Source organism: Chryseobacterium artocarpi (genome assembly GCF_001684975.1).
Taxonomy (GTDB): Bacteria; Bacteroidota; Bacteroidia; order Flavobacteriales; family Weeksellaceae; genus Chryseobacterium; species Chryseobacterium artocarpi.
Window position 1 is genome coordinate 1 of sequence record NZ_MAYH01000048.1, and the last position, 230686, is coordinate 230686.

Genomic DNA, 230686 nt, shown 5'->3' on the forward strand with positions numbered 1-230686 from the left:
TCAATAATGACACTACTATAAACTATGACATTGGTGAAAATAAAATTTCAAAAAGAGAGGATGTTGAAATACCTCCAGCTGCATAGTTAAAATTGCCCAACTGTCAGATCAGATTCAAACTATTACATTTTATTATATCAAACATAAGAAAATGTTAAAAATTCTTATCATATTACAGTCTATTTTTTTATAAATACTAGTAAACTCCATAAAAGCATTAGGTAATAAAAGCTGGCACTTAGGAAAAAGGAAATGTATTACTATCTCAAGCTACAAACTTAAGTATATTGCTAAGTAAGATCCACAGCTAAGTCTCTTCTTCGTAATAAATCTTATAGTATTTTCTACCATTTTCATCAATACCTTGTTCAATTAACTCTCTATTACCATGTATATAGATATGAAAGTTCTTATCAAGTTTTAGTACATTTTTGAAAACTCTTGCCTGTTTTTTAACTGCTTGACTTGATATTTCAAAATTATCAGCCAATTCAATTTTGTTTTCTTGCCTATAATTTTCGTCAAACTTTCTAAATGACTCAATTATGTTATCTTGGCCAAATACCTCATCTTCAAATTGTTGTTTATCAAATGATTCGTTTTTCTTAAAATAGTCAACCGAACGATTTAAAAAATCTATCTTATCGGCTTTACTCAGTGTAAAGTCTTCATCCAATTGCTTGGTAACAAATTGTTTTGCAATTCCCAAGAATTGATTGGTTTGTTGATATTCATTGTTTATCGTTTTGACAGATAGAAAATTTTCCTTCCAATAAACAGTTTCGGTGCTTTTTCCTAGATTATCTATGATGCAAACCTTGTACCCAGACTGTTTATCACAATTTAGGATTATACATCCTTTATCTAATTTATTTACGTTAGTTCCTTCATCATAAGAAATAATTTTTGCATTACTACTTCTCACGTTTGATTTAATGTAATTTTCTTTTGTTTCAGCTTTGAATATACCGATCGCCTCCACTAGCTCGTCTTTATATACTAAATCATCAAAATATGCTATATATAATTCTCCCTTTTTAATTTTGGGATGGTTACTATTATCATAAAGATGTTGTGCTATTAGCTTTGTCTGTTCGAAATAATCCAATTCATTAGAGAAAATACGGCTTGCAATAGCATAAATTTCATTTTGCTCCAGACCAACGGAATTATAAAAGTTGAATATTTCATTACCCGAAAACGACGATAGAAAGTATCGTTTTATTAGGCTCAGTAGGTCGTCATCTTCTATATTCGCTAATGTTGAAGAGAACTCAACCCCTTCATCAAGTATTTTATTTCCTACTTGATGAACAGCTAAGCTTCTTATTTTTAGAGTATCAAATTGTATCATTTATGTTTTGCTTTTGCTTGTACTGTGTATAATTATCGTCTCTTATTTTATTGATTTCTTTGGTAATTAGTGCTTTGGTGCTTGTGAAGTTATTATCAAAAGAGTTGGGAGCAGGTGTTATGGATATTCTTAACTCAGTGTCTTTATATCCTTTTAGTCCTAATGCTCCGTTAAAAGATACCTCTATTGAGCATATTCCATCTCTATTTATATATTTATAGATTACATTAAAACGAACTTTTTCACACAAGATAGCAATTCGATATTCATCCTCGGATAAATAGATCGTATCATGAAGCTCTTTTCCATGTAAATTCAAATTAGAAACTCTTCCTTTTAAGGATTCTAAATCTTTAGGTAGTTTTGATAGAGTTTCATCGGTTCTGAACTTCATACTATCCAAAGTAATTTTCTTAATTACAATAGCCTTTGAATCCTGTATCTTTAAAAAGCTTAAGAGGAATTGTATTCTTTCATTATTTGCAAAGTCAAGAAACTGTATTGATTTAAATTCTTCAACTGATAAATTATTTTTCTTTAAGGCTTTTTGAAAGTTATCAAAATAATTTTTATTCAATTTATAAGTTTCTGACGAAGTATGCTGATCTATAAAAGTTAACTGATTATTTTCATACCTAATTTCCATTTGGGCATCGTGAAATGTCTTGCCAGTAAGAAAATCTTTGTTAGTATTTTCTTTCTCTATTTTATATTTAACAACGAGGTGATTATAGTTTTTGCCAACTCTTTCTAGCATAGGAGCTCCTACTAGAGCACAATTTTTCGGCAACCCAGATTTTGTAATACTTTTTAAGTCTGGAAATAATTCATTAAAGGTTTCCCAAAGTGTCTTACTACCTAAGTTGACTGTTGCTGTTCGCTCTATCTCTTTTGGCTTGTCTTCTTTTTCTCTGTATGTGGCCTTTAAACTATCTAGTTCATCAGGACTTAAAAGTAGACAAGAAAATAAAGGGAGAATATCATTCTTGCTTTTTTTCAAAGTAACAATTCCTTTTCTTGTTAAAAAATCCTGAAGATTTACTTCTGATAAAATACTTGTTCTTAGTTTTGGAATTAAAAAATCTCCGAAAGGCAAAATCTTATCAATATCATCAGATATTTGGGTTGAATGTGTTAATTCTACCTGCTTATCTTGTTTAGGTTGAGCGTAAAAAGTATTATTTTGAGTTTCTTTCAATGATACGATATCAAATTTTGAGAATCTGTGAAAAGTGATTTTTGTAGTAAATGATTCATCTTTAAAAAGTTGCTTTACTGCATTAATTTCATATTCTTTATTATTATCATAATTAGGTAAATATATACGAATTTCATTCGTAAGCCCACATAATTTATGTGAGAGCCAAATTAATCTTGATACATTTTCTTTACTGTATGGATTATTGCAAAAAATCAAACACGATATTTTACCTGTTTCCTTTTCCTCTTTAACAATAGGAATAATTTCAGAATTTATTAATTGAATGGGAAGTTTTTTGCCAGATAGAAGTAACTGGGACTTTTCCATATTCTTCCCTGTATTCTGATATAAAAACTTTATTTCACTTAAAGGCCAATAACTCTCAGCAGTTTTGATGGAACTTACTAAAAAAGTAGCTCTTTTATTATCAACCAAAAATATCTCTTCAAATTTATTCGTACCAAAGTCAATATCATTATTTATGTGTTGTGCTAAATCATATTCTTTTTCAGTATCTAAGCTACTTAAGCAAAAAAGTAAACCTTTATAGTGTGTCTGTAAACCAGAGTTTCCAACTAATTGAAGAATATTATCACTTTGTTTGGCACAGTCCAAATTTTCAGCTAGATCAGTGAGATGTTGAGTTAATTCATAACTTTTAGAACTGGGATATCCATTTTCGGAATGTTTCACAGATCCTATAATAATATCTCTTCTATCATGATACAATGGATTATCATAAGAGTACAATATATCTATTCCATGATGTGGATTATTTTTTACCGTAGGTTTATGCCTTGAAGGAAAAGAGCAATCAATATCCATATTCCATGAAGCACTTCCCCAGCCAACAAGTTTTAAAATTTCGTTAGCAATTTTTTCACCGTCCCGCCCCGAACGTACAGAATCTTCTGCCATAATTTAAGTTTTTAAGGTTATTATTTATTTCTTTTTATCAAGTTAATGTTATTCAATATTTTTTCTTTCCAATGGTTCTTAAGGAGATAATACAACTTTTCCGATTTCTAACAATATAGCAATTTATTTAATATGTATACAATTTGCGAAACACTAAATAAATCAAACCAAAATAAGAAAATGAAAGGAAAAAAATATCACTGATTTCCTTTTAAAGTTATATTGTAAAAATAGAAATTTCTAATCATATTAAATATTTGCAGATATAGACATGTTTCAGTGCAAGATGAGTGCATTTATAAACCGCATATATTTTTAACACACTTTTACACGAAGTGTCTACTCTGCTGAAATATTTCTAAAAGAAAGCGAAGAAAAAACCGAAAAAAAAGAAGAAAAGAAAGTCCTCTTTTAAGGGAGCGAGGTGTTGTGTCAAGGTTTTTTGGAAAAAGTTTTTGTGTATTTTTATATACTCAAAAAGTTTTTCTAAAAACCCGGAGGGCTGGACCTTGACACAACTTAGCGGCTGGACCAGTAGCTCCCTATCTTTGACTTCTTTTTTTATTTTTGTCCCCATAAATACTAATGACTTTACAAAATTTTCATTGCAACTTTCGATTAGTCTTATCTCAATTAATTTGAATCTAGCCTCACTTTATCTTAAAGATCAAGATAAAATATAATGTTTATCAGATTATCCTTCAGCACTCTTTTGTTAAGCATCTTTAAATAAACAGAATATCTGTGATTCTGAATAATATAAGCTTCTTTTTTTTAAAATTTCAACTATAAAATAAAATACGCCAAGTTTTGGCGCCACGGTAGCTCATCTTTGTCATAGAAAGGAAACAGAAAAAATAATAATCCCAATCCCTAACTGTTTAGTTAATTATTAACTTTTAAAAACACAGATTATGAAAGACCCTCCTGCTAAAAAGAGCTTCAGCTTAAGACATCAAAAAATCAATTTTAACAACTTTAAAAATTTACAATTATGACATCAAAAACAGAATTAAAAAGTTATTTCGAAAACGGAGACATGCCAAACGAAGAACAGTTTTGGGCATGGATGGAAAGTTATTGGCACAAAGAAGAAGTTATAGATCCAAATGCTGTTCAATATACTAATGCTGTACCCTCTGTATTTAAAGTGGGTGGTATTCCTGCTGGAACTACTTTCGATAAAATGCCATTAAAAGAATTATTGGATTATATCTTTTATGGAAAGGTAGATTTATCCAGTACCGAAATTAAATTTAAAATCAGAACAACTCAAGCTAATGAAAGAGTACCAATAGCTATGCTAAGAACTTCTGCACAAGCTGCACAGGCTAAAGTCAATTATGGTGATGGAAAGGAGGAAATGATAGTAGTCCCAACTTATAACGGTTCAGAATCATGGACGGACGGAGATGGGAATACGCACTACATTGACACCGGAAATACATTCTATCATGTATATGAAACCGCAGGCGATTATGAAATCACCATCAATGCAGAAGCCAATGTAAGCTATGCAAGATTCTGCGAAGGACTTACCAAAAATTCACAGGGTTACTTTGAGCCTACAACCAATAATTATATTGTTGAACTATCCAAATTCAAATCAGATTCCTTAACCACTCTGGATTATACTTTTGCAGGCTTATCACAGGCTAATGTGGCTGCAGATTTTAAGCTTGAAACGCCAAAAGTTGAAACAATGGATGTAGCTTTTTATGGTTTTGGAGAAGGCAGAGAATTTGAAGCTTTCCCGGCGGATATGCTTTCTCAGATTACCAAGCCAACAGGACTAAGAGGAACATTCTTTAGAACAGGTCTTAAAAAGATTCTACCGGGATTCCTGGATAGTTTCTTTAATCTTGAAACAGTATTCGAATGTTTTAAAAACTCTAAACTAGGGAAAGGGCATTATCAGGATGTTTATGCATGGGATTACAGAGACAAACATTCCATAGATTCTTCTTATGATTTTATCCCTGTTTCGTTATTCTGGAAGAACCCTAAGCTAAAAGATGTATCCCATTGCTTCAACTATATTGGAGAAGGCTGGTTCGGAAACTTTACCTCGGGATATTTAGCGTATAATATAGTGAGAAGAGAATTGTTTTGGAATGGTAAATCTTTAGGAAATACGAAAGGAACTATTGAGAATGCATTCTATATGTTTGCGAAAAATAACAGAATCCTTTGTGAAGCCAATATCCTGAAATATGCTCCCGAAATGAAACATATTGGAGGAATGTTTACGCAGACCAATCAGGTTATTCATGCGATCAGCTGGGGTGGAATGATTCCTATTGCGAAGAATGAGACTACCTCTATTCGTTCTTATGATGGTGGACAGCCTGTTGAAGTCGAAGGAAATGGTTTGACATACGACTTGAATGTTATGTTCCCCGAGGCAATTTACCCAAAAATTCTTACGCTGAATGGTGCATTCACAAATGCAGTAGCTAATGGTGATGGCTTTAATCATGCTCTAGACTATAGCTGGGCAGCAAGTCCGGTAACAATAGATCAGAGTTTCAACGGAGCTGCATTCCTGGCAAAATTTCCGAATGCTACAGCTGGTAGTGTAGATGCATATGCTCAACAAATGCTTGGACAGTCCGGTGGTTCAGAAGCCGATAAAGCAGATGGTCGAAACGGTGTATTCTTTATGCTGGATCAGGATAACAGAATCACAGACAAAGCTACAATTCCTGCATTAGTATTCAATAACGCGATTCCATATTAAAAATGTAGCAATGTAATAATGTAACAATATACCAATGAGATAAGACCATAATAAATCAAAATTACTCATTGCCTATTGCTCATTGTTTATTATCCATTGCCCATTTTAAATCATCAATAAAATTTTAAAGCTTCCTTAAAAATTGATCTGAAAAAGGTCAACAGGGAGAACTATGTCTAAAAATTAAAAAAAACAATCAATAAATATTAATATTATGAACACAAACAGCAGTAATGCCACACAAACACTTTTCCGTTTTGCAAGCCTTAGAAATCCTCAACTGGCTGAAGCTAAAAACAATGACAACTTTATTATAAGAAGTAAAGAGTCAAAAGGCTATTTCGATTCTCTTATTCAGGAATGGTATGCTCCTCCTGTAAAAGATACTTCTAAGATTAATTATCTTATCGAAAAGATGAATGAAAATTCTGAAATTATTTCTATTAAAAAGACTGAAAAAGCTCTTATTCAGGTTTTAGGATATTTTTACGAAGCAGGAAAAATTTTGGCTCAGAAAGGAATTTGGGATAAGCTTTCAGATTTAGAACCTCTTATGCTTGATATTCAGGCAAAAGTAAATATTTCCGGTTCTGTTGAAAGTCAGTTATTAGATCCTTCTTCAGAAAGGGTAAAAGCATTATGGGATAGCTTGATATACCAGATGCTAACTCAAAAAGATTTTTATGTTAAAGAAATTATTATTCAATCTCTGCAGGCTATAAATTGTTTTATAAAATATCAGAAGCTAACTACAGAACCTGAAAAAGAAAAACTGGAATTACTTCGTAAGACAGCAACTGCTAAAGTCGTTATTCCCGACTATCTTTTCATAGATTCAGCTAAACCAGATGATGAAAACAATATTTTCACTGTTAATGAAAGCAGAATTGCGGAATCTTACATTTATACAAATAAATCTGGACAAAAAGATGCTGTAAGCCCTGCTTCTCAAATTAATTATACTGCTAAAAATACCCGAATGGAACTGGCTATTGAAGCTTATAAAAAGACGAAGTTAGAGCAGTTACAGAAGGAATTAGAAAAAGAGCAGAAAAATTATAAAAGAGAATATAATAAAGCTTATAATATTGCTTTTGAAAAATATCAGCAAGAAATTTCGACTCTGCCTCAAGATTCTAAAAGTACAATATCTGCTGATCAAACAGAAGAAGAAATAAGCGAAACCAGTAGTGATATTCAGGTTCCTAAAGTTCCAGAATTTATTTTCGAACATAACGAGAATATGAACGTTATTTCACAAAAACTTTCTGTTTCCTCTCGAAACACCCTAATTCAGCTACTGGAACAATCGGGTTATTCTGATACTACTGAAGTATCCTCTTCCAGAGAAATGCAAAAAAGCATGGTATCTGTATCTTCTGATGAATCCGGTTTTTCTTTCAATGAGATTTTTGAAAAAATTGATGAAAATTTATCTGAAATTCAGGATAATATAAAGAATCTTTCAAATATACAGAGGGAACAGTACGTAAAAATGGGGAACGCTTTAATTCCGGTAAATCAGACTACTGAAGAAGCCTACGCATTTTCCTTTATGGGGAAAGCGGCATCATATTCTGCGGGAGTTCAGAATTGGAGTTTTTATCTTACACTTAATCTTCCTGATGATTCCTGGAATATTACTTCTATTAACTATCGTATACAAACTAATGAAGGAAGTATTCAGGATGGTAGCTATTATGGGTTGACCAGAAACAAAGGACAGATTTTTCTAGCTGACTTTTTTTACAATTATTTTACGGCAGCAGAAACGGATTATCCTGTAAATTTTGAATTTGATATTATTTTCAGCAATGGCGAGAGCGCAAAGGTAATTATAGATCAAAGAATTGTTTCAGATTTATTATATGCTGGTGTATTTAAACTGGAAGAATCGGAATCAGGGTTAGAAAACAATGTTTTTATTCCTAATGGATTCGGAATAAAAAGATTGGGTATTGCAGACTATATGAAGGTTGAGCAAACGCTCCATGCTTATGTACCTGGAGAAGTATCCAACATTGAAAACGTAATGGCCAGTGAGTTGAGGCATAAAAGTTCATCCAAGCTATTGAGAACAGAAGATACGGTTACTACAGCTACCTCCACCGAAGTAGAGCATATTTCAGATACAACTACAACAAGCCGAAATGAAATGCAAACTGAGGTATCCAAAATTTTGCAACAGGATAAAAACATAGAAAGCCATACCTCTCTTAGTGGAGGAGTGGGTACGAAGTTTGAAATCGGAGGCAGCTTTGCTAACCGTACTTCAAAAGAAGATGCTACAAGACAGGTAGTTGCTAAATCTCAGGAGATTACAACAAGAGCTATGGATAGAGTGGTGAGTAAAGTTAGTGAAGAGCGAGTTAGCAAAATCATTCAGGAGTTTACTGAAAACAATGTCCATGAGTTTGATAACAGAAGCGGATCCAAGCATATTACGGGTGTTTACCGTTGGGTAGATAAGAAAATGAAAAACCAGATCTTCAACTATGGGAAAAGAATGATGCTGGAATTCATGATTCCCCAGCCTGCAAAATTACATGATCTGGCCACAGATAGTATTATTAAAAATTCTCCGGTATACGAAAAACCTATTGATCCAAGAAAAGATGCTTTTGTTCCGATGAAAGGAGCTGGCAGTGCTTCAGAACAAACCATTCGTTACTGGGCAGATGCTTTTGGTGTTGAGGTTCGTGATCTTCCAAGAAAGAAGCTTGTTCATCATGTTCCTAATGTATTCTATGAAATAAAGGAAGATCAAAGACAGAGAAATCAGACATTATTATTACCAGATCATTATTCAGCTAAGTCAGTGACTGTATATTGGGGATTTGAAGATGGAAGAATGCGGGTGAGTGATTTTATGGGAGGAATGATAGATCTTTTTAATAATGGTGATGGAAATTATACAGTAAACAATCTGGATATTGTAAATAATTTTGAATTTAAATTTCAAGGAATTGGGGTGGATTCATTCAATGTTTCATTTGATTTTTCGTGCGAATTATCTGATGAATATATGTTATCGTGGAAACAGGAGCATTTTACCAAAATTATTGATGCTTACAAAAAAGCATTGCAAGAATGGGAAGATAAAGTAGCCGCTTTAAAAGAAGAAGAAAAAGAGGAAAAGGAGAAATCGGATAGCTACCCATTCTATCGTCAGATTGAAGAAGTGGTATTGAAGCATAATTGTATTGCTTATCTACTGCAAAGCTATAGTAAACTTGGAACCAAACTCTATGATGTGACGGCTGGTGAAATGAAAAGCTTTAAAATGAGATTAGGTAAGAATCTGGATGAGTATACTGCTCTTGCCAAATTTATGGAACAAGCTTTTGAATGGGAAATAATGTCCTATAATTTCTATCCATACTATTGGGGAAATAAAGATGACTGGAAAGATATGTATCTATCCGAAAGTATGGATTCACTATTCCGTAGCTTCTTACAGGCCGGTATGGGAAGAGTAATTGTAACGATTAAACCAGGTTTTGAAGATGCTGTTAATTTTTATCTGGCAACAGGGAAAATCTGGAACGGTGGTGAAGTTCCGGTAATCGGAGATCCACTATACGTATCCATTGTGGATGAATTAAAAGAACCACAAGGTGAGAAATACGGAAAGGCATGGATTACCCGTGTTCCAACAACCTTAACTATTTTACAGGCTAAAACTGTTGGATTGGAAGTTGAGGATGCATTACCTAGAACGATCGAAATACCTGAGGAATTCGAAGTGCCGGCAGATGTTGTTACTGAAAGCGATTTCCAACTGAAGGATAATCTGAAGCTGGAAGGAAGCGATAAGCCTTCTACACTGAAATAAATATTAACAACAGGAATGGCGGTATATCTGCCGCCATTTCTTCTTACTAACAATTAAAATTTACAGAAATGAGTACAATAGAAAAATTACAGGTAGGAAGAATCTCAGCGTTAGGATTAAAAAATACGGGAATTAAGTCAAGTACTTATAAAGATTTTTTAAACAAGAAAGGAGAATACTATTCTGTAAAACAAAAGTTTTCAAACCTTGATGTTGAGGATATTTCATATCAGGAAGTTACAACGGATGGTAATAAAGAAAGTTTATGCTCTGAAGAACGATTAAAAGTTATCCAGACAGTTTTTTATTCGGATATTAATACCATCTTTCTTAATGCAAGTACGGAAATAATTAAAAATATTGGTAATAACGCATTTTGGTTTCTTGAAGGAGAGGATTCTAATTTAATATTATTCCATTTCTTTTCAAATCAACAGGATAAGGAGGTGAAGCGAGTAGTTTGTAATCTTGGAAGTGATATTTTCGATTGTATTAAGCTGAATACTCGTGTTTTTGCCACTGGAGGTTACGTTATAGAATCTAATGGAAAAAAGATTATTAATCCTGAATTGGATAAGTTCAAAGAACGTATTATCACGTGGGTTTTAAAGCAATACAATAGTCCTGAATTTAGTCATCATAGGGTATCCGCTTCCCAAATTAGTAAAGCTATGGATTTGGAATTTTATGCCGAAGCAACCTATCAAAAAGCAGTAGACTGGATCTTTGATAAGATTGGAGTAACCACAACCTTTAAATATTTAGTTGGTATATTAAAGGACAATGCCAAATTTATTGGTAGTTATAAATTTCAGGAATACAACTATCTGCCTTATCTATCTAATTTCGACCCGTTTATAAATGACAGTTTCTTAAAAGCTTTTGGTATTAATCCCACTGTTTTAATTGAAAGATATTCAGTTTCCAAAGAACAACTGAAATATTACAATATCAAGGAGAAAGAGGTAAATCTGGTATACGCCTTTAATGCTGAATTCTGCGGATTCTGGAATGCTCTTATTGATTCTATAGAAGGTTTATATCTTACCTTTCCAGGTATATATGAAATTTTTACGGATAGGGCTAATCTAAAAAAGTTTATTAGGATGATTATCAATATCTTTGAAAACTTCACTGAGCTCAAAGATATTATTGTACGATATGACCATGAAAATAGCCAGGGTTCTATTTATAAGTTTTGCTACCAGCAAGCTTATGAAATCACAATGCTGCTGAGTTTATTACTACCTCTGCCTAAGGCTCCACAGGGACTAAAATCATCATCTGTTTTTGAATTCTTCAGTAATGCACTGGCTAAAATATCTGCAAAAAGCGAACTGTTATTATTAGCTTACAAATTAGGATTACGAGTAGAAAGAACCGCAGATGAATGGGTTTTGATCTCCGATAAAGTAGTGCTGTTTAGGGGAACCAAAGAAAAGGTACTGAAAAGAATAGAGCATATTGCAGAAGTTGCAGAGAAAAATCCTAAATTCGTGATGCGCCTTCTCTCTCCAAGAAGACTGGAAGCTTTAATAGATGTGAAAAAAGGTGAAGGAGCCTTTTTAAAAGAATTGTCAAAAGAAAGCAAATTGATTGTACAGAAAAGATTAAAAGGCGCTAATATTGCTGCTGCTAAATTTAGGGTCAGTTATAAAGGACGAGTGAAAACAATAGAGTTAAAGGCTTACTCCAATAGTAATGTAAGCCAGCTAAATCAATTTGAATTTTGTAAAGCTCCAAATTTAAGAAGTGGTGAGAAAATAACAGATTTTATTGATTACACTGTTGCTGATTCTAGAGGTAAAAATCGATTTAAAGATACAGAAAGTAAAATTTTCCGGGAATTTGAAGATGTACATTTAAAGGAGATTATGAATCAGTTTGGAGCAAAATCAGCAAGCGATCTGAGAATTGATGTAGAACTACAAACTATATTAGATCCATGCCCTATTTGTCAGAAGCAAATGAGAACTTTTGAAGCTAAGTATAATACAAAGATTGATATCTTTAGTAGCGGAGCGAATGATGGAGAGAAATTAAATGAACTTTATCCTAAACTTAAAATAAGAGAACCTAAAAAATAAACACAATGGAAATTAAGTATTTAAAGAAAATGAAAGATACCCCTAAAATTGGTCAATGGGTGAATAGGGGGATCTCAGAACAAGAAATAGAAAAATTGGAGCAGGAATTCAATATAAGTTTTCCCCAGGCTTATAAAGAGTTTTTGTATTTGGGTGGAGATTTTCAAAATTGCGTTGAGTGGGATACAAACTATGTTCATATAGATTGGACACAAGACAATGTGAAAGATAGTATGGCAAATGTAAATTTGCAGTTAAAACCGTTTTTTGCATTTGGAGAATATGGTTGTGACCAATGTTTATTTTTCTTTTTAAATGACGGTGAAAACCCCCCTATATATGTATATGCAGAAGATAAGTTTCATCAAAATGAAAAAGGAGAATTCGTTTATTATGTAAAGCAGGATAATTTTTTTAGTGAGTATATTGATAGATGTATTGATGAGGCTTTAAAGAAATAGTTTTAGAGGTTGCCTACGGGCAACCTTTTTTATACACAGAAAGTAAAATTTTCACAATCATTTTCCAAGTATAGAATAGATTCTGGAAAAAATCATATTCTGTTCTTTCTTCAATTTTTCAATTTCAGAAAGTGTATTTGAAAAATCTTCCAATAACTTTTCAGAAATAAACTTTTGCCCATTTACGATTCTTGCAACTTGGTTGATATTGGTTTCAATCTTGATAAAAACGTTGCCTTGCTTTTCAATGAAAGCCATTACCATTCTTCTTTCATCATTAAAAATTCTATTTTCTACTGAATTAATGATTAGACTACTCAGAGAGATTCGCTTTTTGGAACAAAGCTTTTTCCAGTTTTCTTTTCTGGATTTTTGAATTCTTATGAAAATCCTTTCCTCCTTTTCCATGTTTATTCATTTTCAGTTATAAATAACTTTAGTACAGCTCTATCTAATTAAAATAGCTCAGCGCTTCTAAGTAAGTAAGGTTGATATTGCGGCCTTGATGAAGGGTAGAAAAAATAAATCAGTGTTTTATTTTCTGATTATTTTTTTTGCAAAATTGGGGTGTAAAAACATTAAAAGCAATAGTATACAAGGAGCTTGGACTAAATAAGAATGATCTGGACTTATCTGGAATATCCAAAGATTAAAAAAGAACGTAATGGACTATTCTGGAATATTATACCTGATTTTCCCAAAATAAAAAAACTGAGTTCCGAAGTTTTTCCCCCTTTTTGCAAAAAAGGCAAGAGAGTCTTTGTAGGAAAAACTTGAAAAGTTTGTACGTACAAAGACACATCTTGCCGAGAAAAAAACGCCTAATTTTCAGAGCTCTGAAAAAGTAAAAAAGAAATAATCAACATTCCGTATATTAGTTAATTATGGTTGAAACTAAGATTTCTTGCTATTGAAAGAAAAAAAGACGGCAAATTATGGGGGGAAGACCTGGGTAATTATTACGCAGGTTTCTTATTAGCCTGTATCTATTTTACTCACCCTTGGTCATAGCCTGCTACTTTTTCACTCACATTCCACAACAAGGTGGGTAAAAATTACTCAGGTTAGAGAAATAGGTGGGTAATTTTTACGCAGGCTGTAATTATTTTAAAAACTATGAGACTGTTTAGTCCTGAAAAAAGTTTACAGTTTTTTAGTTACGAAATGTGTAAACCTATTTTAGGATTAGACAGACTATCGCATAAAAAGACGATGAATTATTAAAGTAAGACCTGAGTGATAAGAATTACGCAGGATCTTTGCTAACCTATATCTATTTTACTCATTTTTGGTCATAGCCTGCTACTTTTTCACTCACGTTCCACAACGGGGTGGGTAAAAATTACTCAGATTAGAGAAATAGGTAGGTAATTTTTACGCAGGTTGTAATTATTTAAAGTGAATCATAGAAAGAATTAAACTATATTGATGGACAGATTAATAAAAGAAAGTTCTCCTTTGTCGGAAGCAGATTGAAGAATTCCAAAACCCTTTTAATTCCGATTTTTTTTATTTCTTCACAGTTCATTTTTTCTTTTTTCAAAGCAAATTTTCCCGTCTCTTTTCCTTTTAAATAAAAAAAGACTTTTTAATTACTTTTAATATACTTTTAGTGATTAGCCACACTGCCCTCTGACAAAGCATCCATCTTCAATTCGGAATGAGTACAATTCCGAATTCCACATGAGTACAAATCCGAAATACGAATGAGTGCAATTCCGAAAAAACAGCTTTTACCAGATGAGTACAATTCCGAATCTGATTTTGTTTTCTACAGTTATTTTTACCTTATCTACAATTCTCACAGGATTTACAATACCTACATGAGTGCAATTCCGAAATTGGCCTCATAAAAATCTCAATTTTAACAATTTCTTAACTTCAGCGAGTGCAATTCCGAATTCCGAATGAGTACAAATCCGAAATACGGATGAGTGCAATTCCGAAATCAGAGAATAACAGGGGTAACCGTTTGGCAGTATTTCCGCCATTTTCGTTTCTCTGTATAATCGTATAATAAGTTCCTGTATTTTGCTTAAAAAAAACGCTCCCTGAAAATGTATAGATTATTTCAGAAGATACAGGTATATAGCAATAGCAGCAGTACTAAGCCTTACTTTTTGGTTATGTCCCCAAACACCGTACTTTCTGGTAAGACAAATGCTCAGGTACTTTCGATTAGTATAGATCGTAGACCTTAACTTATAACAAAGGTTGGCAATTTTGCCAACCTTTAATTTTTTCAAGTAAGTCTATTACATATAATTACAATTTATTATTTCATCTTGGATTTTGTGGTATACCTGTCATCTTAATAATATCCTCAGGAATGGCTATGGCATAGCGAGGATCATTAGGTGGGAGTGTATAAACTTTATTTGCAACGGTTCTCGTTAAAGTAATATGAGCTCCATCTCTGTTATATCGCTTTAGATCAGCCCAACGAAGTCCACGAAATAAAAGTTCCTTTCTTCTCTCTTTAGCTATAAGCGTTAGTGCCTCATCTTTACCATTTACAACAAAAGGAACAAAGGTTTCAGTTTTCCATCTTTTTATAAGTAGTCCGTTGAGTAACTTCATGGCGTTATCCACATCACCTAGTCTGGCATAACTTTCTGCTGTACCGAGATAAATTTCATCTATAGCCATACAGGTCATTCTTGAAGAGTTTCCACCGTAATTACCTTTAAATAATACATCCTGATTCGTATTCATCCTAAAATAAATGGATTTTCTAAGGTCATTACTACTATAACTATCATATAACTCCTTTGGAATTTTAGCTATACTACTCGATAACAATGGAGAGTATACCATATAGGTATGCAAAAGTACTTCCGGATTCATACTCTTTACAGGATATGAATCCAAAGGATTCAATGTATTAAAATCCATTAACGTTCCATTATATTCTAATGCTTTAGCTCCATATTTCAATGAATTTCCATAATCTCCCATATAAAGGTATACACGGGATAAATATCCGAGTGCCGTTACTTTTGACGGACGAATCACCGAGACCTGTTTTTCAGGAAGTAAATCTACTGCTTCATGCAGGTCTTTTAATATTTGCTTATAGGTATTTTCAACACTGGTTCTAACAGAAGCTATATTCATATCAGGACTCAGGCGTAGTGGTAATCCTAAATCACTACTTGCAGTCCCTTTGTTATAAACAGGGCTGTATATTTGTGCAGCTTCCAGATAGATAGCAGCTCTCAGAGCGAGAGCCTGACCTTTTAAATTCTCTGCTCCAGCAATCTTATAATGATCAATATTAAATAAAACGGTGTTACAAACATTAATTCTTCTGTAACAGCTTCCCCAGTCATTCTCATCATTATTAGAAACATGATCTGGCTGCCATGTATACAGTCTCTTTTCAAATTCATTACTGAGTGTATTATAATCAGAATCCAATATATAAATATCATCAGAAGAGATTTCTCCACTGATACTATTGTTAGCTGTAACATTATAGGTTCTGTCCAGCAGTGCCTGATTATCTTCCAATGTTTCAGGGGTTGAAAGCATAGTATCTGACTTTTCATCTAAAAAATCAGAACAGCCCGTGATTATATTTAGAGCTGATAATAATAACAGCGATAATACTTTATTTTTCATAATTCAGGTTTTAAAATTGGACACGAAGTCCCAGTGAGTAAGTAGTTACAGGTTTCAAAGAATAAGTACCCCAGTTATAATCCGGATCTATCCCTTGTTTATTGGCTCTCCACAATATCCCTATGTTATTTATATTACAATAGAGCTGAAGGTTTTTAAGCTTTAAAGTTTGTAGTACTTCCTTTGAAAAACTATAATTTAAATTGATATACTGAAGACGGATGTGGTCTCCCTTTTCAACCAGTGCTTCAGAGCCAAGATAAAAAGCATCTCTGGCAGAATTACTCTCATACCTATTGGAAGGAATATTGGTATTAAGCTCATCTCCCGGTTTTTGCCATCTGTTAGCATAATCACTATGCCCATCACGATTCATAATAAGATCAGTATAGCTTATGGAACTCCTTCTAAACCAATACCCAAATTTGTATGTAATAGCAACATCAAGACTTAGCTGTCCATAACTAAAGTTATTGATAAACGAACCATACTTTGTAGGGACTGCCGAGCCAAAATAACGTAAATCCTCTACACCTTTTTCTGAACTGGTTATTTGTGAATAATCCTTACTCACCTTACCGTCTACATATCCCTGTGGATCACCTGTAACAGTATCTAATCCTGCCCATTTGTAGGCAAATATTGAAAATACAGGTAGTCCGGTTATTCCCGATATGGGTACTTGTGAGCCTGAACGGGAAACAAAATTGCTGGCAAACATAGTGGAAAGGTAATAGTCTGTTACCTGATCCTTATAGGTGCTAAAGTTCAGAATACTATTCCATTTAAAGGCTTTATCTATATTTCTTGTTCTAAGTTCTATATCAATTCCATTTCCTTTCATTCCGGCTACATTCCACAACATTGATTTTATTCCGGTTGTATAATCCAGCGGTGCTTCTCCAAAAAGATTATTCCCTTCTTTCTGAAAGTATTCCACAGATCCGGTAATACGATTATTTTTTGTGGCAAAATCAAGACCCATATTAATCATTTTTATCATTTCCCATTTCAGATTGGGGTTATAATACTGATCTATTCTCGCTGTTCTCCCTCCTGTATACACCGATGCATTTGAATCAAAAGCGATTGTGGTTACCGCCACCATTGCAGGGTCTATGTTTCCGTTAAACCCGTAAGACCCCCTTAACTTTAGATTAGGAAGCCAATCCACATGATAGAAATTCTCATTGGATATGTTCCATGCTAGTCCTGCTGACCAAAAAGGATTCCACTGATCGTTGGTCTTTAGTCCAAACAGATTGCTCGCATCACGCCTTACACTCCCGGAAATGGTATATTTCTTATCATAAGTATAGGCAGCATTGGCATAGAGGGATAAAAAACGAATATTAGTCTCCCTAAGTGACATGACCTTGGGTATAAAATCCATATTACCCGTAACGTAGTTGGGATACTGATTAGTGTAATCAACAACACCTACAGACTGGTTACGTGAATTATAGCCATAATATTGATTGCTTTCATACCGGGTAGAAGTCTCTCTCATTTCTCCCCCTGCAATAACAGAGATATTATGCTTTAACCAGGTATTGTTATAATTAATCTGTCCCCTTAAATTATTAACTGTTGCAAGGGTATTACTCTTTATCATGATTCCGCCTTTGGGTACGATAAAACCAACGCTGCCATCTGCATTAGACCTTGCGAAGCTATTAATCATATTTCGGGCATAATAGCTTTCATCATCATTTAAATTGGTAGTAAGTCCACTTAATCTTTGATATTGATACTTAACATCTATATCCAGCCCTTTAAGAATTTTGTAGTTTACTGCTGTATTTAAAAGTATTTCTGTATTATCATTTTTTACTGTTCTATGCTGCCAGTCGGTTAATGGATAATAATTCCAATCCATCAGACCTTTTCCCTGTAAAGAGTTTTTATAATTCTGGTCATAAAGGGAATTCACAACAAGGGGGTGTCCTTTAGCATCTGCAAATTCCATATAAGGAACTTTCCACACCCCATACATATTAATACTGTTGTATGCACTTCTTCCACTTTGGGTTTGAGCATTAGTAAAATAAACGCCTGTAGTCACAGATAGATTAGAGAAAGGCTTCCACGTATTCTGGAACCTTGCATTAAACCGCTGGTATTTTTCACCCAGATTTCCACTATTATTATCATACCCAAAAAATGAAGTCCATGAAAAATTCGGAGCTCCGGCAGAGATATTCAGTGCATACTGACGGTTTTCAAGAGGCAGGTACATATATTTTTTATACTGATTACGCACATCAATACTTCGCAGTCTACCAATTTGTGCCATCACATCGGCACTGGACATTAAGCCTTTCTGCTCTTTGTTAAGAAGATCGACAACGGGAGTCAAGACCGGATGAGAGGGCGAACTCAAATCACTGTTATAGTATCCTCTTTTAAAAAGCTCCATTTCTACGTCTATGAAATCACTACTTGACATCTGTTTAGTATAACCTAAATCTGGTTTTGCACTAAGTGTTAAGTTTGCAGTAAAGTCAACAGACATCGACTGATTGAATTTTGCACCTTTTGTTGTAATGACAATCACACCGTTGGCTGCTCTTGCACCCCAGATACTTGATGCAGCAGCATCCTTTAGGATGGTGACACTTTCTACCATATTAGGGTTTATATTTTTAATATCTCCTTCATAGGGAAAATTATCCACTACAATGAGTGGAGATTTAGGTCCCTGAAGGGTACTTAAGCCTCTTACCATGAGTTGTCCATCTTCTGTAATACCTTTGGTCATACTAAGTCCGTTAGCTACCGCCGGAAGTCTGTCAAGGATATTTGTGGTCACTTGTTGCTGTAAAAGCTTGTTATCGACTGTTGAAAAAGATCCTGTAGCCCTTTCTTTAGGTATTCTTTGATAACCTGTAGAAATATTTACAGCTTCAATCTCATTAATTTTACCTGTCTCTTTATTCTTGAGGTATATAACCAATGGCTTTCCTTCAGGAAACTCCACAAGCATAGTTTTATTTTCATAGTTCTTACCAAACAGGTTTAAACGGGTCTTCATAGTAGGAACCTTAAGACTAAATCTACCTTCAGCATCTGTAACCGTTACAGTTTTTGAATCCGGTAAAGAGACAGAGATTCCACTAACCGGATGAGATGTTGTCTCATCCAGTACAATACCTGTTACCTGCTGTTGTGCCATTATCGCAATTCCCAAAAGCATGCTTGGGAATATTAAAATTTTCTTCATGATTGTTTAAAATTTGAAATTAAACTGGACTCTGTTTTATAGAATGATATAAATGATAAGAGATTCTCTTACCGATTAAGCCTATGGTTATACCAATTCTACTATCCTTAAGTCACTATAGCCCGTTATTTTTTGTCTTTTACAACCAGCATCGGGATAGTTCGGGTTTCCTCTACAAGAGCCAGATCATATTTCCCAAGTTCATGCTGAAGAGTTTTAAGGTCTGAGGAATTTGAGAATTGCAAATCGATATTTCCTCTATATCCAGTTTCATCTATCACCGGTAGTGGTGTTGTTTCACCAGTAGCATTTAACCCGGATATAAGATGACCTATAGTAGCATTTTTAAGCATAGATGGAGTTTTAAAAAATTGATCTACAGTTTCACCTCCTTTAGTGGCAATTTTATCTTGATTAGAAGTTCTTTTTAGAACCAGACATTTCACCAGTCTCTTTTCAATATTTGCTGTATAGTCAGAATTTTCATTCACATTTCTTAACATTTTATCATAGAGGGAATCTGCCTGCTCCTTTGGAACTATATATTCAATACTATATAATTTATCAAAGTCTCCACTTTTGGTGGTATCAAAATCTATTTCTTCAGGTTTATTCACAAGATTTATCAATCTTTTATCGGTAAACTGATCTCCAAATTTTTCAAATAATTCATAGGAAATTCCTTTATAGATATTCATTAATGAAAAATTGGTAAACTGTCTGCCATAAACGACTTGTCCATCTCTATGAAATCCTGAGCCATATGTAATAGCCCGAATTCTGCCTTTTACAAACAGGTTATATCCTTTAAGGTGGGCTAGTTTCTCCAATTCAAAATTCTCAGAGAGCATTAATGGTCTTTTACGGTCGATCTGAATAACCGTTTGAAGGGAGGATTCTTCTCCTTTTAAAGCTTCTAGAAGTGTAGCTTCTGAAACCTGTCCGGAATCTGTGGTGTTAAAAACTTTTCCATCTTTGATCCAAATAATATATGGTACAGCAGTGTGTGGAAACAGATTATGGAATAACTGATCTTCAGTAACCGATAGTATACCTTTATAACGCTGTCCATTTTTAGAAGCAAAGAATTTATCTAAAGTGGCTCTATCCTGATTGCTAACAGCCAGTATTTTTATCTTGTCTCCAAACTGTTTTTGGAGTCCCTCCATCTTTGGGAAGTTGGCAAGGCAGGCACTGCACCATGTATTCCAGAAGTCCAGTAAGATCAATTTATTTTTATCCTCAGATAATTTTATAGTTTTCTGAGGATGATTGACTACCTCCATTGGAGTAGCCCAGACGGAAGTCGGCAAAGCTTCACCTACTTTCAAAGATTTTTTTTGTGAATATGCTGAAGTAGCTACGGTTACGGCTAAAATAAGGGACACACGCCCCCTGCAAAAGAAATTTTTCATACTTTTACTTAGATTATTAATAATAATTATGACCAGCTCTTCTGTGTGTTCAAGTAAATTCAAGGCTACTATAGCACAGGAAGGGCTTTTTTAGGGTTTGATTAAGATAAATGACTTAGGGACATGATTTCCCCTTCAGCCAATAATGTTCATAGGCAGGTAGAATTGTATTTTGAAAAAGCAGGGAAAATATATCTCATAACTATATTCCCCTTGCTAAGTGCAAAAAATCTGGTGATAAGGATGAAAAAAAGATTTCATAAATTAAGGATTGCTCCCGCAATGGTTGTACACCCACTGTAACTGTCCACAGTGATACTTTTACGGTAGGAGCGTCTTAGAGAATTGTAGAGTAAGTGGACTGCATAGAAATAAAAACGGCATGGGAACTCTACAATATCAGGACAGAGGTACTGGTATACCTAACACACAGATAAGAGAGAAACCCACGCCTAGGTCGTGAGCCTCATTACTTATTGTCTCGTGTGTTTAAAAATTACCAGTTTTCTATCCGAGATTCTAAGCAATAGCTTCTATTTATTAATCGTTGAAGTATCGCAAAGTTACCTTTATTGTAACTTATAATGCAAATATAATAAAATATTTTAAATCATTCGCTATCACGAACAGTTGTTTTTATTTAAATCAGTTGATTTGAATATAAATGTTGAATTAACGATGACTGATATTAAAAATAATGAGAGAAATAAAGGAAAAAATGCATTGGTAAATAAATATCTTTGCAACTTTATTGCTTCAAGATTTTTATTAATCTTAAGAGATCAAAACGGAAAGGAAATATCTCAGAATAAATATGCAAAGTTATGTGGAATTGCTCCTTCAACTGTTAGTAAAATAAAACTCCCTGAAGGATATGATATCCCTATGTCAACGATTTATAACATTTGTCGACATGAAAAAAAATCTTTACAAAGTTTTTTTAGTGATTTTGAAAAGATATATGGGCAAAATATCCCAGACTAAATATTTTATAATTAGCCAACAACAATAAAACAAGACATCTACAATAATAAATAACCTTCTTAGCATTTTCGCTAAGAAGGTTATTTATTAATACACTGATGATGTATAGAAAGAATTTGAGAATTATAATGATTATCATTCGGAGAATATAATTATTTATAATTTTCATAATCTACTAATTTCCAAATACCTTATGTTTGTTTTAAAAAAAGTCACTATTTTTGGATATAAACACCAAGATCACACAAATGATTTATAAAATCCATCAGATTACCAATGATTTCATCATTGGATCTGTCCAAGACAAAATAAAGAACTACCGCTGGATAGTAGTGGCAGATATTCCACGCCAAATGACCTTATATAATCGAGTTCAACCTCAAAATATTAGCCTTATCAGTGGTGAATCTGATGAGGGTTTTAGCCATGACTTTGAAAGAATATGGACATTATACATGGCAGAACGCCTAAGAAATTGGCTAATTATTGAACATCCTGAAAAGCTATTTTCTTATAGAGATCAACCAATATCAATTAACAATAATTTTATCTGATTATTATTACTTAAAAATACTTATCAAAAACACTAAAACAAAAACAAAATATGAAAAAGAAAAATACTCCTGAAGATATTTTCTTCAAACCTGACGGATATAAAGCTCCGGATAATGCCAATGCTATTAAAGAGAATAGTATTGCAGGTATTAATCGTGTTGTAAAACTACAATGCATTGTGAATGGTAAAATCATTCCACACTTTAAAGATTTTAAGCTAAAACAAAGTACCAGAAATCATCATGAATTTGAGCTCATTCTGGCACATGATAGCCTGGAAAACAGACAGGATCATACATTAGAAGATGTCAATAAATTTCTTGGTGGAAGACTAACCGTCAGAATCATGTATAAAGATGTGGACAAGAGCCCCGAAAGAGTATTTGTTGGAGTCATAACAAAAGTAGGATTCAGTCAGGATAATCATAGCCTCGGAAACATTGTACTGAAAGGCTTTAGTCCAACCATACTTTTGGATGCTGCTCCCCATACTCAAAGCTTTGGGGGTGGGCAGCCTGTTAATATGGGAATAATTGCCACTGAAATTCTTAAGCAAGGTATAGATAAAGGTAAATATGACTATCGTGTTGATGCTAAAGCTTCATCACAAATTATCTATAGTGCTCAATATGATGAAACACATTACAATTATTTATGTAGAATGGCAGAGGCTTATGGTGAACAGTTTTATTATGATGGTGAAGTACTGCATTTTGGTAACCTGCCACCTCAGAATAAAGTTCTGGAACTTATTTATGGGAGTAATGTTTCTGATATCAATGTAGAATTAAAAGCCGTACATATCAATCCTAGTTTTTACGGTTACAACAGCAGTGGTAATACAAAACTAACATCGGGACAAACTCCGATTAGCCACAAGGGTGATTTGGCACAGACTGCCTATAAAAATAACAATAGTATTTTTAAAACACAATCCCTTCAAGTTGCTCCTATAAAAGCTAGAACTGATATGGACGTCACCAATTCCCAGACCAGTACAGCAGGAAGCCAAGCTGTAGAGGTGTTTACAGTTTCAGGGAAAACTACTGTTCCTTTCCTGTATCCGGGATGTGTGGCAGATGTTAAAATGAGAAAAGCTGATAGTAATGAAACCACTTATTTCACCAAGGTAATGATAACCGAGGTAAACCATGAGATAGATACACTTGGGCATTATACTGGTAGCTTTGTAGCTATTGCAGCAGACACAGGATTCTTACCAAAAGCTGAATTCACTATTCCGACTGCTTTACCCCAAATAGCAACAGTAATTTCCAATACAGACACTGAAGGTCAAGGGAGAGTTCAAGTGAAGTTTGATTGGCAATTGAATGATACTACAAACTTTATTCGTGTTATGAGTCCCGATGCAGGCGGAACTGACCAAATCACTCAAAACCGAGGTTATGTTGCCATTCCTGAGGTTGGTGATCAGGTAATGGTTAACTTCCAGCATGGTCACCCTGATCGTCCTTTTGTAATGGGTGGAATGTTTCATGGTGGAACAGGAATTGGTGGAAATATAGATAATCATATTAAATCCATACAGACCAGAAGTGGAAATAAGGTTATCTTTAATGATGCTGAAGGCAGTATACATATTGAAGATCCAAGTGGAAATATTTACTTTATGGATGGTAAAGGGAATATTACAGTCACCGCTCCTCAGAATATGACATTTAATGCCGGGCAGAATGTAAGCATCAATGCCGGACAAAACATAAATGTCATAGCAGGAACCAATATCATGGCATCAGCAACGTTGAATTACACACAAGCAGTAGGAGTAAATTATATGAGTACAATTGCAGGAAATTCAAGTCATTTTATTACAGGGAAGCTTATGGAAATAATTGATGGAGACACTGTATCAGAATCTAAAAAAGAGAGGAAGGAATACAGTAGTCAGGATATGGAGGTACAATCAGAAGGAAATATAAAAAAGTACTCCCAAAAGACATTATATAACAACAGTGGCGAAAAATCTAACTCCCATTAAACATGAGCAGAATAAGAATTGTAAAGGGAAAATATACTAAGATAACCGGAGGTGATCATTATATGTTTTCTGATGGAAATATTATTTCCTCTGCCGGAGGAAAATATGAGGAACAAGGGAATGAGGGAGGTATCGTCTTTGGTGACTCCAAACCCTATGAGCCTTGGAAATCTTATCCCAGGCATGACTGGTATCATTGTGTATTTGCACATACTACCAATAAAAAAATACCAATTGCTGATTTAGGAGTTAGTGATTTTAATGTAGAGATGTGCCTAACTGGAATAACTTCTGTAATTCGCTTTGAGGCATATAATTTAAATTCCACTGATAAATATAAGTTTCATAATTGGGTGTATGTATTAAATATTTATATGAACAATCGTGGAGAGCTTGTAGAGGGAGGAATGGATTTAATTACCTATAAAACAGAAAGGAAGATTGGTTCTCAGGAAAGGAATATAGAAAAGCTGAAGGATAGTGATAAAATAGTTTTTCAAAGAACCCAATATGATCTAAGGTCAAAAGGAAAAGACCTTCATGATGAAGTATTGTTGGATCATAAGCTCATTTTTTCCAACGGAATGGAAAGAAATATCAACTTTGGAACTAAAACAACAGAGTCTCATATGTTTTATGATATTTTTGGAGATTTTGTAAAAGAAGCAAGTCGCCTCAATCGTCGTGCTGATATTTCTTATGTATTTGCAGGAACGGAAAATGCAGAAAGCTTCTTAAGTAAAATAAATGAAACAGCCGATAAGATTGCACTAGAGACAGACAGTCCGTTTTTAGCCAATTCTTTTGATAAATATAAAGGAACATCTGTTTTTAAAGAGGTATTCGGGGTACTTAGCTATTTAACAGGTACTATTGATGATGGACAGGTATTAGCAGATAGAGTACGAAAAATCCGAGGTCCAATACAGCTTACTAGTGTACAATGCGCAAGAATGGATGAAAAGGAAAAATTTATAAAATTTTCTGAGGATAAAATCTATTTTGTTACTAGCGAATTTGAGGAACTTGGTGAAACATTACAAAACACAAAAAAAAGATTGAAAAAAGATGAGTAAAATATACCTACCTGAAAAATTGGTTTTAGGACAAGAAGAAAAGGATTTATATCCCTACCGTAGGCGGGTTAGCACATCATTTTGTGTTGCTTTTACATTGAACCAATCTATTCAAATGTATACAGGAAACAGGTATACAGATAGTTTGGATGCCTGCCTTACTGCTGTAAGCTGGGTAGAAGATAATTTTTGTGAACTCCATATAGCTGGAATTGGAATTGATAAGCCCAAACATGAAAGAATAATAAAGACATGTACACTCTATATGGATAGAGGAGGATACCTCGTTTCTGGACATTATCAAGAATTCAAATATTTAGCACAAAGAGTTTTAAGAAGACCCACAGCAGCCCCAGATGATACAGTTGATAAAATAATAGAATTAAAACATAACTTTAGTAGAAAATTTATTAATGGTACAAAAGAAAATTTATTACATAAAGAAATATTTATAGATAAACTGTTCAAAATACAAGATTTTCCAGAATTCAAAATCAATACAGAGTCTGATTTTTTCAAACTCTTACAGAAAGTTTCTATTTATAATCGTAGTATGGAGATGTCATTCGTATATTCTATTGCACAAGAAAAGAAAATTCAATTAGATAATTTTAAAAAGATTGTTGGAATTGTTTCTTTACCTATAACAATTGAAGCTTATGCATGGGTTAAAGCTTTACAGAGTGGTATATCACTTATTAATTATCTTTGTACCGCTGATGATGTTATGAAGCTTTCGGATGAATTGTTTGAGTTTAGAGGGCCTGTAATTATTTCAGATGTTTTTGATGTCGCTTATGACAATAAACATTTTGATCCTATGAGTGATAATATAACAATTCCTAAAAGAGAATCTAAAAGTAGAGGTTTGAAACAAGATGCATTGGATGATTTTTTAGCAATAAAGATGATTGTTGCTGATCAAATTAAAAATATTAAACAACCAATTACAGAAATAAAATGAAAATAGGAATCATAATTTTTTCAACATTTAATCTGATGATTTTATCTTGTAAATCTCATAAAAGTGTTGAACAAGATGAAATTATACAAACTAAACCTTTTTCCAAAGTTAATTATTATAAGTATACATATAGAAATAATGAACCCTACATTGAAAGTAATATTAAAATAGATTCATTTAAGCCAATAATTTACACAAATGTAAAACCCTTAGATACTAATAAAGCTATTCCACAAAAAATTTATTCTCTAAGTAAAAATTCATGGAAATCTTCTAAGGAATATTTTTACAATGATTTGCAGGGATTGAGTGTTGTTTACCTAGAAAAGAATAATAAAATATTATTTAGAAATTTTTATAGGAGTTACACAGGTAAAGATTTTTATAAATCAGATATTAATAAGCCAAGAAACAAGGAAGATTTGATAAAATATTTTGAAAACAAAAAAGCTGAATTTAAGATATTGAGTGTTAACAAGTCCGAAAAAGCAGATGTAATAAATGTTGATATAAATGGTGATTTTTACAAAATAATTGTTGATTCGACATTTTGTAAAAGCTATTTATATTATAATAAAAGGGATACAATAAATAAGTTTTTTTTAATAACAGATGATGCGTTCTGGGAAGGGTTTTAATTGTAAATGAATAGATTAAATAAATAAAACAACCAATTACTGAAATAAGATGAAGTCAATCATATATTATATAGTAATTTTTGGTTTGATTATTTCTTGTCAAACAAAAAAAGTAAAACAAGATATAGACATCATAGAAAATATCCCTTTTTCTAAAAATAATTTTTACAAATATGATAATGGATACTTAAGAAATAATCCTCAAAAATTAGATTCTTCACGGTCTTATATTTACACAATTATAGAACCATCAAATGAAAATAGAAAATATCCAAGAAAAATTTATACATTAATCAGTGTTAATCGAGATAAAGAAGCTAGTGAGTATTTTTATGAAAAACTAAAAGGGAAAAATTTGTCTTTTATAGAAATGAATAATAAAATAGTTTTTCGAGATTTTTATAGGAGTTATATAGGAAAAGAATATCATAAATCAGACATTAATAAACCAAGAAATAAGGAAGATCTGATTAAGTATCTTAAAAGTAAAAATGCCAAATATAAAATTTTAAGTATTGGTAAGTCTGAAAAGGCAGATGTTGTAAAAGCAAAAATAAATAACTCTTTTTATGAAATAGTTGTTGATTCTACATTTTGTAAAAGTTATTTATATTATAATGAAAAAGATACAATTTTTAATTATTCAACTGTATTATTTACTTTTTTTTAAAGTAAGATATTTTAATTAATTTTTATAGGAAAAAGGACGATAATTGAAATAAAACCATATTTACTCGAAAATAACAAACCTATTTTTAGATTTAATTTAAAGATGTCTAATTAATACGAATTCTAATTCCACATTTAAATTTGTTCAATAACATATAAATATGTATTTTTACTCAATATGATTTGAGAAAATTTATCTTTTTCTGAAGGTGGAATAATCGGTTACCTAAAAAAATAGAATTCCTTAAAAGCCCTAACAATAGCTATTAAGTATAATTAAAGATATTCCTGGAGAAACCACTTTAAAGCCTCTGAATTTTCAGAGGTTTTTTTATTTTTATATAATATTGCTTTTAATAAAAAATGAACTCCCTCAAATTGGTTTGAGGGAGTTCTTATTTAGAATAAGTATTAAGTCATTGCTTACGTTGGATACTATTCTTTAATAGTAGCTTTCAGTTTTTCTATTTCTTTATTCTGAGAAATGACATAGAGTGTTAATTCTTCAATTTTCTGAAGTAAAATACCGAACCTCCATTTAATTCTATACTGTAAATCTTTATAGTAGATTGTGTCGAGGAGGTTGGTAACCCCATCTTTTATAAATCCCAGAATATCCGGGATGTCGTCTTTTGTAACCACAGAGGATAACCTCGGGTAATACCTGCGTGTTACCGGTGTTTGATTTGACATAAAAATAATTTTGTGTTTGGGTGGATTACCTACAAAAACATGTAGGATTAAAAGAAAAACTAATTGTAATACTTCTTTATTTTTCTATAAAAATGGATAAGGTACAGCTTCATTAATAATGATGAAAATTTACAAATTGGTTAATTGTATTTTGTATTCTATACCTTTTTTATATTACATAGTATACTTAAAAAGGACTAAACCCTTGAAGAAAATTTTGAATTCTTGAAGTAATAAGGTCTTTTAAAGTACCACCTGTGCGACGATAATATTTAGATTGTGATGGTTCGTCTTCCAATTGATTTAAAAAAGGATTTTCACCCTCATCCAAAAAAATAAATAATGGCAACCCATATGATGCTAAATCAATAATAAAAAAAGGCCGAGTAATTATTATATCATGTAATTCTTGAAGCTCAATGCGTTCTCCATCTTGCATTTCTTGTTGGCTATCATAAATGCTATAGTCTAAAAAATTACAAAACTTTCCTGCTAAAAGTAATAATTCTTTTAATATTTTAGGAAAAGGGTTATTATTATTATATAACTGTTCTAAATGATTTATTTCTGTCTCTGTCAAACCTTTATCTATAAAGCCATCCATAGTATTATGGTCTTGTAGTATTTGTAAATATTGTACAGTCATAATTTAAAATTTTATTATAATAATCCTTTTGCTTTTCCCATTGTTATTGCCTTAGGATGAGATATTACCTCAAAAGTAATACTTTTCCCATGCTTCTCTGCAGTCTTTGTAAGTAAACCAAATATCCTTGACAACTAGTACAAGTATCCAATGTTGATCTGGCTGTAATTACAAACTTATCTCCGCTGTTCCAATGGTTAGCTAAAAAGTTATAAATGTATTTAAGTTCACTATCATTAATACGTGAAATTTTATCAGGAAAAGATAAGTCAATAGCTTTTTTAGTAAACTTATCCAATTGTAGCTGATTAGGATTAGTAAGCCAAGCAGATACATTATTATAAAACTTTTTTGTCACTATAGATGATTTCCCAGAAACAAAGTTTTCATTAACGGTATTTAATAAATTACCATTTTTATCATAAATTTTTGTTTCTGTAATATATTTATTCATTTACTTAATTCTATTCTTAACATCAGGGTTTAAGCTATTAAACAATCCTATATTTTCTTTATAAATATTATCTAATTCACTAACACTCATTGAAATATTTTGAATATTCTTTTGATAATTTTTATTTGCTGTTCTCAATGTCATTGAAATTTTAATATCTAAAAGATCAATATGAATATCAGGCAAATTGGATTCTAGAATCTCAATAATATCTGCATCTTTGAACATCTTTTAAATCAATTCTGGGTTTGCGAAATTCTTTTAAATTCATTTTTATCTTATCAATGAAACGTTAATTTACAATTTGTGGTGATTGATAAGGTTTCCCTCATCATCATACTTATATATCTCCTTGGTAGTCTGCCTCATGGAATAACTTGAATAAGTAAGAAATCCTGCTTCATTATATTCGTTCTCCCATCCTATACGACTCCCGCAATCATATTCAATCTCAGCTTCAGTAGTTCCACTCGGGAACTTATCAAAAATTACATATCCTGTATATAGACGATTATCGTACATAGCAAGACAACTACCATCATGATTGTAGCCTCCCCCACTGGATGTCTTCGAAATCAACTCTTCTTTTCTCTGGTTCTTTTAAGTTCATCATTATTCAAACTATGATAAAAATTGATTAAAACAGATCACTATCCTTCTTCTTTATATCAATCCTATGATTGATAAAAGAAGATAATCTGCACAGACACAAAATAAAAGGAACATTGTATTCTTCACAGTACAACTCAGCATGCCGAACTATAGGATCATCATCTTCATCAAGATGAACAAACAGGAAAGATTCTGCAAAATCACAGATTTCAATCACATAAAACGGGTGGTTAATCGCCTTATTACTTTCTTCAATCCATTCTCTGGGGTCTTTCTGAAATTCATTAATATCAAGAACATTATGTTTCAACACATAACAGGATTTTCCGGCTAGAAACAATAGCTCTTTTAATACTTTAGGAAATGGCTTTCCATTGTTATAGATCATTTCGTGGTTTTGAATTTCAGAGAAAGACATAGGTTCTATCCTTCCTTCATATTCTGTATTCTCTGAATATTGTGCTGGATTATCCCTTAAATAAGTTAAAATTTCAATTTTCATTCTGTATTTCGACTCGGCTTGAAAGAAAAATATTTAAAAATAATAGTAATCTATATGCATATCATAATCTTCATACTCCCAATCTCCTTCAAGCATTTGAATCAAAGCATCTAGCATTTTTATTAACTCAGATGTTGGAAAAGGTTTATTGTAGAATATTTTAAAATCACCATCCACTGTTGGAATAGCTTGTAATTCTGTTAAAGTGATATTAGTTCCTTTATGGTAAACCTTAGTTTTTACAATTTGAAGAATTTCTACCATTGTTTGTTCTTCTGAAGCATTTGATATATACGGATCCCAGAGAAAAGCAAACCAACCTCCCATCTGACCATTTATTACAGTTAAATGATAGTCTGTAAGAACTTCTTTCCGAATGAAAGTATATTGATCTTTTTTAAACTCTTCATGAATATAATAAAGGGCTAACTGCATAAAAATATCTGATGTTATGAACCCTTTATCTTTGTAGTCCATTGATTCTGTTGCCATCTTTTAGTATTTAGTTTTTATCAGTTGATATTCTTCATAACCTATAGTTGATATCCATATAAAGATTGATAGAAGCTCTACTCCTTTTAAAGATCTGCTGCTTACTTTCTGATTCAAAAAAAATTAGAAAAAAACAGACGTATCTTTGATCTGCTTGCCGGAGGGGTTTTCAGAAAGTCTCTCCATTCTATCAAAATTTCCTTAAAATCCTTTAAAGGAATACTGTTTACATATCCTTTCACATCATCATAAAAATCTACCTCATTCCTGTGCATGATAATATCTACTGTAGCAGAATCACTTTCTATCTCCTGATCAGGATGATTCAATGCATCATGAATATCCGGTAATAACGAGTCGACGATCTGTTCCACAGAATTCCAGCTGTTTAAAAAAGCGGTTAAGTATGGATTATTGGTATCCACAACTTTAATAATGCTTTTCCCATACTTTCCCCAGTTGCAGACTTTATCTTCAAAAATAAGGTTGTATTGATCTGCCGTATTCTGATTCATGATATTTACTGATCTTTAATGGTTATTTAAAAAATTTTGCCATGCCAACACAATCGTTTTAAAATGTTGCAAGGGCACTATCATATCAATATTCCCTGTGTTCATATTGATGAACTTTACTCCTACTAATGTGACCTCAATACGCTCTCTTAATGATACTGTAAGGTCATTATCAACAGGAAACGGATCTCCATTCTGGCAATGCTCAATTAAAGGTAATATTTCCTCATTTATATCATCTACAGTATTAAAGTGTAGAAATAATTCTTCCATTTCATCCCCTCCCAAAAAATAAGGTGTTTTTCCAAATTGTGTAGAAACATAAAAACTGATATCGTAAAAATCTAACACTTCTTTTGCGGTCATCATGATAAATCCTTTCAGTTTTAAATACGATCTGTCTCCGGTAAAAAAGGAACTGCCGAATGAAAATAAGGATGCTGATCCCAAGGAAATGCTCCTATACGCTCATCCACAATAATTAATTCTTCTTTATCCATAGGCCATCCTCCATCCAATCCCCAGGTATCCTGCTTATCATAAGCATGCGTCATTTTGTTTTGAGAGTTATAATTAAAGGTCAAAAGAAGAATATCGTTACTATCATAATACCATTTTGTAGCTTCTTCCATTTGATGAGTCAAGATATCTGTTGAACAATTAAAAATTTCTCTGCTTTTTGAGTCAAGGACACTCTTTCCTTTGAATTTTATTTCTCCTTTTTCACTGATCTCTTCCCAATTCCATAAAATATAACCAAATGCTGCAGCTTTCTGGGTATAGAAAACCCATCTGAGACCGCCTTCTATGCATAACTCCTGTATCTTTTCCTGAATATTCTCTGTGGCATCAAGATAATATTCTCCCATGAAATAATCAGGGCTGATGTGATCTTTCTTTTTAATTCTTCCCTCTACGAAATAGCTGATATAAAGCTCATCCAATTGATCAGCTTACTGTTCTGTGATTTCTTCAAAGAATTTGTTATAATATTTTTTATAGTTCATGAGTGTCTTTTATTTCTTGTTCATACCAGTTTAATCAAAATAATTCCAGTTCAGTTCCATCTGATATTCCTGATGATTCCAGGTTCTTTCCAGCATCTGAATAAGGGCATCTATAACGCGAATCAATTCTGCAGTAGGAAAAGGTTTTTTATCAAGAATATATTTTAAAGCAAGGTCATGAGTCGGAATATTCATTAATTCTTCTACAGAAACAAGGCTTCCTTTATCCTGTAATGTTTTTTTTACGGTATTCAGTAACTGTATCATGATCTGTTCGTCAGCAAGAGAATCAATATGATCAAATAGTCCCACAGACATATAACTTCGGCTATATCCATTAACATGAAATTTCAAATCCATCAAAAGATCTGATTGATTGGGAATAAGAAGCTCTGACCTTTCCATTTCCTCAATGATATAATGCAACACCAGCTGCATCATCGATTCGGATATCCAAAACCCTTTATTCTTTTCGTATTCTACTAAGGTTTTCCCCATCTTTTAAAGAGATAATATCTGATTTAAAATAATTATGAGTTCAGTATTCACTATTTTCTTCTATTTCAGGTAATAGAGGTAAAGCGTAATTATAGTAACTCTCAGAAAAATCATTAGAAAACCCAAAACCTTCACCTTCTTCAATAACATAAACTTCACCTGCTGAATTGTAATAATAAGTATATGAAACGTTATTATAAACGTCATATTTGGTTTTAACTACAGTATTACGATTCACATCTCCTGTTTGTAAATTATATCTGCCAAAGCAAATACTTTTTCCTGTTAAAATATGTTCAATATTAAAGGCATGTAATTTTAATTCTCCATTTTTATGATAGGTTGAAATTTCTTCTTTAATATAATTACCTTGAATTTCAGTCCTTTTTGCAATATCAATGAGATTGAGTAAAGGATACTTAGCCAAAATTTCATGTATTGATTCATTATCCTGATAATAAGTAACCTCAACCATCACTTTTTCATTATAATCTTCTCTTATCTTTGTTTGGCCATTGATCTTGATAATTTTCACATATTCACTGGAAGCCAATGCCTCTTCTTCTGTGACAGGTTCAAAATATTCGTTTTCGTAGCTTATTATTGTACTCATTTAGATCAATATTATTTCAGGAAATAGAGGGAACACATTATTATAATAGGATTCAGAGTATTCATTATACCCTCTTTCACCACTTACCTCTTCAATATAATCTATTTTACCTGAACTGTTATAATAGTAATGATAGGCAATATCCAAAAATTGATCATATTGTATTTTCATGACACTTTTTAAGATGATACTTCCCGTCTTTAAATCATAATCCCCAAAACAGATAGTTTTTCCCGTTACAGTGTTATCTATGTTAAATGAATGCAGCTTTAATCCTTCATTTTTAAGATATCCGAAAACTTCTTCCATGATATACATTCCCTGAACTTCTTTTCTCTTCACATCACATCTATTGACCTCCGGATACTGATTGAATATTTCATCTATTGTTTCTCCATCCTGATAAAATATAACATTACGCAATTCTCCATTGAAGAATTCTTCCTTTCTCTTTATTATAGAATTTACTTTATTAATTTTAATGAAAACCTTAGACTTGTGAGCCTCTTCCTCTGTAATGAGCTTGCCATGCTCATTTTCATAGCTTATCATCTTCATCATTATTTTTTACATTTACTATAATCTGAAATAATCTGTATCATATTTTGTTGATTTTTAAGATCAAAGCTCTCCTTTCTTATCAGCTATTCAGCCAATTCAAACACTCGGCAATCTGCATTTTACTGATAAAAATCTCGGTGTTCACTTCAGGTTCCGGGGAAAGTTTAAGTTCTACCTTTTGACTGGAATGCTTAATGATTTCAGTAATAGCTTCTTTATTGATAATGAACTTACGGTTCACTTTAAAGAAAACCTGTGGGTTTAATTTTTGAATAATATCTTTAATAGTATCATCATAAATATAGGTCTGATGATCCATCGTTGTAAGGAAAAGGTATTTCCCGGACGCAAAAAAATAGGCTGTGTTATTTTCATCTATAGATTTCAGCTTATTGCCTTCCCTTACCATAAAACGCTTCATTACCTCAGCATCTTCTCCCTGACGTAAAGTGGAAATGGATTTCAAAACGGGTTCGGGATCAAAGTTATTTCGTATAGAAACAAACTTCTGTAATGCCTGATGCAGATCTTCTTCTTCAAATGGTTTTAAAAGATAATCTATCGTAAAATGTTTGAAAACCCTCATTGCATACTCATCAAAAGCAGTAATGAAGATAATGGGAGCGAAAAGTTCTACCTGTTCAAAAATCTCAAGGCTCATCCCGTCTCCAAGATGAATATCCATGAAAATAAGGTCTGCGGAATCGTTTTCAAAGAAGTCTATTGCCTTTTTTTTGGAGCGGAGAACCACTGTCTCTGTGACAGGAACAATGTCTTGCTTATCCAAAAGATCTTTCAGATAATTGACAGCCAGCAGTTCGTCTTCAATAATGGCAATTTTCATAACAATGCAAAAGTACAAAAAAACCGCCAGAACGTTTAAGCTCTGGCGGTTTCGAGGATTGTTAATATGAAGTGTTATAAATTAGGATTATTCTTCTTCGCACTCATCGGATATTCTATTGTATATCTCACATCATTTTGTTGAAGAATATATTCCTTACCGCTAACGGTATGTTTGATTTCTTTTTGATTGGCTCTTCTCAAGTCAAACCATCTGTGTCCTTCTGCTGCAAACTCTCTGAATCTTTCATCAAGAATAAAATTCATAAATGCAGAGGCGTTCATAGAAGCAACTTCAGTCTGTGCTGAAGCGTACCCTTCGGCTGTATATCTGTTTTTAAGAACTTTCAGTAAGGTTTCTTTTGCCTCATCAAGCTTATTCAATTTCAGCAATGCTTCAGCTTTTATAAAATACATTTCAGTTGTTCTGAAAGATACTTTAAACTCAGAGCTTCCTCTTTTAATGATCTTATATTTGCTTCCATTTTTTTCAAAATACATCGCAAACCTTTTGTCTGTAGTATTGTTATATTTTGAAATAAGCTCAGTAGATGCGAATGATAAGTTCTGTGCTGCACTGTCAAAAACATCATCCAATGCCATAATAGATTCTACCGACATATAATGATGAGGTGCTGTAGAGCTTGTATTAAGATCGCTTAATTCTCCCTTTATTGCCAATGTCTGTTCAGCGTAGAATAAAGCTTTGTTCCAATCATTCTGATAAAGAGCAGTTCTAGCCTGTAAAGCCATCAAAGATACTTTGGAAAATCTGTAGTTTATTCCTGCTGTCTGCTTCTGTTCCACCATGATTCCTTCCGCTTTGCTCATATCTGCATGAATCTGGTTATAAACTTCCTGCACACTTGAAGGGCTTAATACCGCTTCAATATCTATATCAAGACTGATAGGAACTCCTCTGTCCGTAGAAGCCGTAGCATTGTTGTAAGGCTTCCCATACAGATTTACCATATCAAAGTATGCGTAAGCACGTAATGCATAAGCTTCTGCAAGAATCTGTTGCTTCTCCGGAGAATCTTTCATTGTCTTGCTTCCTTCATTGATAATTTGATTCAGGTAAAAAATCACTGAATAAAATTTCACCCACGGAAATTCTATTGTTGCAGAGTCATTATTGGTGTCTTTCCACATAGCAATTTCACGATAAACGTTAAAATCACTAATGTTTTCATTGATGGTAACCTCATCGGTACGAAGTACTGATAAAGATTTATGAGCCGGATATTTTGCGTATGCGGACGTAAGAACTTTACGGTAATCTTCTACAGTAGTCGGAATCACTTTTCCTTCCGGTTGTATATCCAGAAATCTGTCACATCCTATAGTTGTAAAGCTGATTACTGCCAGAGCTATGATCGTTGTTATTTTTTTCATTTTTTTCAAGTTTTAAAAAGAAACATTAAATCCTACTGTAATTGATTTTGCCATAGGCTGCGCATAAATGTTACCGTAAGTTTCCGGATCAAAATATCCTGTATAGCCATTACTGAATACAAATAAATTACGTCCTTCAACACTCAGTCTCAAGCTACTGATTCCCATAGGCGCAGTAAATTCTTTAGGAAGCGTATATCCTAAACGAATGCTGCTGATTCTTAAGTAGCTTACTTCTTTAGCCCAGATATCCAGTAAACCATAAGTATTGGAACGGTTACCAGCAAACCATTTATTAGCCATCCATCCGTTAGGATTTGCATCCATATCCGGACTTGTGATCCCTGGTAATGTAGTTCCTGCGTCATAAATCTCTCTTGTGTAGTTTCTTCCTCTGTCGAATTCCATACCTCTGTAAGAAGGGCTTCTCATTACAGTTTGCTTGTAACTGAAAGTTGCGGAAACCGTAAGGTCAAAATTACTAACCTTAAATGTGTTGATGATTCCTCCTGTAAATTTAGGATCTCTGTCTCCCACATATGTAAACAGGTTTCTCAGCTCTTCATTGGTAAGTTTTGTATCTACAAACTGCCCAGGAAGGAAGTCAGCATACACATCATAAAGCTTGAAGAATTCTTCCGCCGATACTTTTTCATTTCCTTTCCAGAATAATGGGTTTCCGCTTGCATCCATTCCTGCGGTTTTTAAAGCAAATACAGCATTTACCGGAAGTCCTTCTCTTGATGGAAGCATTGCGTTATCACGTGGCTGCTCACTTAATACTTTACTCTTGTTATGCGCAAAGTTTATCGTGGTTGACCATTTGAAGTTTTCATTATTGATATTCTTGGTAGATAATGCCAATTCAAAACCTTTGTTGGTAAGACTTCCCCAGTTCATCATCGTATATTCGAACCCTGTTTCAAGCGGAGTTTCTTTCATACTGATCATGTCTGTTCCTTTTCTGCTGTAGATATCAGCGGTAAGGTTGATTCGGTTTTTAAACAAGCCTAAATCAACACCAAAGTTGGTATTGGTTGTTTTCTCCCAACGAAGTTTATCATTTGGCGGGCTGATCACGTTGATTACATCCTCTCTTCCTCCGGGAAGAATTGTTGCGTAATTGTATTCTCCAATAAAGAATGGTGATGTATTACGGTCAATGTTTCCTTGCAAACCGTAAGAAGCTCTCAGTCTAAGGTTGGAAACAGGAGTGATATTTTTCATAAAATTCTCCTTTGTCACCAGCCATGAACCGGAAACTGCCCAGATCGGAAGATATTTATACTTTTTATTCACCCCGAAAAGGTTTGTACCATCATATCTTACACTTCCAAAGAAGGTATATTTCTGGTCATAGGTATAAGAAGCTGTAGCAAACATTGATGCATACGCATTCTCTACCGGTGGCATTTCACGATAGGTCTCATACTTTTTCTCAGCGGCAAAGTTTGAGTTTGGAAAAGCTATCGGAGTAGCTGTTCGGGTCGTTTTATTGTAACCGAAAGCTCTCGTAATGGTAGTATTATCTATTGTTTTACGAAGTTCTGTTCCAGCCATTACATCAATTTCATGTACGGAATTGATTTTCGTATTATACGTTCCCTGCAGCTTCCAGTTATACTGAAAGAAATTATTATCCCAATTTTGTTTGATGTCACCGGCTGGCAGGAAGTATTTGTATCCGCCATCTTTATAATAACGGGTTCCTTCCTTCATTTTTCTTGTAAAATACGTTTCCTGTCCGGCATATTTTTCGGTCTTATTCGTATCATACTGAATACCTAACTGTGAAGTGAATCTAAGGTTTTTGGTGGCTTTATATTCCAAGTCCAAAATTGCCTTCAATGAATGGTTTTTCAGTGTATAATTTGTGTTCTCTCTTTCTTCAAGGAAGTTAAAAGGAACATAAGTATCTGCAAAACCATCTATATCTTTATCATATCTGTAGCTTCCGTCAGCATTGTACGGTGTAAGATATGGGTTTGCATTTCTTGAATAATTAATCGGGCTCGCTGCTGCATCTGCATCGGTCATGAATGATTCTTTTTCACTCTGAGTACCGAAAACAGAGATTCCTGCATTAAGTTTATCGCTTAATTTATAATTGTTTTTTAAAGTAAGGTTATAACGTTTAAAGCCTGTACCAATGGTTGTACCTTCTTCATCGTAATACCCCAGTGAGAAATAGTAATCCGAGTTATCACTACCTCCGGAAAGACTTACTCCATACTGTTTATTGATAGCATTTCTGTACAATAATTTTCCCCAATCCGTATTGCTGTTTCTTAATGAATTGATCTGCTGAAGAGTCAATGGATTTAACGAATTCAAACCACCACTTCTAAAGTCTTCAAGCTGATGGTTTTGAGTTAAAATTCTCATCACTTCACCTTTGTCTGCACGGTAAGTAAGGTCTGCACGCTGAGCGAGCATTAATTCAAGATCTACTTTTTCAGAAGCATTCAAAAGATTAAGCTTTTCAAAATCAGGACGGGCTGTGATGAAAGTATCGGCTGAGAAATTCAGTTTCATACTTCCTTTTTTACCTTTTTTTGTGGTAATGGAAATCACACCGTTTGCCGCTCTCGCTCCATAGATTGCTGTAGCTGCTGCGTCTTTTAAGATGGTGATATCTTCAATGTCATTAGGGTTTAATCCAGCAATGGAAAAATTCTGAAGCTGATCGATATTATCCTTATCCGTGAAGTTTGGAACGTCGTTTCCTTCCAATGGAAGACCGTCAATTACCCATAGTGGATCCTGTGGACCAGACAAAGATGCTGTTCCACGTATTCTGATTTTTGCCGGAGCACCCGGAGCACCGGTTTGAGGAGCGACTGCAACCCCTGCAATCTGACCTGCCAACATTTGGTCTACACTCGCTACCCCAGCCTGGCTTATATTATCCATCTTTACAGTAGTTACCGCAGAAGTTTGCTTACGCTTTTCAATCTTTTGGTATCCTGTAATGATTACTTCCTGAATTTTGTTTTTATCTGAAATTTCAGGTGTCAGTCTTACTGTATAATTTGTTTTGTCTTCGTTGATAACAATCATCCTGGACTCATAGCCCGGATAACTTACCAAAATAGACTTGGTACCTACTGGTATTTCTAATATGAATTTTCCGTCTTTATCGGCAACTGTACCTACAGATACACTTTCGATAATTCCGTCCAAATCGGTTTTTGTAGAAACAGATTGTGCTTCTATTTTTATAGATGCGCCAGCAATTACGCTGGAAGTGCTACCATCTTCTATCTTACCCGTAATCGTTTTCTTTTCCTGAGCAAACGCAACCTGAGCAGCCAAAAGAGGTAAAAGTACTAGAGTTTTTTTCATTGCTGTTTATTTGTTTAAAGCCTCTTCAATTCTAATGATTAAGTCTGTGTAATGCGCTCTTGAAGCATCATCACCTTTGTATCTGGTTTTATTCAGTAGGTCAAGAACTTTCTGTAATTCTGCTCTCTTATACGTAGTCACTTCAGATACTCTTTTCATGGATGAATAATTAATGTTTCTAAGGTTCTTTTCTTCTTCATGATAGTTACAGATCATTGGCATATTCAACCTTTCATCTGTCTTCAACCCTTTTACCGCTGTTTTTTCAAATAGTTTATTAACAGAAACAATCAGCGCATCCACATAGTTTTTCTGTGCCATTTTTTCAAGAATCGTAAGACTTCCTTTTTTGCTAAAAACGGTCTTTCTTACTTGATCAAACAGATTTTCTACTGTATAAACCTCATCTTTTGAACCTGACATTTCATGCTTTAATTCATTTTCCAGTAACCTTAGCAATCTGTCATCCATGAATAAGGAATAAATATTGGCATACTGCATTCCTCTTGCCAGCGTATATGGTGTCTGTTCGAAAGGTCCCATTGGTGAGTTTTTCACAGGATAGGTCTTTTCTGTAATCGGATTGAAGAATAACCATTCCGGAAGACTGATCGAGTTTTTCACCAAATAATCAACGGCTCTTCTCTGTATTTCGGCAGGAACTGCTTCATAAGCTTTTTTCTTGTTACCAAAAACTGTATTGTTCAGATAAATTCCTCCTACATTCGCCATTACATGACCTGTATACAGATCCCATTGTCCGATAACTCCTAAATACAATTTACCTGCATCTGTATAATCTTTACCATCTTCATATGTCCATTGCAATAGATTATTCAGTACAACCTTCAGGTTTTTCATACCGTATTCACTAGCCTTCATTGCATCATCACCCAAATCTTCAGACTGCGAACGCGGATCTATTGTTTCCAGATAACTTTGCTGCTCACCATAGAAATACATTGGATCATCTTCATGTTTCTCGATCATGTTTTTCAATGCTTTTTTCTCTGTGAATTCATCAGGATACCAACGGTACCCCCAATCAATAGCATATTTATCATAGATCCCGATTTTCGGAGTGATTGCCGTCACCCCATCTTCCGGCTGTGCCACATAGTTGTAACGTGCATAATCCATAATGGAAGGTGCCGTTCCACCCATCTTATCGGTGAACTCTTTAGAACGAAGTGATTCTACAGGGAATGCGAAAGACGACCCCATATTATGCTTCAATCCAAAAGTGTGTCCTACTTCGTGAGATGAAACAAATCGGATGGCTTCTCCCATATGTTCATCGCTGAATTTATTTCCTCTTGCTTTTGGATCAATTGGTCCTGTCTGAATTCTCATCCATTCCTGAAGAGAAGTCATTACATTATGCCACCAGATAATATCCGCTTCGATAATCTCACCACTTCTAGGATCTACTACTGAAGGTCCCATTGCGTTGGATTTAGGAGAAGCTGCATAAGTAATCACCGAATATCTTACATCATCAATGTCAAAATCCTCATCTTTTTCATCCGGCATTTTAGCAATCACTGCATTTTTAAAACCTGCCTGTTCAAAAGCAGCCTGCCAGTCGTGAACTCCAGCAATGATTTTCTCACGCCATTGCTTCGGAGTTGCAGGGTCTATATAGTAAACGATCGGTTTTTTAGGTTCTACCAATTCTCCTCTCAGATACTTCTCTTTATCTTCGTCTTTTGGTTCAAGATTCCATCGGGTAATGAAATACTTTTCATCCATTTTCTGCTGACGGTCATTGAAGAACCAGTGCTTTTCCGAGAAAAACCCTACTCTTTGGTCAGCTATTCTTGGCTTCATCGGAACTTTAGGAAGTAACACAAGGTTTGTAGTCACTCCTAATGTTACCGGAAGATCTACTCCCCCTTCATTTACAGAGGTACTCAGCTGAGATTTTACGACTAAGTTTTGCGGGAATGTTTTCACTCCTTCTATATAGGACAGACTTGATTTTACTGAACCTCCAAGCCCCACATTAGCAAGAACATCGTTAAAGCTTTTCTGATTACCGTCAAAAACTTTATTCACTTTAATTGCCACAGCAGTGGAATCATTGTTCTGAGCTTCAATATCAAAAACTTCAATGATGGATTCTGAAAAGTTATCTTTTACAGACTTTGTAATAGCATCATTTTTAGGAGAAGATACTTTAGCTTCAGAAGTTCTCACCCATACCTTTTTAGCGATTCTGTCACGGTGGAAAGAAATGATCTTATTTTCATAGTTCATTCCTTTATTTAACCCTGCTTCATTCACCTGCATGGGTACCTGAGACAGTTTATTGACTACCAAAAACTGGCGGTTCATCAAACTGTCAGGAATCTCAAAATAAACATCAGTTTTCACCTGAATTGTATTGAAAAGCCCCTTCTTATAGGTTCCTTTCTTAATCAGGTCTTCAATTTTCTTTGTTTTTTTTGAGGATGAAATATCTGCTTTTTCAGTTTTTTCCTTGGTCGTTTTTACAGTATCTTTTTTCTGTGCAAGTACCGCCGGCGAAGCCATGGCAAGTCCAAGATACAGTGCAAGCCTGTAATTCTTCATTAAAATAGTCCGATTCATTCCAAATAGTAAATATCTTAGTTTCAGCTGGCAAAGCTATAGGTATAGTGACTTATATAATGTGTTTTAGGGAGTGAAAGGTTAGTTTTCGGGAGTGAATGGATTTTTCAATTTCACTTCATTAACGGTAAAAAACATACGAAATAATCACCATCTACTGAAATATGAAGTAAATTATTTTTAAAATACTCATAAATTTGATTCAAATAATCAATTCCAAATTTCTCTCCGGGGACAGCTTCCGTTTTGGGCTGGTAAGTATTTTTCACAACTACCCCGTCTTCTTCTACACTAATCACAATTTCCAATGGCTGATCTATGGTAGCAACATTGTGTTTTATAGCATTTTCCACTACTATCTGAAGTGATAAGTAAGGAATTCTTTTTTCTAAACTTTCAGGACATTTTATGATCAATTCAAAATTTAACTCTTCATCAAACCTGCTTTTCAGAAGATCCATATATTTTTGGATAAAATCAATCTCTTTGGAAACAGGAACAATATTTTCTTTCGGAGGAACAATCAGATACCTGTAAATTTTGGAAAGATTCATCGTAAACTTCTGTGCATTATCCTTATTGATTCCTATCAGCATGTACAGGGAATTCAAAGAATTGAACAGAAAATGCGGATTGATATTATTTTTAAGCTGCTGAAGCTGATTTATCACCTCTGCTTTATGCATCTTTTCATTTTCTATATGCAGTAAATTCTTTTCAGACTGAATTTTTTCTTTTTCCTTGTAAGCAATATTAGCAGACCTTTGAAAAAGAAAGAAGACGGTAACAATAAGAAACAAAGCAGCCAGAAATATATAAGCGGTATATGCTTTTACTTTATTGGTATTCTCATCTGTAATAAAATTAATGTAATTCACTACAGTATATCCGTCGAAATTATCTGTTTTTAAAGGTTTTATAAATCTTGTAACTGCTACTCCAAGGTATTCTGAAGTGGCAGATCCTTCTGTATAGCCTCCTTTTGTTGTACTACTTAAAGTATCTTTAGGCTTAATATCTGTAAACTCAAAAATGCTTTTTCCAAGATATTTCTTTTCCGGATGGGTAATACAGATTCCCTCCTTTGTAAAAACATAAGCGTACGTGTTTGAGCTTTTATCTACATTAATAAAGTATTGATGGAGATCATCCAGACTTACCGTAGAGCCATAATACAGCATATTTTTTTCAGGAAGCACAAGGGAATCGTAGCTCATCCAATAAATACTGTCATTATGGGTAATCAAAAAATCTTTGAAATGCCCTGGACCGTTATTTTTTATAGCAATAGATTTATCTGTATGCTCTCTGTTTTTGAAAAGTTCGGACAAAGGATTATTACTTTCAGGTTTTCCGGTTCCATTATTTTCGTAATAATACCAACTGTAGGTTAAAAGATTTCTCTTTTTATTCAAATCATTTAAAACCGAAGAATAATCTTTATAATTTTTCAACCCATCTTTTTGGATCAGTGCACGAAGCAGATATTGATAATCTTCAATATTCCTGAATTCATTTTCTATTGATTCATACTTTCTAAAGAAATTCTTTTTAGCAAAACCTTCATTATTTTCACGGTTATCTTTGGTGATTAAAAGACTCAAAACAGCAAATGCCACCACAGCAATTAAGCAGGCAGACAACGCAGCAATGTAAATTGATTTTTGGGATAAGGCGTGTTTAAAATGAATATTCAACGTTCTACATTATTTTCCCTCTCAAAGACACACAAAACCAATAGTTTTTCATCTTCCAGAGTATCTCTTCTACGGATAAATTATTAATTTGCAAAGATATAACAAAGATTTCAGGACCAAAAAGTGAATTAAAATTAAATGTAAAACGACGATAAACAGAACAGTTTCCAGAGTAAAAAAATTGAAATACAAGTATTTAATTTTCAAAAAACAAAAAGACCCTAAGTCTTAAATTTAGTTAATATCACTATCTAAGCCGTTGATTAAGCTTTTATATTTTGAAAATTAATTATCTTCGCTCCAAATCTTATTTGAAAATGAAGAAGATCATCTCCGGGATATCTATTTTTTGTGCTATTGTTATTTCTGCTCAGGAATCTATTCAGTTCCAGGACCTACCTTACAAGGACATTATTGCGAAAGCCAAGAAAGAAAAAAAACTGGTTTTTATTGATGCGTATGCTTCATGGTGCGGTCCATGTAAAATGATGGAGAAAAATGTTTTCACTCAGAAAGCCGTTGGAGATTATTTTAATACCAATTTCATCAATGCCAGATTTGATATGGAAAAAGGTGAAGGAAGAGACATTGCTTCAAAATTTGGAGTTCGTTCCTATCCTACTTATCTTTTTCTGAATGGGGAAGGAGAACTAGTTTCCAGAAACTCCGGTTATATGGAAGAAGGTATTTTTGTAGCAATGGCCCAGGATATCAATTCCCAGGGAGGAAAGGGAGGGTCTCTGAAAGACAGATTTGCTAAGGGAGAAAAAGACCCTGCATTTCTGATCAATATTATGAAGCTTAATTCCGATAGCGATTATGAATTTGCCAAAAAAGCTTCTGAAAGATATTTTGAAAACAAGAAGAATACCGAAGAACTTACTAAAGACGAAATAGGGTTACTATTATACTTCCTGAAATCTATGGAAGATTCCAATTATAAGACCTTCACTTCCAGAAAAGCTGAAATCATCAAGTTCCTTCCTGAAGAAACTTACAAAGAATTTGACGCTCAATTGAAATTAGCAAAAATAGCAGATCAATCTATTGATGATAAAAATAAAAAAATCAATGATGAGTACTTTTTAAAGGCTGCTGAACCTTTGGTTGGAAAACAGGTTGCGACTACAAAATTGAACCAGACCAAACTAAGCTACTATGAAAGAAATGCCAATTTCCCTGAGTATGAGAAAGCGGCTTTAGATTATTATAAGAACTCAGAGGCATTCAATCCTGAAGAGCTTTTAAGAGCGGCATGGGTATTTGCAGATCATGTAAAAACACCCTCTTCCTTAAAAAAAGCTACAGAATGGGCTGAAAAATCTGTAATGAGAGGAGAAAATCCTGAAAACACTTATATTTTAAGTAAGCTTTATTTTTTAACAGGAAATAAGGAAGTGGCTCAAAATTACGCTGAAATGTCTAGAAACTTAGCAGCTCGAAGCGGAAAAGATTCTAAATTAGCAGAAGAATTATTAAAGCAGATAAAATAACACATCGATGAAATACAGAGTATTAGCAGGTGCTTTGGCATTACTGGCAATAGGATCTCTAAATGCCCAGGAACAGGAACAAAGCGGGGAAAAAAGTTTATATGTAAAAGGAAATGCTCTTTTTTTACCAATTGGTATTATTAATCTTGGGGTAGAAAAACAAATCAGTCCCAAATATACCATTCAGGGGGATGTTTTTATTTCGCCTTGGAAATCATTTGCAGGACATGAATTACAATTCTATTCTGTATCCGCTGAAGGAAGATATTATTTCAATGAAGCTTTTAAGCACTGGTATGTAGGTGCCAATCTATCTTTTGCAGCTTACAATCTTCAAAAATGGAACTATTGGAATGATAATTTACACGTAAAAGATGACGGAGAAACCTTCATCAATTCAAATCTTTATCAAAGAGGATTCTCAATTATGTTAGGGGTTACGGGAGGTTATCAGTTTCAGTTATCGGAACGTTGGAATCTTGATCTTTATGCAACCATCGGAACGTCTCAAGGATTTTATAAAGGCTATGATCGTACTACTGGGAAACGCTACGATGGACAGGAAGGTTTAAACAGAAGCGGTGAAATTATCCCTTACAGAGGAGGTGTCATGATCTCCTATAAATTCAAATAATACAATGAAACCATTCGGAAAAAATCATATTATCATTTCAGTGATCACTTTTGTGATTCTTTTTTTAATGAACTATCTGGGGAATGATCTTCCAGATAAATTACAAAGAGCTTTACTCACTGCTTTTGCGGGAGTAGTAGGTTTAACGATCGGATTATTTATATTAAATAGGGCAAAGGACGATAAAAACCCACCCCAAAATTTTGATTAGATTAAACACTGGAAACAGAAAATATATAAGGCTGGAAGTTACTTCCAGCCTTATTATATTAATCTTCATAAACCACATATCGGGTTCTGATTTTTTCAAAATCTTCCAGATCCTTTTTCCATGAAGCTTTAATTTCAGGAATTGATTTTCCAGCAATAATCTGCTTTCTGAGTTCATCAGTTCCGGACAAAGTATCAAACCACAAATTCTTCAAGAAGAAATCTAACTCAGGATTTTTATAATTTTTATAAGCTTTAATAACCCATTCCAAATTTAATTCTCTTAAATCATTAGGATAATCGGAAAGATTTTCTCCATAGCATAATTTACCATTCAGAAAAGGATCTTTTGCGCCATAGCTTGGTTTGGGAGTAAATTTATATGGTAAACTTCCCGTCCATGGAGAACCATAAATCTGGAAAGGTTGATCCGTCCCTCTTCCTACAGAAACCTGAGTTCCCTCAAAGAAACATAGACTTGGATATAAATTAATAGCTTTATCATTAGGTAAATTAGGCGATGGCTTATCTAATATCGGATAGCGTTGCTTTTTATGATAATTTTTCATTGGAATCAAGGTGTACTTAGCCTGTACTCCATTTTTCAGCCACTTTTCACCATTTACCATTTTTCCGTATTCTCCAATGGTTAATCCATAAACAACAGGTACTTCGTGCATTCCCACAAAACTTGTCCATTTTTTTCTCAAAACCGGTCCGTCAGTATAACCATCATGCGGATTCGGGCGGTCTAAAACCATTACTTCAACATTATTTTCAGCTCCAGCCTCCATTAGATATGTTAATGTAGAGATATACGTATAGAATCTCACTCCTACATCCTGAATATCAAAAACAACAAGATCTATTCCTGCCAATTGTTCGGGCTTTGGCTTTTTATTGCTTGCATATAAAGATACAATCGGGATGCCTGTCTTCACATCTACTCCATTCTTCACTTTTGCACCTGCATCAGCATCTCCTCTGAATCCATGCTCAGGAGCAAATATAGATTTTATTTTTATCCCATTCTTTACCAGAAAATCTACCAAATGAGTTCTGTCACTCATCAAACCCGTCTGATTGGTAACAATTCCAACAGTTTTACCTTTTAATAGTGGTAAATACACTTCAGGTTGATCCGCACCCGTTTTAAAAACCGATTGATCTTGAGTTTGAGAATAATATTGGTTGAATACTCCTAAAAAAATTAGGCAAATCAGAAGTAAATTTTTAATTTTGAAATCTAAATTCATAAGCTTGAAGTTTCCTTTATATTTCTCTAGAAAAATAGCATTTTCCAAAGATAACAAAAATAACCTATCAAGGGTTATCATCTTCATTGGCAGGCTTTCTGTAGCGTTGGGGATCATTGTTTCCCTGATTACTGTAGCCACCGGATTCGGTTCCAAAAAGGCTATTAAGGAAAGGCTCGCAGATTTCAGCGGACATATTACCGTAAGATCTACCCGTTCAAATTCGTCTTATAATACTTCGGTTCTTGATAAACAGGGATTGAATATGACCAAGATTAAGGAACTTCCCGATGTGGAAAGCACACAAAAATATGTGACGGTTACCGGAATCATGCGTAACGAACACAATTTTGCCGGAATTATATTCAAAGGAGTCGGAAAAGATTTTGACAGCTTAAGATTTAAAAAATTCCTTCTTACCGGTACTACTCCAAAAGTGACAGAAGTAGGTTTCAACAATGATGTTGCAGTTTCTCAAAAGATAGCCAATGATCTTCACCTTAAAGTAAATGACAGTATAGTTACTGTTTTCTTAAAAGCTGACCAGAAGCCTCTTTACCGTAAATTTAAGATTGTAGGAATCTATAGAACGGATATTAAACTGATTGATGAGCAGTTTGTTATTGGTGGGATTAATCATGCAAGAAAAATTCAGGATATGAAACCGGATGAGATTGGCGGAATTGATATCTTCCTGAAAAATGTAAACGATATTGATAAAGATTTTCCAGAGATTGAAAAGCTGATCGGTTATAAAAACTATGCTGAAAAAGCCACAGAAAAATTCCCACAGATTACTGACTGGATCAGTATTTTCGATACAAATATTGCGCTGATCATTATCATTATGCTTATTGTAGTGGTCATCAATATCATCATGGTTCTTCTTATTCTTATTATTGAAAGAACCAATTCTATTGGATTACTTAAGACATTGGGAGCAAGTAATGCCCAGATCAGAGCTACTTTCATCAATTATACTCTAATCATTATGATTCCGGGACTTTTATATGGAAATGCTATCGGATTAGGGCTTATTTTGATTCAAAAATTCTTTGGAGTGATTAAACTTAATCCTGAAAATTATTATGTAAGTACAGTTCCTGTGGATCTTAATCCTATTGCTATAATCTCTATTTCATTAGGAATACTTGCGATCTCGGCACTTGCATTAATTATTCCAAGTTATCTGATCAGTAAGATTTCTCCGGTGAAAGCCATTAAATATAATTAATGATTAAAACGATTCAATTGGAATTATCCTCAATTGCTGTAATTTTATCTACAAATTATCCAAAGCTTAGATAATTTAAAAGCATTATCTTTGCATCGCTTATAAAACATTTATGAAATACGCAAAAAATATCCTTGAAACTATAGGTAACACCCCGTTGGTAAAACTTAACAATGTATTAGGTGAAGATTTTCCAGCATTAGTTTTAGCAAAAGTAGAGACATTTAACCCAGGAAATTCCGTGAAGGACAGAATGGCTCTTAAAATGATAGAAGATGCAGAAAAAGACGGCAGATTAAAACCTGGAGGGACCATCATCGAAGGGACTTCCGGAAATACAGGAATGGGATTGGCATTAGCAGCAATCATCAAAGGCTACAAATGTATCTTTGTAACAAATTCCAAGCAATCTAAAGAAAAATGTGACATTCTACGTGCTGTAGGTGCTGAGGTAATCGTTTGCCCTACTGACGTAAAGCCAACAGATCCACGTTCTTATTATTCAGTATCTAAAAGATTAGCTAAAGAAACTGAAAACGGATGGTATGTAAACCAATACGATAACTTATCCAACAGAACAGCGCACTACGAATCTACCGCTCCTGAAATCTGGGAACAGACAGAAGGAAAACTGACTCATTTTGTAGCAGGTGCAGGAACAGGAGGTACTATTACAGGATGCGGAACATTCTTTAAAGAGAAAAATAAAGATATCAAAGTAATCGGTGTAGATACTTACGGGTCTATCCTTAAGGAATTCCACGAAACTGGAGAATTACACTACGATCATGCTTACACTTATATTACAGAGGGAATTGGTGAAGATATCATTCCTGAAAATTATGATATGTCTGTGATTGATCATTTCGAAAAAGTAACGGATAAAGACGGAGCAATCTATGCAAGAAAGCTAGCTAAAGAAGAAGGTATTTTCTGCGGTTATTCTGCCGGAAGTGCTATTGCTTCATTGGTTCAGATGAAAGATCAGTTTACTAAAGATGATGTGATTGTAGTTTTACTTCACGACCACGGCTCAAGATATGTAGGAAAAATCTACAACGACGAGTGGATGAAAGAAATGGGCTGGCTAGACTAATCAAAAAAAGAAAGACAAAATTTGTCATTCTTCAGTATAAAAAAATCGGAGCAAAATTTTTTGCTCCGATTTTTTTATTGTTGATTAATATTATCTTTTAAGATCTTCTTTAACAGGGAATAATCTTTTTCACTCATCGATTTTCTGGGAAACATATAATTGTATTTTCCTTCCAAAGCAATGAATTCATTATTACTGTCAAAAAAATTAAAATCTTTCCATTCACTGGTTTCTTTTTCTCCGTCAATATTAACTGTGAAAAAGTTTTGTTCAATTCTGATTTCGTAAATTTTACATTTTTCCAGCGTATTCAAATAGTGATTGACCTGCTTTTTCCATCTTGAAACCTTATTAACACTTACTGACAGGTAAACTGCACAAAGCAAAAGTATAAAGCTTAGGAAATATAAAATCCCCTGACTTTCCTTACTTAGGCTTCCTTTCAGAAAAAATGCAATCAGTAAGACAATAGCAGCAATGATAGTTGTTATTGTTTTCCCTTTAGTAGTAGGAGAAAAAAGCAGACTACCCTGATTTCCGCTAAAATAAATATCTTCAAAATTCTTTCTCTCAGGTCTTAATATAATCACTTTTTCCTCACTCATAATACATGGTTTGCTTTAAAAAGCTACAAAACTAAGCTAAATATCCTCATATTGGTCATTCAAAGCAGAAAGTTTATTCATCAGCTCTCTGTTTCTTCTCTTCAAGGCATCTAGTTTTTTCAGCATATTATGGATGACTTCCAAACCCGGAAGGTTTATTTCAAGATCATAATGCCAATTGGCAAACTTTTCGAAATCAGGAAGGTCTTCATACATGAGGTAATGAATATTGTCTTCAACCTGTATATTAAGCAATCCATAATCTACAAGATCATCAAAAAAAGTAATTTCTATATTATATATTCTTACGAGTTCTTCCCGTGATATTCTTTCACTCATAGCTTAGGCGTTTTTAAGTTGTTCAAAAAGATCTTTCTGCTTTTCGGTAAGATTGGTTGGCAGTTTTACGTCGTAGGTTACAAAAAGGTCACCATGTTCACCTTCTTTTTTATAGACAGGAAATCCTTTTCCTTTAAGTCTTACGGTAGTTCCGGTTTGTGTTTCTGGTTTTACTTTCAGATTTACGCTTCCGGTAAGGGTATTTACGTTGACATCACCACCTAGAACTGCTGTATATAAATCTATGGTAACTTTTGTTTTCAGATCATCACCAATTCTTTCAAAAATCGGGTCCTCAGGAATATTAAATGTAATGTACAGATCTCCGCTCGGACCTCCGTTCAGTCCTGGATTTCCGTGCCCTTTTAACTTGATCTTCTGCCCATCATATACTCCGGCCGGAATGGTAATTCTCACCTTTTTCCCGTTGATCTCGAAGGTTTGTGGATGAGTAACTGCGGCATCTCTTAAATTTAAGTTCAGTTCGGCATTTACATCCTGTCCCTTAAACTTTCCAGAAGCTCTTCCTCTTGAACTTTTACCAAAACCTCCTGCTCCACCAAACATACCCTGGAAGAAATCTGAAAAATCCTCACCTTCTCCAAAATCTGCACCGGAAAAACCTCCGCCATAGTTGTTTTGTTGTTGATATTGTCTTTGTTGTTGCTGAGCTTTTTCGTATTCCTCGCCATGCTTCCAGTTTTCCCCATATTTATCATATTTGGTGCGGTTCTCCGGATTACTTAGAACTTCATTAGCTTCGTTTAATTCTTTGAATTTTCTTTCGGATTCCTTGTCATCAGGGTTTAGGTCGGGATGTAGCTTTCTAGCCAGTTTTCGGTAAGCTTTTTTAATTTCATCTTGTCTTGCGCTTTTATCTACACCTAAAATTTTATAATAATCTATATAAGCCATAGAAACGATTTTACCCAAATTTATGAAATTTAGGTCTGAAAATTGTATAACAGAATGTTAAAAATAAACCTATCTTTGATAAAAAGTGCCACATGAAAGAGGTATTAAAAAACTACTCAGGAATCATATTTTTACTATTGGGAATCACTATTGGAAGCATCATTGGAATTGTTGCTCCTGGCTTTGTAGAATACATAAAACCTTTAGGTGATATTTTTCTTAATCTTCTTTTTGTAAGTGTGGTACCATTGGTATTCTTTGCGGTTTCCAATTCTATTGCATCTTTGGAGCAGCAATCAAAATTCGGGAAGATCATTCTTGTAATGGCGCTTACTTTTTTATTTTTCATTTTAACAGCTGCTATTTTCACCATTTGTGCAGTGTATCTTTTCCCTGTTTCAGGGGTTTCGGGAAGTTCTGAACTGATTACGGAAGCTGCCAGTGAAGAAAGTTGGGGGAATAGAATTGTGAGTTTTTTCACGGTGGGAGAATTTACGGCTCTTTTTTCAAGACAGAATATGCTCGCCCTTCTTATTTTTGCTTTTATGACAGGTTTTGCAGCTAGAAAGACAGGTGAAAGCGGACAGGCATTCAGGACTTTTATTACATCGGGATATGAGGTAATGAAAGAGCTACTTCTATTAGTAATGAAGCTTGCTCCGATTGGTTTAGGTGCTTACTTTGCCTATCAGGTGGCAACGTTAGGACCACAGCTTTTCGGCTTTTATGCTAAACCTTTAGGATTATATTATGTAGCTGGAATTATTTATTTTCTGGTATTCTTTTCTATTTATGCATTTATGGCGAATGGACAGAAAGGTGTTAAAAGTTTCTGGAGTAATGCTATTTATCCAAGTCTTACAGCGATCAGTACATGTAGCAGTTTTGCCACCATGCCAGCGAATCTACAAGCAGCTTCGAAAATCGGAATTCCCAATTCGATTGCCAATCTGGTAATTCCTATTGGTACGACTCTGCATAAAAACGGGTCTTCTATGTCTTCTATTATCAAAATCTATGTAGCATTTCTGATTATCGGAAAAGACTTTTTTGATCCATCCAATCTTTTATTGGCTTTAGGTATTACTGTTTTTGTAAGTATTGTAGCGGGCGGAATTCCCAATGGCGGATATATTGGTGAAATGCTGATGATTTCGGTGTATAAATTACCTCAGGAAGCCATTCCGGCGGTAATGATTATCGGAACACTGGTGGATCCTTTAGCAACCGTTTTAAATTCTGTGGGAGATATTGTCGCAGCTATGTTTGTGAACAGGTTTGTAAAAGTCACCTGATTTTAAGGTAAAGACTATTCACTTCGTTGTACGGGTTCCAGATTTTCATATTCTTCAGTAGTAAAAAGCTTGTATTGTACTTTAAATGTTTTTCCTAAAGGGGTTTCCAGAGAAAATCCTCCGGGACCAAATCCGTCAGTAACATCGAGTGTAAAATGAGAATATTTCCAGTATTCAAACAGATCGCGATCTATCCAGAATTCGTGTCCGTTGATGGTTCCTATCATAGCATCATTCATTCTTGGAAAAAAGCCTCCTTTTTCAAAACATTGAGGCTGGGTTCCCTCGCAGCATCCGCCTGCCTGATAAAACATCAGAGCACCGTATTTATTTTCAAGCTCCTGAATAACTTCAAGTGCTTTTTCTGTTGCAGACAGTCTTGATATTTTCTCTTTCATTGTTTTCTTTTTTTCAAATTTAAATTTTATCTATTCAGATAATAAAAGACCCGGCAAATGATTTTGCCGAGTCCTGTCTCTCATTGTTTAATTTGAGTTTGCAATATCCAATACGATTCTTCCGTCAATCTGACCTTTTTTCATTTTGTCAAAAACATCATTGATATCTTCTAATTTGGCTGAAGTGACTGTTGCTTTTACCAACCCTTCATTGGCAAAGTCAAGAGCTTCCTGTAAATCTTTTCTTGTTCCTACAATAGAACCTCTTACGGTGATTCTTTTTAAAACAGTTTCAAAAATCGGGAGTTCAAATGATCCTGGCGGAAGTCCGTTCAGAGCAATGGTTCCTTTTCTTCTTAAAACATCTATTCCCTGCTTGAAAGCAATAGGTGAAACTGCTGTAATCAACGCGCCATGCATCCCGCCTACTTCTTTATGTAAATATTCTCCTGGATCTGTATTTTTTGCATTTACGACAAGATCTGCACCTAATTTTTTAGCTAAATCCAGTTTGTCATCTGCTACATCAATGGCTGCCACATGCATTCCCATAGCTTTTGCATACTGAACTGCCACATGTCCCAATCCTCCGATACCTGATATCGCTACCCATTCTCCGGGCTTAGTTTCGGTTTCTTTTAATCCTTTATAAACGGTTACTCCGGCACATAAGATAGGAGCAATCTCCAGAAAGTTAACATTTGATTTCAGATGCCCTACATATCTTGAATCTGCAATAACATATTCTGCAAAGCCACCATCTACACTATACCCACCATTTTTTTGAGCTTCACAAAGGGTTTCCCAACCTGTGATACAATAATCACAACATCCGCAGGCACTATATAACCACGGAACACCTACAGCGTCTCCTTCTTTCACAAAGGCTTCTGGTCCACAGGCTACCACAATTCCTACTCCTTCGTGTCCCGGAATAAGAGGCATTTTAGGTTTTGCGGGCCAATCGCCATCTACTGCATGCAAATCTGTATGACATACACCGCAGGCAATCACTTTCACAAGAACTTCATATCTTCCGGGTTCTCTTACGGGTACTTCTTCTATTTTCAGTGGTTGTCCGTAGCCTTGAACTACGGCAGCTTTCATTGTTTTGGGGATCATATTTTAATTTTTAATTCGGTTTTTACGGGGTAATAGTCTCTTGCTTATCTGAAATATTCCGGATAAGACTGATATTCTCTGCGTGAGGGATAGTAAGGGCGGCGAGGAACGAGCCGGTGCGGAATGCAATGGAGCACCGAAATGAAATGGAGCCCTGCATAGCCCGACCGGTTTGCCCTGGAATAAGCCAAGGCAATCGGGCACGTCCTAAAATTTAATATTAAAAGAAACCTAACTTGTTTTTGTTATAAGAGATCAGCATATTTTTGGTCTGACGATAATGATCAAGCATCATTTTATGATTTTCTCTACCAATTCCTGACTGCTTGTACCCTCCGAAAGGAGCTCCAGCCGGATAAGAGTGATACTGGTTTACCCAAACTCTTCCTGCTTCAATCTGACGTGGAATATTGTATAGCTGATGGGCATCTCTGGTCCAGACCCCTGCTCCAAGTCCGTAGATGGTATCGTTGGCTATTTTCACGGCTTCTTCTTCATCTTTAAAGGTTGTGAAAGCCAGCACCGGACCGAAGATTTCTTCCTGGAAGATTCTCATTTTATTGTTTCCTTTGAAAATGGTTGGCTGAATGTAGAATCCGTCTTCAAGGTCATCTCCTAAGTTGTTTACATCACCGCCTACCAATACTTCAGCTCCTTCTTCTACTCCAAGCTGAATGTAAGAAAGAATTTTATCTTTCTGGATCTGGGATGCCTGTGCTCCCATCATCACGGTTTTATCTAATGGGTTTCCTACCTTAATGGCTTTTACTCTTTCTATCACTCTTTCTATAAATGCATCTGCGATACCTTCCTGTACTAAAAGTCTTGATGGACATGTACAAATCTCTCCTTGGTTAAGGGCAAAAAGAACGGCTCCTTCAATGGCTTTATCAAGGAATTCATCATCTGCATCCATTACTGAATTGAAGAATACATTCGGAGATTTTCCGCCCAGTTCCAGGGTAACAGGGATGATATTTTCTGTTGCATACTGCATTACTAATCGACCTGTAGCCGTGGAACCTGTAAATGCTGCTTTAGCAACTTTAGGGTTTGTCACCAGCGCTCTTCCCAGTTCAGCTCCGAAGCCGTTGACAATATTTATCACTCCGGCAGGTAGTAGGTCTCCGATCAGTTCCATTAAAACCATAATGGAAACCGGGGTACTTTCTGCGGGTTTCAAAACTACACAATTACCAGCTGCCAATGCCGGAGCCAGCTTCCAAACTGCCATCAGAATAGGGAAATTCCAAGGGATAATCTGTGCTATTACTCCAAGTGGTTCATGAACGATAAGTGAGACCGTATCTTTATCCAATTCGTTATGTGATCCCTCTTCCGCACGAATGACAGAAGCGAAATATCTGAAATGATCGATTGCCAATGGCATATCTGCTGCCAAAGTTTCTCTTACTGCTTTACCGTTGTCTATAGTTTCTACGGTAGCAAGATATTCTAGGTTCTGCTCAATTCTGTCTGCGATTTTGTTGAGGATGATGCTTCGCTCTGTAGATGAAGTATTTTTCCAGGTTTGAAATGCTTTTTCTGCTGCATCTACCGCTAACTCTAAATCTTCTTTAGTAGAGTGAGCAACCTGAGTGAAGTTTTTACCGTCAACGGGTGAAACTACATCAAAATATTGTCCTTTAACTGGCGGTGTAAATTTTCCTCCAATATAGTTATCATATCTGCTTTTAAACTCCGGACGTTGTAAAAGAGTCGTCGATCTTGGTTCTGTAAGTGTGCTCATAGTATTCTTATTTTATTTTTTCGATAATGCCAAATTACACGCAGATGCCTCAAAAAATATAGCACAATCGTATAAAAAAAGTGCAAAATAGTCTCATGACTTGAATTTTATCATTTTATTAACAGCAACATAGGCTCGGATTTTATATATTTGAAATATTGGTTTCCTTAAATTTTTTAGAAATGAATAACAATAGAAAGCTTTTATTAAATACTCCTGAATTAACCCGTGAGAAGCAACTATTGAGGCTGGTTGAAAACCAGACTACATTCAATCTAAACAATTGTGAATTCAGCATTTATGAAACACATAAAGCTGCTTTTGGGGTGGAGCTTCATTTTGAAAATATTGCTTTCACGGCTATGCTGAGAGGTAAAAAGCATATGAAGCTGGATAACAAAACTAATTATTTTGATTATTTGCCAGGTGAAAGTATTTTAGTTGCTCCCGGAGAAACTATGGTTATTGATTTCCCGGAAGCTGATGAAACCGCTACCCAATGTATTTCTTTAAGTCTTAATCCTGATTTTATAGAAGATTCTCTTAATTATTTGAATTATAATCTCCCTAAGGTAGATGAGTCTTCCCAGTGGAATATTCAACTGGATGAGTATTTTCTTTTTAATAATCAGGCATTAGCTTCTGCTACGAATAATATTATGAGGATTGCCATGGATGATAATTCTCAGAAGGATATCATGGCAGATTTTGCGCTTAAAGAACTTTTAATAAGGCTCATGCAGACACAGGCAAGAAGTCTCGTAGAAAAGAATATTATAAAGAATAAGTCCAGAATAGGCTTTGTAGTGGATTATATTAAAAGAAATCTACATCAAAAATTATCTATTGAGAGTATTGCCAAGCTTGCTTATGTAAGTAAATCCAACTTTTTTAAAATGTTCAGGGATGAACTGGGTATCTCTCCGAATGACTTTATTCTACAGGAAAGAATCAATAAGGCTAAGGAATTGTTAGCTTACCAAAACAGTATTAAAGAGACTGCTTTTCAGACGGGTTTTTCTGATACAAATTATTTTACGAGAGTTTTTAAGCAGCTTGTAGGTGTTACTCCTAAAAATTATCAGATCAATCTGTTTATTCAAAATAACAATAATAATAATAATAATAATAATACGCATTAATAATACAAAAAAAGCCCCTGAAGTAAACTTCAAGGGCAATTTTAAGTATGTTAACAATGACTAGTAGTAACCGTCATTTTGTTCCATATTCGGGTTTGCGGACATTTCCTTAATTGGAATAGGCAGAATATATCTGTAATCACCATTCTTAAGGTTTTTAACCGGGATAATGTCGTCAGTAACATTTCTGTCCATTTCAACATTAGCTTTTGCAGCAAGTCTTCTTAGGTCAATAAAACGGTGTCCTTCAAGAGCTAATTCAACTCTACGTTCTTTCAGGATATCTTCATAAGCAACCTGAGTATTAGAATAAGTAGGCGTTACTGCTGCATCTGCATAGTTTCTTGCCTTTCTTACTACGTGAATCAAGTCGTGTGCTGTTGAAAGATTTCCTGCAGCTACTTCAGCTTCAGCAAGAATAAAATACATCTCTGATAATCTGAAAACTTTAACATCATTTCTGGTAGATGTACTTGTTTTCCCTGGATATTTATCAATTACTAATGCATCATTTCTTGTATTTCCTGCAATTTCACTAGCATAATTTGCATTCGCTTTGGACGAAGGGTCTACATAAGCATACTTTCTAATATCTCCAGGAGTATTTTTGAAGATGTTATATAAGTTTCTTCCCCAGAACCACATTGGTGTTCCTTTAAGGTTAGAGTTATTCGTATTCCATCTTGATCCCATAGACCCACCTGCTCCTAAAGGAAGTCTGTTTAGAGAGAATATAACTTCACCGTTATCACTATCTGCCCACATTCTTCTATATGGGTTGAAAGAACCTCCTGCAATACCATTTCCGTTTGTAGCATCAATTCCTCCATAGAATGCGATATTCCAATTATCAGTTACTGGTTCTTTAAATTCACCTGAGCTAAAAGGGTTACCACTTTTATCTTTCACTACTGTATTAATTCCCTCCATTGGCTTTGCAACTGTAAGAGACAATCCAGATTCAGTGATTACTGCTTGTGCATATTGTTTAGCTAATGCTGTCTCACCTCTGTAAAGATTAAAACGAGCCGCAACAGCATTTACAAAATTCTTATCAACGAAATATCTCATTGGATTTTTAGCACTTCCTAAGATACCTCTTGCATAATCTAGGTCAGCATTGATAAAGTCATAAACATCCTTGTTCTTAGCTCTTGGTAACTGAATATCTGCAGAAGGAACGTCTTTTACAAGCATAACTCCTAACGCGTTAGCATCCTTCATATCTTTAGAAAAATATGCTTCAAGCTGTACATAGCAATAAGCTCTTATTGCTCTCGCCTGTGCAAGGATTTCATTATATGTTTGCTTCTCTTTATCTGAAGTAGGTGTAACTTTCTTAGCTCCTTCAAGAAGTCTGTTTACTCTATTGATTACTTTGTAGTGATTTAACCAGATTCCGTCACTTGAAGCAGTACTTACTGTACCACCAGTAATCACAGGGCTTGCAGCATCAAGGAAATGTCTGTGTAATGCATATTCCTGTCCTCCACTTCCTGATCCTGGTTTTACCTCATCTGTAAAAACAGCAGTAAAATAGATCTCATCAATAGGATCTAGCTGAGCATATATAGATCCATTCAGAACTTCATTTAAATTAGCAACACTTGTATATAAATCTTGTTCCTGTAACTCTCCTGCTTGCTTGATATCAAGAGCATCCTGGCAGCTGTTCAATGTAAATGCTGCAGAAGATAAAGTAGCTACAATTAATACTGTATTTATAATTCTTTTCATAATCTTTCTATATTAAAAATCAACATTTAAACCTACTGATACGGTTTTTGGGTTAGGGTATACGTTTAGTGAATACGAAGTAATTGGTTCCGGATCGAATCCTTTCCATTTTGTCCAAGTATAAAGGTTTTCAGCCTGAACAAAAACTTTGATACCTCTTACCGGCAGCTTACCTAATTGATTTTTGTTAAATGTATATCCTAAAGAGATATTCTTAAGTCTTATAAAGTCTGATCTGTGTAAGAATCTGTCTGAAGAACCTAGGTTTAAGTTTGAAGCACCTAATGAAGGTACATCTGTATTCTTGTTATCAGGAGTCCAAGCATTTAAAAGATCAGCAGAAAGGTTTCTGTTTGCTGCTGCATTCGGATCCATTACCCAAGAATATAAGTTGTCATAGATCCATCCTCCTTGTTGGAAAGAGAATAATGTATCTAAGAACCAACCTTTGTGTTGTAAATTAAATCCAAAACCTCCAGTGAATTTTGCATATCTTGATTTCCCTGTCAATCTTCTGTCTCCAGCTGTAGGAGCTTCAGTAATATTTCCGTTTTTATCAAGGAATTGTAGATTTCCGTTCTCAGCATTTACTCCAAGGTATGGGTATAACTGATACTGACCTGCAGGACCTCCAATAGCATGTACTACATCACCCGCTAAGTTTTCGCTGGACATAGAAACAATCTTGTTAGAGTTGTATGCACCGTTAGCGAAGATAGATAGTTTTGTATTTTCAGTTTTGATTGCATTATATCTGATCAAACCTTCAATACCTTTGTTATCAAGGATTCCATCATTACCTCTGATTGAATAGTAACCAGTAGCTGAAGATTTCTGAAGATCGTTGAACATTCTTGATGTTCTTTTCTGATAGTAATCTACACTACCTTCAAGAATTCCTTTGTAGTTATAATCAACTCCAATGTTAGTTTGTTTTACCTGCTCCCACTTTAAGTAAGGGTTTGACAGGTTAACAAAGTTGTAACCTAACATATTTTGGTATCCTGAGAAACCGTTATATAAATCAAGGAAGTTATTCGGAAGCAATGCTAATGGGTTAGCATTATCTGATGCAATTCCTAAATTCTGGTTACCTGTAGTACCAATGGAAGCTCTAAGTTTAAGCAATCTGAATCCAGAATTTGCCATGAAGCTTTCTTTGTCAATATTCCATCTTGCCGCTACGGACCAGAAAGTTTCCCATCTGTTTGTAGGTAAGAAACGGTAAGATCCATCTCTTCTTATCACCCCACTTACTCCATATTTATCTTGGAAGTCATAGTCAATCGTTCCGAAGTATGCTAATGTACCTGCAGTTGTTTTTGTAGCAGATGCAGAAGGTCTGTACAAGTTCGGTGTATCCGGGTTGAATGGAATATATCCTGTTCCTGCACCAAATTCCCACTGTAAAGGATTCAATCCATTTTGTCTTTGAGTAGTAGAAGTTACATGAGCTTTAATATAATCCATGTATGCTGCTGCACTAATGGTATGATCTCCAAAAGACTTATTGAATGAAATATTCGTTATACTGTTGAATGTTAAATCTTTTGTATTTCCAAAATCTTCAAATCCACCATAAGTAGCTTGATCACTCGCTGCTACACTGTTTGAAAGGTATCCAAGAGGTGATCTTGCAAAGATTCTTTGATATTCTTTATATTCAATACCTGTTCTGTTTCCAACGCTTAGATAATCTGTAATTTTATAGTTAACATTAGCATTGGCAGAAATACTTAATTCTGTAAATCTGTTTCTAATACCACCGTTAATATTGTCCTGAAGGATCCATTGTCTGCTGGCAGCAGTATCACCACCTACAGCATTGAATAAATCACGTCCATTCGCATATGGAGAAGGAGCAATATATGGTCTTGAAAGAACTCCTCCAAATAATGGATTTTGAAGGGTATTGTTAGAGATTCCAGAGTTTGTTTCGTCATCCAGCTGGTTTCTTTTTGAATAACCTAAGCCAAGGATAGTACCAAAAGTCAGTTTCCCATCTTTAGATTTACCATTCATGTTATTTCTCAAAGTAAATCTCTTGAAATCAGTAGATTTCACTGTACCTTCACTGTCTACGTATCCTAGAGAGAAAAAGTTATTGATGTTTTCTCCACCTCCAGTAATGGATAGGTTATGTTGTTGAGAAATACCGATACGAGTAAATTGTTTATTCCAATCAGTATCTACACCCCAGTTATCAATCTCGCTATTGGTCATTTTATTTCCCTGACCTGTTTTTAGACTTCTCTGAATGTATAACAACTGCTGAGCATTAGACATGTTGTACTTAGTATCAGGTAACTGACTGAAAGATGTCAAAGCATCATAAGATACTTTTAATCCTGAGTTAAACTTACCTCCTTTTGTAGTAATTACAACAACACCATTTGCAGCTCTGTTACCATAGATAGCAGTTGCCTGAGCATCTTTCAAGATACTGAAAGTGTCAATATCATAAGAGTTCAGGTTTCTGAACTGAGATCCTGAAGTAATAACTCCGTCAATAACGTATAATGGGTCTGTAGAACCATTAAGGGAGCTAGTTCCTCTAATCAGGATATTAAATTTTCCAGAACCCGGAGAACCAGATGCTGAGTTAACCACGATACCAGGAGCTGTTCCTTGAATCGAGTTTAGTACCGAGATATTCGGTCTGTTTTCCAGGGTTTCAGAACCAACTGTTACCGAAGAAGTTGTAGTTTTAGCTTTCGTAGCTGTTTTACTATAACCTAGAACAACTACTTCCTCAATTTTAGTCTCTTTGTCCTTACCGTTCTTAGAGTCTTTTTCTTGAGCTAACACAGCCTGACCTGTAAAAAACAGTACCCCTGCTGTCAAAACACGCAATTTCACATTCATATTAACAGATTTTAATATATTCAAGGTGACAAATATGTTAATAAATATTAGCAACATCAATTTATTAAAATGCTAAAAGTCCTTACCAGAAAGGGCATATCCGCATTGAACAGAAAAAAAAAATAAAGAAAAACGATAATTACATTTAAAATTTTAACAAAAAATAAAGCATTTTAAACATTAAGGCAATTTTAACAAATATTAAAATAAAAATCAAAGTCCATCAATTAATCAAATAACGCGAAAAATATAAATCAAAATAGATAATATTAGTTAAAAATATGAAACAAACCATTATGTGGTTTTAGTTGAAATGAAGCCAAAAAACACTGTATTTTATGGAAAATATATCAAAATGAACTATCAAAAAAACAAAAAGACTGCCTTAAAAGACAGTCTTACTGATGTTAAAATTAAAAATTTGTTAATATGTTATATTATAAATACAGCTTAAACTATAAGTTTCCCCAATTATATTTTTCTTTATTCTGGTCAATTAAACTCTAATTTTTCTTTATGATTCAATCACTTTTTTAAGCTGATCTAAATATTCATTTTTACCAACCCGGATTTTGCTGTGAAGCAAGTGTTGGGTTGTTTACCACCTCATCATTTGGAATTGGCCAAAGGATCCTGAAATCTGTTTTAGGAATCATTGCCACCCCAAGAGGTCCTGTATACGGTGTACCTAATGTAAAGGAAGCTGCTGTAGGCATTCCGTTTGCCATTTTAGCAGGTATACCAGGAGTTGGCACTAAATCATCATAAAGCAATCTGTGAATATCACCCCATCTCATCCCTTCACCTAAGAATTCAATTCTACGTTCTGTAATGATAGCATCTACAAGAGCTGTTACATCAGCGAATGATGATGAAGTGTATGCTTGGGTAGCAGGATTAGCCAATGATCTGTTTCTTACCTTATTCAATAGTTCTAGCGCAGCCGCATTATTCCCTAATCTTGCATTAGCTTCTGCCATAGATAAAAGCACTTCAGCGTATCTCAAAATTGGAGCTCCATCTGATAAGTTCGTAACATCTTTATATTTATTAACGAATTTAACACCCGAAGCAGCTGTTCTTACCATTGAAGCTGATCTTCTTTTATCATCTACTAACCATTTTGTATTTCTCCAGATAATAGGACTTATACATACTAATGATCTATCATTATACATTGATGCCAAGCCTGCGTTGGTACCAGGGTTAGTATTTGCAGAGTTTTCAATAGTAAAGATAGATTCAGTATTATTATAGTTATTAGCTAATATAAATGGAACATCTGGTGTTACTGTAAGATTATAGGAAGTGGCTAATTTCGCTCCTTCATCAAGTACTTTTTGCCAGTTTCTCATATTAAGATAAGCACGAACTTTCAAAGCGATAGCAGCTTCCTTAGTTGCTCTGGTAATTCTAGCGTTACCACTTCTACTTCCTTTGTCTGCAGTAAGGGTTTCCGCTAAATCTAAATCAGCCAGAATTTTAGCGTATGTTTCTGCTACTGTACCTCTTCCTACTTTAAGCCCCTCTTCAATAGCTGCCGGAGTATTAATAGCAGTCGTACGATAAGGTATTCCCGGATGACTCGCATCGCTTGTAAAGTTATATGGGCGTGAAAAATGTTTTAATAATTCCAGATGAGCTAATGCTCTTAAGAAATACATTTCACCTAAATAGTTATCACGTACAGCAGATGTAATCACCCCAGTTTCACCTGCCTTTTTCACTCCTGCTATTGTAATATTTGCTTTATTAACTAATCCATAACCATTTATCCAATAATGCGAGTTGTTAGGAGAACCTCCGTCATAGGTTGCAGTATAAGTTAACTGATAAAAGGTTGCGGTATTCACCATATCTTCTCCACGAACATCATTCTGCTCTGTATACGCCGCTCCAAAAACATATCCCCTAGGGGTATTAGCCGCATCAGGCGCTGTTTTATACACTCCATTCTGTGCAGCATTATAAACTCCTATGATGGCAAGATCTATATTTACCGGAGTGGTAAAAGCAACATCTTCATAGATATTATTGTAAGGTTGTAAATCTAAGGTATCAGCCTCTGAACAAGATCCTATCATTGCCATTACTAATGATGCTGATAAAACTGATAAACCCCTTTTTATTATATTATTTTTCATTGTTATCTTAATTTTATAGTGAAACATTAAAGCCCATACTGAATACTCTCTGACGAGGAGTTCCATTGAAATCCACTCCTGCATTTTCCATTTCCGGATCAAGACCTTTATATTTAGTAATGACAAATGCATTCTGAGCCTGGAAGTAAACTCTCAAACCTCTAACTCCAACATTCTTCAGAATATCTTTAGGGAAATTATATCCTAAACTAATTACGTCGAACTTTACAAAACTACCATCTTCTAAAAATCTTGAAGAAGCATTACTTGTAAGGTTAGTAAGTGTATTATCAGCAAAATATAATTTTGGTGTTAAACCATCTCCCGGATTCGATGGACTTTGCCATCTTCCTAAGATTTCAGTTGAATTATTATTAAAGTTCAAGGTCATCAAATCTCTTCTGGTAGCATTAAAGATTTTATTTCCACCACTGTATCTTACCGTAGTTCCCAGATCAAAGTTGTAAAATCTAAACTTTAAACTTACTGCTCCAAAATACTTTGGTAAAGAATTACCTAATACCTTTTTATCAGACTGAGCTAAAATTGCAGACTTACTTACATCATTAGGATTAGAAGGATCAAATACAGCATAAACACCTTTTCCTACAACTCCTTGCACTAAACTTCCATCAGCTTTATAATAAACCGGATTTCCGTTCGCTGCATTTACTCCCCAATATTCAAATCCATAGATAGATCTTAAAGATTCACCTACTCTTATGATATTGTTTGCACTGGAGAAAATATCTGCATTATTGTTCGCAAGAGCCAAGACCTTATTACTCATCAAGGTAAGGTTAGCATTCACATCCAATCCAAAATTTTCAGTATTGATAACATTGTAATCCACAGAGAATTCGAATCCTTTGTTCTTCATATCTCCAATGTTTTTAAAGATACTGTTATTTGGAACCCCAAGAGACGGAGCTAATGGAGCTTCAATGATCATATCTGAAATTTTGTTTTCAAAATAGTCAAACGTCAACTTGAGCTTATTTTTAAATAAAGATACATCCAATCCGTAATCATACTTGTGACTCGTTTCCCATCTTAAATCAGGATTATAAATCTGAGAATATGCAACCCCAGTATAATCAGCATACTTATAGTTACTAAACAATCCTAAATATGGATAGTTACCAATATCCGTATTACCTACCTTAGCGTAAGAAGCTCTAAGCTTAAGATCTGAAACTATGTTTTCAAGACCTTGCATGAAATTTTCTTTACTTACCGTCCATCCTACTGATACTCCTGGGAAGTTACCCCATTTATTTTTCATTGGTAATGAAGAAAGACCATCCCTTCTGATAGACGCCTGTAGGAAATATTTCCCTGCATAGTTATAGTTGAATCTTCCAGCATATGATAAAATCCCTTGCTCCGTGATCCCTCCTCCTGATTGTGGAGTTCCTACAGAACTTGAAATAATTCCATTATTGAAGAAAGGTGTAGACAAGTTTGTTCCACCTCCGTAGAAACTTTGCAGTTTTTGCTTCTGATATTCATATACAGCTACAGCAGTAATTGTATGTTTTTCAGCAAAAGTTTTATTGAATGTTAAGATATTTTGAATATTTCCTCTTAGATAATCAGAAAAGTCATTTCTGATATATCCGTTTGATCCACGCCCATCACCATGCACCGGATTCCAATACACGAACCCTTTCGTTTGAGACTGGTCAACACTTACCTGAAATCTATAATTCAGGAACGGATATAATCTTATGTCCGAATAAAGAGATCCTATCAATCTGTTTACGCTAGACCTCATTTTATTATTATTAAGAGCATACACAATATTTGTAATATTATCTCCCGCCAACAATGTATTTTGCCATCTTCCAACTACCCTTGGATCGGTAGCGTCAATATTATAACCTGTAGGATGGTTAGGATTAAAAATTGGGGTATTTGGTAACTGTTTAATCGCGTTATAAATATTTCCAGAAAGCGAAGAAGCTCCTGTATTTAATCCTACATAATCCGTTTTTGTAAAACTAAGGTTTGTTCCGATTTTCATCCACTCGAATGCCTGATGATCTACGTTTGCTCTTGTAGAAAACCTTTGCATTTCGTTAGGAATTGCAACTCCTTCCTGTTTTGTATACCCAATAGATGTATAATAATTTGATTTACCAAAAGATCCAGATGCAGACAATGTATTATCCGTCTGAAAAGCAGCAGATCTTAAAACTGCTTTCTGCCAATCCGTATTATATTCTGTTCCAAAGGCTACAGCACTTTGTCCAGCATTTGCTCTTTTTTCATTTGAAATGGTAATAAAGTCGGGAGTCTGAAGTAAATTATACAAACCAACTGGCATTGCATACCCAGCATAGTTACTGAAATTCAGGCTTAATCGCCCTCCCTTTCCTTTCTTAGTAGTAATCAAAACTACCCCATTAGCAGCTCTTGAACCATAAATAGCAGTGGAAGCACCATCTTTTAAAACTTCAAAAGATTCAATATCATTAGGATTGATATCACCTAATCCATTCGTTGAAGTTTGTCCACCCACATCGCCGGAAAAGATCGGAATACCATCTACAATATACAACGGCGAGGTACCCGAAGTAATAGATGCAATCCCTCTAATTCTCACTCTTGGCGGCTCCCCTAAAATACCGGTAGCACTAGTGATCTGAACCCCTGCAGCTTTACCTGCAAGCTGTTGTTCAAAACTTGGAGCAGCAATATTGGCAACATCGGCAGCTTTAATAGAGGTTACAGCACCCGTAACTTCTTTTTTCTTCTGCGTTCCATATCCTACTACCAAGACTTCTTCGATTTCCTTAGTGGAAACTGTGTCTTTTTTTACCTTTTGTGCCATAAGTCCTTGCCCCATAAAAAACAGGACTCCGGCACTTAGCACAGATAATTTTCCATTCATATTAACAAATTTTAAGATATTCCGGAGACAAATATGTTAATAAGAAGCAGAAGTTTCAAATTACAAAATACTAATAAAACGATTGTTTAAGTTAAAAATAAACAATAAAAAACATTATTTAATTTAAAATATAAATCAAAAACAACAATATTGTTAAATAATAATAATTCAATTTAACTTTAACAGAATATTAACAACATGTAAAATAATTCATTCATGTACATCAAATCATAACTATTAACGAAAAATATCAATTAAATAAATCATTAAATAGAAAAATATTCAAAAAATAAAATGAGAAAACATCACAAAAAAACCAAAAATCAATAAAACAAAACAAACGAAAAGAGAAAATAAATACAATAAAACAACTAAAAATAGGATTTAATAAAAATTATCACAATAAAACACACATTACACATAGATTATAAAACATAAACATTTAAAAAAAAATTACATTTAATATCAATGTTTTTAATAACACTTAGCTTCCATTTTATTGATCTGATGATAGAAATACCTTTTTAAAAATATTTCTCTACCTGTATGCAAATAATAAATACAATTTATATTACTTATTATACAAAAAACCCCTGCTTTGAGCAGGGGTTGTGTATAATATGATTATATTTTAGTTATAACCAGGGTTTTGTTGACCTTTCATTCCTTGGTTAGCCGAAATTTCTGCCAACGGAATAGGTAAAGTATATTTATAACTATTATTAGGTAAATTTGATGTAGGTACGTTGTCATCATTATTTAAATCCCTATCCATAGTTACACCAGCCTTTTTAGCTAATCTCTTAAGGTCAATGTATCTATGCCCTTCTAATGCAAGCTCGATACGTCTTTCTTTTAAGATATCAACATATGCCTGTTGAGTACTTGTATAAGTAGGAGTTGCAGGAACATTAGCGTAGAATCTTGCATTTCTAACTTCCTGAACAGCATTTGCTGCTGCAGGGAAATTATTTGCTTCAACCTCACATTCTGCTAAAATGAAATACATTTCAGATAATCTTATTACTTTCACATCATTTCTAGTAGCTGATCCTGTTTTACCTGGAAATTTATCAATAACATATTCACCACCTGCTGAAGTTGGATCAATATAGGCGTACCTTCTTATATCTCCCGATGTAATGAATAACTGACGAAGGTTATAGCCCCAGCTCCACATTGGGTTTCCATTGATTGTAGACTGATTCGTATTCCAGAATGTTCCAATAGCCAAACCTGATCCAGGAACAAGTCTCTGTATTGTAAATAAAGATTCTCCTTTATTAGTATCTTGCCACATCTGTCTGTAAGGATTATAAGAAACAGGAATATCAGTACCTGCTGGAATTAATCCATCACCACTTACCACTGTTGTTCTAACCGCTGTTGTATTATAGAAATATACATTCCAAGCTGGAGTTCCTATTGCAAAAGTCGCATTTGGAGACTGTATAGGATTTGCTTTAGTTAATGTAACACCTCCGTTATTGATAGCTTCCTGAGCATATTGTTTTGCTAAAGCATAATTTCCTCTATATAAGTTTGCCCTAGCAGACACAGCTGCAACAAAAGTCTTATTTACATAGAACGAATCGCCACCATAAGACAGAATACTTCTAGCATAATCTAAATCAGCATTGATCACATCAAAAACAGCTTTATTTGTAGCACGAGGTATATTTACATTAAGCGGATCTGAAATTAAACCAGAAACAATCATGCCACCTAATGCATTATCATCTTTAATATCTGTTGAAAAATACTTTTCAATTTCTAGATAGCAATAAGCTCTTATAGCTCTTGCTTCCGCAATTACCTTGTTATATTCATTTTGCTCTGCTTGTGTTGCAGGCTTCACGTTTTTAGACAATTCAATTAATCTTCCAATACGACCAATTACAAGATAATTAAAAGCCCATATTTTACCCGTCTGTGTATCACTATTATCTAAAAAGTATCTGTGCAATCCAAACTCCTGTCCTCCTGAACCACTACCAGGTCTTACTTCATCGGTAAGAACAGCTGTAAGATAGTTCCCATATGAAGGCTCTAAGTTAGCATAAACAGACCCGTTAAGATACGTTTTCATATTAGCTACACTTACAAACACTTCATCATCTACTATTTGACCAGGCTGTACAATATCTAAAGCATCATTACAACTATTAAGAAGAACACTTCCGCCAAACAAAGAAGCTCCTAAAATAAGTCCAGTTATTATTTTTCTTTTCATTTCAATAATTTTTAAATTTTAAAATTCAACATTTACACCAACCGAAATTGTTTTAGGGTTTGGATACACCCCTAATGAATATTGATTAGTAGGTTCCGGATCATAACCTCTCCAATCGGTCCAAGTGTAAAGGTTTTCTCCCTGAGCATATAATTTTAAACTTCTAATTGGAAGTCCTCCTAATTGTTTCTTTGTAAAATTATATCCAATGGATACGTTTTTCAATCTTATAAAGTCTGTTTTATATAAATATCTATCAGATCTGTCATTAGAATCTGCATTCACAGCACTTAACGCAGGGATATCTGTATTTCTATTATCAGGTGTCCATGCATTTAACAAGTCGCTTGATACGTTATTATAGATTGTTGTATATAATGGGTTCATAGCCCATGCATAAAGGTTGTCATACTGCCATCCACCTGCTTGGAAAGAGAAAAACGCAGAAGCAAAGAATCCTTTATATTCAGCATCAATACCAGCACCTCCTGTCCATTTAGCATAAATAGATTTTCCTGTAAAGACTCTATCATTAGCAGTAGGAGCTTCTGTAGCTTGTCCGTTCGCTCCTCTGAACACTTGTTCTCCGGTATCAGGGTTAACACCTAAATACTCATATAAATACCATTGATCAGCAGGTCCTCCAGCAGCATTTACGTTATCATCTGTAAGGTTTGCATAATCCATAGAAAGAATCTTATTCTTGTTATATGCAGCATTAACATAGACAGATAGTTTAAGATCTTCTTTTTTGAAGATATGTCCTCTTAAACCAATTTCTACCCCTTTATTCTCTAGCTCACCATTATTTCCATCGATATAATAGTCTTCAGGTGATAAATCATCATTAAGTCCTCCTGACGCTGCAGAAACAGTAATTTCATTAAATAGTCTGTTAGTTAATTTTCTATAAACATCTACACTACCTTCAATCACAGAATTATAATTAAAATCTAAACCGATGTTAGCCTGTGATTGTCTTTCCCATTGTAAATTTGGGTTTGATGGTACAAAATAATACCCTACTAAGTTCCCATATCCACGGTAAGTTTTATCTAAGTCAAGATAATTGTTGGGTCTAAGATAAATAGAATTGAAGTTATTCGATGCAATACCTAAGTTTTGGTTACCGGCTGTACCATAAGAAACTCTAAGTTTCAACATTCTGAATTTAGAATCAGCCATGAAGCTTTCTTTATCAATATTCCATCTACCTGCTACTGACCAAAAAGTTTCCCATCTATTTTCTTTAGCAAATCTATAAGACCCATCCCTTCTTATCGTTGCACTAAGTCCATATTTACCACTGTAATCGTAATCTGCAGTTGCAAAATAAGCCAAAGTACCTGAGTTCACCTTATTCGCTGAAACTGAAGGTACATATAAACTTGGGGTAGCAGGGTTAAATGGGATATAACCTGTCCCTGCACCTAAGCTCCAGAATAGAGGCTCTAATCCATTTTGAGTAGAAGAACTGAATGCATAATGTGCTTTCAAGTAGTCAGCATAAGCTGATAATGAAATATTATGCTCTCCAAACTGCTGATTATAACTTAAGCTGATAACATTGTTGAAGGTAAAGTCCTTAGTATTTGAAATAGTTTCAACTCCTCCATACTGTGCTTCACTTGATGCAGCTACGCTATTGGAAAGATAACCTAGTGGAGATCTTGCAAAGTTTCTATCACTTTGTTTGAACTCAATACCTACTCTATTTCCTAATGTTAAATAATCAGTTAATTTATATGATGCTTTAATGTTTGAGTTAATACTTGTTTCAGAGAACAAGTTCTGAACCCCTCCAATCATATTATCATACAAAATATAGGAAGCATATTTTTGAGAACTTTGTCCAATATGATTGAACATATCTTTACCATTTAAATATGGGTATGGTGCCAAAGTAGGATCCGATGTTAATGACCCAAATAATACGTTCTGAACACCATTTGCATTTAATGATACGGAGTTTTCTTCCTGATCTAACTGATGTCTTTTAGAATATCCTAACCCAACCATCGCAGAGTAGTTGAATCTATTATCCTTAGATTTACCTACGATATTATTTCTAAAAGTAAATCTTTTAAAATCTGTACCTTTAATAATACCTTCATTCTCTAAATATCCTAAAGATGAATAAACAGATACATTTTCGCCACCAAACTGTAATGATAAGTTATGTTGTTGACTAATTCCTGTTCTAAAGAATTCCTTATTCCAATTTGTAGTAGGAGCATTAGCAATTGCTTCATTTGTTATTGGATTTGGAGATTGCCCAAACTCATCATATAACCTTTGCTTAATAGTCAAAAACTGAGGACCATTAGACATATTATATTTATCTTTCGGGAATGTTGAGAACGAAGTCATCGCATCATATGAAAGTCTAACTCCTGAGTTAAATTTTCCCGTTTTAGTAGTAATCACAATTACACCATTCGCTCCTCTGTTTCCATAGATTGAAGTTGCTTGCGCATCTTTTAAGATACTTAATGACTCAATATCATTGGGGTTCAAGTTTCTAAACTGAGTAGCAGAGGTAGTAAGACCATCTATAACATATAATGGATCTGTAGATGCATTTAAAGACCCTACCCCTCTAATAATAATATCAATTTTACCAGAACCAGGAGAACCAGAACTTGAATTAACAGAAAGTCCAGGAGCTGAACCTTGAATTGAATTCAAGAATGTTGTGTTCGGTCTATTTTCAAGTGTTTCCGCTGAAATAGTTGTTACAGCTGCTGTAGATTTTGTTTTTGTAGCAGTTTTACTATATCCTAGTACAACAACTTCGTCAATTTGTTTTACTTTAGATGCAGAATCTTTCTTAGTCGTTTGCGCAAAAGCTGCTTGTCCTAAAAAAAACAAAGCTCCAGTGCTTAATACACGTAGTTTAACATTCATATTAACAAATTTTAATATATTTTAAAGGCAAATATGTTAATAAATATTAATAAACCAAAAATACAAAACATTGATAAACAATAGATTAAAATACATTAAATTAACTAAAACCACTACAACTACACCATGTAAATAATCAATATCGTATAATGAATGAAAAAAAAACTCAACACGTAAATATTAATAGAATTTTAACAACTTATAAAAATTCAATGACAATACACTTTTTTCAAATAATCAATAAAAATAATAAACCAAATACGTTTATTTAAGCAAAAAACATTCAAATAAAGAGACAATATAATTTTCAAAAAAAGTATTAAAACTGCGTATTATTAGTAATATTTCTTCTAGAAAAAGCAAAAAAATAAAGCATCTCATAATTTGAGATGCTTTTTATCAGTTTATATCACAATATTTTAACCTTGATAACTATAATATCTTGCTCCTACTGAAACAGGATTATCAATTTCTATGGAAGCAAGACCAAATCCTTTATAAGCGGGATTCACAGACTGTTCCAATTGCTTTCTATGAAGCTTTTCATAAGTTTCGAAGTCTACAGCTGTTCTATTTTTCAGGTTTTCAAATAAATCCCACTTTTCCACTACTGTTTTCCACTTGTCTGAAATCTTTCCTGCAAATACCTTCGATTTAGAACCACTACCATACCCAAAGAAACCTATCTCTTTTCCTGACAAATCTTCGTTTTCATTAAAAGAAGTCTCTAACCCTGAAAGAAATGCCATAAAAATAGAAGCAGTATACATATTTCCAATTTCTGATGAAGCGCGTTGTGTTTTTTCTATTTTCTGATTGATTAGCTGAAGATAATTTTCAGATTTCGCAACAGCTTTTTGCTCATCCGGAGTTCCATAAGAAAGTCCATTTTCAAGGCTATAAATTTCTGTAAAAACTCTTTTCCCGTGAAAAGCATAAGGAAGGTGAAAAATAATATAATGCCAGTTTTCATAAGGCTTTTCTTCTCCTGTAATTTCTTTATAATGCTGATATGCTTCCCTGATTCTATCCTGATAACATTGATTGGAATACTGTCCGTCAAAGACCGGTTCATCTGTAAAAATCTCTATTTTGTCAGGAAATGCATCCGGAGCACCGTTCAAATCTTCTCTTTTATATTGTCTTCTTGGTTTGAAGAAATCAAAAACACTTTCTGTGGCTACTCCCCAATGGTTTTCAATTTCAAGGAGATCAGGATTGGAAGAAATAAGTAAAGAAACAGCACCTCCACCTTGCGTATATTCTCCAGAAGATGCCAACTCGTATTTTGCATAATCGCTTGCGATCACTATTGCTTTTTTATCCGGATTTACCCTTACAAAGTCTAAAGCATTATGTAATGCATCCACAGCTCCGATACATGCAAAAGTCATGTCTACCACATCACAGTTTCTGAAAACTCTTTCTCCAAATTCTGCTTCCAAAACTTTTTCAACCATCTGCATTGCATAAGAAGCCGTTGGTTTTGCTGCATCCAAAGCACTTTCTGTCCCCAAATAAATTCTTGAAATTTCTCTGGGATTAATATTATAATCTTTAATTAATTTTAATAATGCTTCTGCCGCAAAAGTAGCAGTGTCTTCATGTACATCCGGAAAACCCATTTTATGAAGTCCTAATCCCTTCTCCAATTTTGCTGGTTCTATGCCTCTTTTTTCAGCTAAATCTTTAATTTCCAAATACAAAGAAGGCACATAATAACTCGCAGCCTCAATTCCAAAACTCATAATCTTCTAAATTTTAAACGAATTTATGAAAGATAATGTAAAAAACAACGGTAAAATTCACTGATTTTTGTAACATTATCAAAATCCTCTATCGTAATAAGTTTTTCAGAAATTTTCGCATCCCATAAAAAATAAAGCCGACATATTTGCCGGCTTTAGATTATGGATCTTAATTATATTATTATTTATAGTTCTCAATTGCTTTATTTAAAGCATCAATCTGCTTATTGATACTTGCAGCATTTTGTGGGTTCTGTTTCAGCAATTCCATTTTCTTTGCTAAACCATCTTTCAGCATTTGTACAATCATCATTTTAGCTTGCGGGTTATCTCCCATCTGATTTTTTGCATATCCCACGATCTTCGTAACACTTTCAGTAGCTTTTAAATTATCTGAAGTCATGATCCAGTTGAAACCGTCTTCCGCCGCTTTTCCTAATTCCGGGTTCTGAAATTTAATAAACGGATAGAATGCGGCATGTTGAGCAATATTTGGCATTTGAGAAGTGACTTTATTCTTTACAATGATCGGTAACAACTGTGCCTGTAAATCTTCGGAAGCACCTTCCAAGTCAATTTTATCAGCCAGAGTATTTGCTTTAGACGGATCAATCGTAATAAGAGCTCCTAAAGAGTTTCCTTTTACTGCATTGGAAACTGCACCTACTCCTTTTTCAAAAATCGGAAGATACTTTTTATCTTTTGTTTTGGCTAAAGCAGAGATTGCAGCAGCCTGTGTTAATGTTTTAGGATCATTCGTTGCCAGTTTTTCGACGTCAGCTCCTAACGCTTTCATCTGTTCAGGATTGGAAAGATCCATTAGCTCTAAAGCTTTAATTCTTATTCTAAAGAACGGATCTTTTAATGCAGCGGCTAATAATTTTGTTGCAGCAGGATTTTTCCCCACTTGATCTTTAATTCCCGTTAAAGCAACATATCTGCTTTTAAATTCTTTAGAATTAGTAAACTGCATAAGATTTTGCTCGGGAGTTTTCGTATCTGTGATGTCAGCTAAAAGAATTCCGTCTGCATTGATATTAACCAAATCCGGAGTTTTGGAAACATCAAAACTAAATGTATTTTTCGCATCTGCATTTACCCAAACATTATATCTTTTAGGTTTTCCGTTATCATATACATCAATAGCAAGTGGAAACTGGAATGGTTGCTCCTGAGTCTGATTTATTGTTACAGTCACTTGTTTTTTTACCGGTTCAAATGCTGTTGAATAATTAATTTTCGGGTTCCCACTTCCAAAATACCATTGATTGAAGAACCAGTTCAAATCTTTTCCTGACACTTTTTCAAAAGAAAGTCTCAATTGATGAGCTTCCGCATTTTGATACTCGTTTGTTTTCAGGTAATCATTCATTCCGGCAAAGAAAGCATCATCACCAAGGTAATTTCTTAACATATTAAGAATTCCGCCTCCTTTCTGATAGGTTACAAGATCAAATACGTCTTCACGGGATTCATAATTGAATCTTACGAGGTTTTTCTTAAAATCGTTCGGATTATGAAGGTACATATTCACGTCAGACATCAAATGATAATCAGCCTGATCTTTTCCATACTTATATTCATTCCAAAGATATTCTGAATAATTAGCAAATGATTCATTTACCGTAAGATTACTCCAGCTTTCCGCAGTCACCAAATCCCCAAACCAATGGTGGAATAATTCATGCGCAATGGTATCTTCCCATTTATTTTCATCAATAAGCTGTCCCGGTTTTTGAAGAATATCACTTCCGTGAAGGGTTGCCGTTGTATTTTCCATCGCACCACTTACGTAATTTCTTCCGGAAATCTGTGCATATTTCGCCCATGGATAATCATAATTCATTTTCTTGGAGAAAAACTCGATCATTTCAGGAGTATTTCCGTAGATCTGTTTTGCATAAGGTTCATATTCCTTTTCGATATAATAATCTACAGCAATATTTTTCCATTTGTCTTTTACAATAGCATACTCTCCTACTCCCATGAAGAAAAGATAAGTGGAATGTCTTTTATCCATCACCCAATGATCTGTTCTCAGACCGTTGGATTCTTTTTGAGAAGTTTTTAAAACTCCATTGGAAAGTGTCACATATTTATCAGGAACGGTCATATAGATTTCCTGTGTGGTTTTCTGATTGGGTTTATCAATAGTTGGAAACCATGCAGAGGAAGATTCTGTTTCTCCCTGCGTCCAGATCTGTGTTGGCAAATCCGGATCTGTTCCCTGAGCGTTAATGAAATAAAGTCCTTTGGCATCATTGATTGCCATACTTCCTTCTTGTTTCACTTCATTCGGGCGGGATGTGTATTTGATATAAACGGTGTAGTCCTGATTCTTCTGATAGGTTTTATCCAGCGTAATCTTTAAAACATCATTTTTATAATCATATTTTAAAGGTGATTTTTTACCATTACTATCAAGAGATACTTCATGAATCAGCATTCCTTTTGCATCAAGTGTCAGTTCATTGGTTGGATAGAAATATGGTGAAGCGGTAAGCCATTCTTCTCCGTTCATCTGCTCCTTTTGATAGTCGAAATTCACTTTCAGCTTAGTATGTTTTAGCTCCGTAACTTTGGTATGGGTAGCTCTATATACTTTTTCTCTTCCAGAAGTTTCGGTTTGTGCTGATACATTAGCGGAAAACATAATTCCAAGTATAGCCATTGATAAAATCACCTTTCTCATCTGTCTACTTTATTTTTTTAGGTTTATTTTTTAATTAGAATGTCAAAAATATCATTGACAAGGGTTTCGTAGTCTCCTGTCTTCAACTGTTCTTTTGTTTTGGCAAAAGCTTTTTTCAGTTCACTTTCAGGGTTTTCATCATCAATAATTTCTGCTGAAGCTACTCCTTTCAGTTGAAGTACGATATTTTTCAGTACTTCGGGGTCTGCTCCTTCTTCGATATTTATTTTTAAAAATTTCATAATTTTTGTGATTGGATTTATTATTCTGCCTTTTGTTAAAGGTCAAAATCAAGTTCTTTCAAATTTAAAACTTATTTTAGAAACAATAAACTGATTTCTTCCTTTAAAAATTGATTTTCATCTGAAATAGAAGGAATTTGGACCATTTATCTCCGAAATCACAAAACTTCCACCTTTTGAATGTTTACTTTATTCTGGTTATTATTCCGTTTTTGTAAAGAAATACAATATTACAGTCTGCCTTTCTTTCAATGTTGTAAACATGAATTTTATGAGGATCAATACCATTCATCTGAGATAACATCGGACTTTCCCAGTTATTGTAAAAAATTGGTTCTCTTAATGTAAAACGAGGATTGGTTTTAACCTCATTGAAAATATCATATTTCAGACACACTTCTCCGGCTTCAATATGGTTTGATTGAAGAGCTGTATTTAATTTTGTGAATATTTCATTGTTAAACTTAACGGCATAAGACCATGAATTTTTCACACTCAGATTCGTAATAACAAGCAGAAAAGCAATGACCGCCAAAAAAGCACTTGTTATTTTGTTTCCTAATTTCAATTTAACTGATGAATAAACGATTAAGGAAACGACAAGAAGGGTATAAAAAAGTCTTATAGCTCCTAAGTTCCTATTATCAAAACCGAAAATTGTAGGAATATAGGATGAAAAAAGGAAAATACTCAGTCCAAACATTATTGAAAGGAAAGATATAAGCCCAATCTTTTTATATTCTTTTAAATTACTTTTAAAATCATATCCGGAAAATACTTTATAAGTCACGAATGAGATCAAAAAAGCTGATAGTATCTCTATAACATGAAGATTACGAATATTCAATAAACCTTTATAGATTCCTACAAACAGATCTTTGAAAAATAATTTCAGAGAAAAAACTGCAATCTGAAGAACTCTTTTAAATTCAAAAATTTTGTTTACTTCATCTCTTTGATACGAGTTTACAAATATAGAAGGCTGAATGATCTTTCTGAAAATAATAATAATTCCTGATGTCAATAATAAAAACAGAATTCTTTTTTTATTGTCTTTAATAAGAAATAAGTTTAAAAGTATAAGCGGAAGAAAGATTTCATAACTCAATATTGAAGCGATAAAAAACAGTGAACTTATGATGATCTTTTCACGAACGTAGATGAAATAAATGCTTAATAAAAAGAAAATTGTTGCCAAATTTGAATTAAGCATAATGGAAGAAAACTGAATACTCGTCCCGATTAAGGAACAAGAATATAATAAAGTAATCAGACTCGCCAGTTCTTTTGAAAGTATTTTCTTTGCAATGCAATAAATCGCGAGTAAAGAAAGTGGAAAAAAAAGAACGCCTAACAGGTAGATATATTCATTAGACTTTGAGAAAAAAATCAACGTTCCTGTGACAATACCGGAAATCGGTCTTGCCGCCATTGTGGTGGAGTCTAAAAAAGAATAGAGATAACTGAAGTAAGACTTTGAAATATGTTTTGATTCGTAGAGCTTACTTAGGTCATCCGTCACAATGATCTTTTCTTTAAAAACGGACAAGCTTATGTAAAGGTTGTAAACAATTATTAAGATATTCAAAAATATCAGGTAACTATTGTTTAATTTTTTCTCCATATTATTTTTTCAGAATTTGTGGTGAGATGAATTCTCACAATCATCAAAAATAATAGAAATATACCAATTACAAAAGGATATAAAATCTGCGGATTATATTAAATAGCAACAGGAGCTTTAATCCCCGGATGCGGATCATAGTTTTCCAGTGTAAAGTCTTCGAAATCGAAATCAAAGATGTTTTTAATTTCAGGATTCAGCTTCATGGTAGGAAGAGGTCGCGTTTCTCTTGAAAGCTGTCTGTTTACCTGTTCAAAATGGTTATTATAAATATGAACGTCCCCGAAGCTATGAACATAATCTCCTACTTCAAGTTCACAAACCTGAGCTACCATCATCAATAATAATGCATAACTTGCAATATTGAAAGGAACACCAAGGAAAACATCTGCACTTCTCTGGTAAAGCTGTAGTGATAATTTTCCGTCAGCTACATAAAACTGAAATAATGCATGGCAAGGCGCCAATGCCATATTTGGAATTTCTGCAACATTCCATGCAGAAACGATTAATCTTCTTGAATCCGGATTTTTCTTGATCTGATCAATCACTTCTGTGATCTGGTCTACCACTTTTCCATCAGCTCCATGCCAACTTCTCCATTGTGCACCATAGACAGGTCCTAAATTTCCGTTTTCATCTGCCCATTCATCCCAAATGCTTACTCCGTTATCTTTAAGATATTTGATATTGGTATCTCCTTTCAGAAACCAAAGCAATTCATAAATAATAGATTTCAAATGCACCTTTTTGGTTGTTACCAATGGAAAACCTTTAGATAAGTCATATCTCAGCTGATACCCGAAAACACTTCTTGTTCCGGTACCGGTTCTATCGGTTTTATCAGTTCCGTTGTCTAAAATATGCTGTAAAAGGTCTAGGTAGTTTTGCATTTTGAGAGAAATTTTGTGGTTCAAATTTACTAAAAAAGCATTAAAAAAAGGCATTCATTTTCTGAATGCCTCTTATTGTTTTATTAAATATTTGTGTATCTGACATCTATGAAACAATGATATAATACATATCCTATTTCAGGACTACAAAACAGAAACATTGATTTTTTCATTATTCCCGCTGATAGATTTCAACTTTCCGTATCGGTCTTTATCAATAAACTTATCATCTGAATAATCCAGTTTCACAGGACCGAATTTCACCAACTTTTTGAACTTACTCTGATCAATAATATCCTTGGTTCCGTAGTCTATGGAAATATCGCCAATTATTTTTAATTTACCAGATATTTTCAATATTCTGACTGATATTGTTAATGGTAAATCCTTCTCCCATTTTCTTACCAAACATAGCCTTTACTAATGGAGATTCTGCGGACACTGTCATAACCTTCTGGTTATCAAAAACAATTTCTCCCATCGATACTGAAACATAAAAAAGACCTTTATTTGTTTTAACTAAAGCGCCATTCTGAACTTTTTCGGAAGCGTCTGAAATTATTTTCTGCAATACAGCCTGTTGATTCAATACCTCGTTGAGCTGTCGCTGAAGGTTATTAATTTCCTGCTGAAGCATTTCGCGACCTGTTTCATATTTGTCACCCATTGAGCTTTTCGTGTCGTTGTTAGAGGCACGGGTTTCTGCGATAAGGTTTTCGAAATATTGAGATTTATCGGCTAATTTGCCTTTGATTATGTTGATTATTTCCTGTTTGTTCATTGATAGCTGGATTATTTTATTGTGATGTAAGAACCACCCCGTCAAAATCGTAGATTTCGACACCCCTCGGCGGAGGGGAATGTAGGACCGTTTAAAAACTCACAATTAAGATGATAAAACTTATGTACTTTTATTTTTCAAATACGGCATAGTCTGAAACTTTGAAATTAAAGCCTTTGCTTTCATCAAAATTTCTTTTCGTCTTATCAAAAACGTTTCTGAAAGCTCCGGATAAATGTCCATCTTCAATACTAAAGTTTACTGGTTCTTTAGACATATTGAGAACGACCAGCACTTCATCTTTACCGTTTTTCCTTACGTAAGCTAAAACCTTATCATTAGCAGTTGTATTCAATAAATAAGTAGTAACGTTTGAGTCCCCACCTCTTAATGCCGGATTAGAAGATTTTAAATCCAATAATGTTTTATAAAAATCTGCGACCTGATATGTTTTTGTCCATTTAATCACATCTTTTTCAAAGAATTCCAATCTTTTCATATTCGGAAGTTCCTGTCCGGAATATAATAACGGGACGCCATTCCATGTTGCGGAAAATACAGCCATAGGCTTGGCAATTACTGCATATTTTTCATATTCCGTTCCGTTCCATGAGTTTTCATCATGATTTGCGGTAAACCATGCTCTCATTGAGCTATCTCCGATATTAGAGTATTTTACCAATAGGTCTTTCAGTTCCTGAAGAGGTTCATTTTTCTTGTAATAATCGGCAGATTTATGCATCCATTTCCATGAGTAACTTGCGTCAAATACTTTTCCGTATTCCGGGCTTTCCAATTCGTCAAATTCTCCCAGCCAGAAAAGTGGTTTTACTTTTTCAACTTCAGGACGTGCTTGTTCCCAGAAATCTACTTCTACCCAAGAAGCAAGGTCACACCTGAATCCGTCAATATCAGTTTCCGTTACCCAGAATTTCATGGCATCAATCATTGCTTTACGCATTTCCTGATTTTTATAATCCAGCTCAATGATATCATCCATTCCTGAAGCAATATGAAATTTCCCGTCCGGATCTTTCAGATAAAACTCCGGATGTGTTTTTGTCCATACGTGATCCCAACCGGTATGGTTCGCTACCCAGTCGATGATTACTTTAAACCCTAGTCTGTGGGCTTCATTTACCATATCCTTAAAATCCTGCATCGTTCCAAATTCCGGATTGATAGAGGTATAATCTGCCGCGGCATAAGGGCTTCCAAGGCTTCCTTTTTTATTTTGCTGTGCAATTGGGGTGATAGGCATAAACCAAAGTGTCTTTACCCCCATAGATTTCAGGCGGGGCATTTCTTTTGCGAATGCTTTAAAAGTCCCTTCCTGCGTATATTGTCTGATGTTTACTTCGTAAATATTAGTATTGTGTTTCCATTCTTTTGGTAGCTCAGTCATCTTCCCTCTGTTTTTTTGAGTGGTACAGGAAACAATTCCCAGACCAATTACGGCTAATAAAATTAATTTCTTCATTAATCTATTTTTAACAAAAATAAGGATTGTTTTTCAGGGAAAGGGACTAAAAGGGAAAATTACGAAGGTTATTTTGAAATAATATAAGTGTAAATATAATTGGTTTATGATAAATATTCTTCTATCTGAAGGTATTTATAAAAGCTGAAAAGTAAAGAGGACAGCTGAAGGATTCATTAAGTTTTTTCAAATACATCTTTGATGAATCTTAACTCATCTTACAATCTTCATTTTTCTTAATGGTTTAGCTGATCATGTTTTTTCTAACGCAAAGTTTTTAATAAGCTCCGGTTCTATTTTGAGGGAGCAAAGGGTGGAATCAATTTCATTGATTCTTTCTAAGTGGATGTGTAATTATATCTTGATATGGCTAGTTTCATTCAAGCTGCTTTAGTTTTAAATAAAAAAGCCCTGGATTAAAAACCCGGGGCATATATTTATATCTTATCTTTCATCATCATTGTCATCCTCATCATCAAAGACGTCATCGTTGTAGTCTTCTTCTTCGTCATCATCGAAGCTGTCATCTTCATCTGAGAAATTTCCTCCAGCTCCGAAATCTTCATCGAATCCAAATTCATCATCTGCCAAAGGCATTGCTGATTTCTTTTTAGAACCTCCAGCACCTCCATTTTTACTAGGAGCTTTCAATGGAACATTTCCAAATCTGAACACAGTAATGGGATAATTAACCCCTTTCTTTTCGTCAATGATTTCTATAAGCTCACAGAAGAATTCCCAAAGGTCAAGAAGTCCATATTGGAACTGTGCTTTGTCACCTTTATTTTCAAAAGCTTCATCAATGTAAACGTCTGACATAATCTCTCCATCACCATCATCGCTCATATCTTCCAGAGGAACACTTTTTACAATTGTTCCATCTTCTTCTAACAGATTAAAAGTAGAAAGCTCATCTCCCTGCAGACTGAATGCACTTTTAATTCCTAAATGTAAGTTCCATAACGTTTGTTTTCCCTTAACTTCAATATCACGGAAAATATCCTCTTTCGCATCTAATATTACGCGGATTTTGTAAACCATATCAGTTTCTTAAATTACTTTTTTTGCCTTTATAATTATGATAAATCTCTGGTGCAAATATATAATAAATGACATGTGACAAAAAAATATTTCAGGATTTTTTAAAATATTTTTTTTTCTTACATTTTGCCGAAACTATTTACTTTTTTCCAGCATAAAACTGAATTTTGTTCCTTCAAGATAGACACTTTCGACGGTAATGTTTTCGTTATGAGCTTCAAGAATATGTTTTACAATAGCAAGCCCTAGCCCTGAACCACCTTCTCTTCGGCTTCTGCTGGTTTCCACACGATAAAAGCGTTCAAAGATTCTTGGCAGGATTTCAGATTTGATTCCCATTCCGTTGTCTATTACTTCAATCAGTACTTTATTTTTTAAAACACTGGTTTTCACAATTACTTTTGCTTCCTGTCTGTTGGCATAGTGAATTGCATTAGAAATAAGGTTAATAAACACCTGGGAAATTTTCTGTTTATCTGCTTCCACAAAAATCTGCGGATGAAGGGTCTGAATCTGTAATGTGGTATTATGTTTTTCAGCTTCAAATTCAAGAAGATCAAAGATTTCCTTGATCAGAAGATTTACATCAAACTTGGAAACAGTAAGATTGATTTCTCCGGCTTCAAGTCTGTTGATCATATCAAGATCGGTAACAATGGCAATAAGTCTTTCAACGGATTTATCAATTCTTTCAAGATATTTGTCTCTGATGGTAAGATTATCTACTCCTCCATCCCTTAAAGTTTCTACATACCCTTGAATAGAAAACAAAGGTGTTTTAAGTTCATGAGAAACGTTTCCGATATATTCTTTACGATAACTCTCCATTTCCTTCATCATATCAATCTCGGTTACCTTCTGCTGATTGAGATCCGAGAATCTTTCTCCCAATTCCTTGATGGTAATATTTTCATCGTTGTCATTAACAATTTCCTGAGGGAGAAAATCAGATAAACCTTTTACCTGTTTTCTTCCATAATAGTTGAATAAAAGTTCAAGAACAATACAATTGATAATAAAAATCAGGACAATACAAATTAAAAGTCCTGTTTTGAATAGAGGTGTTTCATAATAGATATCTTTCAGTGAATCGAAAACGACCACAAGAAAGAGCATGACCAGTGTCAGTAGACTGGAGGCTACAAGGGTAAGTCTGTAAAATCTCAATTTTACAAAGTTTTAAAGATTAAACGTAAAGTTAGGATTTTTAAGTGATTAAACGATCAACTTATATCCAATTCCTTTTAATGTCTGGATGGTATTAATTCCCAGTTTTTCTCTTAATCTTCTGATATGAACATCTATGGTTCTTTCGCCTACGATCACATCATTTCCCCACACTTTTTCAAGAATTTCTTCTCTTTTGAATACCTTCTCTGTATTGGAAGCCAAAAGATAAAGTAAATCAAATTCTTTTTTAGGAAGAAGGAACTGCTGTCCGCTTTTTGAAACTCTGAAGTTATCTTTATCAATAACAAGATCTCCAATTTCGATAAGTTTTGCATTATCAGAAACCTGAGAAGTCAGTTGTAATAAAGCGTTTACTTTAGAGATAAGGATTTTCGGTTTAATAAGCTTTACCACATAATCATTAGCTCCTGCCTGGAAACCTGCCAACTGAGAAAACTCTTCACTTCTTGCGGAAAGGAATACAATAAGCGTTTTTTGAAGTTCTTTCACTTTACGAAGTTCCTGACAAGTCTCGATACCATCTTTTTCAGGCATCATTACATCCAACAGGATAAGATCCGGAACAATTTCCTTTGCTTTTTCTATTCCTTCGTTACCGTTGGTAGCAGTATAGATATCGTATCCTTCTTTTTCCAGATTGTAAGACAGAATCTCTAAAATGTCCAGTTCATCGTCTATTAAGAGTATTTTCTTTTGACTCATTTTAAATTTTTACTGTTTCAAAGTTAATCATTTTTGAATGATAGATTAACAAATTAGTCATCGTTCATATAAAGTTAACAATAACTCCACTTTCTTAATGTTTAGTTAAAAAAAAATTAAATTTTACTAAACCATCTACACCACTAATCTTTTATTCCTTTGCACCGAAAGAATCTAGTAAATAAAGCAAGTAAAAAAGAATGAAAATTAATAAACTTAGCATTGCAGTCTTATTTTTATCTGGTTCAGTGTTTTATGCTCAGGAAACGAAGCAGGACACCATCACTAAGGAGAAAAAAATTGAAGGCGTAGTAATCCAAGGAAGCAGTAACAAAAAAACTGAGACTGCTGTATTAGGAGAACAGAAAAAAGCAATTGTTCAAAAGCAGGCTGTAAGTGCTGAAGAGATTTCCAGAAAAGGGATCTCCAACGTAGAACAGGGACTTACAAAAGTAACAGGGATCACTACAGTAGAAGGAAGAGGTCTTTTCGTAAGAGGTCTTGAAGAACGATACAACTATTTATTAATTAACGGTCTTGGTTCTCCATCCAACAACCCTTTCCAGAAGATTATTGCATTAAAGCAGTTTCCAACGGATGTGGTAGGTAAATTGAACATTTATAAGACTTTCAACTCCAATCTTTACGGAGACTTTGCCGGAGCTACCTTTGATATTGAAACGCTTACAATTGATAAGCCATTTACAAAAGTAGAATTCAGTGTAGGAGTAAATACTTTAAGTACATTCAGAGATAATTTCAAAGTAGCTGAGGGTGCTGATGGGATGAATGGATACCTTGGATTGAACTCTAGGGATAGAAGGCTTCCTAGTGAGGTTAGAAATGCAACACCTACTAACTATAGATTTACACCTAATGAATCATTGAACTCATTTAAAGATTCTTGGAATGTAGATAATGTAAAAACAATGCCTAATACGAGTATTGGATTTACAACGGTACAAAAGATTAAAGCTGGAGAAACAGGTAATCTAGGGGTATTATTCTCTTTAAATCAGTCAACAAAATATTCATACAGAGAAGGTGATAATAACCAGTACAGAAATAATGGTCCTTCAATAGAACTAAGTAACCTGTTAAATAAGAAAGAGTACGAGTACGAAACTGAATCTTCAGTTTTATTAGGTTTAGGTTATAAAAATAAAGGTACCAATGTCAATTTAAATGCGATTTATTTACAAAATTCGTCAAATATTATTGAGGATTTTACAGGATACAAAAATGGACAGGTACTTGATCAACGTTTCTTCAGAACAAATCAACAAGATATTTCGAGATTTTTAGATTTACAGTTAACAGCTTCTCAAAAAGTTGGAGAACGTCATCAATTCAGAGCAGGAGCAAGCTACGTAATTAACAGTTACAGTCAGCCAGACCGAAAAATTTTCGAACTTACAAAGCCTGAAGATTATACTCATGCATTAATCTCATATGGAGGTAATAGCTTTATTCGACAATACTTGGATGTTAACGGTAGATTTTACGGTTCAGCATTTGGAGAATATTCTGTTTTTCTTGGTGATAAGGGCGAGCGCAAAGATTATCCTTTACAAGTCTCTATTGGATATAATGGATTTACAGACATAAGAAAGAATTCGTATCGTTTTATTTTTGGAAACCCTGGAACCGGAGCATCTTCTGTTTATATTGATATAGATCGTCCTCAGGATACCCTAAATAAGTCTATAAGTAATAATCAACTATATTACAATGAAGGTAGTGATTCTTATTCCTATTTATCAAATATATATCAATTTGTAAATGCGGGATATGCTAATATTAACTACAAACCTTCGGAGACTTGGGACATTTTATTAGGTGGAAGGTTTGAGAATGATATGAGAGTTATCAGATTCAATAGACCTGGTAATTCTAAAAGAGAAGACATAACACCAAATAAAAACTATTTCTTGCCTTCCCTTTCTATCAAAAAATCATTAAATAATAAGAATAATATAAGACTTTCTTTAAGCAAGACTATTACACGTCCTGTACTTATTGAAACAATGCCTATTGAATATATAAATCCTGATAACTCTTCAATCCTTGGTAATGCAAATATCCAAAATAGTGAAAACTACAACGTTGATTTAAAATGGGAATATTTCCCAACTAATAAAGAAATGTTTGCTGTTAATTTATTTGCTAAAAAGATTGATAAAGCTATTGAACGCTCCATGGCCCCATCAGCAAATGCAAGTGGAGTTGTTGTAACATTTTACAATGCAGAAAAAGCAACTCTTGCAGGAGTAGAACTAGAGGGTATTTTGAATCTGGGGAGATTTTCTGAATCTTTAGATAAATTTACATTGGGAGCGAATGCTACATTTATGTATACTGATGTAAAAAGAAGCGAAGATCAATTCAAAACTGAAAGGCCTGATGGATATACAAATGAGCAACTTCATAGAAGAGGATTACAAGGAGCCTCTCCATATACGATTAATGGAGATTTAAAATATGAATACAAAAACTCAAAAAATTTCAGCAAAACTTTCTCATTAGTATATAATGTGTCTGGTTCCAAAATTTATGCAGTCGGAGGTTCAGGTTCAGATAACTACTACGAAAGACCATTCCATCAGTTAGATTTTGTTTATCAGAATCAAATTGATAAAAATTGGAATGTCAAATTTAGAGTACAAAATATTTTGAACAGTAAATATCGTGTTGAACTAGGAGATAATAACTATTATACTATGAATACAAATGGTAATTATTCTTTAAATAACTATTTCAACGGTGTAACGTTCAACTTTACTGTAGGCTATACTTTTTAAAAACAACTTATAAAATAAATCTTAATATAAAATGAAAAGAAATCTTTTAACCTTAATATCATTAACTTTACTGTTAAGCGTATCCTCATGTACAATTGAGATCAATGATGACGCAGGAACTCCTACTACTACAAACCCTGGAAATACATCAGGAGTTTTACCTGAAGGAGGAAAATTATCTGGTGAAATCACTTCTAACTTAACAATAAAAAAAGGTAACTATACACTAGAAGGTATTGTAAAGGTAGCAGATGGCGCAACTCTTACTATTGAAGCAGGTGCTACATTCACTGTATCTACAAAAGTTACATCAAGCTTAGTTGTATTACAAGGTGGTAAAGTTATTGCTTTAGGTACTGCTAATGAACCGATTGTTTTCACTACTGAAAATAAAACTCCTGGTGGATGGGGAGGAATCACTCTTTATGGAAGAGCACCAATCAAAGCTGTAAATGGAAACACTACTGCAGTTTCTGAAGACGGAAACGCTATAAGCTATGGTGGTAATGATGCCAACTTTAGTTCTGGTATTTTAAAATTTGTAAGAGTAGAATATGCTGGTAAGAAAATCAATGATGGAACTTCAGAAACCAATACTTTTACGTTCTATTCAGTAGGTGATGGTACTATTTTAGAAAATCTTGTTGCCTATAAAGGAACTGATGATGGTTTTGAATTCTTCGGCGGTACTGTGAGCGCAAAGAATCTTGTTTCTTATGGTAATTATGACGATTCATTCGACTGGCAAGATGCATGGAGTGGACAAAACAACAGTAACTGGTATGCTTTCCAAACAGTAACCGGAAACTTCGGAATGGAAATTGAAGCATCTGCAAATGTAGATAATACAGCTCCGAAAATTTCGAATATTACGTTAATCAGAGATGCTAATACAGCTCCAGAAGTTGCAGGTTCTTCAGAAATATCTGCTATTCAATTCAAAAGACAGGGAACTGGTATTTTCTCTAATGTATATATCAGCGGTTATAAAAATATGGGTGGTAAAAATGCTTACTCAGTATTAATCCAAGAAGATACTACAGAAACAAATCAGGTAAATACTGGAAAGATTAAAGTTGAACCTCTTACTTACCTAAACTCAGATAATGCAGGGGTTTGGGGATATGCATACCCTAAAACGAATCCTAAAACATTCACAAATGCTACAGGTGTTACAAAAGTTTCTCTAACCCCAGGAGCCTGGGCTACTGTAGATGGAGTAAACCTTTTAGCAGCTTTACAATAACTAGTTTCTTCATTCAATTAAAAAACCATCAGATTTTTCTGATGGTTTTTTTATAATTACTTAAATTCTTTAAAATCAAGATTCATAAGGAAAAGACACTAAGATTTCATCATGCTTTAAATTAATATTATAATTAAAAATACGATCATCTAATCCCCACTTATTAGTTCCTATCAATACACTATAAGCCACTATATAAGTTTTTTCTTTATTGGATTCTATTTCAAAAATTTTTCCTTCATATGAATCAAATTTTTCTTTTAAATCTGATCTGAGATTTTCTTTTTCTACAACAGAAATTGAGATAGAATCCCATGTAGTTTTTACATCCATATACTCTACAAATGAAAACTCAAGGTCAATATTATAGGATGTTTCTTCTGAGTACCCCTCCTCATCACCATACTGCATAACGCTTCTTAAAAGCAAAGAACTATGACTTACCGTATATACCCAGATTTTGAATTTTCTGTTTGAATAAAATATCATTTTTTTTTAATGAAAAATCATTATTTAAAATTTTTCTTACACCAAAAAATTCTCTAAATTCTCCCCAAATTCAGATTGCTTTCCTTTCACCAAAACAATTCCACCTGAAATCAATTCAAAATTATTATTCTCATCTTTAATCTTATACATATTTTCTAAGCTTATATTATTCAAGTATTGATTTACAGAAAACATTGGATTATCGACATAAAAATAACCTTTAATATATTCACAATTTACCATTATGATATAGGCGATTTTATCATCTTCATTAAAGATAATCTTATTGCTAATCTTTTATGACTATATCAAATAACCAGATTTGAGCTCTGTTAATATGTAAGACTTTTAAACTCTCATTTATTTCCATATTCTTTCCAAAAGATCTTTTATATAATCAATTTATTCTTCTTCAATTAAATTTTTCATCCAATTTACAGCACTTCCTACCCCTTCTATAGAATACCAATTAATAGCTAGTAAATAATTAAAGTTTACGTTAGTGATAAAATATTCTATGCCAAAGGAATTTTCCATAATCGCTCCCATTCTTCGACCATCTTCTATCAAGACCACTTGATTCCGATCATTATTTTCCTGATCAAAGAATATATAAACAGGTTCAGAGTCCAGATTCGCAGAATAAGTATACTCATTTTTTTCTGCGGGAATAGAAATTGCATCACTGCTATTAATTGCAAGATGCCCTGATTTTTTCAAAACTTTAAATGTCTTAAATACTTGATCAATTATATCAATAGAGTCTTTTTTAGAAATAATCACACACTCCACGCCAAGTTCTTTACATACTTTTTGTATTTCATTAATTTTATTACTCATTTTATTACTCATTTTATCATCTAGTTGCAGGAATATCATTAGTAAATATATGTCCTCTTCTTCCAATCCCTTTTCCTGGTTTTTGATAACCAACATGAGGTTCATGAGGTCCCATACCTATAGATCCATCACTTTTAACATTATTCCATTTAGGTATATCCATATTAACATTAGCTCCATTACCTGCGTCCCACTCTACAGGTATACTTTTACCATTAATATCTTTCCCCCATTTTGTAATTTGAAATTGCTCTCTAGGAACCCCTGTTCTTTTAAACGCTTCATTTAAAGCATCCCGATAAGTTCCAATTCCTCTTAAATCAACATCATAAATAGGGTTAAATTTCCATCCTCCTCCAGTTAATCCCTTACCTAAACCTTCTGTAAGTAATGCTATAGATACTCCAGCTACAACTTCACCAGTCTGGTATCCGGCTTCATAATTATCACCATTATAAAGATTATTACCAAAATTTGCAACTCCATTTATCTGCCCATAAATGCCAAAGCTAAAAGTATTAAGTAATGAATTTCCATAGTCATTCCATGTATAATTACTAACTGCATTACCAATTCCTCCTATTGGATCACTAATAAAATTACCAATTCCCCTAAAAGTATCTGTAAAGCCATTTCCCATACCAGAGGTAAATGTAGAAGCAGGAAATGTCCCTAAATCAACAGTCTGAATATTTCTTGTACCATCAGCTCCTATTGAATACTCTGTATGAGATAAGCTAAGCCCATTAACTTCCATATCCCCTTCCGAATTAAGAATATATGCTTCTAAACCTTCTATTTCTCTAGCATCTGTAACTCTGTTTTCAGAAAAATTATAATGAGACTGATAAGCATATACTTCACTCAGAGGATCTACATTGAAAAACCGTCCCAGATCAGGCATGTAATTTCTCCATTTAAAGCTATACCATCCTGTTTCCTGTAGTTCTTGCCCCTGATACTTATAATTATATTTGGAATTTTTCGCCAGATTATTATATCCCTCATGCTTCAATCCAAAAGGATAATAGTTGTTCTCTTCAAGAACTTCTAATCCGCTACCATTATAGAAATAACTCAAACGGATATTTCCTAAATGATCTGTATAATTGTAAATATACTTATTTTTAACAAAATCAAAGTACCCTTCTGAAGTTGGAACAAACTGTAAATCTGGTGATGGTGGAGGACAATCGATACAAGTAAGTCTCAAACCGTCCAATACATACTGAAATCCATTCAGATATTCAGTAACAGATTGTTTAAGGCTGGTATTTCCCATCCAGTCTCTCTGATAATATGAATATCCTTTTTTAAGTTTGGTTCCATCTGCACTGTATAAATAAGAACTGATACTCCCAAAAGGGCTTTTATTTCCATTCTTTGTTACAATAGAAGGAAGATCAAGAAAATTATACTTAATGGCATCAATCCCTTTATCCAAGTGATCAGTCATATTTCCATTAGAATCATAACTAATGGGATTCTGCCCTCCAGGATATCCAGCAGCATTCTGCTTAGTATCACGCACTGAAATAAGTCTGTTTCCTGAATATGTATAATTAAGAGCATCAATCTCTGTTGCGAGATTATTATTGTTTTTAGTGTTTCTTGCAAGGGCAGTAATATTTCCATTCAAATCATATTCAAGAGATTCATCGTAGAAGCTATTTTGAGGAACTGTAGCTAATGGCTCCGAATAATGCCCAAGCTTTAATTTATTATGTGGATAATAGCTATAAGAATATCTTTTCAATATATTATCATTCGATGTTTTCCAGTCAACCTCTGATATATTACCATTATATTTTGCCGGCGCATATCCTGTATTAATAGGATTATTGTAACGGATTGCATATGCGAAGAGCTTTCCATTAAGGCTTGACGGATCATTAATCTGCGTCATCCAGCCTCTGATATTATACTGATAATTAACAGTCTGCAATGGCATTCCCGGATTAGTTCCGCCTACCTTTTTGGTAACAAGTTCTAATAATTCATTATAATTATTTTGAGCAAGAATTTCCTCAGGGTTAGAATCTACCTGATGCTTGTGTATCAACAATCTGTTTTGGTGATCGTAGGTAAATTTTTCAGTAATAACCTTTTCAATATCTGCATTCAGCCTTTTATGCTTTGTAATGATTGTTTCGGGAGTTCCTGAAAAATCAAGCTTAGATTCTATTCTGGTATATCCTCCCAAGTGATTGATAGCATGAGTACCAATGGCTCTGCCTTTCAGATCGTAATAAGTATAGTTCGTAGTCCAGTTATCATCTTCTATATTCTTTACAAAGCTCATAACAGGCAGCCCTTTTGTGCTTCTGGTTGCAGAACTGGCAGCATCTGTTAAAATAGTGCTTCCCTGAATGTTTGAAGGAACGGACGGGTTAAAACTATACGAGGGATAAGTGTCATAGTAATTAACAGTATATACCTTTTCGATATGCTCACCCGGATAAGCTGCATTAGTATATTTAATACTTAATCCTGCGGAATTAAATCCTGTGGTGTTCCGATCTTCTGTTGATGGTTTTCCGTTATTAATATAATAATCAATACTTCCCTGCACCTGTTGTCTGATAAACTGAGCTCCGATATTGGCTATACCGGTATATATTACACGTGAAAATTTATCATACTTAGTAAACAGCCACTTACCGGAAGAACGCATATTGGCATCCTGAGTCATGATAAGCCTATTTGCCTTATCATATGCCATATATTCCCAGCCTTTACCTGGAAGTTTTTTTTCAACCAATCTTTTTCTATTATCATATCTGTACTGGTAGCAAAGGTTATCAAGAACTTCCGGTGTAAGTATAGAAGAAACAGCAGCCAGAGGTGGAATTACATATGCTAGATGATCATATTTATCATAAATATAATAGGTATCAATATTATTTGTTCCATCAATTCTTCTGATTAGTACAATATGGCCATAAAGATCTTTAAAAACGATCTTTTCATTATTATCTTCATCTTTTACAATGAATTTATATAGTGTGTTTTCTTCATAAAAAACTACTGTAGAGGGAGTCGAAATGTAAATCTGGTTACCATTATCCCAGGTTGTTGTAATAGAATATTTCTTTACACGATCAAATTCTGAATTAGCGTCATATTCGTACCTTACTGTGTGTCCTGATGTCATTTTCCAATCCTCTCCTGGGTTTGCAGATTGAAATACTCTGCTTAATGGAGAGGACTCAAGCTCTTTTTCGGAAAATGCATTAGTAACTCCATAATATGAATTAACCATACTTTCTGTAACTGAGCTTTGAATGCCAGCATTTGAGGTTTGAACCGGAACAGGTAAGTAATCTTTATTTTTTCTACCGAATTGATCATAAACCACAGGAACAACCAGATCATTTCCTAAGGGTGTAGATTTTATGGAAATAACCTGTTTTGGTCTGCCCAACCCATCCAGATACTGTACACTTTCCAACTGTTTTTGTACAGGATCAGAAGGTGCTGACAGATATGTTTTTTTATAGACATAATTTTCAGTATCTGTAAGACTCTGAGAATGGAGGCAATTAAAAATTACCCCCAATATTATCATTATTATTTTTCTCATGATTTAGTTTTTAAAATGGTATTTATATTCTTCTACCGGATTTCCATCTACATCAACAACTTTCTCTAGTTTGTTTTGTGCATTGTACTTATAGTATTCACGTAACCCATCAGGTCCTGTTACACTTGTTACTCCTATTAAAGGATCATAAGTATAGGTCGTGATCTGATGATCTTTAAAGGCAGCCGTTTTTCTCAGATCATCTAGCAATCCAATAAATAAATTCTCTGAAGCCATATCAATATCAGTATCTGAAGTATCCTGTAAACTTTCGATATTTATATTTGCATTTACATAATTATAGGTTGCTCCCACAATTTTTGCAATAGGCTGCGATTTATTATATCCCCAAATGATTGTTGTTGGTATTCCTGATTGATCGGTATATTGTAATACCCTACCGTGAGCATCATATAAATCGTAAGTCACTTTTGAAATTGCAGTTTCATCAGTTACATAATTATATCCTGTCTTTATATTTTGTATTGAAATTGGAAGGACTAAATTATTTGTTGCTGAATTTTTACCATAAATAGTTTCAGTTCTTGCAATCGGTTGTTGTTCTTCATTATATTTCGTTACAGATAAAGGAATTCCAATCATATTTTTTTCTTGAAGATCTGTAAATGGAGAATCTGAAGTTCCAAAGTCTACAGCATATTGAAATTTTATGGTTTTAAATTTTGAAAGATCATTTTTATTCGGATATTCTTCAATTTTATCGATAAGACTATAACTTAAATCTATTGGGCTTTGATAGTAGTATTTCTTTAAAGATTCTATTTTTCTCCCTCCTTTAAAATACTCTGTAGTAAACTCTGAATCTAATACTTTATCTGAATAATAAATTAAATAAGGGTCCATTCTAGAATTACAGTTTCCACAACCTGGTTGCGGAATATACCAAAAACCTCCAGGGTCGATTGGATGAGACGTTCCATAAGACTGCCAATTAGCAGTAAAAAAATTATAATCAACAGCTCTAGAAGTCAAATTTGTTATTACCTTATAAGTATAATTCTTTTCTAAAATGTTATTCAAATTAGAGTCAAAATATATTTTATTTTTTAACATTCCTCTCTCAAATGAAAAATCATTTTTTTTGGAAATCCTATTAATAGGTCTTAACCCATTCTGAACATAATAATCTGGAAAATCATTATAATCGTAAAATGTATGTTTTATATAGCCATTATTATTTTTTTCAAATACAGTACTATAAGCTACATTAGAAGTAAAAAAATCAGACTTTTGTTTAATTCCATTAGCAGACGATGTTCCGCCTGAGTTATAAACTGAAGGATTATAAGAGTCAGGAGATACTTTATAAACATTATGTCGAGCAAAAAATAAAGGTTCATACATCAATATTCCAGATGAAATGTTTTGATCCATCTCATCAAATGAATTATTATAGAAAAACTCCCTTTCTTTTTCTCCATTAATAATTTTTTTAATTCTTAATCCTCCTCCTCCATTTCGAAATGGCTCCATTAATAATGCCCCATTAAATGTATTATAAGTATTTGTTACTCTTTGGCTGAAAGAATGAGCTTCAAATACAAAATTTGTACTTCCTCCTGTGGGCCAAGTAATTTGTTGTAAAGAGCCATATAAAATTTTAGGAAATGTACTTCCTCTTGCGGAATATTTATTTGCTTCAAAATTTTCCCAAAACTTATAATTACCTGAATAGGATACAGATGTTGGATATCCGTTATAATATCCCCACATATCAGTTTTTTCTGACATATAACCAGGTAAATCATAAGGATTATTATATGAAAAACTATACTTTTCATCAGAGTTTTTAACAATTTGTCCCAAAAATACTCTCGGAGTTGCATCCCAATATTGAAATTTTATTTTATTTATTAGAGTATTAATAAAACTAAACTTTATTTCATCAAGTAAATAATGTTTATGTTTATATTGATTTGTTAAAGGTATTTCATCTGTAAATATTCTACCTAATTCAGCATTACTCCAAAACCTATTAAAAGTATTATAGGAGTCAAATAAATAATTATTAGAAGTGGTATATTTTATTGCATCTGTTTCTATATAATTAAATTCTGCTGTTTCTCCATTAAATAAAGTTATTTTTTTTAGATATGAGGGTTTGTAAAAATAACCACTTCCTCTATACATTTTCCAAAAATTTGAATCCGTAGGTACAACTTCAGAAAAACCAACAGTTGAGTTTTCATGTTCTATTGAAGACGAGATTTCAAAATTAGCTTCCGTATATAAGTTTCTAAGAAAATATTCTCCAGTCTTATATTCAAAATTATATAATATTTTACTATTAGGATCTATTACCTTTTTTAGGTTCCATTTCATGACATATGACCATATTATATCATTATCATAATAATTCCCTAAATTTATATCCATACTTTTTACATCATTATCCCCAAAAACATATTTAAATCCCTTGTCATCAATTAATACAAAGCGTCCTATTGATTTTCTATTATACCCTGAAGATAATAAATTGCCAGCCCAACCCATTCTCTTAATCTCATTTACTGGAATAATTAAATCAGTGTTTTCATTATAATCTACTACCGTTAAGTTATCTTTTGATGAAACTTTCCACTTCCCATCATGTCCCATAAAAAAGAATCCACTTTTACCAAAAAAATCAAAATAAAAAATATCTGGTTCTGTGTCCATTTTCCATTTTCCAGAAGGGCTACTCGCTATATCCATCATTTCATTAAGATTTTGTGATGAGTCCCAATTATTTCTATTTAAATAACCTTTAACATCAAAAAAGCCTTTTTGCCAGCCTAGTACCGTACCTAAACCTGGTTGGACCGTACCTGCAGTATACTTCAATTCATCAAAAGTCATCCCTTTTATTTTCCTTGTTATGGCTCCTCCGGCATTTAAATTCCAATTTTGCCCTACAACTCCTGAAACTTTGTTAACTAGAACTCCAGTAGCATCGTAACTTAAACTAATATCTAAAGGAAGATTATCGTGTTTTAATTGTTGAAGGGGAATATTAATATTAACAGCACCACTATATAAATCTACACCAAATTCTTTTTCATAATTTAGTGTTTTAATATTATCTCTATCCAGAGGGATATCTGCTCCTGCTTGCGCATTTAGCAAACAAGAAAATGTATATCCGAATAATAATATAATTTTCTTCATCTCATTTTATTTTTTAATAAGTTTAGCATTCGCTGTTTTATTGTTATCAGTTTTTATAGTTATCAAATAAGCTCCCTGTACCAAAGCTTGTGTATTAACTTTTGTTACTCTATTCTTAGTTTTCAGATTCTGAAGCTGTCTTCCACCCATATCATACAATAGAATATCTGCTTCTTTGAAATCAAAACCAATTTCTACATAAGCATAATCAGATACAGGATTTGGATAAATCTTAACATCATACTTTTCAACCAGTTGACTCACCTGCTTATCACCCAATTTTACAATCTTCCAATTCTCTTTTCCTAATTCTTCAGCACTAGTACCAGCTAGAATGATAGATCCATCTTTATTCAACTTAATATCTGAAAGTCTTTCTTGTTGCTTTTTAGATTCACCTTTCACATATTTTCGCCATTGCTCATTGCCATTGTGATCTAAATATAACATCCAAAATGTTTCATCATCATTTTGGATTCTTTCTTCTGCTTGTGTATATCCGCCTAATAAAATACCTTTTGAAGCCTGATCGTCAGCTGAGTTTATTACACTCATTCCCATCAAAATATCCCTGTTCTTAAAATTATAAGACTTCTGCCACTGCTCTTCTCCCTTCTCATTCAATGATAACAACCACAGATCAGTGCCTTCTTCTATTCCAATTGTTTTATTCCCCGATCTTTCAGATCTCGATTCACCACCTATCACATAACCTGTTGAAGTTAACGCCAATACTCTTAAATGGTCATCAGCTTTCCCTCCATAATTTTTTTCCCACTCTACCTTTCCGTTTTTGTCCAGTTTTACAATCCAATAATCACCTTCCCCCCAATTATTACTGCTTTTAGGATAGTAGTTTTCATTATGTAAGTTTTTTTTACTTGACTCTCTAGTTTCTAAATCAACATTAGTAGCTTCAACGCTTCTCGAATAAATCCCTACCAATACACCTCCATCCTTTGTGGGAATCATTTTTTCAACTTCATCCAAACCATTACCTCCAAGGATTAATTCGGAAAGTTCTTTACCGTTTTTATCTAATTTAATGATCCATACATCTTTAGACCCATAACCTTTAGAATGATTCTGTACATTTCCGGCAACAAAGAACCCAAAATCGGTTGTCTCTACTACACCTCTTGCTTCTTCATCTGAAGAACCTCCTAAAGTCTTTTGCCATAACTCATCACCAAATTCATTAAGCCTTATCAGCCATATATCGGATCCACCTTTAGAATTATCTTTTTTGTCCAAACCTTTTTCTGAGTAAGAAGTCCCTGCTATAAAAAAGCCTCCTTCCTGTGTGGAAATAGAAGCAGAAAGATAATCATGGTTTTGTCCGGCAAAATACTTTTCCCATAGCCGTTCTCCCTGTTGATTGAGTTTCACCAAATGAAAATCATAACCACTGTTCTGGTTGTTTTCTGTCTCCAACTTAGCTCCGTCTGAATGTATAGAGCTTCCGGAAATAAGATACTGTTGGTCAATAGTAGTAGTGATCTGGCTTAAAAAATCCTGAGTAGAAGATTTTATATCATTCTGCCATAATATTTCCTGAGCAGAAATGCTCAAAACAGTACATAAAGTACATGTAGATAAATAAAGTTTTCTCATATCTGTGAATAAGATTTGCTGCAAAATAAAAACATTTTAATATTATTTTAACATTTGTTAATAAAGATTAATATTGAAACTTAGGACATTTTAAAAACAAAAAAGCCAACAGAAAAACTGTTGGCTCGGATTCACAAAAAACAAGTGTATATAAAAAATATATAAGTCTATTACTTTCTCCAGAAGAGATTCCCGTCATTCATCAGGGCTTCTATTTTGGAAATTCTTGAGACGGCTTCTGCAGAACATGATGCATCTGTCAAAACAATTGCAGCTTCATCACCTGGTTTTGGCCATTGTTGTTTACCTTTTTCGTCCAAAGGAACAGTGCTCTGAGTCGCAAACTGTAATGCTCTGGACAATGCAAATTCTGTAGCATAACCATATAATTCAGCAATCAGATTGGCTTTCTGCAGCATACTTCCCGATCCGAAAGTACTCCAGAAATCCTGTACATTATCATTCCCGATCAAAACATTTACTCCATGTTTCTTCAGCGTTGGAATTGGCATAATTGTCTTTTTAAATGGTACGGAAGATGCAATTCCTACTTTTCCTTCTGCCAGTCTTTCTGCAATCTGATCAGCTTCTTTTTGCGAAAGATGTGCTAAAGCAAAAGCGTGACTTACAAAAGTTTTTCCCTGAAGAGCTGGATTTTCAATAGCTTTATCAATCAGATAATTAATTGTTTTCATCCCGGAATCCCCCACTTCATGCAGGTGAATATCAATTCCTTTATTATGATCAAGAGCAAGCTGTACTGTAAAATCCATTACTTTTTCAATACTTCCGTCAATACTTAAAGGATCTAGTCCTCCGATAAAGCCGACACTTTTAAGCTGTGCGGCATCTTTCATTAAGGGTGCAGATTCAGTATAGTATACTCCGTGTTGTGGGAATGCCACCAATTCAGCTTTGAAAGAGTCTTTTTTATTTTGAAGTGCCTGTTCAAGATGTTCCAGAGATTTCAAACCTGATGTAGGATCAATATTAAAGTGAGTTCTGGCGAAATGAGTACCATAATGCTGTTGCAGACTGATCAACTGCTCTGCCCTTTCTACTGAAGTTTTCAGAAGTTCAGGAATAATTTCCTGTTCGTATGCGATCATGTCCTTTACCGTTTTTCTTTTCGGTGAAAGTGCCTGCCATGGTAATCCGTATAAAGTTTTGTCCAGGTGAATGTGCATATCTCTGAACGCAGGAAGCATCAGGTATCCTTTTGCGTCGATTGCATTCGAAGTTGGTTCGTTTGTTTTGACTGCTTTTATTTTTCCATCTTCAATGTCGATACTGAAAAGATCTGTTTTTGTTCCGATTACTTCTTCATTTTCGTATTCAAAACCTGTTTCCAGGCGGACATTTTTCAGGGAATATTTTCCTTTCGCAGTTAATTGATATGGAAATTGCATGATTTAATATTTTAACATTACAAAATTACACCGGCTTTGTTTCAAAACCGGTGTATCAATTATGTCTTGTGTTGTATAAATTATTCTTTGAATTGAGATGGTGTCATCCCTGTCTGCATTTTAAAGAACTTTGAAAAGCTGGCATGATCATAAAACCCCAGATCATATACAATATCTTTTACAGACATTTCTGAAACCTTCAAAAGTCTTTTCGCTTCAAGTAGAATACGGTCCTGAATAAGAGATGAAGCCGAAGCATTAAGATTCTTTTTACAGACAATATTCAGGTAATTGGCAGAAATATTCAGTTTATCTGCATAAAATGAAACGGATCTTTCCGTTTTAAAATGTTCATCAATAAGATGTAAAAACTTTGAAATAATCGGATTTGAATTATAAACTTCAAAGTCTTTAAACGCTCCTTCCACAGATTTGCTTACCAGTAAACCGATCAGTTCGCTTCTCTTTTGAATAAGTTCCCAAAACACTTTTTCCGTTTTCAATTCTTTTTGAATTGCCTGGAATTCATACAGAAAGTTTGCAAAAACCTCATCAGATAAATTAATAACCGGATGATTCTGATAATAAGAAGCCGAAAAACGCAGAGACGGCAAGAAACTTTCAAACCAATCTCTGCTGATCATTAATTGATATCCTACCGTTTCCTTTTCAATCACCCATTGATGTACCTGATCTGGAAAAACAAGGTGAATCTGATGATCTTTAACCTGATATTCTGTAAAGTCTATGGTATGCGAGCCTACTCCGTGTTCAAAAAGATTGATGATAAAAAAGTCATGTTTATGGGGATCATCAATGGAACGTGCCCCGTAAAGTTCATTAAATAACAAATTACAGCCCTTAAGCTGATCTTCACTGAACTCCTGGATTCCCAAAATAGGAAAATGATCTGTATGATAACTCACGCTCCCTGAATTTCTTCTAAAATTAATAAAATTTATCACAGAAAAAACTAAAATAGCCACAAAAGAAACAAATGTATCCTTTGTGGCTGAAAAACACCAACTAAATTATATATCTAAATTTTATAAACAGTAGTAAATGATGGTTGGAAGAACGCAAGATTCAAATTGATTAAAGCTTTACATGATAAGATACAAAGATGTTAAAACTAGCCCTAAACCTCTCTGTATTATAACTATAATCATTAGTTCATTGCGTTTCCAACCTCCTACAGCATAAGAATGTCTATGATTTCAATATTTTTGCAATCTCTTCAAATCCTAATTGCTCTGCATGCTGCAAAGGCGTTTTCCCATTATGATCAGGGATGGTAAGATTGGCTCCGTTATCTTTTAAGATCTGTACTATTTCCTGGTATTTCTGGGTTCCGTTTCCAAGGATTACTGCTTCCATTAAAGCCGTCCATCCCAAACGATTAACATGATTGATCGGAAAGTCTTTAGTTTTTACCAAAACCTTTACCGTTTCTACATGTCCTCTTTCACAGGCTGGAATTAAAGCCGTTCCATTATAACGGTTGAACAGATCAAAGCGGGCACCATTTTCAAGAAATAATTTTACAAGCTCAGTTTGTCCGCTTGCTCCTGCATATAAGAATGGGCTGTCCAATTGGTCATCCTGAAGATTTACATTTGCTTTATATGAAACCAGCAATTTTGCCATTTTGGTTTGTTTCTCAATGGTTGCAATCAATAGTAAAGAACGACCTTTTCGATCCTGCGTATTTACATCTTCTCCTTTTTCTAAAGCAGATTTTACCGCATCAATATTATTCTTCTTTACCATGTTTATGATATCTTTTTCCTGCATCATTTCTTCTTTTGGAAAATCACCGGGCTTCTCTTCACAAGCACTCATACTTCCGAATGCTAAAAGAAACACTAATACTTTCTTCATTTTAATTAAAATAAAGGGTTAGAAAACAACATTTCCCTGATGTACCAGCGATTCTACATTCGAGATTCTTGATACAGCTTCTGCAGAACAGCTTGCATTCAACAAAACAAAATCTGCTTTATCTCCTGCTTTAGGCCATTGCTGAGTTCCTTTATCATCTAGCGGAAGTATATTACCTGTGGCAAGTTTTAAGCTTCTTGATAATAAAAACTCCGTTGAATATCCATATAATTGCGCCATTAAATTGGCTTTCTGAAGCACGCTTCCTGTTCCGAAAGTATTCCAATGATCTACAATACTGTCATTTCCGGTCAATACGGTTACATTATGCTTATATAATGTTGGGATGGGCATGATCAGCCTTCCAAAAGGAATAGTAGAAACCACTCCGATCTGTGCTTCACTAAGTTTTTCAGCAATTTCTTCCTGTTTTTTTTCGTCTAGTTTCGCTAATATAAAACAGTGACTCAGATAGGTTTTGCCTTTCAAAGATGGGTTTTCATTTACCTTTTTGATCAGATATTCTACAGTTTTCAATCCTGAATCTCCGGTTTCGTGTAAGTGAATATCAATTCCTTTTTTATTGTCCAATGCTAGCTGAACTGTAAAATCCATTACTTTTTCAATATCTCCGTCCACGTTGAATGGATCTACTCCACCGATAAAATCAATATCCATTTTTGCTGCCTCCTTCAAATAAAGTGCAGAATCTGTATAAAAAACACCGTGTTGTGGAAATGCTACCAATTCAGCCCCGAAACTGTTTTTCTTATTTTCTAAAGCTTTCTGTAGATTTTTTAATGACTGGAGCTTTGAAGTAGGTTCAATATTCACATGACTTCTGGCAAATGATGTTCCTTTGGATTGCAGCAATTCGATCATCTTTTCAGCCTTAAAAGTTGAATTCTTCAGCATTTCAGGGAGCATTTTCTGCTCAAGCTCAATCATTCCCTTTATACCACCGGTTCTTTTTCTTACGGCATGCCATTGATCTCCATAGAAAGTTTTGTCAAGGTGAATATGCATATCTTTAAATGCAGGTAACATTAAGAGACCTTTTGCATCTATAGCTTTTGCATTAGGCTGGTTCGGAGAAATCTTTGTAATTTTTCCGTTCTCTACTTCTACATAGAACAAGTCTGTTTTTGTGGCAGATACTTCTCCTTCATCGTATTCAAATCCTGTTTCCAGACGAACATTTTTAAGACTAAGTTTTCCCTTTGCTGAAATATTTTTCTCATCAAAAAACGGTGATGCTGTCATTATATTAGGTAGTAAAGTTAATCCTGCCATTGCCAATGCTGAATTTCTGATAAAATCTTTGCGGGACATATTATTGTCTGAAGTCTTCATTTCCAATCTATTTATGACAAAATTAAAAAGAACTGCGGGGAACAAAGTGTATGGTTTATTACAAAATCTGTATAATTTATATTTTTTATAATCTAGATAAAAATCTCTACAATAATACATTATCTGTTATTTTCTTACTAAAATAATTTCTTATATCTGTTTTATTAAATTATAAATCAACCACTTTAATACATTTTACGCAATAAAACGCCAGCTTCATTTTTTTAAGTAAAATTTATATTTGTAAGAAAAAATATATGACAAAATTGATTAGTTTGATTTTAATTGGTGCTGCTCCTATTTTATATGCTCAGGTAGGTATTAATACAACAAACCCTAAAGCAACTCTTGATGTTACAGCAAAAAAAGATTCTACAACGGTTGAAGGTTTATTACCTCCAAGATTGACCCGTGCAGAACTTACAGAGAAAGGAAATACGTTGTATGGACCAGAACACGATGGAGCAATAATTTACATTAATGACACTTCCGGAGGTGATGCACAAAGCCAAAGACAATTTATCGAAGGTAAAGGACTCTATATTTTCGATGCAGAAGCTGAGAATAATGAAGGAAGGTGGATGTGCCTATTTTGCTACGCTTCTATTTAATCAATTTACAAATACAAAAAGAGACTGGATTTAAATTTACTTTTTAAATATGAAAAAAATTATTAGCTGCTTTTTAATAGCTACATCATCGGTCGTATGGGCTCAAACAGGAATTAATACTGAAAATCCTAAAGCAACTCTAGATATTACAGCAAAAAAAGATATTTTGACTATTGACGGATTACTTCCTCCGAGATTAACCCGTGCAGAACTTACAGAAAAAGGAAATACCTTATACGGAGCAGAACAGGATGGCACTATCATATATATTAATGATATTTCCGGAGGAGATACAGAAAGCCAAAGAAAAAATATTGATGGTAAAGGACTCTATATTTTTGATGCCGATGCTGCCAATAAGGAAGGGCGATGGATGTGTTTATTTTGCTACGGCTTTGCTTAACTTAATAAACTACAGATAAAAAAAGAGACTGTCTCAAAAGGCAGTCTCTTTGTATTTATTTATTAGAATACTCAAATTTTCTAACGGCTTCCAGTGTCATATCAATTTCTTTTTCTTTGATCGCATCACTGATGAAGTATGTTTCATAACCACTTGGTGGCAGATAAACTCCATTCTGAAGCATTTGATGGAAGAAGTTATTGAACAATGAATGATTAGCTTCCTGTGCTTCATCAAAGTTAGAAACTCTGTTTGTATGGAAGAATACAGACATCATGGAACCTTTTCTGTTGATTTTATGAGCAATTCCTTTTTCATTTAAAATCTTTCCGATTTCAAGATCTAAAGTCTGGGTTGTTTTACTTAATCTGTTGAAAAATTCAGGATCATTTTTGATTAACTGTAGGGTTTTTAATCCCGCTCTCATTGCTAATGGATTTCCACTTAATGTTCCAGCCTGATAAACACCTCCTTTTGGAGCCAGGTGATCCATAATTTCGTTTCTTCCTGCAAAAGCTCCTACCGGAAGTCCACCTCCAATTACTTTTCCGTAAGTTACTAAATCAGCTTTTACATTGAATAATTCCTGTGCTCCTCCGAAAGCTAATCTGAAACCTGTCATTACTTCATCAAAAATTAATAAAGCTCCGTTTTCATCACAGATTTGTCTTAGGTTTTGTAGGAAATCATTTTCCGGTAATACACATCCCATATTCCCTGCAACCGGTTCGATGATCACCGCTGCAATTTCACCCGGATTGTGACGGAATAAATCCTGAACCTGTTCAAAATCATTATAACGAGCCAACAATGTATCTTTAGCAGTACCTTCCGTTACTCCCGGAGAATTCGGGTTTCCAAAAGTTGCCGCACCACTTCCCGCTTTAATCAGGAATGAGTCTGAATGCCCGTGGTAGCAACCCTCAAATTTTACAATTTTGTCTCTCTTAGTGTATCCTCTTGCCAGTCTGATTGCACTCATACAAGCTTCTGTACCTGAAGAAACCATTCTGATCTGATCGATATTCGGAACGTTTTCAACGATAAACTTGGCAATTTCAGTTTCCAGCTCTGTAGGAGCACCAAAGGAGAATCCTTTTTCTGCCTGAATTTTCAGTTCTTCCAGTACTTCAGGATGTGTATGTCCTAAAATAGCTGGTCCCCATGAATTGATGTAATCGATATAGGTATTGTCATCTGCATCAGTAAGGTAAGCACCTTTTGCCGATTTCATAAAAACAGGCACTCCTCCTACGGATTTGAATGCTCTCACCGGAGAGTTTACACCTCCCGGAATGTATTTGTAGGCTTCATCAAATAAAGCCGAACTTCTTTGATACTTCATTTTCTATTTTTTATTATTTAACCCTCAAAATAAAGGGTACCATCTTCTCCTGCATAATTTTTCTTCCCATCAATCATTATATAATACAACTGGAAAGGATTACCATTTTTCCAAAGCTGCATATCCCGATCAAACTTCCCGTCTAATACTTTATTATTGGGAAGAATTGTTTTAAAAATTAAATTATTCTGATGATTGGGATCAGGCTCTGAAAGATATATCAATTGATGAACATCTACCAAAGCAATTTCATGATATTTATTAGGATATACCTCGCGGGAATAGATATCTATAAGTCCCATTAAATTTGAAGTATTCATTGTATAAATATATGGAATGCCTTTATAATACTGCCATCCTATATGTGCAAGCTCAGGTGTATTTAAAAAGATTTTATGAAGTTCAGGAATGTAAATCCCAATATAGGAATCACCAGCTTTTATTTCTATAAAATCTCTTTTAAAATTGAGCTCATATTGGTGGTTATTATAGGGCTTCAACATTTCAACATCTTCACTGTTAAGGTCATCCCAGCTCAATACGGGCTCCTTTATATCTTTTCTACTGAATGGTTCTATTCCCCATCCCCATCCTCTATCACCTACCGGAGGTCTTGCATTTTGGATTTGCTTTTCCAGACGTATCTTTGTTTCCATGGAATAATAATAGTAATCCCATCCATCAAAAACCAAAAATTTACCTTTATCTACAGCTATTGGTTTATCAGAAATAAATGGCATAACAAGCGTTGAATTGGAACCAATGATTCCAAATTTACCATTTAGTTCAGCATGAAAACCTTTCACAGAATCATCATACCAACTTATATCGTTATATTGTGGTTGGACTGTAATAAATTTCCAAGTATCGCATAATCCCCATAATTTTCCTTTTCTGTAAGGAATATAATTTTGTTCCTGAGAAAATACTGCACATGAGATCAACATCAAAAATATCAAAAGATATTTAAAAGTCATATTTAATATTTTCATGGGAGTATAAGATATTAGTTTCTAGGTTTTTTATCAATCAGATAAATCAGCTGTCCTGCAGATGGTTTCTGTCCTTCATCCATTCTGTTTTTAGCATACAATTTATGGAGTTTGATTCCGAATTTCTGGGCAATATCATGCATATTTTCACCAGATTCTGCTTTATAAGTGGCTGTATTTCCTGAAGAGTTTTTAGATTCAAGGAAGACGATAGAGTTTTTCTTCAATGTTTCGTTTTCCAATTCATTCCACTTCATTAGTCGGCTTTCGCTGACTTTAAATTTATTAGCAATGAATTTAACATCGGTATCTTCTGGGATAATGATATATTTCAGACCGTCATTCGGGTGACTTTTGATAAGAATAGCGTTCAGAATCTCTGCTTTTGTTTTGATTCTTTCTACTCTTTTTTGCTGTTGTGCATAAGAAGTCTGTTTGTAAGGAACTTCTACAGTAACGGGTTCTTTAGCTTTTTTTCCAGCTTTTGAAGGTTCCAACTGAGCCATAAAAGTTCTGTCGTCTTTCAGATCCGGGTACATTTTAAGAACAGCATACAACACTTCATTAGAATTGGTGTTGTCATATTCGTATAGTCTGTACTTTTCAATTTTAGTGATAAGAATGGAAGCATAGCGCGGATTCGTTGCATATCCTGCTTTTTTCAATCCTGTTGCCCATGCTCTGTAATCCTTCATATCCAGTTTGAAAAGATTTGCATAGTATTTTCTGGTGGATAAAAATATAGAGTGATCTTCATAAGACTGTCTTGGATCGTCATATACGCGGAAACATTCGTTTGGAGCGTCATCCGTATGTTTCATAGTTTTACCGGTCCAGTCTTCTTTACATTTTATTCCGAAGTGATTTTTACCTTCCTGTGCCAATCTGCTTTGTCCCCCGCCTGTTTCAAGAAGTCCCTGAGCAAGAGTAATAGAAGCCGGAATTTTATATTTTTCCATTTCTTCTACTGCATATTTAGCAAATTTCTGAATGTATTGATCTTCGGTTGCCCATCCCTGAGCAGAAAATTTTGATACAACTAAAAGGCTTATGGATAGGAAAAGTCTTTTCATGTTTCTCAATTTTACTTATATAATTAAATTTCTATTCTGTTTTTCTAAAAGCAGATTAGCACCTTCAATTCCCTGTAATCCACCTGTATGAAAGCACAAAATCCTGCTGTTTTCAGGAAAATATCCTTCTTCAATCAGTTCAAAAACCTTCTGCATCATCTTTCCTGTATAAATCGGTTCCAGAGGTATATCGTATTTATCTTTGAAATCATTGATAAAACGGATATTTTCATCACTTATTTTACCATAACCTCCGAAACATGAATCTATTAGATTAAAATTCTGCTTCAAGGTTAATTCAAAAATTTTACTTTCAAGTGAAGCATCGTCAACAACCTTAAACCCTATAACTTTCTGATTTTCTTCACAAAATTTTGAAATTCCGGCAATGGTTCCTCCAGTTCCAACTGCGGTGCAAAGATAATCAAAATCTTTTGTTTGCTCATTGAGCATCATTTTTACGCCTGCTACAGCTTCTTCATTGGTTCCTCCTTCCGGCACCACTAATGCGTCTGGGAACTCTTGTTGCAGGAATTCTGTCAGCTTTTCTTTATGACGATATTCTTCACGGGTGACAAATTTCAGGTTCATCCCGTTTCTTTTGGCAAAAAGTAATGTAGGATTGTCTCTCCATTTATGTTCCAGTTCTTGCCCTCTAATTATTCCCAGAGTGGGAACACCTGCAAGATTCCCTACAGCGGAAACTGCTGCTATATGATTGGAAAAAGCACCTCCAAAAGTAATAATATAGGGTTTCTCCGGATTTCCCTCCAGATAATGATTGATATTATAAAATAATTTCCAGTATTTATTTCCTGAAATCTGGGGATGAATCAAGTCTTCTCTTTTGATGAAAAGTTTTACGTTTTTATGAATGGAAATTTCCTGGATGGGAATATTTTCTGTGGGAAGTTGTAATAGCATTTTAGTTTTCTGGACTATTCATGGTTTATAGAATACAAAAATAATAAAAGATTTACTTATGATTTTTCCAGGATTACCTTTGGTTTTTACAGATAGTTATTGATTGTTTTTTAACCACAGATAATACAGAATTTGTGAAATTATTTGTGTTATTTGTGTTTAAATATAGGTTTTGGCTAAAGCCATTGGATCTTGGCTTATTTTATTAGATGGGCTTTAGCCCATCCCTATTGATGCAGCCATTCATTCACAATCTGATATCCGATGTCTGATGTCTGATGTCTGATGTCTGAAATCTAACACTTTTACAAATATTTCCTAAAGTTCCAGAATTTTCTTTTTTTAAGGTAATTCAAATCATGTTCATTAGCATAAGCTTCTCTTTCAAATGAGATTCTTCTGTAAGCAAGATAACCGTCTTTAAGTTTGAAAAACCAGTAGTAATATTCTATGACATAAAAGATATAGAAGAAAATGACAAGCATTTCCAGCTGCTGTCTCAAATGAATTTTTTCGTGATTGATAAGTACTTTATTTTCCTTATCTTCGGGTTTCCTAATGAAGATAAAGGGAAAAAGAGCAATGCCATTAATTTTTAATCTTTTTAACGGCTTTTGGCATACAATTATCATACTAACAAATATAAAAAGTTTTTTGACTTGCGTTTAACTTATGGCCCATTATGACATCAAAGAAGGTGAAGACTTTTACTATAATGAACAGGGATACAAGGTTTTTACAGAGAAATTTCATCTAAAAAGAGGACATTGCTGTAAAAGCGGTTGCAGACATTGTCCATACGGGTACGATAAAAAGACTGATACATTCATTAAAATTGATAAAAAAAATAAATAAAATGAAAAAATATATTTTTATTTTGTTGGCGGCAGCTACATTGGGATTAACGTCATGTAGCCCTTTTCAGGTGCGTTCAGATTATGCTGAAACAGCCAATTTCAATTCTTACAGAACGTATAAAATAAGAATTGATGATCTAAAATTGAATGATATTGATAAAGACAGGGTTCTTAACGAGCTTTCAAGACAACTTCAGGCTAAAGGACTACAATCTGGTGAGAATCCGGATCTGATTATCAACGTAAAAGCTAATCATAAAAAAATTACGGATATCAATACGACTTCTCCTTACGGAATGTGGGGATGGGGCGGACCTTTCGGATGGGGCGTTGGTATGAACAGAACATGGACCAGCAATTATAATGAAGGGGCTTTGATCGTAGATCTGATTGATTCAAAAACCAATAAATTGGTATGGCAGGGTATCGGAAGCGGGATTTCTGTAGATTCTCCAAGATCTAAGCAGAGACAAATTCCTGAAATCATGGCTGAGATTATGAAAAATTATCCGCCACAGAGAAAATAAAATTCTATAGCTATTATTATATATGCCGGTACTTTTGTGCCGGCTTTTTTATTTTCAATTACCCATTATTAATAGTTATATTTTCATAAAATATTTAATATCAATGTATTTTATAAATCAAATACAATTCACTAGCGAAATACAAATGCGATACATTCAAAATTAATGGTAATGTAATTTTTTATTCACAAAAATGTAGTAATCTTGTTGTGAAATTATATTAATATGAAAAAAATCATTCTATTCACTGTATTTGCGGGACTTGCGAATGCTCAGGCTCCTGCAGGATACTATAATGCTGCCAATGGACTGAGCGGTGCAGCATTGAAAACGGCATTAAGCAGTATTATCAGTAGCGGACATCAGGATAAAGGCTACAACGGATTATGGACTGCTTATAAAACCACAGATATTGACAAAGACTATGAAAATGATGGGTCAATCCTTGATATTTATTCTGAAAAACCTGTAGGGGCAGATCCTTATAAGTATATGCCAGGAAGCAATCAATGTGGAACCTATTCTACTGAAGGAAACTGCTATAACAGAGAGCATATTGTTCCTCAAAGCTTGTTCAATCAATCTTCACCAATGGTATCTGACGTTCACTTTATCCGTGCTACAGATGGAAAGGTAAATGGAATGAGAAGTAATTATCCTTTCGGAAAGGTGGGAAGTGCAACATTTACTTCTAAAAACGGTTCAAAGCTTGGTAATTCTTCTTCTTCCGGGTATTCCGGGACGGTTTTCGAACCTATTGATGAGTTTAAGGGAGATGTAGCACGTATGATTTTCTATTTCGTAACGCGTTACCAGAGTAAACTTTCTTCTTTTTCTTCAGGAAATATGCTTGGAAGTTCTACTTTTCCGGGACTTCAAACATGGGAATTAAATGTTCTTCTTGCATGGCATAATCAAGATCCGGTTTCTCAGGCTGAAATCAAAAGAAATAATGCTTCTTATACATATCAGGGTAACAGAAATCCTTTTATTGATAATCCGAATTATGTAAATCTTATCTGGGGTTCTCAGACTCCAACGAATGATACACAGGCTCCGACAGCTGCAACAGGTTTAACTGTTTCAGGAAAAACGTCCAACAGTATTTCTCTTACATGGAATGCTTCTACAGACAATGTGGGTGTGTCTTCATATGATGTTTATATGAACGGAAGTCTGAAAACTAATGTGAACTCAACTTCTACAACAGTTACAGGATTGAATCCGTCTACAACATACAGTTTCTATATCGTTGCTAAAGATGCTGCTGGAAATTCGTCGTCTAACAGTGCTACTGTTTCAGGAACCACGGATGCAGGTGGAACCACTACTCCATCTACAGGTTGTGCGAGTGAAAATTTTGAGTCTATTCCTGCTGCAAGTTCTACTTATTCTACAAAGACATGGACTAACAGCGGTATTTCGTGGACAGCTACGGATTCAAGAACTGATCAAACAATCAACAATAAAGCTATTACTGTAAGAAACGGTTCTTTAACTTCAAGCAGTTATGGAAATGGTATTGGTTCTTTAACGGTTACTACTCAGCTTAAATTTTCAGGAAGCAATGGTGCTCTTGATGTAAAAGTAAACGGAACTACGGTAGGAACGGTACCTTACAGTACAACGGCTACAACTACAACGATCAATAACATTAATATTTCAGGTAATGTAACGGTAAGCCTGGTCAATAATTCATCAGGTAACAGAATTGCTATTGATGATCTTACATGGACTTGTTATTCTGGTTCTTCTGCCAAACAAGCTCAGAACGTTGCCCCTGAAGCTACACAGAGTTTTAAAATCTCTCCCAACCCAATCACAAACCAGGAGATTGTTGTAAAGGGAGATGTTCAGAATGTTAAAAAAGCTGAAATTTATACTTTACAAGGTAAAGTTCTTCAGACGATCGACAGACCTTTCAGAAATGGAAATGTAATCAGAACTGTCAATCTTGGACAGGGAGTTTATATTCTTAAACTGGATGGTGTGACGACACAGTTTTTGGTAAAATAATTTAGGTATATCTATAAAAAAGGTTGATCTTCTTGTAAGGTCAACCTTTTTTGTTTTTATAGTTTACGGGTTTTGACACCAAGGTTATTATTTTACAAAGTCTTTTTCTTTATAAATCACAAAGTTTTCATTACGACGAATGATTTCCTTTATTTTGGGGTCCAATCTATTGTTTTGATAAACGCTTAACGTGATATAATAATATTGATCTATTTTATTTTTTCCGTTACTTTTTGTTTCCTGTTTCTGTTTATTTTTTGATCGTGTTAACTGACAGAAATAAGAAGCGGTATTCCATTGATATACCAAAGCTTCATCCAAAAAAAGGGTTTTACATACTGGATTTGTTTTAAATTTCTCTGTAATGATATTTACTAATAATTGAAACTTTTTTTCATCTCCTTTAAATTCTGCAGAAGCGTTGTATGCTGCGAGTTCATTTTTCGCGTTTGTCAGCAAATGAAGAACATCAAATTTAAAGTTCCCTTCTACAGACAGGTAGGGCTTTTCTGTTTTCTTTTTAAAAATATTATACTTAAATCCGCAGGTATCATCATCTTCGAACAATTGCTTTGCTTCTTTTTCTTCACATGTCTTATTCACAAAAACAGTTTTAAAAGGGTCAGCTTTGGATGTAATTGCATTTACATTCTCATCGAAAGTAATCTTTAGCAAATCAAAGTCTCCACAATCAGCACAAATATTATTGGTATTCTGTGATTTTGCATATGAAAACAGAAAAAGAATGACACAAAGGTTGATCGTTTTTTTAAACATAAATGAGATTTTGGTTAACAATACATTCTTACTTTTTGGAACATGTCCAAAAGCTTACGATAGATACAAAAAAAATAACATTTTTCATAGATTAACGTATTACTTCAAGACCGTCTTCTAATTTCTTTCCCTCTGGAAGATACAAATAATAATTTCTGAAGTTAACAATTGTACTTCCTTTTTCATTTTTATATTTTCCCCATAAAGCTGAGTTTGATCTTAATCTTGGATCTAAACTTTTCTGTTGTAGAGTAATTAACTTACCATTTCCAAAAATTTTAAAGTCATAGTCTTTAATTTGTTCTAAAGCATACGACCCAATAGTAAATGGTTTTAAGTAAGAGTTTTTGGTATCCAATAAACTTTGTTCATCATCATATGAAGCTTGTGTAGTTTCTTTTTCCTTTTGAAATAAGAAAGAAAATACTTTATCTTTTTCCTTATTCTTGTATAAATTCCATTGATTTTGATAAAAATTCAGAGTAGTTTCTTCTAACTTTTTTCGGTCCAACTTTGTAAGATCCTGCCCCTTAGTCCATCCAACATTTTCATAAGGAACTGTTGCATCAAACTCATAGGTTATTTCATAATACTCTTTTCCTGCACCTTCAAATTCAGGAATTGCCATATCATTATGCTCGCCAGCCATTTTTATTTTTGTTGGGAGCTTAAATTCTTTAACTGCTACAGAGTTATATTCGGAATCTTTTTTATCTACATATTCTATTTCTAAATTACATGACACATTCGGAGATAATACATTTCCTGATCTGCTATATTCTTCTGGTGCCGGATATAAGCGTAAAGTTATTTTCTGCTTTCCACTTTTAAGTATACCATTATTAATATTGTAAGGTGTCATTTCCTGCCCATAGTTAAATAATTTTGCTATAGGATAATCATTAACAAGTACTTCATAAAGACATAAAGAGTTTCTAACATACACCTGATATACAGGTTCTTTTGGATAATGCTTTATTTCTTTAAGCATTGTTGGAATATAATTTTCGGTAGTTAATATCGGATTAACCTCTTGCTGTTTTTCAGCTTGTGAACATCCCCAAAGATTTACAACAGATACACAAAGGAGAATTACATTTTTCATAAGTTAACGTACAACTTCAAGACCGTCTTCCAACTTTTTACCCTCTGGAAGATAAAGATACAATCCTAATGAATTACCATATGTATCACCATTCTCAACAGAATCATAATATAATGCTGACTCACCTCTATATAAAGATTCATCATTTGCTTGTTCAAGCTTTATAATTTTACCATTTCCATAAAATACTTTTTTATATTTTTCTAATGAATACCATTTTTTCACAGTTTTCAAATTAAATAGATATTCGTCCCATATTTTAGATATCTCTTTCTTATCCTGATATTGTGAGATGGCATCTCTTTTCATTGAACCGTACTCATTTTTAGCAAGTTCATCAGCTTTATTAGAAGAATAAATATTTTTATAATAATTATAAAATTCCACAGTTTTTTTCTCTAAGAGCTTCTGATCTAATTTTGTAAGATCTTGCCCCTTACTCCAACCTTCGTTTTCATAAGGAACTGTTGCATCAAATTCATATGTGATTTCATAATACTTTTTTCCTGCTCCTTCAAATTCAGGAATTTCCATATCATTATGTTCTCCAGCCATTCTAATTTTTGTAGGAAGTTTAAATTCATTAACTGCTACAGCATTATAATTAGGATCCTTTTTATTTACATATTCTATTTCAAGTTTACACGACGTATTAGGAGAAAATGTATCACCTGATCTGCTATATTCAGCTGGTGCTGGATATAAACGTAACGTTATTTTTTGTTTACCACTTTTTAGAATAGCAGTATTAATATCATAAGGTGTTGCTTGCTGTGCATAATCAGATATCTTTCCAATAGGATAATCATTAACTAATAAATCATAAGTGCACAATGAGTTTTTAACATATACTTGATAAATTGGCTCCTTTGTATATTGTTTAACTTGTTCATTTACTTTTTCTACAATATTGGAGGAATTAATTTCAGATTTCATATTATTATTTGATTTTGTCTGTTGTGAACAGCTAAACATACTGATTGATATTGCTGTAAGTAATATAAAACTTTTCATAATTAAATTTTAAAAATATAAACTTTGTCCATGTAATAGGTATCACCTTCTATTAATGTAAAGTTATTAGTTTTATTTTGAGGGTTCGTGCTTTTTAACACTTTTCCATTTTTTTGAATCTCAATCTTTTGGAATACTTTGCCATGAAGCCCAGAAAAGAAAATTACATCTTGATAGTAAATTCCCGTCGGTTCTTGTTTAGAATTATAATCAAACTGATAATTACGAGAATATGATATATACCCTCCTAAATCAACATCCAACTTAGCTTCCAGTTTTATTTTAGTAGGTTCAAATATTGGAACCCAATGTATAGTTTTTTCTCTTGTTATTTCAAAACCTGTTAAAGAGACTCCTGCCGCAATCCCCATACCAGCTGTAAATTTACCTTCACCACTGTTAAGGTTAGAAATAAAGTCCCGCACGTATATTTTCTTTGAACCAAAGTTTGCTCTTACCTTAAATTGAGCAAATATTTTTCCTTCGAATTCAAATTTCAATTTAGTGTCTTTCAAAACATCTTCACCTAAAACTTTCTTAAGCTTTGCCGCAACCTTTTCTATTTCAAGAAGGCTCACTTCTTTTTTATAGGAAATTCCTAGCAGCGGATCGGCTTTACTGTTAATTTCAACCACTCTTGATATTTTTCCAAGGGTAGATTCAAAATACATGCTTCTGTTCTCTGCCATTTTGGGGTATACTATTTCAAAGCCCCAATCGCCCATCTTATCTATTGTTTTAAAGAACTTCCTATGTTTTCTTATTCTTCCAAATGCACCTTTACCTCGCGTAAACCAGATTATTAAAAGTATAATTGCAATTTCAATAATATACATGATAATTAATGCAATAGCAGTAAGGTAGCGGTAGTCCCGAGTGAAATCAATTGTACTTGCCGGAGATTTTCTTTTTTCAATATCTCCGAAGTTATAAATAAAGTGTACTCCTAAAGCAAACTTATGGGTTTCTTCCTGAAGGAATTCAAAAATCGTATCAGAAAGCTCATTTACTTCTTTTGGAGAAAATTCCTTAAGATTGGTGATACTTTTTTTTACTGAATCTACTGTTTCATCAAGCCACTCAAAGTTGTCGACAAGACTCACAGGAACATCATTCCAAAAGAATGGCTCTTTATAGCTCATTCTTAAGTTTTGTGTGAGAACAGCATCCGGATAAGTGTTTAAAACCAATGTAGGTTTAGCTTCCTTCTTATCCATTTTAGAATAATAAGCACAGGAATTTATAAAAAACTGGTGTGCAAATCTACTTCCCAGGAAAAATGAATGCAGGAAGTCACCAAGTTTAGGTTCATTGCTGTATACTTTATAATTGATGCTATTATTACCTTCCTTTAAAGTAATAGGACTTCCGTTTGTATAACCACTGATCACCCGAACCGGTAGCGTATGCTTTTCAGGTTTATGATAACATCCTTTTCTTGAAACTCCATTAATAATAAGTGCAGATGCTTTTGCGTGATTAATATCAGGAGCAATCAAGGAATATTCTATTGGCAGTGCATCTTTATCACTGATCAGAAACTTGATAGTTGTTCTTCTGTTTTGCTCATGCATTCCTTCTGTTAAATTATTCCCGGAATGTAAGGGCATGGTTTTTCCGTATCCTTTAGCATGAATTCGCCTTTCATCTACCCCATTCTTAACAAGATAGTCTACAACAGATTGTGCTCTGCGTTTTGAAAGCGCCATATTGTATTGATCCGTCCCTCGGGAATCTGTATGAGACCCCAATTCCACAGGTACATAAGGCATTAGTTTGGTAAGAAACTGTACTACCTCAGCTAAAACGGGTTTAGCATCTGCCCTGATATTAGATTTATCATAATCATAGTTGATATTTCGAATAGTATAAAACTTACTACTTGGATCCATTTTATTAATGAATTGTCCTTCGTTAAAAAGTTCAACTAACTTATTTCTTTCTGAGAATTTGATAATCTGAAACTTACAAGTAGATATTGAATCTACCTTTTTGTCTGTTTGTCCTACTTTTACAGGAGCGTTATTATTAAGAGTGGTAATATTGGTTTTAACGGGAACTGTTTTGTTCTGAACCTTTAAAAAACGACCATGAATAATGTTTCCTCGGTCATCTTTTATATAATTTTTACCATCTTTTATTTTAATATAAAACTGAGTAACATCCTCTCCTTTTCCCCAAGTTCGCTGTATTGTAAAATCAGTATTGATCTGCCCGTTTATGACCCAAGCCTGTTTTTGAAACACCTTTGCAAGAACATCATCTGCAGTAGCATCATAGTTTTTATCAGTAATTCTATTCTTAATTTTTTCAAAAGTAACTTCAGAATTCATTCTATACACCTCTACGGTAACAAAACTTCCATTAATTCCCTGTGTGCTTACTCCTAAAAAAACATTTTCACCAAAAGAAAACTGTCGGGAACGATTATCTGCTCCACCTAATTTCAAACTCCATTTAGTGTTTACAATTAAAGGCGTACAATGTCCTTTTACAAACAAACCTGTTGTATTTTGTTTATCAGGATTTCCTGAAAAACTTGCTTCTACATAAAAATAATGACTTCCTCCACATAAATGTTTGGGTATGGTAAATTTACGTGCAGAAGATACAGTTTTAGTAATGACTTTCTGTCTTTTACTATCCTGTATTAACCATGTAACGGGTTTCTTTTTCTCTTCAGCAGTTGTCCCTAAATACCAATCAACAACTACAAAAGTTACCTCTTTATCACCAACTAATGTCACTCTTTTTCCAGGGACCGTCATATCAGGGTAATAAGAACCGCTGAAACTTATCGCTTTAACTCCTTTCGCCATTTTCTGTTGATTTTAAATTACAAAGTCTTCTCCTTCGTCATTGGAAGGCTGCTCATTATACATTGATTCCGTATTCACCAAAGGATTGATCTGCTGCTGGACATCCTTATCTGCATTCTTAAAGTTCTGCTGACTTGCTTCAGCTCTCTGTCCATGATCTATGATTTCGATACAAGGTGTTCCTGCAACGGCACAAACGGCTTTACTGTCTTCAAGAATGATATATCCGCCATTGCTGAGCTGTACTTTTTCGTAGAATTTCTGCCATTCGGTGACCATTATTTTACATGGCGGTGGTGGTCCGCCGTGTTTGGTACAATTTCCGAATGTATTTTTCTCAAATGTTGCTCCTCCTATCTCTTTTGTTGTTACAATAAGCTTTTTGGAAGCGCTTTTATCATTTGCGTATTCTTTTTGATGTGAAAGTACTTTAAGTTTATCCGGAGCTTGCCCGAATTGGCACTTGCACATTGCGCCCTGTACTACAATATGTTTTTCTGCCATGATTATTGTTCTCTATTTGAAACCAACAGTCTTGTCAGGTATTGATTCCCGAACTCAAGACGAATGAAGCTTTTATTCATTTTGAAAGTAACCACCGTAAGTGCACTTGATGTGTTTTCATCAGTATCTACCGTAGTTTGATACAACTGAGCATTGTATCTTGCAAAAAGTTCCTGACATTCTGTGGGAGAACTATCATTGAACACAAGCCCATAAGGTAAGCCTGCTACTTTCTTATCTCCATAGTATTGTAAAGCGTAATATTCCTGTCCATCAATCATTGTTGCGTAGATCAGATTAAAAACCTCATCAATGTCCCAATTTGAATATTTTCCGCCTTTACAGCTTTCACATTCCGGTTCAGTAGGTTGTATCTGTAAGCGTTTTGTAAAGGTAGCTGATGTTGTAGGTAAAGAAATAAACTGCTTATTGGTGAATAATGCCTGTAGTTTTTTTGATGTTGTTTTTTCAATACGATTTCTCGCTTCTATTTCTGCAAACTGTGCATCTGCTTCAGCGTTCATTCTTGCAATTTCTTCGGCACGTGGCGAAGCTGCTTGAGCTGTTGCACGATCCGTTGCTTTTGAATTTAACAGGAATTCTTTAATTTCTTTTTCAACTTTTCCAGTCGATTTGGTTTGTTTTACATCAACATCTTTTTTTGACAAGCGGTCAGGAGTAATATTTTCAAGGAAGATGCTTACTTTCGTGCTTTTCTTAGAAATTTTAGTGAATGTTATATTCCAACTCGCCTGTTGAATGAATTGCTTGGGTTTTGCGCCTTTATTCAATGCTAATTCCAGATAAGGATTTTTGGAACCGGCATCATATTTCAGATTATAAAGGTCAATATTGGTTGAAAAGCCACTCCCCATTGCGGTAGCAGCGGCACCCATCGCTGAATTTTTTGTAAAATCATTTTCAAAATCAAAGATGATGCTCTCCAGTACCTCAATATTTTTTGGCACCGTAAATTCTACTTTCTGTCCAAAGGACAAACCGAAATACACCAGAAAGATCAGTAAAGAAAGTTTCTGATTTAATTTTATTTTCATTTTATTTTGTTTTTTTATTCTGATATAGCAGTAATTACTACTGATATTTTCTTTTCTTCTTCCAACATCATACTACATTCCAGATACAGTGTTTCGGGCAATAATGTTTCCCCGTTCAGATAATACTGTATTCTGAAATTTCCATTGTCATTCATGACCGGATGATCCTGAATGGTCATTGAAAAAGGTGATTCATTGATAAAATCGTATACTGTTCTTTCATCATTTAATTTTCCTTCTCCGGATATATTCACCAGGTCATATTCATCTTTTACCGGATCTACTTCTACATGTATTTTGTATTTCGGCTCAATAGGGTTATCCACTACAGGGAAGCTTTCTTCTCCTTCTATTTTGAAACGTTGTCCGAAACTCTGATAAATTCCAAAAAATAATGTTCTGATGAAATAATCATTTTTCAAATAAAAACTGATCGCTTCAGGTTCGTAGATAATGTTTTCAATCTTCTCGCAGTATTTATCTACAATATCGCCTTCAAATTCCTTATAAACTTCCTCCTTTACATTAGTCCATCTCTCTTTAAATACTGAAAGATTTTCTACTTGGCGAAATTTCCCATGTTCATCCACACTTATCTGTAAAGGATACAGAACTTTGGAGGTTTTATAAGCTAATGTATCTGCTATTTCATTGATTTCTTCTTCATTCAGATATAGATTTGATGTTCTGTCAATTTCAAAAAAGTACAGGTTGCTTTCGTTTTTAAGCCAGCGTACTGAGGTTTCGTATTTCAGTTCATTTTTCCTGTTTCCAGTTTCAAGATTGACGATTACTCCATATTTACTGAATGATCTCTCTGGTCTGAAAACAATACTGTTTCCTCTGCCAAACTGTACCTTTTTATTCTGATCCGCAACAGCTATTCTTGGAATATAAAGTTCCTTCTGTCCGGTAAGTTCTATGAGGATCATATCTTTTACCTGACAGTGATTGTTGTGGAATAATTTCAGGGTATCTGCATCCAACCCATAAAGTGTTGCGATACTTTTTAAGGTTTCGTTTTTTTGGATGATGTGGGTATTAAACTTCTGCATATAATATTCCGTCTTCAGGGTTATTTCTTGTAATGTGATTTTAATTTTTTAGTGGATAACTCTGGTTCTGTTAGGTCTTGGGTCCATTCCGATACCTTCTCTTCTTGCAGACCAATGCAGATATTTATGTCGAAGTTCTAATAAATCGGTTTGCTCCTGAGCTTCTTTCTGATATTCTGCATATTTCTTTTGCGGAATAGATGCTCCCATATATTTCTTTTCCAATTCTGCTTTCGGTATAAATGCGTAAGGTTTTCCGTCTCCCATCACATAAGGTTCAAGACGATTTTTAACTCTTACCAATAATGCATCTGAATCAATGGCATAGGTTTCATTTACCATTTTTTTATCTGTAATCGGAAGGTTTTTCTGAATCCCGTAATCTGCCATAAAATGTAGAGGAATATAACTGAATGTCTTCACTAATTTACGTGTACTTTTTAGTGACCAGTAAAATCCGGAGGAAATGGTAAGTTCTCCTTTATGAAACCACCCTTCTGCTTCCAGTTCATCTCTCAACGCTTCCAGTTTAGAAGGGCTGAATCCCCATGCTGTTTCCAGTTCTTCCCATGATTCTTCACCGTTTTCATAAGCTCCGCCTACGTCACAGTGAACTCCCGGAAATGTTTTTTCAATTCCTGTACGCACTCTTGTAAGGTCAAAGTTTTCCCTGTGTTCATCTTCTGCAATAAAGTGAATTACAGTCTGAGCTTTTGCAATATCGTTAAGGCTCAACTCTTCTACGTCATTGCTGAAATTAGGTTTTGGCGACAGGTATTTTGAGTAGGATGAAACAGTATCGTAAACACCAAGAAATCTTACTTTTAAGACATCAATCGTAATACCGGCTTCCTGTAATTTCAATCCGAGATGTCCCCATTTAGGAAGTTCTTGTAAATCTACAGAGTTCCCGTCATCATCAGAATAGGTGGTGGCAACCATCCCATCATTGGCAACGGTATGTGCTGATGCTTTATATTTGGCTTTACTGATTTCATGTACAAAATTACGTGCAGCCGCCGCCCCACGGCTAAAACCGAACACATCAAAGGTAAGTACAGCAATTTTATCAGCCTTTTTCTCACTTTTAATGGTTTTTACTTTTTTGACAATCTCTTCACAGCCTTTTCTTACTTTGGATCTGATTCCGGTAGCTCCGGTACCAAAAGCATAGCCTAAAGTTTGGTCTCCCTGAGCATCTTCCGTTCCGATTCCTTCTATATAGATTCCGAAATTTTTGTCGTAATTATCCCACATTCGGGCTACATTACTCCAATCGTTGTTGTAACTGTTGTTATCTGTAACTTTACCACCATGTTTTTTATAAGCATCAGTTCCTTTTGCCTTTTCTGTGGTATTGGTTTTATTATTTAAAGTTCCGTCAAAAAATATTCCGATCGTAATATCCAATACTTCTTCTTTGGTTATCGTCGGTGTATACCCTCCAAATTGATTATTGTGCATAGTTCTCGTTTTTAAATGGGTTCACAGAAATTTTATTCTATTTTTCGGGACAATCTTACTTTTGCTTTGGTGATGAAAACTTCTCCCTGCTCCGTCATTAAGGATAAAAACACTTTTGTATTGTCTTCATTTACTTTTATAGTAAAATCAATGTCTTCCTCTTTTCCTATTTTCTGAAACAATTCAAAGATTTCCTTGTCATCAAAAGCATCTACCCATACAGCATATCTGTTTTTATTCTTATCGCGCCAATAAAACCCGCAGAATTTAGGAATTGCTCTTGGTTTGTAAGTATCATCTTTCAGACTTTTAGCAAAAAGATTTTCCTGTTCTCCATTATAATTGGTAAATCCAAAGTCCAGCCATACACCTCCTTCCGGAAGGATAACATCCGGCTTCCAATTGTATTTTTCCCGATAGACTTCGTACACATCTTCCGAAGGATAGCCTTCTTCTTCAATTTTTTTCCGAACCTCAGGTTTGAATGTTTTATAAGACGGATCTTTCAGCATTCTGTCTGCAAATCCTTCTTTAAACATATATTGTGCATTATCGTATGCTTTTTCTTTTGTGATAATGGTATCGTGAGCCTGAAAAGCACCTATTTCTTTTTGATTTCCCGGACCTTTTGCCCAAAGAACAACTTTCCCTTTAGGAGCCAGCCCTACAACAAAAGAATTATAAGTAGTTCTTTTACGGGTATCCTGATCTACAAATCCTTCATCAAAAAGAGTCTTGATTTTTTCTTTATTAAGATCCCATTTTCCGGTATAGAACTTTTTTTCAACCAGAGAATACCAGGTAAATTCAAGATGTTGTGGCAGATTCATTTTTTCGGTTTCTACACTCATTGTTCCGCCTTCTTTCCCCCAGCCGGTGTTCTGTGTTCCCCAAATAGCATCGAAGCCATAGGTAAAATCATCAGCCACAATAGCTCCTTTATAAATCTCCATAGGATATTCCTGCGGTGCAGAAACGGTTCCCAGCCAACTGTATTTTTCTTCCATTTTTTTATTCTGACAATTTATTGTTGAAAAACAACATACTACACAAAGAATAAAAGCTTTTAAATTATTTATGACCATGAGACATAATCTTCTTGTTACTCGCTAAAACAAGGTTTTCTTTTTGTGCCTCTACATTGATCTTCTTTGCAATTTTTTCTACCTTTTTCCCTACGTTCAGATGATAAGTGTCTTTCACAGTTATCACGATGTTCTTTGCTGTTTTGATAATCGCCATATCAGAAAAGTTTTGATTTCTCAGCACTGTTGAATTCTACTATTTTCCCACTCTGCATCGTCATATTTTCCATTTCGCTGAACATGGAAATTTCTCCTGCTATTTCGTTGGAAGTCTCAGATTGTCTTTTAAACTCTTTATCCACCAGTTCGGTTCTGTTGTCTGAAGATTCTCTGATATCTCCGGAAGCGGTCTGCATAATATCTTTTCCGGCTGTAGAGACTATATCTTCATTTGCTGAACTTGAGATACTTGCTCCGGCATCAATGGTAATTTCTTTTCCGGCTGTGATATTTATATTTTCGCCTGCGTTTAATGTGAAATTTTTAGGAGCTTTCATGTTGATATTTCCTTTACCATCCATAAAATAGCTATTTCCACTCGGATCAAGGATGGTTACACTTCCTTCATTATCATTCAATAGAATTCTGATTCCACTTCTGGTTTGGATAGATTTCAGATGGTTATCAATTCCACCTCCTAAAGCTACCCCACCGTGGAACATTCCTCCCATTACGAACGGTCTGTCCGGATGACTGTGTACAAAATTAACCATTACCTGATCTCCTACTTCAGGAATTGCTACATATCCTCTGTTTTGAGATACCTGATCGGTTCCTCCCGCGTCAGGACTCATCATACGGATAAAATGTGTGGTATCGTTAGTTTGCCAGTCGAATCTTACCTGTATTCTTCCCTGTCCTTCCGGATCAGTATTAGAAATTACCGTTGCCGTTTGTGGTTCAGCTTTTGGAATTGTATATTCTGGTTTTGGAAGAAATCCTGTATCAGCTGCTATTCCGACAAAACTTCCATGATAATGACCTATAGTATCAATTTCATGTTCAGCTTCTGTGATCATGATTCTTGTAAAATAAGAGGTTTCATTAGAATCCTGCTTACGCATCTGTACATCAGCTATACACCCAGGATGCAGAAAAGGAACTGTTGTATTTCCCGAAATGGTAAAAACATTCACCGCCTCACTTCCTGAAGCACTTTTTTGTGAATATTCTACATCAAGATGCGTGGTTGCTTTAATAGGAGCAATCTGTAATGCAGGTGTTTTATAGATGGAATCATTATGATTATAAGCTGTTTTTGCCAGATCACCTACGTGTTTGATCGGCGTAGAACCGGAAGTAAGCTTTTCATGTTTATTACTATTGTAGCCATAGAATTGTGGCTTGGTATGAACCGCTTTTAGTTCCACTTTTATATCATTGGCGCTGCTTCCATACGTTAATGTAATCGGTTTATTCTGAGGTGGCAACTTCCCAAAATGAAGAACTTCACCATCATAGAAAAACTGTTCACCATATGCTTCAGCCATTCTTGCAAGATAATTGTAATGGGTTTCATCATATTGGCTGCTGTAAATAATCTGAGAAAAATTATTAGCATCTACCCTGATATCAAAACGACTTTTATCAATCCCTTGTTTGATAACATCTTCAGCAATAATACCTACATTAACAGGCTGTGCACCTCCAAAACTTTGAATATGCGGAGCTCCGTCTAATAAGATAGTCGGACTGCTTCCCGTTAATACAATATTTCCAAGGCTCATTTTTTCCTGACTGAATCCTACGCCTGTTATCACTCCTACAAATGTTCTTTCAGGGCTGTTGTCAATATCTTTATAGGAAATGACAGCTGTAAGACGTTTTCCCAGAAACTTATTTGCATCATCCAGAGAATGGGTTTGCCTTTCTCCTAAGGTATCATGAGCTAAAGTCAGGGTAAATTCGTGGTGACGTCGCGTACTTTGCTTAAGCTTGAAATGCTTATAGTATTTAATAATTTTCCCTTCGATAACGAGAGAAAGCTTTACTAATCTGTTAATGCCTATATGGTGATTTTCTGATACACCATCTGCATTCTGCGTCGGACGAAAGGACGCGGCATTTGATTTTCCAGGTGTGTTTGACATATTTTGCGGTGATTTGTTTTATTTTTTTCTTAATTTTTCAATGATATGGGATTTTTTTAAACAAAAAGCATTCCCTTTCTTTATAAAATGGCTTTTCAAAAGGTAAAAAAAGACCGTCTTATGGGACAGTCTTTTTATTTTTCACTCATGAAGACTTAACTCATTGGCCAAAGTCCTTCATAAGCTGAATTTCCGTAAGTAATCGTTTCAGCGCTGATTACAAAACTGATCAGCATATTGTTGCTGTCTATTGCATCAAAGTCTACTTCGTGTTGAATTACATATCCGTTTTCCCATTTCAAAGTGATCAGAGTTCCTTCTTCGTGAGATTTGTTGAAATTAATTTCTCCTGTTGTTGGCTTATATTTGCTGTTCAGTAAGCTTTCTAAAACATCAGATTTTTCTGTTGCTTCGATAGTTACTTTAATAAGGGCATTTGACGGATCTGATGCTACTCGTCCTGAAACGTCTGTAGCTCTCGATACACTGTAGTTAAGCTTTAATAACTTCTGACCTTCACCTCCATTGAATTTTAAGATTCCTCTTGAATTTCCTGCCATATTCTTAAATTTTTATCATTAATGATAGTTCCCGTAAATAGGATCTATATAACAAAGATAGACTTCAGGTTCTAATTTAAAAAGTTTTTTGGCAACAGTTTTAAAAATTGTAGTAGTTCTACGATTCTGGTTCTAGAAGAATTATATTAATTATAAGAAAGAGTCTCCGTTTTTATAGTTTTAAAAAGTATAATCAGTAATGTTTATAAACATAAGAAATGATGGCTATCACAAGATTAAGTACAATCAATCCCATGATGATTGTACTATATTTCCTTTTTTTATCGATAAAACTTAGTATTATGATTAAAAAAAGCAGCAACAAGGTATACACAGCCGGGTACATCTGAAAAACTTCGGAAAATCTTCCTTGAAACACCAGAACAATAGCACGCTGAGCTCCGCAGCCAAGGCATTCTACACCAAGGAACTTTTTACTGGGACAAGTCAGCATAAAGTCTTCGATACTCATTTCTGTAAGATTATGATATATTGAATTGGGTTATGAAGAAATTTTTGCCCTGGTATACTGATGAGGAAAAAAGCAGTCTTCTTTCATTTCAAAAGAACCCTGAACCGCGATATATGGATTTCTCAGAATTTCTCTTGCTACAAAGATCAGATCGGCTTCTCCTTTTTGTAAAATTTCTTCTGCCTGTTCTGTTTGGGTAATTAAACCTACAGCTCCGGTTTTCACATCAGCTTCGCGCTTAATCTGTTCAGAAAAAGGAACCTGATAACCGTTAAAAACAGAGATTTTTGCGCCATGAATATTCCCACCGCTTGATACATCTACAAGATCAACAGAGTGTTCTTTTAACACTTTTACCAAGGCAACACTATCCTGAATATCCCAACCATTTTCTGCATATTCAGTGCCTGAAATCCGTACAAAAAGGGCTGTATTTTCATTTAATACTTCGTTTACGGCATCTACAATTTCAATAAGGAAACGGATTCTGTTTTCAAAGCTCCCTCCATATTCATCTGTTCTTATATTGGAAAGTGGTGACAGAAACTGATGAATAAGATATCCATGAGCTCCATGAATTTCGATGACATCAAACCCGGCTTTTACAGCTCTTTGGGTTGCTTTTTTGAAATTTTGCACAAGTGCTTTTATCTCATCTGTGCTCAATGCATGTGGAATTCTTTCTGTGGGATGATAAGGAATGGAACTTGGTGCCACTGTTTCCCAACCTTCTTCAATAGAAATCTGTTGATTATTCCATGTGGAACCTTTTCGCCCTGCATGAGCCAATTGAATCCCAATTTTACTGTCTGAATGCTGATGAACAAATTCTACAATTCTCTGTAGTTTTTCTGCCTGTTCATCATTCCAGATTCCCATACAATGGTTGGTAATTCTTCCTCTCGGCTCTACTCCGGTTGCTTCCACAACAAGTAAACCTGTTCCACCTTGCGCTCTGCTTCCATAATGTACGAGATGAAAGTCATTTGCCAATCCGTTTTCACATGAATACATACACATGGGAGACATTACCCAACGGTTTTTTAGTTCTACGTTCCTGAATTGTATTGGGGTATATAGCATTTTAATCTTTTAAAAAAGTTGAACTTTATCATGAGGAGAATAAAATATTGCCCACTTCATTAAAAAGAACTAATTTTACCCCCCTTTTTTAGTCTACAATATATGAAAAAAGATATACAGATCAGTTACGAATATTTTAAAAATAGCAGCGAGCTGAGCGATATAGAAAAAAAATTATTCGAAAGAGCGAAAGAGGCACGCGAAAACGCTTACGCACCCTACTCTCAGTTTTTTGTAGGATGTGCTGTACTCTTGGAAAATGGAGAAATATACTCTGGAAACAATCAGGAAAATGCAGCCTTTCCATCAGGACTTTGTGCTGAGAGAACGACTCTTTTCTGGGTAGCGGCTAACTTTCCAAATATGAAGGTAAAAAAGATCTTCGTAGTGGGTGGTCCTAAGGAGTTTCATGAGAAAAACCCTCCGATTCCACCTTGTGGTGCCTGCCGTCAAAGCTTAATTGAGTATGAAACGAAACAAAACGAGGACATTGATCTTTATTTCTCAAGCATGAATGAGGAAGTTGTGAAAGTACATGCAGTGAAAGACTTGCTACCTTTCTATTTCGACTCAACATTTTTATAGGGAGATAAAACTATAAATCGTAAAAGGCGAGTGGTAGCCTGATTAAATATTCAATTCTCGTTGTGGTATTTAAACTAATATGGACTTACACGATGATTTCATCATTAAACCAACAGGATTCTGTTGGTTTTTTTGATTACAATATCATAACTTCTTTCGCATGATACAACCTCCTTTTTGCCACGAAAGCACATTTTTTTTCTTATCTCTTGGATTTTTTAAAGTAATATATTGATCAAAATGCAGAAAAATTTTTACCCTAAACTTAGGCGTTTATATAATTTATTCGTGCATCCGTGGCAAAAAAAGAGGTTATTTTATCTCTAAAACAACCTCTTGTATTTTTATTTCAATTACCTATTAATCTTCAGTTTCATCTTCGTCTTCATCGTCTTCATACTGCTCAAGATAGTAGCTGAACGTGAAATCTTCAACTTCCTCTTCCGCATCTTCCAGCGTAGTCAGAAGATCTTCAAAAATTTCTAACTGATCTACAGTCATGTTAACGAACTCAAGGTGAAATGGCATTTCCAAATCTCCGGTAATGGTATCAAAAAGCGCATCAAGATTATCTCCAAAATGCTCTGGAAGCTGAACTTTTTCCTTTAACTGAGCATAAAAATCCTCGTAATCGCCTATGTCTGTAAAATCTATATATACTGTCTTCATATTGTTAAACTAAATTTCTAATTTTCACACAAATCAAATAGATGAAAAATATTTTTCAAAGGTAATACTTATCCTTATTCTAAAGCAAATTTATATAGATCATTGCCTCATCGCGATGGCTTACTGTTTTTCAAAGCTTTTGTAATGGTTTTTTGTGAGATAAACATCCCCATTTTTAGTATAAATAATACGGTCTGCATTTCTTCCACCACATTGGTAATTTACATCTGCTTCGAAATATTTATCTCCATCAGGTAATCTTCCTTCTCTGTTTCCGAACTTATCTCCTCCAATTGCTTTTCCGGGAAGTACATCACACAGATTCCCCTGCGAAGGATTCCAGCCTTGTTTTCTTGCTTCTCCTTTTGTGATATAATAATCGGGTAATCTATGGTTTTGTTTTACATAACTGATTACCGTTTTTTCTTCTGTAAGTTGATCAATAGAAGCCTGAACTGAGGAACTTTTTCCACTATTATATTCATCCAGAGAAGAACTTCCATAGCTTACAGTTTCCGTTTTGGAAGAGCCTGAATGATCTTTTTTATCTTCAATAAAATTTTTATAGACATACATCACAGACATTCCGAAAAGAAGTCCGAGGCACATGAAAAGCACTGCTCTTATTTTACTGTTCATAGCAATAGGTTTATTAATGTAACAGCCATTGGTAAACTTCTACATTGTTATATTATTACATTTAATTTATGATTCTCTCCACTCTTCAGGAATATCACAGATTGGAATAGGTTCCATTTTATGTTTTGCCGCTTTATGCATTCTGTCGAAGATTAAGAATACTTCTTTATCTCGTCCTTCGTAGTCATCGGCATTTTTGGTTCCATATTCTTTTTGAATTTTCTCTAATTCCGGGTAAGTTGCTCCGATCTGCTGTTCATCTGTTCTGTCCACATCCCAAAGTCCATCCGTCGGGATCGCTTCCTGAATACTTTTAATAAGATTTAAGCCTTTTGCCAAAGTATAAACCTCTGTTTTATAAAGATCAGCAATTGGAGAAACATCTACTCCACCATCACCATACTTTGTATAGAAACCGATACCGAAATCTTCTACTTTATTTCCGGTTCCGCATACGAGAAGTCCGTTCAACTGTCCATAATAATAAAGAGTCAACATTCTCAAACGGGATCTGGTATTGGCAAATGCCAGTTTTTCGTTAGGATAAAGCTCTTCATTTACATCAAAAGTTTTATAGAGTTCTTCAAAAGCAGGCGTCAGATCTACAGACATCGTCTCAACATTTGGAAACCTTGATTTCAGGTCTTCCATATGATCTTTTGCACGGTCTACCTGATCTGCTTTCTGGCGAATCGGCATTTCGATCAATAATGTTTTCAATCCTGTCATAGCTGCCAATGTAGAAACCACTCCGGAATCTACACCTCCTGAAACTCCTAATACATATCCGTTCACTCTGGCTTTGGTTGCGTAATCTTTTAGCCATTCCACGATATGATCTATCACTTTTTGTGTCTGCATCGTTTATATTTTTTAGTCTATTCCAAATTCTTTAGGGTATTTTACTACCCCTTTTCTATTTTTTAACCCGTCCATTACAAGTTCAACTGCCATTCCATTCTCTTCCGGAATATCAAACGGAAATGAAATTCCAAAATTACTTGTTTTTTCGTAACCAAACTTTGGATAATACTTTTCATGCCCAATCAGGATCACAGATTGATATCCTAGTTCTCTGGCAATGCGATGTCCTTCATGGATAAGTTGTCCGCCAATTCCCTGATTCTGAAATTCAGGCTTTACGGAAACTGGCGCTAAAGCTAAAGATTCAAAAGATTCTGAATCATTTACAATTTGAAGTTTTGTAAACAAAATATGACCTGCAATGTTACCGTTTTCATCTTCAGCAACCAATGAAAGTTCAGGAATAAAAGCTTCAGAATTTCTTAATTTCTCAACAAGAAAATGTTCCTGGTGATCACTATGCTCCATTTCTCTGAAGGCTTCTTCTGTCAATTGGAAAACCTGTTGATAATCCTTTTCTTCTTCTTTTCGTATTTTAATCATTGTATTATAATCAGTTGTATTTATCTTTTTTTAATTCATACCAGCAACATTTCACTTCAGCATCCTCAAATTCTCCTGTATTTTCAAAACCTATTTTAGTTAAAATATAATGGGAACCTTTATTTCCGGCATCAGCAAAAGCATAAATAGTTTCAGCATTTAATTCATTAAAACCATATTTCAATGTAGCATTTGCAGCTTCCCATGCATATCCTTTTCCCCAAAACTCCGGAATAAATCTATATCCTAAATCCAAAGTTTCTACATATCCGTTTATAGGTTCTTTTAATAATTTTAACCCGCACCATCCTATCAGTAATCCGCTTTCTTTTTCTATTACTGCCCATCTTCCTGTACCGTTTTCTTCATATTGTTTCTGAATCATTTTAATAATTTCTTTTGATTCTTCCACGGTTTTTACGGGATTCCCAAGATATTTCATCACTTCAGGATCAGAATCCATAAGGAACATGCGTTCGGCATCCATATCTTCAAGCTTTCTTAAAATCAGCCTTTCTGTTTCGAGTATCATACCTTTTTTATTTTTTCTCTTTTTTTTAATTCATACCAAAAGCAAATACCATCCGGTTCTTCAAATTCACTGGTTTTTTCAAAGCCCAACTTTCTTAAAATATAGTTGGAAACGTCATGTTCGGAGTGAGCATAAGCATAAATAACGTCTGCGTTCAATTCATTAAATCCATAAGACAGAGAAGCAATTCCAGCTTCCATTGCATATCCTTTTCCCCAAGATTCTGGCAAAAAACGATACCCTAGCTCCAAAACATTCTGATGACCATTCGTCTCTTGAGTTAATAATTTTAACCCGCTCCAACCAATCAACAATCCGCTATCTTTTTCAATAACCGCTAACCTTCCTACTCCGTTTTCGTCATATTGCTTTTGGATCATCCTGATAAGCTGCCTGGATTCTTCAATGTCTGTTGACACCGGTACTCCGATATATTTCATCACTTCTGGATCAGAATCCATGAGAAAAATACGTTCAGCATCAGCTTCTTCAAGCTTTCTTAAAATAAGTCTTTCAGTTTCGAGTATCATGGTATTATTAGTTTTATTCTTCAGTTCCAAAAATAGTGACATCAGTTTTCAATCCTTTTTTAATATCTGCTTCTTTCATCTTATTTCCCCCTACATTTAACGTCTGTAAAGCCGGATTTCCTGAAATATCTAATTTCTGGATTTTGTTATGTTCTATGTTCAGCTTTCTTAAATTTTTAAGCTGAGACAGATCAATTGTTTTTAATTGATTTAAAGATAATGTTAATTGATCAATTCTTGATGTTCCTTTTAGGGAAATGCTTTCCAAAAGGTTATTATCAACATATAAAGAGGCAAGTCTTATCAGATTTTCGGCTTTAAATGAAGATATTTTACATCCTGTACATGAAAACAAATCCAATTTATCCAGATTTTTAAGATGAATAGATGGAATCGAATTATCATCCAACATAATCATTTTAGCATTCTTAAAAAAATTCAAATCATCCGCAGCGGTAATTCCTTTTTGAACCAAGAATAAATTATTCACCAGCTCTGCTTCAGACTGATCTATCATTCCGTCTTTATTCATATCGAAATTTTCAACAGCAGCTTTTTCAAAGTTTTTATCTTTAAATTCAAGCTTTTGTCCGTAAAAAAAATTCAATCCTGAAATAAAGCTGAGGACTGTAAATATTTTAATTTTCATCATGAATTGTCTATTTAATCCTTATTTTTGTAAACTTAAAATCCATGTAAAAATAATGAAGATTTTCAGATATATTGCCCTTTCTTCTGTTTTAGTTGTGGGACTGAATTCCTGCAAAAAAGAACCTGAAAACCAATGGAAAGTAGAGCTAAAAGACACTTCCGAAAAAATTGAAATGACGGATATTTCTAAGGAACTCTACAACCCTAATATTCCGTTGGATCAGTTTAAGGCTAAATTCCCTTGGTTTCAGGGAACAGTTTCTGATGCTGATTTTTCAAAAAGAAGAGCTGATGCTGAAGAAATAAAAATTTACAAGGAAGCAATTGGAAAGATCGATCAGGCTAAGTTGCAAAAGGAACTTCAGAATTTATTTTCACACATAAAACATTATTTCCCGCAATTTAAAAGTCCAAAGGTATATCTGTTTTCATCAGCATTACAAATGGTACAGGACCCTATCTTTTATGATGAAAAAGGAAATCTTTTATTCATAGATATTTCAGGTTTCATGGGTGATGGCAATCTTAATTATAAAGGACTGGAACTTTATTTCCAAAAATCGATGAATCCTCAGAATATTGTTCCTAAGGTTTCCCGACTTTTTGCTGAAAATATTGTAACGGAATCTGCTGACCATCAGAAATTCATTGATCAGGTAATTCTTAACGGAAAAGTAATGATCCTACAGGATGCTTTTCTTCCTGACTTTCCTGATTATCTGAAAATGAATTATACTCAAAAGCAGTATGAATGGGCAACTTACAATGAAGCCAACATCTGGAATTATTTTGTGGAAAGCAATTTGCTGTTTGGAGATGATCCGAGATTGGGAGAACGCTTTATTGCTCCGGGACCATTTTCAAAGTTTTATACAGAGATTGACAATGAATCTTCACCACAGATCGGAATTTATACAGGATGGCAGATCTGCAAGGCTTATCTAAAGGAAAAACCTGAAACGAAACTGACAGATTTCCTGAAAATGGATGCCACAACAATTTTTAATCAGTCCGGTTATAAACCGAAACTTAAATAATAGAAAATTTAGAATTTAGAAAAAATAGAGAAATGAGAAAAACTCAGATTACGATAGATGTAGAGCTTGATGAGAACCACGTTCCTGAAAACATCACATGGAATGCTCAGGATGGAGGTATTGAAAAGCAAGAAACAAAAGCTACCATGATCTCTGTATGGGATGATAAAACAATGGAGGCTCTAAGAATTGATCTTTGGACAAAAGAAATGCCTGTAGATCAAATGAAAATGTTTATCCACCAGATTTTAATATCTTTAGGAAGCACGTACCAAAGAGCAACCGGAGAAGAGGATATCGCTCAGTGGATAGAAGAATTTGCGGAAGAATTTGCCGTAAAATCAGCAATTAAGTAATAACGATTTGAAAACGTGAAAATGAAAGATTTATATTCAAATTATAATTCAATCATTTTCAAATTACAATATTTTCAAATTATCAAATTATATCAATATGAATTTTAATACAAAAGTAATTCACGGAGGGCAGCATCATGAGTCTGCAACAGGTTCTGTAAATGTTCCTGTATTTTTAACCTCTACGTTTGCACAGAAAAGCCCGGGAGTACATTCCGGATATGAATATTCAAGAGCTGCCAATCCTACAAGACAGGCATTAGAAGACTCTTTAGCCAGTATTGAAAATGGAGCGAGAGGTCTGGCTTTCGGTTCTGGACTTGCAGCTATTGACTGTGTTTTAAAGTTATTAAATCCTGGTGATGAAGTAATTGCTGTAGATGATCTTTACGGAGGTACTTACAGAATGTTTACAAGACTTTTTGAAAAATATCAGTTGAAATTCACGTTCGTAAATTTTGATGATGTTTCAAAAATCGCTGATGTAATTACAGATAAAACTAAATTGATCTGGGTAGAAACTCCAACGAACCCATTGATGAAATTAGTGGATATCAAAGCTGTTGTTGAAATTGCGAAAGGAAAAGATATTTTAGTGGCTGTAGACAATACTTTTGCTACTCCTTATATTCAGAGACCTATTGATCTTGGAGCAGACATCGTAATGCACTCTGCAACAAAATACCTAGGCGGACACTCTGATGTAATCGCTGGTGCTCTTATTGCGAAAGATGCTGAGCTAGGAGATAAACTTCACTTCATTCAGTTTGCAAGTGGTGGTATTTTAGGACCTCATGATTCTTATCTAGTGTTGAGAGGAATCAAAACGTTAGCTCTAAGAATGCAAAGACACTCTGATAATGGTCTTGCTGTGGCTAAATATCTTGAAACTCATCCGGCAGTTGATAAGGTAATTTATCCAGGTTTAGAGTCTCACCCTCAATATGAATTGGCAAAATCTCAAATGAAGGAATCCGGAGGAATGGTTTCATTCACTTTCAAATCCGGAAAAAAAGAAGATGCTATCAAATTCTTAGAAAAAGTAAGAGTATTTACCCTTGCTGAATCTTTAGGAGGTGTGGAGTCTTTAGCTAACCATCCTGCTTTAATGACTCACGCTTCTATTCCGGCAGAAAAACGTGCTGAACTGGGAATCACTGATGACCTTGTGCGTTTAAGCGTTGGTATTGAAGATGCTGAAGATCTTATTGCAGATCTTGAGAAAGCTTTTTCTTAAAACATCAAATAAATAAAAAATGAGAAGGATTCAATATCTTTCTCATTTTTATTATCACACTATATACTATGAAAAATACGAGAAAAGCAATCGTTACTGATGTGCCTCAGCTTGCAGAGCTTTTTGACCAATACAGAATATTCTATCATAAGGAATCAGACATTCCTGCTGCCACCAAATTTATTCAGGAAAGAATTGAAAGTAAAGATTCTGAAATCTTTGTAGTGGAAGAAAGTGGCTTATTAACAGCTTTTGTTCAGTTATATCCAATTTTTTCATCTACAAGAATGCAGCGTTACTGGCTGTTGAATGACCTTTACGTCAATGAAAACCACAGAGGAAAAGGCTATTCCAAAGAACTTATTGAGGAATCAAAAGAACTATGCAGAACTTCAAATGCTTGCGGAATTCTTCTTGAAACCGGAAAAAGCAATGATATAGGAAATCAATTATATCCGGCTTGTGGATTCGAACTTTATGATTCTGTAAATTTCTATGAATGGACCAATAAATAGTTTTCTCATATTATTAAATCCTTCAATTATTAAAATTTTAAAACCATGACAGATTTTCAAAAATATATCCAAAGATATTTAGACCAGATTCCATCTAAAGACTGGTTAGCGGAACTTACAAAATCAGAAGATAAAACTATAGGAATTTTCTCTAATCTTACTGAAGAACAGTCCAAATTTGCTTATGATGAGGGAAAATGGACTTTAAAAGGTGTCCTTTTACACCTAGCTGATACTGAAAGAGTTTTTCAATACAGAATACTTGCCTTTGCAAGAGGTGAAAAAGCCAATCTTCCAGGGTTTGACGAAAATGAATACGCTGATCATTCTCATGCCAACGAAAGATCTCTGGAATCTCTTGTAGAAGAATATAAATTAGTAAGAGCGTCCTCTAAAATTCTATTGGAAACAATGAATTCTTCTGCTTTGCAAAATACAGGTAATGCCAATGGACATGAAATTTCGGTAGAAACAATCGGTAAACTGATTATCGGACATAATTATCATCACGTGAACATTATTGAGGAAAGATATTTATCCAAATTGGGTTGGATGTAGAATTGTAGGTTTTGGCTAAAGCCGGATGGTATTTATTTTATTGTTGAGCGGGCTAAAGCCCATTCCTATTGAATTTGATCAATAACGTAAAATTATTTCAAAATAATACAATTAAACTTATTTTGAATTTCAACAGAAATATATTTCATCATTGACACATATAAACATCAATAGAAACGGGCTTTAGCCCGTTTTTATGATTAAAAAACAATCCATCGGCTTCAGCCGAAACCTAAAATAAAATATTCCATTTACCTCATCATTTTTTTGTCTAAAAAACACATATTTTCTACCTTTATCCACTGATTTGAATTCGATACAATTATGGAACATATTATAGAAGTATTAAAATCCGGCGGAACCATCCTTTACCCTACTGATACTATTTGGGGAATAGGTTGTGATGCTACTAATATAGAGGCTGTCAATAAAATTTTTGATATTAAAAAGCGTGAGAAGAACAAATCTATGATCATCCTTGTAGAATCTGAAAAAAGACTTCAGGATTTGGTGGATGTTCCGGAAATGGCGTGGGAGATTATTGATCTGAGTGAAAAACCGGTAACCATTGTTTATGAAAATCCAAGAGGGTTGCCTAAAGAATTGCTTGCAGAAGATGGCAGTATCGGGATAAGATTGGTAAAGAATGATTTCTGTAAAAAATTAATTACAAAACTGAATAAACCTTTGGTTTCTACTTCGGCTAATTTCAGTGGTGAAAAAAGTCCGTTGAAATTTTCTGATATTTCTTCTGAAATCGTTGGGCTGGTAGATTATGCGGTGGAGGAAGACAGAGAAAAAGTTTCAAAATACTCAGGTTCTTCCGTGATCAAAATATGGAATGATAATAGAATTAAAGTTCTTAGAGAATAAAAACATAAGCTTTGGAGTAAAATTTGAAGGAAACAGTCTAGCAACAACTTTCAGCTTTCATCTTTTAACTTCCCTACTTTATAGATTTTTTTAGAGTCTTGTCAGTTTATATCGGCAGGATTTCTTTTTTTTAATTCTATCTTTGCAAAACCCAAACTCGTAAAATGTGTGCTATGAATCATCAGGAATTCGCTAAAATGTGGATAAATGCCTGGAACTCTCATGATTTGGAGAACATTCTCTCTCATTATTCTGAGGATATTGAAATTACGACTCCAATGATTGCTCTTGCCACCGGAGGAAAAGAAAATTCTTTGAAAGGAAAAGAAGCAGTTCGTGAATACTGGAGGAAGGCTCTGGATAAATTTCCGGATCTTCATTTTGATCTGATTCATTCCACAGCCGGAGTAGATTCTGTAGCATTATTTTATAAATCTATTATGGACAAACATGCTGTAGAGGTTATGTTTTTTAATGAAGAAGGGAAAATAAGTAAAATGTACGCTCATTATGATTAATGAACGGCATTGGTAGAAATTGACGCTATTAAAACGATGAAAATTAATCTTAATCAAAATAAGAATTTAAAACTTTTTAAAATAATTTCTGAAGCTGCAGAAAGAAATAACCAGTCGGTATATATCGTCGGAGGTTATGTTCGTGATCTTCTGATGAAGAGAAAAGCTTCTACGGATATCGATTTTGTGACAGAGCAAAGCGGTATTGAACTGGCTCAAAATGTAGCTCAGGATATTGATCCTAAATTAAAGGTTTCCGTATTTAAAACGTATGGAACGGCAATGATCAAATACAAAGATCTTGAACTGGAATTTGTAGGAGCGAGAAAGGAAAGCTACACCGAAAACAGCAGAAAGCCTGAAGTAGAAGGCGGAACTTTAGAAGATGACCAGAAAAGAAGAGATTTTACCATTAATGCAATGGCGATTTCTTTAAATAAAGATAATTTTGGGGATCTGATTGACCCTTTCAATGGTATTGATGATCTGGAAAAGGAGATTTTAAGAACACCTTTAGAGCCTGCTCAAACTTATTCTGATGATCCGTTGAGAATGATGAGAGCCGTACGTTTTGCCTCCACTTTAAACTTTACGATCGAAGAAAATTCATTAAATGCCATCAAACAGGAAACGGAAAGGATCAAGATTGTTTCTATGGAAAGAATCATGGTTGAGTTCAACAAGATCATGTTGTCAGAAAAACCATCTGTAGGATTGAAATTAATGGAACAGACAGGACTTTTAAAGCTTATTATTCCTGAATTGATTGAGCTTAAAGGTGTAGAAGAAGTGGAAGGACAAACCCACAAAGACAACTTTTACCACACTCTTGAGGTAGTGGATAATATTTCTTTGAATACAGATAATCTTTGGTTACGTTGGTCGGCATTACTTCACGATATAGGAAAAGCTCCTACGAAAAAATTTGTAGAAGGAACGGGATGGACATTCCACGGACATGAGTTTTTGGGTTCCAAAATGGTAAAAACTCTTTTCCAACGATTGAAATTGCCATTGGGAAGTGATATGAAGTATGTTCAGAAAATGGTGAAGCTTTCATCAAGACCTATAGCATTGATCACGGATGATGCATCAGATTCTGCTTTAAGAAGACTGTTATTTGATGCCGGTGAAAACCTTGAAGATCTTTTTACACTTTGTAAGGCAGATATTACCACGAAAAACTCCAAAAAACAGGAGAAATTCAAGAAAAATTTTGAATATGTGGCTGTTAAGATCAAAGAAGTAGAGGAAAAGGATCAGGTAAGAAACTTCCAGCCTCCTATCACTGGAGAGGAGATCATGGGAATGTTTAACTTACAACCGGGACGTGAGATTGGGATCTTAAAAGAAAAGGTAAAAGAAGCGATCCTTGAAGGTGAAATTCCTAATGAAAAGGAGGAAGCAACAAAGTTTGTCATTGCCGAAGCAGAAAAGCTGGGATTAAAAGCAAACTAGATCGTGATAAATAAAAAAGACGGCTGGATAAAAATATCCAGCCGTCTTTTTTGTGTGAATTTGTATGGATTATTTTTTAACCAGATAGGAAAATAGCCTTTGATCATCAATTTAATAAAGCCATTCATTAGGTTCATGTATATACCAAAGCCGGGCGGGTTCATTAGAACCCGCCCGGAAAAAAACACAAATGATGAAAAAATAAAAAATTATATTAAATACTTCATCGCGTATTTAATTTCTTAGTTCCAGAATACTGAGTTAGAACCAATCCCCGCAGAGAAAGTTTTGACTATAGATCCTGAAGTATTGTAAACAACGATTTTGCTACCTTCTGTAAATCCGTTTGAATCAGAAGTAAAGATTAAACCATTCACTACATTGAATCCATAAAGATCTGAATATTGGTGAGCACTAGCAGCTACAGTAAATAAAGGTGAAGTAGGTGCTGCTGTTGCAGTCATATCCATAGAATACACATTTCTATCCGAAGTGAAGTAAAATTTCCCGTTTGAAATCTCTAAGTTCGTAGCACCTTTAATTCCTGTTAAAGTTGTTGTTTTTGTAATATCACCCGCACTTGAGATCTGATAAATATAAGAGTCTACAGTACCTGCTGCGATAGCATAAACAATCTGATTGTTTGAAATAATCTTGTTGATATTCTCTCCGTTTGGTGTAGAAATAGTCTTATCAACAGTATTAGTTGTGGTATTGATAAGAGAAATCTTAGTTCCAGATCCTGCTGTAGCATTCTGAACGAAGATATTACCACCTGCCTCTACAATTCTTTCAGCATTATCTGTAAAAGGAATTTCTTTAACTAAAGAATTATCAGATAGTTTATAAACACTTACAGATTTAGCTCCCAAAAACTTATCATTGGTTACATACATATTATTTTTAGCAAATGTCATGTAACGAGGTGTTTTCAATCCTGCTGTAATTTCACCAACAGATTTAAAGCTAAAACGGTTAACGATCTGAATTTTGTTTGAGTTATTCAATAACAAATAAGCATTATTACCATTGAACCCAATCATCTGTAAAACATCACCTAACTTTGCACCACCGTTATTTGCTCCAAAAATATTATCCTGCTTAAAGCTTAAGTCGGAGCTCACGAAAGTTACCTCTGCACTTGGTGTATTATACTTACCTTCATTGGCAATTAAGAATCCGTTTCCGTAGAACATTTCTTGTTCAGAAGTACTGTCTGTACTACAAGAAGCAACTCCTAAAAGAAGCGCAAAAGCAAAAAGAAGATGTAAAAATTTGTTCAGTTTCATATCATTTAAAAATTAATTGTTGCATAAATACTAAAATTTCTCTTTGGCATAGGATAATCAATTACAGTTTGATAAACAGTATTCGTAAGATTGTTCACTTTAAAGCCTAGTGTATATTTTTTCAAAATATCGGCAGAAACTCCTGCATTCAAAAGAACGTAAGAATCTATAGCCGTTGCTCTATCTTCATTCGTTGTTGTGTAGGTAAGCCCATTGATAAGCGCCTGAGCATAAATTTTCATGAAATCAAATCTATAATCTATTGCCCCCACAGCTTTGTGTAAAGGAACATAAGTCATCTGCATCCGGGTATCCTTATTAATAGATTTTGAATACGTATATCCTGCATTGATTTTCAGCCCATGTCTTCCGAAATTTTTATTCCAGGTTACCTGAGACTCCAGCCCATAAAATTCTGCATTATTTGTATTGACAGGTGCCCAATATCCATAAGGAGTAGGAAGCCATCTGATAAGATCTTTGATCTCCATATAATAAGGGCTCAGATTAATCTTAAAATCTCCAAACCTAAACTCATGATTCATATCCACATTGGAAGAGGTCTCAGATTTTAAATCAAGGTTCCCGCCGGGTTGCCAATACAAATCATTAAAAGATGGAAATCTGAAGTTTCTCGAAAAGCTGGCACTCACCTGATACCATTGTAAAGGGGTCCATTTTCCTGAAAAGGAATACAAAAGCGGAGAAGAAATACCTTCCACAAAATCCTTCTTGATTCCAGCTTCAAAACGTAAATCTTTATTTACAAAATATCTTATCATTCCCGCTAAAGAACCTACATTACGGCTAATCGTTCCTATTCCGGTTTCATAGCCTTGTGCTTTATTCACCTGGAATTCTCCGATAGCATTAAAATTAATCTTTGGAGTAATGAAATAATTAAAATCGTTTTTAAAAATATAATTCTTTCCGTCTGCACCACTTGTTTTAGGTAAATTTAGCGCTGAGAAATACTGGAAATTATCCTCAGTATAAGCAGCTTTCAGACTATTGGAAAGATTTTCTTTATTAACATCCCAGGAAATTACACTACGTAAAGTCTGAGCATTATATTTTGTTCTGTTACCGTTTGGTTCGTAAATAGGATAATGTTGCGAAGCATCAAATACTTGACTTTGCCAGGAAATGGTTTGATCATTGGCTATTTTATAGGCTGCCCCTACATTAAAGGTTGTATTATAATATCTTCCATTAATATTCTTAAATGGTGTAATACCCGTTATATATTCCGGAACTTCATAATCATTTGCGCTTACAGCATAGTTTAAAGAAGCCTTAAAGCTGAATTTCTCATTACTGTAAGAACCTTTAACAAAGTTATTGTAAGTACCGAAAGATGCTGCCTCTGAAAACAGAGAACCATGAAAACCTTTATTAAATTCAAGAGTGTTATTCAGATGAATACTCCCCCCGATAGCTCCCGAGCCATACGTAACACTTCCTCCGCCAGCCTTTACTCCGATCTGATCATATCCGAATAAAGCAATATTATTAACATCACCCTGACCTAAAAAGTTAGAATTGATATTAATACCATTCCAGACAAAAGCAGTCTGCTGAGCTGTAGTTCCTCTGAAAGAAGGTGAAGAAACTGCACCACGACCATTTTCTTTAATATAAACATCAGATTGAAACCTCAACAGTTCAGAAAGGTTGCTGGAATTTTTTTGTATTTCTGAAGGAGTAATGATTTTAATAGGATGAAATTGCTTCACCTTATTCATCTGACTGTCGAAAATATAAATGGTATCAATTGATTTCTCCTGACCGAAAAGAAAACAGCCATAAGACGACAAAAACAGTACTAAAGATCTTTTTATATTCATATCCTTCTACTTTTCCTCCGAAAGCAATATGTTTTATTGATTATCATTCTGGCAGGTCTCCTGACTTTCGCTTTCTGTGCCTTCCCGTTTTACACAGTGGCTTTTTACAGAAATTTTTATTGCGATTTACAGTTGCGGGGACAGTCTGGGCATTTCACCCAATTCCCTTTTCATTCCAATATACTGGAAACCAAAATTTTTGCAAAGATAGTTTTTTAAACGTATTAGCCAAAAAAGGAACTTATGCTCTACCCTTTTCCTGTTCATATATTCTAAAACAAAAAGCTGCTTCCAATAATGAAAGCAGCTGTATATTGATAATAATTCTATTCAATTATTTACCCATAACTTCTGTGATTGGATTTCCAACATTTCCGCTTGGGAACTGAATTTTCAACAATGAAGAAACAGTAGGCGCAATATCAGTCATATGATAAGCCTTGTTACTTTCTCCCTGTTTTACTCCCCATCCCATAAAGATTAACGGAATGTGTGAATCATAAGAGTTCCATACACTGTGTGTAGTTCCTGTCTTAGAATATGGAGGAAGCATAGAATCATGAGAGATCAATTGAATATCTCCGCTTCTCTGTCTGTTGATTCCGTTAATAATTCTCTGTTTGATCAGCTCCGGAATGCTGGCTTCCTGAACCCTGTCTACAGAAACTGCATATAAAACAGTAGGATCTTTTTCTAATTCTTTTACCGTAAAGTTTCTTACATCATCCAGTTCAAGTTTGCTGTCTGCCAATACTTTTCTATCAAAGTAGATCTGATAATTGTCAATCGCATTGATTAGCTTATCAGCTCCGAATTTATCTTTAAGCTTTTGATTAAGATTCTTTTCAGCACCTTCTCCGAAGAAACCTGTCGGGATTTTATGTTCTTTCAGGAATCCTACAGAATGTGCACCACCATGGTCAGCAGAAAGGAAAACTGTATATTCTCCTTTTCCAACTTTGGAATCCAGGTAATTGAAGAATTGTGCTAAATCCTGATCTAATCTGATATAAACATCTTCTACCTCAATAGAGTTTGGTCCGAATTTATGTCCTGCATAATCCGTAGAAGCGAGATTGATCGCTAAAAAGTCTGTGATATTATCACCTCCTAATTTTTCACCTTCCACAGAAGCTTCCGCTAACTTTAATGTCAATGTATTTCCAAAAGGTGTATAACGGATATTATCTTTTTTAGTCTGATAATCTTTAGCAAGATCATTGTAAGGGAATGTAGGAGTTTTTGCACTCCCTAATAAACCTTCCCAAGGAGAATTGTCAGGAGCACTTTCCGTATACTGGTTGATTGGTAATAAAGTATTCCAGCCGTTTGCTACCAGTTTCTCAGGTAAATTCTGAGAGTTGAATGACTTCATCCACTGAGGAAGATCATTCATATACCATGTACTTGAAATAAAGTTTCCGGTACTGTCATCAAACCAGAAAGCTCCGTTTGGTGTATGTCCCGCAGGAAGAATAGAAGCTCTGTCTTTCAAAGAAACTCCGATTACCTTTCCCTGGAAGTTAGTTGCTAATCTCAATTCATCAGTTACTGTTGTAGACCAAAGATTTTTTGGAGAGTGGCTTCCTGTTTTTGTATTCGTTGTTCCTACCGGCTGTACGCTGTCATCCGCTGTACAATACACTCCTTTACCCGTTTCCTTATCCGTCCAGTCATTTCCGGCAATCCCATGAATTGCAGGTACAGATCCTGTATAGATACAAGTATGCCCTAATGCCGTAATGGTAGGAACATAAGGAATATGTACGTTATTTAAAGAATATCCTGTGTTTAAAAGTCTTTTGAAACCGTCATTACCATATTTATTGTAAAAACGGTATAAATAATCCCAACGCATCTGGTCTACTACAAGACCTACAACTAATTTGGGTCTCTCTAATTGAGAATTTTTGACCTTCTGTGCATTGATCGTAACTACGGACATGAAAGTAACTGCCGCAATTGAAATTTTCCTAAACATCCACGTAAATTTTTTATTCATCACAAATTTAGGGGTTTTGAAAGTTTTAGAGTATGAAATTTTCTTTAAATTTGAATTATTACCTGTATTTAGATTTTGAAAGCAACAACTCATTTAATAAATGTCAAATCAGTAGAGGAGTTACCTAGTGTTGAAGACATCATTACAAAACCTAGACATCAACAAATTAAAATCATTTTTTCCCCACATGTTAATCATTTACGGGAAGAGTATGGCAATGACTTAAAAGAAAAACTGTTGAACTATCAAATCGGTGTCCATTTAATAAAACCAGAAATTAATATCAGACAACTCATTTCAGATGAAGAAATTATTCTTCATCAATCATTTTTTGTTCAATGTGCAAAAGATTACAGAGAGCTTGGAAATAAATTAGTACATCTTTTCTGTAAAGAAAAGAAAATCAAACTTAATGAACAATTTCCTTGTTTAAACTTCAACAATTTAAAAGACAGAAAAAACCAATCAGGAAAAGTGAGTCACTGGAAATATTTCATTCATGGTTTTCATTGTCATTTTAACAATGTAAAAACAGGACAGAAAATTGAAGTACCTTTCATGTTTGGAATGGAATTCGGAGATCTTGATCCGTATTTTTTCGTCATGTTTATAAAAACAACCCCAAAATACCAGCCATTACCAGTCGATATTTATGAAGACTTTAGTGACGGATATAGAATACTTAAGGTCTTACTTAGTTTGGATTTATTAGAAGAAATTAATTCAAACATGCAAGGACATACCGGAATTGTTGTAAAGGATAGAAAAAAAATTGAAATTAACATCTTTGATCCTGACGTTTATTTTGAAACACTTAAGCCACAGTCAAAATGGTCAAAACTACTTCAGTTTTTTAAATTTTAATAATTAAAACAAAATGATTTTAGGAGTATATTGGTACTTTAAATTTCCTGAAAACCTATACAATTTCAGCTTTTTTAAGTTTTTCGAAGGATACGGAGGTCATGCTGATAATGAAGCAGAACTGGTTGCAAGAGTTCAACTTGAGAACATCGATGATTTTATTAAAAAACTGGAGGCTCTTAAAACTCAGTTTAAACATGCTTTCTTACATCTTAATATCAGTGGAAATCAAATGATCATCAGTATTGGTGGACATCTGCTTTTTGACTTCTATTTTCAGTTGGCTCTCGAAGTAAAAGAACTGCTAATCCGTGAAAATGCTATATCACTGGATTCTAGTCTTCCATTCACATCAGAAAGGACTCAAACCTTTCACATGGAAAGAAATCATTCCGGAAAAATAGAACACCGTTTTCTTCAGCTTGTAGGTTCGGATTTCAAGAAGAATAATGCTGAAAATCTTTCTATAAGGATTGACTGTAATTTACCTTTAACTGATAAAGAACACTTCATCAAAGATCTGCTCCCCATCTGCAAAGAAGAAAATATCAATGTATTCTATTATAAAGATCATGATTTTAACAACCATTGTAATCTGATGCTCTTTTTTACGAATGGCAGACAGACAAAAGATACTCTTCAAATTGTTAATTTCAACACCTTTGGGAGTAAAATAAAACAGTTGACTCAGAAATATCCGCTTCATTTTGGACATTTGGAAGGTTTAAAATATTATCCTAAAAATGAACCTCATGTTGAGATGATGGTAGATAAAGAGTATATTCTAGGCGAAAACTAAAATAATTTTAATTCAATAATTACTGCTAAATATAATACTATGATCAAATTCAAATATGTCATCCTGTATGTAGAAAATGTAGAAACTTCAATGAATTTCTACAAAGATACCTTCGATGCTGAGATCAAATTTATCACTCCTGAAAAAGATTATGGAGAATTACTGACAGGGGAAACCACTCTTTCTTTTGCATCTATTGATCTTGCAGCCTCCAATGTAAAAAAAGGATTTTTACAATCAAAAACAGAAGTAAAACCCTTCGGAATAGAACTGGGATTCGTTACTGATAACGTCGAAGCACTGGTTGAAAAATCAATAAACAACGGTGCCGTATTGTATGAAGACATTGCTGTAAAACCATGGGGACAAAAGACAGCTTACATTAAAGACCTTGATAATTATTTGGTGGAAATCTGCACAGAAATTCAATAAAACATCTACTCCGTGGAAATAAAAAAATTACAGAAAATGACAACCAACCCAAGTATACATTGGGGACAGAATGGTTACTCAACAGATACGATCTACTCGGTTTCTTCAATTGAGTTTGGTGGAACTTTTGAATTTATCATAAAAGAAAAATCTCTTTCCTATACCAAAAACTGGAAAACTGATTCTGATGATATCGACGAACTCAATATCATCATTGAGAAAGATCATTCTTTCGGTGCTTTTGATAATGATGAACTCCAGGGATGGATTATTGGCGAACACAGAACATGGAACAATAGTTTTTATATAGAAAATCTTCTTGTCAATGAAAAATACCGCAGACAGGGAATAGGAATTATGCTGATTAAAAATATCATCAAAGAAGCAAGGAAACTCAACTGCAGAGTGATTGAATTAGAAACCCAGAACACCAATTACCCTGCCATTCAGTTTTACAGAAGAATGGGTTTCAATATTACAGGTATAAATACGAGATTATATAATAATTCTGAGGAAATTGCCTTGTTTATGACTTTAGATATAGAATAATTTTTCAATTGTATTTAAAACACTTGTTAGTGTCTTAAAATTTTTATACATTAGTAATCAACAAATTAAAAGCATCAATTACTATGAAAAATTTAAAGAAATTAAAGAGAAGTCAATTGGTATTAATCAGTGGTGGTGATACTGCCTATGCAGTTTGTTTGGATGGTTATTGCCCTCCTACTTTTGGATCTTACTATTGCAGCGGTGATACTTGCTATAGATCAACTGGTGGTGGTGGTAACCCTGGCGGTGGAGGTCCCGGAGGCGGAGGTACTCCTTGCCATGAGCCAATACGCTTCTGCCAGGAAGGAGAAACAGGATGCGGATGTGTTAATTAAAGTTAGATTGTTAGATAATGTGAGGAGCGGTTTTTACCGCTCTTTTGTTTTTTATATTTTTATAATGTAGCCTTAAAAATTCAATGCAATTTCACTATTTTAGCAAAAAAAGACTTATAACAGATGGATACTAGAAAAAATGTTCTTGAAAAATTGTCGGATCATGAGCTTGAACAATACATAAAACCTGATAGTAAATTCGTTCCTGAAGCTATTCAATATGCTTATGAAATTTTACAATCAAGAGGAAAAGTATTTACAGAGCAGGAAAAAGAACGTATTAACTCAGTCATTTCCAAAACCGAAGAAAACGAAGCAACAATACTTCACCCCAACTATACAAAGGCTTCCAATCTCATTTATTTATCAGGAGCTGTAGGAATCGGCTGTTTGATATGGACGTATGAACAATTGGATTCAGAACTGGCTATCTTTATATCGGCTGTCGTTCTTGCTTCTGTTTTTGGTGTCGGATATATGATTGGAAAAGGTAACGAAGTAGCAAAGTTTGTTTTCATTATCCTTTTCATATTGGGGCTTGCGGGTATTCCTACACTGATAACTCACTTAAGTGCTAATCCTGTATTGGGAATTATGAATATCCTGCAATTCATTCTCCAGACATGGGCTATTGTTCTGCTTGTAAAAATCCCGAAAAGGAAGAAAGTATAAACTCTTTCATGAATAAACTCCTTGCATACATCCATTCCCTCACTCCTTTTTCTGATGAAAGTTGGAACTTACTTCAGACTGCACTTTCAGAAAAAATATATAGGAAGAACGAACTGATGTTACAGGAAGGAGAAATATGCCACTCGCTATTTTATATTAATCAGGGGTTTTGTAAAAGCTATTATGAAATAGATGGTGTAGTAAAAAACACCGGATTTTTCTTTGAAAATGAAATAGCTACCAATATCAATAGCTTTGGAAGTGGTCAGCCTTCAGAATTTAATATTGTGGCATGTGAAAAATTACATGTTATCATTTTTGATAAAGAAAAATTGTTTAAACTGGCTGCACAATGTCCGGAAATAGAAACTTTAGGGCGCCATTGTATTCGTCAGTTTGCTTCCAGGCAGGAAGAATTTTCCAATCTTTTCAAACTGTACTCAGCACAGGAAAGACTGGAATATATAGAAAAGAAATACCCTGAAATGGTACAACGCATACCACTTACCCAACTTGCCTCATTTCTTGGTGTGGCTAGAGAAACTTTAAGCAGAATCAGAAAGCGAAGATTATCCCAGTAAAATTATTGTACTTCGTAACCTTATCATAAACATCACACAAAATCAAAACAAATGAAAACATTAATCTGGAAAGGAATCGCTTACCAGTCTCTTGAATATTTTAACCTTAAAGAAAGTAACGAAAATTACATCGTAGAATCAAGAATCATCGGTTCCTATAAAGAACAAATTTATAATGTAAAGTACAATCTTACGATTGATAATAACTGGAAAATTCAGGAATTCAATATTGAATCTGAAGTAAATTCCGGGAAAAATAAACTGACAGGAAAGAAGCTACAAAACAACTGGGAAATCAATAATGTCATCAATCCGGACTTTAAGGATTTTATTTTCATTGATATTTCCCTGACTCCTTTTACCAATACATTGCCCATAAATCATTTACAGATTCCAGAAGGCAATTCACAGGAAATTAAGGTGATCTATATTGATGTTTTAAATAATATCATAAAACCTGTCCCTCAATTGTATACCAGAATTTCAATGGATCAGTACCGTTATGAAAACCTTACTTCCGACTTTAAAGCTGATATTTTAGTTGATAAAAACGGACTGGTTGTCAATTATCCCGGGTTATTTGAAAAAACGGAAGAACTTTCATAAACACTTTCAAAGTAAATATACTTACTAGATTCTTGCAGTTTAAAGGTATTATTTTCTTTGACTTTAATAGCTTTTTGAATATCATTATCTTTGAAATACATCAAAAAACGTCATGAATATTAATGAAATTAAAGAAGCAGCCCTTACTTGTGGAGTTCTAAACCGACAGGAGCTGAGCAAAAAAATAAGAGAATTAAAGGACAGCGGGCTTTCCTATCTGGGATGTATTGCATTTACCCAACATAATCAACAAATTTCCACTTTAGAAGCTAAAAACCTAACATTGGAACTTGATGCTTTTACAGATGAAGAAAAAGCTGAATACAATGGATTCCATAATTTGATGATGGATGACTTTAAAGAAGAAGAATAAAATTATAACAAAATGGACAAAAGAATTCAAGAAATTAAAGATAAAATAGAAAGACCTGCTACCGAATTTTTCACTGGTGGCTTCAGACCTTTGAATGTTTTAGAAGAATCATGGATCGGACGCGTATTTGCCTATGCTGAACATGAAGAAATTCCTTTGGATAAAAATGGAGATCCAATGATGCCACTTATTCAGTTTTACCTTCCCAACCAACCTTTTGTGCCGGAACTGATAAAGGATAAAAAGCTAATCACAGTCTTTATTTCTCAGAATTTTCCGGAAATGCTTGAAAAAATGGGTGATCATTGGCTTATCCGGGAATATGATGATTTGGAAAATATAATCATTAAGGATTTACAAAGTCCGGTTTCTTATTTAAAACCATTTCCACTACGCTCCGAATTATATCCTAAAGATGCCCCTGTATGGGATGGTGGTGGAATTGAGGATATAGACTACCGTTTAATCTCCGACATTGTGAAACTTGAAAGAGAAGGGCTTTTCAACAGTTATTATAATATCATTAAGCACTGTTACAGTACTAAACTCGGTGGTTATCCATCATTTTGCCAGCCTGGTATTGGTTTTAAGGATGGTTTTGGTGAAGGGTTTGAATTTATTTTTCAGGTTTCTTCAGATGGTAAAGCTCAATTGAATGTAATAGACAGTGGAAGTTTTATGTTTGCAAAAAACAAGGAAACTGGAGAGTGGAGTTTGTATTATGATTTTTATTAAAAATATTTTCTATATTTTCATAGATGCTAATCTTCAATATTTGATATAAAAAAATATTATTGAATAGGAATCAATCATTTAAAATTCTTCATTTTATTACGTTAAATTCACAATAACATAATAAAAAATAATTTCGACGAGGGCAAAGTCTTTGTCGAAGCTATTTAAAGAGTTTATGGTTTCCCGTAATGCGATTATTATTAAGACCACTACTTTTGAATAATTAATTATCATTATAATCTGAAACCTTATTACAATGAAGAAAGTATTCTTAATTACTACTTTATGCATACTAGCAAGTTGTGTCAATGAGAACAAATCTGAAAACTCTCAAATAACCGATACCTCCCAGCCAGTACAATCGAATTTAGAACAATTAAAAACCGAAACCTCAAGACTTAGAGCCGGAGGATCTGTTAGTAATGTTGAATTAGAAAATGGAAAAGCAACTATAAATTATGTAAAAAACTATACAGAATACCAACAACTAAATCCACAATCTAAATTAACGGAGAACGATCTCAAAGAATACTGGTCAACTGGACATGCAATTCAAAAAGCACTTATTTCAGGATCCGGAGCACTCTTGAAAAAATTAAGTTTTATTAATGAGGTCGAAATAATACTTCCATTTGAAAATAAAATCTATAAGATTGATGTTAAAAAAACAGAGTTAGAAAAATTTATTGGAAAAGATTTTTCACAAATAACAAACGATTGGACAAAACTTTTTATTGACCCTTATGTTTATGATAAAACAGGAAGAGAACGTTTTTTCAATAAATTCGGTTCTAAAAACTGATACAGCATAAAGAAAAAATATCATGTAAATATTTTTCAAACAAAGAACCGCGCCCTTCGGGCGCGGTTCTCATTATATAAAGTCTAATGAATTAGAATTTAAGATCTCCATTCACTTCTCTTACTGCATTAGCAGCTTCAGCGAATTTCAATTGCTCTTCAGCGGTAAGCGTTACGTTTACGATTTTCTCTACTCCGTTTGCCCCGATGATAGCAGGAACCCCTAAGCAAATATCATTTTGTCCGTATTCACCTTCAAGCATTAATGAACAAGGGATCATTTTCTTTTGGTCACAAGCAATTGCCTGAACCATTACAGAAACAGCTGCACCCGGAGCATACCAAGCAGAAGTTCCTAATAATTTAGTAAGGGTAGCACCACCTACTTTAGTTTCTTCGATTACATATTTTTGTTGTTCATCATCAAGGAACTCAGTTACAGGAACACCGTTTCTTGTAGCTTTGCTCAATAATGGAAGCATACCTGTATCACTGTGAGCAGCGATTACCATACCATCAACATCAGAAATTGGAGATTCTAATGCCTCAGCCAATCTGTACTTGAATCTTGCAGAGTCCAAAGCACCACCCATTCCGATGATCTTGTGCTTAGGAAGACCTGAAGTTTTGTGTACTAAATAAGCCATAGTATCCATTGGGTTAGAAACCACGATGATGATTACTTCTGGAGAATGTTTTACTAAGTTTTCAGTAACTTCTTTCACGATACCAGCGTTGATACCGATCAATTCTTCTCTCGTCATTCCAGGTTTTCTAGGAATCCCTGAAGTGATTACTGCTACATGAGAACCTGCAGTTTTGCTGTAATCTCCTGTTGTTCCGGTAATTTTTGTATCAAATCCGTTTAGAGATGCTGTTTGCATCAAATCCATTGCTTTACCTTCAGCAAAACCTTCTTTAATGTCTACCAAAACTACTTCTGAACAGAAGTTCTTCATTGCGATGTATTCTGCACAGCTTGCACCTACAGCGCCTGCACCTACTACAGTTACTTTCATATTGTTACTTTTTAAATTATTTATTTTTTTAGTTAAGTTTAAATTTGAAACTCCCCAAATTTAATAAATCCTGAAAAATTGCACAATTTTTCAGAAAATTTATTAGAATTAAAAGGAATTAGTTGACATTCAGTAAAAAAGAATACAGTTTTTTTGCACCAGACAGTACTTCCGGGTAGTTTTCTTCCGCCACTTCTGTATCCAAAACCTCTTTAAAATTCTTCCACATCGGTCCTGTATTTTCCTGATAACATCCAAAGAAGTTAAAAGTCACCTCATCAAAACCTTCTGTTTTAGAAAGCTGCTTGGCAATCACATTTCCACCCAATGTAGAACCTTCTATCACATACATGGCTCCCAAAGCTTCATGCTCATTTACAAACTCAAGATCATGAGATACTTGTCTGTTCTCCAGAGAAAGGCTTTTAAGATCCTTTTCGATAAGAGGCAGTTTCTTTCGGTTATCAAGCTGAAGTCTTTCTGCATACTTGTTTGAAAGGCTGTTGAATATTTTTTCTTCACTGTGAAGAAGCATCAGATAATTGGTATGGATGATCTTTTTATAATCTTCTAAAGTGAAGGTTTTATTAAAAATCTTTTCAGAATTAAAAAGTTTCTCCGCTGCATCGTGATAGTCTGCTGTATTTTGTTTAAGATATTCTGATACCATAATTATATTTTAAAGTTTCTCAAATGTAAGGTTTTTTGAACGTTAAAATGAAAGAAGTTCCGTCTTTATTGCTCTCATAATCTACGTTTCCGCCTATTCTCTTCATGATTCTGTGTACGATGGAAAGCCCTACTCCATTCCCTTTGAATTTCTTCGCATTATCCATCCTGTTGAAGATTTTAAACATCTTATGCTTCTCTTCCTCAGGAATCCCTATTCCATTATCTGAAATACGGTAAATAATGGTCTGTCCGTCTTCGCTTCCTTTAATCTCTACCCTTGGCTGATCTTTATGAGAAGAGTATTTTACAGCATTATTGATAATATTTAAGAACACTTGATGAAGTAATGTTTTATCTGCCATTACATCCGGGCATTCTTTAATAACGATTTCACTTTTAGGACTTCCATAAGTGATTTTTGCATTTTCAGAAATCTTATGTATAGTCGTTCCCGTTTTTAAGCTTTCCAGTTGTATTTCACTATGCTTGGCACGGCTGAGCTGTAATACATCATGCATCATTTCAGCCATATTATCAATCTCCTCAATAATAGTATTGATCTTTGTTTTGCTCTTTTCAGAATTATCGGTAAGATTACCCAAAAGCATCTGAGCGTTCAGTTTCATTACCGTCAAAGGCGTTCCAAGGTCATGAGAAATCGTATATGAAAAGCTATCCAGTTCTTCATTCACTTTTTTAAGCTCATCATTTAGCCTTTTTATAGCGTTGTAATTCTTATGTGAAGTTTCCAGAATCAGATCGCGGATCGCCTGTACAGCACTCACATTTCTTGAATTCCATCTCTTAGAATGTCCTTTAATGTTTTCCGTAAAAATTCTAAAAGACGTTCTTGGTGAAACCATCTGTTTATCTTCTCCGTTTTGTGTAAAAACACCAATCGTTTTTTCCGGATTACCAGCCCAATTTATATGCTCATCAAATTCTTTACGGAACCAGATCAGCATTTCATTTTTATCTCTTTCAATAAAATAAATAATGATACCGGCTGCGCTTTCAGGCAAATTCAGTTCTTCCCCATGATTTTTAAGAAAACTACGGTTTACGTAAATACGATCAGTGGTATTCTCCAGTCCCCAATGTACAATCCTGTTGATCACATCACTGGCTGGTACAGCTCCATCAGAAACTATATTTCCATCATAAACAATGGCAAGTCCTTCTGCTTCCGGAAAATTTCTGATTTCAGCTTTACTTTCAATCAGGGAATCAAATAGGTTATTATGCTTTAAAAACTTCGTTTTCAACTGAGATAATTTATCGTTCAGTTCCAGACGATAGTTCAGTTCATTTTTGGATTTAAAAGAAGAATATGCGTTGGCTGCAAGTGCTGTAAAAATCCCAGCCTGTACCCTGTCTTCAAGATCTACATGCTTAGGTTCTACATTCTGGCACGTCACCAATCCCCAAAGATGATTATCTATAATAATGGAAACGCTAAAACTTGAAGAAACTCCGGAATTGATCAGATACTGTCTGTGAACAGGAGACATTCCTCTTGATGCTGAGAAACTAAGATCAATATTTTCTTTGGTTTTACTTATAATAGGGACTGTTTCAGTATGTACATTACTGAATATTCTTTTTCTTTTTTTAAGATAAAGTTCTCGTGCCTGCTTTGGAATATCAGATTCCGGGTAATGAAGCCCAAGGAAACTTTCCATGTTTTCATTTTTCTTTTCAGCAATCACTTTTCCTGAACCGTCCATCATAAATTTATAAACCATCATACGGTCATAGTTCACAACTTTTGAGAGTGCTTCTAATAAATGGTTCCAAATTTCATGTTCTGTATCAATAACATAAAAATTATCATACTTATTGGAAATTCTTTTATCATGATTTACGATAACCTCTTCAAATTCCAAAAAAATATAACTCCCGCTTCTGAAAACGGAAAAATGATATTCTTTCTCACCAATAAAAATCTTATCAAAATAGGCTTCATTTTCCCTTTTGGTAAATCTCTCTAAAGAAGTATAGATATCTGACTTAATAATATCCGGAAAGCTTTCCGGAAAGTCCGTAAGCTTTTTGTCGAACAACTCATCCAAGTTTTCGATCTTAAATAGATCCACAATATTCCTACTGAAAAAAGTAATGGAATGTGACACTGAGTCAATGCCAATCAGGTAACCAAAACTCTGTATATAGCCTGGAATATGGATAGGTTCTTCATGGCACTCTACAAAATTCATATAATTGTCTATCAATCAAATATACCGCTTTTTTTTAACTGTCTCTCTTTTGTGGTATTAATTTTCGTGTACATCTAAGGATTTACAGGGGATTTGAGAAGTTAGCAAGCAGATAAAAATCACATTAAAACATTCTTTATTTTCCTTTAATTTTAATAAGATATTTCTAAAATATACGAAAAAAAATACAATTTTCACCTATTTCCTCTATCAGGTATGATTCATAACATGAATTAAGGATTATTAACTAACATTATTGGGTTATTTAAACAATTTTAGCTAAATTTATATCACCAAATAATGAATATGATGAAAAATTCATTGAAATATTCACAATAATTTCAATATAAAATTTAAATTCAAATAATACTATTATGAAAAAGTTCCCATTAATTTTATTTTCTTTGGTCCTCTCTATAGGATTATGGAATCCGTCAGAAGCCTGTACACGTGTTGTATACAAAGGTCCGGAAAACACAATTCTTACAGCCCGTTCCATGGACTGGCGAGATGAGATCCCGGCAAATCTTTGGGTATTCCCGAAAGGAATAGACCGTACAGGACAAACCGGACCGAAATCTGTAAAATGGACTTCTAAATACGGAAGCATCATCAGCTCTACATGGGACATTGCTTCTGCGGATGGAATGAATGAAAAAGGACTGGTAGCTAATATGCTTTGGCTGGGAGAATCTCAATATCCGAAATTCGATCCGAAAGGAAGTAAAAAGGGACTTGCCATTTCTTTATGGGCGCAGTATTATCTTGACAATTTTTCTACGGTAAAAGAAGCTGTTGATTTTTCAAGAAAAGAACCTTTTGTAGTAGTAAGCGATAATATCCCGGGAACGGAAAGGTTTACAACAATACACCTTTCACTTTCTGATGCTTCAGGAGATAATGCTGTATTAGAATATATCAACGGAAAACTGGTTATCCATCACGATCCGTCTTATACGGTAATGACCAATTCTCCGATTTTTGATGAACAACTTGCTCTTAATAATTATTGGAAAGGTATTCCGGGAACGGTAATGCTTCCAGGAACCAACCGTGCAGCAGACCGCTTTGTGAGAGCTTCTTATTATATTAATGCTATTCCCAAAACTGCTGATACCCGTACCGCTGTAGCCAGTGTATTCAGTGTCATCAGAAACTGTTCGGTACCTTACGGAATTTCCTCTCCGTCTGAACCTAATATTTCTTCTACAAGATGGCGTTCTGTCTCGGATCAGAAGAATCTTGTATATTATTTTGAAACCGTTTTCACTCCCAATACATTCTGGGTAGATCTTAAAGATTTTGATTTGAGCCCAAAAGGTAAAGTGATGAAACTGGATCTGAGCAACTACCAGACTTACCACGGTAAATCAAATACTGATTTCAAAGAAACTTCATCTTTCAAATTTTTAGGCTTAGAGTCTTAAAAACAAAAAGAGTAATCTTCAGTGATTCAGTTTGAAAAATTTACCACTTAAGGTTTGTAAGTCCTGAATTATCAGAGATTAGATATATGATCATTTCCTTCCTCCGGAGAAAGTATAAATCGAAGATTTAACGGAAGGAGTTAAGCACTTAAAAGTATTTACCATTTTATATACACATTCAGTGTATTTCCTCAGCTTTTTCAAGGATAGAGATGGATATTTTATGCTTATATAAAATTTCAAAAAAGCAAAAATTAAATAATTAGATATGGCCTTTTTTTCACTAAAAAAGAGAAGCCTGATCTTGTGCATCCTTATGGGCTTGTTCTCAGCAAATGCACAGATACAGGATTCTTTACAGACCAAACCACAACAGGAAGAAGATAATGTAAAATATCCACAACTTCAGATCAAGGGACTTTTTCAGGCTCGTTATCTGGTTGGGATGAGCAAGGACGTTGACGTAAACGGGCTTCATCATTCTGATGGTTCCGGAACGAGCAATAATTTCATGCTTAAATACATGAGAGTTCAGGTACGCGCCCAAATCAGTAAACGTACGGAAGTGGTTGCCTTAGCCAATTTTGCAGATTTTAAAAATGACCCTAAAAGCAGAGTACTGGAAAATGCTTATCTGAAATATACATTCAGTCCTAAATTAGCTTTTACTGTAGGACAGTTCAGACCTTGGTTCGGGATTGAAGAGACCTATCCTATTGATATCATCAAGTCTCTGGATTGGTCTAATCAGTATTCCGAGTTTGGAAAGCTGGGATGGACAAGTTTCCAGATCGGACTTTCTGCAACAGGACAGGTAAAACTGGGTGAGATTCCTTTACAATATGCTGTTTCCGTAGTCAACGGTAATGGAAAAAACCAGATCAATGATAACGATAATGGCAAACAGTACTCTACCCGCTTACTTTTCGGATTATCTAAAAAATACAACTTCAACGTTGGTTTGAATGGAGGTATTGGAGAAGTTTTCAGCAAAAAAGTGTATGCTGTGGGAATCGACCTGAGTTCTATGGTTAAGTTTGATCCGAGATGGAGCCTTGATATGCAGCTTGAGGCTAAACAGGCAACCAATCATATTCTTTATAATTCTATTGCTCCTGAAGCAAGACCTGATAATCCTGACCAATATCTGATTCGTGGTGCTTATTTCCTTCCGAATCTAAGATACGAGATCAATCATAAAAACCTTAGTGCTTTTGAACTGTCTTGCCGATATGAATACCTTGACACCAACTTCAGAATGGCATCTAATCCAAGACAAACTATTACCCCAATGGTAGGATTAGAATTCCTGAAAAACTATGGCGCAAGAATTCAGCTGGGTGTACAGTTCGACAGATATAAACATCAGATAGAAAATACCAATCAATACAATAACAACCTATTCATTGTACAAGTACAAAGTAGATTTTAAGGATTAAATAGTGAGTATCATGAAAGAAATTAATATTAAAAACGTTGCGATTACATTCGTCGTTGCGTTAATCATCTGGTTCATTCCTGTACCCGAGAGGGTTACTCAGGATGCGTGGCATCTTTTTGCCATTTTTGCGGCAACCATTTTAGGGATTATTTTAAAAGCGGCTCCTATGGGAACGATGTGTATGATGGCGATAGGATTTACAGCTCTTACACAGGTTGTAGCTCCCGGAGACGCAGGAAAATCAATTACTAAAGCTCTTTCCGGGTTTGGAGATAAAGTGATCTGGCTGATCGGGATTTCATTCTTTATTGCCAGAGGATTTATTAAAACAGGACTTGGAAACCGTATTGCCTTTTTATTCATCAGGGTTTTCGGTAAAAGTTCATTAGGACTTGCCTACGGATTAGGGCTTGCCGATGTTTGTCTTGCTCCGGCTATTCCAAGTAATACGGCAAGAGGCGGAGGAATTATTTATCCCATTATGAAATCTATGGCGATAAGCTTTGATTCTGTTCCTGAAAAGCCTGAAACCCACAGAAAATTAGGATCATTTTTAACCCTGAACAGTTATTATATGAACCTCATCGCTTCTTCTATGTTCCTTACGGGAACTGCGAGTAATCCAATGTGTCAGAAGTTTGCGGCAAACCTTGGAATTGATATCACATGGATGTCATGGGCTGCGGCAGGTTTTGTTCCTGGTTTGGTGGCGTTCTTCGTAGTTCCGTTGGTATTATACAAATTATACCCGCCTGAATTGAAAAAAACAGGAGATGCTCCTAAAATGGCAGCTCAAAAACTGAAAGAGATGGGACCTATTTCTAAAAATGAATGGCTGATGCTATTGGCTTTCTTCATTCTCTTAGGACTTTGGATTTTCGGTGGAGCGCTTTCTATTGATGCAACAACAACTGCATTTATTGGGTTAACATTATTGCTATTAACATCAGTATTAACCTGGGAAGACGTAAAAAGTGAAAAAGGAGCATGGGATACCATTGTTTGGTTCGCTGTGTTAGTAATGATGGCAAGCTCTTTGAATGAACTCGGCTTCATTGGCTGGTTCAGTAATCTTATTAAAGTACAGATAGGAGGTTTGAGCTGGCAGGTAGCTTTCCCTGTTATCATTGTCGTTTACTTCTTTAGCCACTACATTTTCGCGAGTGCTACAGCTCACGTTGCTGCTATGTACGCTGCCTTACTTGGGGTAGGTGTTTCTTTGGGAATTCCTCCTATGTTATTGGCAATGATGCTAGGTTTTATGGGATCTATTTATGGAGTGCTTACCCATTATGGTCATGGTCCGGCGCCGGTATTCTTCGGTAGTGGATATGTAGACCTGAAAGTATGGTGGCTTCGTGGTCTTGAAATCGGTATTGTGCTTTTAATTATCTATATGGCTGTAGGAGGTCTTTGGATGAAAGTTTTAGGATATTATTAATTATTTAAATCAACTCTATGTTATCAACATTGTCAAGAAAAATGCTGATGTGCCTTACAGGACTCTTTTTGGGATTCTTCCTGTTGATTCATTTCCTCGGAAATCTTCAGCTTTTCCTTCCACAGGAGCAGGCACACCTGCAATTCAATGCGTATTCGCACTTTTTATCCGGAAATATCATTATCAAAATAGTTTCATATGTTTTGTATGCCAGCATTATTCTCCATGCTGTAGACGGATTGATCATCACTTTAAAAAATAAAAAATCCGGTGGTGGTTATCAGAATGACAGACGCGGAAGAGCCAGCAAATGGGCATCCCGAAATATGGGCATCCTCGGAACATTGGTTCTTATCTTTCTGGTCATTCATTTTCAAAACTTCTGGTATATCTATAAATTCGGAAATCCACCTTTGGATGAAAACGGAAACAAAGATTTATATATTCTGGTAGTGAATGTCTTTAAAGAATGGTGGTATGTGATCATTTATGTTCTTTCTATGATTGCTTTATGCTATCACCTGATTCATGGGCTATACAGTGCCGTAAGAACATTGGGATTATATCATCCTAAGTTTGTGAAATGGTTCAAAATCATCGGAACGGCATATTCTATCATTATCAGTTTAGGCTTTGCACTGATGCCTATTTATGTATTCTTCACTTATCATTAAACAGACCTATCATGATTTTAGATTCAAAAATACCACAGGGACCATTGGAACACAAATGGGACAATTATAAAAAGAAAGCTAAGCTCGTCAATCCAGCCAATCGAAAAAAACTGGATGTTATTGTTGTAGGAACAGGTCTTGCAGGAAGCTCTATAGCAGCCTCTTTAGGAGAGATGGGTTATAATGTAAAGTCATTTTGCTTCCAGGACAGCCCAAGAAGAGCACACTCTGTGGCAGCACAGGGAGGTGTGAATGCTGCTAAAAACTATAAAAATGACGGTGACAGTGTTTACAGAATGTTTGTAGACACTTTAAAAGGAGGAGACTTCAGAGCCCGTGAAGCCAATGTTTACCGAATGGCTGAATGTTCTTTAAATCTTATCGACCAATCCGTAGCGCAAGGAGTTCCTTTCGGACGTGAATATGGTGGTTATCTTAATAACCGATCTTTCGGAGGAGTTCAGGTAAGCCGAACGTTCTATGCAAGAGGACAAACGGGGCAACAGTTACTTCTTGGTGCTTATCAGGCTTTAATGAGACAGGTTGGAAAAGGTTCTGTACAATTGTTTTCAAGACATGAAATGCTTGACCTTGTTGTTATTGACGGCAAAGCGCGAGGAATTATCGTAAGGAATTTAGACACAGGAGAAATTGAAAGACATGCAGCACATGCAGTAGTCCTGGCAACAGGTGGTTATGGAAAAATTTATTATCTGTCTACCTTAGCTATGGGATGTAATGGTTCTGCTATTTGGAGAGCCCATAAAAAAGGAGCTTTAATGGCTTCCCCAAGCTGGATTCAGGTACACCCTACTTCCCTTCCCCAATCCGGAGATTATCAGTCTAAATTAACATTAATGTCTGAATCACTGCGTAATGACGGAAGAATCTGGGTTCCTGCAAAACATGATGAAAACAGAGCTCCCAATGATATTCCTGAAAACGAAAGAGATTATTATCTGGAAAGAAGATATCCCGCTTTTGGAAACTTAGCGCCAAGAGATATTTCGTCCCGTGCAGCAAAAGAAAGAATTGATGCAGGATTTGGAATCGGTCCTTTAAAAAATGCTGTTTATCTGGATTTCTCTAAAGCCATTAATGAGCAGGGAAAAGATAAAATCAAAGAGAAATATGGAAATTTATTTGATATGTATCTTAAGATCACCGGATATGATGCCTATAAAGAACCGATGATGATTTCCCCGTCAGCACACTTCTCCATGGGAGGTCTTTGGGTAGACTATGAACTGATGACTACTGTTCCTGGATTATTTGCTTTAGGTGAAGCTAATTTCGCAGATCACGGTGCAAACAGGCTGGGAGCCAACTCACTTTTACAGGCTTCTGTAGATGGGTATTTTATTGCTCCTTATACCATCGCCAATTATTTAGCGAGTGAGATTCATACCGGAAAAATTTCACCAGATAGCCCAGCGTTTGAACAGGCTGAAAATGCTGTTAAAAATCAGATTCAAGACTTTATGAAAATCAAAGGAACCAAAACTGTTGATTATTTCCATAAGACATTAGGTAAGCTATTATATGATTACTGCGGACTTGCCAGAAATGAGGAAGGTTTGAAATATGCCATTCAGGAAATCAGAAAATTAAAACAGGAATTCTACAAAGACGTCAGAGTTTCCGGACAGGGAGATCAAATGAATTCCGAGCTGGAAAAAGCAGGTCGTGTTGCCGATTATTTTGAGATTGGAGAACTGATGTGCTACGATGCTTTAACAAGAAATGAATCCTGTGGAGCTCACTTCCGTGAAGAATATCAGACCCCGGACGGTGAAGCAATGAGAAACGATGCAGAATATCAGTTTATCTCCGCATGGGCATGGGCAGGTGAAAACAGCGAACCTGAACTGATCAAAGAACCTTTGATCTTTGAAGAAATACAGCCAACGGTAAGAAGTTACAAATAAAAAACAAAAATTATGGATTTACACCTTAAGATATGGAGACAGAAAGACAAAAAAAGTGAGGGAAAACTGGTAGGTTATGACCTTAAAGGATTGAATCCCCACATGTCTTTTCTGGAAATGTTGGATACCTTAAACGAAAAACTGATCACCCAAGGAGATGAACCTGTAGAATTCGATCACGATTGCCGTGAAGGAATCTGCGGACAGTGTGGAATGATGATCAACGGAATCGCTCATGGTCCTCTAAAAAATACAACAACCTGTCAGCTTCACCTGAGATCTTTTAAAGATGGTGAAACGATTTTGATAGAACCTTTCCGTGCGGATGCTTTTCCGGTGAAAAAAGATTTAAAGGTAGACCGCTCTGCTTTTGACAGAATTATTTCTTCCGGAGGTTTTGTATCCGTAAATACAGGTCAGGCTCCTGATGCCACTGCTATTCCGGTAACGCATCAAACTGCTGAGGAGGCGTTTGATTCTGCGGCTTGTATAGGCTGTGGAGCTTGTGTGGCCACTTGTAAAAACGGAAGTGCGGCATTATTCACTTCAGCAAAAATCACTCATATGGCATTGCTTCCGCAAGGTAAAGAAGAAAGAAGTAAACGTGTGTTGGATATGGTTTCCCAAATGGATGCCGAGCTTTTCGGGCACTGTTCCAATACGGAAGCCTGTGAAGTAGAATGTCCACAGGGAATCTCTGTTCTGAATATTGCCAGAATGAATTTTGAATACAACAGAGCTTTGTTTTTCCAGAAAAAATAATAAAGACGAAAGAGAAAAAAAGCTAAGAAAGCTGTGAAAGCTGGACAAGCAAGATTGATAATGTGTGTAAGGGCGGATTTGCAAATAAGTAAATCTGCCCTTTTACTTTTTTAGCTTTTCCTCTTAAAATATCTTCGGAATCATTATTTTCTTCGGATCATTTTCGTCATACATGATTTCTATATTTCCTGCTTTCGGTACTGAAGAAAGGTTCAAAAGACTGACAATTTTTTTATAAACAGCGATGTGCTCCGTGCCTTTATAATCTTTGAAGCTCACCTGAAACATCAGTTCCGGCTGATCATTCACCGTAAGACCTGTTTGACTTACACTGATAATATTCGCTTCAGCATTTCTCCCTGCAAACAGAATTCGTTCTTCTTTTTTGCTCTTGAAGAATTTCCCTACAATCAGCTGAAAGACCAACACATAAATAATCGTCATCACACCACTGAAAATAATCGGATGCATAAAGGTAAGAAACCTCCAGCCATAGTCAAAAGATTCCTTCAGATAAAAATAAGAGTACAATCCGGTAATATAAGCAATCAACAATATTATAAATACAATTCTTAACATCATTCCGGATGCATTGAATCCTACTTTCTGATCACTCAAAATAAAATAAGGTTCCTGAGAAACAGTAGGATTCAGCAGGACTTTTACTTCTTTCCCTACATCAAACCTTTTTTCCTGAGGCTTGGAATCATGAAACATCACCTCATGCTCAATCATGGTATTTCTGAGATTAGGAAACGAAAGGACAATCTGAATAGCATTCATATTCGTTTTTGGAAAATATTTGATGAGCTGATAACGGATAACTTTTGCTTCTCTGGGTATTCCGTTTCTCAAAATGGAATGGATTGTATTCTTCTGTTTAAAAGTTTTAATGAAAAGATTATTAATAAAGAATACAAGTATATATCCCCATATCAACAAAGAAAAACCGAGATACCCATAGCTCACAGCTAATGAATTTCTCGGTTCTGTTGCGAGTTCCCCACCCATCATATAAATGAAAATCGGAAACGGTACGCAGAAAAACAGGAGGAAAGCTCCCCAGAAAATGATCATAAATTTCATAACTGTTATTTTGTAATCAGCAATAAAGTTATGATAATATTATTTATTAATGGCTGGAAGATTAAAGAGGGAGGCTGGAAGTTACTTTTAATCAATAACTGACCGTCAACATCTTTAAAGCTCTTCTCAATTATACTTCTTTGTCAAAGTAAAGTCTGTAATATTTTCCTTTATCATCCTCACCCATTTCCAGTTTTTGTCTGTCTCCGTGAATGTAGATATGGAAGTTTTTATCTAGTTTAATGATACTTTTAAAATGTCTTTGCGTCTTTTTCACCGCTGCTTCATTGATTGGGAATTCTTCTGCAATATTCACCTGCATATCCTGCTCATAATCAGTTTTAAAGTTTACAAAACTTTCGATCACATGCTCATCACCCAATACTTCATTGGCAAATTCGTCCAATTTAAATTCTTCTTTTTCTTTAAAGAAATTAATAGATTTATTAAGGAAATCAGCCTGATCAGCTTTTGATACTTCAAACTCCTGCGGAAGTTGTTTCGTGATGTAATCTTTGTAAACCATCAATGCTTCCTGAGTGTGGAAATACTCATCATCACGCTGTTTTACTTTTAAGAAATCTTCGAACCAGTAATACATGTCTCCGTTTTTGTTGTTATCAACTACGGAAAGTACATACCCTGTATCTTTATTATTGTTGTAGATCAAAGCTGCTTTATCAATTTTAGATAAACCGATTCCCTGATCTTTTTCAATATCAAATGTTTCTTCTGATGGATTAATTTTCAGGAATGATTCTCTCTTCTCCGTTTTAAAAATCCCAATCTTATCTACTTTATCCGGGCGGTCACTTTCATCTTCAAAAAGAACAATGAATAATTCCCCGCTCTGAACTCTAGGATTTTCTGCTGCTTCGAAAAGGTGTTTTGCAATGTTTTCAGATTCCCAAATAAACTTAGACTTATCATCAAAAATTTCAGATACAGCACTGTAAACCGGATTATTCACCAGATACGTATCACTGTAAAAATGAAAAGTTTCTTCTGATTTGAAAGATCCTAAAAAGTAATCCTCAAGCATCTCTGCCATTCCTTCCTCAAGCTTCAGTTCTTCCTGAGAAAGCGTTAAGGAATCTCCATTGATCTTATTTCCGACTCTGTGTACTATTATTTTTGAAAACATCTTCTGAATATTTGGACTGCAAAGATATTCATTCTATCCTTTCTATGAAACTGAAAATTAGTTTTGAATTCTTTGAACCACAAAAGTCACAAAAGCTTTTATTTTTTAACACTAAAAGAGGAAAATCTAAGATTTCCAAAACTTAAGCGCAATCCTTATTCTTAAACCTTATCATTTAAAATAACTTAAGTGTTATTATCCTTTTGTGACTTTTGTGGTTGATAAAAAATCCTATCCACCTTTTCCAATTTGATAAAATCCTTATCATTTTGAAATGCTTTTTCACGTTTTAAACTTCAAACAAAAACATACAAACAAATGTATTCCAACCAGTTAATAAAAAACTGATTTAAAAGGTACATCATTGGCACCATCATTTTCAAAACATAAAAAAATGGACTTAAAAACATTGAACCGAATAGACAAATTAAGAAGATTAAAAAGCAGAGGTCCAAAAACACCTACATGGCTCAAGCCATATCATATGCTTTTTATAGCATTTTTAACCATTTTCATCTTTGGTGCCCTGATGAAACTACTGGAACAAAACCACATTTAAAAATAGATACTATGAATTATTTACAAGCTTTACAGGAAATCACAGAGCTGGTTCCTGATTTTGAAAATGAACTGAATAACACAAAAAATACAAACTCTTACAGCGTGATCCGCACATTCACGGAACGTATTAAAAATATGATCCGCCAAAATGACAGCAATCTGCTATTCAGAAGTTTACAAAAGATGGACAAAATATATAAAGATGGCGATCTGACATTAAAAAACGCTATTGAGAATACTTTTATCTACTCTTTGGACAATTTTACAGCATTTTGCAACAAAGATTACCGGAAAATGATCTTCAGTCACATTTCTTCTGACCTGAAAAACAGCTATTCAAGACAAATTTACAGTCATGGTATATAAAGGTTTTATTACATTTTTAACCTGTTTTATTACAAAGTGTTTAAATTAAACAAAATCAAAAATAACTCACATTCAATAGATTATGAAAAATAAAATCAGACGAATTTCCGACTGGAAAACCTGGAAAACTACCACTAACAGACACAATTCTGAGATATTACTCACTCACATTGCAGTGATTGTAGGAGTATTCATTTTTGCAGCGTGTCTGTAAATTTTGGTATACATTTCGCTGCAATAATAAGTGTTTGAAAAATTCTTAATTATGATGAAAGTACAAATGCAAACTATTAATCAAAAAATAGCTGTTGAATACTTAAAATTTTTCTATCCGCGACTTCGCAATGAAATCATACAGCTGTCTGTACAGGACAACTTTGCAGGAATTATGCAGGCGACAGTTAATTATTTAAAAGGACTGTTGCAGGAATCGAAGATCAACATTATTGCCCATCACATTAAACTGATGGACGGACTTTACAGAAATGGAAACTCCTACGTAAGAACAATGATCGAAAACATCTTTGTAAGATCTTTTGAAAGCTTTAAAAAACATGCTAAGATTGCCCATTGGAAACTTCTTTATCAGTATATGCCGGTAAGTTTCCAGATCATTTATAATGAACAGCAAAAGCAAGATCAGATGTATTTTGGTAAATAACTTTAAAAGGCAGAGAACGTGAATAGATATACATTAATTCACTTCTCTGTCTTTCTTTTTTCTTATAAAAAACTAATTTTGCAAAAAAAAATACCATGAAATACTCTTTTTATGCTGCTTTGATGTCGTTATCGGTGATCTCATGTGGAAATAATGACAATATGATTGATGACCCAAGACCTATTGACCAGAAAATCAAAAATTTTGAATTTAATAATTACACGGTAAAAAATACGGTTTTGTATAAGGGTTCTTCAGGGCAGAAAACAACACCTGATGAGTCTTATCTTAAAAATCACTGGAGTCTGTATCAGGAACCCACATGGAAAAATATACGTCTTGACCTAAAAAATAATTCTATTCAATTAATTTCAGGAACTTCTGCAGATATAACTTATCACATTAAAATCGTCAATGATTCGGTTCTGATCACTGACTTTGATAATAAACCCAATTATTTAGGAGATTTTAATAAAAATACCTCAACTTTTACCTTAAAAAGAACTTTCAGATATGTAAAAAGAGCTCCTAGAAATAATGGAGGTTTAGTAATTGCCCAGAATACATTTTTCGGAACAACTGAATATCAAAATATCTTCGGAATTGTTTTCACTTCACCATCTGAGATGACAGAAACTGAGGATAAAGTTTTGTGGAGCAATGTTGAATATTATTACAAATCACGATAAAAAATTCTAAGTTTTAATTTTAAGATAAAATAAAAAAGGTATTGAAGAATTTCAATACCTTTTTTAAATTTAGTTAAAAAATCTACTTACCACCGAAGTAGGGTCTGTATCCGCCCAACACTCTAAATAATCACGAATCCCCGGGTCCCAAGGATCTACCACAATAGGTCCTTGTACCCAATCTCCATCAGCTGTAATGTAATAGATCGGGCAATCTGCATCAGTTTCGTAACCTTCACAATTTACAATAACCCATCTGTCATATCCTGCAGGGCTTTCTCTGGTAAATGCAGTGCTCGGACATGCTACAAATCCGTCACCACTATGAATATAACCTTCGAGATCAATTAAATATCTATATGAAGATCTTGAGGTTTTGGCTAGCTTTTTAGAGGTGTAATTTTCTTCATGCAGGATACCTTCTTTATTATAAATATATCCATCAGCATATCTAAGCGTATCATAAACTTTAATACTACTCCCTTCTTTCACCTGAACTTTGTATTTACCATCAGTACGAACGGAGGAAATCACGCGATGGGAATTATTTATCTGTTCTTTATTGAATGAAATTTCATTTTGATCTTCTCTTCCGGTACATGTTACTGTAATTAACAGAATGAGGAGCAATGATCCTAACAGGTTTACTATTTTCATAATTTTTCTTTTAAAATTACACTAAATATCACCAATTAAGGAATTAATAAAAATGATAATTATCAGGATATCAGATAGAAATAATCAACAGTTTTAAAAGATCGCTATGAACCCACGAATATCTCTAAAACAATTTACAAAAAATGTATCTTTGAACATCAAATTACAGTATGAATAAAGATCTTGAAGCCTTCACTGGGCACATGTCGTGGCTATTCCATCCTTCTACAATATCAGACGTTACAGAAACAGACATTATAATGTAGACCTTTTGGAAAATCAGCCGGAATACACTTTTTATAGATTTCACAACATTATCAGTTTTGTGGACTATGTAGAAGCTTTAGCATTGGAATGGAAAAACGAACTAGCTTAAAGCTAAAGCAGAAATTAATTATTTTTATACACTATTAAAAATCATTGTAAGAATGAAGAAGATTGGAATGTCCATCATTATATGTTTATCGTCTATAGTAGGAGCCCAAACGAAACAGCAGATCGATACTTTCTATGACGCTGTCAGAGATAATAATTTTCCATTGGTAAAAAAAATGGTTGAGCAAGAAGGTTATCCTATTAAAGCGGTTATTCCTCAACAGATACTACCTGTAAAAGCAGCCATCTGGAAAAAGAATTTACCCATGGTGGAATATATGGTAAACAAAGGAGCCAATATAACAGCAGATACCACATTAGTGGATAACGCTATTGAATACGGAAGTTCAGAAATCACCCGTTATCTTCTGAAAAAGGGACTTTATGCTAAAAATGCCTTAAGTAAAGCAGTTTTTTATGAAAACCTTGATATTGCTAAAGAAGTTTACCTGAACTACCAACCTCAGAAAATAGACAATGAATACATGGGAAGGTTTCTGCTATTAGCAGTAAAAAGTAACGATCTTGAATTTATCAAAAAACTTCCGTTAAAAGGAAAAGATTCTCCTATGGATTATTTTGATTATGACGGATACAATGCCTTACTCTATGCCGTGGAAAAGAATTATACTGAACTTGCGAAATATCTTTTATCTCAGGGAGCAGATAAAAAGTCAACGATTTCAATAGAAACAGATAATGGAATTGTTTCCGGGAAAACGGCTATGCAGCTTGCCAAAGCCAACAAAAACGCTGAACTTATCAAGCTTTTAAAATAAAAATCAATATCCGGCAGTATTCTTATTTTATGGAAACTACTGGTATTAAAGCTCTGTCTATATCAGAAAAACGTTTATCAATAAGTATGATCGAAATTAAATTCAAAAAAAATAATATTCTTTTCTCATTATATCTTAGTATTCTGGGATTGGCTGTTTCAGTGTATGTATTATTTCATTTGAGTTTAATTGTACAATTGATCTCCGTTTTCTGGATTGCTGTAATAGCTCATGTCATTTATACCAAATACCAACAATTGACAAAAGCTAAAAAAGGGATGCCCGCCCTGGAAATAAATGATCACGGAATCACAAATAATACGTCTCCACAACCTATATATTTAAGATGGGGAGAAATTACCAGCTTTCAGACAGGTTTTTACAGGAATAATAATATTCTCATTAATCCTAAAGATCCGGAAAAGTATAGAAATAAAGAAATGAATCAGTTTTTTCAGATCATAGGGAGTATTTTTTCATCTAAGCCTGAGGCATTATGGATCGATACAGATGTTCTGAATATCAAAAAAGATGAACTCCTCCATCTTCTGAATCGCAAGCTTTACAAAAATTAATAACTATAAACGGATGACGCCGAGAATTCCTGATTTTATCAGTATCACTAGAAAAAACTTTGGAAAAAAGAATGATGCAATGGCATTGGTCTTCTTTTCTTTGTTTTCTTTACTGGGAATTTTAGGTGTTTTTTTGAACTGGAAAAGTTGGATTTGTGCAGTATTCATCATTATTAGTTTTTATTTTTCATGGAATAAAATCAATAAAGTATTGCTTTTTTTCATCGGCGGACTTTTTCTCATCACAGCATGGTATTTCCGCGAAGAATTGGGAATTGATATTTTGGGATTGTTGATTACACTTCTTTTTTTCCGTTTATATTTTTTATAAAACCTTACTATCTCGAATATAAAAACGCTAAGGACTTTGAAGTTTTTTATCTTGATCATAAACAACTTCGGTGTCTTGCTACTCAAGAAAATTCAGAGTATAAAGATTATGCGCTCAATCCCAGAAATTATCTTAAAAAGTACTCTTTTCAACAGATCAAAGCTATACAGTTCCATAAACGCCACCTCATCATTGCCATCGATCAAATATTAATTCGCCCAAAAGAGCTTACCAAAACAGATCTTGAATTGATCTATTCTTATATTAAACATCATTTTCCTCATTTATTAAAGAAAGAAGAAACAATAACGGAGAATCTAAAAAGTGAAAATCAGTTTTACCTGCACAAGTTTCTCATCTTTTCACCAGTGATCTTATTAGCATTGATTATTTATTTCTTTGGAGACAATGGAAAAAATTTACTGGTAAGCTATTCTTGTATAGGACTGATGGTGATTTGCCCTTTTATTATCTATAAGATTTTAAACGAAAGAAATTAATTACCTTTTGAGATTTTACAATGTCCAATAAGAAGAAAAGTAGAATTCATATTTCTTTATTTACTCCAAAATAACTTCAATTCTTAAAAATCCTAATAAAAATCAGGTTTCCAAAGTAAAATAATGCAGTTTCGTTGTTTAGAATTATTATAAATAAAGGTATATTTGTGGCTTATTTATTTTTAATAAGACTAAATAACTATAAAAATGCAACAATCCGGTAAAAAGAAGTCTAAAGGTACCTTCAAAAAATATATCCTGAAAGCTCATTTATGGCTCGGGCTGCTTTCCGGAATCATTGTTTTGATTGTTTCTTTATCAGGGGCATTTTTTGTTTTCAATGAAGACATCACAGCTGCTTTGCGTAAAGAACATACTTTTCATGGTGAAAAAGATATTCAGCATAAGAAGCCAATTCCGCTACATGAATTAAAAGACCTGGTAAATGCCCAGCTAAAAAATGAAATCGTAAAAACGGAAGAAGTCACCATCCCAATAGATCCTGCGCGTTCTTACCAATTCGGATTGATTAAAGCTAACCCGGATGGCTGGAACCACTTTAATACTTTTATTGTTTATAAAAATATTTATGTAAATCAATACACTGGAAAGGTAATCGCTATCTATGATGTGAAAAATAACCCTTTCTTTATTTGTATGACTCTCCATCGTTCATTATTACTTAGTGATAAAATCGGAGGAACTATTGTGGGAGTTTCTACAATCATTTTTGTGATCATGCTGATTACCGGAATCATCCTTTGGTGGCCAAAGAATAAGAAGATGAGCAAACAACGCTTATGGTTCCGTTGGGAGAAGGTAAAAGGCTGGCGACGCAAGAACTATGATGTACACAATATCATTGGTTTCTACTCTTCTTTTCTTGCCATTATTGTAGCTATTACAGGAATTATGTATTCATTCCGTATTACTCAGATGTGGGTATATGTGCTGCTCAATGGTTTTTCATCTGCTACACCGGATTACAGCCAGTATAAAACAGTGGCACCGGAATCTGTAGAAACCGCAACAACTATAGATCGTGTCATAGAACAGGTAAAAATTCATTATCCGAAAGCATATTCTTTTGGAGTAGATCTGGAAGATCATACTAAAGCAGATCACAAACACGATAACCTGAGCATCTGGATTAAAGAAAAAGAATTCACTTATGCTGAATCTTCTATGATGATTTTTGATGAACATTCGGGGAAACTTTTGTTTAACCGTCCACATGAAGATAAACCTATGGCTGAAAGAGCTACAGATGCTACCTATGATCTGCACGTGGGAGCGTTCTTCGGAATGCCCGGAAAAATACTGGCATTTTTAATGAGTTTATTCTGTGCGTCATTGCCAATAACCGGGTTTATGATCTGGTGGGGCAGAAGAAATAAAAAGAAAACAACAACCTAAAATCCATTATTCATGAAGAAACACTATATATGGCTACCTTTAATGGCTAGCCTGAATGCTTACGGACAAACGGAAAGTCTTAATGACTCTTTGCAGACAGAAAAAACTTCAGAGATTAGCGGTATTGTAATCAAAGGAACTAAAGCTGTCTTCCAGCAGAAAGCAGATAAAATGATTTTTAATGTAGAAAACAGTGTATTGTCTGATGGTACCAATGTACTGGAATTACTAGGCAAAACACCTGGTGTGGTAGTTTCGCAGGAAGGTGAGCTTTCTTTACGTGGGAAGAAAGGGGTGAGTGTAATGATTAACGGTAAGCTAAGCTCGTTATCAACTAAAGAACTTGCCAACTTACTACGTTCCACCAATTCTACTTTGGTAAAGAACATTGAAATTATTGCCAATCCTTCTTCCAAATATGACGCTGCCGGAAATGCAGGGATCATTAATATTGTAATGAAAAAAAGCTCATTGGAAGGAATGAGCGGAAACTATTACCTGAATGGCGGAAGAGGTCGCAAAAACAGGATTAATACCGGATTGAGTTTAAATTATACTCATAAAAAGCTATCCTTACACGGAGATTACAGTTATACTTTCCGTGGTGAGGAAGAAAAGAGAAACTTTAATCAGGTATTCTTTGATGAAAATCAACCTCAGCTGATGACCCGAAATACAGATCAGAATTCGGTAACCAGTGAGCCTTTAACATCGAATAACTTCAAATTCGGGGCAGATTATGCATTCAATGATAAAACAACGATTGGAGCTTTATTTGATGCTAAAATAGGACGCTATGAGAACTTCTCAAAAGGTGAAAATAAAATATTCCAGCCTGTAGACCAACTTTTTGCTCATGTTCTTTCGGATAATAAGAATAAAGAAAACTGGTACGATTATACTTATAATTTAAAAGGGACACACGTCTTCAATGATAAAGATTATAAGGTAGATGTGGATCTGGAATACGAAACATCACGATTTACTTCGCGCCAGAATCAGTTTTCGGATGCATTGGTGAATCTTGGAACGGAGAGTTTTAATAATAGAAGAGGCAGCATTGCTTCCCGTCTGAAAGTTTTCAATGCTAAAGTAGATTTTACTCTTCCTTTTAGTGAAATGCATAATCTTGAAACCGGTTTGAAATCTACGATAAAGTCTAATAACAACCCTTCGGAATATTTTAAACAAGAAGGTGAAGACTGGATCAATGATGATAAAGCTAGTAATGAATATGTTTACAAAGAACAGATTCATGCATTATATGCCAACTATAAGCTGAATCTCACGAAATGGACATTCCAGCTAGGTTTGAGAACGGAAACGACGCATACGGATATCAATCAGAAAACATCACAGGAACAGCGAAAAAGAGATTATACAAACCTTTTCCCAAGTGCATCCATCAAATACCAGATGAGCGACAACCATGGATTTTACGCTTCATACAGTAAAAGAATCAACAGACCGAGTCATTTTGATCTGAACCCATTCCGTTTTTATGATGATCCATTCAATTATTGGCAGGGAAATCCTAATCTGAATCCGGAGTTTACCCACGCAACAGAATTGGGCTATACCTGGGGAAAATATATCATAGCATCAGCTTATTTCAGTGTGACCAATGATGTGATGACGGAAGTTTATAATTATCAGCCGGATACAGGAATTTTGGTAAAAACGCAGGACAACCTGAATAAATCTTATGTATATGGTGCTAATATAACAGCTACTACAAAGCTTTTCAACTGGTGGTCATTGACTTCTATGTTTAATATATTCAACAATGAATATAAAGGAAATTACCAAAATTATTCTGTAAACAGTTCCCAGCTTGCATTTACGGTGAATGCACAAAACAGTTTCAATATTATCAAAGGAATGAAGGCTGAGGCTAATGCTCAATATTTCTCAAAATCAAATATTGGTTTGTTTATCCGTGATGCTTATTTTGATCTGACACTGGGCGTTTCTAAAACATTATGGAAGGATAAAGCGACTTTAAAACTAGCTGTTACAGACTTATTAAAGACCAATAATTATCGTGTAACCGGAAATAACTTCAGCTCTACGATTCGACAGAAATATAATCTGGACAGCCGTGTGATCACCCTGTCATTGAATTATAAACTTTAGAATATTAATTCATAGAAATAAATAATAAGATAGCTAAAATGGTCGGAGAAGTTTTCCGACCATTTTTATTTTCCGATTATCTGTCTTTAAAACTCAACAATAAAGCAAGCAAAAACGGTTCTCAATATGATTGAGAACCGTTTTTTTATCAAATAAATATTCTATGAACTTGAAACGTTGGTATTAGTCGTAAAACTTATCAAAACGTGCAAAACCGGAGATACGATCAGGAAGCTTCATTCCTTTGGTTATTTTATCAGTTTGAATATCATAGATCCATACAAAGTTTTCACCTTTATTGCTGTTCAGCGCGATATATAGTTTTTTATTCTGAACAAATATACTTTGTTCGTAAGGCTCATCTCCAGGTAATTCATCCAGCACCCGCACCAATTGTCTGGTTTCAATATCTATGATGGCATAACGACCATTATAAGCATCACCTAAAGCCGGATCACGGTACAGAACTACCATTTTATTGTCACCGATATAATCTATTACTGTTTCCAGAGATTTATTGCCCACAATATCAGTAAGATTAATCTGATAGCCCGGATCTGGTGCAGTAGCTCCTTTAAGGGTTCTGAAAAGGTAGATTTTATTTGATCCCGCTCCTACACGTGGAAAGCATGTGTAATAAAAGGCTTCTTTATCTTTTGTAAAAGCTGTTTTGAAGTAAGGAGAACCATTTGCCACCCCAGAGCTTCTGTTATCACTTACGGAACTTTTTACTTTGAAGGTTTTATAATCTATCACAGCAAGATTGTAATAAGGCGGATTCAGCCATTTACCATCGCGGAAGCTGTATTGAAAATAGATTTCTCCATTCATATAAGTCATGGAACCTATTGTATAGAAATGATAAGCATCCGGGAAAGGCTGAAATCCTTCGATCTCTCCCTGACGGATTACACTAAGATCTGTAGCATTGAAAACAGTATAACGTATATGCTGTCCGTCTCCGGTTTCTCCTACCAATACCAATGTATTATCATCCGTCCATACAAAGCTGGAAATATCACTGATATAAGTATAAGGAACTTCTTTTACTGTAGTCAGCCTGTCCTGTGTATATTTAAACTTTTTGAAGACTCCCTGGTCTGTTTTGTAGTTATAAATAAATCCATTTTTTACAATATAGGAATAGGTTCCTTTAGAATTGATCTCATCACCTTCCTTGGTAATATCCATTTCACCTTTTGTAAGATCGTTGGTAGCCGTCATATAATGTACAGTATTGGGCCAGCTTCCTAATGCAGAAAGAAGAAAATATTTATAGTCTTTTTCGCCACTTCCGGAATCTCCGTAGCCTGGTTCACTTTCACAACTTATGATTGTGAAACATACAAGTAGTAAAAGTATACTGTTTCTGAAATATTGTGTCATGATTTTTTACTTAAGTAGATATCTGAATTTTATATAGAAAGCACGTCCCTGTTTCTGAAGTCTGAAATTGTCATATGCCAGCGCATCAGTAAGATTGGTTACATCAAACGCTACGTTGTATCTTCCGTTCTTCATGGAATAACTTATTCCTATATTGTGAAGAGTTTGTCTTGGGATAATCGGAATATTTCGTGGATTTCCATAGGATTTCCAGTTTTTATAGAACCATTCCGTCATCTGTAGCCCGTAGTAAAGTTCTACACGGCTGTCTTTCTGAAACCAATCATCTTTACCGATGCTTACATTCACATTTCCAAACAGCCAAGGTTGGTTCGGAACATCCTTTTTGTATGTTGCAGAAATAACATCCTCGCTTTTATTGGCAAATTTTGTATTATCTGAAGCTTTGTTGTAGCTCACATTCATTAATACATTCAGGAGTCTTTTATATTGATAACTCAATTCTCCTTCCAGCCCGCGGGTTAAGATATTAGAAAGGTTTTCATATTTAAAAGTACTATTGTACAAATTAGGAACAGTATAAATAAAATCCTTTGTATCACGGATATATCCTGCTCCTTCTATACGGAAAGCATGTGATCCCCAATGATGATTGTAATAGAAACCTGCGTTTACATTATTACTGGTTTCAGGCTTCAGATTCATATTACTGGTAACAGCAACACCATCTCCGAAGATTTCCTGAGGTTCCACCAAACGATAAGAACGTTCAAATGATCCTTTAAGTCCAAAATCTCTCGTAATCTTTACAGTGGTAGCAAAACCATATCCCCAGTTGCTAAAATCATCTTTTGTAGGGTTATCAGTTCTGGTTACCGGATCGAAAACCATTTTCTGAAGTCCTACATGATAATATTTAGCAAAGAAAACATTCGTCCAGTGTCTATTGAAAAAATCCTGCTGATAAGCCATAGACAAAATCTGCTTGGTCATTTTCGCCGGATCAACATCACTTTTCTCTTCTTCCAGTTTATTGTATGTCGTATTTTTAAGATAATCAAATACATAGTTGAAAATCAATTTATGGTTTTCAACTATTTTGTAAGTAGCTCCCAATTGTGAATAAAAACGGTCTTCATGCTGCATAATAATACTTCTGCCTCCTTTCTCACTTGATGCAGAAGGTTCAAAAGTACCATCCCAGCTGTATTTACGCATAAGAGTATCAGTGGCTTTCTGAACACTCTTAGAAAAACCTGCATACACATTCACATCCAGATGATCATTGAAAAGGTTTGCTTTTTTATACTTCAAAAAGTAATTACTTGCTTCTCCGTTTTGCTTTACGCCACCATACACGACATCCTGATTGGAACCAGTTTGTATCTGCTTATCAAAAACAGATTGCGAGGCTCCAACAAAGAAGGAATCGGCCCAACTTTTATTTTCAAGTCCAAATTCAGCCATACCGAAGACTGACTGGTACCTGTCATTAAAACGTTTTACATTTCTCAGTTCATATTCATTTTTAGCCCCATTCCAGATTTTCATATCTTTCATCAGATAATTGTTGTCGGAGTGGTTATAAAAACTGTTGATACGAAGAATAATCCCCGTTTTTTCATCTTTGAACTGCCCATTAAGATTGATGCGCTGGGTATTAAAAGATCCTAAACTTATTCCTGCATCCAGATAATTTTTGCTGCTTCCGGGAGTGATAATATTCACAGCACCACCCATTGCATCCGTACTTAGATGAATAGGTACAACGCCTTTATAAATCTCTACACGATCTGCCATATTTACAGGCAATGTGCTCAGATCTACTCCTTTCCCCAGCATTTCCAATGGAACTCCATCTATGAAGAATTTTACAGCTTTACCGGACATTCCGTTGATAGAGAAGTTATAGTCTGAACCTACTCCACCTTGTTGGCGAACTTTAATCCCAGTTGTTCTGTTCAAAACCTGATTAAGATCTGCTGTGGTATTTGCCAATTTTGCCACGTCAATAGCATTAACAGTAAAAGCACCGTCCTGCAGTGCTTTCACCTTACCTTTTCCGTGTACTATAATTTCATCTACAGCTCCTCGATCCTCAACCAGCTGAATACTTACCGGAGACCCTTCGCTACTGAAGTTCATTTTCTTTTTGAACTTTTTGTAACCACCCAGACTGAAAACTAAAGTAGCTTCTCCTTTTTTGTAATTGATTTTGAAATTTCCGTTTTGATCGGTTTGGGCTTTAATTTTTGTATTTTCCACAAAAATATTCACTCCATTTAATCCCTGTTTTTTGTCATCCTGTACAACTCCCTGAACCGTAAAATCGGTATTCTGTGCTTGAATAAGGGAAATTGAAAGGGTAAAAATGAGAAAGATAAAAATACGTTGATACAATTTCATTATTTATAATTATTATAAATAGCAAAATTAAACGTTACTTATGAATCCTCAAAGGAAAAGACCTTATTATTTTTAATTATTCTAATTAGTTTTAATATTAATTAACATACTTTTGATAACCTAATTTGTAAACAACTCAAATTCAATCATAAATACAGAAATAAAAGTCTATTACATTTTAAAAGCATGAAATAAGTCATATTTAAAATGATACATAATTTAATAGATATCAATCAATTTTTATGGCATTTTAGTAAAAATTCAAGTCAAAATAAATTTAATAAACCTATCTTAACTCAACTTTTCTTATTATTATAGTGGAAAATTTATAGTCTCTTTTTAACGGATAACCTTTTGCATTGCCAGTAGCATCATTTATATTACGAATTATTAAAAATTATAAACATCTTCTGATAAGATGTATCAGTCTTGCGATTCCTTATTTTGTTTGGTTTGCCATGTTTGCAGAAGCCGGATATAAGCGTCAGACTTATAATATTGACATGATACCTCTTGATTTATTTTTCTTATTAGCCGGATTAATAGGTCTTGAAACATTTTATCTGATCTACAGGAAACAAAAAAAACAATATGTAATGAACATATTGCTTTTGATTTTCTTTACGGTTCTGTATTTTGTATTACCACATCGGGATAATTTCAATTAAAACGAACACAAATACAATGTATTCAGACTGTGTTTAAGGTATTGTTTCTACTCCTGATAATTTGAAATTTCCTTTTTCCTCTTTCAGCCAGAAAACAAATTGTGCTCCCTCATGCCCATCACCGAATTCGTTTGGACGATTGATCGTGTATAACACAATATAATCTCTGTCACCAAATCCGGGATCAGATCCGTCTGGGGAAAATTTTGTTTCATTACGTTTAAGCCTTTCTAAAAGTTCTTTATTGAAAATAGCATTGGCATGTTTACTATAAAAAATGTTCTTATTTACGAAAGCTTTTTTCTCAGGTTCTGCTTCAAAGCAAAGGCTGCAATAGATTTTTTGGGTAGTCAATGGTTCCAGTGCTTTATAGTTCTTTTCTGTAATCAGATTGATGATTTGTTGGGTAAATGCCTCAGCTTTGGCTTGTAGCGGCTTTTGGTTATCTTCTGATTTTTGCCCGTAGCAAATGAGTTGTAATCCCAATACAAAAAGTATTGATAGATATTTTGTTAGCTTCATTTTAATATTTTTGTGATTAAGTATTTTAAATTAGCAGGGAAACCACCAATGAATAGATTGTACCCTATTATTTTTAAAGTATATATTAATATGTCCGTCAGAAATATTCTCTTTATCTTCCCTCAGTCTGATCAACTGTACTTTTCCTCTTCCGGGAGAATCCAGCTCGGAAATATTTTTTACGGAATTGGGAAATATTTTTCTAATATCATCAATGGTGGAACTTCCATCTATTTTTATCCCTTTATAAAGAATATAATTTCCATTGAGAAACCAAAATTCATTCACTCCTACTTTCTGTTCGGTATTTTCAAAGCATGATTCATTTTTATATAAGTATTTATCATTCTTTCCATCACCAGTATCTTCAAAAATATAAGTACAAGGCTGCGTTTCTGACATCAGCTTTGTACTGTCTGCCTTTCCGAATACTTTTTCAAAATCTTTCAGTTCAAAAATTCTTTTTAGTTTTCCGTTAAACAATATGTCTTTTTCCAGCATTATCTCATCCTGTCCGTCATCTTCCTGTATGTCATTTTTCACCTCTGTAAACTGAGTAGCTTTCTGATTTACTGAATCGGATTGAGTTTTAGAATCACTGATTTCACTGATAGCTTTAGGTTCTTCTTTGATTTCTTTTTTTTCTTCTTTACAGGAATAAAGGGAAATTGCGAGTAATAAAATTGAAAAATACTTCATAGTTTAGTTTTGATTCATTGCATAAAGACCGGAATTCTGATAAAAAAGTAAACACCTACAACATTTTCAATCCTTGTAACCGGAGATATTTTATAAAAACGAAAATACAAAAAACCATGTATTAAAGTAATTCTAAGTTGAATATTAACTTTTATTATAACAAATTAAGAAACGAATTTTTATTTTTTACTGTTGTTTTTTATTTTGTATTTTTAATACCCATCCTATAATGAAAAAACGTACTCACTAATAATCATGAAATATGCCCAATATTCATCACTTCATCCTCATTGGTTCATCAAAAGAAAAGGTTTTTGATGCACTCAGCAGTCAATCCGGACTATCTGCATGGTGGACGCCTCATACTAAAACCAGCTCAGAACTTGGAAGTATTGCCAGATTTTCTTTTGGTCCTGAGTACTTTAAAGATATGAAAATTACTAAGCTTAGACCTTTTGAAGAAGTTCAGTGGCAATGTATTGCCGGAGCACAAGAGTGGATTGGGACAACCATTACTTTTCAGCTTATATCAGGGAACAAAGAAGTTTTACGAAAAATGCATCCAGAAATCGAAGGACAGATTGAGCAATTAGTCTATGATAGCGGTACGTTACTGATGTTTCATCATGAAGGCTGGAGTTCTTATTCTCCAATGTTTGCCGAATGTAATTATACCTGGGGACAATTTCTGAGAAGTTTAAAATTACTTTGTGAAACCGGAAAAGGTAAACCATGGCCTCATCAACATCGGATCTGAGCTATAGATAGATTAAAAAAATAAAGTTGGGAAACAATTCATTGACTTTTTTATTTCCTAACGCAGATTATTATTCTCTTTATAAATTGAATTATTAATTTCTTTAAGAAAATCCTGGTAACTAAAGCTTGCAGACTTGTGTTTGCAATACTCAAAATAGTCTTTATATCTACACTTTCGGGTGCTGAAAAACTGTCTGAAAATTGAAAGCAAATTCTGAGGGACCGTTTTTCTGAAGATATTCTAACCTTTCCAATGCTTCTTCTACAGTAGGATATTCATTGTCTTTTATCCACCAAAGTACGTAATAAGCTTTTCCATATTTTTGAAACCATTCTTTCCTTCGACGTATAAAATCAACGTGAAATGTTTTATAGGTAAAATATTCCAATGATTCTTTATTTTTCCAAACTGAAAGATTGATGATCACCTGCTCATCATTAAACGGATTAAAACTTGTCGCATTGTCTTCTTCATCCTTTAATCTCCAGATAAATCCTTCACTTTCTTCTGCCAATTGATTTACAGTATCAAAGTGGTCAGAAAATTCTTTCATTACAGGATCTTCAATGTTTACTCCAATCATCCTCGCTACGTTGATTTGTGCTAATTGATACATTTTATTATTTATTGTTTTATGTCTATTATTGTGTAAAAATAGATGCTGCGGCATTAGCATAAAATAACTATCAATTTAGATACTATAAAAAAGATGGAAAAAGAATGTGAAACTTCATATATCAAGGTTGGGGAAAAATCTTATCCATGCGCGGTAAGCTTTGTCATGGATCTCATCGGAGGAAGATGGAAAGGTGTCATTCTCTGTCATTTAAGAAATGGTGACAAACGTTTTGGAGAATTAAAAAAAGAACTTTCTTTTATTACCGAGACCACATTAAGCCTTCAGCTAAGGCAGTTGGAAAAAGATAGTCTTATCACCCGAACCGTTTTCGGAACTAAACCTCCTGTGAAAGTAGTTTACAGTTTGTCTGATCTGGGATTGTCATTTATTCCTTTATTGGATAATATCAATGAATGGGGAAAAGATATTCTTGAAAAGAAAATGACATCTTAAAAATTGATGAAGCTTTGAACACTTACTTTTCAACTTTTAAGATGCCTTTTCATTTATTTCTTCTTTGAGATTTTTTAATAAGCTTTATTCCCTTTAATCGTTAAAGCATGTTTTGTTTTTATTGAAGGGCAACATCTGCCATCTTCTTCAGCATATTCCAGTCTTTCTACGATGATTTTGCCATTTTTGATGGTATCAAAAGCAAAAAGATAGTCCGGTTCATATCCTGCAATCACTTTCACGGTCTTCCCATCGTTCTTGTACAATGATAATCCCTGCCCTATGATCGCATTTCCGCCTTCGGGAGCAATATTCCAATAAATTGCGACATCTTCTATCCCATCGCCTGTAAAATCACCTGTATTAGGAACCTGAAGGTCAATTACTCCGTCATAGGTTTTAAGAATATTGGGTAAATAATCATCAAACTGTTTCATAGCAAGTTTTACAGCTTCGTCCTTTGAAATTCGGTTTTCTGATGATTTTACTTCTTCTGAATGTGTTTTTTGTTCCTGAGAAAGTTGCTTTCCTTCTTTCAGTTCATCATTTTTATTTCCTTTACTTTCTGATTTATTGCAAGCTGTCAAAATTACTGTAAGACATAATAAACCGATAATTTTTTTCATATGTTTTTGTAATGAGTATTTGTTTCTGATGTTATTTAGAAAATTAAATTATTACCTTTTATCTATTACAAACTTAAAAAGTATAGAAGTATAATGCAAATCGGGATAACGCTCATAGCTCCGGCAATCAGAAATACATTTCTATAATAAGATTTAGCTTTGGATTGTGTTTTCCTTACCATCAGATAAGTAACTAATGTTGCGATACCACTCCGATGATAAAAGCCAGCACTCCAATTAAGAGAATTCCCATCACAATATCCGAAGTCTGTATAAATACCTGTAAAAAATTCATTGTTTATTTCAATCTTGATGGATCTAAATTAAAAACAAAACCGGTGGTAACCAAAATTACCACCGGTTTATTTTATAATCAAATGTTAGTGTTTCCTACATTTATTATTTTACTTCTTCTAATATAATAAATACTGATAATCAGCAACTTATAAACTTATGGTACTAATATGGTACAAATAAATTAATAAAAAAGATTAAAGTAAAATATTATGAATCAGCCATCTGAAAAAAAATAATCATTTTATTACTCCCTGATAATCAAAATGATATATCTAATAAGTGACAAAATCGCTCCGAAAAAATTAACTAATTATATTAAAGATTTTCTGATTTGGTACGCATTGGATATCAAATTAGAAATAAAAATGAAGTGGAGTAGCTAAGTTTGTTAGCACACAATTCTAATGCATAAATCGTATCGACTTCGTACAAATTAAATGTACTTTGTAAAAATACGTTTAAGATTTTCTTTTGAGTAATGAGCTTGAATGGTTTTTATTCGTTTGGTAATTTACTGGTTGGCTACACACAGAAAGCAAAAATCTTTAGATTATTTAGATAAAAAAGCCAGCAACAATTTTTTGAGCCGGCTCTTTCCATATGGTAAACTTTTTTTTAGAGTAACTCAAAACCTCCTCCTACGTGAAGAACCGTTCCGTGAACATAGCTTGCATCGTCTGAACTTAGAAATAAACTTCCTTGTGCTACTTCTCTCACTTCACCGAGGCGGCCAATCAAACTCATTTGTGGAACAATATCAGCTTCGGTAATGCCTTTATCTGCAAGAGAAGCCGTAAGCATTGGAGTTCTAATGGCACCTGGTGCTACAGAATTAATTCTAATGCCTTGCACACCGTATTCAAAAGCAGCAGCTTTTGTAAGACCTTCCACTCCGTGTTTGAAAGCTTGATAAGCTGGGTTTCCTAAAATGGGTTTAAATGCATTAATAGATGAAATATTAACAATAGAACCACCAGTACCTTGAGCAACAAATTGTCTTAATTCATATTTCATACACAAAGCAGTTCCTTTTAAATCTACAGCTTGAAGACGGTCATAATATTCCTCATCTAAATCCTGAAAAGAATTGTTGTCTGGTTTTAATGCTGCATTATTCACCGCACAATCTAATCTTCCAAAAGTATCTACGGTAAACTGAACCATCGCTTCCACTTGTTTAGAATCGGAGATATCTACCTTACAAAATGCTGCTTCGCCACCTTTAGCTTTTATTTCTTCCACTACTTGATTTCCTGCTTCTTCATTAAAGTCTGCTACGATAACTTTTGCACCTTCTTCAGCAAATAATTCTGCTGTTGCTTTTCCCATTCCCATTGCGGCACCTGTAATCAGGGCTACTTTATTTTTTAATCTTTCCATATTTTGAAAATTTATATACAGTAAATTTAAACTCAAAAAAAGCTGTATTTTTGACATAAATAATATTTTTTTTGACTAAAATTATAATTCCTTATGCCACGTAAAATTCCGAACCTAGCTATTGAAGAATTTACAAAACGACAAAATATTAATCTTGGCACTTACGATTATTATGTAACCAGTGATCGCGTGCACGATTTACTACGCTATTTCCCTTTAAGACAAAACTCGTATGTGATCTCGATATGCATATCGGGACATATAAAACTAAGAGTGGATGGAGAAGAAATAATTCATAAAGTTGACACCTTAGCCACATTCACCCCTTCTACAATTATCGAAGGATTGGAGATTTCCGAAGATTACAGATGCCTTTTGGTCATATTTCAAAAAAGTTTTTTAGTAGAAACCCTTAATAATATACATTTTTTGGAAAGATTTCGATTTTTAAGTAAAAATGGAATTCAATGTAAACCATTAAAAGAAGTTGAAAAAGACCGATTAACATCGGCTATAGAAATAATGTTAGTAAAACAAAAAGATAAAATTCATCCTTTCAGAAGGGACATTATAAGAAGTTTGATTATAATTCTGTTATATGAAATCGAAAATATGATTGAGGCAGATTTCAAAGACCAGAATTTAAACAACAGCTTCGGAAAGGAAAAGATTTTTTCAAATTACCAACAGCTTTTGAAAGAAAATTATTACAAAGAAAGGAAACTTGATTTTTACGCCACAAAGCTTAACATTTCTAAACAAGCATTAACTAACATTGTAAAAAATAAAACAGGACGTAGTGCTAAAAAGCTCATTGAAGAAATGATTTTGTCTCACGCAAAAATCTTACTCAAGACTGGGAAATATAATGTTTCCGAAGTAGCCACTTTACTCCATTATAATAACCTAGAAGAATTTAGCAGATTCTTCAAAAAAAATTCGGAGACTACACCTTTAAAATTCTCAAAAGAATAAGTAAAAACAGGCAATAAATATATTGGGATGTATAGAAAATAAAGTATTATTTAATATTCTACATTAAAAAACAATCTAGTAAATTAGAATATATCTAATTGCAGCAAAACACTTAATAAAAAGCAAAATTTTTGTTTTAGTTTTGAGAATAGTTATTTTTGATATAATTATATAATTAATGGAAAAATTAGCAGAAAGCATCCACGAAATAATTAAAGGTTATAGAAACCACGATGGAATTTTTTTAACTCAAGAAAATATCATAGAATGGGCAGAGCAATTTGGTGATCAAGCACAATTAGTATTGGGAGAACTAAATAAAATTATGCCCGAAGTATACTTATCCCGAGAAAAAGCAAAATCTTATCTTGAAAAGCATATTAAACACTACATGACATTTTATGGTTATACAAATATTACTAATTTCCTTATGGACACAGAATTTGTTGACCTACAAGAAGCATATAAAAGCCAGCCCGCAATTTTAAAAATTATCGAGGAAATTTTAAATGAGCAGTACGATGAATCCTATATAAAATACTTGACCTTCCCCAAAGTAAATTATATTTATTTTGATGATGTTTTAGCTTCGGGAAGTACTATTGGCAAACAAACTAGAATATTTCTTGAGCGTGAGGATTCAGAAAAGAAAAAATTTTATAAGAAACTTGAAGATAACGAAATCAAATATTCGATTTGTATATTTTGTTTACACCGTTGGGGCTATGAATTCATGAAATATGGCTTAACCAACAAGTATGATGCAAAGTCTATAAATAAGATTAAGCTTAGATTTGACTATGAGGTACAGAACCACAGCAAATTTAATAATCAAAAATTTAATGTTGCAAAACCATTAAAGGGCAATAATGTCATAATTAATACCTACTTAGAAGGTTTAGCTGCGACAAAGCACGGCGATCATGCATACAGAGAAATTAACAGTCCGAAAATCGAACAATTTTTTACTTCTCCTACCAACAGAACAGCTTATGAGACAACCATAACTGAAAAGGGAATAGAAATTTTAAATATGATTCAATCAGAAGTTAAACCCAATTTAAGACCATTAGGTATGATCGGACCAGATTATAAGATTTTTGGGTTGGGTACACACTTTTTTACTTGGAGAAATATTCCTAACAATTGTCCATTAGTTTTTTGGTGGCATGTGACTGGACACAAATGGAAACCCTTGTTTGAATTAGCCAATAGAGGTTTAACAAAAAAAGATTAATTTAGCAATATGAATTCTAACAGAAGAGAATATAAAATTAAGGAAGTGATCACCTTTGCTAAAACTCAAGGCAAATTTGGTGGGCTGTCTAATATGGCTCCTAGTTTTCCTCTTTTTATAAATGAAATAAATATTCAAAGTACGGAAGTATTATATCAAGCTTGTAGGTATTCACTATTTCCACAAATACAGGAAGAAATCATTCGAACACAAAATCCTATGGATGCTAAAAAAATCAGTAGAAAGTATATTGAATATACTCGGCAGGATTGGGATTTTGTAAAGTTTAAAATTATGAAATGGTGTCTTGAAGTAAAATTGATACAAAATTTTGACAAATTTTCAACCGTCATTTTAAATACGGATAGTAAAAGTATTGTAGAATATTCTACGAAGGATGATATCTGGGGGGCAAAGCCTATAAATGCTGACACACTTCAGGGGGTAAATGCTCTAGGTAGGCTTCTTATGGAACTAAGAGAAAAATTAAAGTCACAAGACATCACTAATGATTCCGTAATTTATCCACCGGATATAAGTGGATTTTTACTTTTTGACCACGCAATTAGTGAGACTCATAATGATCAATACTTTATTGGAGACATTGATGACATCTATGCTTATTAAGCATTATTTTTTCTATTCAAAGGTTACGTCCGACCATTATTTTACTTTGCATAATGAAAGACCAACAGTTACTAGCATTAATCGACATCAATAGAGATGCGATTGCTACAAATAGAGGGTTTTATTTCCAATATTTAACAGTTGCAAAAAAATGGCTTGAAAATTACACCTCTAATGTAGATAAGGATATTTTCACCGAAGTAGATGACGATATCAAAGAAGTTGGAGAAGAAATAATTTTTACACAAATCAAATGTTATTCCTCTACATTTAGCTTTCAATCAAAAGAGATCAGAAAAGCCATTCTTAATTTTTTTGCATTATACTTAAAAAATAATGATCAGGTAGAAAATCTTGTATTTGATTTTATAACAAATACAACCGTTGCTAAAACAGAAGATATACTCCATAAATGGATTTCAGAGCAGCCCATTATAAATAAAGAATTACTAAATTTATGTAGTAATAAAATATCTGAAATTCTATTCGATGAAATTCAAAAGAAGTTAGAAAAGAATAATTCTACGAAAAAAGAAGAAAACTCACAGAATATTTCTGATTTTGAAGATATTATTAATGATAAAAACTTAATACAAGATTTCACAGGAAAGATATTTTGGCATTTCGATGAAATTCCTCCTGAAGAAGCTATAATTATTTTAACCAACGAAATTCATCTATTACTTCAAGATCCTATTTTTAGCAGTAGACCAGTTAAGCTATTAATGGAAGCGTTACTTTGTGAGATTTACAGGAGATCACAAGAAAAAAATCCACAAGACCGTAAAGTTACAAATAGCATCTTAAACCAAATTTTAGAAACCAAAGATTCTGAATTAACGAAATATATTGATAAACGGCTATTAAATCTGTTTAATTTCAGATTGGATATTTTAGAAGATAAACTTGTAAATGTTCAAAATATTTTAGACAATTCATTAAAAATTCAAGAGCAGCACAGCGATATATTAAACAAAATAGCAGCTGAATACAAAAAAGCAAATGACTTTTTTCCACATTTTTTAACGACTATACCATTTGTAAATCCAGACAATTTAAATGGACGCAATGATTTAATTGATGATTTAAAGCGTTTATTGTCTGAAAATAAACATATAAGTGTAAATGGAAACGGTGGGATGGGGAAATCCTATTTAATAAAGTCATTTGTTCACAAATTCCATTCAGAGTACGATTATATTTTATGGCTAAATGTTGAATCAGGATTAGTTAATAGTTTGACCACTAATCAACAAATCACATCTTCGCTTAAAATCCCGCCTTTGGAAGCAGAGCAATTTAATGAGGCATTAAATTTAATTGTACATACACTGAACAATATACCAGGTCAAAACCTACTGATAGTAGATAGTTATGATGTTGTAGAGCCAGAAATGGAAATAGTTAAATCGTTACAAAATTGGAATATTATTGCCGGAACAAGATTAAGACTACAAGATTGGAAAGATTTCCCTCTACCCTCATTGGAATTTGAACAAGCGAAAGCTTTATATTTATCCATTGAGAATCAAGATCCAGTAGATGACCAACAACTTGGATTGCTGTTTGACACTGTAGAGTATAATACGCTTGTAATTTCATTAGTAGCCAAAACTATTCAGCAGAGTTTTACATTAACATTAGCTGATGTCTTAAAACATTTTCAGGAAAAAAGTCTTGATGATCAAACTATTCAGGTGCAGCTACAGAACGATTATGGAGAATCATTAAGTCTTTTAATAATTCTTAATAAGACTTTTGACTTATCTAAGCTTGAATCAATTGACAAATATTACCTTAGTTTCTTTGCACTTCTTCCATTAGAGGAAACCAATTTTATTGATTTGGTAGACTGGTTCGGAAAAGCAAGTGTTGCACCTAACACGATAGCATTTACTAACATCATAAATACTTTACACAGCAAGGGATTATTGGAAAGAAATGGTAAAAGAATTACTATGCATAAAATGCTGAGAGAATCTATACTTTACCAAGAGCGTAATGATAGCTCACCATTTTTGAATCAATTATTTAACGTTATAAATCTATCAGCAAGAATAAAAGAAGGATACAACAATAATCTGTCTCAAGCCTTAAGATTTCTGAAATATGGTGAAGCGATTTTAAAGGAAATTAAGGAACCGTTCAGAACGGAAATTTACCAACCAATGTTAATGTTGGAAAATGAAGTCTTAAATATATATGGATGGATTAAAAAAGATACAATGACATCAAGATGGCAAGACCTGATCGATCGTGCTGAAAAACATCTGGATAAAAACGATAGCCTTTTGGGTATTATGTCAAATAATATTGCTTTAACACTAGCAGCGGATGGAGAGTTAGACAAAGCTTTTACTTACTTTGAAAAGGCAATAGAAATTTTAAGTGTAGCTGACAGGAAGGCGATCCCCCATTTATTAATGTCTATGTGCAATATGTCAACACTCTTAATTAATAATGGGAATTTTCCTTTGTTTTTTGATTATTTTGAAAAAATAGAAAAACTTAGAAAAAAGTATGATCTATATGACGACCCTTCATATCCTATACAAGCCCAAATAATGGGATCAGCTTATAATGAATTAAGCAATTTCCCTATGGCGATAAAACTTTATAAAACAGCGATAGAGCTTCATAAAAAGTTACCTGTAGAGTTAAAAAATGATGTTTTTCTTATTAACTATTATCTCAAATTGGGTTACGCACATGTATTAGATAAAGATTTGGAAAATGCTAATCTTGCCGCAAGAATAGCTGGGTCAATATATTTAGACCTAGAACTAAAAGAATTAAATCACCATATTGAAATTCTAAAACTTATGATTTTGATTGCAGAGCTTCAAGGTGATGATGAAGGGGTTAAAATATTAAAAGAAACTCTTAAAAACACACAAAATTAATTCTCTTTAAAAAAATTAAAAAAATCGCATATTTACTATGCGATTTTTTTTTAGAAATTTGAGATTACTATGTCTTTTTGAAGGTCAGACCAACTCATAAACTTTTCAATTCGATCATTATCCGTAGATCTCCGTAGATTAATTCTATAACATAACTGCAATTCATTTGCCTGTAAGTATTTTAACAAAATACTTTTTTTTATTAAAAAAGTAAATCCAGTTGAAGAAGGTTTACACCTTCTCCACGACGGCCCTCCTGTATAGCTATTAATCCATTTTATAGCTTGTACATCATTCTGAATATCGCTCTTGAAAATGTTTAGAAGATTATTTGAAGGAAGACCTAGTTCGGAAAATACATCATTAAAAATATTTGCATTAAGTAAATCTTTCTCACCTCTAAAATTATTGTAAGAAATTTGCAAAAGGGGATAAAGATCCTTAACAGGAAAGGAAGATGCTGTATCCAATAAAGTCGGTAACTCATTTGCATATTTATTTTCTGAGGCTAAGAAAGGCTCAAATGAATTTTTCTTTTCCAAATTCTTAATATCATAACTTTGATGTTTTAGAAAAGCTTTCACTTCAAAATAGCATGTTCCACTTAGCATTTTATAATTATTTGCTCTTTGGTTTCCAAATTCTATAAGAGGTATATATTCAGTATCTCTTTTGATTAAATTTTCAACGATATTATCAAAATCAGAAAATCCGTAAAAGTCTGCTTTACTTAAGTTCTCATCAACGTAGGAAATTTCTTCCGGTCTACTAACCACCTTAATTAGAAGATTAGAAGGATCAAAGACTCTCAATGAACTTTTAAATAAATCAATGAATTTTGAATCAAAACAATTTCGCTTGATTTTTTTGTGAAACACCCTATTTATAGTCTCTTTAAGAGCGTCGTAGTAGGGTGATTGAACTTCGATAACATCAAAGTTGGAATTTATATTATACCTCTGATGGACATTACTTTCATTTTCTTGATCATAATCCTTCCAACCCTTTAAAATAACTTCAGAATGTACACTTTCGAAAAAATTTTCTTCATTATCCATTTCGTTTAGCTTATACATAAGATCATATTGAAAAGAAGAGTAAATGAACTTACTTTTGCTAGGTAATACGATGTCTTCAGAATTTAAAATTAATCGGCTTGCAGAATTTACGTTATCTATGATTTGTTTCTCAATATCTGTCAAAAATAACCCTTCGGAATTTTCAATCGTAAGGAGTACATCTTTCATTGTCTCAGCGATATTGACATGTTCATGAGATAACAGTTTTATAAATTTCTCCTTATATTTTGTAATGATTTTTGGATTGTGTAGTGCTATCGCATGAATTAACACTATACCCCACTCGATCTCATTACTATTACCATTATTAAGAGATCGTTGTATAAAAACTGAAAGCAAATCATCATCTTCTGAAATTAAATCAAATAAGGATTGCAATGATAGTTCTCGGATTTTAACTGCAGGATAATTAAACAACCAAACTAAATGATTTATAACAATTTCTGAAAATGACAATGTTTCTGTATGTTCTACCAAAAATCCATAATGGTTCTCGACTTCCGGTAATCCATAAGCAAGACCTTTGTTAAAACTCAAATTACCGATGTAATAGGAATTAACAGTATTATCTTCGAAATATTCTTTATACTTAAAAAGTTTTCCAAGGGAGCCGGTCAAATCTCCACTGTATTTACCTTTCTGAGTATAATAGCTTTTTAAAAGAAATGTTTTACCATAATTTGCATTAGAATTAAATGTAGTTTGAAAAATATCAAAGTCTAATAGGTTTGTAGATTCTTCGTGCTGAAATAATAAGCTGTCAAATTCATATTCTGAAACTTGCGAAATCACATTTTTTGCTCTTTCAAAGTCTACAGGCATTATCTTATTTGCAATTTTTAAAAGTGCTGCAGACCTTATCGAACGACTTGTCCATTTATTTACAAAATCAAGTATTTTATCAATTTCAAATATGGAGCAATTATCTACTAAATACATAACATCACTATCAGTAAGAACTTGATAAAAAATGTGATCGTGGCGCCAATTAATATTTTTAAAAATATTTCTTAACCACCCATCTAAATCAATATCCTTTTGTAAATATCTTAGAAATGTTGCCTCATTGAATAAATTATCAATTTCATTTACAAAATTAAAAAATAGCTTTTCAAATTCCTTAAATGCATTATTACCTTCTGGAGCATTTAAAATTTCATTTTTTAAATTTTCATACTGCTTCGCAATAACATACTTGCTTTTATCAATAACCAATTTCTGATCATTTGAGAGGAAGCTTTTATAAAAATCAGTAAAAAGCTTATTAATATTTCTTCTTTCTTTTTTTAATAAATTGGCCTTTCGGTTAAAACGTTTTTCTTTAAACTCTTGTTCTAAAAAAGCATTAAACTCATCATAATTCTCAGTAAATAATTGATTTATACTTTCTATTGTTTGAACTGTACTTTCAATGTTTGTACTTACTTCAGCATTCTTATTTTTTCTACTTGAATTAGCTGGATTAATCTCAATATATTCCTCTAATCCAAACTCTACCAGAGAAATTCCGTTTTGCTGCAGAATATTTGCAAAAGCAGGTAAGACATTCCTATCCTCTAACTCAATTAAAGCATTAAACTTAACAATATCAAGTATTTCAAAAATCAATTGATCATCAGAATACTCAATCGCTTTTAGTAGCAATTTCTTTGCAAGATCTAAAAATGTGGATTCGCTTGAACTGGCATCTCTCCAACGCTGCAAAGTTTTTATTAGTGCAAGAAAAAGTTTAAGTTCATCCTTTCCTGATTTTGTGATTAATGATCCTATAATTATTTTGAATGCTTCATTTCTAGATATTGAAGACTCTTCTAACTCCATAAGCTTAAATCCCAAAGAGGGATAAATTTGAATAGCAAATGCTATAAGGTTGGATATAGAAATATGTTCCATTCGACCATTGCCAGCATTATTAAGTTGATTCTGAGTATAAAAAACATCTTCTAATCTTTTTAGAGTACCGTCGGGATCTAATTCGTGAATCATTTTTAAAGGCTCTATTATATTAGTCGATCGATAATCCTTTCGATATCCTAAACCAAATGCTGTATCGAGAATCTGACTGTATAACCTTTTAAAATCATCATTAAATCTCATCCTTCCATATGCATCACAGACTTTTCCAAGATAGGTCGTCAAAGAAACTGTGTCGTGTTCTATTCTAGCTACCTCTTCTGCATATTTTAAAAGCTTAAAAATGATATCTTCAAAATTAAAGCGTTGATTAGTAGAAAGAGTTTTAGCAATTTGTAATCCAACAGAATAATGCCTAAACCCATCTCCGCTTTTATCTTTGTCAATCCAAAAAATAACTAATTTTTCAATTCTTTCTTTTGAAAGCGTTTCGTTAGCAACGGCAAAAATGTTTTTAAATAGATATTTTATACCTGAAGATATGAAACTCTTATCTGTATCCATATCAAATAGTCCTCTAGCACGAGGACGAAATTCTTTAGGTCTCGGGATATATAATGTATCAATTGACTCTTCTAAGGATGCTAATAAATCATCTTCATCACAATTAGCTGAACGATTGTCATTCCATATTTTTGATAATGCAAAAATAGAATCATATATTTCTTCTGCAGGGCTATCAAAGTAGGAAGCATCTATTCGGAGCTCTTCTACGACATTAGGATTAAAAATCCAGAAATATTTCAAATTATTAAATAGTAAAATTATTTCTTCCCTAAGTTCATACTTATTATGTTTATCATCAACAACATTATCAAAAAGCTTTGGGGCTGGCATATCCCTATAAGGGAATAATTCTAGCATTTCTTTATTGCTAAAAAATTTAGTACAAAGTACAATCAACTTTAAATAGCGATTGTCTGAAAACTTACTGAAGTCAACTTTTTTAAGAAGTGTGACAGCTTCTTTTTTTTGGGCGGGTATTGATAGTAAGAGCTTTATTACAGCGATCTCTACTTCTGGATAAAATTCGCTATCGAGTAATTTTGTTCTTAGCAAAAACAATTTTTTTGACTGATTATGTTCAACCAAATAATCGAGAATTTCTAATTTTATCTTTGTATTAGTCTTTCTATTCGCTTCTTCCGGATAATATTTTCGTTTAAAACTTCTGTTATTTCTGTTTGATTGTACCCATTTGATTTTGTCGATATTGTCAAATATTTCTAGAATATTGTCCTTAACCAATGCTTCCGCTTTATACTGAATAGTTAAATTTTTGACACTTTTATCAATCATAGATTTTGAAAAGCCCTGTTTGATTACGGCCGCAGGCAATATATTGCCAGTTTTTTGGTAATATTTACCTATATAATGACAAAAATATTCCTTACTAGTTAATACAAAATCTCCATCCCAAATAGTCCTTAAGCTATTGGCTGTATGACCCGAGTTTAGTAATAACATAGTAAAGTCAATTCCCGAATGGCCTAAATTATCTTTAGCTTGAGCAAATTGATCTTTAATAAAAGCAATTCTAGTAAATTCAGAAAGTGAAGCCTTTTCTATAGTGGCTTTCATTGCGATATCAAGATTATCTTCAATTTCATTCTGGCCCCGATAATTTTCCCAACTAGCCTTGACCCATTCTGACGTTGTTGAAGTGATTATAGTATCATAGTCTCCAATTTCGTAAAGGTGCTTAAAATAATTTCTGAATGCCTCATCTGAAAAAGGATTTATTCTGTAAAAATTAACTAAAGCATTATTAAACTTGTTCTTTAGATCTAAAGTTTTTGATATGATAAACTCACGAAAACTATTATGGAAAATAGAAAATGATCTACCATCTATTTGTTTAAGGAGATAGGAAAAGCGGTTTACAATATTTTCAACCTCGGTAATTGGCCTATTTTCTCCAGCTAAAACAAGTATTTGATGTAAAGTTTCTAAAGATGTATTTTCCTTTCTGTAAGCTAACACAGCTAGAACCCATTTAGAGAGAGAATCATCTACAATTTTCTGGAAAAGATAGTCGTGGTAATAATTTATTTCACCATTTTTTAAAACTGGAAAATCTTTTAAAACCGATTCATAATTATTGCTATCTTCTTTCAGAAGAACTTCTGAAATGTAATGCAAATAAACAGGAATGCCACCAGAAACCCGCTCAATAATATCAATAAATTCGGGACTTTGAATACCTTTTTTATTCAAGTATTCAAGAATTTCCGGCTGAGAAAAAGGGTTAACTACAATATGTCTTCGGCTATCAGAATCAATAATCTGTTTGACAGATGGTGACAGTAATGAAGAATATTGTGAACTTAAGATAAAAAATATGTTTTCTGGTAGAGCTCCTTTAATGACATTTAATAAGGATCCGTCGCCAATAGTTGTATCTCTATGCACATGATCCAAGCCATCAACTATAAAAATAATTTTTTTGTTAAGTGAACTTAGTTTATCCAGATATCTAATTAATTTTTCCTCAAAATTTGTTGAAAATAAACCAGGAAGATCAACGTCCGGAAAATATTTTTCAATGCTTATACATAATGATTTTAGGAAATATGATGACTTGTGGCGAAGCTCCCCAAAATTATTACTAACATCGGGTATAAAACAATAGTAGGCTAAAATACTTGATGGCTCTTCTTCTTTAAATTTTGTAAGAGCTGTTGATTTTCCGATACCAGGAAGTCCTTCAATAAATATATAGCCATTGCTTAGCTGAGTTAAACTACTCCTAAGCTTCTCAAAAAAACTTTCATTACTTACATAACTTTCATCATCAACAACCTTAAAATAATGAGACAGTTTATCATCAAATCTATCTAAAATACCAAGTTCTTTAAGTACAAGATCCTTCGTAATTTTTTCGCCCGAAATGCACCATTTTACAACTGCATTAATAAGCTTTTCAAATAGTTCAGTTTCAATACCCAGCGTCTCCAATTTATATTTAATACTATTTTGAATCTCTTCAATGCTATCTTGACGAAACTTAAAATCTAAACATCTCAAAAACTCATTAAAAGAGTTATCATCTAATGAACACTCATTTTGTATTTTACTTAAAACAACCTTATAATCGTCATAAACTGCAAGATTTTTTAATTGATTTGAATCATCTAAACGATCAATAATATTATTACGCAGGTCTGTAAGTCCAAAATTAATATCTTCGGAAGGGCGTTTTACATTGCTTTCTTTTTTTGTAGTAAATAAAGTAATAGAAAAGTCTTTACCTGTATTTTTCACACTCTGATATCCTTCTGCCAACTGCTTAAATAGAGATTTCTTCAAAATTTTTCCTTCATCATTCTTTTCAGACTTTAACATGCTGTATATCGTGTATGTCTTCTCTTCATCAAGCGCCCACTTCACCTGAAAATACTCAATCTTCGAATGTCGATAAATAATTATATCATCAATGTGGTTTCCTTCCTCATAATTTTCTAATCTTACCTGCAAAATATCTGAATTGAAAAACAAGCATTCTATAATTTTTAAAGCGGCGACGTTGTTTTGATAATAAAATCCTGCCTGCGATGCGGAACCCTCCATGAATTTTTGTTTTTAAATGATTAATAATTGTTAGTTTTATATGAACTAAACAAAAAAGTTTTCCAGCTAAAAATACGAATTTTGCTCTTCATTTTGTATCTAAAAAAAACGTCTACAAAAGGAATCCAAAAATTTTAAACTACAATATTGCTCGGAAGAAACTAATTCAAAAACGGTAAAGTATAATATCTAAATATTGCACTGCATTGCAACAACTTTAGGATGTATAAAAAATTTGTTAGAAAACATATCACAGAAATGATGTTTGAATATATTATAAAAATAGAACCAAAGAAGTTTAAAAAAATAGTTAGTTTCTAAAATACCAATCCACAAATGCCATACTACATACATAAATACTTACCATCCGAACATCAAGATATGCTTCATGGTGAAAGAATTGTTGAAATTGAAAAAGCCCATCCTTTTGAAAGTCTCAATTTTGAAGGACCATATAATAATCTGAAAGACATAAAATCTGATTCAACTATTTATAAAAATTTGTTAGAAAGTAATCCAAGGAGAGCTCAAAAAATATTTGAAGAAAAATTCATCGTCCGAGTTAAAAACATTATCGTTTTTCCAGATTTAAAGGACAATGTTTTTATGGGTTTCATTTATAAAATAATGCAACACTCACTCAATGGACGCATAAGTTCAGACGATGTTTCAGGAATACATTTAATTTCGGAAAAAGTAAAAATTATTGAAGTGATAAAAGAAGAGCTTGATCTTGGGATAAAGAAATGTATAATAGAAGTTTTTAATGAACGAACAGGGAAATGGATTTTAAAATCAGAACCTACGACATTTTTCCCTGAACACTGGGATTTGCAATTACTCATTAATGAATGTTATTTTGCTTTTTCAACTAAAATTCAAATAAATAATTATACATTTCAAGGAGTTACAAGCCAGGGAATAACACTCGAATTTATAATAAAAAATGGTGAACTGAGAACAGTATATCCTTTAATTGAGCATTTAAATTAGATAGAATATTTTAAAATTTTTTGAAGGCATTATTACTTTTTTTAAATAGTTAAATGAATTATAACAAAAACTTAAATTCACAATATATTGATATAAGTTTGTAATTTTGTAACGATTTATTTTTTGTTTGATGCACCATTTCTATCGCTTTTTTATTTTATGGATTATCCTGATATCCAATTGTTTTCTTGCACAAACGAAAGAAGATCTCGCTACTTTGAAGCAAACTGTCTTGCAGTCTGTCCAAAATGACAATACACTATATTCTCAATACATTGACTACTACTCTAACATCAATCCTGTAGAAGGTAATGCTATAAGAATTAAATCATTAGTAATTAGGGGAAAATATATTGAAGCGACTAAAATTCTTGATAGTCTGAGAATCCAAAATGAAAAAAATAATGAGCCAGAAGTAGTATTCCAATATCATTGGATGGCATTTCAACTTTCTAATTTTTTAGGAATAAAATCGGATGCATATAATCATAAATTAGAGATTATTAAAACTTATCCGAAAGTCCCTATTCGAAATTCATTTGAACTACTTGTAGATTTACATTCCCTTGACTTTTTTAAAGATAAAGATCAGAGGCAATATATTTTGAATTTACTGGATTTTTATCACAAAGAAAAAAATTACTATTTGATAGGTCGCTGCTATTATTATTTAGGAGAAATCGAGTTAAAAAGTATGGATTACAGGAAGGCCTCTGCTTATTTTTCGAAATCGATCCAATATAGTAATATTAACAGCAAAGATTCTATCTCAAAAATTTATCCCTACATAGGTCTAGCAGAAATCCAATTAGCAGAGGATAAAAATGTTTCATCTTTCAAGATTCTTCAATCATTAAAAAATACAGTTATTGCTTCGCCTGATGTTTTATTAAAAGAAAAATATTATCGTTTATATGCCAATGCATCTGCTTTAAATAAAGCGGTTAAAGACGTGAAATGGGCTAATGATAATTTTTTTAATATCATTGACAACAACAATATTATAAGAATTAAAGCTAGATCTTCACTAGCAAATAATATTGAGAACAATTACGAAAGAAAACTTCTCTCAGAAAAAAGAATATGGAAATATATAATAGTGATTACATCATTATTATCGCTCCTAATTATCGCTATCATATTTTGTGCAATTTATTTTAGAAAAAAGAGACTAAAACTTGATTCTTCTACCAAAGATAAACATATAGCAGAAGACCAAAAATTGTTGATTATTTCAGATAAAACCGAAAAAGAAATTTTACAGAAACTAGACGATTTTGAAAAAACAAACAAATTTATACGTTCAAATCTTTCCGTTAAAAGTCTATCACAGTCATTTGACACAAATTCCCGCTATCTCTCAGAAATAATTAATAAGCATAAAGACACCAACTTTAATACGTATTTAAACAATCTAAGGATTAACTATATTATTGACAAACTTAATACAGATCCAAACTACAGAAAATATAAAATAAGTTACTTAGCAGAAGAATGCGGTTTTTCGACTCACAGTTTATTTACTACAGTCTTTAAAAATAAGGTAGGTATGTCCCCTGCAGAATACATTAAGAAAATTGAAAGCTAAATGAAAAATTTATTTAGCATAATACTAATTCTCCTTTTTGCATGTTTTTCATCGCAATCAAAGAATTCTGCCTTGATAGAAGCGAAAAAACTTGTTTACGTCAATCCTGAACAGGCAATAAAGAAGGCCGATTCAGTTATGAAAAATACTAATAGCATTGAGATCAAAACTGCTGCAATGATTACTATTATCAATGCACAGTTGTTGCTTGGTCAATCTAAAAAAGTTATTGATAATTGTAATAAGGTCATTATATGGGCAAAAGAAAGTAAAGAACCTTTCCAGGAAATAAAGCTGCTTTCAATGCTTGGTAACCAATATCAGACAATGTTAATGACTGAAAATGCAAAAATCTACCTTGACAAAGCAGAAAATAAAATGGATAGTATAAAAGTACCAGATTCATTGCTTTTCTTAAAGGGAAATCTCTACAATATGAAAGGAATGGTATTTAGAGATGAACTGAATTGTGAATTTGCATTAAAGTATTTTGAAAAAGCTTTAAAAGTATATGAGATTCAACGCAATGATAAACTTGCAATCACAAATCAAGCTCTAATAAATATACAAAAAGGCTCATGTCTTATTGCTCAAGGAGACCTTGACAAAGCTGAGGAATGTTTTAATAAAGTTATTAACTCAAATTTTAATCTCGGCAATAATAGATATTTTGCCTTAATCAGTCTTGCAGAAATTTTTATAAAGAAAGGAATGCTAAATCAAGCAGATGACATTTTAAAAAATGTTCCCATAAAAGAATTAGAAGAAAATGACTCTGATTTAAGTAGCCAATTTTATTCCACTATAATTAGTCTTAGTCTTGCAATGGACAATGTAAAGGACTATAATATGTATCTAAGTAAGTATTTGAAATATTCCCGAATAGCGGAACAAAATCAGGCAAAAAAAATAGATTCTTTTATATACGATTCTGATATTAAAAATAAAGAATCATTAAATAAAAACCAAAAATACCAAATATCATTCTACCTATTATTCAGCCTTTTTTTAATTTTATTGCTATTTTCAATCTGGAAAAGACATTTTCAAGGCTAATATTAAGTATTCATTAAACTTAACTATAATCAACTAAATTCCAGAAACTTAAATAGTTTAAGAACCTTTCATATTTAAGAAAAATAACAAAAATCTGAAAGTAGAACTAATTTTCTTATTGGTTTTTCTTCATAATTTTGATTTCACAGAATCAGATTTCTCTCCACATAATCTTTATCAGATAAATAATCCGTCAACATAAATTTTGACGTAAATTTTTGTTGAAAAAAATTAATGTGAGAGAATTGAGACAAGGTAAAATTAATCAAAATTTAAAATTTTTAGATATGAAGAAAATCAACTTTTTAGCTATACTTTTAGCAAACCTAATCACAGCACAATCAATATCTTTAGTTAAAGATATCTATCCCGGTGTAAATGGGTCTTCACCTCAATATCTTGTTAATTTCAATAACAAGGTTTATTTTTCCGCCAATCATCCCGATTATGGTTCCGAGCTATGGGTATCGGATGGAACCGCAAGTGGAACAAATATAATATCAGATATTCTAACAGGTAGTACAGGTCAGATTCCTGTATATATGACAGTTTTTAACAATAAAATTTATTATTCAGCATTACTTTCAGACAGCAGTCATCCGAATGGACTTTACAGCTATGATGAAGTAAACGGGCTAAAGCTTGTCTCTGAAAATTACAAATGGTCATCTTATTTTACTTTAGCCAATAATAATCTTTACTTTTTAAATAATAGCTACATTTTTCAGATGAATGCAGAAGGTGCCATTCAGAAAATAAATGAAAGCACGTATAGTAACGGCTATATGGGCAGCATCAATGGAAATCTTATCTTTGGAGGGCGCCCTTCAACAGATACAAGCTACTCATTCCAACTTTACAAATTTGATGGTCAAACAACAAGTTTACTAAAAACAATAAATCCGACCAGCACATCACAACCGCAGGAATTCTTCTACAGCTCGGCACTTGGAAAAACTTTATTTAGTGCTTCCGATAACACAACATCTACAGAACCTTGGATTACCGATGGGACTGAAACTGGTACATACAGGTTGAAAGATATTAATACAGCCAGTCAATATTCGGGATCAAATCCTAACAGTTATAGACAGATCGGAGATAAAGTTGTTTTTGTTGCAACTAACTCTAATAATGGAACTGAGCTATATATTACTGATGGGACTGAATCGGGAACTAAAATACTGAAAGATATAAATGCGGGAAGTGGAAGTTCTAATCCAACGAAGCTTACATACTTAAATGACAAAATTTACTTCTTTGCAAATGACGGAACAAATGACGCTCAATTATGGGAGACAGACGGCACAGAAACAGGAACTAAATTAACATTGAAATTAAATCCTGGGAGCACCAATTTTACTTTGGGTGATATGATTGCTAAAGATGATTATCTATTAGCTTCCATAAAGATGGGAGTTACGCCTGGACAGGAATTATATAAAATTGAAGTACCGAGCGGAACTTTATCTGCAAATGATAATAATAAGGCAAAAATAGCACTCTACCCAAATCCGACATCGGGAGATATTTATTTCAGCAATTTAAAAGCAGGGCAATTTGAACTATTTGATTTAAGCGGCAAAAAAATTCAATCCGGAGTAGTTAATTCTGATTCAAAAATTAAGTTGTCAGCTAAACCGGGTAACTACATTATAAAAACAGTTTCCGAACAAGGAAAATTATTACATACAACAAAAGTAATTATAAAGTAATTTAAAATGAACCTAAAAAACATACTAATTATTTCTTCATTATTATTGAACTTCTTGGGCTTTAATGCCCAGGTTGTCAATATTCCTGATGAATATTTCTACGAATACCTACTTCTTTACAACAATATTGATAAGAATAATGATGGTCTTATCCAAGTTAGCGAGGCTGAGGCATACACTGGGCAAATTAATGTAATCGGATACAGTAACATTAAAAACCTAACAGGATTAGAGGCTTTTAAAAACATTACTGATTTACAGGTTTCAAAAACAGGCATTACAGCTCTTGATATTTCAAATAATACAAAACTGGTAAAGCTTGTTGCCAGTTCGACAAATTTGACAAGCATTGACGTTTCTAAAAACACAGAACTTACCGAAATCCAAGCACAGTTAAATAGTAATTTAAAGAGTGTAATATTTGGAAGTCAGAATTACAATCAATTACAATCTGTCAATTTATCATTTAACAGTATAGAGTCTATAGATGTTACTCATTGTCCTAATCTAGCTGTCTTAAATCTCACACTAAATAAATTAACTTCAGTCGATGTTAGCAAAAATCCCAGACTTGCACAATTAGATTTAGGCAGTAATAAGATTACTGATTTGAATCTATTAAATAACAAAAGACTAACCTTTATTGGGATTGCATATAATCAAATTAAAAATATTGATTTATCACAAAATACACTCATTAATATATTTAATGGAACTGGAAATCCAATTGAAAGTTTAAACGTTAGTAAAAACATATATCTCACTCAACTTCTTATAGATGAGACGAGCATATCTGACCTCGATGTTACGATGCTTCCTATGCTAGGATATTTGTATGTAAATAAAACAAACCTAAAGAACATTGATGCTTCACAAAACTCCAATATTTTTGGATTACAGGCCAGTGGTTGCCCTAATCTAGAAACTGTAAACATGAAGAATGGAAATAATACCAACGTTGTATTATGCGTGACTACAAACAATCCTAAACTAACTTGTATTCAGGTAGATAACGCTGAATACAGTTCAAATGCTTTTCTATGGGAAAAAGATGAAACAGCTACATACGTTACTGACTGTGCCCTTTTATCATCCACAGAAGTAGAAACCAGTAAAAATATTACACCTTTTCCTAACCCTACCCAAAATTTTGTAAACATCAATGAAATTGCGTATAGCATGGCATTGTATAGTTCAAATGGCAATCTAGTAATATCGGGTAAAGACACAAAAAAAATAGATATGTCAAAATTACCTTCTGGAGTGTACTATCTACAAATCAAAATGTCGGCTAAGGAGGCTCCTATTACTAAAAAAATTGTAAAAAAGTAACAGTTAAAACTATATGAAAGTGAATAATTATCTTACTGTTAAATTTGCTGCTGTTGTATTTTTTAATTTCTCCATTCTTGCTAATGCTCAAGAAACTGAAAAAAATATAATCGCAGATTATTTAAATCAGCATCCGCAAACAAATAAAGTTCAGGTAAATAAAGCTGAAACATTTAAAATCTTGGATATCCAAAATGATAAAGCATTAAATGGCAAAGTAGTTAATATCAACCAAACTTACAATGATATTCCCGTTTATGGAGCAATTGCATCTGTGATTATAAAAAATAATGAAGTAGCATACATTTCAGATAATTTTATCTCAGCTGATGCAACAAAAGTAAAAATCAAGAGCGCGGTCTATGATATTAAAAGTAATTTTGATAAAATTTTAACCGCAGCCGGTCTAAAATCTGACACTTCAAAATACACATTTGACAAGAAGCACCACAACAGCGTCGAAGTTCAGAAAGCATACTTTTCAGAAAATGGTGTTTTAATACTTGTAGATGTATTAAACTTTTATGAGGATGGTACAAACAATTATTGGAACATAGTTGTTGATGCAGAAACTGGATCACTTGTAAACAAGTCCAATTTGACAGTTTTCTGTAAATTTGATAATGATGCTTACTCTCATGAGCACTCTTCATTTTATAAAGTTTCAAACGAAGCTACCTTACCAAATATCTATAAAAAGAAATTCACCACATCTGAGAAAAAGCTTGACGGAGCTTCCTACAGAGTATTTGCTCTCCCTATTGAAGCACCTACTTATGGTGAAAGAACATTAGAAGTTGATCCTTGGTATTCAGATGCATCGCCATTAGGATGGCATGATGACGGTGAGAATAATTACACAATCACAAGAGGAAACAATGTTTATACATACGCTGATGAAACTGGAAATAATATCCCAAGTGGAGTTTCAGACGGAGGAAACGAGCATGTTTTTGATTTTCCGTTAATAGACAATAATATCCCTGCAGACTACAAAGACGCTTCGATTACTAATCTATTTTATATGAACAATAAAATGCATGATATAGCATATAGATTTGGATTTGACGAAGCAGGTAGAAATTTTCAATCTAATAATTTTGGAAAAGGTGAAGAATTTACTGACAGCGACCCTGTTCTTGCAGAAGCGAGAGATGGTGGAGGATACAATAATGCAAATTTTTCAACGCCAATTGACGGATATGCTCCAAGGATGCAAATGTACCTTTGGCTATCAAGAAACTACCTTACTTACAACTCACCTTCCGAACTTATTCCAAGAGCACCCTTAACAGGAACAAATACAGATTTTGGTTCAACACTTACGTCTACCCCTATTACTTCTGATGTAGTTTTAGCAAATCCTATTGATGCCTGTACTGACTTAACGAATACAGATGTGAGTGGAAAGATAGTTTTAATACAGAGAGGGACTTGTTCATTTGATTTTAAATATAAAAAAGCGCAGGACAAAGGTGCTGCAGCTGTAATTATATACAACACTTCTCCCACTCAAGCTTTTGGAGATATGGTTGGAACAGGAATTACTGTATCCATACCAGGCGTATTAGTTGACTACACAGAAGGTCAAATTATTAAATCAAAGTTAGACCAGAATATTAATGTCAATATTAGTCTTCAAAATAGAATTCGTACTTTGGATGGAAGTTTAGATAATGGGATTATTGCCCATGAATATACACATGGGATTTCCAATAGAAGCACAGGTAATGGATATTCTTGTCTGAACCCATTCTATGCCAATGAACAAATGGGTGAAGGATGGTCAGATTTTCTAGCTTTAATATTAACAAATAAAGCCGATGCTACAGCCTCTCAACCAAGAGGTCTTGGCACTTATGTAAGTAATCAACTTACAACTGAAGGAGGTATTCGACCTGCTAAATATTCCCCTGATTTTAATATTAACAGCTTTACATATGGTGATACTAATGGTATGGCATATGATGTTGGTGATGGAACATATGCTCTAGACGTACACTCTATAGGGTTTGTTTGGGCTACTATGCTATGGGATTTACAATGGAAGTTTGCTGAAAAATATGGCTTTTCTAATGACATCGCCAATAATCCAGAATCAGGAAGTGCTATGATTACACAACTTGTTTTGACTGCATTAAAAATTCAAGGATGCTATCCTTCTTTTATTAAAGGCAGAGATGCAATAATCGCTGCTGATGCATCTATAAATGGGGGAGCAAATAAATGTCTCATTTGGGATACATTTGCCAAGCGAGGTTTGGGAGTAAATGCTAAATCAGGAAAAACTGCTGGAAGTGGTAACGGACTATTACCTGCAATATCCGATCAAATCGAAGATTTTTCAATTCCAACAGACTGTCAATTGATGGCAACTGACGAAAATTCGTCTTCAAATCATGCAGTTTCCCTTTATCCCAATCCGGCAGGTAATGAATTTAGAATTAAAGCTAATGTTCCAAAAGGCGTGAAAGCTAAAATTAGTATTTATGATTTTTCAGGAAAAAAGATAACTGAAGATTTTATTGATGTAAACGCTGATATAATTAATACATCTAAACTACAAAATGGCATTTATATTGTCAAAGGAGATGGAATAGGTTTTAGTTTCAGTAAAAAGTTAGTCATAAGAAAATAGATTACTAAAAAAACTGCCACATTACTTGTGGCAGTTTTTTTTTGAATAAGGACGTAATTATTATAACAATCAGTCACTATATATAATATCTCATTTAACAGTTACATTAATAAATTATTTTCATTAACTTTAAAATACATTATTTCAAAGTATTAACTGGAAAAAATTATACAAATGAAGACTTATCAAGCATCTGAGCAACTTGCTCAAATTTTAATTAAGAATGGATTCGTGGAAGTAACGGATACTAAATACCCACAGCATTTTAAGCAAATAAATGCATATGGATATGAACCTGAGAAGTCACAAAGAGCTTTTAGAATTAATACAAAAGATTTAATAATATTTGATCATATTACAATAAAATTTGTTCACAAAGGATATGGATGTAATGGAGCAAATATGAGAAACGAATTATCAGAAAACGAATTAAAATCTGCGATAGCATTTTTCAAACTTCCTTTTCAAACTAGAAATGCTATTATGAGAACAGGTGCAGCAATTCCTAGCTTACATAACGAATACAAATATATTCAAGAAAATCCTTCATATAATAAACCTAGAAACCAATACATCATAAAAGCATTCAGTGATGTAACATTATAATTTTTGCAATAAATTACTTTTTTAGATAAACCTTACGGTAAACCGTAATGATAAAAAAATTTAATTTGTAACTTGCATAAGAAACTATAATCATTTCATGAACGTCACTTTTGAACAACTTGATGCAGAACACAGATCTTACAAAGGTATTTCTTTGAGTGAAGAAGAGTGCCGAGAACACTTACAAAATGCAGTTAAAGACAATTTATTAGACCGCGAAGAATGGCAAGATTCTCTTAACAGACTACAGGCGCTGCAAGAAGAAACAGGCTTTATAGCTAATGCGGGATTAATTGCAGATATTCAAACATTACTTAACGAGGAAATTGAATTAAAACAATTCCGAATAGGCGAAGCATATGCTGAAATTATTTTGGAACAAGAGTTTGTTTGCAGGTTTCACTGGAATGAAAATCGTGATGCAAGAAACCCTAGAGGAAATAAAACAGGAGCAGATTTAGTAGGATTTACAGAAGTAAATGGGGAGGTTGTTTTTCTGTTTGGAGAGGTGAAGACTTCTTCCGAAACAGCCACTCGTCCTCCGCAAGTAATGACCTATGCAGAAGGAATTGAAAAGCAGTTGAGGGATCTTTATAATGATAGAAATAAAAGATTTATTCTTATATCATATCTCAAAAACAAGATGCGACATTATCCTGATGGTCATCCATTCAAAATTGACTTTAATGCAAGCGAACGAAGCTATTACTCAGACACATGTAATTTTCAACTATACGGAGTTCTAGTAAGAGATGTAGAATCTGATGTAAAAGATTTATCTGCAAGTTACGAAAGGTTAAAAAATCATATATTGGAACCAAATGGGCTCAAACTATTAGCATTATATTTGCCGATTCGAAAAGAAGAGTGGGAAAATATCATTAACGAGTAAGAGTAATGAGTATAAATATAAAATATAGTTTTTTGGAACAAGCATATCCAGATATGCTTGAATCAATTGGTATGCTCATACAAAAAGTAAAATTATCTGCTCGATTTCATGATATTGAACTAAGTGTAGAGAACATTCAAAAACTATCCATTGCAAAAGAACTTTGTGAACTAAGAATTATTGAACTTTGGGATCAAAGAGTCGAAAACAATGAATTTAAAGCATTATGTGCAACATATTTTGATATATCTAGCCAAATACCAATCACTTCGCAAAAAGAATATCTTATATATGAGCATTTTAAAATAATCTCATTTGGATATCTAGGGGAGCAATGGCATTTTGTTAAACAATACTTAAATAAGACGATCAGCCAATTTGAAAATATCGAGGAAGATACTAATTGGAGTTTGAGAATCTTAACATTATCATTTAAAGCATTAGCTCATTTAGTAAAAAAAGATTCCTGGCACGAAATACGTCAAGGAATCAGTTATATTAATCAACTTAGAGAAGAACAGTCCCAATTTGAAAATTCGTTTTTAAACGAGATAAATGAGGAAAGCCGAGCATACGGTGCTGCAGAATTAGTTTCCCTATACCATTTTGCTAAAAATATTGAAATTTTAGGAAGGTACTTAATAGAGGGTAGACCTCTTGAACCCGAAACCGAAATTCAATACCATCTCAATTTTGCCAGAGAATTTTCACAAAAATCAGGTAATCTAAGTCTAACCTTACTATATCAATTTTTTGATGCTTTCACTCAAAAATTAATTCGAAATACTATATGGTATACAACTCGTGGAATTAACAATTGGGTAACGAGATTTAATAACTATATTTCTCAAAAAGAAGATAAGGGTCTATTTGAACTATTATATCCTCAACGGGAATCTATTATCGAAGGAGAACTCTTAAATCCGGCTCATAGAGCAGTAGTTATTAACTTACCTACATCGAGTGGTAAAACTTTGATAGCCGAGTATAAAATTCTGCAGGCTCTTAATCAATTTAAAGCCCAAGGGGGATGGATTGCTTATCTAGCACCAACGAAGGCTTTAGTCAATCAGGTTTATATCCAGTTAAAAAAGGATCTTGGTTCAATAGGAATCAAAGTTGAAAAAGCTAGTGGGGCTATAGATCTTGATGGCTTTGAACAACATTTGATTGAAGAAAATGGAAATAACACTGATTTCGACATTTTAGTCACAACATATGAAAAAATGAACCTACTGGTTCGACAAGGTCTTGGTACAACAGCAGAACGACCTTTGGTATTAACTGTTGTTGATGAAGCACACAATATTGAAGAGTCATCACGAGGTTTAAATTTAGAGTTTTTACTATCTACAATAAAAAATGATTGTGAAGAAGCCAATTTTCTGTTGATGACACCTGACATTATCAATTCAACTGAAATTTCTTCATGGCTTGCTGGTGACAGGGGGCATGTCATTAATCTTGAATTAGATTGGTGGCAACCTAACGAAAGAATTGTAGGCGCTGTTGAAGTAGTTGGAAGAGGCAGAAATTACAGTATTTCTTTAAAACCTTTGCATACAGACAAAGGCACATATGAAATTGGAGAATCACTCCCTATTGTTGACTATATTAATGCGGGGCTTACAAAAGCTGAGTTAACAGCATCGAAATCAAAAATCATTTCTTTCCTAGCTGCCGTAATACTTGATATTGAAACACCAATAATAATATTGGCTTCGAGTCCAAATGAAACGTACACTATAGCAGAAAAACTTTACAACGATTCAGTTGAATTTGAAGAACAAGATGAAGATGTCAATTTATTAATACGTTTAGTAAAAAGTGAGCTAGGCGAAAACTTTCCACTTGCTAAATATCTAACAAAAAGGATTGCTATACATAGTTCTGCTCTACCTGATGATATCAGGTTTCTTGTCGAAGATCTTATGACTAATGAGAAATTGCAAGCTATTATTGCAACTACAACTATTGCACAAGGTATTAACTTCCCTGTCTCTGCAGTAATTGTTGGGTCTTATAACTACCCTTTTGCAGGGCCAATGCCAGTTAGAGATTTTTGGAATCTTGCAGGAAGAGTTGGAAGAGCAGGTCAGGAAAGTATGGGATGGGTAGGCATGGCAGTAAGAAATGATAGTGATCTAGTTGAAGTAACAAATTATGTAAAAAAAGCTTCTGACGAACTTCATTCTCAATTGGTAAATGCCATTGATGTAGCATTAAGGCATGCTGATTCTGATTTTGATAGATGGCTATATTTTGATGAACGTTGGTCAGCAATTTTACAGTTCATTTCCCATTTAAGAAGACAGACTGCCCAACAGGAAGCATTTTTAGCACAATTGGAACTAAAACTACAAGGTACTTTTGGTTACAGGCAATTGTCGCAGGAGAAAAAAGTATTCTTACGGGAACATCTTCGTAGGTATGCTTCTAATTTGAGTTTTGCTGATGCAAAAATGTCAGATTCAACGGGATTTTCTTCTGTATCCGTACGACAAATGATAGGAAGATTAATAGGAGCAGATATAAATGCTACAGACTGGAATAAGAATCAACTTTTTTCAGAGCAAAATCAGACAATGCAAAAACTTGTTGGGATTATGCTTAACACCTACGAAATTAGGAAATCGATGGATGAGCTGAATGGAGGGGATCAGATTTTAGATAAAGCATCCATCTCACGATTAGTCGTTGACTGGGTTAATGGTAAAGAATTACCAATAATTGCGGCGAGGTTATATCCTAATGAAAGTGAAACTGTGGCAATTCAAAAAACTACAAAAGCGTTATATAAAGTTGTCGCAAATTCGGCAACATGGGGATTATCTGCATTGCAAAAAATGCCAACAAGTGGAATTGATTGGGATAGCTTATCAGATATTGATAAAAAGAAAATGGCAAATTTACCCGCATATCTTCATTATGGTGTTAATACGGACGAGGGAGTTCTAATGAGAAAAAACAATGTACCTAGAAGTATTGCAAAACATATGGGAGCATTATATCAAGCAAGTATTGATGGTAACATTTTTAACCAAACATCAGATTCAGTTGATCTTTGGTTAAAAAATCAATCTATAGACATTTGGAGCAGAGCGAGACCTGCTGGTTCGTCGTTATCCGGAGAAGATTACAAAAAGGTTTGGAAAAAGCTAAATGGGATTTAAATAAGCCAAACTGGGTCATTTAAATTTACTTTGAAATAATAATTACATTTGTTTTATCCCTTTTCTAAGGGATAATTTTTCATCATTTGTGTTTGTTAACTTCCATTAGGGGAAGTTTTTTATTTCATTGATTTAATCTTAAAATACTGTTTTCAAGATTACTGATACTTCTTTTGGCATCATCGACTAAAATTTTTAAATTCTTTTCATCGGATAAATTATGCGGTTTATAATCTTGGGGTAGAATTCCTCTTACATATCGCCACACTTCAGATATTTCTTCCAAAGCAATGTCGTATGGTTCATAAAATGAATTATCAGCAGATACTGTGATAACTTTTTTATTTCTTTTCAACAACGTCTTGTAAGTAATTCCATCACGGGTTACAAAAATATATTCCTTATTGGATTTTAAATCGTCTAACTTCTCTACATACTCTCCAATAATAATTGATTGATCTGCAAATGGAGGCATTGAATCACCATCTGCCAAAAATGCTCTGTATTTTCCATTTGTTAAAAACGGTAACTGCATCTTTTGAAGACTTTCAATAAATTCAGGATCACTAAATCCTTTAAGATACCCCATAGAAGCCTTTTGTGGGACAATTTCAATAAAATTATTTCCTTCAGAATCCACAACTACAGGAAGCAAAATCTTATTTCCCGGCAAATTAACCATTTGCTCCAAAGGAAACTTTCTAATATCAACAGTCACCAGCAAATCAATACTTATATTGTAATACTTTGAAATTCTTATCAATACTTCAATTGGTGGCTCTGCTGCTCCATATTCATAGGAAACATATCTAGATCTGGTCAAAATTAATTCTTCCGCCAGCTTATGCTGGGATAGATTTTTTTTACCTCTCAAAAACACGATGTTATCTGCAAAAATTGACATTGTCATAATTTATGACAACAAAAATACAAAAATTGTTTAAAAACGTGACTAATTTTGTCAAATGGAACGAGCAATTGCACATATGGATTTGGACACATTTTTTGTTTCCTGTGAACGGCTGAGAGATTCTGTATTAAAGAATCAGCCCGTCATTATAGGAGGTGGAGATCGTGGTGTCGTGGCATCCTGCTCGTATGAAGCCAGAAAATTCGGAGTACGTTCCGCTATGCCGATTAGGATGGCTTTGCGTTTGTGCCCTGAAGCACAGGTTATCAAAGGCGATATGGAATATTACTCCAATATGTCACATATGGTAACAGAAATCATTCAGGAAAAAGTACCGGTCATGGAAAAAGCCAGTGTGGATGAATTCTATCTTGACCTTTCCGGAATGGATAAATTTTTCGGATGTTATCAGTGGACAGCTGAGATTGCCGATGCTGTTATTAAACACACTGGTTTACCAATAAGCTTTGCGCTTTCAACCAATAAAACAGTTTCAAAAATCGGAACCGGAGAAGCAAAACCTACCGGAAAATTAGAATTAAAACTACAGGAGATTCAGCCTTTCTTAAATCCATTATCAGTTAAAAAAATTCCTATGGTTGGCAATGTCACCTTCGAACTGCTTTCAAGGCTAGGAGTAAGAAAAATTGAAACCCTTTCCAAAATGCCTGCTGATGTGTTGCAGCAATTGATTGGAAAAAATGGGATTGAACTTTGGAAGAAAGCTAACGGTATCGATAACAACCCCGTGATTCAATATTCAGAACGAAAATCAATTTCTACCGAAACTACTTTTTCAGAAGACACCATCGATGTTCAAAATATCAGGAGCATTCTTTCAGGAATGGTAGAACAGTTATGCTATCAGCTGAGGAATGAAAAATGGCTGACCTCAACGGTTTCTATAAGAATCCGATATGCCAATTTTGATACCGAGACTAAACAATGTAAAGTTCCCTATACCTCAGCAGATCACACCCTGCTAAAATATGTCTTGGAATTGTTTCAAAAGGCTTATACCAGAAGAATGAGAATTCGTCTAGTGGGAGTCAAATTTACAGGCTTAGTTCACGGAAACCATCAAATGAATCTTTTTGAAGATACAGAAGAATTGATATCATTATATCAGACTATGGATAAAATCAAAGATCGTTTTGGACTAAAGAGTGTAGGAAGAGCTTCAGGTCTTATAAATTAATAGATTATTATGTTTCTCAATTGTCATACCTATCATAGCTTACGTTATGGGACTATTTCTGTCGAAGATCTGGTTCAGCTAGCTGTAGATTATAAACTTAAAGTTTTGGCATTGACAGACATAAATACAGTAACTGGAATTTATCAATTCTATAAGCTGTGTCTGGAAAAAGGTATTAAACCAATTGTTGGAGTTGATGTCAGAGTTGAGAATGAACAATATTATATATGTTTAGCTAAGAACCCAAAAGGCATTGCTGAGATTAATCGACTGTTAACAGATTATAATTGTGAAGGTATTGAAATACCAAAAGTGAATCCACCTGTAGAAAATTGTTTTGTAATTTATTCTTTACAGAATATGCCCGATAAACTATCGGATCATGAATTTATTGGTATTAGACAAGATGAATTAAATTTCCTGATTAATTCGGAATTAAAATCTCTAATCCATAAAATGGTCATTTTTCATCCGGTAACCTTTAAAACCGATGATGAATATGAACTCCATAAAGTATTACGTGCAATCGATGGCAATACCCTTTATACTAAACTCATTGAAAAAGATTACTGTAAAAAAAATGAGTATTTTACGAATAAGAAAAAACTATTGAGTCAATATGTACAATACCCTGAAATCATTGAAAATACTAAATACATTGTCAGTGAATGCAGTTTTGACTTCAATTTTAAACCCCCTAAGAACAAAAAGTATTACACTGACAGTAAGGAAAACGATCTTAAATTGCTATCTCAACTGGCTTATGATGGTTTGGGTCGAAGATATCCTATTAATAACAGTCAGGCAATCGAAAGGATTGAAAAAGAATTGTCTGTCATTGACCAACTGAATTTCTGCGGTTATTTTTTAATTACTTGGGACATTATTCAATACAGCAAAAGCATGGGTTTTATGCACGTAGGTAGAGGAAGCGGTGCTAATAGTATTATTGCTTACTGTTTAGGAATTTCAGATATATGTCCATTAGAGCTTGACTTATACTTTGAAAGGTTTCTTAACCTTAATCGCAAGTCACCTCCCGACTTCGACATCGATTGGAGTTGGAAAAATCGGGATACAATCCTTGAATACATCTTTAAAAAATATGGCAGAGATCACGTAGCCTTTTGTGGAACTAATGTAGAATTCAAAAGAAAATCAAGATTTAGAGAACTCGGAAAAGTATTCGGTCTTCCCAAGGATGAGCTGGATCAACTTTCTAAAAAGCCTAAAGAATTACATGATCAGAATTCTGTAGTTCAGGAGATTTATAAATATGAGCAGTTGTTGATAGGCTTTCCCAATCAAAGAAGTATGCACTCTTGCGGAATTTTAATATCTGAAGAACCGATTACCAATTACTCTGCATTAGAGTTTCCACCAAAAGAATTTCCGATTGTTCAATTTGATATGCATACAGCCGAAGATATTGGATTGGAAAAATTTGACATTCTCTCCCAAAGAGGGTTGGGAACAATAAAAGATACTGTCACTCTGATTGAAGAAAAAAGAGGTATTAATGTCGATATTGAAGATACCACCATCTCGAAAAATGAAGCCAAATGCAACGAATACCTAAGTATTGGAAAAACCATAGGCTGTTTCTATATTGAATCACCTGCAATGAGAGGTTTATTAAGAAGGCTCAAATGTGATAATTACAAAGTATTGGTTGCGGCGTCATCAATAATCCGACCAGGTGTAGCACAGAGCGGTATGATGCGCGAGTATATTTTTCGCCATAACCATCCTGGACAGTTTGAATATTTCCATGACGTATTTGCAAAAGAACTGGGAGAAACCTATGGCATTATGGTATATCAGGAGGATGTGATCAAAATCGCAATGCACTTCGGTGGTGTTTCAGCAGCTAATGGTGATGTTCTTAGAAGAGCAATGAGTGGTAAGGGGCGCTCTCTTTCTGCTTTACAAAAATTAAAAGATGACTTCTTTGATTCTTGCAAAAAAAAAGGACATCCTGAGCAGCTTTCTCAAGAAGTATACCGTCAGATTGAATCTTTTGCAGGCTATTCATTCTGTAAAGCCCACTCTGCTTCTTATGCAGTTGAAAGTTATCAGAGTTTGTATTTAAAAGCTTACTACCCTATTGAATTTATGGTATCCGCTATTAATAATGGTGGAGGATTTTACAGAACAGAAGTTTACATTCATGAAGCAAAAATGTCAGGCGCAGTGATTCACAATCCATGTGTCAACCTAAGCGAACTCAACACTACAGTATATGGAACAGATGTATACTTAGGGCTGATGCATATCGAAAAACTTGAAACTTCTGTTAAACTTTTCATTCCTGAAGAAAGAAAAGAAAATGGGGACTACAGATCATTGGAAGATTTTGTAAAAAGGGTCAATATTGGTATTGAAACATTACAAATATTAATTTTTGTCGGAGCCTTTAGATTCACAGGAAAACAGAAACATGAACTATTAATTGAGGCTAGATTTCTTTTATCAAAGAATCAATATAAAACAAAAATCATATCGTTATTTGACGAACCTCAAAAAAATTATGAATTGCCCATTATCGAAAGAAATCCATTTGAAGATGCTTTTGATGAAATTGAGATATTGGGTTTTCCAGTCTCCTATTCTATTTTTGATTTACTGAAAACAAAATACAGAGGTCATGTGTTAGTAAAAGACCTTTTGAAATATCACAAGAAACAGGTAAAAATGTTAGCTTATCTCATTTCCAGAAAGCATGTTCCTATTAAAATGAAAAATCATCCGGATAAAAAAGATGATATGTATTTTGGAACTTGGGTTGATGCAGAAGGGCAATACTTTGATACCGCTCATTTTCCTGACAGCCTCAAACAATTTCCTTTTAAGGAAGGTGGCATTTATTATTTACTAGGAACTGTTGAAGTGGACTACCACTTTCCGACTGTTACCATTATCAAAATGGCAAAAATGCCACTGATTGCCGATCCTAGATATTCAAAGGATGAGGATAAAGCTAAAGAAGTTGAAAACAGTCTTCGCGAAGATATCAGTATGACCCACAGAAATCCATATCCTAAAGAGTGTGAAATCAACTTACCTAGGTATAAAATTAGTATTGATTGTTCATAATTAATATTAATTTCAAATTTTAATTTACTCTTAAAAGCTTAGTAAACAATAAAATGCAAAAATTAATTACTTTTGGGAAAACTAAATTATTATGGAAATTGAAATTAATATGATTAATGTCGAAGATGGGGATGCTATCATTCTTATGTTAAAGAATTCAGAAAAAAAATCTTTAATTGTTATTGATGGTGGATATAAAGCTCATTATCCGAAAATCAAGAAAAGACTTGAAGAAGTTCTTCCTCTGTATGATAACAAAATAGATTTGCTCATTTGTACTCATTATGATAACGATCATATAGGAGGTGTTGAAAAAATTCTTGATGACTATCATCAAATAGTTCAAGAAATATGGATTCACACAATAAAGGAAACTGTGGATGAGGAAATTCATTTCCTTGGCAAACAACTAACAGAATTAAAACAAAATTTATTGTTGGAAGATATTGATATTGATTCTAGTAGCAAATATATTATTGAAGGTTATGAAGATTTATTGAGGGTTGTAAGAAAAATTCGTGATTATGGTTTGGAGGATAAAATGTCTCAAGTATTTAAAGGCAAAGAATTTGGTAAGTTTCCTATCTTTTCAGTGATTGGTCCAACGTACGATTTCTACAGACAAAATCTCCCTGCTTTAAAATCTGAAGCAATTGAAGAAGATCTTAAGGCTAATTTCGACCATCGTTTTTCTTCTGGTATTCCTAAGCTAAGTGAATATCTAAAAAATTCATTGAATACTTCGGGTAACGAAGCTGATTGTAAAAATTTAGAAGTTAGCAGTTTAAGAAATGGAGTAACAGCAACAAATATGGTCAGTATCGTTACTCTACTACAATTTGACAATAAAAAATTTTTATTTACAGGAGATGCCGGTATTGAATCATTCGAAAAGCATATTCCGAATTGGGATACCGATCTAAAAGACTTATATTTTTTAGACTTACCTCATCACGGAAGTAAAAACAATACTTCGAAGAAAATGATTGATGTATTTAATCCTAATTATGTGTTTGTATCTGCAAGAAGTAGAAATAATCGTCCATCTTCTCATATTGAAAGCTGTATAAAATCAAGAAAAAACCTTGTCAGATTTGAAATAACAAACAGAGACTCTAAAACATGGTATATAAAAATAGATCAAGACGGAAATTTTAGTAGAATATTTAGAATATAAGGTCTTAACTATCGTAATTTTTTTAAAATTTTCCAACATTATAATCCTCTCCTATATTATATTTGCAATTATTTTAAATACTCATTAAATCATTATGAAAGAACTTATCGAAAAAATCAACACAGAGTTTGAGTCATTTTCAACAGAAGCAAATCAACAATCCGAAAAAGGGAATAAAGCAGCTGGAACTAGAGCTAGGAAGGCAGCATTAGAACTAAGCAAATTATTTAAAGAGTTCCGAAAAGTTTCGGTTGAAGAATCTAAAAAATAGAGGTATTTATAAAAAGCCTGCAATAGCAGGTTTTTTGTTTTAATTTTAAATAAAAATTGAATGTCAATTAATTTATTTAAATGTGATAAAAGATCACTGATTAAAACGCAAATATATTGGCTTCAAAAAATTGCAAGAAAAAATTAACATAAGAATACTGAGAAAATAAAACTTTAGATTTATAAGACTAATGCCTTGCAACTAATTTCCAATTTCTAATAGTTTGAGGAGCTTTGTTAAATTCCAAAGTTATCTATGCTATTTCTGATTTAAAAAATAAAATTACTTATTCTCTTTAATACTTTTAAATAATAAAATCACATTACTTTTTGTTTACAAAAGAAGCATTCACAAAATTTATTCTTATTTTTGCGACTTATTATGCTAAAAACACTGAAAACTTTTTTTGTTTTTTCATTGTTGTTGATTTTTCTATCGAATGTCAGCGGAATAAGCGTATGTCTCGAACACGCAAAACATTCAGTTACTAAGATTACCGATAAAAAAGATTCCAAAGGAGAAAAATCAAAAACTATCTCTCAGGACGATGAATGTCAGTGTGATTTGCACTTGCATATGAATGCAAGTATTCTTCCGGAAATTCAACATCTAGATTTTACTCTAAATACATCGAACAAAAGCGAAATGCCTCAAACAAAGGCAAAAACCTACCGTTGCTTACTCGATTATTTTTCATCAAGAGCACCTCCCTGTCTTTCATAATTTTAGTTTTCTTTAAAAGCTAAAACTCTTTGCCTACAGATTTTCCAGTCTGTAACGACAGTTTTGTGAATATTTGGATTTAAATAAATCTAAGATATTCTTTTTCTAATAGGGATATTTTCAAATATCCACTTCATTATTTTTATGTCATTTAATTTTTATAAAGCTGGAATAATTCATTTTATTTCCAATAAGCCATTTCAGTTGGCAACCTCAAGTTTTATATTGTTTTCAACCGCAGTTAAAGCTCAAAAAAAACAAGCAGATTCTATCTCTGCAACTATACAAACCGTAGAAGTTGTAGGAAGAAAATCGAAAGATTACACTTCCGATTATTCATTTGCAGCCACAAAGGTTGCGATGAAAAATAAAGATCTTCCGCTTACACTAAATACTGTAACTAAAGAGCTCATTAACGACAGACAGGCGTTCAGATTGGGTGATGTTCTCAAAAATGTAGCGGGAGTTTCCAATGCAAGTTTTTATAATCAATACAGCCTCAGAGGAATTAGTCAGAATGAAGAAGGACAAATCATCAATGGGATGCGTACCAGACAATATTATTTCCTTCAACCGATGACGCCACATATCGAGCGTGTGGAAGTTTTTAAAGGTCCGGCAAGCATTACGATGTCAAGTGTAGATCCTGGTGGAACGATTAATATGGTGACAAAAAAACCACTGGCAAATCCTCGTAATGAAGTAAGTTTATCGGGGGGAAGCTTCGATACCTACCGGCTTACCGCAGATTTGACTGGTTCTTTGAATAAAAGCAAAACACTTTTGTACCGTTTAAATGCAGCACATCAGGATGCCAAATCTTTCCGTGATCATGTGAAAAACAACGGACTTTTAATTGCGCCTTCCTTATCATTTATTCCAAGTGATAAAACGTCAATCAACGTTGAGATGATCTACAATGAAATGAACGGAAATCTCGACCGAGGACAACCGATTTTCGGAGCTGTTGCAGGAAAAACAGATCTGAACAGTACACCAATCAGTCTCAATTTAGGCGCACCCGGAGATTATTTTAAAACAAAAGACCTGACTTTGATGGGGAGTCTGGCACATCATTTCAATAAAAACATCAGTTTTAATGCTTCTTATATGAAGCAATTTTGGGATGAGGATACACACGAAACCAGAACCACTAATTCTTTTGTTCCGGATATCAATAACCAAGCGATTTCCAGTTTGGCAATGATGCAGTATCAGGAGCGAATTCAGCATTGGGCAGTTGATAACATTAATGCGTATTTTAATTTCACTTATAAAACCGGAGCTTTTGAGCATCAAACGTTGGTGGGTTACGACAGCCATATCTGGGAGAAAAAAAGTGGAGGAAAACAAGATATAGCAAAAGGTTTCTTAATGAAAGACGGAACCGTAAGTTCATCCTATAATCCTGCCAATTCCTCTTTGTACCAAACAATGATTTATAATGGAATTACACTTCCCAAACCCAATGTCAACCCGTTTGATTTAACACCTGGAGAAATCAATCATCAGGGAAATTCTTATTCTGTTTTAAATGTGATTAATCCTTTACCAACAGCTCTTACAAGCACTCATTCAGCATACCTTCAACATCTTTTAATCTGGAAAAAATTCAAACTTTTAGCAGGGTTAAGACAGGAATGGTTTCAGGATATTACCAATTACAAAAAAGAAGAAGAAAGTTCTTTTACCAATCAAAAAATGCTTTACAGAGTGGGTTTAACGTATAGTCTTACGAAAAACACAAATATTTACGCCACTTATCTGACAGGGTATCAACCACAATCGAACACCATTTCCCTGATGCCTCAAACCATCAACTTTACGGGGGCAATTTCCGCTTCATTGTATAAGCCGTTATTGTCAGACTTAAAAGAATTTGGGGTTAAAACAAAACTCTTAAAAAAGATTGATGCAAGTTTTTCAATCTACGAAATTAATCAGAAAAATATTCTGGTAAATGCCAATAATCCTGTAGAACCCGACCAATTGATTCAGCGTGGCGCGGACAGAAGCCGTGGTTTTGAGGCAGAACTTACCGGACATATTCTTCCTCAATGGCATATTTACGCAGGTTACAGCTATATTGATGCTAAAGTTTTGGATGATTCCAATCCTGCATTGATTGGTTTGGCTAAAGAAAACACTTCGAAAAATTCAGTCAATATCTGGACGAGGTACAACTTTACGAACATTCAGGCCTTAAAAGGCTTCGGAATCGGTGCGGGAATGTTGTATCAAAGCAAAAAAATCCCTTGGTACACGAGAAGTTTTGAACTTCCCGCCTATACGACTTTGGACGCAGCATTATACTATTTCGTTCCTCAAACCAAACTCCAACTGGCTCTGAATGTAAACAATATCACAAATACAACTTATTGGGTGGGCGCTCAGAATTATTTGAGACTTTTCCCGGGTGCACCACGAAACTATTTATTTACAGCAACTTATAAAATTTAAACTATGGCTTTTTCAAACTTGAAACTCTTGGTAAGAAAAACCCGGCAGGATTTGTTTAAAAGTAAACAAAACCAGCTAATCGCGGTTACCGTTCTCCTATTTTGCTTCCTGAGCATCGGAATCGGATTTACAAAGTATGGCGAAACCTATTCAAAAGTAAAAGAATACCGCAAAGAAACCCGTGAAAACTGGGAACACAGACCTGACAAACATCCTCACAGAATGGCGCATTACGGCTATTTGGTGTTCAGAATCGGTCATCCGCTGAGTATATTTGATAAGGGTTTGGATGATTATCTCGGAAATGTCATTTTCCTTGAAGCGCACAAACAGAATACTGCTAATCTTTCGGAAGCGGGTAGTTCCGGAATTCTCGTGCGTTTCGGAGCATTCAGCTCGGCATTTATTCTTCAGGTTATTGTTCCTTTGATTATTTTATTCCTTGGCTTTGGATTGATTGTCCGTGAAAGAGAAGATGCAACATTGAAAATCCTTACCGTTCAAGGTGCTTCGCCAAGAGCTATTTTATGGGGGAAAATTCTTGGACTCTGGCAGTTTTCTTTAGTGTTTTTAATTCCTGTGATTCCTGTTGTTTTATTGATGGGAATCTTGGCAGAAGCCAATGATTTCGGTGATATTTTATCCAGAGTATTAGTGATTTTTCCTGCATATATGGTGTACTATTTTTTTTTCTGTACGCTGACGGTTTTAATTTCTGCCAAAAGCAAAGCTTCGTCATCGGCTTTGATCAGTTTAATTGGTTCGTGGTTGATTTTGGTGATTTTCTTACCCAAAGGAATTCAGTTTGCAGCACAGAATCTCTATCCTACTCCATCAAGAATTGCCTTCGAAACTCAGGTGGAAGAAGATGTCTTGAAAGTTGGTGACAGTCACAATCCGAACGACCCGCATTTTAAGCATATTAAAGATTCTTTACTCGCAAAATACAATGTAAAAACCACCGACGAACTTCCCGTCAATTACGGAGGAATCGTCATGAAAGAAGGCGAAAGAATCAGTGCAAAATTGTATGTTGACCATTTGAAAAAACTTCAGAATCAATATAATCAACAGCAGAAACTGAATGAAATTTTCGGGTTTATCAATCCTGTGATGGCAATTAAAAACCTGTCAATGACCACTTCAGGAACCGATTATTTTGCGTATCAGCAATTTCAGAATCAAGCGGAAAGTTACCGTTACAAACTTGCACAGCGAATGAATGACCTGCAAATTGAACAAATCAGCAACATCAAACCCAAAGAAGGCGAAAAACCGGCAATGGTTGACCACGAAAACTGGCAGAAGTTTCCAGATTTCCAGTATGAATTTACTTCACTTAAAGACAGTTTAAGCCATCAGCTTCTTTCGTTGATGGCAATTATTTTCTGGCTTTTAGTCTGTGTTTTGATGGTTGAATTAAGCGCTAAAAATTTAAAATTAATCTAATGAATCATTATTTATATAAACAGTTTTACCGCAACAAAGCCTATCTTATTTCTCTGCTAATTCTACTTTTTGCAGGGTTGAGCTCTTTGTACACCGGTAAAAAATTCCTCGATAGAAACGAAGACATTATTGCGAAAAGTGCAACCTATCAAAAAAATAGTCTCGACAAAAATGCGGCCTTACACAACGACGACATCGGTCTTTTGCTGTATTACGTGAAATTCAATCTGGTAAATGAAATGCCAAAACTGGCCGCTTTAAATATTGGTTTAAGAGATTTGAATCCTTCAATTCAGGGCGTGACGATTAGAAATCTGGAGGAACAGAAAAACAATTCCGATTTTTTCAATCCTGCAAATGCTGCGGTCGGAAATTTCGATTTTTCGTTTGTGCTTGTTTTTCTTTTTCCATTGGTTATTATTGCTTTTTGCTACAACATCATTTCTGAAGATCAGGAAAAAGGAACCTGGAAACTGCTTTCTGTTCAAAGTCAAAAAATAAGAACACTGATTGATGCTAAACTCTTAATTCGTTTACTGGCCGTCAGTTCGGTTTATTTTTTATTGCTAATTATAGCAGTAATGTACATTAAAATTCCGGTAGATTCTACATTTGCCATTTTCACGTTGGCAGGTTTGCTCTATATTATTTTCTGGTTTGCGCTTTGTCGCTGGATCATCGGTTATCAGAAATCATCTTCGTGGAATGCTTTAGCGCTAGTTATTTTCTGGATGGGAATGAATTTCATTATTCCAATGACGGGAAATATGGTTATTCAGAAACTCGTTCCCGTAAAAGAAGGTTTGCAGGCACAAATTGAACAGCGGGAAGGTTATCACAACAAATGGGATGAAGCGAAAGTTCCGACGATGCAGAAATTCCATAAGATTTATCCGCAGTTCAGCCAATACACTGTAGATGAAAATGTTAAATCATCATACATATGGTATTACGCAATGCAGCATATGGCGGATGTTGAATCTGAGAAATCATCCAAACAATATCACGAAAAAATGCATCGCAGAAACAACGCTGCCATTTATTTAGGCTATATTTTACCTAACGTTCATACGCAATTGGTTCAAAGTGAAATCGCCAAAACAGGAATGGAAAATCACCTGAATTACTCTGAAGGTTTAAAAAATTTCCACGAGAAACAAAGACTGTTCTTCTATCCATCAATTTTTGAAAATGTAAATGGAAAAACCATCGACTGGACGAAGCAAACGGTGAAAACCTTTACCGATTCGGCGAAAACAAATCTTTTAGCCGTGTTTCTTCCTTACATTATCTTTATTTCATTATTCTTAATTCTTTCACAAATTAAATTTAGAAAGCTATGTTAAAAACCATCAATCTACATAAAAAATACAACGATTTTACAGCTTTAAAATCTTTAAACCTCGAAATTCAGGAAGGTGAAATCTTCGCTCTTCTCGGGCAAAACGGAGCCGGGAAAAGTACAACGATCAATATTTTATTAGGATTAATTAAAGCCACTTCAGGTGATGCTTTTATCAATAATATTTCCGTAAAGGAACATCCTGAAAAAATAAAAAAGCATTTGGCATATATCCCTGAAACGGTATTGCTTTATCCCAATTTGACAGGAATTGAAAATCTTGACTTCTTCTCGAAAATTGCAGGTTTTAATTATGATAAAAGTGAGCTTTCAGCATTGTTGAAACGTACAGGACTACAGGAAATTGCTCACGAAAAAACTCTCGGCGGTTATTCCAAAGGAATGCGTCAAAAAGTTGGAATCGCTATCGCACTCGCCAAAGACGCCAAAGTTCTTCTTCTTGATGAACCAACAAGCGGACTCGACCCGATTGCCACCGCAGAATTTACAGAAATTGTAAGACAATTGGGAAATGAAGGACGAACTGTTTTAATGGCAACGCACGATATTTTTAATGCCGTAAGTGTTGCTACTAATATTGGAATAATGAAGCAGGGAGAGCTGGTACAGAATCTACCGTCAAAAGCTTTTTCTGCTGAGGAATTGCAGGAATTGTACTTGAAGACAATTTAAATAATACAATTCTTTTGAATAACTATGAAATACCATCGAGGTGTTTCATAGTTTTTCTAGGAACTTTAATAGTGGTAAAAGTAAATAGTCTTTATAAAAAGAATCACAGCAAAGATTAAGAAAACAAATAATTATAATATTTGATAATCTTAAATTGCTCAAACATTTCAATTTTGAAATTTAAAAAGTTTATAAATTCTCAAATGAATTCTCCAACTTAAAGTTCTTCACATTTTTTATTTGTACGCGCTCCTCTGCAGATTTTTCTAAAGTAATATTTTTCATCCAAATATTTTTCACAGGTAATTCGTCATTTCCATTAATTTTGACAACAAATTTAGCTGAACTTGCCCGTACATCTGTTAGAAAAACATCTGTAATAGGGGTAAGTTTCCTAACTACAGTTGGAACAAGCTTCCTCCATTGATACAATACATCGGTATCAATACCAAGTATACCTTGGCTAATAGTGTTTGCCTGCACATTTTGAAAATATACATTTTTTACATAACCACCCATCCTCTCATTTGTCTTTATAAATAGAAGGTGCATTAATTTAGTATTAGTATCAGATACCTTACAATTTTCAATGTAAATATTTTCAATTCCTCCAGAAAGTTCACTTCCTATTGCCACTAATTGATGACCATCCTTTACTAAACAATTTCTAATGACAATATTTTTGGACGGTTTTTTCAAACGCCAACCTTCAGGATTTCTACCTGACTTTATTGCAATAGCATCATCTCCTTGATCAAAAACACAATTCTCAATCAAAATATTTTGACTCATTTCTGGATCTATCCCATCATTATTATGTCCATGCGCGTTGACATCTATTCTACGAACCACAACATTTTTGGAGAGATAAAGATGAACGGTCCAAAACGGGCTGTTCCGAATATTTATATCCTCGATCAAAACATTCTTACAACGATTAAATTGTATAAACTGTGGACGTAGATTTGAATTACCATTTACCATGTTGCGTTGTTCTACAGGAACTCTTTCCTGTGCCCAATTGTACAAAAGTTTAATGCTTTCCATATGAGCGGGAGGTCGCGAAAACCACTTACTCCACTCACTATTATCTGCTTTAATAGTTCCTTTGCCAGTAATTGCGACGTTTTGTGCATCGAAAGCATAAATTAATGGAGAATAATTATAACATTCTAAACCTTCCCAGGTTGTAAAGACTGCCGGAAGATAGTCATTAGGGTCGGGAGAAAAAAGTAAAGTTGCCTCTTCGGAAACATGGAGATTAACATTACTCTTCAAGTGAATTTTTTTTGTGTACCATTCGCCTTTGGGAATGATAACATTACCTCCGACTAAACTAGCTTCATTAATTGCATTTTTTATTGCTTCAGAATTTTTTTCTTTATCATTAGGTACCGCTCCGTAATCTATTATATTGAAATTCTTAGCACTTGAAAAATTTGGAGATTTTATTGTAAGGTTAGAAAAAGGAGTTTTTACAAATTCTTTGTTCAGTTTTACTTTATTCCTTTGAGATTTCACTGTTAATGAGAAAAAGCAAAATAACAGAAATATCAGGCATCTAAATATGGAGACATTTTTCATAATTAATAATGTAATAATTAAAGATCAGAATTTATAATTCTAAAACTATCCTGTACATTATGTCATTGGAGAAAAAATATTTTTAAACATAATACCGATTAATGTTTAAAAAAAATGGCATACTCTAATGATTCTTTACTCCATGAATGATATCTATAAAGTCCAAGCCTGATTTAACATATTCAAAATAAGATCATCATAAGACCAACCTATTTCACGAGCAGCCAATGCAGTAAGACTATCTTGATCCCTTCTATGTAAACGACTTGAACCTGTCATATTTGGTTTCATGTTAAGATCAAAGAGGTAATAAACACCCTTCTCATCAGCTCTGCAATCAATTCTAATTGGAGCTTTGGCTTCTATCAAATGGGCTGCCGCTTCACATTGTCTACATAATTTTACAATTTCTGCAGATTTCTGCTGTTCAGAAGAAATAACCTTAGAGTTTTTAATGATTGCAACAATACCATTGTACGGAGCCACTCCATTTTCATGATTAAATCGTTCCACTGGAGGTAAGCTCCAATAGTCTTCTATTAAAGTACTTTTACCATTTATAAAATATTTTCCGGGTGGCATAACACTAATTGTTAGTTCCTGCCCACTTAAAAACTCTTCCAGATAAAACATATCACCATACAAATTATCTTTGAACATATTCTTTGCTGTAGACTTTAATTCAGTTTCATTCTTAACAACGTAAACACCTTGGCTACCCCTTCCTCGAACTGGCTTTATTACTGAGGGAAACGAAAAATCTACTGAGAATTTTTCAATATTATCTTTGGTGAGAATTTGATAACTCGGAACATTTAGTCCGTTCTGCCTCAAAAATTTATTTGTCAGAATTTTATCATCGTATGAATCTACAGAGTTAGGATTTTGCCCGACAAACAATAAATTTTTGCCGAATTGTTTTTCAATGGCATGGCTTCGATAGAGAACTGTATTTAGCCAAAATACATTTGCTCCCATTTCTAGTGCCCGAAAGATTCCCTCATCATTATCAGGGAAAACCCAATCTTTGTCAATGATGGGATTAGGATTATTTTTTGGTGTTAAAACATCAATCTTTTGGCTATTTAAGGAATAAGCAATATCTGCCCCACTGTCACTATATCCTCCATCCTTCATTGGTTTAATTACATTGTCTTTAGACGGCGCTTTTTGTGCTTGAAATAAAATGGCTACTTTCTTTTCCATAAAATAAATGTGTATCCCCAAGTTACAAAACTATTCCAGCACACATAAAATTAAAAATGCTAATTTTATATTAATAATAAATAATCAGAGATTTAATCAAAGCTCGTATGAGATTATTTGTACCTCTGTTAATCCCGATTGTTGTAGGTCTCCGTTAGAGACGGAAATTTCAGGATAAGAAAATGTAACTCTATCAGCGTGAGGAAGTGTAGAATCATAAATCATCCGATTAATTAATGAATTTGCAACTTTTATCTCAATACTATTTTGACCAATATTCAAAAATTTTGAAATATCTAATTTCCAAGGAGAACACCAGACTGTACCTGCGTCCTGCCCATTAATAAGCACTTGCGCTACAGATCCCGGAATTCCTAACCTGATGTAAGCCTTTCTAAATAACGAATTAATATGAAATGAGTTCTTATAAATAGCTGTTCCAGAATAGTATTTTATTTGAGGATCGTTAAAGTTAGTCCAATCTTTAAGTTCTTTAAAATTTATATTTCCTATACCGCCCTTCCCTTTATCAAAATAGACATCCCAAGAATTGTTGAGCTTTAAAATTTGTCTTGGAGCAATAAATTCTTCATTATAAATTGGTAATTCTTCAAAATTATTAGATATCATTACAAACAATGATTCTTTAGCTGATATTGTTAACGGAACTGATATATTTCCATTCTCACCTATTTTTGACTTAGCGTTGTAACGCATTCCTGTAGAGGGATCCCAAACTTGAACATATTTACCTTTTGCGGAAAATCTAAAAACATTGTCTTCTTCAATTTCCTTATGATTATCAATGAAATACATATCAGCATCCTTAAGTGACCTATGATTAAAGTAAATTTTAGATGTTTTACAATCAGATTTCTCCAACTCCAAATCTGGAAATACTTGAGCCAATTCTAAAACTGACTGTAATGTTCCACCCCAGTAAACAGTTCCTAACCCATATTTCCTAGTTCCCTTTGATGGAGGATTCTTCCCCCAAAGTCTGTCGGCAAGCTTTCTATACTCTTTATCCAATACTATATCTGCGGTTGATCCTGAAAACTCTGGTTTAGCTCCATAAATTCTTCCACCTTTTTCCACTATTTGTGCAATTTTTTTTAGAGCAGAATAAGTTAGGGATTGGCTTTTGGGAAGAACCATTATTTTATAAGAATTACCATCTGGAAGCATAATTTTACCCTTAGCACCAGACAACCTATTGATCAAAGCATCTGTTGAAAATGCATCGAAATCAAAACCTCCAGGGATATCTGGTAAACGATTGGTAAGTATTTTAACCGGAGCATTATCGCCTAAATAAATACAAATATCAGCTACGGACTTTCCCATCCGCATCAAGTATGTGCTTCTTGCCTGAAAATCCCAAAATGGAGCACTAAAATCCCACCAAGTATTATTCCTATTTATAGCATATTGACGTCCACCTCCTGTACTTCCAGGTATTTTATCCAGCCACGGCTGGTAAGCAGATGCACAAATTACAAACTCATTAATTCCGAAGGCATAAGCATAATTCGCAAGAGATTTTAATTCATGAAGAGTTGTAGAGTACTTCGCATCAGTAAAAGCCTCTGCGGAGGCAATAGGTTTTCCATAAATGTGAGCAGCAGAAGAACTTTCCTTAATATCATAATTACCATCTGGATGAATGACCCAAAACTCACCTTGAGGTTTATCTACTTTACCTTTCGCCATAATTGGATCGCCTACTATACAAAGAGCATTTCCAATCGCTTGAGCTGTGAAATGAAGTCCATTTGATTTAGCCAATTTATTAAAAGTGCCGTAGTAGTTATCGGCAATCATATCAGCAATATTTCTCCTAACATCAAAGAGAAATCCATCAGAAGTTTTCGGACTGTCAACAATGTATCCCATCATCGCCGGCAAAAACCCTTTCATATCGTAGCCCTGCCTAACTTTGAATTCATTAGGGAAACTTTCCGTCCAATTCTGAGCTCCCGCTTCATGACTATCCATTGCAATTCCTAAAAGGTTATCTATTCCTGATATCTTAAGGGAGTCTACAATGACTCCTACATATTTATCCCATTGTAAATTTGCGGCTTCAACAGAGAGCTTGTCACATTCTCTACCAAGAAGGTTTTTACGTCCGTGCTTGGTATTAGCTCCGGTTGGTTCATATGCAAATCTCATCACAACCCATTCACCTTCGGGAACATTCCAATTCAAAATTCCATCAGCATCAACTTTATCAGTAACATTAATGACTTGATTAGATTGAATCACTTCATTTTTTCCGAATTTTGGAGTTTTATCCGGTTCAATATATTCGGAAAACAGCCCAGCTTTTTCCTCATATTGATCAATCATTGCCATAGAATGTAGGACTATTGAATTTAACTGTAGTTCTTGATTACTTTCAGAATCTTCCCACCAATGATTTAGATTTAATCGGTAATATTTCGCTTTAACAGTTTTAAATGATAAAGTCTTTTGTCTCCAACTTTCATGCGCTTTATAAATGGGTTTCAGATCGCAAATTTTATGATAATTAACCCCATCATAAGATACTTCCAACTGTCCGAAATCTGGTAACACCCTGTATCCTGTTCCAGTAAATGTAGCCGAAGGAGGAGCAGGAACATTTGTAGCACTGGACGTAGCCTTTCCTCTCGGTTGCATTTTATAAGAAATACTTCTAGCTTCAAAACCATTTGGGAAGTACAGATTAATATAGTGCCCTTTATCGGTTCTTGGAATTTTTAAAACAGTATTTGCATCTCGCTCAAATAGTTTTAAAACATTTTCTGACTTAATATCTGAACTGATAACAACCTCTTCAGAAAAAGATGTTTTTCCAGCACCATCAGGAGCAGGAAACGCTATAACAGCAACATCTTTAAAATAATCAAATTTATTTTTTGGTTCTGGTAATTTACCTTGAAAATTTGAACCTCCTTTAATAACTTTTTCAGTTGCTGTAAGTCTTTTCATTCCACTTTCATTAGTAATCCACGGACCACCAGCAACGTAACCGTTTGATATATGAAGTTCAAATGATAATCCAATTCGTTTTGCCTCTACTGCAGCAAACTTTAACATTTTCCACCAATCTACAGAAAAGCCATCCAATGCCTTTTCAGCCTTACCATGGCTCTGATCATAGTAGACAACTCCACCAATACCCGCTTTCTTAAAAGCAGCTAAATCAGCAGTTATACCTTCCTTTGTGGTTTCAGTTTCACCATGAAACCACCATACTTTGGTTCTTGTAGTATCTTGAGGTTTTAGAAAACCAATTTTTGCAGTTTCAAGGCTATGAGGTAGTTGGCCTTTATACAAACTAAAAATGGACAATAAAAAAATTAAAAAAGTATTTTTTTTTAAGCAACTCATGAGAGTGGTATTAGGTATTATAAATCTAAAAAGTCAATAGAAATATTCCATCTTGTACCGTCCTGAAAAATAAAAATAATACCATCAAAAATTGAAAGTAATTTCCATATGCCAATAATGAATCTTGTTGACAATATTAAATCACTTTCTTTAATTACCTGAACGTTACTGCTTACCTTGAAGTATCTGCTTACTTTCGGTAACCAATTTGATGTAATTTTGTACTATAAATTTTACAAGATATGATACTAGTAACAGGTGCAACAGGCGCTTTAGGGCAGCAGACTATTAACTTTCTATTGGAAAAAGGTATTGGTCCGGAAAACATCTCAGGTTTAGCTAGAGATGAAAAAAAAGCATCCTTTTTAAATGAAAAAGGTGTAGAGGTTAAAGTTGGAGATTACTTCAACTACTCAAGTTTGGTCAGTGCATTCAAGGGTGTGGATAAACTATATTTTATTTCTAGTGGTGATGTCAATAACAGAGATATTCAACATCAAAACGTTGTTAATGCAGCGATAGAAGCTGGCATTAAGCACATTGTATACACAAGTGTTGAAAGTACATCTGGAGGTATTGATTCACCATTGGCTAAAATATCAATCCCAGTTTTAAAAACAGAGGAATGGATTAAGAATAGTAAAATCAATTACACTATTTTAAAAAACAATTTTTATCTTGAAATGTTACCCATGTTTTTAGGCGAAAATGTTTTAGAAACTGAAAAAATTTATACCACTACTGGGGAAGGTAAAATCGGTGCTGTTTTAAGATCTGATTTAGCTGAGGCCTCTGCAAATGTGATTATTTCAGACGACAGCATCAATAAAATTTATCACTTGTCAAATACTGATGCATTTAATTACAATCAGGTTAAAGACATTTTAAATCAATCAACAGGAAAAAACATACAGCTTATTCAGCTCAATCCACAAGAACTAAAGGAACATTACATTAAGATTGGTCTTCCTGAATATGTAGCAGAATCTCTTATGGACTTTTCAAATGCAAAATCAAATGGAGAATTTGATGTCACGAGCGATGACCTTAAAAATTTGCTGGGAAGAAAACCGGTATCAATTAAAGAGTTTTTAGAAAATTTAGCAATTAAATAAAAAAAAGAAAAATGAATAATTTAACATCCCCAACACTCAAGAAAGAAAAAAGAATATATTGGATAACAACAATAATCGCAATGATTATGACAGTGGGGCCGGCACTACTCTATTTTACAAACGATTACTTGATCGAAACAATGCGAAATAGATTAGGTTTTCCAGATTACTTCAGAGTTGAACTTGCCATTGGAAAATACTTAGGTGCAATTGCCCTACTTGTTCCCGCAATTCCTAAAATGTTCAAAGAATGGGCCTATGTGGCATTTGGAATAGTTCTTATCTCCGGAAGTATAGCTCATGGTCTTATAGACGGATTTGCAGCAGGCATTTCTCCCTTAGTACCCTTTGCAATTTTAAGTGTTTCGTATTATTATTTCCGTAAACTTAATTATGCAGACTAAATTTGTCTGGTCAAGTATCACCGTACTTTTATTTATTGTCACTATACTGTTTGCAACAGCTATAAAAGGAAAAAGTGTACTAAAAACAAAAACATTTACAAAAATGGAAAATAAAGAAAAAATGAAAATTAAAATTTGGAGTGATATCATGTGTCCATTTTGTTACATTGGAAAGAGAAACATTGAACAGGCATTATCTAACTTTCCA

The 230686-nt window shown here is 33.9% G+C and carries 194 protein-coding genes and 1 riboswitch (1 of these 195 cut by a window edge); of the genes, 89 read left to right on the forward strand and 105 right to left on the reverse strand.

Features of this window, described 5'->3' with window-relative positions:
• Nucleotides 1–307: 307 nt before the first annotated feature.
• Together BBI01_RS17875 and BBI01_RS17880 are read right to left on the reverse strand one after the other, a co-directional pair.
• The gene (locus BBI01_RS17875) at nucleotides 308–1354 is read right to left on the reverse strand and encodes a nucleoid-associated protein (RefSeq protein WP_065396007.1); all 1047 of its coding nucleotides are present in this window, start codon (nucleotides 1352–1354) and stop codon (nucleotides 308–310) included.
• The gene (locus BBI01_RS17880) at nucleotides 1341–3473 is read right to left on the reverse strand and encodes a PD-(D/E)XK nuclease domain-containing protein (protein WP_065396008.1); all 2133 of its coding nucleotides are present in this window, start codon (nucleotides 3471–3473) and stop codon (nucleotides 1341–1343) included. The genes BBI01_RS17875 and BBI01_RS17880 overlap by 14 nt, the downstream gene beginning before the upstream one ends.
• A 994-nt stretch (nucleotides 3474–4467) precedes the next feature.
• Here BBI01_RS17880 and BBI01_RS17890 point away from each other — a divergent pair.
• The 4 genes from BBI01_RS17890 (at nucleotide 4468) to BBI01_RS17905 (ending at nucleotide 12596) form a co-directional block, all read left to right on the forward strand.
• A complete protein-coding gene (locus BBI01_RS17890; protein ID WP_065396010.1) occupies nucleotides 4468–6213 on the forward strand; it encodes a PKD domain-containing protein in 1746 nt (581 codons plus the stop codon).
• 214 nt (nucleotides 6214–6427) lie between these two features.
• Nucleotides 6428–10048: a hypothetical protein gene (locus BBI01_RS17895; protein ID WP_065396011.1), complete on the forward strand. Its 3621-nt coding sequence runs from the start codon at nucleotides 6428–6430 to the stop codon at nucleotides 10046–10048.
• Nucleotides 10049–10116: 68 nt separating this feature from the next.
• Complete coding sequence (locus BBI01_RS17900) at nucleotides 10117–12135, forward strand: hypothetical protein (RefSeq protein ID WP_065396012.1); 2019 nt, start codon at nucleotides 10117–10119, stop codon at nucleotides 12133–12135.
• A 5-nt stretch (nucleotides 12136–12140) separates the two neighbouring features.
• A complete protein-coding gene (locus tag BBI01_RS17905) occupies nucleotides 12141–12596 on the forward strand; it encodes an SMI1/KNR4 family protein (RefSeq protein ID WP_065396013.1) in 456 nt (151 codons plus the stop codon).
• 57 nt (nucleotides 12597–12653) lie between these two features.
• On the opposite strand, the gene mobC is transcribed toward BBI01_RS17905, so the two are convergent.
• The 4 genes from mobC to BBI01_RS17925 form a co-directional block, all read right to left on the reverse strand.
• Nucleotides 12654–13004: a plasmid mobilization relaxosome protein MobC gene (gene mobC / locus BBI01_RS17910; protein ID WP_065396014.1), complete on the reverse strand. Its 351-nt coding sequence runs from the start codon at nucleotides 13002–13004 to the stop codon at nucleotides 12654–12656.
• Between the two features lie 1872 nt (nucleotides 13005–14876).
• Nucleotides 14877–16220: a RagB/SusD family nutrient uptake outer membrane protein gene (locus tag BBI01_RS17915; protein WP_065396015.1), complete on the reverse strand. Its 1344-nt coding sequence runs from the start codon at nucleotides 16218–16220 to the stop codon at nucleotides 14877–14879.
• A gap of 10 nt (nucleotides 16221–16230) precedes the next feature.
• Entirely contained in the window at nucleotides 16231–19443 is a 3213-nt protein-coding gene (locus BBI01_RS17920) for a SusC/RagA family TonB-linked outer membrane protein (RefSeq protein ID WP_078704042.1), read from the reverse strand.
• 125 nt (nucleotides 19444–19568) lie between these two features.
• On the reverse strand, nucleotides 19569–20858 hold the full coding sequence (locus BBI01_RS17925) for a TlpA family protein disulfide reductase (RefSeq protein ID WP_083190147.1): 1290 nt from the start codon (nucleotides 20856–20858) through the stop codon (nucleotides 19569–19571).
• 654 nt (nucleotides 20859–21512) lie between these two features.
• Between BBI01_RS17925 and BBI01_RS17935 the strand changes: the two genes are divergently transcribed.
• From BBI01_RS17935 to BBI01_RS17965, 7 genes are all read left to right on the forward strand, one after another.
• On the forward strand, nucleotides 21513–21842 hold the full coding sequence (locus BBI01_RS17935; RefSeq protein WP_123862169.1) for a hypothetical protein: 330 nt from the start codon (nucleotides 21513–21515) through the stop codon (nucleotides 21840–21842).
• Nucleotides 21843–22090: 248 nt separating this feature from the next.
• Nucleotides 22091–22396 (forward strand): hypothetical protein, encoded by a 306-nt coding sequence (locus tag BBI01_RS17940; protein WP_065396020.1) that lies wholly within the window; start codon nucleotides 22091–22093, stop codon nucleotides 22394–22396.
• 50 nt (nucleotides 22397–22446) lie between these two features.
• Entirely contained in the window at nucleotides 22447–24396 is a 1950-nt protein-coding gene (locus BBI01_RS17945; protein ID WP_065396021.1) for a type VI secretion system Vgr family protein, read from the forward strand.
• Between the two features lie 2 nt (nucleotides 24397–24398).
• Nucleotides 24399–25472, forward strand: a complete 1074-nt coding sequence (locus BBI01_RS17950; protein WP_065396022.1) for a hypothetical protein — start codon at nucleotides 24399–24401, stop codon at nucleotides 25470–25472.
• A complete protein-coding gene (locus BBI01_RS17955) occupies nucleotides 25465–26436 on the forward strand; it encodes a hypothetical protein (RefSeq protein ID WP_065396023.1) in 972 nt (323 codons plus the stop codon). The genes BBI01_RS17950 and BBI01_RS17955 overlap by 8 nt, the downstream gene beginning before the upstream one ends.
• The gene (locus tag BBI01_RS17960; RefSeq protein WP_065396024.1) at nucleotides 26433–27074 is read left to right on the forward strand and encodes a hypothetical protein; all 642 of its coding nucleotides are present in this window, start codon (nucleotides 26433–26435) and stop codon (nucleotides 27072–27074) included. The genes BBI01_RS17955 and BBI01_RS17960 overlap by 4 nt, the downstream gene beginning before the upstream one ends.
• Before the next feature lie 49 nt (nucleotides 27075–27123).
• On the forward strand, nucleotides 27124–27744 hold the full coding sequence (locus BBI01_RS17965) for a hypothetical protein (protein WP_065396025.1): 621 nt from the start codon (nucleotides 27124–27126) through the stop codon (nucleotides 27742–27744).
• A gap of 434 nt (nucleotides 27745–28178) precedes the next feature.
• On the opposite strand, the gene BBI01_RS17970 is transcribed toward BBI01_RS17965, so the two are convergent.
• From BBI01_RS17970 to BBI01_RS18055, 18 genes are all read right to left on the reverse strand, one after another.
• Nucleotides 28179–28436, reverse strand: coding sequence for a hypothetical protein (locus tag BBI01_RS17970; protein WP_065396026.1), 258 nt, complete (start codon nucleotides 28434–28436; stop codon nucleotides 28179–28181).
• A gap of 187 nt (nucleotides 28437–28623) precedes the next feature.
• The gene (locus tag BBI01_RS17975; protein WP_065396027.1) at nucleotides 28624–29082 is read right to left on the reverse strand and encodes a hypothetical protein; all 459 of its coding nucleotides are present in this window, start codon (nucleotides 29080–29082) and stop codon (nucleotides 28624–28626) included.
• A gap of 64 nt (nucleotides 29083–29146) precedes the next feature.
• Nucleotides 29147–29536 (reverse strand): hypothetical protein, encoded by a 390-nt coding sequence (locus BBI01_RS17980; RefSeq protein ID WP_065396028.1) that lies wholly within the window; start codon nucleotides 29534–29536, stop codon nucleotides 29147–29149.
• The gene (locus BBI01_RS17985) at nucleotides 29537–29764 is read right to left on the reverse strand and encodes a hypothetical protein (protein WP_065396029.1); all 228 of its coding nucleotides are present in this window, start codon (nucleotides 29762–29764) and stop codon (nucleotides 29537–29539) included. It abuts the gene before it with no gap.
• Between the two features lie 69 nt (nucleotides 29765–29833).
• Nucleotides 29834–30115, reverse strand: coding sequence for a hypothetical protein (locus BBI01_RS17990; RefSeq protein WP_228394034.1), 282 nt, complete (start codon nucleotides 30113–30115; stop codon nucleotides 29834–29836).
• A gap of 58 nt (nucleotides 30116–30173) precedes the next feature.
• Complete coding sequence (locus BBI01_RS17995; RefSeq protein WP_065396031.1) at nucleotides 30174–30650, reverse strand: hypothetical protein; 477 nt, start codon at nucleotides 30648–30650, stop codon at nucleotides 30174–30176.
• Between the two features lie 33 nt (nucleotides 30651–30683).
• Nucleotides 30684–31142, reverse strand: a complete 459-nt coding sequence (locus BBI01_RS18000; RefSeq protein ID WP_065396032.1) for a hypothetical protein — start codon at nucleotides 31140–31142, stop codon at nucleotides 30684–30686.
• Nucleotides 31143–31255: 113 nt separating this feature from the next.
• Nucleotides 31256–31657 carry a hypothetical protein gene (locus tag BBI01_RS18005; RefSeq protein WP_065396033.1) on the reverse strand — a complete coding sequence of 134 codons (402 nt, stop codon included), beginning with the start codon at nucleotides 31655–31657 and terminating at the stop codon, nucleotides 31256–31258.
• A 15-nt stretch (nucleotides 31658–31672) separates the two neighbouring features.
• A complete protein-coding gene (locus BBI01_RS18010) occupies nucleotides 31673–32026 on the reverse strand; it encodes a hypothetical protein (protein WP_123862170.1) in 354 nt (117 codons plus the stop codon).
• 17 nt (nucleotides 32027–32043) lie between these two features.
• Nucleotides 32044–32601, reverse strand: a complete 558-nt coding sequence (locus BBI01_RS18015; RefSeq protein WP_065396035.1) for a hypothetical protein — start codon at nucleotides 32599–32601, stop codon at nucleotides 32044–32046.
• 93 nt (nucleotides 32602–32694) lie between these two features.
• Nucleotides 32695–33162, reverse strand: coding sequence for a hypothetical protein (locus BBI01_RS18020; RefSeq protein ID WP_065396036.1), 468 nt, complete (start codon nucleotides 33160–33162; stop codon nucleotides 32695–32697).
• Nucleotides 33163–33202: 40 nt separating this feature from the next.
• Entirely contained in the window at nucleotides 33203–33775 is a 573-nt protein-coding gene (locus BBI01_RS18025; RefSeq protein WP_065396037.1) for a hypothetical protein, read from the reverse strand.
• A complete protein-coding gene (locus BBI01_RS18030) occupies nucleotides 33776–34336 on the reverse strand; it encodes a hypothetical protein (RefSeq protein WP_065396038.1) in 561 nt (186 codons plus the stop codon). It abuts the gene before it with no gap.
• A 79-nt stretch (nucleotides 34337–34415) separates the two neighbouring features.
• Complete coding sequence (locus BBI01_RS18035) at nucleotides 34416–35180, reverse strand: LytR/AlgR family response regulator transcription factor (RefSeq protein WP_065396039.1); 765 nt, start codon at nucleotides 35178–35180, stop codon at nucleotides 34416–34418.
• A gap of 74 nt (nucleotides 35181–35254) precedes the next feature.
• On the reverse strand, nucleotides 35255–36574 hold the full coding sequence (locus tag BBI01_RS18040) for a RagB/SusD family nutrient uptake outer membrane protein (protein ID WP_065396040.1): 1320 nt from the start codon (nucleotides 36572–36574) through the stop codon (nucleotides 35255–35257).
• Between the two features lie 12 nt (nucleotides 36575–36586).
• Nucleotides 36587–39919: a SusC/RagA family TonB-linked outer membrane protein gene (locus tag BBI01_RS18045; RefSeq protein ID WP_065396041.1), complete on the reverse strand. Its 3333-nt coding sequence runs from the start codon at nucleotides 39917–39919 to the stop codon at nucleotides 36587–36589.
• Between the two features lie 6 nt (nucleotides 39920–39925).
• A complete protein-coding gene (locus BBI01_RS18050) occupies nucleotides 39926–42511 on the reverse strand; it encodes a zinc-dependent metalloprotease (RefSeq protein ID WP_065396042.1) in 2586 nt (861 codons plus the stop codon).
• Nucleotides 42512–42624: 113 nt separating this feature from the next.
• Nucleotides 42625–44208, reverse strand: a complete 1584-nt coding sequence (locus BBI01_RS18055; RefSeq protein WP_065396043.1) for a sensor histidine kinase — start codon at nucleotides 44206–44208, stop codon at nucleotides 42625–42627.
• A gap of 317 nt (nucleotides 44209–44525) precedes the next feature.
• On the opposite strand from BBI01_RS18055, the gene BBI01_RS18060 reads away from it, so the two are divergent.
• Genes BBI01_RS18060 through BBI01_RS18070 form a run of 3 tightly spaced genes read left to right on the forward strand, consistent with a single transcriptional unit; the run spans nucleotide 44526 to nucleotide 46546 of the window.
• The gene (locus tag BBI01_RS18060; RefSeq protein WP_065396044.1) at nucleotides 44526–45701 is read left to right on the forward strand and encodes a thioredoxin family protein; all 1176 of its coding nucleotides are present in this window, start codon (nucleotides 44526–44528) and stop codon (nucleotides 45699–45701) included.
• Between the two features lie 7 nt (nucleotides 45702–45708).
• Complete coding sequence (locus BBI01_RS18065; RefSeq protein WP_065396045.1) at nucleotides 45709–46335, forward strand: DUF3575 domain-containing protein; 627 nt, start codon at nucleotides 45709–45711, stop codon at nucleotides 46333–46335.
• Between the two features lie 4 nt (nucleotides 46336–46339).
• Complete coding sequence (locus tag BBI01_RS18070) at nucleotides 46340–46546, forward strand: hypothetical protein (RefSeq protein WP_065396046.1); 207 nt, start codon at nucleotides 46340–46342, stop codon at nucleotides 46544–46546.
• 58 nt (nucleotides 46547–46604) lie between these two features.
• Here the strand turns inward: BBI01_RS18070 and BBI01_RS18075 are convergent, their stop codons facing one another.
• Nucleotides 46605–47801, reverse strand: coding sequence for an exo-beta-N-acetylmuramidase NamZ family protein (locus BBI01_RS18075; RefSeq protein ID WP_065396267.1), 1197 nt, complete (start codon nucleotides 47799–47801; stop codon nucleotides 46605–46607).
• Nucleotides 47802–47805: 4 nt separating this feature from the next.
• Here BBI01_RS18075 and BBI01_RS18080 point away from each other — a divergent pair, with 4 nt between their 5' ends.
• Together BBI01_RS18080 and BBI01_RS18085 are read left to right on the forward strand one after the other, a co-directional pair.
• A complete protein-coding gene (locus BBI01_RS18080; RefSeq protein WP_065396047.1) occupies nucleotides 47806–49035 on the forward strand; it encodes an ABC transporter permease in 1230 nt (409 codons plus the stop codon).
• A gap of 112 nt (nucleotides 49036–49147) precedes the next feature.
• Nucleotides 49148–50131 carry a PLP-dependent cysteine synthase family protein gene (locus BBI01_RS18085; protein WP_065396048.1) on the forward strand — a complete coding sequence of 328 codons (984 nt, stop codon included), beginning with the start codon at nucleotides 49148–49150 and terminating at the stop codon, nucleotides 50129–50131.
• 74 nt (nucleotides 50132–50205) lie between these two features.
• On the opposite strand, the gene BBI01_RS18090 is transcribed toward BBI01_RS18085, so the two are convergent.
• From BBI01_RS18090 to BBI01_RS18100, 3 genes are read right to left on the reverse strand one after another with little or no spacing between them, the layout of a single operon-like run.
• Nucleotides 50206–50736 carry a hypothetical protein gene (locus tag BBI01_RS18090; RefSeq protein WP_065396049.1) on the reverse strand — a complete coding sequence of 177 codons (531 nt, stop codon included), beginning with the start codon at nucleotides 50734–50736 and terminating at the stop codon, nucleotides 50206–50208.
• Between the two features lie 36 nt (nucleotides 50737–50772).
• The gene (locus BBI01_RS18095) at nucleotides 50773–51075 is read right to left on the reverse strand and encodes a chaperone modulator CbpM (protein ID WP_065396050.1); all 303 of its coding nucleotides are present in this window, start codon (nucleotides 51073–51075) and stop codon (nucleotides 50773–50775) included.
• Between the two features lie 3 nt (nucleotides 51076–51078).
• Entirely contained in the window at nucleotides 51079–51990 is a 912-nt protein-coding gene (locus BBI01_RS18100) for a DnaJ C-terminal domain-containing protein (RefSeq protein ID WP_065396051.1), read from the reverse strand.
• A 92-nt stretch (nucleotides 51991–52082) separates the two neighbouring features.
• On the opposite strand from BBI01_RS18100, the gene BBI01_RS18105 reads away from it, so the two are divergent.
• Nucleotides 52083–53285 (forward strand): dicarboxylate/amino acid:cation symporter, encoded by a 1203-nt coding sequence (locus BBI01_RS18105; RefSeq protein WP_065396052.1) that lies wholly within the window; start codon nucleotides 52083–52085, stop codon nucleotides 53283–53285.
• 14 nt (nucleotides 53286–53299) lie between these two features.
• Here BBI01_RS18105 and BBI01_RS18110 read toward each other — a convergent pair whose 3' ends face one another.
• The 3 genes from BBI01_RS18110 to BBI01_RS18120 all read right to left on the reverse strand — a co-directional run bounded on the left by BBI01_RS18110 (nucleotide 53300) and on the right by BBI01_RS18120 (nucleotide 56555).
• Nucleotides 53300–53683 carry a DUF779 domain-containing protein gene (locus tag BBI01_RS18110; RefSeq protein WP_065396053.1) on the reverse strand — a complete coding sequence of 128 codons (384 nt, stop codon included), beginning with the start codon at nucleotides 53681–53683 and terminating at the stop codon, nucleotides 53300–53302.
• Nucleotides 53684–53770: 87 nt separating this feature from the next.
• Nucleotides 53771–54805: an alcohol dehydrogenase AdhP gene (gene adhP, locus BBI01_RS18115; RefSeq protein ID WP_065396054.1), complete on the reverse strand. Its 1035-nt coding sequence runs from the start codon at nucleotides 54803–54805 to the stop codon at nucleotides 53771–53773.
• Nucleotides 54806–55025: 220 nt separating this feature from the next.
• Nucleotides 55026–56555 carry an aldehyde dehydrogenase family protein gene (locus tag BBI01_RS18120; protein ID WP_065396055.1) on the reverse strand — a complete coding sequence of 510 codons (1530 nt, stop codon included), beginning with the start codon at nucleotides 56553–56555 and terminating at the stop codon, nucleotides 55026–55028.
• A 182-nt stretch (nucleotides 56556–56737) separates the two neighbouring features.
• On the opposite strand from BBI01_RS18120, the gene BBI01_RS18125 reads away from it, so the two are divergent.
• Nucleotides 56738–57697 (forward strand): helix-turn-helix domain-containing protein, encoded by a 960-nt coding sequence (locus BBI01_RS18125; protein WP_065396056.1) that lies wholly within the window; start codon nucleotides 56738–56740, stop codon nucleotides 57695–57697.
• Between the two features lie 60 nt (nucleotides 57698–57757).
• Here the strand turns inward: BBI01_RS18125 and BBI01_RS18130 are convergent, their stop codons facing one another.
• The 17 genes from BBI01_RS18130 to BBI01_RS18210 form a co-directional block, all read right to left on the reverse strand.
• Nucleotides 57758–59434, reverse strand: coding sequence for a RagB/SusD family nutrient uptake outer membrane protein (locus BBI01_RS18130; RefSeq protein WP_065396057.1), 1677 nt, complete (start codon nucleotides 59432–59434; stop codon nucleotides 57758–57760).
• 12 nt (nucleotides 59435–59446) lie between these two features.
• Nucleotides 59447–62299: a SusC/RagA family TonB-linked outer membrane protein gene (locus tag BBI01_RS18135; RefSeq protein ID WP_065396058.1), complete on the reverse strand. Its 2853-nt coding sequence runs from the start codon at nucleotides 62297–62299 to the stop codon at nucleotides 59447–59449.
• Nucleotides 62300–62856: 557 nt separating this feature from the next.
• Complete coding sequence (locus BBI01_RS18140; protein WP_065396059.1) at nucleotides 62857–64443, reverse strand: RagB/SusD family nutrient uptake outer membrane protein; 1587 nt, start codon at nucleotides 64441–64443, stop codon at nucleotides 62857–62859.
• Between the two features lie 13 nt (nucleotides 64444–64456).
• Nucleotides 64457–67339, reverse strand: a complete 2883-nt coding sequence (locus BBI01_RS18145) for a SusC/RagA family TonB-linked outer membrane protein (RefSeq protein ID WP_065396060.1) — start codon at nucleotides 67337–67339, stop codon at nucleotides 64457–64459.
• A 631-nt stretch (nucleotides 67340–67970) separates the two neighbouring features.
• On the reverse strand, nucleotides 67971–69572 hold the full coding sequence (locus BBI01_RS18150; RefSeq protein WP_065396061.1) for a RagB/SusD family nutrient uptake outer membrane protein: 1602 nt from the start codon (nucleotides 69570–69572) through the stop codon (nucleotides 67971–67973).
• Between the two features lie 18 nt (nucleotides 69573–69590).
• Complete coding sequence (locus BBI01_RS18155) at nucleotides 69591–72479, reverse strand: SusC/RagA family TonB-linked outer membrane protein (RefSeq protein ID WP_065396062.1); 2889 nt, start codon at nucleotides 72477–72479, stop codon at nucleotides 69591–69593.
• 419 nt (nucleotides 72480–72898) lie between these two features.
• Nucleotides 72899–74227, reverse strand: coding sequence for a hydroxymethylglutaryl-CoA synthase family protein (locus BBI01_RS18160; RefSeq protein ID WP_065396063.1), 1329 nt, complete (start codon nucleotides 74225–74227; stop codon nucleotides 72899–72901).
• Between the two features lie 181 nt (nucleotides 74228–74408).
• A complete protein-coding gene (locus tag BBI01_RS18165) occupies nucleotides 74409–76919 on the reverse strand; it encodes a M1 family metallopeptidase (RefSeq protein ID WP_065396064.1) in 2511 nt (836 codons plus the stop codon).
• A 23-nt stretch (nucleotides 76920–76942) separates the two neighbouring features.
• Nucleotides 76943–77161, reverse strand: a complete 219-nt coding sequence (locus BBI01_RS18170) for a hypothetical protein (protein ID WP_065396065.1) — start codon at nucleotides 77159–77161, stop codon at nucleotides 76943–76945.
• 184 nt (nucleotides 77162–77345) lie between these two features.
• Entirely contained in the window at nucleotides 77346–78785 is a 1440-nt protein-coding gene (locus tag BBI01_RS18175; protein ID WP_123862172.1) for a hypothetical protein, read from the reverse strand.
• A 98-nt stretch (nucleotides 78786–78883) separates the two neighbouring features.
• On the reverse strand, nucleotides 78884–79678 hold the full coding sequence (locus tag BBI01_RS18180; RefSeq protein WP_065396268.1) for a thymidylate synthase: 795 nt from the start codon (nucleotides 79676–79678) through the stop codon (nucleotides 78884–78886).
• 144 nt (nucleotides 79679–79822) lie between these two features.
• A complete protein-coding gene (locus BBI01_RS18185; RefSeq protein WP_065396067.1) occupies nucleotides 79823–80035 on the reverse strand; it encodes a hypothetical protein in 213 nt (70 codons plus the stop codon).
• Entirely contained in the window at nucleotides 80019–80459 is a 441-nt protein-coding gene (locus BBI01_RS18190; RefSeq protein ID WP_065396068.1) for a hypothetical protein, read from the reverse strand. The genes BBI01_RS18185 and BBI01_RS18190 overlap by 17 nt, the downstream gene beginning before the upstream one ends.
• 130 nt (nucleotides 80460–80589) lie before the next feature.
• On the reverse strand, nucleotides 80590–81939 hold the full coding sequence (locus BBI01_RS18195) for an alpha-amylase family glycosyl hydrolase (RefSeq protein ID WP_065396069.1): 1350 nt from the start codon (nucleotides 81937–81939) through the stop codon (nucleotides 80590–80592).
• Nucleotides 81940–82383: 444 nt separating this feature from the next.
• Nucleotides 82384–82980: an IS1096 element passenger TnpR family protein gene (locus tag BBI01_RS18200; protein WP_065396070.1), complete on the reverse strand. Its 597-nt coding sequence runs from the start codon at nucleotides 82978–82980 to the stop codon at nucleotides 82384–82386.
• Between the two features lie 135 nt (nucleotides 82981–83115).
• Entirely contained in the window at nucleotides 83116–84147 is a 1032-nt protein-coding gene (locus BBI01_RS18205; protein WP_065396071.1) for a sensor histidine kinase, read from the reverse strand.
• A 48-nt stretch (nucleotides 84148–84195) separates the two neighbouring features.
• Nucleotides 84196–84873, reverse strand: coding sequence for a response regulator transcription factor (locus BBI01_RS18210; RefSeq protein WP_065396072.1), 678 nt, complete (start codon nucleotides 84871–84873; stop codon nucleotides 84196–84198).
• A 200-nt stretch (nucleotides 84874–85073) separates the two neighbouring features.
• Between BBI01_RS18210 and BBI01_RS18215 the strand changes: the two genes are divergently transcribed.
• Nucleotides 85074–87674, forward strand: coding sequence for a TonB-dependent receptor plug domain-containing protein (locus BBI01_RS18215; protein ID WP_065396073.1), 2601 nt, complete (start codon nucleotides 85074–85076; stop codon nucleotides 87672–87674).
• A 31-nt stretch (nucleotides 87675–87705) separates the two neighbouring features.
• Complete coding sequence (locus BBI01_RS18220) at nucleotides 87706–88920, forward strand: beta-helix domain-containing protein (RefSeq protein ID WP_065396074.1); 1215 nt, start codon at nucleotides 87706–87708, stop codon at nucleotides 88918–88920.
• A 75-nt stretch (nucleotides 88921–88995) separates the two neighbouring features.
• Here the strand turns inward: BBI01_RS18220 and BBI01_RS18225 are convergent, their stop codons facing one another.
• The 10 genes from BBI01_RS18225 to BBI01_RS18265 form a co-directional block, all read right to left on the reverse strand.
• Nucleotides 88996–89409, reverse strand: coding sequence for a hypothetical protein (locus BBI01_RS18225; protein WP_065396075.1), 414 nt, complete (start codon nucleotides 89407–89409; stop codon nucleotides 88996–88998).
• 36 nt (nucleotides 89410–89445) lie between these two features.
• Entirely contained in the window at nucleotides 89446–89652 is a 207-nt protein-coding gene (locus BBI01_RS22890; RefSeq protein ID WP_165602269.1) for a hypothetical protein, read from the reverse strand.
• 159 nt (nucleotides 89653–89811) lie between these two features.
• A complete protein-coding gene (locus BBI01_RS18230; RefSeq protein WP_228394036.1) occupies nucleotides 89812–90249 on the reverse strand; it encodes a hypothetical protein in 438 nt (145 codons plus the stop codon).
• Nucleotides 90250–90265: 16 nt separating this feature from the next.
• A complete protein-coding gene (locus BBI01_RS18235; protein ID WP_083190149.1) occupies nucleotides 90266–93832 on the reverse strand; it encodes a DUF6443 domain-containing protein in 3567 nt (1188 codons plus the stop codon).
• Between the two features lie 3 nt (nucleotides 93833–93835).
• Nucleotides 93836–97000 carry a hypothetical protein gene (locus tag BBI01_RS18240; RefSeq protein ID WP_065396077.1) on the reverse strand — a complete coding sequence of 1055 codons (3165 nt, stop codon included), beginning with the start codon at nucleotides 96998–97000 and terminating at the stop codon, nucleotides 93836–93838.
• Nucleotides 97001–97006: 6 nt separating this feature from the next.
• On the reverse strand, nucleotides 97007–98614 hold the full coding sequence (locus BBI01_RS18245; RefSeq protein ID WP_065396078.1) for a T9SS type A sorting domain-containing protein: 1608 nt from the start codon (nucleotides 98612–98614) through the stop codon (nucleotides 97007–97009).
• 170 nt (nucleotides 98615–98784) lie between these two features.
• Nucleotides 98785–100023: an amidohydrolase gene (locus BBI01_RS18250; RefSeq protein ID WP_065396079.1), complete on the reverse strand. Its 1239-nt coding sequence runs from the start codon at nucleotides 100021–100023 to the stop codon at nucleotides 98785–98787.
• A gap of 80 nt (nucleotides 100024–100103) precedes the next feature.
• Nucleotides 100104–100949 (reverse strand): AraC family transcriptional regulator, encoded by an 846-nt coding sequence (locus tag BBI01_RS18255; RefSeq protein WP_065396270.1) that lies wholly within the window; start codon nucleotides 100947–100949, stop codon nucleotides 100104–100106.
• 283 nt (nucleotides 100950–101232) lie between these two features.
• Nucleotides 101233–101904: an ankyrin repeat domain-containing protein gene (locus BBI01_RS18260; protein WP_065396080.1), complete on the reverse strand. Its 672-nt coding sequence runs from the start codon at nucleotides 101902–101904 to the stop codon at nucleotides 101233–101235.
• A gap of 18 nt (nucleotides 101905–101922) precedes the next feature.
• Nucleotides 101923–103257, reverse strand: a complete 1335-nt coding sequence (locus BBI01_RS18265; protein ID WP_065396081.1) for an amidohydrolase — start codon at nucleotides 103255–103257, stop codon at nucleotides 101923–101925.
• 257 nt (nucleotides 103258–103514) lie between these two features.
• Between BBI01_RS18265 and BBI01_RS18270 the strand changes: the two genes are divergently transcribed.
• Nucleotides 103515–103868: a phage tail-like protein gene (locus BBI01_RS18270; RefSeq protein ID WP_065396082.1), complete on the forward strand. Its 354-nt coding sequence runs from the start codon at nucleotides 103515–103517 to the stop codon at nucleotides 103866–103868.
• 49 nt (nucleotides 103869–103917) lie between these two features.
• A complete protein-coding gene (locus tag BBI01_RS18275) occupies nucleotides 103918–104271 on the forward strand; it encodes a phage tail-like protein (protein ID WP_065396083.1) in 354 nt (117 codons plus the stop codon).
• A gap of 55 nt (nucleotides 104272–104326) precedes the next feature.
• On the opposite strand, the gene hemL is transcribed toward BBI01_RS18275, so the two are convergent.
• From hemL to BBI01_RS18300, 5 genes are all read right to left on the reverse strand, one after another.
• Nucleotides 104327–105616: a glutamate-1-semialdehyde 2,1-aminomutase gene (gene hemL, locus BBI01_RS18280; RefSeq protein ID WP_065396084.1), complete on the reverse strand. Its 1290-nt coding sequence runs from the start codon at nucleotides 105614–105616 to the stop codon at nucleotides 104327–104329.
• A gap of 17 nt (nucleotides 105617–105633) precedes the next feature.
• A complete protein-coding gene (locus BBI01_RS18285) occupies nucleotides 105634–106593 on the reverse strand; it encodes a hypothetical protein (RefSeq protein ID WP_123862173.1) in 960 nt (319 codons plus the stop codon).
• Between the two features lie 29 nt (nucleotides 106594–106622).
• The gene (locus tag BBI01_RS18290) at nucleotides 106623–107681 is read right to left on the reverse strand and encodes a glucosaminidase domain-containing protein (protein ID WP_065396086.1); all 1059 of its coding nucleotides are present in this window, start codon (nucleotides 107679–107681) and stop codon (nucleotides 106623–106625) included.
• Between the two features lie 15 nt (nucleotides 107682–107696).
• On the reverse strand, nucleotides 107697–108605 hold the full coding sequence (locus BBI01_RS18295; protein ID WP_065396087.1) for a 1-aminocyclopropane-1-carboxylate deaminase/D-cysteine desulfhydrase: 909 nt from the start codon (nucleotides 108603–108605) through the stop codon (nucleotides 107697–107699).
• Between the two features lie 305 nt (nucleotides 108606–108910).
• On the reverse strand, nucleotides 108911–109237 hold the full coding sequence (locus BBI01_RS18300) for a hypothetical protein (RefSeq protein WP_065396088.1): 327 nt from the start codon (nucleotides 109235–109237) through the stop codon (nucleotides 108911–108913).
• Between the two features lie 40 nt (nucleotides 109238–109277).
• Between BBI01_RS18300 and BBI01_RS18305 the strand changes: the two genes are divergently transcribed.
• The 3 genes from BBI01_RS18305 (at nucleotide 109278) to BBI01_RS18315 (ending at nucleotide 112005) form a co-directional block, all read left to right on the forward strand.
• Nucleotides 109278–109460: a C1orf53 family protein gene (locus tag BBI01_RS18305; protein ID WP_065396089.1), complete on the forward strand. Its 183-nt coding sequence runs from the start codon at nucleotides 109278–109280 to the stop codon at nucleotides 109458–109460.
• 1 nt (nucleotide 109461) lies between these two features.
• On the forward strand, nucleotides 109462–109989 hold the full coding sequence (locus tag BBI01_RS18310) for a DUF4136 domain-containing protein (protein WP_065396090.1): 528 nt from the start codon (nucleotides 109462–109464) through the stop codon (nucleotides 109987–109989).
• A 225-nt stretch (nucleotides 109990–110214) separates the two neighbouring features.
• Nucleotides 110215–112005, forward strand: a complete 1791-nt coding sequence (locus BBI01_RS18315) for an endonuclease (RefSeq protein WP_065396091.1) — start codon at nucleotides 110215–110217, stop codon at nucleotides 112003–112005.
• An 87-nt stretch (nucleotides 112006–112092) separates the two neighbouring features.
• On the opposite strand, the gene BBI01_RS23015 is transcribed toward BBI01_RS18315, so the two are convergent.
• From BBI01_RS23015 to namA, 14 genes are all read right to left on the reverse strand, one after another.
• Nucleotides 112093–112782 carry a hypothetical protein gene (locus BBI01_RS23015; RefSeq protein ID WP_065396092.1) on the reverse strand — a complete coding sequence of 230 codons (690 nt, stop codon included), beginning with the start codon at nucleotides 112780–112782 and terminating at the stop codon, nucleotides 112093–112095.
• A gap of 91 nt (nucleotides 112783–112873) precedes the next feature.
• Entirely contained in the window at nucleotides 112874–113887 is a 1014-nt protein-coding gene (locus BBI01_RS18325; protein ID WP_065396093.1) for a hypothetical protein, read from the reverse strand.
• A 3-nt stretch (nucleotides 113888–113890) separates the two neighbouring features.
• Nucleotides 113891–114901, reverse strand: coding sequence for a hypothetical protein (locus BBI01_RS18330; protein ID WP_065396094.1), 1011 nt, complete (start codon nucleotides 114899–114901; stop codon nucleotides 113891–113893).
• A gap of 2 nt (nucleotides 114902–114903) precedes the next feature.
• Nucleotides 114904–117720, reverse strand: a complete 2817-nt coding sequence (locus tag BBI01_RS18335; protein WP_065396095.1) for an OmpA family protein — start codon at nucleotides 117718–117720, stop codon at nucleotides 114904–114906.
• A gap of 12 nt (nucleotides 117721–117732) precedes the next feature.
• Nucleotides 117733–118224, reverse strand: coding sequence for a DUF4280 domain-containing protein (locus BBI01_RS18340; RefSeq protein WP_065396096.1), 492 nt, complete (start codon nucleotides 118222–118224; stop codon nucleotides 117733–117735).
• Nucleotides 118225–118226: 2 nt separating this feature from the next.
• Nucleotides 118227–119279, reverse strand: coding sequence for a hypothetical protein (locus tag BBI01_RS18345; RefSeq protein ID WP_065396097.1), 1053 nt, complete (start codon nucleotides 119277–119279; stop codon nucleotides 118227–118229).
• A gap of 14 nt (nucleotides 119280–119293) precedes the next feature.
• Nucleotides 119294–120334 carry a hypothetical protein gene (locus BBI01_RS18350; protein WP_065396098.1) on the reverse strand — a complete coding sequence of 347 codons (1041 nt, stop codon included), beginning with the start codon at nucleotides 120332–120334 and terminating at the stop codon, nucleotides 119294–119296.
• A gap of 48 nt (nucleotides 120335–120382) precedes the next feature.
• A complete protein-coding gene (locus tag BBI01_RS18355) occupies nucleotides 120383–121798 on the reverse strand; it encodes a T6SS phospholipase effector Tle1-like catalytic domain-containing protein (RefSeq protein ID WP_065396099.1) in 1416 nt (471 codons plus the stop codon).
• Between the two features lie 32 nt (nucleotides 121799–121830).
• Entirely contained in the window at nucleotides 121831–122805 is a 975-nt protein-coding gene (locus BBI01_RS18360; RefSeq protein ID WP_065396100.1) for a DUF2931 family protein, read from the reverse strand.
• Between the two features lie 64 nt (nucleotides 122806–122869).
• Nucleotides 122870–123040 (reverse strand): hypothetical protein, encoded by a 171-nt coding sequence (locus tag BBI01_RS22895; protein WP_165602270.1) that lies wholly within the window; start codon nucleotides 123038–123040, stop codon nucleotides 122870–122872.
• Nucleotide 123041: 1 nt separating this feature from the next.
• On the reverse strand, nucleotides 123042–124973 hold the full coding sequence (locus BBI01_RS18365) for a type VI secretion system Vgr family protein (protein WP_065396101.1): 1932 nt from the start codon (nucleotides 124971–124973) through the stop codon (nucleotides 123042–123044).
• A 155-nt stretch (nucleotides 124974–125128) separates the two neighbouring features.
• Nucleotides 125129–125533 (reverse strand): type VI secretion system tube protein TssD, encoded by a 405-nt coding sequence (gene tssD, locus BBI01_RS18370; protein ID WP_065396102.1) that lies wholly within the window; start codon nucleotides 125531–125533, stop codon nucleotides 125129–125131.
• 193 nt (nucleotides 125534–125726) lie between these two features.
• On the reverse strand, nucleotides 125727–126005 hold the full coding sequence (locus BBI01_RS18375; RefSeq protein WP_065396103.1) for a DUF2752 domain-containing protein: 279 nt from the start codon (nucleotides 126003–126005) through the stop codon (nucleotides 125727–125729).
• A gap of 30 nt (nucleotides 126006–126035) precedes the next feature.
• Nucleotides 126036–127088, reverse strand: a complete 1053-nt coding sequence (gene namA / locus BBI01_RS18380; RefSeq protein WP_065396104.1) for an NADPH dehydrogenase NamA — start codon at nucleotides 127086–127088, stop codon at nucleotides 126036–126038.
• 102 nt (nucleotides 127089–127190) lie between these two features.
• Here namA and BBI01_RS18385 point away from each other — a divergent pair, with 102 nt between their 5' ends.
• A complete protein-coding gene (locus BBI01_RS18385) occupies nucleotides 127191–127673 on the forward strand; it encodes a cytidine deaminase (RefSeq protein WP_065396105.1) in 483 nt (160 codons plus the stop codon).
• A gap of 360 nt (nucleotides 127674–128033) precedes the next feature.
• Here the strand turns inward: BBI01_RS18385 and BBI01_RS18390 are convergent, their stop codons facing one another.
• The 7 genes from BBI01_RS18390 to BBI01_RS18420 form a co-directional block, all read right to left on the reverse strand.
• A complete protein-coding gene (locus BBI01_RS18390) occupies nucleotides 128034–128342 on the reverse strand; it encodes a barstar family protein (protein WP_065396106.1) in 309 nt (102 codons plus the stop codon).
• A gap of 120 nt (nucleotides 128343–128462) precedes the next feature.
• Nucleotides 128463–128981 carry a ribonuclease domain-containing protein gene (locus BBI01_RS18395; RefSeq protein WP_065396107.1) on the reverse strand — a complete coding sequence of 173 codons (519 nt, stop codon included), beginning with the start codon at nucleotides 128979–128981 and terminating at the stop codon, nucleotides 128463–128465.
• A gap of 66 nt (nucleotides 128982–129047) precedes the next feature.
• Nucleotides 129048–129842 carry an NAD(+) synthase gene (gene nadE, locus BBI01_RS18400; RefSeq protein ID WP_065396108.1) on the reverse strand — a complete coding sequence of 265 codons (795 nt, stop codon included), beginning with the start codon at nucleotides 129840–129842 and terminating at the stop codon, nucleotides 129048–129050.
• Nucleotides 129843–129854: 12 nt separating this feature from the next.
• On the reverse strand, nucleotides 129855–130388 hold the full coding sequence (locus tag BBI01_RS18405; protein ID WP_185114364.1) for a GNAT family N-acetyltransferase: 534 nt from the start codon (nucleotides 130386–130388) through the stop codon (nucleotides 129855–129857).
• Between the two features lie 10 nt (nucleotides 130389–130398).
• A complete protein-coding gene (locus tag BBI01_RS18410; protein ID WP_065396109.1) occupies nucleotides 130399–130920 on the reverse strand; it encodes a GNAT family N-acetyltransferase in 522 nt (173 codons plus the stop codon).
• Nucleotides 130917–131450, reverse strand: a complete 534-nt coding sequence (locus BBI01_RS18415; protein WP_065396272.1) for a GNAT family N-acetyltransferase — start codon at nucleotides 131448–131450, stop codon at nucleotides 130917–130919. Before BBI01_RS18415 ends, BBI01_RS18410 begins: the two co-directional genes overlap by 4 nt.
• Before the next feature lie 13 nt (nucleotides 131451–131463).
• Entirely contained in the window at nucleotides 131464–132102 is a 639-nt protein-coding gene (locus BBI01_RS18420; protein ID WP_065396110.1) for a leucine-rich repeat domain-containing protein, read from the reverse strand.
• A 52-nt stretch (nucleotides 132103–132154) separates the two neighbouring features.
• Here BBI01_RS18420 and gldB point away from each other — a divergent pair, with 52 nt between their 5' ends.
• From gldB to BBI01_RS18460, 8 genes are all read left to right on the forward strand, one after another.
• Nucleotides 132155–133138: a gliding motility lipoprotein GldB gene (gene gldB, locus BBI01_RS18425; protein ID WP_083190151.1), complete on the forward strand. Its 984-nt coding sequence runs from the start codon at nucleotides 132155–132157 to the stop codon at nucleotides 133136–133138.
• 32 nt (nucleotides 133139–133170) lie between these two features.
• The gene (gldC, locus tag BBI01_RS18430; RefSeq protein WP_065396111.1) at nucleotides 133171–133494 is read left to right on the forward strand and encodes a gliding motility protein GldC; all 324 of its coding nucleotides are present in this window, start codon (nucleotides 133171–133173) and stop codon (nucleotides 133492–133494) included.
• A 97-nt stretch (nucleotides 133495–133591) separates the two neighbouring features.
• Nucleotides 133592–134731, forward strand: coding sequence for a cystathionine gamma-synthase (locus BBI01_RS18435; protein WP_065396112.1), 1140 nt, complete (start codon nucleotides 133592–133594; stop codon nucleotides 134729–134731).
• A 68-nt stretch (nucleotides 134732–134799) separates the two neighbouring features.
• The gene (locus BBI01_RS18440; protein ID WP_065396113.1) at nucleotides 134800–135246 is read left to right on the forward strand and encodes a GNAT family N-acetyltransferase; all 447 of its coding nucleotides are present in this window, start codon (nucleotides 134800–134802) and stop codon (nucleotides 135244–135246) included.
• Between the two features lie 45 nt (nucleotides 135247–135291).
• A complete protein-coding gene (locus BBI01_RS18445; protein ID WP_065396114.1) occupies nucleotides 135292–135804 on the forward strand; it encodes a DinB family protein in 513 nt (170 codons plus the stop codon).
• Nucleotides 135805–136128: 324 nt separating this feature from the next.
• Complete coding sequence (locus BBI01_RS18450) at nucleotides 136129–136677, forward strand: L-threonylcarbamoyladenylate synthase (RefSeq protein WP_065396115.1); 549 nt, start codon at nucleotides 136129–136131, stop codon at nucleotides 136675–136677.
• A 173-nt stretch (nucleotides 136678–136850) separates the two neighbouring features.
• Nucleotides 136851–137195 (forward strand): nuclear transport factor 2 family protein, encoded by a 345-nt coding sequence (locus BBI01_RS18455; RefSeq protein WP_065396274.1) that lies wholly within the window; start codon nucleotides 136851–136853, stop codon nucleotides 137193–137195.
• 36 nt (nucleotides 137196–137231) lie between these two features.
• Nucleotides 137232–138653 (forward strand): CCA tRNA nucleotidyltransferase, encoded by a 1422-nt coding sequence (locus tag BBI01_RS18460; protein WP_065396116.1) that lies wholly within the window; start codon nucleotides 137232–137234, stop codon nucleotides 138651–138653.
• 242 nt (nucleotides 138654–138895) lie between these two features.
• On the opposite strand, the gene BBI01_RS18465 is transcribed toward BBI01_RS18460, so the two are convergent.
• The 3 genes from BBI01_RS18465 to pafA form a co-directional block, all read right to left on the reverse strand.
• A complete protein-coding gene (locus BBI01_RS18465) occupies nucleotides 138896–139942 on the reverse strand; it encodes a DUF5074 domain-containing protein (RefSeq protein ID WP_065396117.1) in 1047 nt (348 codons plus the stop codon).
• A gap of 5 nt (nucleotides 139943–139947) precedes the next feature.
• Complete coding sequence (locus BBI01_RS18470) at nucleotides 139948–141789, reverse strand: TonB-dependent receptor plug domain-containing protein (RefSeq protein WP_065396118.1); 1842 nt, start codon at nucleotides 141787–141789, stop codon at nucleotides 139948–139950.
• A 33-nt stretch (nucleotides 141790–141822) separates the two neighbouring features.
• Nucleotides 141823–141999: riboswitch (cobalamin riboswitch) on the reverse strand.
• 124 nt (nucleotides 142000–142123) lie between these two features.
• The gene (gene pafA / locus BBI01_RS18475; protein ID WP_123862184.1) at nucleotides 142124–143770 is read right to left on the reverse strand and encodes an alkaline phosphatase PafA; all 1647 of its coding nucleotides are present in this window, start codon (nucleotides 143768–143770) and stop codon (nucleotides 142124–142126) included.
• A gap of 96 nt (nucleotides 143771–143866) precedes the next feature.
• On the opposite strand from pafA, the gene BBI01_RS18480 reads away from it, so the two are divergent.
• The 11 genes from BBI01_RS18480 to BBI01_RS18530 all read left to right on the forward strand — a co-directional run bounded on the left by BBI01_RS18480 (nucleotide 143867) and on the right by BBI01_RS18530 (nucleotide 150542).
• Nucleotides 143867–144655, forward strand: a complete 789-nt coding sequence (locus BBI01_RS18480) for a DUF6896 domain-containing protein (protein ID WP_065396120.1) — start codon at nucleotides 143867–143869, stop codon at nucleotides 144653–144655.
• 13 nt (nucleotides 144656–144668) lie between these two features.
• Nucleotides 144669–145454 (forward strand): hypothetical protein, encoded by a 786-nt coding sequence (locus BBI01_RS18485; protein WP_065396121.1) that lies wholly within the window; start codon nucleotides 144669–144671, stop codon nucleotides 145452–145454.
• Between the two features lie 39 nt (nucleotides 145455–145493).
• Entirely contained in the window at nucleotides 145494–145886 is a 393-nt protein-coding gene (locus tag BBI01_RS18490; protein WP_065396122.1) for a VOC family protein, read from the forward strand.
• A gap of 36 nt (nucleotides 145887–145922) precedes the next feature.
• On the forward strand, nucleotides 145923–146435 hold the full coding sequence (locus BBI01_RS18495) for a GNAT family N-acetyltransferase (protein WP_228394037.1): 513 nt from the start codon (nucleotides 145923–145925) through the stop codon (nucleotides 146433–146435).
• 83 nt (nucleotides 146436–146518) lie between these two features.
• Nucleotides 146519–146773 (forward strand): hypothetical protein, encoded by a 255-nt coding sequence (locus BBI01_RS18500; protein WP_083190152.1) that lies wholly within the window; start codon nucleotides 146519–146521, stop codon nucleotides 146771–146773.
• A gap of 123 nt (nucleotides 146774–146896) precedes the next feature.
• Nucleotides 146897–147445, forward strand: a complete 549-nt coding sequence (locus BBI01_RS18505; RefSeq protein ID WP_065396125.1) for a hypothetical protein — start codon at nucleotides 146897–146899, stop codon at nucleotides 147443–147445.
• 8 nt (nucleotides 147446–147453) lie between these two features.
• Nucleotides 147454–148026, forward strand: a complete 573-nt coding sequence (locus BBI01_RS18510) for a Crp/Fnr family transcriptional regulator (protein ID WP_065396275.1) — start codon at nucleotides 147454–147456, stop codon at nucleotides 148024–148026.
• Nucleotides 148027–148077: 51 nt separating this feature from the next.
• Complete coding sequence (locus tag BBI01_RS18515; protein WP_065396126.1) at nucleotides 148078–148632, forward strand: putative glycolipid-binding domain-containing protein; 555 nt, start codon at nucleotides 148078–148080, stop codon at nucleotides 148630–148632.
• Between the two features lie 112 nt (nucleotides 148633–148744).
• Complete coding sequence (locus BBI01_RS18520; protein ID WP_065396127.1) at nucleotides 148745–149005, forward strand: hypothetical protein; 261 nt, start codon at nucleotides 148745–148747, stop codon at nucleotides 149003–149005.
• Between the two features lie 12 nt (nucleotides 149006–149017).
• Entirely contained in the window at nucleotides 149018–149740 is a 723-nt protein-coding gene (locus tag BBI01_RS18525; protein ID WP_065396128.1) for a YwqG family protein, read from the forward strand.
• Between the two features lie 256 nt (nucleotides 149741–149996).
• Nucleotides 149997–150542 carry a hypothetical protein gene (locus BBI01_RS18530; protein WP_065396129.1) on the forward strand — a complete coding sequence of 182 codons (546 nt, stop codon included), beginning with the start codon at nucleotides 149997–149999 and terminating at the stop codon, nucleotides 150540–150542.
• Nucleotides 150543–150633: 91 nt separating this feature from the next.
• On the opposite strand, the gene BBI01_RS18535 is transcribed toward BBI01_RS18530, so the two are convergent.
• The 3 genes from BBI01_RS18535 to BBI01_RS18545 form a co-directional block, all read right to left on the reverse strand.
• A complete protein-coding gene (locus BBI01_RS18535; RefSeq protein WP_065396130.1) occupies nucleotides 150634–151560 on the reverse strand; it encodes a malate dehydrogenase in 927 nt (308 codons plus the stop codon).
• A 118-nt stretch (nucleotides 151561–151678) separates the two neighbouring features.
• Nucleotides 151679–152230 carry a biliverdin-producing heme oxygenase gene (locus tag BBI01_RS18540; protein ID WP_065396131.1) on the reverse strand — a complete coding sequence of 184 codons (552 nt, stop codon included), beginning with the start codon at nucleotides 152228–152230 and terminating at the stop codon, nucleotides 151679–151681.
• Nucleotides 152231–152249: 19 nt separating this feature from the next.
• A complete protein-coding gene (locus BBI01_RS18545; RefSeq protein ID WP_065396132.1) occupies nucleotides 152250–154448 on the reverse strand; it encodes an ATP-binding protein in 2199 nt (732 codons plus the stop codon).
• Between the two features lie 374 nt (nucleotides 154449–154822).
• Between BBI01_RS18545 and BBI01_RS18550 the strand changes: the two genes are divergently transcribed.
• From BBI01_RS18550 to BBI01_RS18575, 6 genes are all read left to right on the forward strand, one after another.
• A complete protein-coding gene (locus BBI01_RS18550) occupies nucleotides 154823–155875 on the forward strand; it encodes a linear amide C-N hydrolase (protein ID WP_065396133.1) in 1053 nt (350 codons plus the stop codon).
• Between the two features lie 268 nt (nucleotides 155876–156143).
• Nucleotides 156144–157307, forward strand: a complete 1164-nt coding sequence (locus BBI01_RS18555; RefSeq protein ID WP_065396134.1) for a porin — start codon at nucleotides 156144–156146, stop codon at nucleotides 157305–157307.
• Nucleotides 157308–157326: 19 nt separating this feature from the next.
• Complete coding sequence (locus BBI01_RS18560) at nucleotides 157327–158757, forward strand: anion permease (protein WP_065396135.1); 1431 nt, start codon at nucleotides 157327–157329, stop codon at nucleotides 158755–158757.
• A gap of 17 nt (nucleotides 158758–158774) precedes the next feature.
• Complete coding sequence (locus BBI01_RS18565; RefSeq protein ID WP_065396136.1) at nucleotides 158775–159431, forward strand: succinate dehydrogenase cytochrome b subunit; 657 nt, start codon at nucleotides 158775–158777, stop codon at nucleotides 159429–159431.
• Nucleotides 159432–159442: 11 nt separating this feature from the next.
• Nucleotides 159443–161359: a fumarate reductase/succinate dehydrogenase flavoprotein subunit gene (locus BBI01_RS18570; RefSeq protein WP_065396137.1), complete on the forward strand. Its 1917-nt coding sequence runs from the start codon at nucleotides 159443–159445 to the stop codon at nucleotides 161357–161359.
• A gap of 12 nt (nucleotides 161360–161371) precedes the next feature.
• A complete protein-coding gene (locus tag BBI01_RS18575) occupies nucleotides 161372–162121 on the forward strand; it encodes a succinate dehydrogenase/fumarate reductase iron-sulfur subunit (protein WP_065396138.1) in 750 nt (249 codons plus the stop codon).
• Between the two features lie 123 nt (nucleotides 162122–162244).
• Here BBI01_RS18575 and BBI01_RS18580 read toward each other — a convergent pair whose 3' ends face one another.
• Together BBI01_RS18580 and BBI01_RS18585 are read right to left on the reverse strand one after the other, a co-directional pair.
• Complete coding sequence (locus BBI01_RS18580; protein ID WP_065396139.1) at nucleotides 162245–163207, reverse strand: hypothetical protein; 963 nt, start codon at nucleotides 163205–163207, stop codon at nucleotides 162245–162247.
• A 130-nt stretch (nucleotides 163208–163337) separates the two neighbouring features.
• Entirely contained in the window at nucleotides 163338–164351 is a 1014-nt protein-coding gene (locus BBI01_RS18585) for a nucleoid-associated protein (RefSeq protein ID WP_065396140.1), read from the reverse strand.
• 394 nt (nucleotides 164352–164745) lie between these two features.
• On the opposite strand from BBI01_RS18585, the gene BBI01_RS22900 reads away from it, so the two are divergent.
• The 5 genes from BBI01_RS22900 (at nucleotide 164746) to BBI01_RS18600 (ending at nucleotide 166628) form a co-directional block, all read left to right on the forward strand.
• Nucleotides 164746–164910 (forward strand): hypothetical protein, encoded by a 165-nt coding sequence (locus BBI01_RS22900; protein ID WP_165602271.1) that lies wholly within the window; start codon nucleotides 164746–164748, stop codon nucleotides 164908–164910.
• Between the two features lie 11 nt (nucleotides 164911–164921).
• On the forward strand, nucleotides 164922–165278 hold the full coding sequence (locus BBI01_RS18590) for a DUF7674 family protein (RefSeq protein ID WP_065396276.1): 357 nt from the start codon (nucleotides 164922–164924) through the stop codon (nucleotides 165276–165278).
• Between the two features lie 82 nt (nucleotides 165279–165360).
• The gene (locus tag BBI01_RS23160) at nucleotides 165361–165492 is read left to right on the forward strand and encodes a hypothetical protein (RefSeq protein ID WP_262484600.1); all 132 of its coding nucleotides are present in this window, start codon (nucleotides 165361–165363) and stop codon (nucleotides 165490–165492) included.
• Nucleotides 165493–165543: 51 nt separating this feature from the next.
• Nucleotides 165544–165939: a DUF7674 family protein gene (locus tag BBI01_RS18595; protein ID WP_065396141.1), complete on the forward strand. Its 396-nt coding sequence runs from the start codon at nucleotides 165544–165546 to the stop codon at nucleotides 165937–165939.
• A 95-nt stretch (nucleotides 165940–166034) separates the two neighbouring features.
• Nucleotides 166035–166628, forward strand: coding sequence for a hypothetical protein (locus BBI01_RS18600; RefSeq protein WP_065396142.1), 594 nt, complete (start codon nucleotides 166035–166037; stop codon nucleotides 166626–166628).
• A gap of 69 nt (nucleotides 166629–166697) precedes the next feature.
• On the opposite strand, the gene BBI01_RS18605 is transcribed toward BBI01_RS18600, so the two are convergent.
• The gene (locus BBI01_RS18605) at nucleotides 166698–167285 is read right to left on the reverse strand and encodes a hypothetical protein (protein ID WP_065396143.1); all 588 of its coding nucleotides are present in this window, start codon (nucleotides 167283–167285) and stop codon (nucleotides 166698–166700) included.
• Between the two features lie 208 nt (nucleotides 167286–167493).
• Here BBI01_RS18605 and BBI01_RS22905 point away from each other — a divergent pair, with 208 nt between their 5' ends.
• The 6 genes from BBI01_RS22905 (at nucleotide 167494) to BBI01_RS18635 (ending at nucleotide 173397) form a co-directional block, all read left to right on the forward strand.
• On the forward strand, nucleotides 167494–167661 hold the full coding sequence (locus tag BBI01_RS22905) for a hypothetical protein (RefSeq protein WP_165602272.1): 168 nt from the start codon (nucleotides 167494–167496) through the stop codon (nucleotides 167659–167661).
• A 52-nt stretch (nucleotides 167662–167713) separates the two neighbouring features.
• Nucleotides 167714–168439: an ankyrin repeat domain-containing protein gene (locus tag BBI01_RS18610; protein WP_065396144.1), complete on the forward strand. Its 726-nt coding sequence runs from the start codon at nucleotides 167714–167716 to the stop codon at nucleotides 168437–168439.
• Nucleotides 168440–168525: 86 nt separating this feature from the next.
• Entirely contained in the window at nucleotides 168526–169014 is a 489-nt protein-coding gene (locus tag BBI01_RS18615) for an STM3941 family protein (protein ID WP_123862174.1), read from the forward strand.
• A gap of 13 nt (nucleotides 169015–169027) precedes the next feature.
• A complete protein-coding gene (locus BBI01_RS18620; protein WP_065396146.1) occupies nucleotides 169028–169345 on the forward strand; it encodes a hypothetical protein in 318 nt (105 codons plus the stop codon).
• Between the two features lie 707 nt (nucleotides 169346–170052).
• Nucleotides 170053–171261, forward strand: coding sequence for a PepSY-associated TM helix domain-containing protein (locus tag BBI01_RS18630; RefSeq protein WP_065396148.1), 1209 nt, complete (start codon nucleotides 170053–170055; stop codon nucleotides 171259–171261).
• 12 nt (nucleotides 171262–171273) lie between these two features.
• The gene (locus BBI01_RS18635; RefSeq protein ID WP_065396149.1) at nucleotides 171274–173397 is read left to right on the forward strand and encodes an outer membrane beta-barrel family protein; all 2124 of its coding nucleotides are present in this window, start codon (nucleotides 171274–171276) and stop codon (nucleotides 173395–173397) included.
• A 183-nt stretch (nucleotides 173398–173580) separates the two neighbouring features.
• Here BBI01_RS18635 and BBI01_RS18640 read toward each other — a convergent pair whose 3' ends face one another.
• A complete protein-coding gene (locus BBI01_RS18640; protein ID WP_065396150.1) occupies nucleotides 173581–174783 on the reverse strand; it encodes a DUF4374 domain-containing protein in 1203 nt (400 codons plus the stop codon).
• 6 nt (nucleotides 174784–174789) lie between these two features.
• Nucleotides 174790–177150, reverse strand: coding sequence for a TonB-dependent receptor (locus BBI01_RS18645; RefSeq protein WP_065396151.1), 2361 nt, complete (start codon nucleotides 177148–177150; stop codon nucleotides 174790–174792).
• A gap of 359 nt (nucleotides 177151–177509) precedes the next feature.
• On the opposite strand from BBI01_RS18645, the gene BBI01_RS18650 reads away from it, so the two are divergent.
• Nucleotides 177510–177818: a hypothetical protein gene (locus BBI01_RS18650; RefSeq protein ID WP_123862175.1), complete on the forward strand. Its 309-nt coding sequence runs from the start codon at nucleotides 177510–177512 to the stop codon at nucleotides 177816–177818.
• Between the two features lie 33 nt (nucleotides 177819–177851).
• Here BBI01_RS18650 and BBI01_RS18655 read toward each other — a convergent pair whose 3' ends face one another.
• Nucleotides 177852–178340, reverse strand: a complete 489-nt coding sequence (locus BBI01_RS18655) for a hypothetical protein (protein ID WP_065396153.1) — start codon at nucleotides 178338–178340, stop codon at nucleotides 177852–177854.
• 30 nt (nucleotides 178341–178370) lie between these two features.
• Nucleotides 178371–179039, reverse strand: a complete 669-nt coding sequence (locus tag BBI01_RS18660; protein WP_065396154.1) for a hypothetical protein — start codon at nucleotides 179037–179039, stop codon at nucleotides 178371–178373.
• 262 nt (nucleotides 179040–179301) lie between these two features.
• Between BBI01_RS18660 and BBI01_RS18665 the strand changes: the two genes are divergently transcribed.
• Nucleotides 179302–179796 carry an SRPBCC family protein gene (locus tag BBI01_RS18665; RefSeq protein ID WP_065396155.1) on the forward strand — a complete coding sequence of 165 codons (495 nt, stop codon included), beginning with the start codon at nucleotides 179302–179304 and terminating at the stop codon, nucleotides 179794–179796.
• A gap of 169 nt (nucleotides 179797–179965) precedes the next feature.
• Here BBI01_RS18665 and BBI01_RS18670 read toward each other — a convergent pair whose 3' ends face one another.
• Nucleotides 179966–180415, reverse strand: a complete 450-nt coding sequence (locus tag BBI01_RS18670) for a DUF3291 domain-containing protein (RefSeq protein WP_065396156.1) — start codon at nucleotides 180413–180415, stop codon at nucleotides 179966–179968.
• A gap of 93 nt (nucleotides 180416–180508) precedes the next feature.
• Here BBI01_RS18670 and BBI01_RS18675 point away from each other — a divergent pair, with 93 nt between their 5' ends.
• Nucleotides 180509–180871 (forward strand): winged helix-turn-helix transcriptional regulator, encoded by a 363-nt coding sequence (locus tag BBI01_RS18675; RefSeq protein WP_065396157.1) that lies wholly within the window; start codon nucleotides 180509–180511, stop codon nucleotides 180869–180871.
• 74 nt (nucleotides 180872–180945) lie between these two features.
• On the opposite strand, the gene BBI01_RS18680 is transcribed toward BBI01_RS18675, so the two are convergent.
• Complete coding sequence (locus BBI01_RS18680; RefSeq protein ID WP_065396158.1) at nucleotides 180946–181497, reverse strand: membrane lipoprotein lipid attachment site-containing protein; 552 nt, start codon at nucleotides 181495–181497, stop codon at nucleotides 180946–180948.
• Between the two features lie 912 nt (nucleotides 181498–182409).
• Nucleotides 182410–183174: an SDR family NAD(P)-dependent oxidoreductase gene (locus BBI01_RS18685; RefSeq protein WP_065396159.1), complete on the reverse strand. Its 765-nt coding sequence runs from the start codon at nucleotides 183172–183174 to the stop codon at nucleotides 182410–182412.
• 93 nt (nucleotides 183175–183267) lie between these two features.
• Between BBI01_RS18685 and BBI01_RS18690 the strand changes: the two genes are divergently transcribed.
• The 4 genes from BBI01_RS18690 to BBI01_RS18705 all read left to right on the forward strand — a co-directional run bounded on the left by BBI01_RS18690 (nucleotide 183268) and on the right by BBI01_RS18705 (nucleotide 188916).
• A complete protein-coding gene (locus BBI01_RS18690) occupies nucleotides 183268–184149 on the forward strand; it encodes a helix-turn-helix domain-containing protein (protein WP_083190153.1) in 882 nt (293 codons plus the stop codon).
• Between the two features lie 178 nt (nucleotides 184150–184327).
• On the forward strand, nucleotides 184328–185386 hold the full coding sequence (locus tag BBI01_RS18695) for a phosphoribosyltransferase-like anti-phage protein (RefSeq protein ID WP_065396161.1): 1059 nt from the start codon (nucleotides 184328–184330) through the stop codon (nucleotides 185384–185386).
• 9 nt (nucleotides 185387–185395) lie between these two features.
• A complete protein-coding gene (locus BBI01_RS18700) occupies nucleotides 185396–186013 on the forward strand; it encodes an NADAR family anti-phage protein (protein WP_065396162.1) in 618 nt (205 codons plus the stop codon).
• Nucleotides 186014–186066: 53 nt separating this feature from the next.
• Nucleotides 186067–188916 carry a tetratricopeptide repeat protein gene (locus tag BBI01_RS18705; protein ID WP_065396163.1) on the forward strand — a complete coding sequence of 950 codons (2850 nt, stop codon included), beginning with the start codon at nucleotides 186067–186069 and terminating at the stop codon, nucleotides 188914–188916.
• A gap of 50 nt (nucleotides 188917–188966) precedes the next feature.
• Here the strand turns inward: BBI01_RS18705 and BBI01_RS18710 are convergent, their stop codons facing one another.
• On the reverse strand, nucleotides 188967–195479 hold the full coding sequence (locus tag BBI01_RS18710) for an NACHT domain-containing protein (protein ID WP_065396164.1): 6513 nt from the start codon (nucleotides 195477–195479) through the stop codon (nucleotides 188967–188969).
• A 336-nt stretch (nucleotides 195480–195815) separates the two neighbouring features.
• On the opposite strand from BBI01_RS18710, the gene BBI01_RS18715 reads away from it, so the two are divergent.
• From BBI01_RS18715 to BBI01_RS18755, 9 genes are all read left to right on the forward strand, one after another.
• Complete coding sequence (locus BBI01_RS18715; RefSeq protein ID WP_065396165.1) at nucleotides 195816–196472, forward strand: EndoU domain-containing protein; 657 nt, start codon at nucleotides 195816–195818, stop codon at nucleotides 196470–196472.
• Between the two features lie 217 nt (nucleotides 196473–196689).
• The gene (locus tag BBI01_RS18720; RefSeq protein WP_165602273.1) at nucleotides 196690–198060 is read left to right on the forward strand and encodes a helix-turn-helix domain-containing protein; all 1371 of its coding nucleotides are present in this window, start codon (nucleotides 196690–196692) and stop codon (nucleotides 198058–198060) included.
• Nucleotides 198061–199116 carry a tetratricopeptide repeat protein gene (locus BBI01_RS18725; RefSeq protein WP_065396167.1) on the forward strand — a complete coding sequence of 352 codons (1056 nt, stop codon included), beginning with the start codon at nucleotides 198061–198063 and terminating at the stop codon, nucleotides 199114–199116.
• Between the two features lie 287 nt (nucleotides 199117–199403).
• On the forward strand, nucleotides 199404–200831 hold the full coding sequence (locus BBI01_RS18730) for a T9SS type A sorting domain-containing protein (RefSeq protein WP_123862176.1): 1428 nt from the start codon (nucleotides 199404–199406) through the stop codon (nucleotides 200829–200831).
• Nucleotides 200832–200837: 6 nt separating this feature from the next.
• Nucleotides 200838–202163, forward strand: coding sequence for a T9SS type A sorting domain-containing protein (locus BBI01_RS18735; protein ID WP_065396169.1), 1326 nt, complete (start codon nucleotides 200838–200840; stop codon nucleotides 202161–202163).
• Nucleotides 202164–202176: 13 nt separating this feature from the next.
• A complete protein-coding gene (locus BBI01_RS18740; RefSeq protein ID WP_065396170.1) occupies nucleotides 202177–204801 on the forward strand; it encodes a T9SS-dependent M36 family metallopeptidase in 2625 nt (874 codons plus the stop codon).
• A 174-nt stretch (nucleotides 204802–204975) separates the two neighbouring features.
• The gene (locus tag BBI01_RS18745) at nucleotides 204976–205407 is read left to right on the forward strand and encodes a hypothetical protein (protein ID WP_065396171.1); all 432 of its coding nucleotides are present in this window, start codon (nucleotides 204976–204978) and stop codon (nucleotides 205405–205407) included.
• A gap of 97 nt (nucleotides 205408–205504) precedes the next feature.
• The gene (locus BBI01_RS18750; protein WP_065396172.1) at nucleotides 205505–206299 is read left to right on the forward strand and encodes a hypothetical protein; all 795 of its coding nucleotides are present in this window, start codon (nucleotides 205505–205507) and stop codon (nucleotides 206297–206299) included.
• A 5-nt stretch (nucleotides 206300–206304) separates the two neighbouring features.
• Nucleotides 206305–209472 carry a DEAD/DEAH box helicase gene (locus BBI01_RS18755; RefSeq protein WP_065396173.1) on the forward strand — a complete coding sequence of 1056 codons (3168 nt, stop codon included), beginning with the start codon at nucleotides 206305–206307 and terminating at the stop codon, nucleotides 209470–209472.
• 124 nt (nucleotides 209473–209596) lie between these two features.
• Here the strand turns inward: BBI01_RS18755 and BBI01_RS18760 are convergent, their stop codons facing one another.
• Entirely contained in the window at nucleotides 209597–210376 is a 780-nt protein-coding gene (locus tag BBI01_RS18760) for an XRE family transcriptional regulator (RefSeq protein WP_065396174.1), read from the reverse strand.
• Between the two features lie 61 nt (nucleotides 210377–210437).
• Between BBI01_RS18760 and dinB the strand changes: the two genes are divergently transcribed.
• The 8 genes from dinB to BBI01_RS18805 all read left to right on the forward strand — a co-directional run bounded on the left by dinB (nucleotide 210438) and on the right by BBI01_RS18805 (nucleotide 222791).
• On the forward strand, nucleotides 210438–211580 hold the full coding sequence (gene dinB / locus BBI01_RS18765) for a DNA polymerase IV (protein ID WP_065396175.1): 1143 nt from the start codon (nucleotides 210438–210440) through the stop codon (nucleotides 211578–211580).
• 9 nt (nucleotides 211581–211589) lie between these two features.
• Nucleotides 211590–214676 carry a DNA polymerase III subunit alpha gene (locus BBI01_RS18770; protein WP_065396176.1) on the forward strand — a complete coding sequence of 1029 codons (3087 nt, stop codon included), beginning with the start codon at nucleotides 211590–211592 and terminating at the stop codon, nucleotides 214674–214676.
• Between the two features lie 91 nt (nucleotides 214677–214767).
• Nucleotides 214768–215853 (forward strand): MBL fold metallo-hydrolase, encoded by a 1086-nt coding sequence (locus tag BBI01_RS18775; protein WP_065396177.1) that lies wholly within the window; start codon nucleotides 214768–214770, stop codon nucleotides 215851–215853.
• Nucleotides 215854–215947: 94 nt separating this feature from the next.
• The gene (locus tag BBI01_RS18780; protein WP_065396178.1) at nucleotides 215948–216124 is read left to right on the forward strand and encodes a BF3379 family histone-like protein; all 177 of its coding nucleotides are present in this window, start codon (nucleotides 215948–215950) and stop codon (nucleotides 216122–216124) included.
• Nucleotides 216125–216991: 867 nt separating this feature from the next.
• On the forward strand, nucleotides 216992–219307 hold the full coding sequence (locus BBI01_RS18790) for a TonB-dependent siderophore receptor (RefSeq protein WP_065396180.1): 2316 nt from the start codon (nucleotides 216992–216994) through the stop codon (nucleotides 219305–219307).
• 3 nt (nucleotides 219308–219310) lie between these two features.
• Entirely contained in the window at nucleotides 219311–220756 is a 1446-nt protein-coding gene (locus tag BBI01_RS18795; RefSeq protein ID WP_065396181.1) for an ABC transporter permease, read from the forward strand.
• Nucleotides 220756–222102 (forward strand): DUF3526 domain-containing protein, encoded by a 1347-nt coding sequence (locus tag BBI01_RS18800; RefSeq protein WP_065396182.1) that lies wholly within the window; start codon nucleotides 220756–220758, stop codon nucleotides 222100–222102. Before BBI01_RS18795 ends, BBI01_RS18800 begins: the two co-directional genes overlap by 1 nt.
• A complete protein-coding gene (locus tag BBI01_RS18805; protein WP_065396183.1) occupies nucleotides 222096–222791 on the forward strand; it encodes an ABC transporter ATP-binding protein in 696 nt (231 codons plus the stop codon). The genes BBI01_RS18800 and BBI01_RS18805 overlap by 7 nt, the downstream gene beginning before the upstream one ends.
• Nucleotides 222792–222980: 189 nt before the next feature.
• Here BBI01_RS18805 and BBI01_RS18810 read toward each other — a convergent pair whose 3' ends face one another.
• The 3 genes from BBI01_RS18810 to BBI01_RS18820 all read right to left on the reverse strand — a co-directional run bounded on the left by BBI01_RS18810 (nucleotide 222981) and on the right by BBI01_RS18820 (nucleotide 228959).
• Nucleotides 222981–224312, reverse strand: coding sequence for a glycoside hydrolase family 28 protein (locus BBI01_RS18810; RefSeq protein ID WP_228394038.1), 1332 nt, complete (start codon nucleotides 224310–224312; stop codon nucleotides 222981–222983).
• 216 nt (nucleotides 224313–224528) lie between these two features.
• A complete protein-coding gene (locus tag BBI01_RS18815) occupies nucleotides 224529–225581 on the reverse strand; it encodes an ATP-grasp domain-containing protein (RefSeq protein ID WP_065396185.1) in 1053 nt (350 codons plus the stop codon).
• Nucleotides 225582–225677: 96 nt separating this feature from the next.
• Nucleotides 225678–228959, reverse strand: coding sequence for a glycosyl hydrolase (locus BBI01_RS18820; RefSeq protein ID WP_065396186.1), 3282 nt, complete (start codon nucleotides 228957–228959; stop codon nucleotides 225678–225680).
• Nucleotides 228960–229201: 242 nt separating this feature from the next.
• Here BBI01_RS18820 and BBI01_RS18825 point away from each other — a divergent pair, with 242 nt between their 5' ends.
• The 3 genes in view from BBI01_RS18825 to BBI01_RS18835 are tightly spaced (at most 11 nt apart) and all read left to right on the forward strand, a layout consistent with a single transcriptional unit that may run on beyond the window.
• Nucleotides 229202–230074, forward strand: coding sequence for an SDR family oxidoreductase (locus BBI01_RS18825; RefSeq protein ID WP_065396187.1), 873 nt, complete (start codon nucleotides 229202–229204; stop codon nucleotides 230072–230074).
• Between the two features lie 11 nt (nucleotides 230075–230085).
• The gene (locus BBI01_RS18830) at nucleotides 230086–230478 is read left to right on the forward strand and encodes a DoxX family protein (protein WP_065396188.1); all 393 of its coding nucleotides are present in this window, start codon (nucleotides 230086–230088) and stop codon (nucleotides 230476–230478) included.
• A protein-coding gene (locus BBI01_RS18835) for a DsbA family oxidoreductase (RefSeq protein WP_083190154.1) crosses the window boundary here: on the forward strand, nucleotides 230468–230686 show its beginning. Its footprint extends 624 nt past the window's final position; the window shows 219 of its 843 coding nt (coding positions 1–219); it begins with the start codon at nucleotides 230468–230470; its stop codon lies beyond the right edge, outside the window. The genes BBI01_RS18830 and BBI01_RS18835 overlap by 11 nt, the downstream gene beginning before the upstream one ends.

Excerpts from the sequence above, each read along its gene's own strand:
- BBI01_RS17875 (WP_065396007.1), bottom strand. The coding sequence starts at position 1,354 with ATGATACAATTTGATACTCTAAAAATAAGAAGCTTAGCTGTTCATCAA.
- BBI01_RS17880 (WP_065396008.1), bottom strand. The coding sequence starts at position 3,473 with ATGGCAGAAGATTCTGTACGTTCGGGGCGGGACGGTGAAAAAATTGCT.
- BBI01_RS17890 (WP_065396010.1), top strand. The coding sequence starts at position 4,468 with ATGACATCAAAAACAGAATTAAAAAGTTATTTCGAAAACGGAGACATG.
- BBI01_RS17895 (WP_065396011.1), top strand. The coding sequence starts at position 6,428 with ATGAACACAAACAGCAGTAATGCCACACAAACACTTTTCCGTTTTGCA.
- BBI01_RS17900 (WP_065396012.1), top strand. The coding sequence starts at position 10,117 with ATGAGTACAATAGAAAAATTACAGGTAGGAAGAATCTCAGCGTTAGGA.
- BBI01_RS17905 (WP_065396013.1), top strand. The coding sequence starts at position 12,141 with ATGGAAATTAAGTATTTAAAGAAAATGAAAGATACCCCTAAAATTGGT.
- mobC (WP_065396014.1), bottom strand. The coding sequence starts at position 13,004 with ATGGAAAAGGAGGAAAGGATTTTCATAAGAATTCAAAAATCCAGAAAA.
- BBI01_RS17915 (WP_065396015.1), bottom strand. The coding sequence starts at position 16,220 with ATGAAAAATAAAGTATTATCGCTGTTATTATTATCAGCTCTAAATATA.
- BBI01_RS17920 (WP_078704042.1), bottom strand. The coding sequence starts at position 19,443 with ATGAAGAAAATTTTAATATTCCCAAGCATGCTTTTGGGAATTGCGATA.
- BBI01_RS17925 (WP_083190147.1), bottom strand. The coding sequence starts at position 20,858 with ATGAAAAATTTCTTTTGCAGGGGGCGTGTGTCCCTTATTTTAGCCGTA.
- BBI01_RS17940 (WP_065396020.1), top strand. The coding sequence starts at position 22,091 with ATGATTTATAAAATCCATCAGATTACCAATGATTTCATCATTGGATCT.
- BBI01_RS17945 (WP_065396021.1), top strand. The coding sequence starts at position 22,447 with ATGAAAAAGAAAAATACTCCTGAAGATATTTTCTTCAAACCTGACGGA.
- BBI01_RS17950 (WP_065396022.1), top strand. The coding sequence starts at position 24,399 with ATGAGCAGAATAAGAATTGTAAAGGGAAAATATACTAAGATAACCGGA.
- BBI01_RS17955 (WP_065396023.1), top strand. The coding sequence starts at position 25,465 with ATGAGTAAAATATACCTACCTGAAAAATTGGTTTTAGGACAAGAAGAA.
- BBI01_RS17960 (WP_065396024.1), top strand. The coding sequence starts at position 26,433 with ATGAAAATAGGAATCATAATTTTTTCAACATTTAATCTGATGATTTTA.
- BBI01_RS17965 (WP_065396025.1), top strand. The coding sequence starts at position 27,124 with ATGAAGTCAATCATATATTATATAGTAATTTTTGGTTTGATTATTTCT.
- BBI01_RS17970 (WP_065396026.1), bottom strand. The coding sequence starts at position 28,436 with ATGTCAAATCAAACACCGGTAACACGCAGGTATTACCCGAGGTTATCC.
- BBI01_RS17975 (WP_065396027.1), bottom strand. The coding sequence starts at position 29,082 with ATGACTGTACAATATTTACAAATACTACAAGACCATAATACTATGGAT.
- BBI01_RS17980 (WP_065396028.1), bottom strand. The coding sequence starts at position 29,536 with ATGAATAAATATATTACAGAAACAAAAATTTATGATAAAAATGGTAAT.
- BBI01_RS17985 (WP_065396029.1), bottom strand. The coding sequence starts at position 29,764 with ATGTTCAAAGATGCAGATATTATTGAGATTCTAGAATCCAATTTGCCT.
- BBI01_RS17995 (WP_065396031.1), bottom strand. The coding sequence starts at position 30,650 with ATGAAAATTGAAATTTTAACTTATTTAAGGGATAATCCAGCACAATAT.
- BBI01_RS18000 (WP_065396032.1), bottom strand. The coding sequence starts at position 31,142 with ATGGCAACAGAATCAATGGACTACAAAGATAAAGGGTTCATAACATCA.
- BBI01_RS18005 (WP_065396033.1), bottom strand. The coding sequence starts at position 31,657 with ATGAATCAGAATACGGCAGATCAATACAACCTTATTTTTGAAGATAAA.
- BBI01_RS18010 (WP_123862170.1), bottom strand. The coding sequence starts at position 32,026 with ATGATGACCGCAAAAGAAGTGTTAGATTTTTACGATATCAGTTTTTAT.
- BBI01_RS18020 (WP_065396036.1), bottom strand. The coding sequence starts at position 33,162 with ATGGGGAAAACCTTAGTAGAATACGAAAAGAATAAAGGGTTTTGGATA.
- BBI01_RS18025 (WP_065396037.1), bottom strand. The coding sequence starts at position 33,775 with ATGAGTACAATAATAAGCTACGAAAACGAATATTTTGAACCTGTCACA.
- BBI01_RS18030 (WP_065396038.1), bottom strand. The coding sequence starts at position 34,336 with ATGATGAAGATGATAAGCTATGAAAATGAGCATGGCAAGCTCATTACA.
- BBI01_RS18035 (WP_065396039.1), bottom strand. The coding sequence starts at position 35,180 with ATGAAAATTGCCATTATTGAAGACGAACTGCTGGCTGTCAATTATCTG.
- BBI01_RS18040 (WP_065396040.1), bottom strand. The coding sequence starts at position 36,574 with ATGAAAAAAATAACAACGATCATAGCTCTGGCAGTAATCAGCTTTACA.
- BBI01_RS18045 (WP_065396041.1), bottom strand. The coding sequence starts at position 39,919 with ATGAAAAAAACTCTAGTACTTTTACCTCTTTTGGCTGCTCAGGTTGCG.
- BBI01_RS18050 (WP_065396042.1), bottom strand. The coding sequence starts at position 42,511 with ATGAATCGGACTATTTTAATGAAGAATTACAGGCTTGCACTGTATCTT.
- BBI01_RS18060 (WP_065396044.1), top strand. The coding sequence starts at position 44,526 with ATGAAGAAGATCATCTCCGGGATATCTATTTTTTGTGCTATTGTTATT.
- BBI01_RS18065 (WP_065396045.1), top strand. The coding sequence starts at position 45,709 with ATGAAATACAGAGTATTAGCAGGTGCTTTGGCATTACTGGCAATAGGA.
- BBI01_RS18070 (WP_065396046.1), top strand. The coding sequence starts at position 46,340 with ATGAAACCATTCGGAAAAAATCATATTATCATTTCAGTGATCACTTTT.
- BBI01_RS18075 (WP_065396267.1), bottom strand. The coding sequence starts at position 47,801 with ATGAATTTAGATTTCAAAATTAAAAATTTACTTCTGATTTGCCTAATT.
- BBI01_RS18085 (WP_065396048.1), top strand. The coding sequence starts at position 49,148 with ATGAAATACGCAAAAAATATCCTTGAAACTATAGGTAACACCCCGTTG.
- BBI01_RS18090 (WP_065396049.1), bottom strand. The coding sequence starts at position 50,736 with ATGAGTGAGGAAAAAGTGATTATATTAAGACCTGAGAGAAAGAATTTT.
- BBI01_RS18095 (WP_065396050.1), bottom strand. The coding sequence starts at position 51,075 with ATGAGTGAAAGAATATCACGGGAAGAACTCGTAAGAATATATAATATA.
- BBI01_RS18100 (WP_065396051.1), bottom strand. The coding sequence starts at position 51,990 with ATGGCTTATATAGATTATTATAAAATTTTAGGTGTAGATAAAAGCGCA.
- BBI01_RS18105 (WP_065396052.1), top strand. The coding sequence starts at position 52,083 with ATGAAAGAGGTATTAAAAAACTACTCAGGAATCATATTTTTACTATTG.
- BBI01_RS18110 (WP_065396053.1), bottom strand. The coding sequence starts at position 53,683 with ATGAAAGAGAAAATATCAAGACTGTCTGCAACAGAAAAAGCACTTGAA.
- adhP (WP_065396054.1), bottom strand. The coding sequence starts at position 54,805 with ATGATCCCCAAAACAATGAAAGCTGCCGTAGTTCAAGGCTACGGACAA.
- BBI01_RS18120 (WP_065396055.1), bottom strand. The coding sequence starts at position 56,555 with ATGAGCACACTTACAGAACCAAGATCGACGACTCTTTTACAACGTCCG.
- BBI01_RS18125 (WP_065396056.1), top strand. The coding sequence starts at position 56,738 with ATGAATAACAATAGAAAGCTTTTATTAAATACTCCTGAATTAACCCGT.
- BBI01_RS18130 (WP_065396057.1), bottom strand. The coding sequence starts at position 59,434 with ATGAAAAGAATTATAAATACAGTATTAATTGTAGCTACTTTATCTTCT.
- BBI01_RS18135 (WP_065396058.1), bottom strand. The coding sequence starts at position 62,299 with ATGAATGTGAAATTGCGTGTTTTGACAGCAGGGGTACTGTTTTTTACA.
- BBI01_RS18140 (WP_065396059.1), bottom strand. The coding sequence starts at position 64,443 with ATGAAAAATAATATAATAAAAAGGGGTTTATCAGTTTTATCAGCATCA.
- BBI01_RS18145 (WP_065396060.1), bottom strand. The coding sequence starts at position 67,339 with ATGAATGGAAAATTATCTGTGCTAAGTGCCGGAGTCCTGTTTTTTATG.
- BBI01_RS18150 (WP_065396061.1), bottom strand. The coding sequence starts at position 69,572 with ATGAAAAGAAAAATAATAACTGGACTTATTTTAGGAGCTTCTTTGTTT.
- BBI01_RS18155 (WP_065396062.1), bottom strand. The coding sequence starts at position 72,479 with ATGAATGTTAAACTACGTGTATTAAGCACTGGAGCTTTGTTTTTTTTA.
- BBI01_RS18160 (WP_065396063.1), bottom strand. The coding sequence starts at position 74,227 with ATGAGTTTTGGAATTGAGGCTGCGAGTTATTATGTGCCTTCTTTGTAT.
- BBI01_RS18165 (WP_065396064.1), bottom strand. The coding sequence starts at position 76,919 with ATGAGAAAGGTGATTTTATCAATGGCTATACTTGGAATTATGTTTTCC.
- BBI01_RS18170 (WP_065396065.1), bottom strand. The coding sequence starts at position 77,161 with ATGAAATTTTTAAAAATAAATATCGAAGAAGGAGCAGACCCCGAAGTA.
- BBI01_RS18175 (WP_123862172.1), bottom strand. The coding sequence starts at position 78,785 with ATGGAGAAAAAATTAAACAATAGTTACCTGATATTTTTGAATATCTTA.
- BBI01_RS18180 (WP_065396268.1), bottom strand. The coding sequence starts at position 79,678 with ATGCAAAACTACCTAGACCTTTTACAGCATATTTTAGACAACGGAACT.
- BBI01_RS18190 (WP_065396068.1), bottom strand. The coding sequence starts at position 80,459 with ATGAACAAACAGGAAATAATCAACATAATCAAAGGCAAATTAGCCGAT.
- BBI01_RS18195 (WP_065396069.1), bottom strand. The coding sequence starts at position 81,939 with ATGAAGAAATTAATTTTATTAGCCGTAATTGGTCTGGGAATTGTTTCC.
- BBI01_RS18200 (WP_065396070.1), bottom strand. The coding sequence starts at position 82,980 with ATGGTTTACAAAATCCGCGTAATATTAGATGCGAAAGAGGATATTTTC.
- BBI01_RS18210 (WP_065396072.1), bottom strand. The coding sequence starts at position 84,873 with ATGAGTCAAAAGAAAATACTCTTAATAGACGATGAACTGGACATTTTA.
- BBI01_RS18215 (WP_065396073.1), top strand. The coding sequence starts at position 85,074 with ATGAAAATTAATAAACTTAGCATTGCAGTCTTATTTTTATCTGGTTCA.
- BBI01_RS18220 (WP_065396074.1), top strand. The coding sequence starts at position 87,706 with ATGAAAAGAAATCTTTTAACCTTAATATCATTAACTTTACTGTTAAGC.
- BBI01_RS18225 (WP_065396075.1), bottom strand. The coding sequence starts at position 89,409 with ATGATATTTTATTCAAACAGAAAATTCAAAATCTGGGTATATACGGTA.
- BBI01_RS22890 (WP_165602269.1), bottom strand. The coding sequence starts at position 89,652 with ATGGTAAATTGTGAATATATTAAAGGTTATTTTTATGTCGATAATCCA.
- BBI01_RS18230 (WP_228394036.1), bottom strand. The coding sequence starts at position 90,249 with ATGAGTAATAAAATTAATGAAATACAAAAAGTATGTAAAGAACTTGGC.
- BBI01_RS18235 (WP_083190149.1), bottom strand. The coding sequence starts at position 93,832 with ATGAGAAAAATAATAATGATAATATTGGGGGTAATTTTTAATTGCCTC.
- BBI01_RS18240 (WP_065396077.1), bottom strand. The coding sequence starts at position 97,000 with ATGAAGAAAATTATATTATTATTCGGATATACATTTTCTTGTTTGCTA.
- BBI01_RS18245 (WP_065396078.1), bottom strand. The coding sequence starts at position 98,614 with ATGAGAAAACTTTATTTATCTACATGTACTTTATGTACTGTTTTGAGC.
- BBI01_RS18250 (WP_065396079.1), bottom strand. The coding sequence starts at position 100,023 with ATGCAATTTCCATATCAATTAACTGCGAAAGGAAAATATTCCCTGAAA.
- BBI01_RS18260 (WP_065396080.1), bottom strand. The coding sequence starts at position 101,904 with ATGAAGAAAGTATTAGTGTTTCTTTTAGCATTCGGAAGTATGAGTGCT.
- BBI01_RS18265 (WP_065396081.1), bottom strand. The coding sequence starts at position 103,257 with ATGAAGACTTCAGACAATAATATGTCCCGCAAAGATTTTATCAGAAAT.
- BBI01_RS18270 (WP_065396082.1), top strand. The coding sequence starts at position 103,515 with ATGACAAAATTGATTAGTTTGATTTTAATTGGTGCTGCTCCTATTTTA.
- BBI01_RS18275 (WP_065396083.1), top strand. The coding sequence starts at position 103,918 with ATGAAAAAAATTATTAGCTGCTTTTTAATAGCTACATCATCGGTCGTA.
- hemL (WP_065396084.1), bottom strand. The coding sequence starts at position 105,616 with ATGAAGTATCAAAGAAGTTCGGCTTTATTTGATGAAGCCTACAAATAC.
- BBI01_RS18285 (WP_123862173.1), bottom strand. The coding sequence starts at position 106,593 with ATGACTTTTAAATATCTTTTGATATTTTTGATGTTGATCTCATGTGCA.
- BBI01_RS18290 (WP_065396086.1), bottom strand. The coding sequence starts at position 107,681 with ATGAAAAGACTTTTCCTATCCATAAGCCTTTTAGTTGTATCAAAATTT.
- BBI01_RS18295 (WP_065396087.1), bottom strand. The coding sequence starts at position 108,605 with ATGCTATTACAACTTCCCACAGAAAATATTCCCATCCAGGAAATTTCC.
- BBI01_RS18300 (WP_065396088.1), bottom strand. The coding sequence starts at position 109,237 with ATGATAATTGTATGCCAAAAGCCGTTAAAAAGATTAAAAATTAATGGC.
- BBI01_RS18305 (WP_065396089.1), top strand. The coding sequence starts at position 109,278 with ATGGCCCATTATGACATCAAAGAAGGTGAAGACTTTTACTATAATGAA.
- BBI01_RS18310 (WP_065396090.1), top strand. The coding sequence starts at position 109,462 with ATGAAAAAATATATTTTTATTTTGTTGGCGGCAGCTACATTGGGATTA.
- BBI01_RS18315 (WP_065396091.1), top strand. The coding sequence starts at position 110,215 with ATGAAAAAAATCATTCTATTCACTGTATTTGCGGGACTTGCGAATGCT.
- BBI01_RS23015 (WP_065396092.1), bottom strand. The coding sequence starts at position 112,782 with ATGTTTAAAAAAACGATCAACCTTTGTGTCATTCTTTTTCTGTTTTCA.
- BBI01_RS18325 (WP_065396093.1), bottom strand. The coding sequence starts at position 113,887 with ATGAAAAATGTAATTCTCCTTTGTGTATCTGTTGTAAATCTTTGGGGA.
- BBI01_RS18330 (WP_065396094.1), bottom strand. The coding sequence starts at position 114,901 with ATGAAAAGTTTTATATTACTTACAGCAATATCAATCAGTATGTTTAGC.
- BBI01_RS18335 (WP_065396095.1), bottom strand. The coding sequence starts at position 117,720 with ATGGCGAAAGGAGTTAAAGCGATAAGTTTCAGCGGTTCTTATTACCCT.
- BBI01_RS18340 (WP_065396096.1), bottom strand. The coding sequence starts at position 118,224 with ATGGCAGAAAAACATATTGTAGTACAGGGCGCAATGTGCAAGTGCCAA.
- BBI01_RS18345 (WP_065396097.1), bottom strand. The coding sequence starts at position 119,279 with ATGAAAATAAAATTAAATCAGAAACTTTCTTTACTGATCTTTCTGGTG.
- BBI01_RS18350 (WP_065396098.1), bottom strand. The coding sequence starts at position 120,334 with ATGCAGAAGTTTAATACCCACATCATCCAAAAAAACGAAACCTTAAAA.
- BBI01_RS18355 (WP_065396099.1), bottom strand. The coding sequence starts at position 121,798 with ATGCACAATAATCAATTTGGAGGGTATACACCGACGATAACCAAAGAA.
- BBI01_RS18360 (WP_065396100.1), bottom strand. The coding sequence starts at position 122,805 with ATGGAAGAAAAATACAGTTGGCTGGGAACCGTTTCTGCACCGCAGGAA.
- BBI01_RS22895 (WP_165602270.1), bottom strand. The coding sequence starts at position 123,040 with ATGGCGATTATCAAAACAGCAAAGAACATCGTGATAACTGTGAAAGAC.
- BBI01_RS18365 (WP_065396101.1), bottom strand. The coding sequence starts at position 124,973 with ATGTCAAACACACCTGGAAAATCAAATGCCGCGTCCTTTCGTCCGACG.
- tssD (WP_065396102.1), bottom strand. The coding sequence starts at position 125,533 with ATGGCAGGAAATTCAAGAGGAATCTTAAAATTCAATGGAGGTGAAGGT.
- BBI01_RS18375 (WP_065396103.1), bottom strand. The coding sequence starts at position 126,005 with ATGAGTATCGAAGACTTTATGCTGACTTGTCCCAGTAAAAAGTTCCTT.
- namA (WP_065396104.1), bottom strand. The coding sequence starts at position 127,088 with ATGCTATATACCCCAATACAATTCAGGAACGTAGAACTAAAAAACCGT.
- BBI01_RS18385 (WP_065396105.1), top strand. The coding sequence starts at position 127,191 with ATGAAAAAAGATATACAGATCAGTTACGAATATTTTAAAAATAGCAGC.
- BBI01_RS18390 (WP_065396106.1), bottom strand. The coding sequence starts at position 128,342 with ATGAAGACAGTATATATAGATTTTACAGACATAGGCGATTACGAGGAT.
- BBI01_RS18395 (WP_065396107.1), bottom strand. The coding sequence starts at position 128,981 with ATGAACAGTAAAATAAGAGCAGTGCTTTTCATGTGCCTCGGACTTCTT.
- nadE (WP_065396108.1), bottom strand. The coding sequence starts at position 129,842 with ATGCAGACACAAAAAGTGATAGATCATATCGTGGAATGGCTAAAAGAT.
- BBI01_RS18405 (WP_185114364.1), bottom strand. The coding sequence starts at position 130,388 with ATGATTAAAATACGAAAAGAAGAAGAAAAGGATTATCAACAGGTTTTC.
- BBI01_RS18410 (WP_065396109.1), bottom strand. The coding sequence starts at position 130,920 with ATGATACTCGAAACAGAAAGGCTGATTTTAAGAAAGCTTGAAGATATG.
- BBI01_RS18415 (WP_065396272.1), bottom strand. The coding sequence starts at position 131,450 with ATGATACTCGAAACTGAAAGACTTATTTTAAGAAAGCTTGAAGAAGCT.
- BBI01_RS18420 (WP_065396110.1), bottom strand. The coding sequence starts at position 132,102 with ATGATGAAAATTAAAATATTTACAGTCCTCAGCTTTATTTCAGGATTG.
- gldB (WP_083190151.1), top strand. The coding sequence starts at position 132,155 with ATGAAGATTTTCAGATATATTGCCCTTTCTTCTGTTTTAGTTGTGGGA.
- gldC (WP_065396111.1), top strand. The coding sequence starts at position 133,171 with ATGAGAAAAACTCAGATTACGATAGATGTAGAGCTTGATGAGAACCAC.
- BBI01_RS18435 (WP_065396112.1), top strand. The coding sequence starts at position 133,592 with ATGAATTTTAATACAAAAGTAATTCACGGAGGGCAGCATCATGAGTCT.
- BBI01_RS18440 (WP_065396113.1), top strand. The coding sequence starts at position 134,800 with ATGAAAAATACGAGAAAAGCAATCGTTACTGATGTGCCTCAGCTTGCA.
- BBI01_RS18445 (WP_065396114.1), top strand. The coding sequence starts at position 135,292 with ATGACAGATTTTCAAAAATATATCCAAAGATATTTAGACCAGATTCCA.
- BBI01_RS18450 (WP_065396115.1), top strand. The coding sequence starts at position 136,129 with ATGGAACATATTATAGAAGTATTAAAATCCGGCGGAACCATCCTTTAC.
- BBI01_RS18455 (WP_065396274.1), top strand. The coding sequence starts at position 136,851 with ATGAATCATCAGGAATTCGCTAAAATGTGGATAAATGCCTGGAACTCT.
- BBI01_RS18460 (WP_065396116.1), top strand. The coding sequence starts at position 137,232 with ATGAAAATTAATCTTAATCAAAATAAGAATTTAAAACTTTTTAAAATA.
- BBI01_RS18465 (WP_065396117.1), bottom strand. The coding sequence starts at position 139,942 with ATGAAACTGAACAAATTTTTACATCTTCTTTTTGCTTTTGCGCTTCTT.
- BBI01_RS18470 (WP_065396118.1), bottom strand. The coding sequence starts at position 141,789 with ATGAATATAAAAAGATCTTTAGTACTGTTTTTGTCGTCTTATGGCTGT.
- pafA (WP_123862184.1), bottom strand. The coding sequence starts at position 143,770 with ATGTTTAGGAAAATTTCAATTGCGGCAGTTACTTTCATGTCCGTAGTT.
- BBI01_RS18485 (WP_065396121.1), top strand. The coding sequence starts at position 144,669 with ATGATTTTAGGAGTATATTGGTACTTTAAATTTCCTGAAAACCTATAC.
- BBI01_RS18490 (WP_065396122.1), top strand. The coding sequence starts at position 145,494 with ATGATCAAATTCAAATATGTCATCCTGTATGTAGAAAATGTAGAAACT.
- BBI01_RS18495 (WP_228394037.1), top strand. The coding sequence starts at position 145,923 with ATGACAACCAACCCAAGTATACATTGGGGACAGAATGGTTACTCAACA.
- BBI01_RS18500 (WP_083190152.1), top strand. The coding sequence starts at position 146,519 with ATGAAAAATTTAAAGAAATTAAAGAGAAGTCAATTGGTATTAATCAGT.
- BBI01_RS18505 (WP_065396125.1), top strand. The coding sequence starts at position 146,897 with ATGGATACTAGAAAAAATGTTCTTGAAAAATTGTCGGATCATGAGCTT.
- BBI01_RS18510 (WP_065396275.1), top strand. The coding sequence starts at position 147,454 with ATGAATAAACTCCTTGCATACATCCATTCCCTCACTCCTTTTTCTGAT.
- BBI01_RS18515 (WP_065396126.1), top strand. The coding sequence starts at position 148,078 with ATGAAAACATTAATCTGGAAAGGAATCGCTTACCAGTCTCTTGAATAT.
- BBI01_RS18520 (WP_065396127.1), top strand. The coding sequence starts at position 148,745 with ATGAATATTAATGAAATTAAAGAAGCAGCCCTTACTTGTGGAGTTCTA.
- BBI01_RS18525 (WP_065396128.1), top strand. The coding sequence starts at position 149,018 with ATGGACAAAAGAATTCAAGAAATTAAAGATAAAATAGAAAGACCTGCT.
- BBI01_RS18530 (WP_065396129.1), top strand. The coding sequence starts at position 149,997 with ATGAAGAAAGTATTCTTAATTACTACTTTATGCATACTAGCAAGTTGT.
- BBI01_RS18535 (WP_065396130.1), bottom strand. The coding sequence starts at position 151,560 with ATGAAAGTAACTGTAGTAGGTGCAGGCGCTGTAGGTGCAAGCTGTGCA.
- BBI01_RS18540 (WP_065396131.1), bottom strand. The coding sequence starts at position 152,230 with ATGGTATCAGAATATCTTAAACAAAATACAGCAGACTATCACGATGCA.
- BBI01_RS18545 (WP_065396132.1), bottom strand. The coding sequence starts at position 154,448 with ATGAATTTTGTAGAGTGCCATGAAGAACCTATCCATATTCCAGGCTAT.
- BBI01_RS18550 (WP_065396133.1), top strand. The coding sequence starts at position 154,823 with ATGAAAAAGTTCCCATTAATTTTATTTTCTTTGGTCCTCTCTATAGGA.
- BBI01_RS18555 (WP_065396134.1), top strand. The coding sequence starts at position 156,144 with ATGGCCTTTTTTTCACTAAAAAAGAGAAGCCTGATCTTGTGCATCCTT.
- BBI01_RS18560 (WP_065396135.1), top strand. The coding sequence starts at position 157,327 with ATGAAAGAAATTAATATTAAAAACGTTGCGATTACATTCGTCGTTGCG.
- BBI01_RS18565 (WP_065396136.1), top strand. The coding sequence starts at position 158,775 with ATGTTATCAACATTGTCAAGAAAAATGCTGATGTGCCTTACAGGACTC.
- BBI01_RS18570 (WP_065396137.1), top strand. The coding sequence starts at position 159,443 with ATGATTTTAGATTCAAAAATACCACAGGGACCATTGGAACACAAATGG.
- BBI01_RS18575 (WP_065396138.1), top strand. The coding sequence starts at position 161,372 with ATGGATTTACACCTTAAGATATGGAGACAGAAAGACAAAAAAAGTGAG.
- BBI01_RS18580 (WP_065396139.1), bottom strand. The coding sequence starts at position 163,207 with ATGAAATTTATGATCATTTTCTGGGGAGCTTTCCTCCTGTTTTTCTGC.
- BBI01_RS18585 (WP_065396140.1), bottom strand. The coding sequence starts at position 164,351 with ATGTTTTCAAAAATAATAGTACACAGAGTCGGAAATAAGATCAATGGA.
- BBI01_RS22900 (WP_165602271.1), top strand. The coding sequence starts at position 164,746 with ATGGACTTAAAAACATTGAACCGAATAGACAAATTAAGAAGATTAAAA.
- BBI01_RS18590 (WP_065396276.1), top strand. The coding sequence starts at position 164,922 with ATGAATTATTTACAAGCTTTACAGGAAATCACAGAGCTGGTTCCTGAT.
- BBI01_RS23160 (WP_262484600.1), top strand. The coding sequence starts at position 165,361 with ATGAAAAATAAAATCAGACGAATTTCCGACTGGAAAACCTGGAAAACT.
- BBI01_RS18595 (WP_065396141.1), top strand. The coding sequence starts at position 165,544 with ATGATGAAAGTACAAATGCAAACTATTAATCAAAAAATAGCTGTTGAA.
- BBI01_RS18600 (WP_065396142.1), top strand. The coding sequence starts at position 166,035 with ATGAAATACTCTTTTTATGCTGCTTTGATGTCGTTATCGGTGATCTCA.
- BBI01_RS18605 (WP_065396143.1), bottom strand. The coding sequence starts at position 167,285 with ATGAAAATAGTAAACCTGTTAGGATCATTGCTCCTCATTCTGTTAATT.
- BBI01_RS18610 (WP_065396144.1), top strand. The coding sequence starts at position 167,714 with ATGAAGAAGATTGGAATGTCCATCATTATATGTTTATCGTCTATAGTA.
- BBI01_RS18615 (WP_123862174.1), top strand. The coding sequence starts at position 168,526 with ATGATCGAAATTAAATTCAAAAAAAATAATATTCTTTTCTCATTATAT.
- BBI01_RS18620 (WP_065396146.1), top strand. The coding sequence starts at position 169,028 with ATGACGCCGAGAATTCCTGATTTTATCAGTATCACTAGAAAAAACTTT.
- BBI01_RS18630 (WP_065396148.1), top strand. The coding sequence starts at position 170,053 with ATGCAACAATCCGGTAAAAAGAAGTCTAAAGGTACCTTCAAAAAATAT.
- BBI01_RS18635 (WP_065396149.1), top strand. The coding sequence starts at position 171,274 with ATGAAGAAACACTATATATGGCTACCTTTAATGGCTAGCCTGAATGCT.
- BBI01_RS18640 (WP_065396150.1), bottom strand. The coding sequence starts at position 174,783 with ATGACACAATATTTCAGAAACAGTATACTTTTACTACTTGTATGTTTC.
- BBI01_RS18645 (WP_065396151.1), bottom strand. The coding sequence starts at position 177,150 with ATGAAATTGTATCAACGTATTTTTATCTTTCTCATTTTTACCCTTTCA.
- BBI01_RS18655 (WP_065396153.1), bottom strand. The coding sequence starts at position 178,340 with ATGAAGCTAACAAAATATCTATCAATACTTTTTGTATTGGGATTACAA.
- BBI01_RS18660 (WP_065396154.1), bottom strand. The coding sequence starts at position 179,039 with ATGAAGTATTTTTCAATTTTATTACTCGCAATTTCCCTTTATTCCTGT.
- BBI01_RS18665 (WP_065396155.1), top strand. The coding sequence starts at position 179,302 with ATGCCCAATATTCATCACTTCATCCTCATTGGTTCATCAAAAGAAAAG.
- BBI01_RS18670 (WP_065396156.1), bottom strand. The coding sequence starts at position 180,415 with ATGTATCAATTAGCACAAATCAACGTAGCGAGGATGATTGGAGTAAAC.
- BBI01_RS18675 (WP_065396157.1), top strand. The coding sequence starts at position 180,509 with ATGGAAAAAGAATGTGAAACTTCATATATCAAGGTTGGGGAAAAATCT.
- BBI01_RS18680 (WP_065396158.1), bottom strand. The coding sequence starts at position 181,497 with ATGAAAAAAATTATCGGTTTATTATGTCTTACAGTAATTTTGACAGCT.
- BBI01_RS18685 (WP_065396159.1), bottom strand. The coding sequence starts at position 183,174 with ATGGAAAGATTAAAAAATAAAGTAGCCCTGATTACAGGTGCCGCAATG.
- BBI01_RS18690 (WP_083190153.1), top strand. The coding sequence starts at position 183,268 with ATGCCACGTAAAATTCCGAACCTAGCTATTGAAGAATTTACAAAACGA.
- BBI01_RS18695 (WP_065396161.1), top strand. The coding sequence starts at position 184,328 with ATGGAAAAATTAGCAGAAAGCATCCACGAAATAATTAAAGGTTATAGA.
- BBI01_RS18700 (WP_065396162.1), top strand. The coding sequence starts at position 185,396 with ATGAATTCTAACAGAAGAGAATATAAAATTAAGGAAGTGATCACCTTT.
- BBI01_RS18705 (WP_065396163.1), top strand. The coding sequence starts at position 186,067 with ATGAAAGACCAACAGTTACTAGCATTAATCGACATCAATAGAGATGCG.
- BBI01_RS18710 (WP_065396164.1), bottom strand. The coding sequence starts at position 195,479 with ATGGAGGGTTCCGCATCGCAGGCAGGATTTTATTATCAAAACAACGTC.
- BBI01_RS18715 (WP_065396165.1), top strand. The coding sequence starts at position 195,816 with ATGCCATACTACATACATAAATACTTACCATCCGAACATCAAGATATG.
- BBI01_RS18725 (WP_065396167.1), top strand. The coding sequence starts at position 198,061 with ATGAAAAATTTATTTAGCATAATACTAATTCTCCTTTTTGCATGTTTT.
- BBI01_RS18730 (WP_123862176.1), top strand. The coding sequence starts at position 199,404 with ATGAAGAAAATCAACTTTTTAGCTATACTTTTAGCAAACCTAATCACA.
- BBI01_RS18735 (WP_065396169.1), top strand. The coding sequence starts at position 200,838 with ATGAACCTAAAAAACATACTAATTATTTCTTCATTATTATTGAACTTC.
- BBI01_RS18740 (WP_065396170.1), top strand. The coding sequence starts at position 202,177 with ATGAAAGTGAATAATTATCTTACTGTTAAATTTGCTGCTGTTGTATTT.
- BBI01_RS18745 (WP_065396171.1), top strand. The coding sequence starts at position 204,976 with ATGAAGACTTATCAAGCATCTGAGCAACTTGCTCAAATTTTAATTAAG.
- BBI01_RS18750 (WP_065396172.1), top strand. The coding sequence starts at position 205,505 with ATGAACGTCACTTTTGAACAACTTGATGCAGAACACAGATCTTACAAA.
- BBI01_RS18755 (WP_065396173.1), top strand. The coding sequence starts at position 206,305 with ATGAGTATAAATATAAAATATAGTTTTTTGGAACAAGCATATCCAGAT.
- BBI01_RS18760 (WP_065396174.1), bottom strand. The coding sequence starts at position 210,376 with ATGTCAATTTTTGCAGATAACATCGTGTTTTTGAGAGGTAAAAAAAAT.
- dinB (WP_065396175.1), top strand. The coding sequence starts at position 210,438 with ATGGAACGAGCAATTGCACATATGGATTTGGACACATTTTTTGTTTCC.
- BBI01_RS18770 (WP_065396176.1), top strand. The coding sequence starts at position 211,590 with ATGTTTCTCAATTGTCATACCTATCATAGCTTACGTTATGGGACTATT.
- BBI01_RS18775 (WP_065396177.1), top strand. The coding sequence starts at position 214,768 with ATGGAAATTGAAATTAATATGATTAATGTCGAAGATGGGGATGCTATC.
- BBI01_RS18780 (WP_065396178.1), top strand. The coding sequence starts at position 215,948 with ATGAAAGAACTTATCGAAAAAATCAACACAGAGTTTGAGTCATTTTCA.
- BBI01_RS18790 (WP_065396180.1), top strand. The coding sequence starts at position 216,992 with ATGTCATTTAATTTTTATAAAGCTGGAATAATTCATTTTATTTCCAAT.
- BBI01_RS18795 (WP_065396181.1), top strand. The coding sequence starts at position 219,311 with ATGGCTTTTTCAAACTTGAAACTCTTGGTAAGAAAAACCCGGCAGGAT.
- BBI01_RS18800 (WP_065396182.1), top strand. The coding sequence starts at position 220,756 with ATGAATCATTATTTATATAAACAGTTTTACCGCAACAAAGCCTATCTT.
- BBI01_RS18805 (WP_065396183.1), top strand. The coding sequence starts at position 222,096 with ATGTTAAAAACCATCAATCTACATAAAAAATACAACGATTTTACAGCT.
- BBI01_RS18815 (WP_065396185.1), bottom strand. The coding sequence starts at position 225,581 with ATGGAAAAGAAAGTAGCCATTTTATTTCAAGCACAAAAAGCGCCGTCT.
- BBI01_RS18820 (WP_065396186.1), bottom strand. The coding sequence starts at position 228,959 with ATGAGTTGCTTAAAAAAAAATACTTTTTTAATTTTTTTATTGTCCATT.
- BBI01_RS18825 (WP_065396187.1), top strand. The coding sequence starts at position 229,202 with ATGATACTAGTAACAGGTGCAACAGGCGCTTTAGGGCAGCAGACTATT.
- BBI01_RS18830 (WP_065396188.1), top strand. The coding sequence starts at position 230,086 with ATGAATAATTTAACATCCCCAACACTCAAGAAAGAAAAAAGAATATAT.